This window comes from Variovorax sp. J22G73, assembly GCF_030317035.1.
Lineage (GTDB): Bacteria > Pseudomonadota > Gammaproteobacteria > Burkholderiales > Burkholderiaceae_C > Variovorax.
On record NZ_JASZYK010000010.1, the window covers coordinates 1 to 230,686 of the forward strand.

The 230,686-nt window shown below is 68.1% G+C and carries 176 protein-coding genes, 2 tRNA genes and 2 riboswitches (1 of these 180 cut by a window edge); of the genes, 106 read left to right on the forward strand and 72 right to left on the reverse strand.

Annotated elements, in window-relative coordinates:
* The 16 genes from QTI51_RS28360 to QTI51_RS28435 all read left to right on the forward strand — a co-directional run.
* Nucleotides 1-110: EF-Tu C-terminal domain-related protein (locus QTI51_RS28360; RefSeq protein WP_495574034.1), on the forward strand; the 110-nt coding region annotated here is incomplete at its 5' end.
* A gap of 21 nt (nucleotides 111-131) precedes the next feature.
* Nucleotides 132-207 (forward strand) — tRNA-Trp (locus QTI51_RS28365).
* 104 nt (nucleotides 208-311) lie between these two features.
* Entirely contained in the window at nucleotides 312-695 is a 384-nt protein-coding gene (gene secE / locus QTI51_RS28370) for a preprotein translocase subunit SecE (protein ID WP_093057178.1), read from the forward strand.
* A 3-nt stretch (nucleotides 696-698) separates the two neighbouring features.
* Nucleotides 699-1,301: a transcription termination/antitermination protein NusG gene (gene nusG, locus QTI51_RS28375; RefSeq protein ID WP_007831050.1), complete on the forward strand. Its 603-nt coding sequence runs from the start codon at nucleotides 699-701 to the stop codon at nucleotides 1,299-1,301.
* Between the two features lie 137 nt (nucleotides 1,302-1,438).
* Entirely contained in the window at nucleotides 1,439-1,870 is a 432-nt protein-coding gene (rplK, locus tag QTI51_RS28380) for a 50S ribosomal protein L11 (protein ID WP_056584627.1), read from the forward strand.
* Nucleotides 1,871-2,569, forward strand: coding sequence for a 50S ribosomal protein L1 (gene rplA, locus QTI51_RS28385; protein ID WP_116910800.1), 699 nt, complete (start codon nucleotides 1,871-1,873; stop codon nucleotides 2,567-2,569).
* 244 nt (nucleotides 2,570-2,813) lie between these two features.
* Complete coding sequence (rplJ, locus tag QTI51_RS28390) at nucleotides 2,814-3,347, forward strand: 50S ribosomal protein L10 (protein WP_116910799.1); 534 nt, start codon at nucleotides 2,814-2,816, stop codon at nucleotides 3,345-3,347.
* 42 nt (nucleotides 3,348-3,389) lie between these two features.
* A complete protein-coding gene (gene rplL, locus QTI51_RS28395) occupies nucleotides 3,390-3,767 on the forward strand; it encodes a 50S ribosomal protein L7/L12 (protein WP_116910798.1) in 378 nt (125 codons plus the stop codon).
* Between the two features lie 294 nt (nucleotides 3,768-4,061).
* A complete protein-coding gene (rpoB, locus tag QTI51_RS28400; RefSeq protein ID WP_116910797.1) occupies nucleotides 4,062-8,186 on the forward strand; it encodes a DNA-directed RNA polymerase subunit beta in 4,125 nt (1,374 codons plus the stop codon).
* Nucleotides 8,187-8,205: 19 nt separating this feature from the next.
* Nucleotides 8,206-12,441 (forward strand): DNA-directed RNA polymerase subunit beta', encoded by a 4,236-nt coding sequence (gene rpoC, locus QTI51_RS28405; RefSeq protein ID WP_116910796.1) that lies wholly within the window; start codon nucleotides 8,206-8,208, stop codon nucleotides 12,439-12,441.
* Nucleotides 12,442-12,539: 98 nt separating this feature from the next.
* On the forward strand, nucleotides 12,540-13,160 hold the full coding sequence (locus QTI51_RS28410; RefSeq protein WP_286517080.1) for a LemA family protein: 621 nt from the start codon (nucleotides 12,540-12,542) through the stop codon (nucleotides 13,158-13,160).
* Nucleotides 13,161-13,235: 75 nt separating this feature from the next.
* Nucleotides 13,236-14,618, forward strand: coding sequence for a 16S rRNA (cytosine(967)-C(5))-methyltransferase RsmB (gene rsmB / locus QTI51_RS28415; RefSeq protein ID WP_503011549.1), 1,383 nt, complete (start codon nucleotides 13,236-13,238; stop codon nucleotides 14,616-14,618).
* 52 nt (nucleotides 14,619-14,670) lie between these two features.
* Nucleotides 14,671-15,237 (forward strand): DUF4390 domain-containing protein, encoded by a 567-nt coding sequence (locus QTI51_RS28420; protein ID WP_207786737.1) that lies wholly within the window; start codon nucleotides 14,671-14,673, stop codon nucleotides 15,235-15,237.
* Nucleotides 15,234-17,564 carry a sensor histidine kinase gene (locus tag QTI51_RS28425; RefSeq protein ID WP_116910793.1) on the forward strand — a complete coding sequence of 777 codons (2,331 nt, stop codon included), beginning with the start codon at nucleotides 15,234-15,236 and terminating at the stop codon, nucleotides 17,562-17,564. Before QTI51_RS28420 ends, QTI51_RS28425 begins: the two co-directional genes overlap by 4 nt.
* An 89-nt stretch (nucleotides 17,565-17,653) precedes the next feature.
* On the forward strand, nucleotides 17,654-18,355 hold the full coding sequence (locus tag QTI51_RS28430) for a response regulator (RefSeq protein ID WP_116910792.1): 702 nt from the start codon (nucleotides 17,654-17,656) through the stop codon (nucleotides 18,353-18,355).
* A gap of 18 nt (nucleotides 18,356-18,373) precedes the next feature.
* Nucleotides 18,374-18,449 (forward strand) — tRNA-Phe (locus QTI51_RS28435).
* Between the two features lie 111 nt (nucleotides 18,450-18,560).
* On the opposite strand, the gene QTI51_RS28440 is transcribed toward QTI51_RS28435, so the two are convergent.
* From QTI51_RS28440 to QTI51_RS28450, 3 genes are all read right to left on the reverse strand, one after another.
* Complete coding sequence (locus QTI51_RS28440) at nucleotides 18,561-19,376, reverse strand: hypothetical protein (RefSeq protein ID WP_286517077.1); 816 nt, start codon at nucleotides 19,374-19,376, stop codon at nucleotides 18,561-18,563.
* A 193-nt stretch (nucleotides 19,377-19,569) separates the two neighbouring features.
* Nucleotides 19,570-20,112 (reverse strand): hypothetical protein, encoded by a 543-nt coding sequence (locus tag QTI51_RS28445; RefSeq protein ID WP_286517075.1) that lies wholly within the window; start codon nucleotides 20,110-20,112, stop codon nucleotides 19,570-19,572.
* On the reverse strand, nucleotides 20,109-20,543 hold the full coding sequence (locus QTI51_RS28450) for a hypothetical protein (protein ID WP_286517073.1): 435 nt from the start codon (nucleotides 20,541-20,543) through the stop codon (nucleotides 20,109-20,111). Before QTI51_RS28450 ends, QTI51_RS28445 begins: the two co-directional genes overlap by 4 nt.
* Nucleotides 20,544-20,769: 226 nt before the next feature.
* Between QTI51_RS28450 and QTI51_RS28455 the strand changes: the two genes are divergently transcribed.
* Both QTI51_RS28455 and QTI51_RS28460 read left to right on the forward strand, forming a co-directional pair.
* Nucleotides 20,770-21,009, forward strand: coding sequence for a hypothetical protein (locus QTI51_RS28455; RefSeq protein ID WP_286517071.1), 240 nt, complete (start codon nucleotides 20,770-20,772; stop codon nucleotides 21,007-21,009).
* Between the two features lie 14 nt (nucleotides 21,010-21,023).
* Complete coding sequence (locus QTI51_RS28460) at nucleotides 21,024-22,148, forward strand: lysylphosphatidylglycerol synthase domain-containing protein (protein ID WP_286517069.1); 1,125 nt, start codon at nucleotides 21,024-21,026, stop codon at nucleotides 22,146-22,148.
* On the opposite strand, the gene QTI51_RS28465 is transcribed toward QTI51_RS28460, so the two are convergent.
* From QTI51_RS28465 to QTI51_RS28475, 3 genes are all read right to left on the reverse strand, one after another.
* Complete coding sequence (locus tag QTI51_RS28465; RefSeq protein ID WP_286517067.1) at nucleotides 22,117-22,521, reverse strand: PaaI family thioesterase; 405 nt, start codon at nucleotides 22,519-22,521, stop codon at nucleotides 22,117-22,119. The genes QTI51_RS28460 and QTI51_RS28465 overlap by 32 nt on opposite strands.
* Nucleotides 22,522-22,599: 78 nt before the next feature.
* A complete protein-coding gene (locus tag QTI51_RS28470; RefSeq protein ID WP_286517065.1) occupies nucleotides 22,600-24,915 on the reverse strand; it encodes an ATP-binding protein in 2,316 nt (771 codons plus the stop codon).
* A 43-nt stretch (nucleotides 24,916-24,958) separates the two neighbouring features.
* Nucleotides 24,959-25,786, reverse strand: coding sequence for a helix-turn-helix domain-containing protein (locus QTI51_RS28475; RefSeq protein WP_116910784.1), 828 nt, complete (start codon nucleotides 25,784-25,786; stop codon nucleotides 24,959-24,961).
* A 224-nt stretch (nucleotides 25,787-26,010) separates the two neighbouring features.
* On the opposite strand from QTI51_RS28475, the gene QTI51_RS28480 reads away from it, so the two are divergent.
* Nucleotides 26,011-34,077 carry an SdrD B-like domain-containing protein gene (locus QTI51_RS28480; RefSeq protein WP_286517062.1) on the forward strand — a complete coding sequence of 2,689 codons (8,067 nt, stop codon included), beginning with the start codon at nucleotides 26,011-26,013 and terminating at the stop codon, nucleotides 34,075-34,077.
* 62 nt (nucleotides 34,078-34,139) lie between these two features.
* Complete coding sequence (locus QTI51_RS28485; protein WP_286517060.1) at nucleotides 34,140-38,432, forward strand: OmpA family protein; 4,293 nt, start codon at nucleotides 34,140-34,142, stop codon at nucleotides 38,430-38,432.
* 168 nt (nucleotides 38,433-38,600) lie between these two features.
* On the opposite strand, the gene QTI51_RS28490 is transcribed toward QTI51_RS28485, so the two are convergent.
* Nucleotides 38,601-39,398 (reverse strand): IclR family transcriptional regulator, encoded by a 798-nt coding sequence (locus QTI51_RS28490; RefSeq protein ID WP_286517058.1) that lies wholly within the window; start codon nucleotides 39,396-39,398, stop codon nucleotides 38,601-38,603.
* 201 nt (nucleotides 39,399-39,599) lie between these two features.
* On the opposite strand from QTI51_RS28490, the gene QTI51_RS28495 reads away from it, so the two are divergent.
* Together QTI51_RS28495 and QTI51_RS28500 are read left to right on the forward strand one after the other, a co-directional pair.
* On the forward strand, nucleotides 39,600-40,901 hold the full coding sequence (locus tag QTI51_RS28495; RefSeq protein WP_116910780.1) for an MFS transporter: 1,302 nt from the start codon (nucleotides 39,600-39,602) through the stop codon (nucleotides 40,899-40,901).
* A 50-nt stretch (nucleotides 40,902-40,951) separates the two neighbouring features.
* Nucleotides 40,952-41,416 (forward strand): type II 3-dehydroquinate dehydratase, encoded by a 465-nt coding sequence (locus QTI51_RS28500; protein ID WP_286517056.1) that lies wholly within the window; start codon nucleotides 40,952-40,954, stop codon nucleotides 41,414-41,416.
* Here the strand turns inward: QTI51_RS28500 and QTI51_RS28505 are convergent.
* Genes QTI51_RS28505 through QTI51_RS28515 form a run of 3 tightly spaced genes read right to left on the reverse strand, consistent with a single transcriptional unit; the run spans nucleotide 41,405 to nucleotide 44,501 of the window.
* Nucleotides 41,405-42,106, reverse strand: coding sequence for an aspartate/glutamate racemase family protein (locus QTI51_RS28505; protein WP_286517054.1), 702 nt, complete (start codon nucleotides 42,104-42,106; stop codon nucleotides 41,405-41,407). The genes QTI51_RS28500 and QTI51_RS28505 overlap by 12 nt on opposite strands.
* Before the next feature lie 44 nt (nucleotides 42,107-42,150).
* The gene (locus QTI51_RS28510) at nucleotides 42,151-42,993 is read right to left on the reverse strand and encodes an amidohydrolase family protein (RefSeq protein WP_286517052.1); all 843 of its coding nucleotides are present in this window, start codon (nucleotides 42,991-42,993) and stop codon (nucleotides 42,151-42,153) included.
* 44 nt (nucleotides 42,994-43,037) lie between these two features.
* Entirely contained in the window at nucleotides 43,038-44,501 is a 1,464-nt protein-coding gene (locus QTI51_RS28515) for an MFS transporter (protein ID WP_286517050.1), read from the reverse strand.
* Nucleotides 44,502-44,752: 251 nt separating this feature from the next.
* On the opposite strand from QTI51_RS28515, the gene QTI51_RS28520 reads away from it, so the two are divergent.
* The 8 genes from QTI51_RS28520 to QTI51_RS28555 all read left to right on the forward strand — a co-directional run bounded on the left by QTI51_RS28520 (nucleotide 44,753) and on the right by QTI51_RS28555 (nucleotide 78,624).
* Complete coding sequence (locus QTI51_RS28520; protein ID WP_286517048.1) at nucleotides 44,753-46,120, forward strand: dicarboxylate/amino acid:cation symporter; 1,368 nt, start codon at nucleotides 44,753-44,755, stop codon at nucleotides 46,118-46,120.
* Between the two features lie 122 nt (nucleotides 46,121-46,242).
* Complete coding sequence (locus tag QTI51_RS28525; RefSeq protein WP_353506559.1) at nucleotides 46,243-48,132, forward strand: sensor histidine kinase; 1,890 nt, start codon at nucleotides 46,243-46,245, stop codon at nucleotides 48,130-48,132.
* A 7-nt stretch (nucleotides 48,133-48,139) separates the two neighbouring features.
* On the forward strand, nucleotides 48,140-49,510 hold the full coding sequence (locus QTI51_RS28530) for a sigma-54-dependent transcriptional regulator (RefSeq protein WP_116910773.1): 1,371 nt from the start codon (nucleotides 48,140-48,142) through the stop codon (nucleotides 49,508-49,510).
* A 336-nt stretch (nucleotides 49,511-49,846) separates the two neighbouring features.
* On the forward strand, nucleotides 49,847-72,487 hold the full coding sequence (locus QTI51_RS28535; RefSeq protein ID WP_286517045.1) for an Ig-like domain-containing protein: 22,641 nt from the start codon (nucleotides 49,847-49,849) through the stop codon (nucleotides 72,485-72,487).
* Between the two features lie 5 nt (nucleotides 72,488-72,492).
* Nucleotides 72,493-73,923, forward strand: coding sequence for a TolC family outer membrane protein (locus tag QTI51_RS28540; protein ID WP_286517044.1), 1,431 nt, complete (start codon nucleotides 72,493-72,495; stop codon nucleotides 73,921-73,923).
* On the forward strand, nucleotides 73,920-76,046 hold the full coding sequence (locus tag QTI51_RS28545) for a type I secretion system permease/ATPase (protein WP_286517043.1): 2,127 nt from the start codon (nucleotides 73,920-73,922) through the stop codon (nucleotides 76,044-76,046). Before QTI51_RS28540 ends, QTI51_RS28545 begins: the two co-directional genes overlap by 4 nt.
* Complete coding sequence (locus QTI51_RS28550) at nucleotides 76,033-77,268, forward strand: HlyD family type I secretion periplasmic adaptor subunit (RefSeq protein ID WP_286517042.1); 1,236 nt, start codon at nucleotides 76,033-76,035, stop codon at nucleotides 77,266-77,268. The genes QTI51_RS28545 and QTI51_RS28550 overlap by 14 nt, the downstream gene beginning before the upstream one ends.
* Before the next feature lie 72 nt (nucleotides 77,269-77,340).
* The gene (locus QTI51_RS28555) at nucleotides 77,341-78,624 is read left to right on the forward strand and encodes a tetratricopeptide repeat protein (RefSeq protein WP_286517039.1); all 1,284 of its coding nucleotides are present in this window, start codon (nucleotides 77,341-77,343) and stop codon (nucleotides 78,622-78,624) included.
* On the opposite strand, the gene QTI51_RS28560 is transcribed toward QTI51_RS28555, so the two are convergent.
* The 5 genes from QTI51_RS28560 to QTI51_RS28580 are packed head-to-tail and all read right to left on the reverse strand — an operon-like array spanning nucleotide 78,621 to nucleotide 84,780.
* Nucleotides 78,621-80,036 (reverse strand): coniferyl aldehyde dehydrogenase, encoded by a 1,416-nt coding sequence (locus QTI51_RS28560; RefSeq protein ID WP_286517037.1) that lies wholly within the window; start codon nucleotides 80,034-80,036, stop codon nucleotides 78,621-78,623. The two genes, QTI51_RS28555 and QTI51_RS28560, sit on opposite strands and share 4 nt — an antisense overlap.
* 4 nt (nucleotides 80,037-80,040) lie before the next feature.
* A complete protein-coding gene (nadE, locus tag QTI51_RS28565; protein ID WP_286517035.1) occupies nucleotides 80,041-80,913 on the reverse strand; it encodes an NAD(+) synthase in 873 nt (290 codons plus the stop codon).
* 26 nt (nucleotides 80,914-80,939) lie between these two features.
* Entirely contained in the window at nucleotides 80,940-82,112 is a 1,173-nt protein-coding gene (locus QTI51_RS28570) for a phospholipase A (RefSeq protein WP_116910766.1), read from the reverse strand.
* Nucleotides 82,109-82,687 carry a hypothetical protein gene (locus QTI51_RS28575; protein ID WP_286517032.1) on the reverse strand — a complete coding sequence of 193 codons (579 nt, stop codon included), beginning with the start codon at nucleotides 82,685-82,687 and terminating at the stop codon, nucleotides 82,109-82,111. Before QTI51_RS28575 ends, QTI51_RS28570 begins: the two co-directional genes overlap by 4 nt.
* Nucleotides 82,684-84,780 carry an ATP-dependent helicase gene (locus QTI51_RS28580; protein WP_116910765.1) on the reverse strand — a complete coding sequence of 699 codons (2,097 nt, stop codon included), beginning with the start codon at nucleotides 84,778-84,780 and terminating at the stop codon, nucleotides 82,684-82,686. Before QTI51_RS28580 ends, QTI51_RS28575 begins: the two co-directional genes overlap by 4 nt.
* Before the next feature lie 170 nt (nucleotides 84,781-84,950).
* On the opposite strand from QTI51_RS28580, the gene QTI51_RS28585 reads away from it, so the two are divergent.
* Nucleotides 84,951-85,970, forward strand: coding sequence for an AEC family transporter (locus QTI51_RS28585; protein WP_286517091.1), 1,020 nt, complete (start codon nucleotides 84,951-84,953; stop codon nucleotides 85,968-85,970).
* A gap of 39 nt (nucleotides 85,971-86,009) precedes the next feature.
* Here the strand turns inward: QTI51_RS28585 and QTI51_RS28590 are convergent, their stop codons facing one another.
* Entirely contained in the window at nucleotides 86,010-86,759 is a 750-nt protein-coding gene (locus QTI51_RS28590) for a hypothetical protein (RefSeq protein WP_286517030.1), read from the reverse strand.
* 289 nt (nucleotides 86,760-87,048) lie between these two features.
* On the opposite strand from QTI51_RS28590, the gene QTI51_RS28595 reads away from it, so the two are divergent.
* Nucleotides 87,049-87,258 (forward strand): hypothetical protein, encoded by a 210-nt coding sequence (locus QTI51_RS28595; RefSeq protein ID WP_116910763.1) that lies wholly within the window; start codon nucleotides 87,049-87,051, stop codon nucleotides 87,256-87,258.
* Nucleotides 87,259-87,331: 73 nt separating this feature from the next.
* On the opposite strand, the gene QTI51_RS28600 is transcribed toward QTI51_RS28595, so the two are convergent.
* The 10 genes from QTI51_RS28600 to QTI51_RS28645 all read right to left on the reverse strand — a co-directional run bounded on the left by QTI51_RS28600 (nucleotide 87,332) and on the right by QTI51_RS28645 (nucleotide 102,667).
* The gene (locus QTI51_RS28600) at nucleotides 87,332-88,213 is read right to left on the reverse strand and encodes a hypothetical protein (RefSeq protein WP_286517028.1); all 882 of its coding nucleotides are present in this window, start codon (nucleotides 88,211-88,213) and stop codon (nucleotides 87,332-87,334) included.
* A gap of 49 nt (nucleotides 88,214-88,262) precedes the next feature.
* Complete coding sequence (locus QTI51_RS28605; RefSeq protein ID WP_286517025.1) at nucleotides 88,263-90,410, reverse strand: primosomal protein N'; 2,148 nt, start codon at nucleotides 90,408-90,410, stop codon at nucleotides 88,263-88,265.
* 406 nt (nucleotides 90,411-90,816) lie between these two features.
* Nucleotides 90,817-91,926 (reverse strand): uroporphyrinogen decarboxylase, encoded by a 1,110-nt coding sequence (gene hemE, locus QTI51_RS28610; protein WP_286517023.1) that lies wholly within the window; start codon nucleotides 91,924-91,926, stop codon nucleotides 90,817-90,819.
* 52 nt (nucleotides 91,927-91,978) lie between these two features.
* Entirely contained in the window at nucleotides 91,979-92,533 is a 555-nt protein-coding gene (locus QTI51_RS28615; RefSeq protein ID WP_286517021.1) for a hypothetical protein, read from the reverse strand.
* Nucleotides 92,520-94,682: a hypothetical protein gene (locus QTI51_RS28620; RefSeq protein ID WP_286517019.1), complete on the reverse strand. Its 2,163-nt coding sequence runs from the start codon at nucleotides 94,680-94,682 to the stop codon at nucleotides 92,520-92,522. Before QTI51_RS28620 ends, QTI51_RS28615 begins: the two co-directional genes overlap by 14 nt.
* Before the next feature lie 13 nt (nucleotides 94,683-94,695).
* Entirely contained in the window at nucleotides 94,696-97,167 is a 2,472-nt protein-coding gene (locus QTI51_RS28625) for a type VI secretion system Vgr family protein (RefSeq protein ID WP_286517017.1), read from the reverse strand.
* 101 nt (nucleotides 97,168-97,268) lie between these two features.
* Entirely contained in the window at nucleotides 97,269-98,621 is a 1,353-nt protein-coding gene (locus QTI51_RS28630) for an MFS transporter (RefSeq protein ID WP_286517089.1), read from the reverse strand.
* A gap of 134 nt (nucleotides 98,622-98,755) precedes the next feature.
* Entirely contained in the window at nucleotides 98,756-99,448 is a 693-nt protein-coding gene (locus QTI51_RS28635; protein ID WP_207786732.1) for a thioredoxin family protein, read from the reverse strand.
* A 95-nt stretch (nucleotides 99,449-99,543) separates the two neighbouring features.
* Nucleotides 99,544-101,802 (reverse strand): protein-disulfide reductase DsbD family protein, encoded by a 2,259-nt coding sequence (locus QTI51_RS28640; protein ID WP_503011550.1) that lies wholly within the window; start codon nucleotides 101,800-101,802, stop codon nucleotides 99,544-99,546.
* 43 nt (nucleotides 101,803-101,845) lie between these two features.
* Nucleotides 101,846-102,667 carry an alanyl-tRNA editing protein gene (locus tag QTI51_RS28645; protein WP_286517012.1) on the reverse strand — a complete coding sequence of 274 codons (822 nt, stop codon included), beginning with the start codon at nucleotides 102,665-102,667 and terminating at the stop codon, nucleotides 101,846-101,848.
* Between the two features lie 147 nt (nucleotides 102,668-102,814).
* Here QTI51_RS28645 and QTI51_RS28650 point away from each other — a divergent pair, with 147 nt between their 5' ends.
* Entirely contained in the window at nucleotides 102,815-104,200 is a 1,386-nt protein-coding gene (locus tag QTI51_RS28650; RefSeq protein ID WP_286517011.1) for a PQQ-dependent sugar dehydrogenase, read from the forward strand.
* Nucleotides 104,201-104,244: 44 nt separating this feature from the next.
* Here the strand turns inward: QTI51_RS28650 and QTI51_RS28655 are convergent, their stop codons facing one another.
* Nucleotides 104,245-104,811 carry a GNAT family N-acetyltransferase gene (locus tag QTI51_RS28655; protein WP_286517009.1) on the reverse strand — a complete coding sequence of 189 codons (567 nt, stop codon included), beginning with the start codon at nucleotides 104,809-104,811 and terminating at the stop codon, nucleotides 104,245-104,247.
* Nucleotides 104,812-104,849: 38 nt separating this feature from the next.
* The gene (locus QTI51_RS28660; RefSeq protein WP_286517007.1) at nucleotides 104,850-105,860 is read right to left on the reverse strand and encodes a zinc-binding alcohol dehydrogenase family protein; all 1,011 of its coding nucleotides are present in this window, start codon (nucleotides 105,858-105,860) and stop codon (nucleotides 104,850-104,852) included.
* Between the two features lie 86 nt (nucleotides 105,861-105,946).
* Between QTI51_RS28660 and QTI51_RS28665 the strand changes: the two genes are divergently transcribed.
* Entirely contained in the window at nucleotides 105,947-106,852 is a 906-nt protein-coding gene (locus QTI51_RS28665; protein WP_286517005.1) for a LysR family transcriptional regulator, read from the forward strand.
* A 415-nt stretch (nucleotides 106,853-107,267) separates the two neighbouring features.
* Here the strand turns inward: QTI51_RS28665 and QTI51_RS28670 are convergent, their stop codons facing one another.
* The 5 genes from QTI51_RS28670 to pgaA all read right to left on the reverse strand — a co-directional run bounded on the left by QTI51_RS28670 (nucleotide 107,268) and on the right by pgaA (nucleotide 114,782).
* Nucleotides 107,268-108,065, reverse strand: coding sequence for an SDR family oxidoreductase (locus QTI51_RS28670; RefSeq protein ID WP_286517003.1), 798 nt, complete (start codon nucleotides 108,063-108,065; stop codon nucleotides 107,268-107,270).
* A 133-nt stretch (nucleotides 108,066-108,198) separates the two neighbouring features.
* Entirely contained in the window at nucleotides 108,199-108,798 is a 600-nt protein-coding gene (pgaD, locus tag QTI51_RS28675) for a poly-beta-1,6-N-acetyl-D-glucosamine biosynthesis protein PgaD (protein ID WP_116910753.1), read from the reverse strand.
* Nucleotides 108,788-110,065, reverse strand: coding sequence for a poly-beta-1,6-N-acetyl-D-glucosamine synthase (pgaC, locus tag QTI51_RS28680; protein WP_286517002.1), 1,278 nt, complete (start codon nucleotides 110,063-110,065; stop codon nucleotides 108,788-108,790). The genes pgaD and pgaC overlap by 11 nt, the downstream gene beginning before the upstream one ends.
* Nucleotides 110,062-112,221, reverse strand: a complete 2,160-nt coding sequence (gene pgaB, locus QTI51_RS28685) for a poly-beta-1,6-N-acetyl-D-glucosamine N-deacetylase PgaB (protein WP_286517001.1) — start codon at nucleotides 112,219-112,221, stop codon at nucleotides 110,062-110,064. The genes pgaC and pgaB overlap by 4 nt, the downstream gene beginning before the upstream one ends.
* A complete protein-coding gene (pgaA, locus tag QTI51_RS28690; protein WP_286517000.1) occupies nucleotides 112,221-114,782 on the reverse strand; it encodes a poly-beta-1,6 N-acetyl-D-glucosamine export porin PgaA in 2,562 nt (853 codons plus the stop codon). The genes pgaB and pgaA overlap by 1 nt, the downstream gene beginning before the upstream one ends.
* A 380-nt stretch (nucleotides 114,783-115,162) precedes the next feature.
* On the opposite strand from pgaA, the gene QTI51_RS28695 reads away from it, so the two are divergent.
* Nucleotides 115,163-115,993, forward strand: coding sequence for a creatininase family protein (locus QTI51_RS28695; protein ID WP_286516999.1), 831 nt, complete (start codon nucleotides 115,163-115,165; stop codon nucleotides 115,991-115,993).
* A 92-nt stretch (nucleotides 115,994-116,085) separates the two neighbouring features.
* Here QTI51_RS28695 and QTI51_RS28700 read toward each other — a convergent pair whose 3' ends face one another.
* The 10 genes from QTI51_RS28700 to QTI51_RS28745 form a co-directional block, all read right to left on the reverse strand.
* Nucleotides 116,086-117,057 (reverse strand): threonine dehydratase, encoded by a 972-nt coding sequence (locus QTI51_RS28700; RefSeq protein ID WP_286516998.1) that lies wholly within the window; start codon nucleotides 117,055-117,057, stop codon nucleotides 116,086-116,088.
* A gap of 67 nt (nucleotides 117,058-117,124) precedes the next feature.
* The gene (locus QTI51_RS28705; RefSeq protein ID WP_286516997.1) at nucleotides 117,125-117,757 is read right to left on the reverse strand and encodes a LysE family translocator; all 633 of its coding nucleotides are present in this window, start codon (nucleotides 117,755-117,757) and stop codon (nucleotides 117,125-117,127) included.
* 2 nt (nucleotides 117,758-117,759) lie between these two features.
* On the reverse strand, nucleotides 117,760-118,452 hold the full coding sequence (locus QTI51_RS28710; RefSeq protein ID WP_286516996.1) for a VOC family protein: 693 nt from the start codon (nucleotides 118,450-118,452) through the stop codon (nucleotides 117,760-117,762).
* A gap of 48 nt (nucleotides 118,453-118,500) precedes the next feature.
* Nucleotides 118,501-119,424: a PhzF family phenazine biosynthesis protein gene (locus tag QTI51_RS28715; RefSeq protein WP_207786730.1), complete on the reverse strand. Its 924-nt coding sequence runs from the start codon at nucleotides 119,422-119,424 to the stop codon at nucleotides 118,501-118,503.
* A gap of 5 nt (nucleotides 119,425-119,429) precedes the next feature.
* Nucleotides 119,430-120,071: a glutathione S-transferase family protein gene (locus QTI51_RS28720; RefSeq protein WP_286516995.1), complete on the reverse strand. Its 642-nt coding sequence runs from the start codon at nucleotides 120,069-120,071 to the stop codon at nucleotides 119,430-119,432.
* 37 nt (nucleotides 120,072-120,108) lie between these two features.
* Nucleotides 120,109-120,960 (reverse strand): PhzF family phenazine biosynthesis protein, encoded by an 852-nt coding sequence (locus tag QTI51_RS28725; protein ID WP_286516994.1) that lies wholly within the window; start codon nucleotides 120,958-120,960, stop codon nucleotides 120,109-120,111.
* A gap of 11 nt (nucleotides 120,961-120,971) precedes the next feature.
* Nucleotides 120,972-121,610 (reverse strand): LysE family translocator, encoded by a 639-nt coding sequence (locus QTI51_RS28730; RefSeq protein ID WP_116910742.1) that lies wholly within the window; start codon nucleotides 121,608-121,610, stop codon nucleotides 120,972-120,974.
* A gap of 73 nt (nucleotides 121,611-121,683) precedes the next feature.
* Nucleotides 121,684-122,886, reverse strand: coding sequence for an aminotransferase-like domain-containing protein (locus QTI51_RS28735; RefSeq protein ID WP_286516992.1), 1,203 nt, complete (start codon nucleotides 122,884-122,886; stop codon nucleotides 121,684-121,686).
* A 54-nt stretch (nucleotides 122,887-122,940) separates the two neighbouring features.
* Nucleotides 122,941-123,942, reverse strand: coding sequence for a DMT family transporter (locus QTI51_RS28740; RefSeq protein ID WP_286516991.1), 1,002 nt, complete (start codon nucleotides 123,940-123,942; stop codon nucleotides 122,941-122,943).
* Nucleotides 123,939-124,538, reverse strand: a complete 600-nt coding sequence (locus QTI51_RS28745; RefSeq protein WP_286516990.1) for a LysE family translocator — start codon at nucleotides 124,536-124,538, stop codon at nucleotides 123,939-123,941. Before QTI51_RS28745 ends, QTI51_RS28740 begins: the two co-directional genes overlap by 4 nt.
* 136 nt (nucleotides 124,539-124,674) lie before the next feature.
* Here QTI51_RS28745 and QTI51_RS28750 point away from each other — a divergent pair, with 136 nt between their 5' ends.
* The 3 genes from QTI51_RS28750 (at nucleotide 124,675) to QTI51_RS28760 (ending at nucleotide 128,389) form a co-directional block, all read left to right on the forward strand.
* Nucleotides 124,675-126,138 carry an aminotransferase-like domain-containing protein gene (locus QTI51_RS28750; protein WP_286516989.1) on the forward strand — a complete coding sequence of 488 codons (1,464 nt, stop codon included), beginning with the start codon at nucleotides 124,675-124,677 and terminating at the stop codon, nucleotides 126,136-126,138.
* 70 nt (nucleotides 126,139-126,208) lie between these two features.
* On the forward strand, nucleotides 126,209-127,063 hold the full coding sequence (locus QTI51_RS28755; RefSeq protein WP_286516988.1) for a PhaM family polyhydroxyalkanoate granule multifunctional regulatory protein: 855 nt from the start codon (nucleotides 126,209-126,211) through the stop codon (nucleotides 127,061-127,063).
* Nucleotides 127,064-127,108: 45 nt separating this feature from the next.
* On the forward strand, nucleotides 127,109-128,389 hold the full coding sequence (locus tag QTI51_RS28760) for an FIST signal transduction protein (protein WP_116910736.1): 1,281 nt from the start codon (nucleotides 127,109-127,111) through the stop codon (nucleotides 128,387-128,389).
* A gap of 30 nt (nucleotides 128,390-128,419) precedes the next feature.
* Here the strand turns inward: QTI51_RS28760 and QTI51_RS28765 are convergent, their stop codons facing one another.
* Entirely contained in the window at nucleotides 128,420-129,721 is a 1,302-nt protein-coding gene (locus QTI51_RS28765) for a D-amino acid dehydrogenase (RefSeq protein WP_286516987.1), read from the reverse strand.
* A 91-nt stretch (nucleotides 129,722-129,812) separates the two neighbouring features.
* Nucleotides 129,813-129,929: riboswitch (glycine riboswitch) on the reverse strand.
* Between the two features lie 34 nt (nucleotides 129,930-129,963).
* Nucleotides 129,964-130,053, reverse strand: a riboswitch (glycine riboswitch).
* Between the two features lie 121 nt (nucleotides 130,054-130,174).
* Here QTI51_RS28765 and rfbB point away from each other — a divergent pair.
* The 23 genes from rfbB (at nucleotide 130,175) to QTI51_RS28880 (ending at nucleotide 152,951) form a co-directional block, all read left to right on the forward strand.
* On the forward strand, nucleotides 130,175-131,272 hold the full coding sequence (rfbB, locus tag QTI51_RS28770) for a dTDP-glucose 4,6-dehydratase (RefSeq protein ID WP_286516986.1): 1,098 nt from the start codon (nucleotides 130,175-130,177) through the stop codon (nucleotides 131,270-131,272).
* The gene (gene rfbD / locus QTI51_RS28775; protein ID WP_286516985.1) at nucleotides 131,269-132,159 is read left to right on the forward strand and encodes a dTDP-4-dehydrorhamnose reductase; all 891 of its coding nucleotides are present in this window, start codon (nucleotides 131,269-131,271) and stop codon (nucleotides 132,157-132,159) included. The genes rfbB and rfbD overlap by 4 nt, the downstream gene beginning before the upstream one ends.
* A 40-nt stretch (nucleotides 132,160-132,199) precedes the next feature.
* Entirely contained in the window at nucleotides 132,200-133,096 is an 897-nt protein-coding gene (rfbA, locus tag QTI51_RS28780) for a glucose-1-phosphate thymidylyltransferase RfbA (protein WP_286516984.1), read from the forward strand.
* Nucleotides 133,093-133,641 carry a dTDP-4-dehydrorhamnose 3,5-epimerase gene (rfbC, locus tag QTI51_RS28785; RefSeq protein WP_286516983.1) on the forward strand — a complete coding sequence of 183 codons (549 nt, stop codon included), beginning with the start codon at nucleotides 133,093-133,095 and terminating at the stop codon, nucleotides 133,639-133,641. The genes rfbA and rfbC overlap by 4 nt, the downstream gene beginning before the upstream one ends.
* 96 nt (nucleotides 133,642-133,737) lie before the next feature.
* Nucleotides 133,738-135,348, forward strand: a complete 1,611-nt coding sequence (locus QTI51_RS28790; RefSeq protein ID WP_286516982.1) for a glycosyltransferase family protein — start codon at nucleotides 133,738-133,740, stop codon at nucleotides 135,346-135,348.
* A 52-nt stretch (nucleotides 135,349-135,400) separates the two neighbouring features.
* On the forward strand, nucleotides 135,401-136,369 hold the full coding sequence (locus QTI51_RS28795; RefSeq protein ID WP_286516981.1) for a hypothetical protein: 969 nt from the start codon (nucleotides 135,401-135,403) through the stop codon (nucleotides 136,367-136,369).
* 49 nt (nucleotides 136,370-136,418) lie between these two features.
* Nucleotides 136,419-137,687, forward strand: coding sequence for an FkbM family methyltransferase (locus QTI51_RS28800; protein ID WP_286516980.1), 1,269 nt, complete (start codon nucleotides 136,419-136,421; stop codon nucleotides 137,685-137,687).
* 48 nt (nucleotides 137,688-137,735) lie between these two features.
* Nucleotides 137,736-139,136: a hypothetical protein gene (locus tag QTI51_RS28805; RefSeq protein ID WP_286516979.1), complete on the forward strand. Its 1,401-nt coding sequence runs from the start codon at nucleotides 137,736-137,738 to the stop codon at nucleotides 139,134-139,136.
* A 37-nt stretch (nucleotides 139,137-139,173) separates the two neighbouring features.
* Nucleotides 139,174-139,944 (forward strand): glucose-1-phosphate cytidylyltransferase, encoded by a 771-nt coding sequence (gene rfbF / locus QTI51_RS28810; protein ID WP_145761863.1) that lies wholly within the window; start codon nucleotides 139,174-139,176, stop codon nucleotides 139,942-139,944.
* A complete protein-coding gene (gene rfbG / locus QTI51_RS28815; RefSeq protein WP_286516977.1) occupies nucleotides 139,944-141,026 on the forward strand; it encodes a CDP-glucose 4,6-dehydratase in 1,083 nt (360 codons plus the stop codon). Before rfbF ends, rfbG begins: the two co-directional genes overlap by 1 nt.
* Nucleotides 141,019-142,350, forward strand: coding sequence for a lipopolysaccharide biosynthesis protein RfbH (rfbH, locus tag QTI51_RS28820; protein ID WP_286516976.1), 1,332 nt, complete (start codon nucleotides 141,019-141,021; stop codon nucleotides 142,348-142,350). Before rfbG ends, rfbH begins: the two co-directional genes overlap by 8 nt.
* Before the next feature lie 13 nt (nucleotides 142,351-142,363).
* Nucleotides 142,364-143,404 (forward strand): NAD-dependent epimerase/dehydratase family protein, encoded by a 1,041-nt coding sequence (locus tag QTI51_RS28825; protein ID WP_286516975.1) that lies wholly within the window; start codon nucleotides 142,364-142,366, stop codon nucleotides 143,402-143,404.
* The gene (locus QTI51_RS28830; protein ID WP_286516974.1) at nucleotides 143,394-144,206 is read left to right on the forward strand and encodes a transketolase; all 813 of its coding nucleotides are present in this window, start codon (nucleotides 143,394-143,396) and stop codon (nucleotides 144,204-144,206) included. Before QTI51_RS28825 ends, QTI51_RS28830 begins: the two co-directional genes overlap by 11 nt.
* Nucleotides 144,203-145,120 (forward strand): transketolase family protein, encoded by a 918-nt coding sequence (locus tag QTI51_RS28835; protein ID WP_286516973.1) that lies wholly within the window; start codon nucleotides 144,203-144,205, stop codon nucleotides 145,118-145,120. Before QTI51_RS28830 ends, QTI51_RS28835 begins: the two co-directional genes overlap by 4 nt.
* A 32-nt stretch (nucleotides 145,121-145,152) precedes the next feature.
* Nucleotides 145,153-145,503, forward strand: a complete 351-nt coding sequence (locus QTI51_RS28840; protein WP_286547667.1) for a GtrA family protein — start codon at nucleotides 145,153-145,155, stop codon at nucleotides 145,501-145,503.
* The gene (locus QTI51_RS28845; RefSeq protein WP_286516971.1) at nucleotides 145,500-146,432 is read left to right on the forward strand and encodes a glycosyltransferase family 2 protein; all 933 of its coding nucleotides are present in this window, start codon (nucleotides 145,500-145,502) and stop codon (nucleotides 146,430-146,432) included. Before QTI51_RS28840 ends, QTI51_RS28845 begins: the two co-directional genes overlap by 4 nt.
* Nucleotides 146,433-146,866: 434 nt before the next feature.
* Entirely contained in the window at nucleotides 146,867-147,262 is a 396-nt protein-coding gene (locus QTI51_RS28850) for a transposase (RefSeq protein WP_286516970.1), read from the forward strand.
* 12 nt (nucleotides 147,263-147,274) lie between these two features.
* The gene (gene tnpB, locus QTI51_RS28855) at nucleotides 147,275-147,616 is read left to right on the forward strand and encodes an IS66 family insertion sequence element accessory protein TnpB (protein ID WP_286516969.1); all 342 of its coding nucleotides are present in this window, start codon (nucleotides 147,275-147,277) and stop codon (nucleotides 147,614-147,616) included.
* 80 nt (nucleotides 147,617-147,696) lie between these two features.
* Nucleotides 147,697-149,304 (forward strand): IS66 family transposase, encoded by a 1,608-nt coding sequence (gene tnpC / locus QTI51_RS28860; RefSeq protein ID WP_286516968.1) that lies wholly within the window; start codon nucleotides 147,697-147,699, stop codon nucleotides 149,302-149,304.
* Nucleotides 149,305-149,315: 11 nt separating this feature from the next.
* On the forward strand, nucleotides 149,316-149,819 hold the full coding sequence (locus tag QTI51_RS28865) for a hypothetical protein (protein ID WP_286516967.1): 504 nt from the start codon (nucleotides 149,316-149,318) through the stop codon (nucleotides 149,817-149,819).
* Nucleotides 149,816-150,043 (forward strand): hypothetical protein, encoded by a 228-nt coding sequence (locus QTI51_RS28870; protein ID WP_286516966.1) that lies wholly within the window; start codon nucleotides 149,816-149,818, stop codon nucleotides 150,041-150,043. Before QTI51_RS28865 ends, QTI51_RS28870 begins: the two co-directional genes overlap by 4 nt.
* 389 nt (nucleotides 150,044-150,432) lie before the next feature.
* Nucleotides 150,433-151,785 carry a rhamnosyltransferase WsaF family glycosyltransferase gene (locus QTI51_RS28875; RefSeq protein ID WP_286516965.1) on the forward strand — a complete coding sequence of 451 codons (1,353 nt, stop codon included), beginning with the start codon at nucleotides 150,433-150,435 and terminating at the stop codon, nucleotides 151,783-151,785.
* Nucleotides 151,786-151,880: 95 nt separating this feature from the next.
* A complete protein-coding gene (locus tag QTI51_RS28880) occupies nucleotides 151,881-152,951 on the forward strand; it encodes a glycosyltransferase (RefSeq protein ID WP_286516964.1) in 1,071 nt (356 codons plus the stop codon).
* A gap of 3 nt (nucleotides 152,952-152,954) precedes the next feature.
* Here the strand turns inward: QTI51_RS28880 and QTI51_RS28885 are convergent, their stop codons facing one another.
* A complete protein-coding gene (locus tag QTI51_RS28885) occupies nucleotides 152,955-153,656 on the reverse strand; it encodes an ABC transporter ATP-binding protein (RefSeq protein WP_286516963.1) in 702 nt (233 codons plus the stop codon).
* A 3-nt stretch (nucleotides 153,657-153,659) separates the two neighbouring features.
* Entirely contained in the window at nucleotides 153,660-154,463 is an 804-nt protein-coding gene (locus QTI51_RS28890) for an ABC transporter permease (RefSeq protein ID WP_286516962.1), read from the reverse strand.
* 282 nt (nucleotides 154,464-154,745) lie between these two features.
* Between QTI51_RS28890 and QTI51_RS28895 the strand changes: the two genes are divergently transcribed.
* Together QTI51_RS28895 and QTI51_RS28900 are read left to right on the forward strand one after the other, a co-directional pair.
* The gene (locus QTI51_RS28895) at nucleotides 154,746-156,659 is read left to right on the forward strand and encodes a glycosyltransferase family 2 protein (protein WP_286516961.1); all 1,914 of its coding nucleotides are present in this window, start codon (nucleotides 154,746-154,748) and stop codon (nucleotides 156,657-156,659) included.
* Nucleotides 156,659-157,642, forward strand: a complete 984-nt coding sequence (locus QTI51_RS28900) for a glycosyltransferase family 2 protein (RefSeq protein WP_286516960.1) — start codon at nucleotides 156,659-156,661, stop codon at nucleotides 157,640-157,642. The genes QTI51_RS28895 and QTI51_RS28900 overlap by 1 nt, the downstream gene beginning before the upstream one ends.
* Here the strand turns inward: QTI51_RS28900 and QTI51_RS28905 are convergent.
* Nucleotides 157,639-158,397: a glycosyltransferase family 2 protein gene (locus tag QTI51_RS28905; protein ID WP_286547668.1), complete on the reverse strand. Its 759-nt coding sequence runs from the start codon at nucleotides 158,395-158,397 to the stop codon at nucleotides 157,639-157,641. The genes QTI51_RS28900 and QTI51_RS28905 overlap by 4 nt on opposite strands.
* Nucleotides 158,398-158,442: 45 nt before the next feature.
* Between QTI51_RS28905 and QTI51_RS28910 the strand changes: the two genes are divergently transcribed.
* From QTI51_RS28910 to slmA, 3 genes are all read left to right on the forward strand, one after another.
* Nucleotides 158,443-159,540: a glycosyltransferase family 4 protein gene (locus tag QTI51_RS28910; RefSeq protein ID WP_116910700.1), complete on the forward strand. Its 1,098-nt coding sequence runs from the start codon at nucleotides 158,443-158,445 to the stop codon at nucleotides 159,538-159,540.
* Between the two features lie 71 nt (nucleotides 159,541-159,611).
* Nucleotides 159,612-160,505 (forward strand): acetylglutamate kinase, encoded by an 894-nt coding sequence (gene argB, locus QTI51_RS28915; RefSeq protein WP_116910699.1) that lies wholly within the window; start codon nucleotides 159,612-159,614, stop codon nucleotides 160,503-160,505.
* Between the two features lie 99 nt (nucleotides 160,506-160,604).
* Nucleotides 160,605-161,255, forward strand: a complete 651-nt coding sequence (gene slmA / locus QTI51_RS28920; RefSeq protein WP_116910698.1) for a nucleoid occlusion factor SlmA — start codon at nucleotides 160,605-160,607, stop codon at nucleotides 161,253-161,255.
* 43 nt (nucleotides 161,256-161,298) lie between these two features.
* On the opposite strand, the gene QTI51_RS28925 is transcribed toward slmA, so the two are convergent.
* The 8 genes from QTI51_RS28925 to QTI51_RS28960 all read right to left on the reverse strand — a co-directional run bounded on the left by QTI51_RS28925 (nucleotide 161,299) and on the right by QTI51_RS28960 (nucleotide 170,500).
* Nucleotides 161,299-162,360, reverse strand: a complete 1,062-nt coding sequence (locus QTI51_RS28925; RefSeq protein WP_286516957.1) for a malate/lactate/ureidoglycolate dehydrogenase — start codon at nucleotides 162,358-162,360, stop codon at nucleotides 161,299-161,301.
* A gap of 3 nt (nucleotides 162,361-162,363) precedes the next feature.
* Nucleotides 162,364-163,305, reverse strand: a complete 942-nt coding sequence (locus tag QTI51_RS28930; protein WP_286516956.1) for an SMP-30/gluconolactonase/LRE family protein — start codon at nucleotides 163,303-163,305, stop codon at nucleotides 162,364-162,366.
* Nucleotides 163,306-163,376: 71 nt separating this feature from the next.
* Entirely contained in the window at nucleotides 163,377-164,381 is a 1,005-nt protein-coding gene (locus QTI51_RS28935; protein WP_286516955.1) for an ABC transporter permease, read from the reverse strand.
* Nucleotides 164,378-165,343: an ABC transporter permease gene (locus QTI51_RS28940; RefSeq protein WP_286516954.1), complete on the reverse strand. Its 966-nt coding sequence runs from the start codon at nucleotides 165,341-165,343 to the stop codon at nucleotides 164,378-164,380. The genes QTI51_RS28935 and QTI51_RS28940 overlap by 4 nt, the downstream gene beginning before the upstream one ends.
* Nucleotides 165,340-166,842, reverse strand: coding sequence for a sugar ABC transporter ATP-binding protein (locus QTI51_RS28945; RefSeq protein WP_286516953.1), 1,503 nt, complete (start codon nucleotides 166,840-166,842; stop codon nucleotides 165,340-165,342). The genes QTI51_RS28940 and QTI51_RS28945 overlap by 4 nt, the downstream gene beginning before the upstream one ends.
* Before the next feature lie 111 nt (nucleotides 166,843-166,953).
* Nucleotides 166,954-167,988, reverse strand: coding sequence for an ABC transporter substrate-binding protein (locus QTI51_RS28950; protein WP_116910693.1), 1,035 nt, complete (start codon nucleotides 167,986-167,988; stop codon nucleotides 166,954-166,956).
* Between the two features lie 169 nt (nucleotides 167,989-168,157).
* The gene (locus QTI51_RS28955; protein ID WP_286516952.1) at nucleotides 168,158-169,696 is read right to left on the reverse strand and encodes a UxaA family hydrolase; all 1,539 of its coding nucleotides are present in this window, start codon (nucleotides 169,694-169,696) and stop codon (nucleotides 168,158-168,160) included.
* 72 nt (nucleotides 169,697-169,768) lie between these two features.
* Nucleotides 169,769-170,500, reverse strand: coding sequence for a FadR/GntR family transcriptional regulator (locus tag QTI51_RS28960; protein ID WP_286516951.1), 732 nt, complete (start codon nucleotides 170,498-170,500; stop codon nucleotides 169,769-169,771).
* Between the two features lie 166 nt (nucleotides 170,501-170,666).
* Between QTI51_RS28960 and QTI51_RS28965 the strand changes: the two genes are divergently transcribed.
* The 19 genes from QTI51_RS28965 (at nucleotide 170,667) to QTI51_RS29055 (ending at nucleotide 190,591) form a co-directional block, all read left to right on the forward strand.
* Complete coding sequence (locus QTI51_RS28965) at nucleotides 170,667-171,401, forward strand: SDR family oxidoreductase (protein ID WP_286516950.1); 735 nt, start codon at nucleotides 170,667-170,669, stop codon at nucleotides 171,399-171,401.
* The gene (locus tag QTI51_RS28970) at nucleotides 171,398-172,147 is read left to right on the forward strand and encodes an SDR family NAD(P)-dependent oxidoreductase (protein WP_286516949.1); all 750 of its coding nucleotides are present in this window, start codon (nucleotides 171,398-171,400) and stop codon (nucleotides 172,145-172,147) included. The genes QTI51_RS28965 and QTI51_RS28970 overlap by 4 nt, the downstream gene beginning before the upstream one ends.
* 27 nt (nucleotides 172,148-172,174) lie before the next feature.
* Complete coding sequence (locus QTI51_RS28975) at nucleotides 172,175-173,023, forward strand: fumarylacetoacetate hydrolase family protein (RefSeq protein WP_116910688.1); 849 nt, start codon at nucleotides 172,175-172,177, stop codon at nucleotides 173,021-173,023.
* A 144-nt stretch (nucleotides 173,024-173,167) separates the two neighbouring features.
* Nucleotides 173,168-173,950, forward strand: a complete 783-nt coding sequence (locus QTI51_RS28980) for a GntR family transcriptional regulator (RefSeq protein ID WP_286516947.1) — start codon at nucleotides 173,168-173,170, stop codon at nucleotides 173,948-173,950.
* Nucleotides 173,951-173,975: 25 nt separating this feature from the next.
* Nucleotides 173,976-175,178 (forward strand): ABC transporter substrate-binding protein, encoded by a 1,203-nt coding sequence (locus tag QTI51_RS28985; protein ID WP_286516946.1) that lies wholly within the window; start codon nucleotides 173,976-173,978, stop codon nucleotides 175,176-175,178.
* A gap of 122 nt (nucleotides 175,179-175,300) precedes the next feature.
* Nucleotides 175,301-176,173 carry a branched-chain amino acid ABC transporter permease gene (locus QTI51_RS28990; RefSeq protein WP_286516945.1) on the forward strand — a complete coding sequence of 291 codons (873 nt, stop codon included), beginning with the start codon at nucleotides 175,301-175,303 and terminating at the stop codon, nucleotides 176,171-176,173.
* 8 nt (nucleotides 176,174-176,181) lie between these two features.
* Nucleotides 176,182-177,186 (forward strand): branched-chain amino acid ABC transporter permease, encoded by a 1,005-nt coding sequence (locus QTI51_RS28995; protein WP_286516944.1) that lies wholly within the window; start codon nucleotides 176,182-176,184, stop codon nucleotides 177,184-177,186.
* Nucleotides 177,179-177,949 (forward strand): ABC transporter ATP-binding protein, encoded by a 771-nt coding sequence (locus QTI51_RS29000; RefSeq protein WP_286516943.1) that lies wholly within the window; start codon nucleotides 177,179-177,181, stop codon nucleotides 177,947-177,949. Before QTI51_RS28995 ends, QTI51_RS29000 begins: the two co-directional genes overlap by 8 nt.
* Nucleotides 177,946-178,656: an ABC transporter ATP-binding protein gene (locus tag QTI51_RS29005; RefSeq protein WP_286516942.1), complete on the forward strand. Its 711-nt coding sequence runs from the start codon at nucleotides 177,946-177,948 to the stop codon at nucleotides 178,654-178,656. The genes QTI51_RS29000 and QTI51_RS29005 overlap by 4 nt, the downstream gene beginning before the upstream one ends.
* Nucleotides 178,657-178,725: 69 nt before the next feature.
* Nucleotides 178,726-179,691 (forward strand): tripartite tricarboxylate transporter substrate binding protein, encoded by a 966-nt coding sequence (locus QTI51_RS29010; protein ID WP_116910817.1) that lies wholly within the window; start codon nucleotides 178,726-178,728, stop codon nucleotides 179,689-179,691.
* Nucleotides 179,692-179,747: 56 nt separating this feature from the next.
* Complete coding sequence (locus QTI51_RS29015; protein WP_286516941.1) at nucleotides 179,748-181,019, forward strand: 3-isopropylmalate dehydratase large subunit; 1,272 nt, start codon at nucleotides 179,748-179,750, stop codon at nucleotides 181,017-181,019.
* Entirely contained in the window at nucleotides 181,016-181,537 is a 522-nt protein-coding gene (locus QTI51_RS29020) for a LeuD/DmdB family oxidoreductase small subunit (protein ID WP_286516940.1), read from the forward strand. Before QTI51_RS29015 ends, QTI51_RS29020 begins: the two co-directional genes overlap by 4 nt.
* Entirely contained in the window at nucleotides 181,527-182,963 is a 1,437-nt protein-coding gene (locus tag QTI51_RS29025; RefSeq protein ID WP_286516939.1) for an MmgE/PrpD family protein, read from the forward strand. The genes QTI51_RS29020 and QTI51_RS29025 overlap by 11 nt, the downstream gene beginning before the upstream one ends.
* Nucleotides 182,964-182,997: 34 nt before the next feature.
* A complete protein-coding gene (locus QTI51_RS29030; RefSeq protein ID WP_116910680.1) occupies nucleotides 182,998-183,966 on the forward strand; it encodes a Bug family tripartite tricarboxylate transporter substrate binding protein in 969 nt (322 codons plus the stop codon).
* 5 nt (nucleotides 183,967-183,971) lie between these two features.
* The gene (locus tag QTI51_RS29035; RefSeq protein ID WP_286516938.1) at nucleotides 183,972-185,654 is read left to right on the forward strand and encodes a hydantoinase B/oxoprolinase family protein; all 1,683 of its coding nucleotides are present in this window, start codon (nucleotides 183,972-183,974) and stop codon (nucleotides 185,652-185,654) included.
* Complete coding sequence (locus QTI51_RS29040) at nucleotides 185,651-187,705, forward strand: hydantoinase/oxoprolinase family protein (protein WP_286516937.1); 2,055 nt, start codon at nucleotides 185,651-185,653, stop codon at nucleotides 187,703-187,705. The genes QTI51_RS29035 and QTI51_RS29040 overlap by 4 nt, the downstream gene beginning before the upstream one ends.
* Entirely contained in the window at nucleotides 187,702-188,316 is a 615-nt protein-coding gene (locus QTI51_RS29045) for a cysteine hydrolase family protein (protein ID WP_286516936.1), read from the forward strand. The genes QTI51_RS29040 and QTI51_RS29045 overlap by 4 nt, the downstream gene beginning before the upstream one ends.
* The gene (locus QTI51_RS29050; protein ID WP_286516935.1) at nucleotides 188,313-189,731 is read left to right on the forward strand and encodes an FAD-dependent oxidoreductase; all 1,419 of its coding nucleotides are present in this window, start codon (nucleotides 188,313-188,315) and stop codon (nucleotides 189,729-189,731) included. The genes QTI51_RS29045 and QTI51_RS29050 overlap by 4 nt, the downstream gene beginning before the upstream one ends.
* Entirely contained in the window at nucleotides 189,728-190,591 is an 864-nt protein-coding gene (locus QTI51_RS29055) for an isocitrate lyase/PEP mutase family protein (RefSeq protein ID WP_286516934.1), read from the forward strand. The genes QTI51_RS29050 and QTI51_RS29055 overlap by 4 nt, the downstream gene beginning before the upstream one ends.
* 45 nt (nucleotides 190,592-190,636) lie before the next feature.
* Here the strand turns inward: QTI51_RS29055 and QTI51_RS29060 are convergent, their stop codons facing one another.
* Nucleotides 190,637-191,524, reverse strand: a complete 888-nt coding sequence (locus tag QTI51_RS29060) for a LysR family transcriptional regulator (RefSeq protein ID WP_286516933.1) — start codon at nucleotides 191,522-191,524, stop codon at nucleotides 190,637-190,639.
* Nucleotides 191,525-191,641: 117 nt separating this feature from the next.
* Between QTI51_RS29060 and QTI51_RS29065 the strand changes: the two genes are divergently transcribed.
* The 12 genes from QTI51_RS29065 (at nucleotide 191,642) to QTI51_RS29120 (ending at nucleotide 204,392) form a co-directional block, all read left to right on the forward strand.
* Complete coding sequence (locus tag QTI51_RS29065; protein WP_286516932.1) at nucleotides 191,642-192,400, forward strand: SDR family oxidoreductase; 759 nt, start codon at nucleotides 191,642-191,644, stop codon at nucleotides 192,398-192,400.
* A 172-nt stretch (nucleotides 192,401-192,572) separates the two neighbouring features.
* Entirely contained in the window at nucleotides 192,573-193,268 is a 696-nt protein-coding gene (locus QTI51_RS29070) for a TetR/AcrR family transcriptional regulator (protein WP_116910672.1), read from the forward strand.
* Between the two features lie 90 nt (nucleotides 193,269-193,358).
* Complete coding sequence (locus QTI51_RS29075; RefSeq protein ID WP_116910671.1) at nucleotides 193,359-195,155, forward strand: acyl-CoA dehydrogenase C-terminal domain-containing protein; 1,797 nt, start codon at nucleotides 193,359-193,361, stop codon at nucleotides 195,153-195,155.
* Between the two features lie 47 nt (nucleotides 195,156-195,202).
* The gene (locus tag QTI51_RS29080; RefSeq protein ID WP_116910670.1) at nucleotides 195,203-195,655 is read left to right on the forward strand and encodes a DUF2147 domain-containing protein; all 453 of its coding nucleotides are present in this window, start codon (nucleotides 195,203-195,205) and stop codon (nucleotides 195,653-195,655) included.
* 36 nt (nucleotides 195,656-195,691) lie between these two features.
* Nucleotides 195,692-198,136: a 3-hydroxyacyl-CoA dehydrogenase/enoyl-CoA hydratase family protein gene (locus tag QTI51_RS29085; protein WP_286516931.1), complete on the forward strand. Its 2,445-nt coding sequence runs from the start codon at nucleotides 195,692-195,694 to the stop codon at nucleotides 198,134-198,136.
* A 61-nt stretch (nucleotides 198,137-198,197) separates the two neighbouring features.
* Nucleotides 198,198-198,614 (forward strand): endonuclease domain-containing protein, encoded by a 417-nt coding sequence (locus QTI51_RS29090; protein WP_286516930.1) that lies wholly within the window; start codon nucleotides 198,198-198,200, stop codon nucleotides 198,612-198,614.
* Complete coding sequence (locus QTI51_RS29095; protein WP_116910668.1) at nucleotides 198,611-199,807, forward strand: acetyl-CoA C-acyltransferase; 1,197 nt, start codon at nucleotides 198,611-198,613, stop codon at nucleotides 199,805-199,807. Before QTI51_RS29090 ends, QTI51_RS29095 begins: the two co-directional genes overlap by 4 nt.
* A 178-nt stretch (nucleotides 199,808-199,985) precedes the next feature.
* Nucleotides 199,986-200,822: an acyl-CoA thioesterase gene (locus tag QTI51_RS29100; protein ID WP_116910667.1), complete on the forward strand. Its 837-nt coding sequence runs from the start codon at nucleotides 199,986-199,988 to the stop codon at nucleotides 200,820-200,822.
* Between the two features lie 17 nt (nucleotides 200,823-200,839).
* Nucleotides 200,840-201,586, forward strand: coding sequence for an SDR family oxidoreductase (locus tag QTI51_RS29105; RefSeq protein WP_286516929.1), 747 nt, complete (start codon nucleotides 200,840-200,842; stop codon nucleotides 201,584-201,586).
* A gap of 26 nt (nucleotides 201,587-201,612) precedes the next feature.
* Nucleotides 201,613-202,206: a 2-hydroxychromene-2-carboxylate isomerase gene (locus tag QTI51_RS29110; RefSeq protein ID WP_116910665.1), complete on the forward strand. Its 594-nt coding sequence runs from the start codon at nucleotides 201,613-201,615 to the stop codon at nucleotides 202,204-202,206.
* Between the two features lie 38 nt (nucleotides 202,207-202,244).
* Entirely contained in the window at nucleotides 202,245-203,009 is a 765-nt protein-coding gene (locus QTI51_RS29115) for an enoyl-CoA hydratase (protein ID WP_116910664.1), read from the forward strand.
* 156 nt (nucleotides 203,010-203,165) lie between these two features.
* Nucleotides 203,166-204,392 (forward strand): ABC transporter substrate-binding protein, encoded by a 1,227-nt coding sequence (locus QTI51_RS29120; protein WP_503011552.1) that lies wholly within the window; start codon nucleotides 203,166-203,168, stop codon nucleotides 204,390-204,392.
* Between the two features lie 15 nt (nucleotides 204,393-204,407).
* Here the strand turns inward: QTI51_RS29120 and QTI51_RS29125 are convergent, their stop codons facing one another.
* Nucleotides 204,408-204,836: an acyl-CoA thioesterase gene (locus QTI51_RS29125; RefSeq protein ID WP_116910814.1), complete on the reverse strand. Its 429-nt coding sequence runs from the start codon at nucleotides 204,834-204,836 to the stop codon at nucleotides 204,408-204,410.
* Between the two features lie 41 nt (nucleotides 204,837-204,877).
* Between QTI51_RS29125 and QTI51_RS29130 the strand changes: the two genes are divergently transcribed.
* Nucleotides 204,878-206,743 carry an ABCB family ABC transporter ATP-binding protein/permease gene (locus QTI51_RS29130; protein WP_286517087.1) on the forward strand — a complete coding sequence of 622 codons (1,866 nt, stop codon included), beginning with the start codon at nucleotides 204,878-204,880 and terminating at the stop codon, nucleotides 206,741-206,743.
* 51 nt (nucleotides 206,744-206,794) lie between these two features.
* Nucleotides 206,795-207,733: a 2-hydroxyacid dehydrogenase gene (locus QTI51_RS29135; protein WP_116910662.1), complete on the forward strand. Its 939-nt coding sequence runs from the start codon at nucleotides 206,795-206,797 to the stop codon at nucleotides 207,731-207,733.
* A gap of 192 nt (nucleotides 207,734-207,925) precedes the next feature.
* Here QTI51_RS29135 and QTI51_RS29140 read toward each other — a convergent pair whose 3' ends face one another.
* Entirely contained in the window at nucleotides 207,926-209,380 is a 1,455-nt protein-coding gene (locus QTI51_RS29140; protein WP_286516927.1) for an amidase, read from the reverse strand.
* A 73-nt stretch (nucleotides 209,381-209,453) separates the two neighbouring features.
* Between QTI51_RS29140 and QTI51_RS29145 the strand changes: the two genes are divergently transcribed.
* The 6 genes from QTI51_RS29145 to QTI51_RS29170 all read left to right on the forward strand — a co-directional run bounded on the left by QTI51_RS29145 (nucleotide 209,454) and on the right by QTI51_RS29170 (nucleotide 215,467).
* Entirely contained in the window at nucleotides 209,454-210,449 is a 996-nt protein-coding gene (locus QTI51_RS29145; protein ID WP_286516926.1) for a LysR substrate-binding domain-containing protein, read from the forward strand.
* 179 nt (nucleotides 210,450-210,628) lie between these two features.
* The gene (locus QTI51_RS29150) at nucleotides 210,629-212,107 is read left to right on the forward strand and encodes an aspartate ammonia-lyase (protein ID WP_116910659.1); all 1,479 of its coding nucleotides are present in this window, start codon (nucleotides 210,629-210,631) and stop codon (nucleotides 212,105-212,107) included.
* A 169-nt stretch (nucleotides 212,108-212,276) separates the two neighbouring features.
* Complete coding sequence (locus QTI51_RS29155; protein WP_116910658.1) at nucleotides 212,277-213,176, forward strand: amino acid ABC transporter substrate-binding protein; 900 nt, start codon at nucleotides 212,277-212,279, stop codon at nucleotides 213,174-213,176.
* Between the two features lie 93 nt (nucleotides 213,177-213,269).
* A complete protein-coding gene (locus QTI51_RS29160) occupies nucleotides 213,270-214,001 on the forward strand; it encodes an amino acid ABC transporter permease (RefSeq protein WP_116910813.1) in 732 nt (243 codons plus the stop codon).
* A 2-nt stretch (nucleotides 214,002-214,003) separates the two neighbouring features.
* On the forward strand, nucleotides 214,004-214,690 hold the full coding sequence (locus tag QTI51_RS29165) for an amino acid ABC transporter permease (RefSeq protein ID WP_116910657.1): 687 nt from the start codon (nucleotides 214,004-214,006) through the stop codon (nucleotides 214,688-214,690).
* Nucleotides 214,691-214,729: 39 nt separating this feature from the next.
* Nucleotides 214,730-215,467 (forward strand): amino acid ABC transporter ATP-binding protein, encoded by a 738-nt coding sequence (locus QTI51_RS29170; protein WP_093057334.1) that lies wholly within the window; start codon nucleotides 214,730-214,732, stop codon nucleotides 215,465-215,467.
* A 90-nt stretch (nucleotides 215,468-215,557) separates the two neighbouring features.
* On the opposite strand, the gene QTI51_RS29175 is transcribed toward QTI51_RS29170, so the two are convergent.
* From QTI51_RS29175 to QTI51_RS29190, 4 genes are all read right to left on the reverse strand, one after another.
* Nucleotides 215,558-216,610 carry an alpha/beta hydrolase family protein gene (locus QTI51_RS29175; RefSeq protein ID WP_286516925.1) on the reverse strand — a complete coding sequence of 351 codons (1,053 nt, stop codon included), beginning with the start codon at nucleotides 216,608-216,610 and terminating at the stop codon, nucleotides 215,558-215,560.
* A 101-nt stretch (nucleotides 216,611-216,711) separates the two neighbouring features.
* On the reverse strand, nucleotides 216,712-217,689 hold the full coding sequence (locus QTI51_RS29180; RefSeq protein ID WP_286516924.1) for a nucleoside hydrolase: 978 nt from the start codon (nucleotides 217,687-217,689) through the stop codon (nucleotides 216,712-216,714).
* Between the two features lie 81 nt (nucleotides 217,690-217,770).
* Nucleotides 217,771-218,598: a dienelactone hydrolase family protein gene (locus QTI51_RS29185; protein ID WP_286516923.1), complete on the reverse strand. Its 828-nt coding sequence runs from the start codon at nucleotides 218,596-218,598 to the stop codon at nucleotides 217,771-217,773.
* Between the two features lie 18 nt (nucleotides 218,599-218,616).
* Nucleotides 218,617-219,084: a tautomerase family protein gene (locus tag QTI51_RS29190; protein WP_286516922.1), complete on the reverse strand. Its 468-nt coding sequence runs from the start codon at nucleotides 219,082-219,084 to the stop codon at nucleotides 218,617-218,619.
* A gap of 106 nt (nucleotides 219,085-219,190) precedes the next feature.
* Between QTI51_RS29190 and QTI51_RS29195 the strand changes: the two genes are divergently transcribed.
* Nucleotides 219,191-220,171, forward strand: coding sequence for a GlxA family transcriptional regulator (locus QTI51_RS29195; RefSeq protein ID WP_286516921.1), 981 nt, complete (start codon nucleotides 219,191-219,193; stop codon nucleotides 220,169-220,171).
* A 52-nt stretch (nucleotides 220,172-220,223) separates the two neighbouring features.
* On the opposite strand, the gene QTI51_RS29200 is transcribed toward QTI51_RS29195, so the two are convergent.
* The 10 genes from QTI51_RS29200 to QTI51_RS29245 all read right to left on the reverse strand — a co-directional run.
* Entirely contained in the window at nucleotides 220,224-221,261 is a 1,038-nt protein-coding gene (locus QTI51_RS29200) for a DctP family TRAP transporter solute-binding subunit (RefSeq protein ID WP_116910651.1), read from the reverse strand.
* A 390-nt stretch (nucleotides 221,262-221,651) separates the two neighbouring features.
* Nucleotides 221,652-222,950 (reverse strand): TRAP transporter large permease, encoded by a 1,299-nt coding sequence (locus tag QTI51_RS29205; protein ID WP_286516920.1) that lies wholly within the window; start codon nucleotides 222,948-222,950, stop codon nucleotides 221,652-221,654.
* Nucleotides 222,947-223,540 carry a TRAP transporter small permease gene (locus tag QTI51_RS29210; RefSeq protein WP_286516919.1) on the reverse strand — a complete coding sequence of 198 codons (594 nt, stop codon included), beginning with the start codon at nucleotides 223,538-223,540 and terminating at the stop codon, nucleotides 222,947-222,949. Before QTI51_RS29210 ends, QTI51_RS29205 begins: the two co-directional genes overlap by 4 nt.
* 349 nt (nucleotides 223,541-223,889) lie before the next feature.
* Complete coding sequence (locus tag QTI51_RS29215) at nucleotides 223,890-224,168, reverse strand: hypothetical protein (RefSeq protein WP_286516918.1); 279 nt, start codon at nucleotides 224,166-224,168, stop codon at nucleotides 223,890-223,892.
* A gap of 388 nt (nucleotides 224,169-224,556) precedes the next feature.
* Entirely contained in the window at nucleotides 224,557-225,525 is a 969-nt protein-coding gene (locus tag QTI51_RS29220; RefSeq protein WP_286516917.1) for an NAD(P)H-dependent flavin oxidoreductase, read from the reverse strand.
* A gap of 12 nt (nucleotides 225,526-225,537) precedes the next feature.
* Nucleotides 225,538-226,470: an electron transfer flavoprotein subunit alpha/FixB family protein gene (locus QTI51_RS29225; RefSeq protein ID WP_116909802.1), complete on the reverse strand. Its 933-nt coding sequence runs from the start codon at nucleotides 226,468-226,470 to the stop codon at nucleotides 225,538-225,540.
* A gap of 2 nt (nucleotides 226,471-226,472) precedes the next feature.
* A complete protein-coding gene (locus QTI51_RS29230; RefSeq protein WP_116910645.1) occupies nucleotides 226,473-227,222 on the reverse strand; it encodes an electron transfer flavoprotein subunit beta/FixA family protein in 750 nt (249 codons plus the stop codon).
* 42 nt (nucleotides 227,223-227,264) lie between these two features.
* Nucleotides 227,265-228,272, reverse strand: a complete 1,008-nt coding sequence (locus QTI51_RS29235; protein ID WP_286516916.1) for a Bug family tripartite tricarboxylate transporter substrate binding protein — start codon at nucleotides 228,270-228,272, stop codon at nucleotides 227,265-227,267.
* Between the two features lie 44 nt (nucleotides 228,273-228,316).
* Nucleotides 228,317-230,281: an acyl-CoA synthetase gene (locus tag QTI51_RS29240; RefSeq protein ID WP_286516915.1), complete on the reverse strand. Its 1,965-nt coding sequence runs from the start codon at nucleotides 230,279-230,281 to the stop codon at nucleotides 228,317-228,319.
* 42 nt (nucleotides 230,282-230,323) lie between these two features.
* Nucleotides 230,324-230,686 carry the final stretch of a Bug family tripartite tricarboxylate transporter substrate binding protein gene (locus tag QTI51_RS29245; RefSeq protein ID WP_116910812.1) on the reverse strand. It continues 651 nt past the right edge of the window, so only the last 363 of its 1,014 coding nucleotides appear in the window; its start codon lies off the right edge, out of view; its stop codon occupies nucleotides 230,324-230,326.

A 230,686-nucleotide genomic window follows, 5' to 3' on the forward strand; every position in this document is an offset into this window, starting at 1 on the left:
CCGTGAAGCTGATCAACCCGATCGCGATGGAAGAAGGCCTGCGCTTCGCCATCCGCGAAGGCGGCCGTACCGTGGGCTCGGGCGTCGTCGCCAAGATCCTCGACATCTAAGTCGGGCGCAAAGAGTACCGGAGGGGTATAGCTCAATTGGCAGAGCGTCGGTCTCCAAAACCGAAGGTTGTAGGTTCGATTCCTACTGCCCCTGCCACCTAGGTGGCACCCCGAAAAAAGCCCGTCGTGTCCCGACGGGCTTCGGCGTCTGAAGAGACGCAATGAATTGAAGGCCTCCGGGCCACAGGAAATCAGCCGAACATGGCCACTTCTCAAATCGAAACCGTGAGCACCGGCGCCGACAAGGCCAAATTGGCCGTGGCGGTCGTGCTGGCAGTGGGCGCCATCGTGGCGTTCTACCTGCTGTCGCGCCAGGGCTCGCTGGTGCAATGGGCGGCGCTGCTGGTCGGCCTGGCCGCTGCGGTGGCTGCTTTCGGCAGTTCGGAGAATGGCCGTCAGTTGTGGGCCTTTGGCCGCGACTCGTGGCGCGAGGTCAAGAAGGTCGTGTGGCCGACCCGCAAGGAAGCGATGCAAATGACGGCTTATGTGTTCGCCTTCGTGGCGATCATGTCCGTCTTCCTCTGGCTCACCGACAAGACGCTCGAATGGGTGTTCTTCGACCTCATTCTGGGCTGGAGAAAATAAGCAATGACCGACGACGTAGTTGAAACCACGCCGGAAGAGGAGAACACTCCGATCCTGGCCCCTGCCGCCAACCCTGATCTGCGTTGGTACGTGGTGCATGCCTATTCGGGCATGGAAAAGGCCGTCGAGCGCAACATCACCGAGCGCATCAACCGCGCCGGCATGCAAGACAAGTTCGGTCGCATCCTGGTCCCGACCGAAGAAGTGGTCGAGATCAAGAACGGCCAGAAGCGCACCACCGAGCGTCGTTTCTTCCCGGGCTACGTGCTGGTCGAAATGATCATGGATGACGAGAGCTGGCACCTGGTGAAGCACACCAACAAGGTGACCGGTTTCGTGGGCGGTGCCAAGAACCGTCCGGCTCCGATCTCGCAAAAAGAGGTTGAGGACATCGTCAGCCAGATGCAGCAGGGCACTGAGAAGCCGCGCCACAAGGTCGAGTTCACCGTCGGCGAATTCGTGCGCGTCAAGGAAGGCCCGTTCACCGACTTCAACGGCACGGTCGAAGAAGTCAATTACGAGAAGAGCAAGGTCAGCGTGTCGGTCATGATTTTCGGCCGCGCGACGCCTGTGGAGCTCGAATTCAGCCAGGTCGAGAAGACCTGAGCCGCGGGCCGAAAGGCCCGCCTCAATTCCGGCTGCGCGTTGTCCGACTCGGCGCGCGGCCTTGATCTCGAAGAGTCGTTCAACCCCGGGGAGCCTTGGCCGCAAGCCAAGGCGATATCACCCGCAAGGAGCAAAGCATGGCGAAAAAAATCGTCGGCTTCATCAAGCTGCAAGTCCCAGCTGGTAAGGCCAACCCGTCCCCCCCGATCGGTCCCGCACTCGGTCAGCGCGGTCTGAACATCATGGAGTTCTGCAAGGCGTTCAACGCGCAGACCCAAGGCGTCGAGCCGGGTCTGCCGCTGCCGGTGGTCATCACCGCGTTCGCTGACAAGAGCTTCACCTTCATCATCAAGACGCCCCCGGCGATCACCTTGATCAAGAAGGCCATCAAGCTGGACAAGGGTTCGGCCCGCCCGCACACCGACAAGGTCGGCAAGATCACGCGCGCCCAGCTCGAAGAAATCGCCAAGGCCAAGATGAAGGACCTGACTGCCGCCGACCTCGACGCAGCAGTTCGTACCATCGCCGGCTCGGCCCGCTCGATGGGCGTGAATGTGGAGGGCGTGTAAATGTCCAAGATCACCAAGAAGCAAAAGTCGCTGCAAGGCAAGGTCGACAGCAACAAGCTGTACCCGCTGGCTGACGCGATCGTCATCGTCAAGGACGCGGCCACCGCCAAGTTCGACGAATCGATCGACGTGGCCGTGCAGCTCGGCATCGACGCGAAGAAGTCGGACCAGGTCGTGCGTGGCGCCGTCGTGCTGCCCAACGGCACCGGCAAGACCAAGCGCGTCGCCGTGTTCGCCCAAGGCGCCAAGGCTGAAGAAGCCAAGGCCGCCGGCGCCGACATCGTCGGCATGGACGACCTGGCTGCCATGGTCAAGGCTGGCGACATGCCTTTCGACGTCGTGATCGCCGCACCGGACGCCATGCGCGTCGTCGGTACGCTGGGTCAGATCCTGGGCCCGCGCGGCCTGATGCCCAACCCCAAGGTTGGCACCGTGACCCCGGACGTCGCCACGGCCGTGAAGAACGCCAAGGCTGGCCAGGTTCAGTTCCGCGTCGACAAGGCCGGCATCGTGCACGGCACGATCGGCCGTCGCTCGTTCGACAACGACAAGCTGCAAGGCAACCTCGCCGCGCTGATCGACGCTCTGGTCAAGGCCAAGCCCGCGACCAGCAAGGGTGTGTACCTGCGCAAGGTGGCGGTGTCGTCGACCATGGGTCTGGGTGTCCGCGTGGACACGCAAACCATCTCGGCGAGCTGAAGAGATTGGCCTCGCCCGAAAGGGTGAGGCGAATGTGGTGGGTCGCGGCGGCTTCGGTTGCCGCGAGCCATCCAAGACCGCTGGTGTGCAGGGTGCTGCACTTAATCGCCGGACCTTCCTGTCCGGTGACCAGCGCAGATGGCGACCCCACTGCAAGGAATTTGTTTTTGTTCCGAAACAGTTGGTCGCTGCATGAAGCGCGATCCGAGGCCCCGGCCGAAGGTCGCATTAAAAGGAGTAGACCTTGAGTCTGAATCGCAGTGAGAAAGAAGCGGTCATCAGTGATGTGACCAGCCTCGCCGCAAAAGCTCAAACGCTCGTGATGGCGGAATACCGTGGTATCACGGTTGCCGATATGACCAAACTGCGCAGCGAAGCTCGCAGCAAGGGCGTGACGCTCAGCGTGTTGAAGAACACGCTGGCACGCCGTGCTGTGGCTGGTAGCGCATTCGAAGTCGTCGGTGACCAGATGACCGGTCCGCTGATCTACGGCTTTTCCGAAGACGCAGTGGCCGCCGCCAAGGTAGTGGCCGACTTCGCGAAGACCAACGACAAGTTGGTGATTCGCGGTGGTGCGTTCGGCGGCAAGGCCCTGGACGTCAACGGCGTGAAGCAACTGGCCAACATCCCTTCGAAGGAAGTGCTGCTGTCCCAATTGCTGGGCTTGATGCAATCCCCCGTTTCCCGTACGGCACGCGTTCTCGCGGCGCTGGCTGCGAAGCGTGGCGAAGGCGAAGCTGCACCCGCCGATGCACCGGCAGAAGCGCAAGCCGCTTGAGCTTGCGTTTGAAATATTCAACCCAATTGTTAGGAAACAAAAATGGCATTCGATAAAGACGCATTTCTGACCGCGCTCGACAGCATGACGGTCCTGGAACTCAACGACCTGGTCAAGGCCATCGAAGAGAAGTTCGGCGTGAGCGCCGCTGCAATGGCCGCTCCGGCTGGCGCTGGTGGCGGTGCTGCCGCTGCCGTGGCTGAAGAACAGACCGAATTCAACGTCGTGCTGGCTGAAGTCGGCGCGAACAAGGTGTCGGTCATCAAGGCCGTGCGCGAAATCACCGGCCTGGGCCTCAAGGAAGCCAAGGACCTGGTGGAAGCCGCTCCCAAGGCTGTCAAGGAAGCCCTGTCCAAGGCTGACGCTGAAGCCGCCAAGAAGAAGCTGGAAGAAGCTGGCGCCAAGGTGGAACTGAAGTAATTCAGTCCCCCTAGAGGGCTGGAGGTGCCTGAAAAGGCCCTCCAGCCTTTGCCGCTTTCAGAGCGCACCCAAAAGCCGGCTCGTTGCCGGCTTTCCTGGAGACCTTCAGGTCGACGGAAAAGCCCAAACGAGACGTTTTTTGAGTGTCTTCTGACCCCGACTGCAGAAGACCCCTTGGTTCGGGCGATGTGCAACGCATCGCCGTCCGCCAACGGCTGGTAGTGGCCAGCCGCCAAGCAGTGGTGCCTAGGCACTGCTGACAAGTCGCTGAAGATCTCAAGCACCGGAGCTCTCATGGCCCAATCGTCCGCGTACAGTTACACCGAACGCAAGCGCATCCGAAAAAGTTTCGGTAACCGCGACAGCGTCGTCGAAATCCCTTACCTGCTGCAGATGCAGAAAGACGCGTACACCGCGTTCCTGCAAGCCGGCATCGCCCCCAAACAGCGCACCGTCGAAGGCCTGCAGGCCGCGTTCGACGCCGCCTTCCCGATCGTCTCGCACAACGGTTTTGTCGAGATGAAGTTCCTCGAGTACAACCTGGCGAAGCCGGCGTTCGACGTGCGCGAATGCCAGACCCGCGGCCTGACCTTCGCCTCGGCCGTGCGCGCCAAGGTGCAGCTCATCATCTATGACCGCGAGTCGTCGACCTCGCAGTCGAAGGTGGTCAAGGAAGTGAAGGAACAAGAGGTCTACATGGGCGAAGTGCCGCTCATGACCGAAAAGGGTTCGTTCATCATCAACGGCACCGAACGCGTGATCGTTTCGCAGCTGCACCGTTCGCCGGGCGTGTTCTTCGAACACGACAAGGGCAAGACGCACAGCTCGGGCAAGCTGCTGTTCTCGGCCCGCGTGATTCCCTACCGCGGTTCGTGGCTCGACTTCGAATTCGACCCGAAGGACATGCTGTACTTCCGCGTGGACCGTCGCCGCAAGATGCCGGTCACGATCCTGCTGAAGGCCATCGGCCTGAACCCGGAATCGATCCTCGCGAACTTCTTCGTGAACGACAACTTCCGCCTGATGGACAGCGGCGCGCAGATGGAGTTCGTCTCCGAGCGTCTGCGCGGCGAAGTCGCGCGCTTCGACATCACCGACAAGTCGGGCAAGGTCGTGGTCGCCAAGGACAAGCGCGTCACCGCGCGCCACACGCGCGAACTCGAGCAGGGCGGCACCACGCACATCAGCGTGCCGGAAGACTTCCTGATCGGCCGCGTCATCGCCCGCAACATCGTGGACGCCGACTCGGGTGAAATCCTGGCCAAGGCCAACGACGAGCTGACCGAAGCGCTGCTGAAGAAGCTGCGCACGGCCGGCGTGCAGGACGTGCAGGTCATCTACACCAACGAACTCGACCAGGGCGCGTACATCTCGCAGACCCTGCGCATCGACGAAACGGTGGACGAGTTCGCCGCGCGCGTGGCCATCTACCGCATGATGCGCCCCGGCGAGCCGCCGACGGAAGACGCGGTGCAGGCCCTGTTCCAGCGCCTGTTCTACAACCCGGACACGTACGACCTGTCGCGCGTGGGCCGCATGAAGTTCAACGCCAAGGTCGGCCGCGACGAATCCACCGGCCCGATGGTGCTGACCAACGAAGACATCCTGGCCGTGGTCAAGATCCTCGTCGACCTGCGCAACGGCAACGGCGAAGTCGACGACATCGATCACCTGGGCAACCGCCGCGTGCGTTGCGTCGGCGAACTGGCCGAGAACCAGTACCGCACCGGCCTGGCGCGTATCGAGAAGGCCGTGAAGGAACGCCTGGGCCAAGCGGAGCAAGAGCCGCTGATGCCGCACGACCTGATCAACAGCAAGCCGATCTCGGCCGCGCTGAAGGAATTCTTCGGTGCGTCGCAGCTGTCGCAGTTCATGGACCAGACGAACCCGTTGTCCGAAATCACCCACAAGCGCCGCGTGTCGGCCCTTGGCCCGGGTGGTCTGACGCGTGAACGTGCAGGCTTCGAAGTGCGCGACGTGCATGTGACCCATTACGGCCGCGTGTGCCCGATCGAAACGCCTGAAGGCCCGAACATCGGCCTGATCAACTCGCTGGCCTTGTACGCCCGTCTGAACGAATACGGCTTCATCGAGACGCCGTACCGTCGCGTGGCGGACAGCAAGGTCACCAACGAGATCGACTACCTGTCGGCCATCGAAGAAGGCAAGTACGTCATCGCCCAGGCCAACGCGGCCCTGGACAAGGACGGCGTGCTGACCGGCGACCTGGTCTCCGCGCGTGAAGCCGGCGAATCGATCCTGGTCGGTGCCGAGCGCATCCAGTACATGGACGTGTCGCCCGCGCAGATCGTGTCGGTGGCCGCATCGCTCGTGCCCTTCCTGGAGCACGACGACGCGAACCGCGCGTTGATGGGCGCCAACATGCAGCGCCAGGCCGTGCCTGTGCTGCGCCCCGAGAAGCCGATGGTCGGCACCGGTATCGAGCGCGTCTCCGCGGTCGACTCCGGCACCGTGGTCACGGCCACCCGCGGCGGTATCGTCGACTACGTCGATGCGACCCGTGTCGTGGTGCGCGTGAACGATGCCGAAGCGGCAGCCGGTGAAGTGGGTGTGGACATCTACAACCTGATCAAGTATCAGCGTTCGAACCAGAACACCAACATCCACCAGCGCCCCATCGTCAAGCGCGGCGACAAGATCGCCAAGGGCGACGTGGTGGCCGACGGCGCATCGACCGACCTCGGCGAACTGGCCCTGGGCCAGAACATGCTGATCGCGTTCATGCCGTGGAACGGCTACAACTTCGAAGACTCGATCCTGATCTCCGAACGCGTCGTCGCCGAAGACCGCTACACCTCGATCCACATCGAGGAACTGGTGGTGATGGCACGCGACACGAAGTTGGGCGCCGAAGAAATCACGCGCGACATCCCGAACCTGGCCGAGCAGCAGCTCAACCGCCTCGACGAATCCGGCATCATTTATGTCGGCGCCGAAGTGCAGCCGGGCGACACGCTGGTGGGCAAGGTCACGCCGAAGGGCGAGACCACGCTGACGCCTGAAGAGAAGCTGCTTCGCGCCATCTTCGGCGAGAAGGCTTCCGACGTGAAGGACACCTCGCTGCGCGTGGACCAGGGCTCGCAAGGCACCGTGATCGACGTGCAAGTGTTCACCCGCGAAGGCATCACGCGCGACAAGCGCGCCCAGCAGATCATCGACGACGAGCTCAAGCGCTTCCGCCTCGACCTGAACGACCAGCTTCGCATCGTCGAAGCCGACGCGTTCGACCGTATCGAGAAGCTGCTGACCGGCAAGGTCGCCAACGGCGGTCCGAACAAGCTGGCCAAGGGCACCAAGCTCGACAAGGCCTACCTGTCGTCGGTCGAGAAGTTCCACTGGTTCGACATCCGCCCGGCGGAAGACGAAGTGGCCACGCAGCTCGAGTCGATCAAGAACTCGCTGGAGCAGACGCGCCACAGCTTCGACCTCTCGTTCGAAGAAAAGCGCAAGAAGCTCACGCAGGGCGACGAGCTGCCCGCGGGCGTGCTGAAGATGGTCAAGGTCTACCTGGCCGTCAAGCGCCGCCTGCAACCCGGCGACAAGATGGCCGGCCGCCACGGCAACAAGGGTGTGGTGTCGAAGATCGTTCCGGTCGAAGACATGCCCCACATGGCCGACGGCACGCCGTGCGACATCTGCCTGAACCCACTGGGCGTGCCTTCGCGGATGAACGTGGGCCAGGTGCTGGAAGTGCATCTGGGCTGGGCCGGCAAGGGCATCGGCCAGCGCATCGGCGACATGCTGCAGCAGGAGGCCAAGGTGGCCGAGCTGCGCAAGTTCATGGAGCAGCTGTACAACGGCTCGGGCCGCCAGGAAAACCTCGGTTCGCTGAGCGACACCGAACTGCTCGAGATGGCGGCGAACCTGCAGAACGGCGCAACCTTCGCGACGCCTGTGTTCGACGGCGCCTCGGAAGAAGAAATCCGCGGCATGCTCAAGCTCGCCTACCCGGACGACATCGCCAAGCTCAAGGGCCTGACCGACACGCGCACCCAGGCGTACCTGTACGACGGCCGCTCGGGCGACCAGTTCGAGCGTCCGGTCACCGTCGGCTACATGCACTTCTTGAAGCTGCACCACTTGGTGGACGACAAGATGCACGCCCGCTCGACCGGCCCGTACTCGCTGGTCACGCAGCAGCCTCTGGGCGGCAAGGCGCAGTTCGGCGGCCAGCGTTTCGGGGAAATGGAAGTGTGGGCGCTGGAAGCTTACGGCGCCGCCTACGTTCTGCAGGAAATGCTGACGGTGAAGTCCGACGACGTGCAAGGCCGTACCAAGGTGTACGAGAGCATCGTCAAGGGCGAACACTCCATCGAAGCCGGCATGCCGGAATCGTTCAATGTGCTGGTCAAGGAAATTCGTTCCCTGGGCCTGGACATCGAACTCGAACGTTCTTAAGCAACAAGGAAAGAGTCACATGAAGTCATTACTCGACCTGTTCAAGCAATTCACGCCCGACGAGCATTTCGATGCGATCAAGATCGGCATGGCGTCGCCCGAGAAGATCCGTTCGTGGTCTTTCGGCGAAGTGAAGAAGCCCGAGACGATCAACTACCGCACGTTCAAGCCCGAGCGCGACGGCCTGTTCTGCGCCAAGATCTTCGGCCCCATCAAGGACTACGAGTGCCTGTGCGGCAAGTACAAGCGCCTGAAGCACCGCGGCGTGATCTGCGAGAAGTGCGGCGTTGAAGTCACGCAGACCAAGGTGCGTCGCGAGCGCATGGGTCACATCGACCTGGCCGCGCCCTGCGCCCACATCTGGTTCCTGAAGTCGCTGCCGTCGCGCCTGGGCCTGGTGCTCGACATGACGCTGCGCGACATCGAACGCGTGCTGTATTTCGAAGCCTACGTGATCACCGACCCCGGCATGACCCCGCTGAAGAAGTTCGGCATCATGTCCGAGGACGACTACGACGCGAAGCGCAAGGAATTCGGCGACGAATTCGTTGCCAAGATGGGCGCCGAAGGCATCAAGGACCTGCTGGAAGGCATCGAGCTCGACAGCGAGATCGAACGCCTGCGCGGTGACCTGACCGGCTCCGAAGTCAAGGTCAAGAAGAACTCCAAGCGCCTGAAGGTGCTGGAAGCCTTCCGCAAGTCGGGCATCAAGCCCCAGTGGATGGTGCTCGAAGTGCTGCCCGTGCTGCCGCCGGACCTGCGTCCGCTGGTGCCGCTGGACGGCGGCCGCTTTGCGACCTCCGACCTGAACGACCTGTACCGCCGCGTCATCAACCGCAATTCGCGCCTGCGCCGCCTGCTGGAGCTGAAGGCTCCGGAAATCATCGCGCGCAACGAAAAGCGGATGCTGCAGGAAGCTGTGGACTCGCTGCTGGACAACGGCCGTCGCGGCAAGGCCATGACGGGCGCCAACAAGCGCGCACTGAAGTCGCTGGCCGACATGATCAAGGGCAAGAGCGGCCGCTTCCGCCAGAATCTGCTGGGCAAGCGCGTCGACTACTCGGGCCGTTCGGTCATCGTGGTGGGCCCGACGCTCAAGCTGCACCAATGCGGCCTGCCGAAGCTGATGGCGCTGGAACTGTTCAAGCCCTTCATCTTCTCGCGCCTGGAAGCCATGGGCATCGCGACCACGATCAAGGCTGCCAAGAAGGAAGTCGAATCGGGCACGCCGGTGGTGTGGGACATCCTGGAAGAAGTGATCAAGGAACACCCGGTCATGCTGAACCGTGCGCCTACGCTGCACCGTTTGGGCATCCAGGCGTTCGAACCGATCCTGATCGAAGGCAAGGCCATCCAGCTGCACCCGCTCGTCTGCGCGGCATTCAACGCCGACTTCGACGGCGACCAGATGGCCGTTCACGTGCCGCTGTCGGTGGAAGCGCAAATGGAAGCCCGCACGCTGATGCTGGCCTCCAACAACGTGCTGTTCCCGGCATCAGGCGAACCGTCGATCGTTCCTTCGCAGGACGTGGTGCTGGGTCTGTACTACACGACCCGCGACCGCATCAACGGCAAGGGCGAGGGCCTGATCTTCTCCGACATCGGTGAAGTGCAGCGCGCGCTGGACGCCAACGAGGTCGAGCTCACCGCCAAGGTCGCGGTGCGTATCACGGAGTACACCAAGGACAAGGAAACCGGCGTGTTCACGCCGTCGACCTCGCTCGTGGACACCACCGTGGGCCGTGCCCTGCTGTCCGAGATCCTGCCGAAGGGCCTGCCGTTCTCGAACATCAACAAGGCGCTGAAGAAGAAGGAAATCTCCAAGCTCATCAACGTCTCGTTCCGCAAGTGCGGCCTGAAAGAGACGGTCGTGTTCGCCGACAAGCTGCTGCAGAACGGCTTCCGCCTGGCGACCAAGGCCGGTATCTCGATCGCCATCGACGACATGCTGGTGCCCGCTGAAAAGCACGGCATCATCGAGCGCTCGGCCAAGGAAGTGAAGGAGATCGAACAGCAGTACGTCTCCGGTCTCGTGACCTCCGGCGAACGCTACAACAAGGTGGTGGACATCTGGGGCAAGGCCGGCGACGAAGTGTCGAAGGTCATGATGGCCAAGCTGTCGAAGCAGAAGGTCATCGACCGCCACGGCAAGGAAGTGGAGCAGGAGTCCTTCAACTCGATCTACATGATGGCCGACTCGGGCGCTCGCGGTTCCGCGGCCCAGATTCGCCAGGTGGCCGGCATGCGTGGCCTGATGGCCAAGCCCGACGGCTCGATCATCGAGACGCCCATCACCGCGAACTTCCGCGAAGGCCTGAACGTGCTGGAGTACTTCATCTCCACCCACGGTGCCCGTAAGGGCCTGGCCGACACGGCGCTGAAGACGGCGAACTCGGGCTACCTGACCCGTCGTCTGGTCGACGTGACGCAAGACCTGGTCGTGACCGAGCAGGACTGCGGCACGCACGGCGGCTACCTGATGCGCGCCATCGTCGAAGGCGGTGAAGTGATCGAGTCGCTGCGCGACCGTATCCTCGGCCGCTCGGCCGCGGACGACGTGCTGCACCCGGAAAACCGTTCGGTGCTGCTGAAGGCAGGCTCCATGTTCGACGAGGACAACATCGAAGAGCTCGAGGCGCAAGGCGTCGACGAGGTCAAGGTGCGTACCGCGCTGACCTGCGAAACCCGCTTCGGCATCTGCGCGACCTGCTACGGCCGCGACCTGGGCCGCGGCGGCCTGATCAACATCGGCGAAGCCGTTGGTGTGATCGCTGCGCAGTCCATCGGCGAACCCGGCACGCAGCTGACGATGCGTACCTTCCACATCGGTGGTGCCGCTTCGCGCGCCGCCATCGCCTCGAGCGTGGAAGCCAAGTCGAACGGCTCGATCGGCTTCAACGCCACGATGCGCTACGTGACCAACAGCAAGAGCGACCTGGTCGTGATTTCGCGTTCGGGCGAGATCGTCATTCATGACGAGCACGGCCGTGAGCGCGAACGTCACAAGGTGCCGTACGGCGCCACGCTGACGGTCAAGGCCGACCAGCAGATCAAGGCCGGCCACGTGCTCGCCAACTGGGACCCGCTGACCCGCCCGATCATTACCGAGTTCGCCGGCAAGGCGCAGTTCGAGAACGTCGAGGAAGGCCTGACGGTCGCCAAGCAGGTGGACGAAGTGACCGGTCTGTCGACCCTGGTCGTGATCGACCCGAAGCGCCGCGGCGCCGCCAAGGTGGTTCGCCCTCAGGTGAAGCTCATCGACGCCTCCGGCGCCGAAGTGAAGATCCCGGGTACCGACCACTCGGTGACGATCGGCTTCCCGATCGGCTCGCTGGTGCAGATCCGTGACGGCCAGGACGTGGGCCCCGGCGAAGTGCTGGCGCGTATTCCGGTCGAAGGCCAGAAGACCCGCGACATCACCGGCGGTCTGCCGCGTGTGGCCGAGCTGTTCGAAGCCCGTTCGCCGAAGGACAAGGGCATGCTGGCCGAAATGACCGGCACGGTGTCGTTCGGCAAGGAAACGAAGGGCAAGATCCGCCTGCAGATCACCGATCCCGAAGGCGGCGTCTACGAAGACCTCGTTCCGAAGGAAAAGAACATCCTGGTGCACGAAGGCCAGGTGGTGAACAAGGGTGAAAGCGTGGTCGACGGTCCGGCGGACCCGCAGGACATCCTGCGCCTGCTGGGTTCGGAAGAACTCGCGCGCTACATCGTGGACGAAGTGCAGGACGTGTACCGCTTGCAGGGTGTGAAGATCAACGACAAGCACATCGAGGTGATCGTTCGCCAGATGCTGCGCCGCGTCGTGGTCGACAACATCGGCGAGACCGGCTACATCTCCGGCGAACAGGTCGAACGCAGCGAAATGCTCAACACCAACGACGCCCTGCGCGCCGAAGGCAAGATCCCCGCGACGTTCACCAACCTGCTGCTGGGTATCACGAAGGCGTCGCTGTCGACCGACTCGTTCATCTCGGCTGCTTCGTTCCAGGAAACGACGCGCGTGCTGACCGAAGCCGCGATCATGGGCAAGCGCGACGAGCTGCGCGGCCTGAAGGAAAACGTGATCGTCGGCCGCCTGATTCCCGCGGGCACCGGCATGGCGTACCACCAGGCACGCAAGGTCAAGGACGCGATGGACGAAGCCGAGCGCCGCGCCATTGCCGAGTCGGAGGCCGCCGACATGGCAGCCTCCAACGAGGCCAGCGATGCAGCGACCACGGTGGACGCCAGCGAAGGCGCCGCGACCGAATAACTGGTTAGCATCACCGGCCATGACCGGTACACACGCCCCCCGACCGGCCCCGGTCGGGGGGCGTTTTTCTTTGTGTTGTCCATGAGGCCTTGTTGTCGATGAGTCTGTTGCCCGAATCGCTGGCCAGCTGGATCGTGATCGCGGTGCTGCTGTTCTGGTTTGTCGGTGCCTACAACCGGCTGGTGCGCCTGCGCGCGACCGTGCTGCAGGCCTATGGGGCGCTCGATGCGGCCCTGGGCAAGCAGCTCGATTTCGTGCAGGCCAGCATCTCCGCCTCGCCACCCGAGGCGGTGCTGAATGAATCGCTGTCGTCCATTGCGCCGCTGCAGGCCGCGACCACGCAGCTGTCGACGCTGCTGGGCGCCACGCGGCTGCATCCGCTGGACGCCGGCGGCATGGCGGCGCTGGCCACCGCGCTGCAGGTGTGGATCGGCGCATGGCGGCGCCAGCACCCGGACGATGTGACGGTGTTCGACGCCGACGGCACGCTGTCGCGCCCGGTGCCGCTGATGCCCGGATCGTCGGGAGCGTCGGGGTCGTCGATCGCCGCGGCGAGCGTGGCCGAGCCCATTGCGTGGCCCGAGCCTTCGGCCGCCGCGGAAATTGCGCGCAACCAGTTCAACCAGGCCGTGGCGATCTACAACGCGGCCATCGCGCAGTTCCCTGCGATGCTGGTGGCATGGGCCGTGCGTCTGCGTGCGGCCGCGCCGCTGCTCTGAGCGTCAGGCGCGGCTTCCTTTTTCTTTCCATTGCACGGCGTCCGGCTTGCGGGCGCCCGTTACCATCGCCCCAACTTGTCAGACCTACATTCCGATTCTTCGAGCAGTGGCGGCGCGCCGTCGCTGCAACCCCCGCTCTGGCGCCAACTGCAACTGACCGCGGTGGCGCTGGCGTCGATTCGCGCCGGTACCTCGGGCTCGGTCGCGTTCGAGGCGGTCGAGCCTGCCCTGCGCCCCGGCGTGCAGGCGCTCGGCTTCCAGGTGCTGCGCTGGCTGGGCCGCGCCGAGGCCCTGCGCCGCCACCTGGCCAAGCGCACGCCACCGCCGCTGCCCGATGCCTTGCTGTGCACGGCGCTCGCGCTGGCCTGGGACACCGAGCGCGCGCCCTACGAGCCCTTCACGCTGGTCGACCAGGCGGTCGAGGCCGCCAAGCGCAACCCGGCCACGCGCGCGCAGGCCAGCTTCATCAACGCCTGCCTGCGGCGCTTTCTGCGTGAGCGCGACGAGCTGGTGGCCATCACCGACAGCGAACCGGTGGCGCAGTGGAACCATCCGCGCTGGTGGATCGAGCGCCTCAAGCGCGACCATCCGCGCGAGTGGCAACGCGTGCTGGGTGCCGACAACGCGCAGGCGCCGATGACGCTGCGCGTGAATGCGCAGAAATCGAACCCGGTCGCCTATCTGGCGGAGCTCGAAGCCGTGGGCCTGTCGGCCACGCGCGTCGGTCCTTCGGGCCTGCAGCTCGCGCGTGCACGGCCGGTGCAGCAGTTGCCCGGTTTTGCAGACGGTGCTTCGTCGGTGCAGGACGCCGCCGCGCAGATGGCCGCGCCCTTGCTGCTCGACGGTTTGCTGGCGGCCCGGTCCGCCTCCGCCGCCCCGCTGCGCGTGCTCGACGCCTGCGCCGCCCCCGGCGGCAAGACAGCGCACCTGCTCGAGCTGGCCGGCCCGGGTGCCATCGACGTCACCGCCCTCGAAGTCGACGCCGTGCGCAGCCGCCGCATCGACGAGACCCTGGCGCGCATCGGCATGAGCGCCAAGGTGCTGGTGGCCGACGCGGCGCGCCCCGCCCAGTGGTGGGACGGCACGCCCTTCGACGCCATCCTGCTCGATGCGCCGTGCACCGCCTCGGGCATCGTGCGCCGCCACCCCGACGTGCGCTGGCTGCGCCGTGAGAGCGACACCGGCCAGCTCGCGGCCCAGCAGGCCTCGCTGTTGGCGGCGCTCTGGCCGCTCGTGAAGCCCGGCGGCCGTCTTCTTTACTGCACCTGCTCCGTGTTTCGCGAAGAAGGTTCGCAACAAATTGATGCGTTTCTTGTACACAACACCGACGCACGTTTGCTGCCGTCGCCCGGCCATTTGCTGCCCCAAAACGGGTCGAATGGCCGCAGCGTCCCGGACAATCCCTCTGGTGACCACGACGGTTTCTTCTACGCACTGCTCGAAAAACGCTCGCACTGAACCGCGCCGGCCGGTCCTGCTGGCCGTGCTGCTCTGGGTGTGGGTGCTGTGGATGGCCTGGCTGCCGGCCCCGGCGGTGGCGCAGGGGCGTGCCGGCACATCGATCAGCCAGATGCGGCTGGAGCAGTCCGACGACGGCGTCTACTTCAGCGCCGCGGTGCAGTTCGAGCTGCCCTCGCTGGTCGAGGAGGTGCTCGACAAGGGCATCGCCATCTACTTCGTGGCCGAGGCCGAGATCTTCCAGGAGCGCTGGTACTGGACCGACCGCAAGGTCGCCCAGGTCACGCGCCACATGCGGCTGGCCTACCAGCCGCTCACGCGGCGCTGGCGCCTGAACGTGTCGGCGGCGCCCATGACCGGCGCGGCCGGCCTGGGCATTTCGCTGAACCAGAACTTCGACACGCTGGCCGACGCGCTCGACGCCATCAAGCGCGTCGGCCGCCTGCGGCTGGGCGACACCGCCGAAATCGGCGACGACCCGCTGCACCAGGTGACCTTCCGTTTCCGGCTCGACACCTCGCAGCTGCCGCGGCCGTTCCAGATCGGCGTGGTCGGGCAGTCCGACTGGAACATCGCCGCCGAGCGCACCGCCCGGCTCGCCGTGGAGAAGCAGAAGTGAGCACGTCGGCGCGCAGCGGCGCAGCGGCCACGCCGGCCGCCAGCCGCGCGCGCGCCATGCGCTGGGCCATCGGCGTGGGGGCCGCGCTGGTCACGGCCATCGGGCTGGTGCTGATGTTCCTGCTTGCGCAGGCCACCAACAACCGCGCGCTGTACGAGCGCTACTACGTGCGCCTGTTCGGCATCAACGTGGTGGTGGCGGTGCTGCTGGTGCTGGTGATCGGCTGGGTCGCCTTCCGGTTGCTGCGGCGGTTGCGGCAGGGCAAGTTCGGCAGCCGGCTGCTCATCAAGCTGGCGGCCATCTTCGCGCTGGTGGGTGTGGTGCCCGGGGCGCTGGTCTACGTGGTGTCCTACCAGTTCGTCGCGCGCTCGATCGAAAGCTGGTTCGACGTGAAGGTGGAGGGCGCGCTCGACGCCGGCCTGAACCTGGGGCGGGCCACGCTCGATTCGCTGTCCGACGACCTGGCGGCCAAGACGCGCAGCGCCAGCGCGCAGCTCGCGCAGGTGCCCGATGCCAGCGCGGGCCTGCAGCTGGAGCGCATTCGCGACCAGCTCGAGGCCACCGACGTCATTCTGTGGACCGGCACCGGGCAGCTGGTGGCCAGCGCCGGCACCTCGCGCTTCCAGCTCAACCCCGAGCGGCCGACGGCGCAGCAGTTTCGCCAGGTGCGCCCCGAGCGCGCCGTGTCGCACGTCGAGGGGCTGGACGAAACCGCCGCCCCCGGCGCGCCGCCGCCGGTCGCGAGCGTGCGCGCGCTGGCCATGGTGCAACGCCCGGGTTTCGACTTCGACACCGCCCCGCGCTACCTGCAGGTCACGCGGCCGCTGCCGCCGGCGGTGGTGGCCAATGCGCTCGCCGTGCAGGAGGCCAACCGCGAATACCAGGAAAGGGCGCTCGCGCGAGAAGGCCTGCGCCGCATGTACATCGGCACGCTCACGCTGAGCCTGTTCCTGGCCGTGTTCGGCGCCGTGCTGCTGGCCGTGCTGTTCGGCAACCAGCTCGCCCGGCCGTTGCTGGTGCTGGCCGACGGCGTGCGCCAGGTGGCCGCCGGCGACCTGCGGCCCACTGCCGTGCTGCAGGGCAAGGACGAGCTGGGCGGCCTCACGCGCTCGTTCGCCGTCATGACGCAGCAACTGGCCGACGCCCGCGGCGCGGTCGAGAAGACCATGGGCCAGCTCGACGCGGCGCGCGCCAACCTGCAGACCATCCTGGACAACCTGACCTCGGGCGTGATCGTGCTCGACGCCCGCGGCATCGTGCTGTCGACCAACCCCGGCGCCACGCGCGTGCTGCGCGCACCGATGGCCGCCTACGAAGGCCAGGCGCTGGTGGCCGTGCCGGGCCTGGCCGATTTCGGCGCCAAGGTGCAGCAGCAGTTCGACGACTTTCTTGTCGAGCGCATGCAGCACGGCCTCGACCACTGGCAGCACGCCTTCGAGCTGCACGCCTCGGGCAACGACCTGCCGCAGCAGGACGGCGCCATCAACATCGTCGCGCGCGGCGCGGAGCTGCCCGGCGCCGCGCGCCTGCTGGTGTTCGACGACATCTCGGAAATCGTCTCGGCCCAGCGCGCGCAGGCCTGGGGCGAAGTGGCGCGCCGGCTGGCGCACGAGATCAAGAACCCGCTCACGCCCATCCAGCTCTCGGCCGAGCGGCTGGAGATGAAGCTGTCGGGCAAGGTGCCGCCGCCCGAGCAGGCCATCCTGGTGAAGTCGGTGAAGACCATCGTCGACCAGGTCGATGCGATGAAGCGGCTGGTGAACGAGTTCCGCGACTACGCGCGCCTGCCCGCGGCCGACCTGAAGCCGGTCGATCTCAATGCGCTGCTGGCCGATGTGCTCCAGCTCTACAACGCCGACAGCCTGCCCATCACGCTGCGCTTCGAGCTCGATGAGCGCTGCCCACCCGTGCGGGGCGATGCCCAGCAGATTCGCCAGGTCATACACAACCTGTTGCAAAACGCGCAGGACGCCGCCGAGGCCGCGGCCAGCGGCACGGGCAAGCCGGGCGAGGTGGTCATTCGCACGCGGCTGGGCGATTCGGGCCAACGTGTGCGCATGACGGTGCAGGACAGCGGCAAGGGTTTTGCTGAAAATATTCTCAAGCGCGCGTTCGAACCGTACGTCACCACGAAAACAAAAGGTACCGGTTTAGGCCTTGCGGTCGTGAAGAAGATCGCGGACGAACACGGTGCGCGCATCGAGCTTTCCAACCGCGTGGTCGATGGGGCTGTGGCAGGGGCGCAAGTCTCGCTATCATTCGCGCTGGCAAGCGAGCCGCGGGCAGCGGTCGCTCACACCGAAGATTCGAAGTCTTCCGCCGCCTGAGCCGCACGAATCCGTCGCACAGGCGAGGGATGTGCCGGCGGACTCCTACACACCTTTGCAGACACCAGCGCATACAACAAGCAGCACTCATGGCAAACATTCTCGTGGTCGATGACGAGCTGGGCATCCGGGACCTGCTCTTCGAAATTCTCAATGACGAAGGCCACAACGTGGAGCTCGCGGAAAACGCCGCCGAAGCACGCGCCGCGCGCCAGCGCGCCCGGCCCGACCTCGTGCTCCTGGACATCTGGATGCCCGACACCGACGGCGTCACGCTGCTCAAGGAATGGTCCACCGCGGGCCTGCTGAGCATGCCGGTGATCATGATGAGCGGCCACGCCACCATCGACACCGCGGTCGACGCTACGCGCATCGGCGCCTTCGCGTTCCTCGAAAAACCCATCACCATGCAGAAGCTGCTCAAGGCAGTGGAGCAGGGCCTGGCGCGCGAGAGCGCACGCCGCGCTGCCGCCGGCGTGGTGCCCACGCCGGCCACCGGCTCGCAGGCCGCGGCCATCACCACCACGGGCGACAGCCTGATGATGGCGTCGCTCGCCGCGGTGCCCGTGGCGGACATCGGCCCGCAGTCCACGCAGAGCTTCGACCTCGACCGCCCGCTGCGCGATGCGCGCGACGGCTTCGAGAAGGCGTATTTCGAGTTCCACTTGGCGATGGAGAACGGTTCTATGACCCGAGTCGCCGAAAAAACCGGCCTCGAACGCACCCATCTCTACAGAAAACTTAAACAACTTGGTGTGGATCTCTCAAGAGGGCGCAGAAGCGCTGTATAATTCGAGGCTGCACACAATGGCCCGGTAGCTCAGTTGGTAGAGCAGCGGATTGAAAATCCGCGTGTCGGTGGTTCGATTCCGCCCCAGGCCACCATATTCTTAAATGCGCTACAGCTTCAAAAGCTGTAGCGCATTTTTCGTTGGGGCCTTCAATCCTGCTGTGGCGCACCCTGCCACGCTAGGCCTTGCGCCTCGCGCTTCGCAGCTACTCCGGCACGTAGCTCATCTGCGTCACCACGCTCGTGCTCTCCGGCCGCCCGCCCGTCGCGGCAACGAACGACTTCAAGCGCTGGCCGCGAAACGGCCCTTCAGCCGCGATCCATGAAGTGACATTGACCTTGATCTCGGGCGCCTTGCCCATGGCCGTGGTGCTGGCCAGCACGAACCGGCAGGTGTCGAATGTCCCGAGCGCCGTCGACAGCTTCTCGCGGCCCTGGTAGGTCAGGGCTTCGGTGACGTCCATGGTCACCTTGCCGCCGGCGCTGACGGTTTCCATGCGGTAAGTGATGTTCACGGTCTGGTCCGCCTGCATCGCGACAGGAATCGCCGGCGCGGGCGCGTAGGTGCTCGTGACCCGCGTGCCGCCGCTGCCGTGCGTGTCGCCGTAGCGCACCATCTTCCCGCCGACCACGTCCCGGAAGATCGTCGCCGTCGCGAACGGCTTCCTGCCGGCGTCGTAGAAGGTCTGCTCGAAAGCCACCGGCGTGGCGCCGGCAAACGCCTGACGCTTGCCGGTCGTGACGCCGTGGTGCGTGGCGCCGGTGGGCTGGCCGGGCGAGGTCTGCTGCAGGTCGTAGGTCAGCTGCGTGCCTGCGTTGAAGTCGGCCTCGTTGGTGCAGGCGGATGAATCCGCAATGGCTGCGGCAGGGGCAAGGGCAGGCGCCGGCGAAGGTGCGGATGCGAACGAGGCCGGTGGCGTTGCCCCAGCGACGGGCGGCCCACCATCGCCACAGGCCGCGAGCGCCACGGCCACCGTGAACAAAGAGAGTCGCCGAAAGCGCGCGGTCCTGGAAGTTGGCATGTGTCCCTGCAGTGCGAGGTGGGTGATGACGATGCGTGACAGCGGCGGCAATCTAGCAGCGCGCCGCTGCGCTCGCCAGTCACGAAAGTCATGGCCACCCCTGGAAAAAAAGCGGCTGGCCGATGCGGGCCGAATGTCCGGTCCCTCATCGCCAGCCGCTGCTTTCAGGTGGCGCGAACTGCTTGCCGTTCGCTCAGAGGTTCAGCGCCGACACCGCTTCCAGGCCCTGCTTGATGTTGTTGCGCGCCGCGCCTTCCACCGCCATGCGCAGGCGCGTGGTGCCCACGAGCGAGTCGAACGCGCCGCCCGTGTAGGTCGACTTGACGACGCGGCGCATCGCCACCGAGTTGTCCGAGAGCTTCACGAGCGACCAGCCCGCTTCCATGTCGACGGTGAACGCCGCGCCGAACGTGGGCTTGCTCAGCTTGACGATCGAGACCGACAGCTCGTAGTCGCCGGTCTTGCCCTTGACGACTTCCTTGAACAGGGCCGTCTGCGTGATGGACTTCTCGATGGCGGCGCGCAGGTCGTCGTCGGAGATGTCGGCGGTCCACAGCGGATTCGTTTCGCTGCCGCCGCCGGTCTTCACCGACACCGAGAACGGCAGCTTCTTGCTCGACGCGACGCTGGTGGTCGTCATGGCGTCGCGGTTGGCCGGGGAGGCGCAGCCTGCGAGCGCGACGACCACTGCGAGGAGGGCCAGCGCGCCGGCGCGGCGAAGGGTGTGATGGATCATTTGTTTTTTTCCGATTCTTTGAAGATGTTCCCGATCACCTCGTCGACCATCTGCGATGGCGAGAGCCGGGTGAACGAGGTATGGAGCGAATGGCCGGTGGCCAGGGGGTAGTCGGTCTTGGGCTCGCGAATGGTGACCGTGAGTTCCAGCAGGTACATGGTGATGTCCCACGTCCACTTGTCGACGTAGGTGACGACGGCGTCGACCCGCTCGGGCGCCTTGCCGTCCTCGACCACGCGCATGCCGCGCGCACGCAGGTTGGCCGCGACCAATTGGTGGATCGTGCCGTCCTCGCCCTCGAGCTTGCGGACCTGCACCACGCGCAGCTTGTCCAGCCCGGCCGAGGGATCGACGGTGGCCTTGGTGCGATTGACCGCGCAGCCGCTCGTGAACACCGAGACAGCCATGGCTGCAAGAAGCAGTCTCCTCACGCTATTCAATTTGTGTGTCTCCTCCGCCCGAAATGGGCGCAGGAAATGTAACTGAAAATTTCCAAAGGCGGATCTTGCAAGTGACAGGGTGTGACGTCGGCTGCGCAGCTGCGCAATGCGCCGCGTATGGCAAATGTCCTGCACCCGTCGTCGCCCAAGGATGGCGATGCGATTGCACCGGACACCGAAGACTTGAAGGCATCCACAGAGCCTGAGGAGCCGCAACATGTCCACGTCCAAGCCCGCACCCAAGTCCGCACATTCGGCGCACGAAGAACCTGAAGTCACCCAGGAAGAGTCCGTGCCCACCGACGGCCGCGACACCGAGGGCGAGGCACTGATGAAGGACGTGGGCAACCGCAAGCTCCACGACAAGGGCTCCGCCGACCACAAGACCCCGGAGAAGGCATCCGACAAGGCTTCTGACAAGGCGCCGAAGCAAAGCGGCAAGCAAGACCCCGCCTGACCCGCCGCACCGCCATGAGCCTGCAGGCCGCGCACGCGGCAACTTCCGCCGAGGCCATTCCTCAAGTCGGCACGTCGGACACCGGCACCTCCGGTTCGACCACTTCGCCATCCCTCTGGCAACGCTGCCGCAAATGGGCGCTCCCCCTGCTCGGCATTGCCGTGCTCGGCCTGCTGCTTTCCCACGCGCACAAGGTCGACTGGGCCGGCGCGTGGCACGCGTTGCAACGCTATTCCCCCTGGCTGCTGCTCGCCGTGCTCGGCCTGGCCACGGCCAGCCATGCGCTCTACGGCTGCTTCGACCTCATCGGCAGGCGCCACCTGAAACACCGGCTGCCCGCGTGGCGCACCTGGGCCATCGCGGTGACGAGCTACGCCTTCAATCTCAACCTCGGTTCGCTGGTCGGCGGCATCGCGATGCGCGCGCGCCTGTACGCACGCGCGGGCCTCGACGACGCGACCGTCGCGCAGGTGGTCGGCCTCAGCCTCGTGACCAACTGGCTCGGCTACGGCCTGCTGGCCGGCGGCCTGTTCGCGGCCGGCGCCATCGAGCCGCCGCGGCAGGCGCACATCGGCGACCTTGCGTTGCGCATGCTCGGCGTGGCGATGATCCTGCTGGCGCTGGCCTATGTGGTGGCCTGCGCCGTGGCGCAAGGGCGGCAATGGACCTTCAGGGGCAAGCGGCTCACCTTGCCGGGCGCGCGGCTGGCGCTGGTACAGCTGGCGCTGTCGTGCAGCAACTGGGCACTGATGGGTGCCGCCATGTACCTGCTGCTGGGCCAGCAGGTGCCGTACGCGACCACCTTGAGCGTGCTGCTCGCCGCATCGATCGTCGGTGTCATCACGCCGATACCGGCAGGGCTCGGCGTGCTCGAGGCCGTGTACCTCGCGCTGTTGTCGGGCACGGTGAAGCAGGGCGCGTTGATGGGCGCGGTGCTCGCGTACCGCGCGCTGTACTACCTGCTGCCGCTGGCCGGCGGGTTGCTGCTGTACCTGTTCCTGGAGCGCTACGCGGCGAGCCACCCGCAGGAGGCCGAACAGGGAAGCGGCACCCAGCCAAACAGCGCCCAGGCAGGCCGCACCCAGGCAGGCCTCGCGCAGGAACCCTTCACGCCTGAAGCACCAGCTGCGTCTGCGTGACCACCGCGCAGAGCTTGCCCTCTGCGTTGGTCACGGTGGTCTGCCACACGTGCGTGGTGCGGCCGCGGTGCAGCGCCACGCAGGTGCCCGTCACCGTGCTGCCGAGCTTGGCGCCCGCGATGAACTTGGTGCTCGAGTCGGTGGTCGTGGTGCGCTGGCCTTCGTTCAAGTTCGCCAGCGTGCCGACCGCGCCCAGCGTGTCGGCGAACGCCATGTACGCGCCGCCGTGCAGGATGCCGCCGGCGGTGCACAGGTCGGCACGCACCTCCATCTGCGCAACCACGCGCTCGGGCGTCAGCTCGCGCAGCTTCACGCCCATGAGTCCGGGGAACAGCGTGTCCAGCAGCTGCTGGAGCGTGGCGATGTCGTACATGAACAGGTCTCCTGGCGAATCGATGCGGCCATCGTAGCCAGGGCGGGGCGCGCAGGCAAAGCACTGCGAGGCTATTGACTAGTCGCTCGGGGCCGCGCGTGCCAGCAGGCGGATGTGCTCAAAGTCCAGCAACTGCAGCGCATGGCGCACCGCCTCGACCAGCGCCGCATGGCGCGTGTCGACGGCCAGCCGGTCGGCCCATTCGTGCAGGTCGCTCCAGCGGCCGTCGCGCGCGAGCATTTCGAGCTCGTCGCGCGCCGCCGCCGGCAGCGGTGCCATCGCCGGCGTGGGCGGGTGCCGCCGCCGGCTCGTCAATGCGGGCAATCCAGGCGCAACGCGCGCGGGCTGCGGCCTGGTGGCGAGCACGGGCAGCAGCTCTTTGGGCGCGTCCTTCACGATCACCGAGAAGCGCACGCGCGTGCCCAGGCCGCTGTGGCTCTCCAGCAGCAGCCGTCCGCCCATGTACTGCACGATGCGCCGCGCAATCGCCAGCCCGAGCCCGTTGCCGTCCGCGCTGGCCGCGCCCTGCGCAAAGGCCTGGGCGATGCGCGCCTGGTCTTCCTTGCCGATGCCCACGCCGCTGTCCCACACCTCGAACTTGAGCCGCCACGAATCCGCGCGCGGCTTGGCCTCCACGCGCAGGCCGATGCGGCCGTCGCGCGTGAACTTCGCCGCGTTCGACAGCAGGTTGAGCAGCAGCTGCTGGAAGCGCTTGCTGTCCAGGTACACCGCGACCGGCAGCGCGCCGGTCACGCCCAGCTCGAAGCCGTTGTGCTGGCGCTGCGCGAGCGTGTCGGCGTACTGCGCGATGTCGTCGATCAGCGCGCGCAGGCGCACCGGCCGGGGCTCGAAGGAGAAGGGCAGCAGCTCGCCCTTGGCGTAGTCGAGCAGGTCGTCGATGAGCGCGAGCTGGTAGGTGGCGCTGCGCTCGATGGACTGCAGCCGCTCGGCCGGCGGCAGGCTCTGGTCCTGCAGCAGCCGCACGTTGCCGATGATGGTGGCCAGCGGCGCGCGCAGGTCGTGGCTGATGTAGGCCATGAGCCGTGTCTGCTCGCGCGCCTGGTGCTCGGCCTGCTCCAGCGCGGCGTTCAGCGCCTGCGTCTTGCGCGCGACCTCTTCGCGCAGGCGAAGCTGTTCGTCGGCCTGCCAGTGCACCAGCGTGCGCTGCGCCGCGAGCCGCTGTCGCGAGAGATGCTGCGTCCACGCGGCCAGCGCCACCAGCCCGACCAGCATGCCCGGGAAGCCGAGCGCATACGCGTCGAAGCCGGGAATCATGTGCGCGGGCAGCACGAGCTCGGTGAGCCGCAGGCCCATGCCCACGGTGACGGTGGCCATCACCACGAACGCCAGCTGGCCGCCCGGGCCCGCGCGCCGCATGTAGACGAAGGTGCTGGCCGTGAGCGCGACCACCGCCAGCGGCCCGCTCAGCGTGCCGAGCTTGGCGGCCGGCCCGTAGGGGCCCCAGGCCATGCCCGCGACCACCACGCACTGCAGCGCGGCAAGCGCCAGCAGCACCGGCAGGCCGGGCGCCCGCACCGGGCCGCGGCGCGACACCGCGTACAGGTGGAACATCAGGTTGAGCACGCAGCAGCCCGCGGTCACGCCGGCGGCGCGGTAGCTCCACTCGTAGTTGTCGGGCCACAGCGTCAGCCGCGCATGGCCGCGGTAGACGCTTTCGTACAGCGCCACCATCGCAAAGCCCAGGCTCTGCAGTGCCATCGGCAGGCTGCGCGAAATGAACCACAGCGCCAGCGAATACACCGACAGCACCAGCAGCCCGCCGATGAGCAGGCCGTCGAGCAGCGCGTGGCTGCTCTCGGCCTCGCGCCAGCTGTCGGCGGTGTGCAGCTCGGGCGCCAGCTTGACGCTGCTGCGCGTGTGCACCCGCACCAGCACGCGCACCTGCTCGCCGGGCCGCAGGTCGAGCGACAGCGTGGGCACGCGGTCGCGCTCGCCGTGCAGCGGCACCGACACGCCGGCCTCTTCATGCGACCACACGGCGCGGCCCGCCACGGCGCGCAGCACATGAAATTCCACGTGCTGCAGCCACGTCGCGTTGAGCACCAGCCGCAGCGACCGGGGCATGCTGCCGTCGTTCGACAGCGTGAGCCGCAGCCAGAAGGCCGACTTCGAAAAGCCTTGCCGCATGCGCGCGGGGCTGCCGGGCTGGAAGCCATCGGCGGTGCCGATGCCGATGCTGTTCCCCAGCGCATCGACCTCGTCCAGCGACAGTTGCGCGCCGGTGTCCTCGAACACGTCGAACGCGCTGTCGAGCGCGATGGGCCACTGCGCGCTGTCGTCCAGGTGCAGCATGCCGGCCTGCGCCGACAGCGCGCCGGCCAGCCAGAAGACGACGCACAGCAGCAGGGCGCCGAACCCGCGCGGGGCGGTCACCGCCGGCGCATGCCAGCGGTCACGTCGATGGCAAGGTCAGTGGTCATGCCGGCCGCGCGAACTGTGCCGCGGTGCACGACAGGGGCGCCTGGCGAAACGCCGTCGGCGTGCAACCGAAGCGCTCGCGAAACGCCGTCGAGAAATTGGCCGCACCCGAAAAACCCACTGCCAGAGCCACTTCCTCGACGCTGAGCGCCGAAGTGCCCAGCAAACGCTGCGCTTCGGCCAGCCGCGCATCGCGCACGAACTCGAACACCGTGCGCCCGGTCTGTTCGCGGAACGCGCGCGACAGCCGCTTTTCGTGCGTGCCCACGCGCGCCGCCAGTTCGGGCAGCGCGGGCACCTGCGCCAGGTCGGCGCGCACCAGCCGCTCCACCGCCTGCGCGATCACGCGGTCGGTGCGCTCGCCGCGGGCCGCGTTCTCCAGCGCGCTCTCGGCCTCGGCCATGCAGGCGCGCGCCTGCTGCTGGCTGCCCGAGAGCGCCAGGTGCACCGCCACGCGCGCCAGCACTTCCGCCGGCTCGAAGGGCTTCAGGATGTAGTCGACCGCCCCCTCGCGCAGCCCGGTGAGCCGCTCTTCCACCGTGCTCGACGAGGTCACGAAGATCACCGGAATGCGCGCCGTCGCGGGGTCGGCCTTCAGCAACCGGCAGGTGGTGAAGCCGTCGTTGCCTCCCATGCGAACGTCCAGCAGCACCAGGTCGGGCTGCAGCGCCGTCACGCGGCGGTAGCCCTGCATGGCGTCGAAGGCCAGGCTGATGCGGTGCCCCGCCTCGCGCAGCACGCCCAGCAGCAGCTGCAGCTCTTCGATGTTGTCGTCGATGAGAAGGATGTGTGCGCGCCGGGGCGGCGTGGTCGACCAGTAGGACATGCCGTGGAGGGTAGGCGCGCAGTGCCGAAAAGCAGCGTGATTAATTTCACATTACGTTGCATTTGTAAACAAAAGTCATCTCAAGCAAACCTTTTGTCCGGAATCGCAAAGGTGCGCCAGCCGTGCCGGCCCAAGACTCCCGCTCTTTCCGGAGCACCCCGCCACACCCTGTGGCGACACAGACAAACGGTGCCCGGTCCATCAGAGCCATCACGAGGGACGGGATGTCCAGCACCCCAACGAATCTGTCGGCCGCCGCCCTGGCGTGCCGCGACGTGTCTACCCATGCGGCGCCCGCACCGGTTCGCCGCCGGCCCCGCCTGCTTGCCAGCCTGGCGGGCCTGGCCGCCGGCCTGCTGCTGGCGGCCACCGCCCACGCGGTGCCGCAGGTTTCCAGCCTGGTGCACGCGCCCGACATCCTTCCCGCCGGCGGCACCGTCACCAGCACCGTGACCATCGCCGAGACCGACAGCCTGCCGATCACGGCGCCCGGCGCCTCGTTCACGTACACCATTCCCGCGAACTCGGTCTACATGGGCACCGGCGCGGTGCCCGTGGGCAGCTGCACGGCCGACGTGGCCGTGGGCGCGGCCGGCCCCGGCACGCTCACCTGCACCGGCATCACGCTGGGCGCGAACCAGCTGCGCAACTTCGAGGTGCTGCTGCGCACGCTCACCCAGGGCACGCTCAGCGTCAAGGCCACGCCCGGCGGCAGCGGCTCCAGCGAGACCAAGGCCATCACCGTGAACCGCGGCGCCGACATGGCCGTGGCCATCAGCGCGCCCGCCACCGCCCCCAGCGGCGCCACGGTGCCCATCGTGTTCACCGTCACCAACAACGGCCCCGACGACAGCACCGGCTCCACGCTGACCTACCCGATTCCCACCGGGCTGTCGGTCTCGGGCACGGGCCTGCCCTCGGGCTGCTCGGTCAGCGGCAGCCTGCTGACCTGCAACGTGCCGGTCACGCCGGCCACCACCGGCAACAACACGCGCACCTTCACCATCAACGGCGTGGTCACCGCGGGCACGGGCTCCACCATCACGCACCAGACGGCCGTGGCGCCGGCGGGCACGGTGGGCGACGGCGTTTCCACCAACAACACCGCCACCGCCAACACCGGCGTGACCGCGGGCTACGTGCTGGCGCTGGCCAAGAGCCACGACGGCGGCCAGCTGCTGGTGGGGCAGCGCTTCAACTTCACGCTCAAGCCCAGCTTCAGCGGCACGGCGCCCACGGGCGTGACGCTGAGCGACACGGTGCCGGCCAACTTCGCCATCCAGGCGCCCGTGAGCGCGCCCGCGGGCTGGAGCTGCTCGGTTGCCGGGCAAGCGGTGAACTGCACGCGCAGCAACATCGGCAGCGGCGGCGCCAACGTGGCGCTGGGCGACATCGTGATCCCGGTGGTTGCCACCAGCGCCGGCGCCGGCGTGGTCAACCAGGCCACCGTGAGCGCCACCGGCCCCATCGCGGCCTCCGCCACCGGCAGCGTGCCGGCCGACGTGGCCGTGTCCGAGACCGACTTCAAGGCCGACAAGCGCCGCGGCTGGCCGCAGAACAACGTGCCGCTGGGCCAGGCCTTCGACTACCAGGTGGGCTCCACCAACCTCGGCCCCACGCGCCTGCTGGCGGGCAGCACCCTCAAACTGTTCGACCAGTTGCCCTCGGGCGTGCTGATCAACAGCGTGACGCAGCGCGACGGCTACAGCTGCACGCTCACCCAGGGCGGCGCCCCCGTCAACCCGACCCCCGCCGCGCCGGTGGCCGGCCCCGCCGAGCTGAATTGCACGCGCACGCTCACCGCCGACATCGGCGTGGACACCTCCACCACCGCGCGCAACGGCGGCTACGTGCTGGTGAACGTCACCATCCCGGCGCTGCCGCCCGGCGGCCTGGTGGTCAACCGCATGTGCGTGAACGTGGCGCTCGCCACGGGCACCGACCCCGACGCCAACACCGGCAACGACTGCGTCGACCTGGGCACCGGCGCGGACGCCAGCGCCACCGCGGCCGACGTGAAGGTGCTCAAGCGCGTGGTGGGCATCGGCGACAGCGCCGGCAACCGCCAGGTCGCGGGCCTGCCCGTGACCTGGGAGATCGAAGTGGTCAACACCGGCCCGTCCGAGGCGCAGAGCGTGCCCGTCACCGACAGCTTCGCGCAGGTCGTGGGCACCAGCACCGTCACGCAGACCCCCAACGGCGGCACCTTCGCGGGCACCTGCGCGCTGCCCACCACGGGCGGCGGCACGGTCGCGCTCACGGGCTGCGCCCTGTCGGTGCTGCCGGTGTGCCGCGCCAGCACCGACGCGCCCAGCGCCTTGCCGCTGTGCCCGGTGGTGCGCGTCGTTGCCACGCACTACGGCGACGGCCGCTCGGCCACCGACGACGGCTTTGAAATCAACAACACCGCGCGCGCCGTCGCGCTCACGCCGGCCGACCCCGACCTGGCCAACAACAACGGCGCCGCCACGGCCTACCTGGTCGCGCGCACCGACGTCACGGTCACCAAGTCGGCGAGCCCGAACTCGGTGCCCGTGGGGCAGCTTCTCACCTACACGCTCACGGCCCGCAACCAGACCCTGGCGCAGGGCAGCCGCAGCCGCGCCTACGACGTGCGCGTGAGCGACACGCTGCCGGCCAACCTGATGTTCATCTCGGCCACGCCCTCGATGGGCAGCTGCGCCACGCAACCCTCCACCACCCAGCCCACCGGGCCGGGCAACGACCAGCTCGTGTGCGCGCTGGGCGCGCTGGACCGCACCGTGCAGCAGACCGTGACGGTGCGCGTGCGCCCGCTCTACGCGCTCAACGGCGCCGTCGTGACCAACAACGTGCAGGTCAGCACCGTCACGCCCGAGAACGACACGACCAACAACAGCGCCTCGGCGCCCGCGACGATCACGCCGCCGGTGTACGACCTGGTGGTCACCAAGCGCGACGACGTCGACCCGGTGAACGTGGGCGACGACGTGGGCTACACCATCACCGTGTCGAACAACAGCGCGTCGACCGCGGAAGACGTGCGCCTGGTCGACCTGCTGCCGCTGCCCGGTCCGCTCGGCGAGGCACCGCCCTCGCTGGTGTCGGTGACCTCGCCTCCGGGCACCACCTTCTCGATGGCCAACGGCGCGGCGCTCGGCGCGTCCGGCGGGCAGATCGTGTTCACCATTCCCAAGCTCGGCGGCGCGGGCGCCACGTCCACCGGCGAGCCCAACACGCTGCAGTTCCGCGTGGTGCTCAAGGGCGTTTCGCGCGGCACCTTCCAGAACAACGCCAAGGTTGATTTCTTCGACGCCGCACGCAACGTGTACGACACCGTGCAGGGCAACAACACGGTGGCCGAGAACACCACCTTCCGCTTCAAGGCCGACGTGCAGGTGGTCTCCAAGGCGGCCGTGGCCACCGGCAGCGCCACGGCGCTGACCACCGTGTCGTCCACGCAGACCTTCGACTGGCTCGTGCAGCTGCGCAACAACGGCCCCGACAGCGCGGAAACCACCAGCTTCACCGACACGCTGCCCGCGCCCTTGGTGCTCGCCGGCACGCCGGTCTTCACGGTCACCGGCGGCACCTTCGTGCCGGCCGCCCCGAGCTGCACCGGCACGGCCGGCGGCAGCGCCGTGAGCTGCGCGATCACCTCCATGCCCGCCAACGGCACGGCCACCGTGCGCATTCCGGTGCGCTTCAGCGGCGCCGCGCCGGCCAACGGCACCGACATCACCAACCGCGCGCACATCGTCACCACCGGCTCGGGCGACACCAACGGCGGCGCCGACCCCGATGCCGGCAACAACTTCAACGAAGGCAAGGTCACCGTGCAGAACAGCGCGCTGTCGGGCCGCGTGTACGAAGACCTGAACGGCAACGGCCTGATCGACGGCGGCGAGCCCGGCATCGCGGGCGTCACCATGCAACTCTCGGGCACCGACAGCACGGGCAACGCGGTCACGCGCACCACCACCACCGACGCCAACGGCAACTGGGCCTTCACCGTGCCCGCGGGCACCTACAGCGTGGTCGAGGTCCAGCCGGCGGCCTACCTGCCCGGCATCACCAAGGCCGGCAGCGCCAGCGGCGTGGGCAGCACGCCGGGCACCGTGCCCACGGCGGGCGCGGGCATCACCAACGGGCCCGTCGGCTCCAACGCCAACCGCATCGACAACATCGTGCTGGGCACCGGCGGCACCTCCGCGGCCAACAACTTCGGCGAAGTGCGCGCGGCCAGCCTGGCCGGGCGCGTGTACCAGGACGCCGACTACAACGGCGCCGCCAGCGCGGGCGACCCCGGCATCGCGGGCATCACCGTCACGCTCAGCGGCACCGACATGTTCGGCAACGCCGTCAGCAAGACCACCACCACGGCCGCCGGCACCGGCGCCTACGCCTTCGCCAACCTGGTGCCCGGCAGCTACACGCTGACCGAAACGCAGCCCGCGGCCTTTGCCGACGGCAGCGACGCGGCCGGCACCGCCGGCGGCACCGCGGGCAACGACGTGGTGAGCGCCATTGCGCTGCGCTCCAACGTGAGCGGCACCGGCTACGACTTCGGCGAGCTGCTCACGCGCATTCCGGTGCGCGTGTTCGTGGACGCCAACAACGACGGCGTGCCGCAGGCCGGCGACACCGGCATCGACAACGTCGTGCTGCGCCTCACGGGCACCGACGCCGCGGGCAACCCGGTGAACATCGCCGCGGTGGCCACGGGCACGCCCGGCGGCTACGAGTTCCGCAACGTGCCGCCGTCGAACGCGGGCGGCTACACCATCACCGAGACCCAGCCGGCCAACTACGCGCCCGGCAAGGCCAACAACAACGGCCAGCCCGGCACGCCGCAGGGCGGCGGCAACGCCATCACCGGCGTGACCGTGGCGGGCACCAACGTGCCGCTGGTGCAGGGCGACTACTACTTCGGCGAGCTGCTGCCCGGCGGCATCTCGGGGCGCGTGTACTACGACCGCGACGGCAGCGGCGCGCAGGGCGCGCCGGCCACCGAGCCGGGCCTGGCGGGCGTGGCCATCACGCTCACCGGCACCGACGTGAACGGCCAGCCCGTGTCGCGCACCACCACCACCGACGGCAACGGCGACTACAGCTTTCCCAACCTCGCGCCGGGCAGCTACACCGTGACCGAGACGCGCCCCGCGGGCTACCAGCCCGGCATCACGCGCGCCGGCAACGTCAGCGGCGCGGGCAGCACGCCCGGCGCCGTGCCCACCGCCGGCAGCGGCGTGACCAGCGGGCCCAACGGCTCGACGGCCAACGTCATCCAGAACATCGTGCTCGGCGCGGTGGGCGCGGGCTCGGCCGGCAACAACTTCTCGGCCGTGAAGCCGGCCAGCCTTTCGGGCTATGTGTACGCCGACGTGGCGCCGTCCAACGGCACCAAGGACAGCGGGGAGCCCGGCATCGCCGGCACCACGGTGCGCGTGAGCGGCACCGACTTTTTGGGCAACGCGGTCGAGCGCACGGTGCAGACCGCCGCAGACGGCCGCTACCTGGTGGACGCGCTCACGCCCGGCACCTACCAGATCGACGAGACGCAACCCGCCGGCGTGGCCGACGGCCCCGAGTCGCTGGGCACCGTGGGCGGCGCGCCGCGCGGCAGCGCCAACCCCGGCGGCACCAACGACCGCTTCGGCGGCCTGGCGCTGGTGTCGGAAGACGTGGGCATCGACTACAACTTCGGCGAGCGCGGCGGCCAGATCGCGGGCTGGGTGTACGTGGACGCCAACAACGACGGCATCCGCCAGCCCACCGAGGCCGGCATCGCCGGCGTGACGCTCACGCTCACCGGCCGCTCGGCCAGCGGCCTGGTGGTGAACGCCACCGCGGTCACCGACGCCAGCGGGCGCTACGTGTTCACCGGCCTGCTGCCGGCCGACGCCGCGGGCTACACCCTTCGCGAGACGCAGCCCCCGACCTACGCCGACGGCCTGGACGCCGTGGGCACGCTCGAGGGCACGGCCAGCGGCACGCTGGGCAACGACGTGGTCAGCGCCATCGCCTACCGCGGCGGCAACGGCGACAACTACAACTTCGGCGAGCGCGGCGCGTCGCTGGCGGGCACCGTCTACAACGACGCCAACCGCAACGGCACGCGCGAGGCGCAAGACCTGCCGATCGCGGGCGTGACCCTCACGCTCACCGGCACCGACGCCGCGGGCCAGCCGGTGACGCGCACCGCCGTCACCGACGCCAATGGCCGCTACGAGCTGCCCGGCCTGCCGCTGCCCGGCACCGGCGGCTACACCATCACCGAGACGCAGCCCGCGGGCTACGACGAAGGCATTGCCGTGCCCGGCACCCTGGGCGGCACCGCGCAGGGCCCGAACCAGATCCGCGTGAACTTCACCGGGCTGGACGCGCACGGCACCGGCTACGACTTCAACGAGCACAGCAACCAGCCCGCCTCGCTCAGCGGCACCGTGTGGTTCGACCAGAACCACAACCGCAGCCGCGAATCGGGCGAAGGCCAGGGCGAAGGCTGGACGGTGGAGCTGCTGCGCTGCGCCGACGGCGGCAACGCCTGCAGCGAGAACACCGCCACCGTGGTCTACACCGTGACCACCGGCGCCGACGGCGGCTACCGCTTCGGCGACCTGGTGCCCGGCGAATACCGCGTGCGCTTCCGCTCGCCCGACGGCCGCGTGGTGGGCGGCGTGTGGCCGACCGACGCCGCGCAGAACGGTGCCAGCGGCCCGTACCCGACGCCGGCCGCCAGCGACCCGCGCTTCAGCATCAAGGTGCGCGTGAGCGCGGGCGCCAACGTGCAGAAGCAGGATTTGCCGTACGACCCGGGCGGCGTGGTGTACGACAGCGTCAGCGGCACCCCCGTGCCCGGCGCCGTGGTGCGCCTGGTGGGCCCGAGCGGCTTCGACCCCGCGCAGCACCTGTTCGACGGGCGCGACACCTACACCACCGGTCCCAACGGCTACTACGACTTCTTCCTGCTGCCGGGCGCGCCGGCCGGCGAGTACCGCCTGGCGGTGACGCCGCCGGGTGCCTACCTGCCGTCGTCCATCTACCCGGCCGCGGCCGGCGCGCTGGGCACGCAGTCGTGCGCGGCGCCGGCCAACGGCCCGGCGCCCGCGCAGAGCAACCCCTGCGTGGTGAGCCCGGGCGCGGCCCTGGTGCCGGGCGCGGGCTACTACCTGTCGTTCCAGATGCCGGCCGGCGGCGGCCAGCACGTGGTGGCCAACAACATTCCGCTGGACCCGTCGGACGCCACGCTCATCGAGCTGCGCAAGACCACCTCCAAGCTCACCGTGAAGAAGGGCGAGCTGCTGCCGTACCGCATCACGGCGCGCAACACGCGCGGCAACCCCGTGCCGGGCGTGGCCGTGGTCGACACGCTGCCGCCGGGCTTTCGCTACATCCAGGGCTCGCTCAGCGTGCGCACGCTGCCCGGCGGCGCGGCGCTGCCGGTGGTGCCGCAGGTGAACGGACGCCAGCTCGTGGTTGCCGGGCAGAACTTCGCGCCCAACGAGACCAAGGAATACCTGATGGTCGCGGGCGTGGGGGTCGGCGTGGGCGAGGGCGAGTTCGTCAACCAGGTCGTCGCGCTGCAGGGCGTGGGCGGGCGCACCCTGTCGAACCTGGCCACCGCCACCGTGCGCGTGGTGCCCGACGCGCTGTTCGACTGCACCGACGTGATCGGCAAGGTCTACGACGACAAGAACGCCAACGGCTACCAGGACGAGGGCGAACCCGGCCTGGCCAACGTGCGCATCGCCACCGTCAACGGCGTGCTGGTGACCACCGACGCGCAGGGCCGCTACCACATCGCCTGCGCCGCCATTCCGAAGGAAGGCACCGGCAGCAACCTGGTGCTCAAGCTCGACGAGCGCACGCTGCCCTCGGGCTACCGCACCACCAGCGAGAACCCGGCGGCCGAGCGCGCCACGCGCGGCAAGGTGCTGAAGGTGAACTTCGGCGCCACCGTGCACCGCGTGGTGCGCCTGGCGCTGCAGGGCGCGGCCTTCGACGACGGCGCGGCCACGCTGCGCGCCGCCTTCGCGGGCGAGCTCGAGCGCACGGTGCAGGTGCTGTCCGAGAAGCCCTCGGTGCTGCGCCTGGCCTACAAGGCCGCCCCGGGCGAGCCCGAATCGCTGGGCCACCAGCGCGTGGATGCGGTGAAGGCCGCGGTGCTGGCGCGCTGGAAGGCGCTGGGCAAGCAGCGCGCCGAACAGGGCAACAGCAACGGCAACGAGCCGCTTTTCAACCTGGACATCGAGGTCGAGCTGGTGCCCGCCACGGCGGCTGGCACCGCTCCGGACGCGGCGAAGCCATGACGCGCGCACGCACCCCCGCCATGACCCTCCCCCAGACCCCGAACCCGATCCAGCGAGCCGACATGAGAAGACAGCTTCCGAAGCGCATGACCCTGGCCGGCGCCGTTGCCGCCGCCTGCCTGAGCATGGGCCTGGCCGCCGCGCAGGACACGGCCGTGCGCGGCCGCATGCTCGACCACGCCGGCGCCGACCCGCGCGCCGTGGAGATCGACGGCGCGCGCCGCCTGCCGCGCAGCAGCGAGCGCGAGCTGCCCAAGGCCACCTTCGTGCTCGGCGACGAGCGCGCGCCGGTGGCTGTTCAAGCCTTGCCCGTCCCTCTGCCTGCGACGGCCGCCGAACGCAGCGACAGCGGCACGCCGCATTTCGATTCGGGCGTCGATGCGCTGTCGGACGCCGACCGTGCGCAGCTCGAGCGCATCGCCGCGCAGGTGAAAGGCCGCGACGGCCTGCGCTTCGAAATCGTCGGCCACACCGACATGCAGCGCCTGAGCGCGAAGTCGCGCGAGCGCTTCGCCGACAACCAGGCGTTGGGCCTGGCCCGCGCGCAGCAGGTGGGCCGCTACCTCACGCAGCGCCTGGGGCTGCCCGAGGCCGCCGCGTCGGCCAGCTCGCGCGGCCCCGACGCGCCCGTGGCCACGCCGGCCGCCGACCCCGCCAACTGGGCCGCCAACCGACGGGTGGAAGTGCGCGTGTACTGGCGCGATGCCGTGGTGGCGGTGGCCCCACCCGCGCTTGCGCCCGCACCGGCCGACCCCGGCGTGTGCCGCACCTTCACCGCCTTCGGCACCGACGACGCGCCGCTGCGCCTGAGCGTGGACGGCCAGCTGCTGTCGGCCGACGGCAAGCTGCCCGCGGGCGAGGGCACCACGAGTGCCGACCGCCAGCGCTGCGTCGACGTGCAGCTCGAGCGCAACCAGCTGCGCCTGCAGTACGACAACCTCTCGCAGCCCCGGCGCCTGAGCGCCAGCGCCTGGCCCACCACCGTGGTGGCGGGCGACACCGTGCGCTTCGCCGGCTACAGCAACTACCTGCTGTTCACCGGCAAGGCCGAGCTGCGCGTGTTCAGCGCCAACGACGTGATGCAGCGCCGCCTGGTCGCGACGGTGCCGCTGGACGCCGGCCTGCGCGGCGAGTGGCAGGTGCCCGCGGCGCTGGCCGAACGCCTGGGGGGCTTGGGCGGACTGGGCGGGCAGGGCGAAGGGGCGGCCGACGCCACCGCCAAGCTCTACTACCGCGTGCGCGTGTACGACCGCCAGGGCCGCTTCGACGAAACCGACGACCTGTCGCTCACGCTCGCGAAGCGCCACAAGCCGGAGACCGGCCTGCCGCCGGACCCCGCGCGCGAGCTGCTGCGCGGCTACGGCAACAACAACATCGCCATTGCCAACATTCCGTTGAGCGCGGGCACCGTCACCGCCAGCGGCGCGGCCATTCGCCCCGGCGAGAGCGTGCGCGCGCTGGGCTTCGCGGTGCCGGTGGACGACAACGGGCGCTTCGTGTTCCAGCAGCTGGTGCCGCGCCGCGTGCAGACCGGCGAGATCGCCGTCACCGACGCGCAGGGCGCCACGCGCGCCTACCGCCGGGACTTCGAGCTGCCCGCCAGCGACTGGTTCTTCGTGGGCCAGGCCGACCTCACCGTGGGCAGCAACAGCGTGAGCGGGCCGGCCGCGATCATGACCAACGACAAGAACCGCTACGGCGGTGGCGGCTGGAGCGAAGGCCGCGTCGCCGGCTACGCCAAGGGCCAGCTGAACGACCGCTGGACGCTCACCGCCAGCGTGGACACCGAGGAGCGCCCGCTGAAGGAGCTGTTCCGAAACCTCGACCGCAAGGACCCGACCTCGCTGTTCAGGCGCTTCGACCCCGAGGACTCGTGGAGCACCTTCGGCGACGACTCCACCACCATCGAGGACGCACCCACGCAGGGCCGCTTCTACCTGCGCGTGGACGACGGCCGCTCGCAGGCCATGTGGGGCAACTTCAAGCTCAACTTCGGCGACACCGAGCTCACGCGCGTGAGCCGCGGGCTGTACGGCTTTCATGGCCGCTACCTGGGGGAGGAATCGACCGCCTTCGGCGAGGCGCGCCTGAAGATCGACGCCTTCGCGGCCGAGCCGGGCACGCTGGCCGCGCGCGAGGAATTCCGCGGCACCGGCGGCTCGCTGTACTACCTGCGCAACCAGGACATCACGCGCGGCGCCGAGCGCGTGACGCTCGAGATTCGCGACCGCGACTCCGGCTTCGTGCTCAAGCGCACGCCGCTGGTGCCCAGCTCCGACTACGAGATCGACTACCTGCAGGGCCGCGTGCTGCTGTCCGCGCCGCTGCCCAGCCTGTCGGACGACGGTGCGCTGGTGCGCGCCGGCGGCTTCACCGGCATGCCGGCCTACCTGGTGGTGGACTACGAATACACGCCGCTGGCCACCTCGCTGGACACGCTGGCCGTGGGCGGGCGCGTGTCGTGGTGGGCGAACGACCACGTGGGCGTGGGCGTGACCGCGTCGCGGCAGGACCAGATCGGCGGCGACCAGCGCCTGGCCGGCGCCGACATCACGCTGCGCAAGACCGAGAACACCTACGTCAAGGGCGAGTTCGCGCGCAGCAAGGGGCCGGGCACCGGCCAGCTCGATTCGCTGGACGGGGGCTTCAGCTTCACCGGGCGCAACGGGTCGCTCGGCGGCTCGATCGGTAACTCGCTCGGCAATGGCCCCACGGGCAACGCCAACGCCTGGCGCCTCGAAGGCCAGGCCGACCTGGGCGACTACGAGATCCGCGGTGGCGGTCGCGTGAGCGCCTATGCGCAGTCGCGCGACGCGGGCTTCTCCGCGCCGGGCCAGTACGCGAGCAACGCCACGCGCCAGGTCGGCGTGCAGGGCACGGTGCCGTTCGGAGAGAAGGGCGAGAACGGCGAGCTGCGCCTGAAGGCCGACCGCCGCGACGAGCGCGACGGCTACAACGCCAGCGTGCTCGACGCGCAGTACGCCGTGGCCCTGTCGCCCCACTGGAAGCTGGGCCTGGGCATGCGCTACGACGACAAGACCGGCGACGCGCTCATCACCAGCCCGTCGCTGCCCACCACGCAGGCCGTGACGGGCGAGCGTGCCGACGCCGCGGTGCAGCTGGAGTACACCGGCAGCGACACCTGGAGCGCCTACGGCTTCGCGCAGAAGACGCTGCGGCGCACCGGCACGCGGCTGGAGAACGACCGGCTGGGCTTCGGAGGGCGCTACCGCGTGAACGACAAGCTCGCGCTGCGCGGCGAGCTTTCCACCGGCGACGGCGGGCTGGCCGGCAAGGCCGGCGTCGACTACCAGTACGACGACCGCTCCAACCTCTACATGACCTACGTGGCCGACACCGGCCGCACCGACGAGAACCTCATCGGCCGCGGCGGCAGCCTGGTGACGGGCGTGCGCTCGCGCGTGGGCGACGGCCTCACGCTGTTCACCGAGCACCGCCAGGCCACCGGCACGCAGCCGGGCCTCACGCATGCCTACGGCGTGCAGTACGCGCCCGACACGCGCTGGACCTTCGGCGTGAACTTCGAGAACGGCTGGGTCGGCGCCGAGACGCTGGGCGCCACGCGCCGCGAGGCCGTGGCCTTCACCACCGGCTATTCGAGCGAGCAGCTGAAGTACAGCGGCGGCCTCGAATACCGCAAGGACCGCACCACGGCCGAAACCCGCACCAGCTGGCTGGTGAAGAACTCCTTCGCCTGGAAGGTGGACGACGACGCGCGCTGGGTCGGCAAGTTCAACTGGGCCGACAGCGACAGCACCACCGGCACGCTGGCCGCGGCCAAGTACACCGAGGCCATGCTGGGCTACGCGCTGCGCCCGGCCTTCAACGACCGGCTCAACCTGCTGTTCAAGTACACCTACCTGTACGACCTGTCCTCGCCGGGGCAGGTGGTGTCGGGCGGCATCGACTCCAGCCTGGGCACCGTGTCGACCACCGGAATCGACTACCAGCAGCGCAGCCATGTGTTCGCCATCGACGCCACCTGGGACCTGAACGAGCGCTGGACGCTGGGCGGCAAGTACGCCTGGCGGCGCGGCGAACTGCGCGCGAGCCGCGACAGCAGCTCGCCGTGGTTCAAGAGCTCGGCCGAGCTCGCGGTGCTGCGCGTGGACTGGAAGCTGGTGCGCAACTGGGACTGGATGGTCGAGTGGCGCACCCTGCGCGCACGCGAGCTCAAGGACCGCAAGAACGGCTGGGTCACCGCCGCGTACTACCACGTCAACGAGAACCTGAAGGTGGGCGTGGGCTACAACTTCACCGACTACTCCGACAACCTCACGGACATGAGCTACCGCAGCAAGGGCTGGTTCCTGAACGTGCTCGGCAAGTTCTGATGCGGGCGCAGCGACGCACCGGCGCGCGGCCGGAAGTGATGGACGCCCGGCGGGTCGGCGCGCGGTTCACGGGGCGGCTGCGGGGGCCGCTGCGCAGGCTGCCGGGTGGGGCGATGCAGCGAAGCGAAGTCGATCGCCTGCGCACGCTGAAGCCGGCATGGCGCTAGCTCAGGCCTTGCCCAGCGGCGGCCTGGAGAACAGGCCCGACGAGCTGCTCATGGTCGCGAGCTCGCGCGCCGTTTCCAGCAGCACCGGGCCGAGGGCGTTCATGCGCTGCAGCCCCAGGCGGCTGCGCGGCCCCGCGAGGCTGATCACGCCCAGCGCCGCATGCTGGGGGCTGCGGCGCACCGGCGCCGCCACGGCCGACATGCCGGGCGCGAACACCTCGTCGATCATGGCGTAGCCGCGCACGCGCGCAGCGTGCAGAAAGCCCAGCAGGGCCTTCACCGTGACCGGCGCCTTCGGTCCGTATTCTTCCGGCGTGCCGAAGCCCTGCTTCGAGACCAGCGCCATCGCGTGTTCGTCCGACAGCGTCATCAGCCAGGCGTGGCCCGACGAGGTGCACGACAGCCGCGCGTTCATGCCCATGTCGGGGTCGTAGCGAAAGCCCTTGCGGTTGCCTTCGGCCTTCGCGACCCAGGTCAGGCGGTCCTGGTCGACGATGGACAGGCGCGCCAGTTCGCCCGATCGCTCGGCCAGCGTCTCGATCATCGGCTGCGCGATGTCGACCAGGCCCGAGCTGCTCAAAAAGCTCAGCCCCAGCGCGGGCAGCTTGGTGGTCATGACGTAGTCGCCGCGCTCGCGAACCTGGCGCACATAGCCGCGCGCCACCAGGTCGTCGAGCAGCCGGTGGCAGGCGCTGCGGGGGAGCTCGAGCGCGTCGGCGATCGATGCCAGCGGCATGCCGTTCGCGCCGTGGCCCAGCAGTTCAAGAATCTGCAATCCCCGGTCCAGTGCCGTGCTCATCGGTGTGCCCCATCCTGCGATATGAAAGCCAATTCCAACCTGGAATGGCGTGCGCCCGCAAGCCCAACAATCGCTTCCGTCCTGCGGTGACGCGGGGCGATTGTCCCAAGAACCACACACAACAGAGACACGTACATGACCCCACACACTGCCGCGCAGGGCTATGCGGCAAGCCCGCCCCGCGCCGAGCCTGGCGACGCGATGGCCACGCGCGCCGTCACCGCGGCCACCATCGGCACCGCCCTCGAGTGGTTCGACTTCACGCTCTACGGCACGGTCGCGGCCACCATCCTGCCCAAGCTGTTCTTCCCTTCGATGGACCCGACCTCGGCGCTGCTCGCCTCGCTGGCCACCTTCGGGGTCGGGCTGGCGGCGCGGCCGCTGGGCGCCATCATCTGCGGCCACCTGGGCGACAAGCTCGGGCGGCGCAACCTGATGCTCGGCACCGTCAGCGTGATGGGGCTGGCCTCGGTGCTCATGGGGCTGCTGCCGACCTACGCGCAGATCGGCATCTGGGCGCCGGTGCTGCTCGTGCTGCTGCGCATCGTGCAGGGCTTCGCGCTGGGGGGCGAGTCGACCGGCGCGCAGCTCATGGCGCTGGAGCACGCCGACCCCGCGCGGCGTGGCAAGTACTCGGGGCTGCTGGGGCTGTGCTCGCCGCTGAGCCAGATACTGGCCAACGCCGTGTTGCTGCTGCTGTCGTCGGTGCTCACGCCGGAGGCCTTCGAGCGCTACGGCTGGCGCCTGCCGTTCATCATCAGCTTCGTGCTGGTGATCGTGGGGGTGTACATCCGCCTGAAGGTCAACGAGACGCCGGCCTTCGTGCAGCTGCAGAAGACCCAGGTGGCGCAGGCCGGCAGCCCGCTGCGCGATGCGGTGCGGCTGCACCACCGCACCATCCTGCGGCTGATGTTCTTCTTCTGCGGGCCGGCGGCGCTGTTCTACCTGATCGTGGTGTTCTCGCTGAGCTACATCACCAAGGACCTCGGCGTGCCCAAGCAGACCGGCTTCATGCTGCTGATGGGCGCCAACGTGTGCGCCATCGTGGGCGCGCTGCTCGGCGGCATGCTGAGCGACCGCATCGGCCGGCGCAAGGCGCTGGCGCTGGGCTCCATCTGCACGCTGGTGATCCTGTTCGTGTACTTCGGCGTGCTCGCCACCAAGAGCTTCTTCCCGATGCTCGCGATCATGGGCCTCTTCCTGGGCTTCACGCAGTTCCAGAGCGGCATCCAGCCGGTGTGGTTCGCGGAAGCCTTCCCGACCAACGTGCGCTACTCGGGCTCCGCCCTGGCCTACACCGGCGCCAACCTGCTCACCGGCGGGCCGATGCCGCTGGTGGCCGTGTGGCTGGTCAGCGTGTTCCACGGCTCGCCCTGGGGCGTGGTGGCGGTGTGCGCGGTGCTCAACGTGATCTCGCTGGCCATGATCCTCACGAGCCCGGAAACGCGCGGCATCGACATGAACCGGGTCGACCCGGCGAGCGCGGTGGGCGGCCCGCGCTGAGCGGCGCCCGGCCCGCGGCCCGCCGACGCCCCACCTTCCAGGAAACAAGAATGCGCACCGTCTTCGTCCTCAACGGATCGAACCTCAACATGCTCGGCAAACGCGAGCCCCACCTGTACGGCACCACCACGCTGGCCGAAGTGCAGCAGCGCACCGAGGCGCTGGCCGCCGAGCTCGGCCTGCAGTGCGTGTTTCGCCAGACCAACAGCGAGTGCCAGCTGATCGAATGGCTGCAGGAGGCCTTCGAGCGCGATGCGGCCGTCATCATCAACCCCGCGGGCTTCTCGTTCGGCTCCATTCCCGTGCTCGACGCGGTGAAGCTGGTTCGCCGGCCCGTGGTGGAAGTGCACATCACCAACATCCACCGGCGCGAGCCGCAGTACCGGCACTCGCTGGTCTCGCTGGCGGCCACGGGCGTGATCTGCGGGCTCGGCGTGGGCGGCTACCTGCTGGCGCTGCGCGCCGTGGCCGAGGCGCTGGACGCGACCGGGCCCGAGGCTGCGTCAGGCGGCTGAAGCGGTCGCGCGCCGCAGCGCCGCGCGCGCCAGCAGGCGCGTCGAGTCGAGCGTGGGCAGCGCCGAGTTGCCGTCGTTCAGTACCAGCGGCAGCTCGGTGCAGCCCAGCGCCACCGCGTCGCAGCCGCGCGCCTTCAGCCCGTCGATCATGCGTTGCAGCACCGCGGTGGACGCGGGGTTGCACACGCCGCGCACCAGCTCGTCCATGATGATGCGGCCCAGCTCCGCGCGCTCCTGCGCGTCGGGCTTCACGGCCTCGAGGCCGGCCGCGGCGAGCGCCCGCGGATAGACCTCGCTGTCGACCAGCCAGCGCGTGCCCAGCACGCCCACGCGGCGCAATCCGCGCGCGGCCGCTTCCGCCGCCACCACGTCGGCGATGTGCAGCCAGGGCAGCGGCGAGCGCGGCAGCACCAGGTGCAGGGCCTGGTGGATGGTGTTGTCGGGGCATATCAGAAAGTCGGCGCCCGCCGCGGCCAGCTTCGCCGCGGACGACAGCATCAGCTGCGCCACGCCCTCGAGGTCGTCGCGGTCCAGGCAGTCGACATAGGTGGCGAGCGAGTGCGTGTGCACCGACACCTCGGGGTGCGCGTGCGCCACGCCCATGAAGGCGGCGCCTTCCACGCAGAGCGTGCGGTAGCACAGCGCGGCGCCTTCGGCCGAGCAGCCCACCACGCCGATGTGCAATGCCATGGGTGTTTCTCCTGGACGGTTGAAAGTTGCGAACGCTGGAGCGGTCAGGCGCCCGTGCCGAAGCCGAAGAGCCGCGCCGGCGTGTCGTGAAGGATGGCGCGGCGGTCGGCCTCCGAAGGCACGCTGCGCGCCAGCGTGGCCAGCAGCACGCCGTAGTCCAGCCGCCGGGTCGCGCGCACGTGCGGCCAGTCGGAGCCCCAGACGCAATTCGCGGGGCCGAATGCGGCGAGCAGCGCGGCGGTGAAGGGCTGCGCGTCTTCGCAGGGGAGGGCCTCGCGCGAGAATTTGTCGTAGCCCGACAGCTTCACCGCGCAGCGCCCGCTGCCGCCCATGCCGAGCAGGGCCTGGAAACCGGGGCTCGACAGACCGCGCGCCACGTCGGGCCGGCCGTGGTGGTCGACCACCAGCTGCGCGCCGCAGCCCATGAGCCGCGGCGCGAGCGCGGCCATCTGGTCGCCCTCGACCTGCACCTGCACGCACAGGCCCAGCGCCGCCATGCGCTCCCACAGCGCGTCCGCGTCGGCGTAGTGGGGCAGGCCCAGCAGCGCCATGTTGAAGGCGATGCCCACCACGCCCTGCGCCTGCAGCTCTCGCAGCTGCGCGGTCGATGCGTCGTTGCCGACCACGGCGATGCCCTTGAAGCGGCCCTGGCCGTGGCGGATGGCGTCGAGCATGCAGCGGTTGTCGCTGCCGTAGCCCGAGTTGGGGCCGACCAGCAGCGCGTGGCGCACGCCGTAGGCTTCCATTACCTGCGCGAAGTACGCGGCCGTGGCGATCTCGCCGCCGGCGGGCTCGTAGAACACGCCCGGCGTGTACGGGAACGACGCGGGGTCGAACAGGTGGCAGTGGCAGTCGATCTTGGGCGTGGAGAAAAGAGAGGCGTCCATGGCGCGATTTTCTCGTTGTTCTATTCGTTGTTCTTCTCGTTGCTCTATCTGCGGCTCGACACCGCCAGCCCGGCCTCGCGCTCCAGCCGCAGGCACATCAGCGTGGCGATGGCCATCAGCGCGGCCACCACGTACCAGGCATGGTGAAAGTCCACCAACTGCACGGCCGGCGCGTCGCGCAGCGCCTTCGACGCGCCCAGCACCATCGCGCCCAGCGCCACGCCGAGCGCGAGCGACACCTGCTGCAGCATGGTGCCCAGCGTGCTGGCGCCGGCGCGCGCGCTGTCGGGCACGTCGGCGAAGGCCAGGGTGTTGATGGCCGTGTAGTTCATGGAGCGCGCCATGCCCGCCACGAACAGCAGCACGCAGATGCCCGGCAGCGGGTCGCCGGGCGACAGCAGCCCGCAGGCGAACAGCGTGGCGGCGCAGAGGGCGCCGTTCACCGTCAGCACGCGCCGGAAGCCGAAGCGGCGCAGCACGGTGGTGGTGGCGCTCTTCATGACCAGGTTGCCGCCCATGTACACCAGCAGCATCGAGCCGGCCTGGAAGGCCGTCATGCCGAAGCCGATCTGGAACATCAGCGGCAGCAGGAAGGGCGAGGCGTTGATGGCCACGCGCGAGACGAAGCCCGCCGTCGCGGTGGCGATGGCGTAGGTGGGCACGGCCAGCGCGCGCAGGTCGAGCATGGGCGCCGCGGCCCGACGCGCATGGCGCACCGCCAGGGCGGCGGCCACCGCGCCGGTGGCCAGCAGGCCCAGCGTGGTGGCCGAGGTGGGGTGCGCCCCGCCCAGCCGCGTGAGGCCCTCGACCAGCGCGGCCAGCGCCACCGCGGTGAGCACGAAGCCCGCCAGGTCGAAGCGGGTGCGGGCCGCGTCGGTGCGGCGCGGAAAGAGCCGCATGATCAGCAGCAGCCCCACCAGCCCCAGCGGCACATTGAGCAGGAAAATCCAGCGCCACGACGCATGCGTGGCAATGAGCCCGCCCAGCGGGGGGCCGAGCACCGGCGCGATGAGCCCCGGCCAGGTGATGGTGCCGATGGCCTCGATGAGCCGGTGCTTCGGTGTTTCGCGCAGCACCACCAGCCGCCCCACCGGCGACATGAAGGCCGCCGCCGCGCCCTGCAGCACGCGCGCCGCCACCAGCGCGCCGAAGGTGGGCGCCAGCCCGCACAGCAGCGAGGCCACGGTGAAGGTGCCCACCGCCAGCGCGAACACCCGCCGCGCCCCGAAGCGCCCGGCGCACCAGCCGGCGGCCGGCACCAGCGCGGCCATCGCGATGAGGTAGACCGTGACGGCCAGGCTGGCGTCCAGCGCGCCGATGCCGAAGCCCGCGCCAATGGCCGGCAGCGCGGTGACGATCACGGTGGCGTCCAGCGTTTCCATGAAGAAGGCGGCCGCCACGGTGAGGGCGATGCGCTGGGACGCGGTGTCTTTCGCGCCGGCGGCCGCTCCGGCTCCAGCGCCGGATGCAGCGCCGGATTCAGCGCCGGCTTCGTCGTTGTCTTTCATGCGCGCAAGTCTGACACCGCAGTCTTACCTGGGGTTTTCCCTTGGGCATCGGTCCGGCGGATCGGACGGGCGCGGCGCGCGCCATCCGGTTCGTCGGCGCGCGGGCGGCGGCGCGGGCCTGCCGGGCCTCATGAAATCAACGACTTAGCGCGCTTCGCGGCCCTGGTTCGCGGTGGCATATCGATTGCTGAGCCCCTGGGCCGACCGCATCGCCCGATGCGGCGCGCCGCCTTGCGACTGGAGACACACCAATGAGCACCCCCGTGGAACACCCGCCCCAATCACCGACACCCAAGCCCTTCTACAGGTCCCTGTACTTCCAGGTCATCACGGCCATCGTGCTGGGCGTGCTGCTGGGCCATTTCTGGCCCGACACCGGCGCCTCGATGAAGCCGCTGGGCGACGGCTTCATCAAGTTGATCAAGATGATCATCGCGCCCATCATCTTCTGCACGGTGGTGGTGGGCATCGCCGGCATGGAAGACATGAAGAAGGTCGGCAAGACCGGCGGCCTGGCGCTGCTGTACTTCGAGATCGTGAGCAGCATCGCGCTGGTGGTGGGGCTGGTCATCATCAACATCGTGCGGCCCGGCGCGGGCATGAACGTGGACGTGAGCCAGCTCGACACCAAGAGCATCGCGGCCTACACCGGCCCGGGCAAGATGCAGAGCACCACCGACTTCGTGCTCAACATCATTCCCAACACGCTGGTGGACGCCTTCGCCAAGGGCGAGATCCTGCAGGTGCTGCTGATCGCGGTGATGTTCGGCTTTGCGCTGCACAAGTTCGGCGGCCGCGGCACGCTGGTGTTCGACGTGATCGAGAAGGGCTCGCACGTGCTGTTCGTGATCGTGGGCTACATCATGAAGCTCGCGCCCATCGGCGCCTTCGGCGCCATGGCCTTCACCATCGGCAAGTACGGCGTGAGCTCGCTGCTGCAGCTGGGCCAGCTGATGGCCACCTTCTATGCCACCTGCCTGCTGTTCATCTTCGTGGTGCTCGGGGGCATCGCGCGCTTCCACGGCTTCAGCATCTGGAAGTTCATCAAGTACATCAAGGAAGAGCTGCTCATCGTGCTGGGCACCTCGTCCAGCGAGTCGGTGCTGCCGCGCATGATGGCCAAGCTGGAGAACCTGGGCGCCAAGAAATCGGTGGTCGGGCTGGTGATTCCCACGGGCTATTCGTTCAACCTGGACGGCACCTCGATCTACCTGACGATGGCCGCGGTGTTCATCGCCCAGGCCACCAACACCGACATGACCGTCACCCAGCAGCTCACGCTGCTGGCGGTGCTGCTGCTGACCTCGAAGGGCGCGGCCGGCGTGACGGGCAGCGGCTTCATCGTGCTGGCGGCCACGCTGTCGGCGGTGGGGCACGTGCCGGTGGCGGGGCTGGCGCTGATCCTGGGCATCGACCGCTTCATGTCGGAGGCGCGCGCGCTCACCAACCTGATCGGCAACGGCGTGGCCACGCTGGTGGTCGCCAAGTGGACCGGCGACCTCGACACCGTGCGCATGCACCAGCACCTGAACCAGGAAAGCACGGCCGAGGCCGACGAGCCCGAGCGCGTGCTCGACGCCACCGAGGCCCACATGCCCGGGGCGCCCCGCCGGGCCTGAACCGGAAAGCTGGGCCGGCGCCCCGAGACCGCGAGCGGGCCGCCGGGCGCCTCGTCCCGCATCGCTGGGGTCATCGGGCTGCCACCGATGCGGGCGGCTTGCCCTTGTGCAATAACGCTCCCATGAATTCAAGGGAGCCGGTTCGCCGTTTCGATGCGCCTGTGGACCCTCCCAGGGGCTGGCGCGGGTTGCCGCGCTGGCTCGGCGCGCTGGCCCTGGTGGCGGTGGCCGCCTTCGCGGGCCACCAGCTGGCCCTGCAGAACGGCCTGGCCCGCCTGCGCGAGGCCGCCGACCACCGGCTGGACATGCTGGCCACCGGCCTGGACGCCGACCTGGCCCGCTTCGACTACCTGCCCGCGCTGCTCGAGATGACGCCCATCGTGCCGGCGCTGCTCGGCACGCCGGCCGACACGCAGCTGCGCGACGCCGTCAACCGCTACCTCGACGGCGTGAACGCCACCGCCGGCGCCGAGATGCTCTACGTGCTCGACGCCTCGGGCACCTCGCTGGCCGCCTCCGACTGGGACAAGCCCGGCACCACGCTGGGCCAGGACCTGTCGTTCCGCCCCTACGTGATCGACGCGCTGGGCCAGGGCCGCGGGCGCTTCTACGGCGTGGGCATCACCAGCAAGCGGCCGGGCTACTACCTGTCGTACGCGCTGCGCCGCGGCCAGCCGCAGCGCGGCGTGGTGGCGGTGAAGGTCAACCTGGAAGAAGCCGAGCGCGCCTGGCGCAAGCTGCCGGGCGACGTGGCGCTGATCGACCAGCGCGGCGTGGTCATCCTGGCCACGCGCGAAGACCTGAAGTTCAGGCCGCTGCTGCCGCTGGACGCGCTGCAGCGCGCCGAGGTGCTGCGCTCGCGCCCCTACGGCGAGGCCGCGCTGCGGCCGCTGCAATGGACGCAGAAGGAGTCGCTCGACCGCGACGTGCAGGTCATTTCGCTCGACGGGCGCGACCAGCTCGCCTCGGCCCGCACCCTGCGCGGCGCGCCCTGGCAGCTGGTGGTGCTGGACGACCTGGCGCCGGTGCGCGTGGCCGCGCGCAACACCGCCATTACCGCCGCGCTGGCCATGACGGTGCTGCTGCTGCTGGCCGTGGCCCTGTGGCAGCGCCGCCGCGCGGTGCGCCAGAAGCTGGCCAACCAGGCCGCGCTGCAAACGGCGCACGACACGCTCGAGTCGACCGTGGTGGCGCGCACCGCGCAGCTGCGCGCCGCCCAGGGCGAGCTGGTGCACGCGGGCAAGATGGCCGCGCTGGGCCAGATGTCGGCCGGCGTGGTGCACGAGCTCAACCAGCCGCTCACGGCCATGCGCACCCTGTCGGAAAGCGCGGGCATCCTGCTGGAGCGCAACCGGCTGGAGGACGTGCGCGGCAACCTCGAGCGCATCCGCAACATGGTCGACCGGCTGGCGCGCCTGACCACGCAGCTGAAGACCTTCGCGCACAAGAGCGAGCTGCCGCTGGTGCCGCTGCTGCTGTCGCAGGCCATCGCCGACGCGCAGGTGATCGTGGCCGACGCGCTGAGAAAGCAGCGCGTCACCCTGCAGGCCGATGTGCAGCCGCCCACGCTGAGCGTGATGGCCGAGGAGGCCGCGCTGGGCAGCGTGCTGGCCAACCTGATGCGCAACGCCATCGACGCCATGCAGGACGCGCCGGTGCGCACGCTGCGGCTGGAGGCGCGCGCGCAGGGCGGGCGCGTGCTGCTGAGCGTGACCGACACCGGCCCCGGCATCCACCCCGATGTGCTGCCGCGGCTGTTCGAGCCCTTCGTCACCCGCAAGCCGGCGGGGTCGGGCCTGGGCACGGGGCTGGGACTGGGGCTCGTCATCTCGGCACAATTGGTGCGGGCCATGGACGGCACGCTGCGCGCGGCCAACCTGGAGACCGGCGGAGCGTGCTTCGTGGTCGACCTGCCCGCGGCGCTGGTCGCGGCGCACGGCCCGTCCGTGCCGGGCGGTGCCCTGATCGGCGCCCCGTTCGGCGCCCCCTTTTCCATCGAGCAACAGGAGTGACCCCCAAGTGAGCGAAGCCCCCGCCATCCGGGTGATGCTGGTCGAGGACGACGAAGACGTCCGCGTCAGCACCACCCAGGTGCTGACCCTGGCCGGGTTCGAAGTCGAGTCCTTTCCCAGCGCCGAGCGCGCGCGCGCGCACATCGGCTTCGGCGTGCCCGCCATCGTGGTGAGCGACGTGCGCCTGCCCGGCATGAGCGGCACCGAGTGGCTGCCCGAGCTGCACCAGGCCGACCCCGAGCTGCCCGTGATCCTGGTCACCGGCCACGGCCACATCGCCATGGCGGTGCAGGCCATGCGCGAGGGCGCCTACGACTTCATCGAGAAACCCTTCGGCTCCGAGCGGCTGGTGGCCATCGTGCGCCACGCCATCGAGCGGCGCGCGCTCACGCTGCAGGTGCGCGCGCTGCGCGACGCGCTGGAGAACTGGCAGGGCATCCAGTCGGTGCTCATCGGGCGCTCGGCGCAGATGCAGCAGGTGCGCCAGACCGTGAAGACGCTGGCCGAGACCTCGGCCGACGTGCTGGTCTACGGCGAGACCGGCACCGGCAAGGAGCTGGTGGCGCGCTGCCTGCACGACCACAGCGCGCGCCGGCGCCAGCACTTCGTGCCGTTGAACTGCGGCGGCCTGCCCGAGGCGCTGGCCGAGAGCGAGCTGTTCGGCCACGAGGCCGGCGCCTTCACCGGCGCCAACCGCGTGCGCGTGGGCAAGTTCGAGTACGCCAGCGGCGGCACGCTGTTTCTCGACGAGATCGAGAGCATGCCCATGGCGGTGCAGATCAAGCTGCTGCGCGCGCTGCAGGAGCGCAGCATCGAGCGCATCGGCTCCAACAAGACCATTCCCTTCGACTGCCGCGTGGTGGCCGCGAGCAAGGACGACCTGAAGGACATGAGCGACCGCAAGCAGTTCAGGGCCGACCTGTACTACCGCCTGGGCGTCGCCTTCATCGAGCTGCCGCCGCTGCGCGAGCGGCGCGAGGACATTCCGCTGCTGTTCGAGCACTTCACCCTGCAGGCCGCCAGCCGCTACGAGCGCCCCGCGCCGCTGCTGAGCAACGCCCAGCTGGCCGACCTGATGGCCTACGCCTGGCCCGGCAACGTGCGCGAGCTGCGCAACGTGGCCGACCGCTTCGTGCTGGGGCTGCTGGGCGAGCGCCTCACGCAGACGCGCGGCGCGGGCGGTGGCATGGAAGGCACGCCCGCGCTGCCGCGCGCCTTGCCGCAGCAGGTGGAATCGTTCGAGCGCGCGGTCATCGTCGAAGAGCTGCGCCGCCAGCGCGGCGACCAGCCGGCCACGGCCGCCGCGCTGGGCATTGCCCGCCAGACGCTGCACGACAAGGTGCGCAAGCTGGGCGTGGCGGTGGACGAGTTCAAGTAGCCCGCCCCCCGGCGCGCCCAAAAACCCCAGCTTTCGAAGCGCCATTGAGCGGGCCGAATTCAATTCGGCGCCGCTATTCGGTCGCGTGTATGCAATTTCGTTTCAGGGATTGCACTTATTACAAATTCGAGGATGGGAATTCGTGTCGGACAAATGCTGACATCTACGGTAATAAAGTATTACTTTTCAGTGAATTTCAATAAAAACCCAAGGAAATCTAAGACTTAGAGCCGCATTGCTAATTTCGTCATCATTGTTAAATTGTGTTTTCAATGGCGCTTCCGGGTGCCTCTTTGGAAATAGATTGATCTGACATTGGGGGGCGGAATGGTCTCGTTGGAAATAATCGAAAAGCGTGGCGGTGCGGTCAACAAGATTGCGTCATCCAGCGAGATTTCCCTTTCAGAGGCGTCGGTTGTCCGGCTCGACCTGTCGCGCGCGCAGGTCGCCGGCATGCGCCGGGTGGGCGACGACCTCGTGGTGACCACCACCGCGGGGGAAACGCTCACGGTGCACGGCTTCTTCACGACCTACGGCGGGGCACGCAGCGACCTGGTGCTCAACGGCGAGGGGGGCGAGTGGCTGGTCAACCTGGGGGACGTGCAGGGCGCGCAGGGTGAACTGGCGGTCGGCTACACCGGCATCGATTCCGTAGAACCCTTGCTGCTGCACCAGGGCATCGACCTGGGCGCGCTGCCCTGGGTGATCGGCGGCGGCGTGGTGGCCGGCGCGATCGCCAGCGGCGGTGGCGGCGACGACGGGCCGGGCATCGCGCCCTTCCCGCCTGTTCTTCCGCCACCACCCCCTCCGGCGCCGCCGCCCACGGGGCCGGTCGACACCACCCCGCCGAACCAGCCCACCGTGCGCCCGACCGCCGGCGGCACCATCACCGGCACCGCGGAGCCGGGCGCGCTGGTCACCGTCACCGACGGCAACGGCCGCGTCATCGGCAGCGCCACCGCCGGCCCGGACGGCAGCTACACCGTCACCCCGAGCACGCCACCGCCCGACGGCACCGTGCTGCACGTGGTGGCCACCGACCCGGCCGGCAACGCGAGCCCGCCCGCCACCGTTACCGTCGATGCCGTGCCGCCGGCCCCGCCCACGGTGAACCCCACCGACGGCAGCCCCATCACCGGCACCGCCGAGCCGGGATCGCTGGTGACGGTGAAGGACGGCAACGGCAACGTGATCGGCAGCGCCACCGCCGGCGCCGATGGCCGCTACACGCTCACGCCCGCCACCACCCCGCCGGACGGCACGGTGCTGCAGGTCAGCGCCACCGACGCCGCGGGCAACACCAGCCCCGCCGCGACCGCCACGGTCGACAGCACCCCACCCGCGGCGCCCGTGCTCAACCCGACCGACGGCCAGCCCATCACCGGCACGGCCGAGCCCGGCGCGGTGGTCACGCTGAGCGTCGGCGGCACCGTCATCGGCAGCGTCACCGCCGCGCCCGACGGCAGCTTCAGCTTCACGCCCGCCACGCCGCCCGCGCAGGGCACGGTGATCGTCGCCGTGGCCACCGACGCCGCCGGCAACACCAGCGCGCAGGCCACGGCCACGGTGGACGCCACCTCGCCCACGCCCACCGTGAACCCGACCGACGGCAGCCCCATCACCGGCACGGCCGAGCCGGGCTCGGTGGTGACGGTGAAAGACGACAACGGCAACGTCATCGGCAGCGCCACCGTGGCGCCCAACGGCAGCTACAGCATCGTGCCCGCCACCACGCCGGCGAACGGCACGGTGCTGCACGTGAGCGCCACCGACGCCGCAGGCAACACCAGCGCCGAAGCCACCACCACGGTCGACAGCGTGGCGCCCGCCACCCCCACCGTGGCCCTGACCGACGGCAGCCCCATCACCGGCACCGCCGAGCCCGGTTCGCTGGTGACGGTGAAGGACGGCGCCGGCAACGTCATCGGCAGCGCCACCGCGGCGCCCAACGGCACGTACAGCATCGTGCCGGCCACCACGCCGGCGAACGGCACCGTGCTGCACGTGACCGCCACCGACGCGGCCGGCAACACCAGCCCCGAGGCCACCGTCACGGTCGACAGCGTGGCGCCGCCCGCGCCCACGGTGAACGCGACCGACGGCAGCCCCATCACCGGCACGGCCGAGGCCGGCGCGCTGGTGACGGTCACCGACGGCAACGGCACCGTGCTCGGCAGCGCCACCGCGGCGCCCAACGGCGTGTACACCATCGTGCCCGCCACCGCGCCGCCGAACGGCACGGTGCTGCACGTGGTGGCCACCGACGCCACCGGCAACGCCAGCCCCGAGGCCACCACCACGGTCGACAGCGTGGCCCCCGGCGCGCCCACCGTGAACGCGACCGACGGCAGCCCCATCACCGGCACCGCCGAGCCGGGCTCGCTGGTGACGGTGAAGGACGGCAACGGCAACGTCGTCGGCAGCGCCACCGCGGCACCCGACGGCAGCTACAGCATCGTGCCCGCGACCCCGCCCGCGAACGGCACCGTGCTGCACGCCACGGCCACCGACGCGGCCGGCAACACCGGCGCCGAGGGCACGGCCACGGTCGACAGCGTGGCCCCCGGCGCGCCCACCGTGAACGCGACCGACGGCAGCCCCATCACCGGCACCGCCGAGCCGGGCTCGCTGGTGACGGTGAAGGACGGCGGCGGCAACGTCATCGGCAGCGCCACCGCGGCACCCAACGGCACGTACAGCATCGTGCCGGCGACCACCCCGCCGAACGGCACGGTGCTGCACGTGACCGCGACCGACGCCGCCGGCAACGCCAGCTCCGAGGCCACCGCCACCGTCGACAGCGTGGCGCCGCCCGCGCCCACGGTGGACCCGACCGACGGCAGCCCCATCAGCGGCACGGCCGAGGCCGGCACGCTGGTCACCATCACCGATGGCGGCGGCACGGTCATCGGCAGCGTCACCGCGGCGCCCAACGGCACCTGGAGCTTCACGCCGGCCACGCCGCCAGCCAACGGCACGGTCCTGAACGTCACCGCCACCGACGCGGCCGGCAACACCAGCACGGCGGGCACCGGCACGGTCGACAGCGTGGCCCCGGTCATCGCAGTGGCGATCGTGAACGACGCCAACGACGACGGCTTCATCAACGCCGGGGAGAAGGGCGCCAACGTCACCGTCAAGGTGTCGCTGGTGTCGGGCGCGGCGGTGGGCGACGTGATCGACGTCACCGACGGCAGCCATGTGGTGAGCGTCACGCTGGGCGCGGCGGACGTGGCCAACGGCTTCGTCAACGTCGCCTTCGCCAACCCGGCGGAGGGCGCGACGCTCGCCGTGAGCGCCACCAGCCGCGACCTGGCCGGCAATGTCTCGGCACCGGCCACCGACAGCGCCACGCTGGACACCACGCTGGCCGTGTCCGGCCTGGCGCTGGACCCCGTCACGTCCGACAACGTGGTCAACGCGGCCGAGGCCGGCACCACCGTGGCCGTGAGCGGCACCGCCACCGGCACGCAGGCCGGCAACGTGGTCACGCTGGTGGTCAACGGCGTGAGCTACAGCGGCACCGTGGACGCGGGCGGCCACTGGAGCATCGCGGTGGCCGGCAGCGACCTGGTGGCCGACGCCGACCGCACGGTGGACGCCAGCGTGGTCACCACCGACGCGGCCGGCAACACCGCCACCGGCACCGCCACCCAGGCCTACGGCGTGAGCACGGCGTCGCCGGCCATCGCCATCGGCGAGCCGGTGGCCGGCGACGACCTCGTCAACGCGGCGGAAGACCATGCGCTGGTGGTCCGCGGCACCACGTCGAACGTGGAAAACGGCCAGACCGTCACCGTCACCTTCAGCGACGGCACCCACACCGTGACGGCCACGGCCGTCGTCGCGGGCAACGCCTGGACCGCCAACGCCGCCGACATCAGCGAGCTCACCAACGGCCCGGTGACCATCCGCGTCGACGTGCAGGACCTGGCGCTCAACCCCGCCACCGACACCCACACCGTGACGCTGGACAACGTGGCGCCGGTGCAGGCCGCGGCCATTGCCACGTACACCGACAACGTGGGCGCCGACCAGGGCACCGTGGCCGGCGGCGGCGTCACCGACGACACCACGCCGGTGCTCAACGGCACGCTGAGCGCGGCGCTGGGCGCGGGCGACACGGTGCGCATCTACGACGGCACCACGCTCGTGGGCACCGCGACGGTCACCGGCACCACCTGGACCTTCGCGACGCCCGCGCTGGCCAACGGCAGCACCCACAGCTACACCGCGGTGGTGACCGACGCCGCGGGCAACCAGGGCACGGCCTCGGCCGGCTTCACCCTCGCCATCGACACCACGCCGCCCACGCAGACGGCGGCCATCAGCGGCTACACCGACGACGTGGGCACCGACCAGGACACCTTCGGCAGCGGCACCGTCACCGACGACACCACGCCCACGCTGAACGGCACGCTGAGCGCGCCGCTGGGCGTGGGCGACACGGTGCGCATCTACGACGGCGCCACGCTGGTGGGCACCGCCACCGTCACGGGCAACAACTGGAGCTTCACGCCGCCCGCGCTGGCCGACGGCAGCACGCACAGTTACACCGCAGTGGTCGCGGACACCGCCGGCAACCTGGGCACGGCCTCGGCCCCGCTCACCTTCACGGTGGACGCCACGCCACCCGCGCAGACCGCGGGCATCGGCGGCTACACCGACAACGTGGGCATCGCCACCGGCAGCTTCGGCAGCGGCACCACCACCGACGACACCACGCCCACGCTCACCGGCACGCTCAGCGCGGCGCTGGGCGCGGGCGACGTGGTGCGCATCTACGACGGCGCCACGCTGGTCGGCACGGCCACGGTCAACGGCACCGCGTGGAGCTTCACGCCCGCGGCACTGGCCGACGGCAGCACGCACACCTACACCGCCGTGGTGGCCGACGCGGCGGGCAACCAGAGCGCGCCCTCGACCGCGCTCACGCTCACCGTCGACACCACCGCGCCCACGCAGACCGCGGCCATCGGCGGCTACATCGACAACGTCGGCACGCTGCAGGCCACCTACGGCAGCGGCACTGCCACCGACGACACCACGCCCACGCTCACCGGCACGCTGAACGACGTGCTCGGCGCGGGCGACACCGTGCGCATCTACGACGGCGGCACCTTCGTGGGCACCGCCACGGTCAACGGCACCGCGTGGACCTTCACGCCGACCGCCCTGGCCAATGGCTCCACGCACACCTACACGGCCGTGGTGAGCGACGCGGCGGGCAACCTGGGCACGGCTTCGGCCGGCCTGGTGCTCACGGTCGACACCACCGCGCCCACGCAGACCGCGAGCATCGGCGGCTACACCGACGACGCGGGCACGCTGCAGGGCAACTTCGGCAGCGGCACCACCGACGACACCACGCCGGTGCTGAACGGCACGCTGAGCGCCGCGCTGGCCACGGGCGACGTGCTGCGCATCTACGACGGCGGCACGCTCGTCGGCACCGCCACGGTCACCGGCACCACCACGGTCACCGGCACCACCTGGAGCTTCACGCCGCCGCCGCTCACCGAAGGCGTGCCCCACAGTTACACCGCCGTGGTGGCCGACGCCGCGGGCAACGAGGGCGCGGCCTCGCCGCCGCTGGCGCTCACGCTGGACACCACGCCGCCCGCGCAGACGACGCTGGTCATCACGTACACCGACAACGCCGGCGCGCAGACCGGCGACTTCGGCAGCGGCACCACCACCGACGACACCACGCCGGTGCTCAACGGCACGCTGAGCGCCGCGCTGGGCGCGGGCGACACGGTGCGCATCTACGAAGGCACCACGCTGCTGGGCACGGCCACCGTGAACGGCAACACCTGGACCTTCGCCACGCCGGGCCTGCTCGACGGCAGCACCCACACCTACACGGCGGTGGTGACTGACGCCGCGGGCAACGAGGGCACGCCGTCGGCCGGCTTCACGCTGAGCGTGGAGACCAACGGGCCGTCGCAGCTGGCCACGGTGGTTTCGTACACCGACGACGCCGGCACCAACCAGGGCAGCTTCGGCAGCGGCGTGCCGACCGACGACGCCACGCCGGTGCTCAACGGCACGCTCAGCGCCGCGCTGGGCACGGGCCAGGTCGTGCGCATCTACGACGGCGCCACGCTGGTGGGCACCGCCACCGCCACGGGCAGCACGTGGACCTTCGCGCCCGGCGCGCTCGCCACCGGCAGCACGCACACCTACACCGCGGTGGTGGCCGACGCGGCCGGCCTCGAGAGCACGCCCTCGGCCGGCTTCGTGCTCACCGTGGACACCACGCCGCCCGCGCTCACCGCGGGTATCGCGGGCTACACCGACGACGCGGGCGCCAACCAGGGCAGCTTCGGCAGCGGCGTGCCCACGGACGACACCACGCCGGTGCTCACCGGCACGCTGAGCGGCGCCCTGGGCGCGGGCGACGTGGTGCGCATCTACGAAGGCGGCACGCTGGTCGGCACCGCCGTCGTCAGCGGCACGACGTGGAGCTTCGCCACGCCCGCGTTGACCAACGGCAGCACCCACACCTACACCGCCGTGGTGGCCGACGCCGCGGGCAACGAGGGCGCGCCCTCCGCGGGCTTCACGCTCGCCGTCGACACCACGCCCCCCGCGCAGACCGCGGCCATCGGCGGCGCCACCGACGACGTCGGCACGCAGCAGGGCCCGCTGGCCAACGGCGCCGTCACCGACGACACCACGCCCACGCTGAACGGCACGCTGAGCGCGCCGCTGGCGGCGGGCGACACGGTGCGCATCTACGACGGCGCGACCTTCATCGGCACCGCCACCGTCACGGGCAGCAGCTGGAGCTTCACGACCCCGGCGCTGGCGGACAGCGGTGCGGGCGGCAGCCACAGCTTCACCGCGGTGGTGGCCGATGCCGCGGGCAACCTGGGCACGGCGAGCACGCCGTTCACGCTCACGGTGGACACCAGCGTGCCGGCGCAGACCGCGAGCATCGGCGGCTACACCGACGACGTCGGCAGCGTGCAGGGCAGCTTCGGCAGCGCCAGCAACGGCGGCACCACCGACGACACCACGCCCACGCTGAACGGCACGCTGAGCGCGCCGCTGGGCGCCGGCGACACGGTGCGCATCTACGACGGCGCCACGCTGGTGGGCACGGCCACGGTCAACGGCGCGAGCTGGAGCTTCACGCCCGCCGCGCTGGCCAACGGCAGCACGCACAGCTACACGGCGGTGGTGGCCGACGCGGCCGGCAACCAGGGCACGGCCTCGCCCGCGTTCACGCTCACGGTGGACACCACGCCGCCCGCGCAGACCGCCACGCTGGCGGGCTACATCGACAACGTCGGCACCGTGCAGGGGAGCTTCGGCAGTGGCAGCAACGCAGGCAGCACCGACGACACCACGCCCACGCTGAACGGCACGCTGAGCGCGCCGCTGGGCGCGGGCGACACGGTGCGCATCTACGACGGCGCCACGCTGGTGGGCACCGCGACGGTGAGCGGCACCACGTGGAGCTTCACGCCTGCCGCGCTCACGGACGGCAGCACGCACAGCTACACGGTGGTGGTGGCCGACGCGGCCGGCAACCAGGGCGCGGCCTCCGCGCCGCTGGTGCTCGCCATCGACACCACGGCGCCCGCGCTCACCGCGGGCATCGTCTCGTACACCGACAACGCCGGCAGCAACCAGGGCAGCTACGGCAGCGGCGTGCCGACCGACGACACCGCACCGGTGCTCAACGGCACGCTGAGCGCGGCGCTGTCGGCGGGCGACACCGTGCGCATCTACGAGGGCAGCACCCTCGTGGGCACGGCCACGGTCAACGGCACCACGTGGAGCTTCGCCACGCCGGCGCTTGCCAACGGCAGCACCCACACCTACACGGCCGTGGTGGCCGACGCGGCGGGCAACGAGGGCACGCCCTCGGCCGGCTTCGCGCTCACGGTGGACACCACGCCGCCCACGCAGACGACGCTGCTCATCACGTACACCGACAACGTCGGCGCGCAGACCGGCGACTTCGGCACCGGCACCACCACCGACGACACCACGCCGGTGCTCAACGGCACGCTGAGCGCGCCGCTGGGCGCGGGCGACACGGTGCGCATCTACGAAGGCGCCACGCTGCTGGGCACGGCCAGCGTGAACGGCAACACCTGGACCTTCGCGACGCCCGCGCTGGCCGACGGCAGCATCCACACCTACACGGCGGTGGTGGCCGACGCGGCCGGCAACCAGGGCACGGTCTCGGGCGGCTTCACCGTGGTGGTGGACGCCACGCCGCCCGCGCAGACCGCGGTGGTCACCGGCTACACCGACAACGTGGGCACCAACCAGGGCAGCTTCGGCAGCGGCACCACCACCGACGACATCACGCCGGTGCTCAACGGCACGCTCGGCGGGCCCATCGGCGCGGGCGACACGGTGCGCATCTACGACGGCGGCGTGCTCGTGGGCACGGCGACGGTGAGCGGCGCGAGCTGGAGCTTCGCCACGCCCGCGCTGGCAGGCAACGGTACGGGCAGCACCCACAGCTACACCGCGGTGGTGACCGACGCGGCGGGCAACCAGGGCACGGCCTCGCCCGCCTTCACGCTCACCGTGGACCTCACGCCGCCGGCGCAGGCCGCGGCCATCGTCTCGTACAGCGACAACGTCGGCATCGCGCAGGGAACGCCGGGCAGCGGCAGCGTCACCGACGACACCACGCCGGTGCTCAACGGCACGCTGAGCGCCGCGCTGGGCACGGGAGACACCGTGCGCATCTACGAGGGCGGCACGCTGGTGGGCACCGCCACGGTGACCGGCACGAGCTGGACCTTCGCGACGCCCACGCTCATCAACGGCAGCACCCACACCTACACGGCGGTGGTGGCCGACGCGGCGGGCAACGAAAGCCCCGCATCGCCCGCCTTCACCCTCACGGTGGACACCACGCCGCCGGCGCAGACCGCCAGCTTCTCCGGCTACACCGACGACGTGGGCACGGTGCAAGGCAGCTTCGGCAGCGGTGTGCCCACCGACGACACCGCGCCCGTGCTCGAGGGCATGCTCAGCGCGCCGCTGGCCGCGGGCGACACGGTGCGCATCTACGACGGCGCCACCTTCGTCGGCACGGCGACGGTGAACGGCACCATGTGGAGCTTCGCCACGCCGGTGCTGGCGGACGGCAGCAGCCACAGCTACACGGCGGTGGTGGCCGACGCGACCGGCAACCTGGGCGCGGCCTCTTCGCCGCTGGTGCTGGCGGTGGACACCACGCCGCCCGCGCAGGCCACGGCCATCGCCAACTACACCGACAACGCCGGCACGCTGCAGGGCAGCTACGGCAGCGGCAGCAACGGCGGCAGCACCGACGACACCACGCCGGTGCTCAACGGCACGCTGAGCGCGGCGCTGGCCACGGGCGACACGGTGCGCATCTACGACGGCGGCGTGCTCGTGGGCACCGCGACCGTCACGGGCACGAGCTGGAGCTTCGCCACCCCCGTGCTGCTGGACGGCAGCAGCCACAGCTACACGGCCGTCGTGGCCGACGCGGCGGGCAACGAAGGCACGCCCTCGGCCGCCTTCGCGCTCGCGGTGGACACCACGCCGCCCGCGCAGACCGCCAGCCTTGGCGGCTACATCGACAACGTGGGCGCGCTGCAGGCCACCTTCGGCAGCGGCACCAGCACCGACGACACCACGCCCACGCTCACCGGCACGCTGAGCGCCGCGCTGAACGCGGGCGACGTGGTGCGCATCTACGAAGGTGCCACGCTGGTGGGCACCGCGACGGTGACCGGCACGACCTGGACTTTCGCCACGCCCACGCTCATCAACGGAAGCACCCACACCTACACGGCCGTGGTGGCCGACGCGGCGGGCAACGAAGGCGCGGCCTCCGCCGGCCTCACGCTCACGGTGGACACCACGCCGCCCGCGCAGACCGCCAGCTTCACCGGCTACACCGACGACGTGGGCACCGTGCGCGGCAGCTTCGGCAGCGGCGTGCCGACCGACGACACCGCGCCCGTGCTCAACGGCACGCTGAGCGCGGCGCTGGCCGCGGGCGACACGGTGCGCATCTACGACGGCAGCACCTTCATCGGCACCGCCACCGTCACCGGCACCACATGGAGCTTCGCCACGCCGGTGCTGGTGGACGGCAGCACCCACACCTACACGGCGGTGGTGGCCGACGCGGCCGGCAACCTGGGCGCGGCATCGGCCGGCCTGGTGCTGGCCGTGGACACGACCCCGCCGGCGCAGACGGCGGCCATCGCCACGTACACCGACAACGCCGGCACGAACCTGGGCAGCTTCGCCAGCGGCGTGCCGACCGACGACACCACGCCGGTGCTCAACGGCACGCTGAGCGCGGCGCTGGGCACGGGCGACACGGTGCGCATCTACGACGGCACCACGCTGGTCGGCACCGCGACGGTCACGGGCACGACGTGGACCTTCGCCACGCCCACACTGGCGAACGGCAGCACCCACAACTACACGGCCGTCGTGGCCGACGCGGCGGGCAACGAGGGCACGCCTTCCACCGGCTTCGTGCTGGTGGTGGACACCACGCCGCCCGCGCAGACCGCGAGCCTCGACGGCTACGTCGACAACGCGGGCGTGCTTCAGGCCACCTTCGGCAGCGGCACCACCACCGACGACACCACGCCTACGCTGAACGGCACGCTGAGCGCGGCGCTGGGCGCGGGCGATGTGGTGCGCATCTACGACGGCGCCACGCTGGTCGGCACCGCGACCGTCACCGGCACCGCATGGACCTTCACGCCCACGGCGCTGGTCGACGGCAGCACGCACACCTACACGGCCGTGGTCACCGATGCAGCAGGCAACCAGGGCACGCCTTCGACCGGCCTCACGCTCACCGTGGACACCACGCCACCCACGCAGACGGCGAGCGTGGCGGGCTACATCGACAACGTCGGCACGCTGCAGGCCACCTACGGCAGCGGCACCACCACCGACGACACCACGCCCACGCTCACCGGCACGCTGAGCGCGGCGCTGGGCACGGGCGACACGGTGCGCATCTACGACGGCGCGACCTTCGTCGGCACCGCCACCGTCAACGGCACGGCGTGGACCTTCACGCCCACCGCGCTGACGGACGGCACCACGCACACCTACACCGCGGTGGTCACCGATGCCGCGGGCAACCTCGGCACGCCCTCGACCGGCCTGGTGCTCACCGTCGACACCTCGGCGCCCACGCAGACGGCGGCCATCGCCACGTACACCGACAACGTCGGCACCAACATCGGCGATGCCGCCAGCGGCGTGCCGACCGACGACACCACGCCGGTGCTCAACGGCACGCTGAGCGCGGCGCTGGGCACGGGCGACACGGTGCGCATCTACGACGGCACCACGCTGGTCGGCACCGCGACGGTGACCGGCACGACGTGGACCTTCGCCACACCCACATTGGCGAACGGCAGCACGCACAGCTACACGGCCGTCGTGGCCGATGCGGCGGGCAACGAGGGCACACCTTCAACCGGCTTCGTGCTGGTGGTGGACACCACGCCGCCCGCGCAGACCGCGAGCCTCGATGGCTACGTCGACAACGCGGGCGTGCTGCAGGCCACTTTCGGCAGCGGCACCACCACCGACGACACCACGCCCACGCTGAACGGCACGCTGAGCGCGGCATTGGGTGCGGGCGACGTGGTGCGCATCTACGACGGCACCACGCTGGTCGGCACGGCCACGGTCAACGGCACCGCATGGACCTTCACGCCCACGGCGCTGACGGACGGCAGCACGCACACCTACACGGCCGTGGTCACCGATGCCGCAGGCAACCAGGGCACGCCTTCGACCGGCCTCACGCTCACGGTGGACACCACGCCACCCGCGCAGACGGCGAGCGTCGGCGGCTACATCGACAACGTCGGCACGCTGCAGGCCACCTACGGCAGCGGCACCACCACCGACGACACCATGCCCACGCTCACCGGCACGCTCAGCGCGGCGCTGGGCACGGGCGACACGGTGCGCATCTACGACGGCGCGACCTTCGTCGGCACCGCCACGGTCAACGGCACGGCCTGGACCTTCACGCCGAGCGCATTGACCGACGGCACCATGCACACCTACACCGCGGTGGTCACCGATGCCGCGGGCAACCTCGGCACGCCCTCGACCGGCCTGGTGCTCACCGTCGACACCTCGGCGCCCGCGCAGACCGCGAGCATCGGCGGCTACATCGACAACGTGGGCACGCTGCAGGGCACCTACGGCAGCGGCAGCAACGGCGGCACCACCGACGACACCACGCCGGTGCTCACCGGCACGCTCAGCGCCGCCATCGGCGCGACGGACGTGGTGCGCATCTACGACGGCACCACGCTGGTGGGCACCGCCACGGTCACGGGCACCACCTGGACCTTCGCCGCGCCCGTGCTGGCCGACGGCACCACCCACAGCTACACGGCCGTGGTGGCCGACGCCGCGGGCAACGAGGGCACGCCCTCGGGCAGCCTGGCCTTCGGCGTCGACACTACCGCGCCCACGCAGGCCGCGACCTTCCTCGGCTACATCGACGACGTGGGCACGCTGCAAGGCAGCTTCGGCAGCGGCACCACCGACGACCCCACGCCCACGCTCACCGGCACGCTCAGCGCCGCCATCGGCGCGACGGACGTGGTGCGCATCTACGACGGCGCCACGCTGGTGGGCACCGCCACGGTCACGGGCACCGGCTGGAGCTTCGTGCCGCCCGCGCTGACCGAAGGCGTTGCCCACAGCTACACCGCAGTGGTGGCCGACGCGGCGGGCAACGAGGGCACGGCGTCGCCGGTGCTCGCGCTCACGCTGGACACCACGCCGCCGGCGCAGTCCGCCGCCATCGTCAACTACGCCGACAACGCCGGCACGCAGGCCGGCGACTTCGGCAGCGGCACCGAAACCGACGACACCACGCCGGTGCTCAACGGCACGCTGACGGCCGCGCTGGGCGCGGGCGACACGCTGCGCATCTACGACGGCGCCACCTTCGTGGGCACCGCCACGGTCAACGGCACCGCCTGGAGCTTCGCCACCCCCGGCCTGCTCGACGGCAGCACCCACAGCTACACGGCCGTGGTGGCCGACGCCGCGGGCAACGAAGGCGCGGTGTCGCCGGCCTTCACGCTGAGCGTGGTCACCACCGGGCCGTCGCAGCTGGCCACCGTGGCCTCGTACACCGACGACACCGGCACCAACGTGGGCAGCTTCGGCAGCGGCGTGCCGACCGACGACACCGCGCCGGTGCTCAACGGCACACTCAGCGCGGGCCTGGGCGCGGGCGAGTTCGTGCGCATCTACGACGGCGCCACGCTGGTGGGCACCGCGACGGTCACGGGCACCACCTGGACCTTCGCCACGCCCGTGCTGGCCGACGGCAGCACCCACAGCTACACAGCCGTGGTGACCGACGCGGCGGGCAACGAGAGCACGCCGTCGCCGGCCTTCGTGCTCGCGGTGGACACCACCGCGCCCGCGCAGACCGCGGCCATCGGCGGGTACACCGACGACGCGGGCACGCTGCAGGGCGGCTTCGCCAGCGGCACCACCACCGACGACACCACGCCGGTGCTCAACGGCACGCTGAGCGCGGCGCTGGGCGCGGGCGACGTGGTGCGCATCTACGAGGGCACCACGCTCGTGGGCACCGCCACCGTCAGCGGCACCAGCTGGAGCTTCGCCACGCCCGCTCTTGCCAGCGGCAGCACGCACACCTACACGGCGGTGGTCGCGGACGCGGCGGGCAACGAGGGCGCGGCATCGCCGGGCCTCACGCTCACGGTGGACACCACCGCGCCGGCGCAGACCGCCACCATCGGCGGCTACACCGACGACGTCGGCACGCTGCAGGCCACCTACGGCAGCGGCACCACCACCGACGACACCACGCCCACGCTCACCGGCACGCTCAGCGCCGCGCTGGCCGCGGGCGATACCGTGCGCATCTACGACGGCGGCACCTTCGTGGGCACCGCCACCGTCAACGGCCCTGCCTGGACCTTCACGCCGCCCGCGTTGGCGGACGGCACCACGCACACCTACACGGCGGTGGTGAGCGACGCCGCGGGCAACCTCGGCACGCCATCGACCGGGCTGGTGCTCACCGTCGACACCACGGCCCCCACGCAGACCGCGTCCATCGGCGGCTACATCGACGACGTCGGCACGCTGCAGGCCACCTACGGCAGCGGCACCAGCACTGACGACACCACGCCCACGCTCACCGGCACGCTGGGCGCCGCGCTGGGCACGGGCGACGTGGTGCGCATCTACGACGGCGCCACGCTCGTCGGCACCGCGACGGTCACGGGCACGAGCTGGAGCTTCACGCCGCCGGCACTCGCCAACGGCAGCACCCACAGCTACACGGCGGTGGTCGCCGACGCGGCGGGCAACGAGAGCACGCCGTCGGCTGCGTTCACGCTCACGGTGGACACGACCGCCCCCGTGCAGACCGCCACCATCGGCGGCTACACCGACAACGTCGGCACGCTGCAGGGCAGCTACGGCAGCGGCACCAGCACCGACGACACCACGCCGACGCTGACGGGCACGCTGAGCGCGGCGCTGGGCACGGGCGACGTGGTGCGCATCTACGACGGTGGCACGCTGGTCGGCACCGCGACGGTCACGGGCATCGGCTGGACCTTCACGCCCCCGGCACTGACGGACGGCAGCACCCACAGCTACACCGCGGTGGTGGCCGATGCGGCGGGCAACGAGAGCACGGCCTCCACGGCCTTCACGCTCACGGTCGACACGACGGCACCGGCGCAGACCGCCACCGTCACAGGCTACACCGACGACGTCGGCACGCTGCAAGCCACCTTCGGCAGCGGCACCAGCACCGACGACACCACGCCCACGCTCACCGGCACGCTCAGCGCGGCGCTGGCCACGGGCGACACGGTGCGCATCTACGACGGCGGCACGCTGGTGGGCACCGCGACGGTCACGGGCACCAGCTGGACCTTCACGCCCGCCGCGCTGGCCAACGGCAGTACCCACAGCTACACGGCGGTGGTGGCCGACGCCGCGGGCAACGAAAGCACCGCGTCGCCCGCGTTCACGCTCACGGTGGACACCACGCCGCCGATGCAGACCGCGGCCATCGATGGTTACATCGACGATGTCGGCACGCTGCAAGCCACCTACGGCAGCGGTACCGCCACGGACGACACCACGCCCACGCTGACAGGCACGCTCAGCGCCGCGCCGGCCACGGGCGACGTGGTGCGGATCTACGACGGCGCCACGCTCGTGGGCACCGCGACCGTCTCCGGCACCGCCTGGAGCTTCACGCCCCCGACACTGGCCAACGGCAGCACCCACGGCTACACGGCCGTGGTGGCCGACGCGGCGGGCAACGAGAGCACGCCGTCGCCGGTCTTCACGCTCACGGTGGACACCACGCCGCCCGCGCAGACCGCGGCCATCGGCGGCTACACCGACAACGTCGGCACGCTGCAGGGCAGCTACGGCAGCGGCACCAGCACCGACGACACCACGCCGACGCTCACCGGCACGCTGAGCGCGGCGCTGGGCACGGGCGACACCGTGCGCATCTACGACGGCGGCACGCTGGTCGGTACCGCGACGGTCACGGGCACCGGCTGGACCTTCACGCCGCCAGCGCTGACGGACGGCAGCACCCACAGCTACACCGCGGTCGTGGCCGACGCGGCGGGCAACGAGAGCACCGCGTCCGCGGCCTTCACGCTCACGGTCGACACCACGCCGCCCGCGCAGACCGCCAGCCTCGCCAGCTACACCGACAACGTCGGCACGCTGCAGGCCGCCTTCGGCAGCGGCACCACCACCGACGACACCACGCCCACGCTGAACGGCACGCTCAGCGCGGCCATCGGCGCGACGGACGTGGTGCGCATCTACGACGGCGGCACGCTGGTGGGCACCGCGACGGTCACGGGCACCAGCTGGACCTTCACGCCCCCCGCGCTGGCCAACGGCAGCACCCACAGCTACACGGCGGTGGTGGCCGACGCCGCGGGCAACGAAAGCACCGCCTCCGCGGCCTTCACCCTCACGGTGGACACCACGCCGCCGGTGCAGACCGCGGCCATCGCCGGCTACACCGACGACGTCGGCACGGTGCAGGGCAGCCTCGTCGGCAGCGGCACCAGCACCGACGACACCACGCCCACGCTCACCGGCACGCTGAGCGCCGCGCTGGGCACGGGCGACACGGTGCGCATCTACGACGGCGCCACGCTGGTCGGCACCGCGACGGTCACGGGCACCGCGTGGGCCTTCACGCCACCGGCACTGGCCGACGGCAGCACGCACAGCTACACCGCAGTGGTGGCCGACGCGGCGGGCAACGAGAGCACGGCCTCCGCGGCCTTCACGCTCACGGTCGACACCATCGCGCCGGTCCAGGTGACGGCCATCACCGGCTACACCGACAACGTCGGCATCGTGCAGGGCAGCCTCTTCGGCAGCGGCACCACCACCGACGACACCACGCCCACGCTCACCGGCACGCTCAGCGCGGCACTGGGCGCGGGTGACGTGGTGCGCATCTACGACGGGGCCACGCTGGTGGGCACCGCGACCGTCACCGGCACCGCCTGGAGCTTCACGCCGCCCGCGCTGGCCGACGGCAGCACCCACAGCTACACGGCGCGGGTGTCGGACGCCGCGGGCAACGAGGCCGCGCCGTCCGCCGCCTTCACCCTCACCGTGGACACCACCGCGCCGGCGCAGACCGCCAGCGTGACCGCCTACACCGACGACGCGGGCCTGCTGCAGGGCAGCTACGGCAGCGGCAGCAACGGCGGCAGCACCGACGACACCACGCCCACGCTCACCGGCACGCTCAGCGCGGCGCTGGCCACGGGCGACACGGTGCGCATCTACGACGGCGCCACCTTCGTCGGCACGGCCACGGTCACGGGCACCACCTGGAGCTTCGCGAGCGCGGCGCTTGCCAACGGCAGCACGCACACCTTCACCGCGGTGGTGGCCGACGCGGCCGGCAACCAGGGCCCGGCCGGCACCGCGCTCACGCTCACGGTGGACACCACGCCGCCCGCGCAGACCACGGCGGTGGCCAGCTTCACCGACGACGCGGGCATCGTGCTGGGCAACTTCGGCGGCGGCACCACCACCGACGACACCACGCCGGTGCTCAACGGCACGCTGAGCGCCGCGCTGGCCGCGGGCGACACGGTGCGCGTGTACGACGGCGCCACCTTCCTGGGCACCGCCACGGTCAGCGGCACCACGTGGACCTTCGCCACGCCCACGCTGGTCAACGGCAGCACGCACAGCTACACGGCGGTGGTGACCGACGCGGCCGGCAACCTGGGCACGGCCTCGCCGGCCTTCACGCTCACGATCGACACCACGCCGCCCGCGCAGACCACGGCCATCGCCAGCTTCGCCGACAACGCGGGCACCAACCAGGGCAACTTCGGCAGCGGCCTCACCACCGACGACACCACGCCCGTGCTCAACGGCACGCTCAGCGCGGCCATCGGCGCGAGCGACACGGTGCGCATCTACGACGGCGCCACCTACATCGGCAACGCCACCGTCACCGGCACCAGCTGGACCTTTGCCACGCCGGTGCTGCTGAACGGCAGCGGCCACACCTATACCGCGGTGGTGACCGACGCGGCGGGCAACCTGGGCACGCCGTCCGCGGCCTTCACGCTCACGGTGGACACCACGCCGCCCGCGCAGACGGCGGCCATCGGCAGCTACGCCGACGACGTGGGCATCCTCACCGGGCCGTTCGGCAGCGGCACCGCCACCGACGACACCACGCCGGTGCTCAACGGCACGCTGAGCGCGGCACTGGGCGCGGGCGACACGGTGCGCATCTACGACGGCGGCACGCTGGTGGGCACGGCCACGGTCAACGGCACCACCTGGAGCTTCGCGACGCCAGTGCTGGCCAACGGCAGCAGCCACACCTACACGGCGGTGGTGGCCGACGCGGCGGGCAACGAAGGCACGGCCTCGGCACCGCTGGCGCTCACGGTGGACACCACGCCGCCGGCGCAGACCGCCGCCGTCACGGCCTACCTGGACAACGCCGGCACCAACCAGGGCAGCTACGGCAGCGGCAGCACCACCGACGACACCACGCCCGTGCTCACCGGCACGCTCAGCGCGGCCATCGGCGCGACGGACACGGTGCGCATCTACGAAGGCGCCACCTACATCGGCAACGCCACCGTCACCGGCACCACCTGGAGCTTCGCGACGCCGGTGCTGCTGAACGGCAGCAGCCACACCTACACCGCGGTGGTGACCGACGCGGCGGGCAACCTGGGCACGGCCTCGGCCGGCTTCACCCTCGCCATCGACACCACGCCGCCGGCGCAGACGGCGCTCATCGCCAGCTTCGCCGACAACGTCGGCATCACCCAGGGCAACCTCGCCAGCGGCACCGTCACCGACGACACCACGCCGGTGCTCAACGGCACGCTGAGCGCGGCGCTGGGCGCGGGCGACGTGGTGCGCATCTACGACGGCGCCACGCTGGTCGGCACGGCCACCGTCAGCGGCACCGCCTGGACCTTTGCCGCGCCGGTGCTGGCCGACGGTTCCACGCACGTGTACACGGCGGTGGTGGCCGACGCGGCGGGCAACCAGGGCACGGCGTCGACCGCCTTCACGCTCACGGTGGACACCACGCCGCCGGCGCAGACCGCGCTCATCGTCAGCTTCGCCGACAACGTGGGCCTCAACCTGGGCAACTTCGGCAGCGGCGTGCCCACCGACGACACCACGCCGGTGCTCAACGGGACGCTCAGCGCGGCCATCGGCGCGACCGACACGGTGCGCATCTACGACGGCGCCACCTACATCGGCAACGCCACCGTCACCGGCACCAGCTGGACCTTCGCCACGCCGGTGCTGCTGAACGGCAGCACGCACGTGTACACCGCGGTGGTGGCCGACGCGGCGGGCAACCAGACGGCGGCCTCGGCGGGCTTCACGCTCACGGTGGACACCACCGCGCCCACGGCCGCGATCGACATCGTGTCGATCGCCGACGACACCGGCAACAGCGCGACCGACTTCCTCACGCGTGACACCTCGCTCACCGTGAACGGCACCGTGGGCACGCTGGGCGCGGGCGAGCGCGCGCAGATCAGCATCGACGGCACCACCTGGGTCGACCTCGCGGTGGTGGGCGGCGCGTGGTCGTTCGTGGACGCGCGCGTGCTCACCGGCGGCAGCTACACCTACCGCGTGCGCGTGGTCGACGCGGCGGGCAACCTCGGCGCGACCGACACGCAGGCCGTGGTGGTGGACGTCACCGCGCCCACGCAGGTGGCGGCTGTCGTGAGCTTCGTCGACAACCTGGGCCCGCTGACCGGCACGCTGCTGAGCGGCGCCATCACCGACGACACCAAGCCCGTGCTCAACGGCACCATCACCGCCGGCGTGGCCGCGGGCGACACCCTGCGCATCTACCAGGACGGCGTGCTGGTGCGCTCCATCGTGCTCACGGCCGGGCAGACCAGCTGGACGTACGCGCCGCCGGTGCTGGGCTTCGGGCTGCACAGCTACACCACGACGCTGGTCGACGCGGCGGGCAACGAGAGCACGCCCGGCGTGCCCTTCACGTTCACGGTCGACGCCACGGCCACGCTCACCGCGCTGGCCACCGACACCGGCGTGAGCGTGGCGGGCGGTTTTTCGAACAGCTCTGCGCTGAACACCGACCTGGTCACGCGCGACAGCACGCCGCTGCTCACCGGCACCATCGCCCGGGCGCTGCAGGCCGACGAGGTGGTGCGCATCAGCCTGGACGGCGGCCTCACCTGGACCACCGTGCAGGACGTGGACGGCGCCACCACCTGGAGCTACGCGCCCGCGGCCTACGCCGCCTCGGCCACCGTGGCCGCGCAGGTGCGCATCGAGAACACGGCCGACGGCACGCACGGCTCGGTCAACACGGTGAGCTACACGGTCGACCTGGTCGCGCCCACGCTGACGCTCACCGCGCCGGCGCTGGCCAACGCGGCCGCCATCGACGCCGACGGCGACCGCACCATCGCCGCGGGCACCGCCGTGTTCAGCAGCGCCGTGAGCGGCACGGCCGAGGTGGGCACCACCGTGGCGCTCATCAACGACGTGAACCACGACGGCATCTACACCGAAGGCGTGGACGTGGTGCTGGGCACCGCGCTGGTCGGCGCGGGCGGCGCGTGGTCGATCTCGGCGGCGCTGGGCACCGGCGTGGGCGCCTACCACCTGGGCTACGTGGTGTGGGATGCCGCGGGCAACCAGAGCCGCCTGAGCACCACCACGCAGGTCGACGTGGTGCCCGTGCTCGACCACCTGCCGGCCGCGGCCGCCGTGCACGGCACCAGCAACACCACCGGCTTCGGCGGCGCGATGGCCATCAACCTGCAGGGCAACTGGAGCTTCGCGGGCGACCAGGCGGTCTACAACGGCACCTCGCGCACCAACTACATCACCACCGACCTCGGGCAGCAGCTGCTGTCGGGCGGCACGTCGACCGCGTACTCGTTCTTCGACTACAACCTGGACGGCATCCTGGACGTCATCGGTACCGACGCCAACGCGGGCGGGGCCAACAGCACGCCGCTGTGGACCGGGGCGCTGGGCCTGGGCTACGTGCCCACCGCGGTGGGCACCGGCCTGAGCGGCGTGTCCAACGGCGGCGTGGCGGTGATCGACATGGACGGCGACGGCTACCTGGACGCCATCGTCGGCGACGGCGCGGGCGACTCGGCCTCGTTCGTGAAGAACACGCTGGGCGTGCTCAGCACCTACGGCAACGGCACCGCGCTGCTCCCGCCGGCCGCGGGCATCGCCAACCTGCAGACCGGGCGCGAGGTCTCGGGCGTGGACCTGAACAACGACGGCCGCGTGGACATCGCGCTGCACAGCACCACCACCACCACGCTGGGCAACAACAACGACTTCACGCTCACGCTGCTCACCAACAACGGCAAGGCCAGCCTGAACGGGTCGAACTGGACCGAGTCGCAGGCCATCAACGACGTGTTCGCGACCAACGCCGTCAGCGGCAACGCGACCGACGCGGTGTCGCTCACCTGGGCCGACTTCAACAACGACGGCTGGCTCGACCTGTACGTCAACAGCAGCAAGGCGGGCACGGCCAGCAAGGTGTACCTGAACAACGCGGGCACGCTGTCGACCACCGGCGTGTCGGTGGCCAACGACACGCTGGCCGGCGACGCCTCGGTGGCGGTCGACTGGAACGGCGACGGCCGCATGGACGCGGTGGAGCTCGACTACGCCACCGGCGTGGCCAACCTGTACACCAACAGCGGCAACGTGGCGGCCGGCGCCTGGGCCTCGCGCCAGCTCGCCGGGCTGGCGCCCAACAGCGTGAACAGCATTGCCGCGGCCGACTACGACTGGGACGGCGACGTCGACCTGCTCATCGGCATGAACGGCAGCACCGCCACGCAGCTGGTGGCCAACACCAACCAGGTGAAGGACGGCACCGCGCTGCACCTGCGCATCCTGAACGCGCAGGGCTTCAACGTGTACTTCGGCAACACGGTGCAGGTGTTCGACGCGCAGGGCGCGCTGGTGGCCACGCAGATCATCAACCCGCAGTCGGGCAGCTGGGGCAACGACAGCTCGGGCATCGTCAACGTGTTCGGCCTGGACCCCACGCAGACCTACACGGTGAAGCTGCTGGCCAACAACAACGGCGCCTCGGCCACCTACACCTGGAACGTGACGCCGGGCGACGCCACCAGCGCCCACCTGCTCACCACCACCGACGTGCCCGTGCTGCTGCCCAACGTGATGACCGGCACCGGCTACGACGACACCTACGTGGTGGGCAACGTGCTGGGCGGCAGCACGGTCTACAACGGCGGCGGCGGCTGGAACGCGCCGCTGCTGCCGGGCGAGACCAAGACCTGGTCGGCCACCGGCGGCATGGACATCGTCGATTTCCGCAACGCCGTGGCCGGCGTGGGCGTGGACCTGACGACCAACCTGGTCACGGGCTGGGGCATCCTGGGCACGGTGAACAACGTGGAGGGCGTGCGCGGCAGCGCGCTGGCCGACACCTTCGTGGGCAGCCTGGGCGACAACATGTTCGAGGGGCGCGGCGGCAACGACACCTACTTCCTGGGGCTGAACGCGGGCAACGACCGGCTGGTCTACAACCTGCTGAACGCCACCGACAAGGCCACCGGCGGCAACGGCAGCGACGTGGCCAACGGCTTCACGCTGGGCAGCATGGCCAACGCCGCCAGCACCGACGCCGACCTGATCGACCTGGGCGGGCTGCTGGCGGGCTACACCGGCACAGCGCACGTGTACCGCGACGCCGGCACCGGCAACTACGTGCTCGACCCCTCGTCGGCCGGGCTGCTGAACTACATCCACGTGACCAACGTGGGCGGCAACACGGTGATCGCGGTGGACCTGGGCGGCACCGGCAACTTCAGCACGCCGCTGCTCACGCTGACGGGCGTGACGACCTCGCTGGAAACCTTGCTGGGCAACGGGCAGTTGCTGATCGGGGGGGCCGGCAGCACCGGCGTCCAGTCGCTCGCGTCGTTCTCGGTCGCGCAGGACCAGGCCGAGCCCGTGGCGGCGGAGAAGAGCGCGCTGGCCGACACCGGCCACACGCTCGACCTGGCGGCCAACGGGCAGCAGGGCCACGAGACGCTGATGTACAAGCTGCTGTCCACCGCCGGCGCGAACAGCGCGACAGGCGGCAACGGCTTCGACGAGGTGAACGGCTTCAGGCTGGGCGCCTTCGAGACCAGCGCCGACGCCGACCGCATCGACGTGTCGGCGCTGCTGACCGGCTACGCCGCCCACAGCGGCGACCCCATCGGCAACTACCTGCAGCTGACCCAGAGCAACGGCAACACCGTGCTGAGCATCGACCGCGACGGCGCGGGCGGCGCGCAGTCGATGACGCCGCTGCTTTCGCTCAACGGCGTGAGCACCGACCTGGCGACGCTGCTGGCCAACCATCAGCTGGTGGTGGTCTGAGAAGGGTGACGCACCGCGCCGCGCTCCGTGCGCTCGCATGGCTGGCCCTGGCCGGTTCCACCGCGTCCGCATCGGCTGACGACGGCGGCCTGAAGGTCTCGCGCCGGCTCGCGCCCAGCTCGCTGGCGCAGGAGCTCAACCTGCAGCCGGGCCGGCCGCTGCCCGTGGCGCCGGCCAGCACGCAGCCGCTGGAGCTGAACGAGGCGGTGCGCCAGGCGGTGGCGCGCCACCCGTCCATTTCGGATGCGATCTCCACGCTGGCGCAGCAGGCCGGCGGCGTGGACGTGGCGCGCGCCGGCTACTACCCGCAGGTGCGCGTGGGCGTGGGCGGCGGCAGCAGCAACGCGCCCGCCTCGCAGGGCGGCAGCACCGGCACGGTGGCCACGGCCTCGGTCTCGCAGATGCTCTACGACTTCGGCAAGGTGGACGGCGCCGTGGCGCAGTCCGAGGCGTTGGTGCGGCGCCAGCAGGCCGGCATCCTGAAGCAGATCGACACGGTGGCGCAGCAGGCGGCCGACGCCGTGGTCACCGCGCACCGCTACCAGGCGCTGCTGGCCATCGCGCAGGAGCAGGTGCAGGCGGTGGAAAAGGTGCTCGAAACGGCGCGGCTGCGCGCCAACGCGGGCATCAGCACCCGGGCCGACCCGATCCAGGCCGAGTCGCGCGTGGACAGCGCGCGCGCCAACCTGCTGCAGGTGAAGTCGCAGCTGGCGCAGTGGCGCGAGCGCCTGGGCACGCTGCTGGGGCCGGGGGTGCCGCCGCAGATCGCGCCGTTGCCCAGCAGCCTTTCCGACGGCCTGGCCAGCACCTTCCGCGCCGACGGGCCGCCCGACACCAGCCTGCTGCCCGACGTGCTCGCGGCCGAGGCGGAGCGCCGCGCGGCCTCGGCGCAGCTGGAGATCGCGCGGGCCAACCGCTACCCCACGCTGAGCGTGGACGCTTCCGTCAACAAGGCCATGGGCGGCATCAACCCCGCCACGCTGGAGCGCAACGGCACGTACCACACGGTGATGCTCAACCTGACGAGCGTGATCTACCAGGGCGGCGCGCTCGACGCGCAGGTGCGCGCCGCCAGCGCCGCCGAGGAGGCCGCGCGCATGCGCATCGAGACCGCCCGGCTCAACGCCGGCGACCAGGCGCGCAACTTTCGCGAGCAGGTCATCGGCGCGCAGGCGCGCCTGGGCGTGCTGGCCGACCGCAGGCGCAGCATCGTGGAGGCGCGCGACCTGTACCGCGAGCAGTACACGCTGGGCACGCGCTCCATCCTCGACCTGCTGAACGCCGAGCAGGAGATCTACCAGGCCGCCGCCGAGCAGGAGGCCGTGCTGCACGACCTCTGGGCCAGCCGCGTCGGCTACATCGGCGCCACGGGCCAGGCCCGCGCGTTCTACGGGCTGGACAACACCACCGTCCAGGGCATGGAGCTGCTGCCATGAATGCAAGGGACCTTCCGCGGCACTACACCAGCTGGCTCGACGCCATGGTCTACGTGGCGCGCCACTACGGCATCGGCGCCTCCGAGGAAAGCACGCGCGTCTCGCTGGCCTGGGAGCGCGGCGCGCCGCTGGACACCCTGCTCGACCACATGGCGCGGCAGCTGGGCCTGGCGCTGCGGCTGGACGCGTTCACCGACGCGCAGCTCGACCCCTGGCGCCTGCCGCTGGTGGTGGAGTTCGACGACGGCGAGGTCGGCGTGGTGCGCACCGCCGACGGCAAGGGCCGGCTGGGCGTGCTGCTGGGCGGCGACCACGGGCTGGAAACGGCGGTGCCGGTCGAGGAACTGCGCCGCCGCGCGCGCCGCGTGGCCATCCTGCGGCCGCAGACGGCGGTGCCCGACGCGCGGGTGGACGACTACATCAAGCCCTACGAGGCCAACTGGTTCTGGTCGATCGCGCTGCGCGACTGGCGCCGCTACGGCGACATCGTGCTGGCCTCGGTGTTCGCCAACGTGCTGGCGCTGTCGAGCATGGTGTTTTCCATGCAGATCTACGACCGCGTGGTGCCGGCGCAGTCGGAGTCCACGCTGTGGGTGCTGTTCGGCGGGGTGATGCTGGCGGTGGCCTTCGAGTTCGTGCTGCGCATGGCGCGCACCCACATCTCGGACGTGATCGGCAAGCGCGCCGACCTGAAGGTGTCCGACCTGGTGTTCGGCCACGCGCTGCGCGTGCGCAACGACGCGCGCTCCAAGTCGACCGGCTCGTTCATCGCGCAGGTGCGCGAGGTGGAGCAGGTGCGCGAGCTGCTCACCTCCACCACCATCGGCGCGGTGGCCGACCTGCCGTTCTTCGTGCTGTTCCTGGTGGTGCTGTGGCTGGTGGCCGGGCCGCTGGCCTGGGTGGCGCTGGCGGCGGTGCCGCTGCTGGTGATACCGGGGCTGCTGGTGCAGAAGCCGCTGGCGCGGCTGGCCAACGAGGGCATGCGCGAATCGGCGCTGCGCAACGCGCTGCTGGTGGAGGCGGTGGAAGGCATCGAGGACATCAAGCTCATGCGCGCCGAGCCGCGCTTCCAGAACCAGTGGAACCACGCCAACGACGTGGCCGCCAGCGTGAGCATGCGCCAGCGCTTTCTCACCGGGCTGCTGATGACGTGGACGCAGGAGGTGCAGGGCATCGTCTACGCGGTGGTGCTGCTGGCGGGCTGCTTCCTGGTGATGAAGGGCGACATGACCACCGGCGCGCTGGTGGGCTCGTCGATCTTGGCCTCGCGCATGATCTCGCCGCTGGCGCAGCTCTCGGGCGTGTTCGCGCGCTGGCAGCAGGCCAAGGTGGCGCGCGCGGGGCTCGACCAGCTCATGCAGCGCCCGGTCGACCAGCCCGAGCATGCGCGCCGCGTGCGCGTGCCCGCGCTGCACGGCCACTACACGCTGGCCGGCGTGGAGTTCCGCTACGGCAAGGACGACAAGGCGCCCGCGTTCGCGGTGGGGCAGCTGCAGGTGAAGGCCGGCGAGAAGGTCGCGCTGCTCGGGCGCATGGGCGCGGGCAAGTCGACCCTGCTGCAGCTGCTGGCCGGGCTGCATGCGCCGCAGCGCGGCCATGTGTCGCTGGACGCGCTCGACCTGGGGCTGATCGACCCGGCCGACCTGCGCCGCGACATGGGCCTGCTCACGCAGAACGCGCGGCTGTTCCACGGCTCGATCCGCGAGAACGTCACGCTGGGCATGCCGCTGGCCACCGACACGCAGGTGCTCGAGGCCATTGCGATGGCCGGTGCGTTGCCCTTCGTGCATTCGCGCGCCGAGGGGCTGGACGACCTGGTCCACGAAGGCGGCCTGGGCCTCTCGGGCGGGCAGCGGCAGGCGCTGCTGCTGGCGCGCACGCTGATCCGCCAGCCGGCCATCGTGCTGCTGGACGAACCCACGGCGCACTTCGACGAAGTGACCGAGCGCCAGGTGATCGACGCGGTGGGCGCCTGGCTGGCGCCGCGCACGCTGGTGGTGGCCACGCACCGCATGCCGGTGCTGCAGTGGGTGGACCGCATCGTGGTGATCGAGGGCGGCCGCGTGGTGATGGACGGCTCGAAGGACCAGATTCTCGGAAAGCTCTCCCATGGCAACGCCTGAGCTCGCGCAAGACCCTCCGCTCGGCAGCCCGCGGGGAGGCAAGAAGAACGCAAAGGCCGCGCAGCGCCGCTACGCGCCCGTGGAGCCCCCGCTGCCCGGCGCCTCGCTGGTGGTGTGGACCGTGGCCGCGCTGCTGGCTGCGATGCTCGCATGGGCCTGGTTCTTCAAGCTCGACGAGGTGTCCACCGGCACCGGCAAGGTGGTGCCCTCGTCGCGCGAGCAGATGATCCAGTCGCTGGAAGGCGGCATCCTGGTCGACCTGAAGGTGCGCGAGGGCGACATCGTGAACGCGGGCCAGGTGCTTGCGCAGCTGGACCGCACCAAGACCGAATCGACCGTGCAGGAAAGCGCCTCGCGCGTGCGCGCCGCGCTGGCCATGTCGGCGCGGCTCACGGCCGAGGTGGGCGGCACGGCGCTGGTGTTTCCGGCCGAGGTGCGCAACGAGCCCGACCTGGTGCGCACCGAGACCGCGCTCTACCAGTCGCGGCGCGAGCAGCTCGCCAGCAGCCTGGCGGGCGTGTCGCAGGCGCTGGTGCTGATGCGCCGCGAGCTGGCGCTCACCGAGCCGCTGGTGTCGCGCGGCGCCGCCAGCGACGTGGAGGTGCTGCGGCTGAAGCGCCAGATCAACGAGGCCGAGACCAAGGCCTCGGACCTGAAGAGCCAGTACTACGTGAAGGCGCGCGAAGACCTCGCCAAGGCCAACGCCGAGATCGAGGCGCAGCGCTCGGTGACGCGCGGGCGCTCCGACTCGCTCACGCGGCTGACCTTCGCGTCGCCGGTGCGCGGCATCGTGAAGGACATTGCCGTGACCACCGTGGGCGGCGTGCTGCCGCCGGGCGGCAAGCTCATGGAGATCGTGCCGCTGGACGAGAAGCTGCTGGTGGAGGCGCGCATCTCGCCGCGCGACGTGGCCTTCATCCACCCCGGGCAGGACGCCACGGTGAAGGTGACGGCGTACGACTATTCGATCTTCGGCGGCCTGCCGGGCAAGGTGACCACCATTTCGCCCGACACCATCCAAGACGACGTGAAGCGCGACGTGTACTACTACCGCGTGTACATCCGCACCGACGCGGACCACCTGAAGAACAAGGGCGGCGAGAGCTTTCCGATCGTGCCCGGCATGATCGCCACGGTGGACATCCACACCGGCAGCAAGACCGTGCTCGACTACCTGCTGAAGCCGCTGAACAAGGCGCGCGAGGCACTGCGCGAACGGTAGCCGTGAGCGCCCCGCCATTCCTTCGCGAGCGGTAGCCGTGAGCGCTCAAAAATTCCTTAGCGAGCGCTGGCCGTGAAGCGCCCGGCGATTCCCTCGCGTGCGCCCGCGGCGGCCAAGGTGACGCAGCAGGCGCTGAACGCCATGGGCGAGCGCTTTCGCACCGCCTTCGCGCAGGGCGACTTCGCGCAGGCGCTCAAGTTCGCCACGCAGGCCTGGCATGCCACGCACAGCCCGCAGCCGCTGGCCGACGTGGCGCTGTGCCAGATGCGCCTGGGCCAGCCGCAGCAGGCCTACGACACCTACCGCCGCGCCATCTCGCAGCTGAAGACCGCGAACACCTACGACGGGCTCGCGGAGGCGGCCGGGCAGCTCGGCAAGCGGGACGAGGTGCGCGAATACGGCACGGCCTCGCTGCGGCTGAAGATGCAGGAGGCGGCGCGCGAGCCCGCGGCCGCCACGCGCGACGTCGCAGGCCCGCCGCCTTTCGACGCCAACGCGCGCGAACGCAACCTGATCGCCTTCAGCCTGTTCGGCCACGACCCGCGCTACTGCGAGATGGCGGTGCTGAACGTGCGCGCGGCGCGCGAGTTGTTCGCGGGATGGACCTGCCGGTTCTACGTCGATGACACGGTGCCGCCCGCCGTGCGCGAGCGCCTGCTGCAGGCGGGCGCCCGCGTGGTCGATGCGCACGCGGCGGGCGGCACCGGCCTGCCGGGCACGATGTGGCGCTTTCTTGCGCTCGACGACCCGGGCGTGGACCGCGTGCAGTTCCGCGATGCCGATTCGCTGCTGTCCACGCGCGACCAGGCGGCCGTGCGCGCGTGGTGCGCATCCAACCGATGGTTCCACGCGATGCGCGACTACCCCACGCACTCCGAGCTGCTGCTCGCGGGCCTGTGGGGCGCCTGCCGGGGCCTGCTGGCCGATGTGGAAATCGGCATGCGCGCGTACCTGGCGAGCCGGCCGTATTCCGCGCACTTCGCCGACCAGCACTTTCTTCGGCACCGCGTGTGGCAGGTCGCGCAACGCAGCCTGCTCACGCATGACGCATGGTTCGATGTGCCGGGCAGCCTGCCCTTTCCCGCGCACGCGCCGATGGCCGTGGACGCGCGCTACGCGCATGTGGGGGCGAACATCGGCGCGCCTTCGATGCACGTGGCGCATGCGGCGCCCGACGGTACCGCGGTGACGTGGACGCTGTACGACGCGCAAGGGCAGGCCGTGTGCGCCTACGACGCGGTGGTCGCGGGCAACGGCTTCACTGTCGGCATTCCCGCGCCGTACGCGGCGGAGTTGAGTGCGGGGCGCTGGAAGGTGCTGACGCGGCCCTTGTCCAAGGCCAGCGCTCCGGCCTAGCGCAGCAGCAGCTTCATCATCCGCGCGAAGGTCTTGCCATACGGCGGCCTGAACAGGCCCACGCCGTTGAACGCGGACTGCTGAAAGATCGGCTTGAGCTTCGAGAAGGTCTGGAAGCCGTGCTCGCCGTGGTACGCGCCCATGCCGCTGGCACCGACGCCGCCGAAGGGCAGGTCGTCCTGCGCGACGTGCATCAGCGTTTCGTTGATCGACACGCCGCCGGCCACGGTCTGCTGCATCACGCGCTCGATGGTGGCGCGGTCTTTCTCGAACAGGTAGAGCGCCAGCGGGCGCGGGTGCGCGCTGACGTAGCCGATGGCTTCGTCGAGGGTGCGGTACGTGAGCACCGGCAGCAGCGGGCCGAAGATTTCTTCCTGCATCACGCGCATGCCGTCGTTCACGCCCATGAGCAGCACGGGCGGAAAGCGGCGCGTGGCGGCGTCGGGCGCCATGTCGCTCAGCGGCAGCGCGGTGGCGCCCTGTTGCTGCGCCGCGGCCGCGAGCGCCTGCAGCCGCTCGAAGTGGCGCGGGCTCACGATGCTGGTGTAGTCGGTGCTGCTCTCCAGCCGCGGGTACATCGCTGCGAACACGCGCCGCGCCGCCTCGGCGAAGCGCTGCTGCTGGCCTTCGGGCAGCAGCACGTAGTCGGGCGCGATGCAGGTCTGGCCCGCGTTCAGCGTCTTGCCCACGAGGATGCGTTCCACCGCCTTGTCGAAGTTGGCGCCGGGCCCGACGATGGCCGGCGACTTGCCGCCGAGTTCGAGCGTGACCGGCGTGAGGTTCTCGCTGGCGGCGCGCATCACCTGGTGGCCCACGGCGGTGGAGCCGGTGAACAGCAGGTGGTCGAAGGGCAGGGCGCAGAAGGCGCGCGCGGTGTCGGCGTCGCCGTTGACGATGTCGATCTCGTCTTCGGCGAAGGCCTTGCGCACCAGCGAGGCGAACAGCTCGGCGAAGCGCGGCGTGAACTCCGACTGCTTCACCATCACGCGGTTGCCCGCGGCCAGCGCCGCGGTCATCGGGCCCACCGCGAGGTACAGCGGGTAGTTCCACGGCACCACGATGCCGACCACGCCCAGCGGCTGCGGCATCACGCGCGACGATGCGGGCTTGAACCACAGGCCGGTGGCGCGGCGCTTCACGCGCATCCAGCGCTGGCCGTGGCGCAGCGCGTGGTCGATGCCCTCGACGCTGGGGAACACCTCGGCCAGCTCGGTTTCCTGCGCGGCGCGGTGATGAAAGTCGGCGCTGATGGCCGCTGCCATGGCCGCGCGGTGGTCGACGACCAGCGCGCGCAGGCGCTTCAGGCGGTCGGCGCGTTCGGTCCAGGGCGGGGTTTGTGCGCGCAGGCTCGCGGCGCGCAGGGCGTCGAAGCGGTGTCGCATGGCGGGCTGCGTCAGGGCTTCGGGCGCCATGGTGTCAACCGGCGGAAGTTTGTGGGTGCGTGGCGGGTGGGGCCGGCTCGACGGGCAGCGCGCGCTTGTGGGCGCTCTTGCGGTGCGTCGAAAGAATGATGTCTCGCGCCCGCGCCGACACCGGCTTGCCTTCGAGAAAGTCGTCGATCTGCTCGTAGGTGACGCCGAAGGCGTCTTCGTCGGGCTTGCCCGGCACCAGCGACTCGAGGTCGGCGGTGGGCACCTTGTAGACCAGCGCGTCGGGCGCGCCCAGCAGCTGCGCCACCGCGCGCACGCGGCGCTTGTTCAGCCCGGTGAGCGGCGTGATGTCGGCCGCGCCGTCGCCGAACTTGGTGAAGAAGCCCATCAGCGCCTCGGCCGCGTGGTCGGTGCCGATGACGATGCCGTCGTGCGCGCCGGCCACCGCGAACTGCGCCACCATGCGCTCGCGCGCCTTGATGTTGCCGAGCACGAAGTCTTCATGCCCCGCGTCGCGGAACTTCAGGTCGCCAGCCTTCAGCGCGGCCAGCATGCCGTCGGCCGCGGGGCGGATGTCCACCGTGATGGTGCGGTCGGGCTGGATGACCGCCAGCGACGCCTGCGCCTCGGCCTCGTCCTTCTGCACGCCGTAGGGCAGGCGCATGGCGATGAAGGTGGCGTCGCGGCCTTCGGCGCGCAGCTTCTGCACGGCGCGCTGCGCGAGGCAGCCGGCGGTCAGCGAGTCGACGCCGCCGCTGATGCCCAGCACCAGCGTCTTCAGGCCGGTCTGCTTCAGGTAGCTGGCGAGGAAGTCGACGCGGCGTTCCAGCTCGCTCGCGGCATCGAAGACGGGCGCGACATGCAGCGCCGCGATGATCTCGCGCTGCGTGGCGTCGACGGGGGAAAGGTCTGCGCTCATGGGCTTTGTCAAAGGTGAGGGAAGGGTCAGAAATCGACCAGGCTCAGGCCGATGCTGAGCACTGTGCGCTTGCGGTTGTAGTCCACCAGCGTGTCGCCGTAGCCCGAGAACAGCTGCGTGTGGAAGCGCAGGTTGCTCTTGGTCGGGTCGCCGATGGCCTTCAGCCACTCGAGGCGGATGGAGCCGCGGCCGCTGTCGCGCAGGTTGTTGCGCACCGTGATGCCGAACTGGTTGTCGCGGTTGAAGTTCCAGCGGCCGGTGAGCTCGGCGCGGCCGATGTAGTCGGCGATGTCGGGGTTGTCGTCCTTGGCGGCATTCTCGGAAATGCGCTTCCAGATGCGCCCGGTGATGGTGAAGCGGTCGTCCAGCTCGGCGCCGCCCATCAGGTACACGCGGTTCCAGCTGCGCGAGAGCGGCAGGGTCTGGCCGTTCGACTGGTGCACGATGCCCAGGCCCGCGTAGCGCCAGCGCCAGCCGCCGGGCAGCTTGAAGTCGGTCGGGTAGACATACATCAGCTCGGGCTCGTGGTCTGTGGTGCGGAACGGGCGCGAGATGGCGCCGTTGAACAGCTGCCAGGTCGACTGCTGGCTGTAGGCGAACCACAGCGAGTCTTTCTTGGTCGGGTCGTTCTGCGTGAGCATGCCCTGCGCGAGCTTGGTGCGCACCGACAGGCCGATGCGCATCTCGTTGGCCTGGTAGGCAACGGGGTCGCCGGTGTGGCCTTCGGAGGGCGAGGTGGGCGTCTGCGGCTTCTGGGTGGCGGCGGAGACCGACACGTTCAGCGGGCGGTAGCCACGAAAGCCGAAGGTGCCGCAGTCGGTGGCGTTTTCCAGTTCCCAGAAGCGCGACAGCGTGGAGTACTGGCGATCGCGGCAGCCTTCGGTGGTGGCCACCGAGACCACGCGCGTGGCGGGCATGGCGCTGTCCACCGGCGGGGCCTGCGTGCTGGCCAGCACGGGCGGCGCCACGGGCACCGACACCGAGGGCAGCGTCTGCTGCTGCGCCCAGCGGTCGAAGCAGGCCAGGCGCGCCTCGTTGCTGGCGCCGAGCGCGGTGCACTGCTGCCAGGTGAGCTGCGCGTCGGCCAGCGGGCTGGCGGGCTTGTCGACGGCCTGGGCATGGGCCGCGGCCGCGCCGCCGAGGCAGGCGGCCAGCGCCGCGAGGCGGGAGAAGGTGAACTGGGGAGGCTGGGTCTTCATTGCTTTCCTTCCTTGGGCGCGGGTGCATCGGCGCCAGGGGATGCGCTGGATGCGCTGGATGCGCCGGTGGGGGCTGCCTGGGTCGCGGCTGTGGGCGTGTTGTTCACGGGCGTGATCTTGCTGAGCACGAACGGGTGGGTGCTCTGGTCGGCGGCGTTGCGCCATGTGCCCCTGAACTCGCGCCCGCACGAGCGGGCCTGCAGCTTGCCGGACCACACGCCGCTGATGGCGCGGCCGTCCTGCGATTCGTCGATGGAGAGCGCGCCTTCGTCGTCCACGTCGCCCGCGAGCTGGGCGACGGCGGCCTTGGCGGGGTTGTTCGGGTTGCGCGTGATGGTGCCGCGCACGCCGTCGTAGTCGGGGTGCTTGCCGAGCTGCACCGCGGCCGCGGCGGGCAGGCCGTCGAAGCGGGCCTCCCAGCGGCCGTACAGCGAGGCCAGCGGCAGGTCGCGCGCGTCGGTGGGGCAGTTGGGGTCCTTGGCGGCGGCGCAGCCTGCGAGGACAGTGGCCGACAGCAGTGCGGCGGCCAGCAGCGCACCGCGCGACGTGGCCAGGTGAGTGCGGGCCGTCTTCATTGGATGGCCGCGGCCTTCGCCGCACTGTCCTGCGCCTTGCGCGCGAACTCGGCGCGCAGGGCCTTGAGCTTCTCGCGCGGGTCTTCCTTGATGGTTTCCTTATTCAGGCCCATCTCGGCGATGAAGCGGCTCGGAATGCAGGGCACCATCTCGCGGCCCTGCTTGCGCTTCTTGGTCCAGCTCACGGCCAGGCTGCGCTGGGCGCGCGTGATGCCCACGTACATCAGGCGGCGTTCTTCCTGCAGGCGCTGCTGCGTCTCGTCGCTCACCACCTGCTGGCGGCCGTTGTCGTCGTCGAGCTTGAAGGGCAGCAGGCCCTCGCTCACGCCGATGAGCATCACGTGCGGCCATTCGAGGCCCTTGGAGGCGTGCAGGGTCGACAGCGTGACCACGTCCTGGTCCTGCTGGCGCTCGCTGATGGTGGACAGCAGCGAGATGGTCTGCGCCACCTCGAGCAGGCTCTTGCGCTCGGTCTCGATGTTGCTGTCGGCGCCCGAGGTGTCGTCGAGCGTGCCGCCGGCGCGCTGCGACATCCAGTCGACGAACTCCAGCACGTTGGTCCAGCGCGAGGCGGCGGCGGCCTCGCTGTCTTCGCCGTCGTACAGGTGCTTCTCGTAGTCGATCTCCTTCAGCCAGTCGAGCATGAAGGCGCGCGAGTCTTCGGCGCCCATGGTGCGGCGCGCGCGGTACTCCAGGTCGTTGATGTAGCGGCCGAACTCGTGGATGCCCTCGAGCGTGCGCTTGGGCATCACGCTGGGCAGCGAGGGGCTGAACAGCGCCTCGAACAGGCTCAGCTTGTACTGGCTCGCGAAGCTGCCCAGGCTGGCCAGCGTGGTGTGGCCGATGCCGCGCTTGGGCGTGGTGATGGCGCGCAGGAACGCGGGGTCGTCGTCGTTGTTGACCCACAGGCGGAACCAGCCGCACAGGTCCTTGATTTCGGCGCGGTCGAAGAAGCTCTGGCCGCCCGACACCTTGTACGGGATCTGCGCCTTGCGCAGCGCCTGCTCGAACACGCGCGCCTGGTGGTTGGCGCGGTACAGGATGGCGAAGTCGCGGAACTCCTTGTGCTGCTTGCCCTGCGTGAGCGAGTCGCCCGCGCGGATGCTCACGATGCGCGCCACCGCGCGCTCGGCCTCGTGCACCTCGCTGTCGGCGTCCACGATGCGCACCGGCTCGCCTTCGCCGAGCTCGGAGAACAGCGTCTTGGGAAACAGCTTGGGGTTGGGCCCGATCACGTTGTTGGCCGCGCGCAGGATGGCGCTGGTGGAGCGGTAGTTCTGCTCCAGCTTGATGACCTTGAGCGTGGGGTAGTCCACCGGCAGCTTGCGCAGGTTGTCCAGCGTGGCGCCGCGCCAGCCGTAGATGGACTGGTCGTCGTCGCCCACGGCGGTGAACTGGCCCTTGTCGCCGGCCAGCGCCTTGAGCACCTCGTACTGGGTGGCGTTGGTGTCCTGGTATTCGTCCACCAGGATGTGGCCCAGCGCGGCCTGCCACTTGGCGCGCACTTCGGGAAACTCGTACAGAAGCTTCAGCGGCATGCCGATGAGGTCGTCGAAGTCCACGCTCTGGTAGGCCAGCAGGCGCTCTTCGTAGCGCCCCATGATCTTGGCGGTGATGCGCTCGTTGTCGTCCACTGCGGCGGCCTCGGCCTGCGCGGCGTTCAGGCCCATGTTCTTCCACTTGCTGATGGTCCACTGCCAGATGCGCGCGGTGGCCGTGTCGGAGCTGCCGCCGGCGTCCTTCAGGATCTTGGTGACGTCGTCGGAGTCGAGGATGCTGAAGGCCTTCTTCAGGCCGAGCACCGCGCCGTCTTCGCGCATCATGCGCACGCCCAGCGCGTGGAAGGTGCAGACCACGACCTTGCGCGCGTCCTTGCCGATCAGGTCCTTGGCGCGCTCGCGCATTTCGGCGGCGGCCTTGTTGGTGAAGGTGATGGCCGCGATGCGCTGCGGCTCCAGGCCGGCCTGGATGAGTCGGCCGATCTTGTGCGTGATCACGCGCGTCTTGCCGGAGCCTGCCCCTGCAAGCACCAGGCAGGGACCGTGCATGTAGTTGACAGCTTCCTGCTGCGCGAGATTGAGACCGTGGGACATGGGGGTGTGGAAGAGCCGGAAATCGCCGTGCGCGGGTAAGCGCAGGCGAAAAAGCGTGAAAGCCGTGGAAAGCGGGCAATGATACGGGGACGGCCCCGCGCCGGGTTGTAGGCGGCGCCCCTGTGAAAGGCCCCCGCAGGCGGGCCGGAGTGCTCAACGACAATGGCCCGGTGCTGCCTGTATTCCTTGTTACCTTCCCTTTCTTCGCGTTAATAGCGGCCGGCTACGCCGCCGCCCGGGCGCGCCTCTTGCCGCTGGACGCGATTCCGGGGCTCAACACCTTCGTGCTGTATTTCGCGCTGCCGTGCATGCTGCTGCGCTTCGGCGCGGGCACGCCCATCGGCCAGCTGCTGGACGGCAGTGTCGCACTGGTCTGGGGCACTTGCGCGCTGGCTGTGGTGGCGGGCGTGGTGCTGTTCACGCGCAACGCGCGCATCGGCTGGAACGACGCGGCCTTCGGCGCGCTGGTGGCGGCGTTTCCGAACACCGGCTTCATGGGCGTGCCGCTGCTGGTGGCCCTGCTGGGGCCGCCGGCGGCGGGGCCGATGATCATCGCGATCGCGTTCGACATGGTCGTGACCTCGTCGCTGTGCATCGCGCTGTCGCGGCTCGACGGGGCCGCCGGCGCGGGGCGCCAGGGTGCGTCGCTGGCGGCGCGCAAGGCGCTGCGCGGCATCCTGGTCAACCCGATGCCGTGGTCGATCTTGCTGGGCGTGCTGCTGTCGGCCGCGCGCTGGCAGCCGCCGGGGCCCATCGAGCGCACCATCGCGATGCTGGCGGACGCGGCCTCGCCGGTGGCGCTGTTCACCATCGGCGCGGTGCTGGCGCGCTCGGCGCTGCTGGCGCGCGAGCACGACGCCAGCGCGGCCGTGGCGCAGGCGATGGGCACCGGGCGGCAGGCGGCGGCCAAGGCGCCCTGGTGCGACGTGCTGCCCGTGGTCGTGGTCAAGCTGCTGGTGCACCCGCTGCTGGTGTGGGGCCTGGGGCTGGGCGCGATGGCGCTGGGGCTGCCGCTGTCGCATGCGGCGCTGGTGGTGATCGTGCTGGTCGCGGCGCTGCCGAGCGCGAGCAACGTGTCGATGCTGGCCGAGCGCTTCGGGGCGGACAACGGGCGCATCGCCCGCATCATCCTGTGGACCACGGTGGTGGCCTTCTTCAGCTTTCCGCTCGCGGTCGGCTGGCTGCACTGAGCGCCTGGAGCGCCGCGGTGCCGCCGTGCCGCGCCGTGTTCAGGGCGTCAGCACGCCCAGCTTGTAGGGGTCGGCATCGGGCAGGCGCTCGCACTTGGAGAAGTCGCGGCCCTGCGTGCCGTCGCAGTAGTAGGTGTTGTAGACGCGGCCGAACAGGGTCGGGCTCGCGGTGAAGAGCACGCCGTGCTCGGGCTGCCAGTTGTCTCTGGTGGTGTCCTTCGGTGCGTCCTTGACCGCGGCCATGCTGGCTTCCACGGGCTTGGCGTTCACCGGGGTGGCCGTTGGCGCGGCCGAGGCGACGGTCGTGCTGGCCGAGGCGTTGTTCGCGGAGGTCACGGATGTGGCGGAGGGCGGCGTGAAATCTGCCAGCGTCTTGTGCGCCTCGTCACCGCGCCAGCGCACCGCCAGCTCGGCCGCCGTGGGCCGCACCGCCACCGGCAGCAGGATGCCGTTGACCTGCCCGCCGTAGCCGAAGCGGTGCGTCTTGCCCGCCAGGAAGGCATAGGCGCAGGCCGCCATGCACTGGCCCCGCACCTCGGTCTGCACGCCGCTGGTGCGAATGGCCTCGGCATAGGCGCCGGCCGCCTCGGCGGTGCCGCCGAACGAGTCCTCGAAGACCACGGTGTGCACCGTGCCGCCGCCGAGCTGTTCGTTGAATTCCTTGATGGCGCTGCCGTCGAGCATGCCCGAGACCACCAGCCGGCTGCCTTGCAGCGCAAGCTCGGCCGCACCGGCGGAGGGCGCGCCGATCAGACCGATCAGGCCGGCCACGCCAGCCGCGAACGCCATGCACGACGCGAAAGACAGAACCCAACCTGGTATGGACGGCGGCTTCATGACGACCTTTGCGGAACCTCTGCGAGAGGCGGGCTGGTTTGGAACGCGAAATCCGCTGCGAGTTCGCACGTTTACAGCTTGAGCAGCGCCACCCCATGCCGTCAACTGTTTTTTCACAAATTTTCGGGTAAGCCATGGCAGGCCTTAAGGCATAGCCACCGCTACCTCTTCAGGTGAATGCTTCAGTTTGCATTGGCGCTGCTACAGTGTTCCCACGTCAAAGATGTGAATGGGGCGCGCAATGGCAATTCTGGTTCGCATCCTCCTGTGGTTTTCCTGGCTCGCCGCGGTGGGCTGGTTCTGGCATGCCGGCAAGTACGGCACGGCCACCGCCATCGCGCTGGGCGCGCTGAGCCTGGTGGTGTTCGCGTGGCCCTCGAACATCGTACGGCGCCGGCACAACGAGTTGCGCTACGTCGACATGGGCAAGGAGCCGACGGGCTACCACTGACAAGCGCGTGGTTCGGAAGGCCTCGCCGTTCTGGGTTCTGTCCCGCCGAGCTGCCCCGCCGGCCTGTTCCGCCTCAAGACCCCGGCTGCTGCAGCCGCTGGAACTCGTGGCGCTTCATTTCCATGTAGTCGTTGCGGTCCACCTCGTGCAGCTGCTGCGCGTACTGCTCGGTGGCGTCGAACCACGTGCCCAGGCGCTGCTCCAGCTGGCTCGCCGCCGGCGCGTTCACATAGCTGTCGATGGCCAGGTAGTAGCGCATGGTGTTGCGCTCCACCACGCCGCGCACCCCGCCGATGTAGTCGCCGTCTTTCTTCGTGAAGCCGACCTTGTCGCTGCCCAGCGTCGCGAGGTAGCCCTTCATCGCCAGCCGCGCGGCGGTGCCGTAGGCGTACGCGTAGCTCATGTGCAGGGCGGTCTTGCCGTCGTCGGCGGGCGTGGCCTCCAGCACGATGCTGTAGTCGCGCGTCGACAGCGGCCCCGTGGCCGCGCTCAGGCGCACGTTCAGGTAGTTGGCGTCGGCCTTGGCCACGCTGTAGGCGAAGTCGATCTTCTGCGCGTCCGACAGCGGCTGGTCGAACTTGCGGCCCACGGCCACCGCCAGCGCCGCGCCGCCGTTCTTCACCGCGCAATGCTTGGTGTTCAGGTGCAGCATCAGCACCTGGCACCACGCGGCCGGCTCGCGCAGCGCGCCGCTCACCTGGCCGAAGGGGTGGTCGACCAGCGCGTACACATCGCCGCTCAGGCGGTCGGGCGTTTCGTTCGACTCGATGGTGAGCGGGCGCTTGAAGACGTTGCGCGCCAGCTGCGGCTTCAGTGCGTCGACCTTCGCGCGCAGCGCTGCGCCGCCGTCGGGCTGCTGCGCCGTCGCCGCCAGCGGGGCGAGCACCACGAAGGCCGCCAGCAGCAAGCCGGCCCAGGGGCAGCCTGCGGGGAGGGTCGTCGGATGGTTTTTCATGCAGGTCACCTTGGCCATGCACGCGTGCACGCGGTGCAGGACAACCGGCTCAGATGCTGTGCGGATCGACGTCGACGAGCCAGCGGATCACGCCCTTGCCCTCGGGCGTGCGCCGCAGTTCGTGCAGCAGCGGCTGCCACAGCGCCAGCAGGCGCTGCAGCGCGGCGCGCGAGCCGCTTTCGATGAGCATCTGCGCGCGCTCCACGTCGGCCACCCGCTGGATGGTCAGCGGCACCGCCGGGTAGCGCGTGACCAGGTCGGCGCCCGGCAGCGCCTCGGCCTGGTCTGCGGCGATGTTCAGGAAGCCCTGCGCCACCGACTGCTCGCGCGCGTCGGCCCGCAGCAGCGCCTGGAAGGCGAAAGGCGGCATGGCGGCGGCGCGCCGCTCGTCGAGCTGCTGCTGCGCGAAGGTGGCGTAGTCGTGCCGGCGCAGCGCGGTGAACAGCGGGTGCTGCGCATGGTGCGTCTGGATCCACATCTCGGCCCTGGTGCCTTGCGCCGCCAGGTAGGCGGCGTCGCGGCCCGCGCGGCCGGCCGACTGCATCAACAGGCTGAACAGCCGCTCGGGCGCGCGGAAGTCGCTGGAGAACAGCGCGCCGTCGGGGTTCACCGCGGCCACCAGCGTGATGCGGCGAAAGTCGTGGCCCTTGGCGATCATCTGCGTGCCGACCAGCACGTCGACCTCGCCCGCGTGCACGGCGGCCAGTTGCGATTCGAGCGCGCCCTGCTTCCTGGTGCTGTCGGCGTCGATGCGGGCGATGCGCACGGCGCTGCCGTCGGGGTGCTTCACCGTGGCGAAGAGCTCGGCCAGGTGCTCCTCGAGCCGCTCGGTGCCGCGGCCCACGGGCGCGATGTCGGGGTTGCCGCAGGCCGGGCAGGCGCGCGGCACGCGTTCGGTGAAGCCGCAGTGGTGACAGCGCAGCGTGCGGTCGATCTTGTGGAACACGCGGTAGGCGCTGCAGTGCGGGCATTCGCTCTTCCAGCCGCAGTCGCCGCAGGCCAGCACCGGGGCGTAGCCGCGCCGGTTCAGGAAAATCATGCTCTGCTCGCCGCGCGCGATGCGCTGGCCGATGGCGTCGAGCAGCGGGGCCGAGATCACCGTCTTCGCCGGCTGCTGGTTCATGTCGACCAGCCGCACTGCGGGCAGTTCGCCGGCGCCGATGCGCGAGGGCATGGCCAGGCGCACATAGCGCCCGCCCGGGTCGTCGCCTTCGGGCGGCCGGCTCTGGTGCCAGCTTTCGAGCGATGGAGTGGCCGAGCCCAGGATCACCTTGGCCTTTTCGCGCTGGCCGCGCCACACGGCGAGGTCGCGCGCCGAATAACGCGCGCCTTCCTGCTGCTTGTAGCTGGGGTCGTGCTCCTCGTCGACCACGATGAGCTTCAACCCCGGAATCGACGCGAACACCGCCATGCGCGTGCCCAGCACGATGCGGGCGGCGCCACCGTGCGCCGCCAGCCAGCTCGCCAGGCGCTGCGGGTTGGTCATGCCGCTGTGCAGCGACACCACCGCCTCGTCGCCGAAGCGGGCCTTGAAGCGCGCTTCGAGCTGCGGCGTGAGGTTGATCTCGGGCACCATCACCAGCGCCTGCGCCTCGGGGTCGCGCGCCAGCAGGTCGGCCACGCAGCGCAGGTAGACCTCGGTCTTGCCGCTGCCGGTGCTGCCGACCAGCAGGAAAGTGCCGGTTTCGGCCTCGATGCGCGCCAGTGCCGCCATCTGCTCCGCGCTGAGCGCGATCAGGTTCGCCGATTCGGCCGTCTCGGCCACCGGCCCGGCCGTGGTCTTGCGCTTGAGCCGGCGCGCCAGCTGCGTGGTGCTCAGGTCGCGCAACTGCGGCGGCAGCGCGGCCAGGGCGATCTCGCCGATCGAGCGCTGGTAGTAGCGCGCGGCGAAGGCCACCAGGTCGCGCCAGGCTTCACCCAGCGGGGCGAGCGCGTCCAACGCGGCGCCCACGGGCTTGAGCGCCATGTCGGGCTCGGCCCCCTCCAGCGAGGTCGGCGGGTTCCACACCACGCCCAGCACCTCGCGCTTGCCCAGCGGCACGCGCACCAGCGTGCCGGGCGGCAGCGGCTCGGCGCCGGCGTAGCTCAGCAGGTCGCCCAGGGCGGCATGCGCGGGCGTCTGCACCGCGATGTCCAGCCGCCACACAAGGGCCGCGGGGCTACCGTTCGTCGGTTCGATGGCCCCATCGAGGGGCATGGCGGGGGTGGAGATGGAAGTCCTTCTTGGCAAGGTTTGTTAATGCGGCTTTGAACAACTTCGCTTAAGTCGTTGATTTTCCTGGGCTTTGGAATCCATCCAGAGTTTCTGTGGATAACTTTGTTGACAACGAGGCTCGACGCGTCGCCAAGCCTTGCAAATCAAGGCTTCCGCTGGAATGCCCGGAAAAAAAGCAATAATCAAATCCTATATAAATCAACAACTTAGCGGTGCTATTGCTTTGGGAGCAAAGCAAGCGGGCGCCTGGAAGATCTTGCGCACTGCAACACGTCTTTTGTGCATAAGTCAGTACCCATATACCGTTTTTGAGCTTGACAAACGGTTCGGGAGCCCAGTTCGGGGGTGGCTCGCGTGCTGCGCGCGCCGCCCCCTCAAGACACAATGCTCAATCGCGCAGGGCGCGCGACTGGCGGTGCACCGCCTGCACCAGCGCCGCCACGTGCTCGGGCGGCGTGAACTGGCTGATGCCGTGGCCCAGGTTGAAGATGTGCGTCGGGCCCGGGGCGTTGCGGTCGGTGTGCGGTGTGCCGAAAGCGGCCAGAACCTTGGCCACCTCGGCCTCGATCTGCGCGGGCGGCGCGAACAGCACGTTCGGGTCGATGTTGCCCTGCAGCGCCTTGGCCTTGGCATCGCTGCCTTCGGCGATCTGCTTGCGCGCGGCGCCGAGGTTGACCGTCCAGTCGACGCCCAGCACCTGGCAGTCGAGCTCGCGCATGGCGTCCAGCCACAGGCCGCCGCCCTTGGTGAACACGATGCGCGGCACCGGCTGGCCGTCGGCGCCGGTGCGCTTCAGGCCGGCCAGCACGCGGGCCGTGTAGGCCAGGCTGAATTCCTGGAACGCGCCGTCGGCCAGCACGCCGCCCCAGCTGTCGAACACCATCACGGCCTGCGCGCCGGCGTCGATCTGGGCGTTGAGGTACGTGGCCACCGCGTCGGCGTTCACCGCGAGGATGCGGTGCATCAGGTCGGGGCGGCTGTACAGCATGCTCTTGACCAGCCGGTAGTCGCTGGAGCCTGCGCCTTCCACCATGTAGCAGGCCAGCGTCCAGGGGCTGCCCGAGAAGCCGATGAGCGGCACGCGGCCGTCGAGCGCCTTGCGGATCGAGCCCACCGCGTCGAACACGTAGCGCAGCTTCTGCATGTCGGGCACCTCGAGCGCGGCCACCGCCGCCTCGTCGCGCACCGGGCGCGCGAAGCGCGGGCCTTCGCCGGCCTCGAACGACAGGCCCAGGCCCATGGCGTCGGGCACCGTGAGGATGTCGGAGAACAGGATGGCGGCGTCGAGCGGGTAGCGCGCCAGCGGCTGCAGCGTGACCTCGGTCGCGTAGTCGGTGTTGGTGGCCAGGCCCATGAAGCTGCCGGCCTTGGCCCGCGTGGCCACGTACTCGGGCAGGTAGCGGCCGGCCTGGCGCATCAGCCAGACGGGCGTGTGGTCGGTGGCCTGGCGCCAGCAGGCTCGCAGGAAGGTGTCGTTTTGCAGGGGGGCGAAAGGCATCCGGGCATTGTCGCAGGGGTGTGTGCCGGGGCGGTGCGGGTTGCACGCGCCGTCATCGCATCGAGTCCAGCGTGCCGTAGAAGCGCTCGCGTTCCTCTGGCGCAAAGCACTCCGAGACGATGGCCGTGGCCTTGGCCGAGCTTCTGGTCGCCGTCGCGCACACCAGGAAAAACCCTGGAAACCCGCCTTGCGTGCCGTAGTCGACCTGAAACGCCGAAACATGCCACCGCTTGTATGCCCGCGCCACAAGCGCCTTGCCCTGCCTTGAGATCTGGTCTTTCAAGGGCGGGGAGAGCAAGGGCGGCTCCGCAGACGGGTGGCGCGGATCGATCTCGATGCCTGCCGCCGTTTTGACGCTGCCCGGGTCGTTCCCGTGCACCACGACCATCTCGCGCTGGTCGAATGCGGTGGCATAGGGGGAGGTGTGCTTCGTGCCGACGTACCGTTCAGTGGTTACTCCGTTCGATGTTGTGCACTCCGTTCGAAGCAAGCCTGCCTTCGCAAACAAGGTGCGTCCGGCACAGCCCTTTGCCATGTCGTCGGCGGAAGCCGGCTGACACCCCAGCAGCAGGAACAGCGCGAGTGTCGGAAATTCAAGGTGCGTCATTCAAGCGACCCCAGATGCCGGTGAACGCGAGCTGGCGCTCCCTGTCCTCCAGAGGCACCCTGCTGGCGCTGCCCCGATTGACGATCCCTCCGACCCGGGTCACGTTCACCGGCGCAAAGCCTGCACTGGCCTCGGCACTGGCTCGTTCCCTCGCCCAGAAGAATCCGGACGCGTCGCAGGCATTGAAATCGTTGGACGCCAGCAGCCGCGGATTGGGGTCGGACACGAAGTCGTGGCCGCGAAAGGCGCCGTAGCTCGCGTAGTTTCGTCTTCCGGTGATCTGCAAGAAGCCTCGTCCCCGAAATCGCGGGCCGTCTCCCGCCATGCCGCCCGCGGCGGCGCTTGCAACACCGTTGTCCATGCCCTGGGCCTTGGCGGCAACTGCGCCTGGACGACGCGCAGCGTAGGTCGGCGCAGTTTCGCCACGCTGCACCAGGTTGAGACGCTGCGCCAGCCCGGAGTTGTGGTCCTGCGCGGCCTCCGCAGGCGTGATCACCTCGTACATGGTCCGGAAGTACCTGTCGTTGCCGAACTCTTCGCGAAACCGCCACCACCCGGTTTCGTGCCCGACCTGGGCGAGGAAATGCGCCTGCAGCAGACGGCTGTGCGCAATCAGGTACTTCCGGAGCATCAGGTTCATCTCGAGCCGGAGTGCCTCCGCGCGGACCCGTCCATCGGCGGGGGCGGCGGCGATGACGCCGGCCATCTCCTGCGGGCTCAACCACCCGCTCTTGCGAAAGTGGTTGATGAACTCGCCGGGATGAAAGTGCCAGTGCCTGGTCGTCAGGCGGGCCTTGTCCTCTGCCGGGAGCTCTTCCCAGAAGCACAGCTTCTGCGCGAACTCCGTCATTTCGGTGAAGTCGGTTTCGTCTTCCAGCGGATAGGGCATCAGGGGGTTGCCTCGGCTTCTCGTCCAGGCCCAACGGGCCCGCACTTCGTCCTTGGCCCACTCGGTCGGGAACTTGCAGATTGTTTTTGCCAGTGTTTCTTGAATGTCCGACCGGCACAGGTTGCGCGCGCGATCCGCTGCCTTTTGCGCCGGAGTCAGCGTCGTGCCGTCGACCCCTTGCGGCGAGGAAAGCATTGCATGAAGGATCGCCGAATCGCAACGGCTGTCCTCGTCCGTCACGTCATCGTCGATCAGCCTCCAGCCGATCCAATGCGGGAAGTCGGCGTCGCTGAATTTCCGGGTGTTGCCCGCATTCAGGTCGACCCAGGCGCCGCTCGTCTGGCCCGGTACTGCGACCTTGCGCCAATGCGGCGCATGGGTGGGGACGGGGTCAGGGCCCAGGTTGCGACCGAATCTGAGCAGCTCATACCACCCGCTCGGACTCGAGCCCGCAGTGGCCTGCTTGTGGCGTGCCGCGGCCTCCGCGTAGATGCTGTACGCGCCATTGACCTCCAAGACCTGTCCCACCCTCTCGCCAGTGACCTTGACAGTCACCAGCTCGGCGTTGCCCGCGTACTGGATGCTGATGAAGAGGTCGTCGCTTCCTGTGTCTCCTGCGGGCGCGGCCGGTGCGCCCACAGGCTGCGCGCTGTAGTACGGGCTCTTCGCGGGAATGAGCACGTACATCTTTCCGAAGACCGCATCGCTTCGGCCGTTTCTGCTCGTGTCCAGGTTTCCCGAGTTCCGTCCCATGAGGCTTTGAACATCCGCATCGCCGGCAACGATCTCCAGGTGAATGCGGTCGCTCTGTCCATGAATCGTGCCTGCCAGACCGAGACGGTCTTTGCGGCGGATGGGGCTGCCCACCGCCGGCAGGCTGCCATCCAACTGCCGCAGATGCTGCGTGATCGAGTAATACACGACCGTGACCGGTGCCGTTCCCTGGGCCCCGATTTCCGTCGTGTGGCGAATCACGACGCAGCCGGTGGAATGGTCTTCGTTGTCATAGCGCGCGTTGCCGCTGCCGGGGCGACCGGCGACGAAACCGTCGCGCCGAAAGATCACGGTGCCGTCGGCAATGGCGCGCACCGGTTCGTCGCTGGTCGGCGCATGGATGTGCAAGCCGCCATGCCACGCCATGGCCTGGCTGACCGGGAAGGCGCCGCTGCCGACGATGCCGCCGGGCATGACGCTCTTCACGCACTGGTCGTCGTAGACGGGAATGTCGCGCAGCGAGAGAAAGGGAGGGCTGATGATCATGTCGCCTGGCCCTTCAGACGGAGAAACGAAACCTGGCCGAAGGCGCAGGCACGCTCGGCGCGTCGAACGAGACGACCGGCACCGGTCGGCTCCGGGGCCCGACCTGCGCGTGCAGCGCCGCATGCTCTTGCCATGTGCCCGCGGTGCCGTGCGTGATTCCCTGCGCGCTCCACTCGGTGTAGCTGCCGCCGCCGATGATCACGACCTTCTTGCGCGCCGTGATGTGCAGTTCGCCCTCGATGCTCTTCAGCACCACGTCCTCGTGCGCCAGCAGCGTGAGTTCGCCGTCGTGCGCCTGGACCTCGACCGGGCCTTCGCTCGCGACAAGCCTGATGCCCTTGCGGTGGGTGAAGGCCCGCAGGCCGTCCGCCGCACTGGCGAGCCAGCGCCTGGCGGTGCTGATCGACGCGTGGCCCTGGCTGGTGAAGGCGCTGTGCCGCGCGGTGTACAGGTGGATGCTGCCCGGCGTGCTGGCTTCGATGCCCGCGGGGCTCGCGAGCAGCAGGTGGGGTTCGTCCAGTTCGGGGTGTTCGCCCTGGCGGCCTTCGATGGCGTCGTTCTGCGCCTCGACCGCCTGCTGCACTTCGTGCTGGTCGGCGTGGCGGTCTTGCGCCTTGTGCACCTGTGCCGCTTGCGCGAGCGCATCGTGCTGGTCTTGGGCCGCCTTCAACCGTTCGACGGTTTCTCCCATGTCCTTTGCATGGCTTGCGGCGTGGGGCCTCGCCTCGGCGCTGAGGAGCAGGCCGTTTCCTGCCCTCAGCACCCCGTGCCCGTCCGTTCTCAGTTCGAAGCCTTCGCCCCTCGGTTCGTTGCGCCCTTCGTGGCGCTCGATGCGCGTGATGGCGCCGAGGCTCAGCGAGCTGGAGCGGTGGTCGCTCCTGAGTTGCGCCTGGATCTGGTCCTGCGTGTCGTCCAGCACCAGGTGGTTGCTGCGGCCCATCGCGCTGTTGCCGCCTTCGGCCGTGAGCTCGCGGGAGCGAAAACCGCAAAGCGCCGACTGGTCCGGCAGCGCCCATAGCGGCTTGTTGTTCTGGTTGTGCACCCGTCCCGAGCACAGCGGCAGGTCGGGGTCGCCGCCGATGAAACTGACGACGACCTCCTGGCCGATGCGCGGCAGGTGCATGCCGCCCAACTGGTTGCCGGCCCACGGCGAGCCGACCCTCAGCCAGCAGCTGCTGTGCTGGTTCTTGCGCCCGGCGCGGTCCCAGGGAAACTGCACCTTGATGCGGGCGTAGGCATCGGTCCACAGGTTCTCGCCTTCGGGGCCGACGACCAGCGCGACCTGCGGGCCTTCGCACAGCGGCTTGGGTTGCGTCAGCGCCGGGCGCAGCACCTGCGTGGCGGGGTGGGCGGTGAAGTCGACCTCGACCTTCCATTGCTGCTTGCGGCCGGTCGCTTCCGTGGCCTGGCTGTTCTCGCCGATGTCTTCGATGAGGAGGCGGGTGTCGAGCACCAGGTACTCGGCGTTGGCTTGTTCATTCGGATGCCCGGTGAGCCTGAAGGTGCGCCCGGGCACCATGGCGCGCAGGTTGCCGCTGGCCTGCACGCGCGCGCTGCCGGTGCGCAAGGCCTGCATGCGCAGCAGCGCCAGGTGGCCGGCCTCTTCGTGGGGGTCATTGGCGGCGGCGCGGCCCGCCCGGGGCTGGGCGACGTGGACGCCGCCGGTCGGCGCGTGCCACTGGTAGACCTCGCCGTCGGCCTGGCCGGTGGGGCGCGGATCGCTGCGGCTCGCGCCCAGGTCCGCCCCGGGGCGGGTGTAGTCATGGTCCCTGGTGGTGTAGCGGCCGCTGGCCAGGCGGCGCGAGGGCACGAAGCGGTGGATGTACTCCGCATCGAGCTTCCAGCCGGGCGCGTGGTACTCGACCTGCCGGTACGCCTCGCCGTCGGCTTGCTCGTATGCCGCCATCGCGTCCGAAAGCGCCAGCCTGTGCTTGCCGCCCGAATGTTCGAAGTGGTAGCTGATGCCCCACTCCTGGCACAGCCGACAGAAGAAGTCGAAGTCGCTCTCGTTGAACTGCGTCTGGTAGTCGCGCACGGGGTAGGTCGCGAGCAGCCGCTTGTCGACGGGAAACAGGTAGCCGGCCAGCAGCTCGTCGAGGATCTCCACGACGGTCTTGTCCTGGAAGATCCTGCAGTCCGTGCGCAGGGTGGCCAGGTGGAGCCAGGGGCGCAGGGTGAGGCGGTACTGGATGTGCCGGCCTTCCTCGCCCCACATGCCGGCATCGGTGATCAGCGCATTGATCTGGCGAGGCGCCGCACCGTCGAGCGCGATCTCGCAGCGCAACTCGCGGCCGACGAACGCATCGAGATCGAAGTCCGCGGCGCCCGAGGCGCCCAGGTTCAGCGCGTCCGGCGTCTTGAGCAGCAGCTCATACGCGAAGAGGCTGTCGAGCCCTTCGCGTCCCGAGAGCCGCACGGGCTCCAGCGCGGGGCGACCGAGGGCGAGAGGAATCGCGGGGGAACAGACAGACAGCGTGCGCGGCATCGACGACTTCCTTGGCAGGACAAGAGGTCGCGGCAGTTTGCGAGGACTGCCTTGCTGACACTGCTAACAATCGTCACCCTGCCAGCCCGGCAGGCCGGCGTTCAAACCACCGGCACGCGCCGCGAATCCGCCGCGCTCACGTTGCGCCGGTACAGCACCAGCGTCGCGATCAGCCCGCAGATGGCGGCCGCCGTCATCCACAGCCCCGGCGCGCCCTTGTCGCCGGTCATCTCGATCAGCCCGGTCGCAATGGCCGGGGTGAAGCCGCCGAACAGCGCGGTCGCCAGGCTGTACGCCAGCGAGAAGCCGGCGGTGCGCACGTTGACCGGCATCACCTCGGTCAGCGCCACCACCATCGCGCCGTTGTAGCTCGCGTACAGGAACGACAGCCACAGCTCCACCTCGAGCATGCGCGCGAAGCTGGGCGCGCCCACCAGCCACTTGAGCGACGGGTAGGCGGTGAGGATGGTCAGCACCGTGAACAGGATCAGCAGCGGCTTGCGCCCCACGCGGTCCGACAGCGCGCCCATGATCGGCAGCCAGATGAAGTTCGAGATGGCCACGCACAGCGTGACCACCAGCGCGTCGGTGGTGCTCAGGTGCAGCACGGCCTTGCCGAAGGTGGGCGTGTACACGGTGATCAGGTAGAACGACACGGTGGTCATCGACACCAGCATCATCCCGGCGACCACCAGGCCCCAGTTGCTGACCATCGAGCGGAAGATCTCGCGCGCGTCGGGCCGGTGCTTGCGCGCCATGAACTCCTCGGTCTCCTGCAGCGAGCGGCGAATGATGAACAGCACCGGCACGATCAGGCAGCCCACGAAGAAGGGCACGCGCCAGTAGAAGTCGCCGATTTCCTGCGAGGTGAAGGTCACGTTCAGCCAGTAGCCCAGCGCGGCCGCCACCACGATGGCCACCTGCTGGCTGGCCGACTGCCAGCTCACGTAGAAGCCCTTGTGGCCCGGCGTGGCCATCTCCGACAGGTAGACCGACACGCCGCCCAGCTCCACGCCGGCCGAGAAGCCCTGCAGCAGCCGCCCGATGAGCACCAGCAGCGGCGCCACCAGCCCGATGGTGGCGTAGGCCGGCACGCAGGCGATCAGCAGCGTGCCCGTGGCCATCAGCGCGAGCGTGACGATCAGCCCCTTGCGGCGGCCCACGCGGTCGACGTAGGCGCCCAGAAAGATGGCGCCCAGCGGGCGCATCAAGAAGCCCGCGCCGAAGGTCATGAAGGTGAGCATCAGCGAGGCGAACTCGTTGCCCGCCGGAAAGAACGCCTTCGAGATCTGCGTGGCATAGAAGCCGAACAGGAAGAAGTCGAACATCTCCATGAAGTTGCCGCCGGTCACGCGCAGGACGGTGGCGACTTTCGAGGAGGAAGCGATGGCGGTGGTGCCGGATGCGGCATGGCCGCTCGCGCCTTGCGGCGCTCTGGAAGGCGCGGTGCCCATGTTGTTGTCCCCTGTGGCGTATGTGGATGCCAAGGGTAGGCCGGGCTTCCCGACCGCTGCCTGACTGCGGCGGTCAGGTAGCTGTCACGCCGGGTGGGAGCGGCGGTGAAAGTCCGATCGCGTCAGGTCTTGCGTCAGGTCTTGTATTTGATCGAACACCCGTACGGCCGCGTGCTCGCCGCCGATATCGGCTTGCCGCCGAAGGCCTCGCCCAGCGCCTGGTTCACATAGTTGGTGGCGGTCTTGATGTCGTCGGCCCGCGCCGAGGCGATGCTGTCGATGCCGCCCGCGTACACCAGCGTGCCCTTGGGGTCGATGATGAAGATGTGCGGCGTGGTGCGCGCGCCGTAGACCTGGCCGATCACGCCGTCCTCGTCCATCAGCACGGCGGTGGGCGCGGCCTTTTGCGACTTCATCCAGGCGTCCATGGCGTCGGCCTTCAGGTAGTCGGTGGCGGCGCGCTCGGTCGAATTGATGGCCAGCCACACCACGCCCTTGTCGGTCGCGGCCTTCTGCGTGGCGGGCATGTTGCCGCTGCCGTAGTGCTTGCGCACGAAGGGGCAGCCGGGGTTGGTCCATTCGAGCACGACGAACTTGCCCGCGAAATCGGACAGCTTGTGCTTGGCGCCGGTGGTGTCGACGGCGACGAAGTCGGGGGCCTGCTGGCCCACGGCCGGCGCGGCAAGGGCGTTGGTGCCCATCAGGAAGGTGGCGCCCAGCGCCACGGCTGCGGCGACGACGGCACGGCGGGAGGCCCGGCTCAGGGCGGCGCGGGCATGGCGCGCGGCGCGCAGGGAACGCGAGTCGGCGGTTGGCGAAAGAGACATGGCCAGCTTGAACTCCAAAAGAAAAATTCCAAACAACGCCTGCAGCTTAGAACGGTTTCTTCAAGTGCATGTGACAACCCATGTCACAGCGGTGGTCAAAGCGCGGCGAGCGCGGCGCGGACTTCGTCCTTGCCCAGTATCTCGGTCAGCACCACCGGCGGCTTGCCCGGCGCCTGCAGCACGTACACCGGCACGCCGCTGCGGCCCAGCGCGGTGAGCGCGGCGGTGATGGCCGGGTCGCGACGGGTCCAGTCGGCGCGCAGCATGGCGACCTTCTTGGCGTCGAAGTCGGCCAGCACCTGCGCGTCGGCCAGGGTGCTTTTCTTGTTGTACTGGCAGGTCACGCACCAGGCGGCGGTGAAGTCGATGAACACCGGCCGGCCGTCGCCCGACAGCTCGGCCACGCGCTCGGCGGACCAGGGCTGCCAGCGCTGGCCTTGCGTGCCTTGTGCTCCCTGTGTGCCTTTTGCGTCGGCAGCAGCCAGCTGCGCCGGCTCAACCGTTTGCAACACATTGCGCCCGATGGCGGCCGCCAGCACGGCGGTGAAGGCGATCAGCAGCCCGGCAATCACCACGCGCGTGCGGCCGGTGAGCGTGAGCGCCCAGACCACGGCGGCCATGCACACCAGCAGTGCCAGCAGCGTGCCTGCGCCGTCGATGCCGCTTTGCTGGCCCAGCACCCACACCAGCCACGCCACGGTGGCGAACATCGGAAAGGCGAGCAGGCGGCGCAGCGTGTGCATCCACGGGCCCGGCCGGGGCAGCAGCCGCGAAACGGCGGGCACGAAGCTGGCGGCCAGGTACGGCAGCGCCAGCCCCAGCCCCATGGCCGCGAACAGCAACAGCGCCTGCGCGGCCGGCAGGCCGATGGCAAAGCCCAGCGACACGCCCATGAAAGGCGCGGTGCAGGGCGAGGCGATGACCACGGCCAGCACGCCCGAGAGAAAGTCGTTGGCCAGCGGATGCTTGGCCTGCGCGCTGCACACCGAGGACGGCGCGGCGCGGCCGAACTCGAACACGCCCGCCAGGTTCAGCCCCAGCAGCGTGAACAGGGCCGCCAGCGCCGCCACCACGCCCGGCGACTGCAGCTGAAAACCCCAGCCCAGGCCGGCGCCGGCCGCGCGCAGCGCCAGCATGGCGCCACCCAGCGCCAGAAACGACAGGATCACGCCGCCGGTGTAGGCCAGCCCGGCCCTGCGGTGCGCGCGGTCGTTGCCCGCCTGCCGCGCGAAGCCCAGCACCTTGATCGCGAGGATCGGGAACACGCAGGGCATCAGGTTGAGCAGCAGGCCGCCGAGCAGGGCGCCGAAGAGGGCGGCCATGAAGGTGGTGGAGGAGGGGGCGGGCAGGTCGGTGGCCGATCCAGCCGTATTAGCCGCATTGGCTGCAGTGGCCGCGTTGGCGGTCAGCGCGGCCTGCAGCGCCGGCGACACCTCGGCGCGTGGCGCGGCGGCCGCGGGCCAGGTGCCCGACACCGGCGGCTCCGCGCGCCAGGCGATCGGCTGGCCGGGCTGCCTGTCGGCCTCGGCCAGCGCCACCACCAGCGGCATCGCCGTGGGGCTCGCGCTGCGCTGGTCGGCCAGCGGAAGGGTGGCGGTCCAGGTGCCGTCCTGCCAGGCCTGGGTCCAGTCCTTGCCGGAAACCGCCGCGGTGCGGATCACCTCGGGCGTTTCGGGGAAGAAGCCCAGCGTCTTGCCCTGTACGGCGGCGGGCAGGCCTTCGAGGCGCACCTTCAGCGTGTGGCCGTCGACCTCCACGCTGCCGGGCTTGGCCAGCGGCTGGGGCTGCGCGGCGGCGGCGGTGTCGAAATCGGCCTTGTGCAGCGCGGTCGAGCCCTGCAGCGGCAGCGAGAGCGAGAAGGTGCCTTCTTCGGGAATGCATTCCTTGCGGCACACCAGCCATGAGGCCTTCAGCTGGATGTCCATGGCCGGCGTGTTGCCCAGCGCCACCGGCGGCTTGTACAGCGTGGATACCTCCAGCGGCACCGGCAGCAGCACGGTGTTCTCGTAGCCGTAGTTGGCCAGGCTGCCGACTGCGATCTTCTCGGGCACCGGCCAGGCGATTTCGCCGGTGGACACGCCGGGCGGCAGCGTCCAAGTCATTTCGGTGGGCAGGCCCGAATCGCCGGCGTTCTTCCAGTACGTGTGCCACTCGGGCTGGTGCGTGATCTGCAGGCCGACCCACACCGGGGCGCCGGGCGTCACGCCGTTGGGCGCGTGCGCGATCAGTTCGGCGCGCACATGCGGGGTGATGACCACCGCGCCCGGCTTGGACTCCAATTGCGCGGCGGCCGGCATGCTGGCTGCGGCGGTTGCTATCAGAAGCGTAGCGAAATGGATGCGCGAGAAGATCATGCCTGCTGTCGGAGCGTTCAGTGGGGGCGAAGTTCCGGCCGTTTCAGGCGGCGACGGCGGCGGGCGAAGCGGCGAGCGAGGTGGCGGGCAAGCCGGTGGATGGGGCCCAGCCCAGCACCACGCGCCGGCTGTTCGCGCTTTTCTTCTCGATCTTGGTGACCACCACCGCGCCGATTTCCGAGGTGTTCGCCACATGCGTGCCGCCGCAGGGCTGCAGGTCGATCTGCACATCACCTTCGGCGCCGCTGCCTCCGCCGCCGCCGATGCGGATGGTCCGCACCGTGCCCAGGCCGCGCGGCGGCTGCACGCTCATGCTCTTGACCAGGCCCGGGTTGGCGTCGAGTTCCTCGTCGGTGATGCTGCCCACGGTGAGCGGGTGCGCCGCCTGCACCAGTTGCAGCAGGCCGGCCGTCAGCGCGTCCTTGTCCAGCGGGTCGGTCATGTGGAAGTCGAGCCGCGCGTACTCGGGCGTGATCGAGCAGCCGTTCACGGGCTGCGGCACCAGGTGGCACAGCAGGTGGGTGGCGGTGTGAAAGCGCATCAGGCGGTGGCGGCGCTCCCAGTCGATGCGGGCGGTGACGGTGTCGCCGGGCTTCAGCGCAGCCAGCAGCTCCACCTGGTCCGGCGCGGGCACGTGCACGAATTCGTCCGTCGGCTGGCCTTCCTCGTTCTTCGCCTTGCGCGTATCCGCGATGACCAGCTCGCGGCCATCGGCCAAGGCCAGCACGCCGCTGTCTCCGGCCTGCCCGCCGCCCAGCGGATAGAACACGGTGCGGTCGAGCACGACGCCAGCCTCGTCGATGCGCACGATGCGGGCTTCGCAGGCGCGCAAGTAGGCGTCGGCGCGGAACAGGTCTTCGGTCATCCGGCGATGGTAGCGGCGATGCGCGAATGAGGTGCGCCCACGCCAGAAAGCGCCCACGACCGACAACCCGGCGCCGCGCGGCCGGTAGATGATCCGCCCGGTAAGCGGCGCCCGGCCGCAAAGCACGCAAGCAAGCAAGGACCCCGCATGAAAGCACCGCAGCAAGCACCCACCCGCACGGCATTGCCCTGGCAGGCATCCGCGCCCGCGTTCGCCGTGGCAGTGGCCGCGGCGCTGCTCGTCGCCGGCTGCGGCGAGGCCGCCAAGCTCACGCCCGAGGCCACCACCGGCCCGCGCCCGCAGCTGGCCGAGCCCAACAAGACGCTGATTCCCACCGTCAACGTGGCGCCCGCCGTCGGCTGGACCGACACCGCCACGCCCACGCCCGCCGAAGGCATGAAGGTGACGGCTTTGGCGCGCGGGCTCGACCACCCGCGCTGGGTCTACACCCTGCCCAACGGCGACATCCTCGTGGCCGAGAGCAACAAGCCGCCCAAGCCCGGCGGCAGCGCCACCGACGGCGGCGACGGCATCGTGGCCAAGGTGCGCAACTGGGTCATGGGCAAGGTCATGGGCCGCGCCGGCGCCGGCGTGCCCAGCGCCAACCGCATCACGCTGCTGCGCGACGCCAACGGCGACGGCGTGGCCGAGGTCAAGCAGGTCTTCATGACCAACCTGATGTCGCCCTACGGCATGGCGCTGGTGGGCAACGAGCTGTTCATCGCCAACGCCGACGCACTGGTGAAGGTGCCCTACACCGAAGGCCAGACCGCCATCAGCGCCAACCCCACGCTGGTGACGCAGCTGCCCGCGGGCATCAACCACCACTGGACCAAGAACGTCATCGCCAATGCCGACGGCAGCAAGCTCTACGTGACGGTCGGCTCCAACAGCAACATCGGCGAGAACGGCCTGGCCGCCGAAGAGGGCCGCGCCGCCATCTGGGAGGTCGACACCAGGAGCGGCGAGAAGCGCCTGTTCGCCAGCGGCCTGCGCAACCCCAACGGCATGGGCTGGGACCCGGACACGAAGGCGCTGTGGACCGTGGTGAACGAGCGCGACGAAATCGGCAGCGACCTGGTGCCCGACTACCTCACCTCGGTGAAGGACGGCGCCTTCTACGGCTGGCCGTGGACCTACTACGGCGGCATCGTCGATGCGCGCGTGACCCCGCAGAACCCCGAGATGGCGGCCAAGGCCATCGCGCCCGACTACGCGCTGGGCTCGCACGTCGCGCCGCTGGGCATGGCGTTCTCGCGCGCGGGCGTCATGCCCGAGCAGTTCGCCAGCGGCGTGTTCATCGGCGAGCACGGCTCGTGGAACCGCAAGCCCAAGTCGGGCTACAAGGTGGTGTTCGTGCCCTTCATCGGCGGCAAGCCCAGCGGGCCGCCGGTCGACGTGCTCACCGGCTTCCTCACCGCCGACGAGAAGGCCCAGGGCCGGCCGGTGGGCGTCACGCTCGACAAGAGCGGCGCGCTGATCGTGGCCGACGACGTGGGCAACGCGGTGTGGCGGGTGTCGAAGGACAAATAGCCGCCAGCCGCCAACCGCTGTCGAAGGTCTTCGGTCTTCAGCTTTCAGCGCCCCGGCCGGCCGATGCGGTAGAGCCGGTGCGCGCGCAGCGGGTGCCCCTCGGGCACCAGCGGATGGTCGAAGGCGCCGGCCAGGTCCTCGGTCATGCCGATGCGCGCCATCACCGCCGCCGAGCGCAGGTTGCCGACGCCGGTGAAGGCCACGATCTCGTCGAGCGCCAGCCGCTCGAAGCCCACCTGCAGCGCACCGCGCGCGGCCTCGCTCGCAAGGCCCCGGCCCCAGGCATGGCGCGCAAAGCGCCAGCCGATTTCCACGCAGGGCGAGAACGGCAGCACGGCCGCGGGCACGTTGAGCCCGGTGAAGCCGATGAATTCGCCCGAGGCTTTTTCTTCCACCGCCCACAGGCCCCAGCCGTTCTCGGCGATGCGCGCCTTGGCGCGCTCGGCCAGCGCGTCGCTGTCGGCGCGGGTGGGCAGGGGCAGCAAAAACTCCATCACCTGCGGGTCGCAGGCCAGCGCGAAAAATGGCGCGAGATCGCTCTCGCGCCATTGGCGCAGCCGCAGCCGCTCGGTGTCGAATTCGATCAGGGGCGGGGAAGCGTTGTCGGTCATGCGCCCATTTTGCGGGGGCCTGCGGCGCGCCTTCCGGCTCAGAAGCCCGCCAGCACCACCTTGCCCTGCGCCTTGCCGCTCTCGATGAGAGCATGTGCCTTCTTCAGGTTGGCGGCGTTGATGGTGCCGAAGCTCGCGTTCGCCGTGGTGCGGATGCGGCCCGCGTCCACCAGCGCCGCCACCTCGGCCAGCAGCTTGCCCTGCTCGGCCATGTCGGGCGTCTCGAAGCGCGAGCGCGCGAACATCATTTCCCAGTGCAGCGAGAGGCTCTTGGTCTTCAGCGGCATCGCGTCGAGCACCTTCATGTCGTCGATCACCGCGAGCTGGCCCTGGGGCTTCAGGCTTTCGATGATCTGCGCGTAGTGCTGCTCGGTCTGCGTGAGGCTGGCAACCATGTCGACCTCGCCGATGCCGGCGGCCTTGAGCTCGGCGGCGAGCGGCTTCGAATGGTCGATGACGGTGTGCGCGCCCAGCGCCAGGCACCATTCGCGGGTTTCGGCGCGCGAGGCCGTGGCCACCACGCGCAGCCTGGTGAGCTGGCGCGCCAGCTGGATCAGGATGGAGCCCACGCCGCCCGCGCCGCCGGTGATGAGCAGCGTCTGCCCTTCGCCGCCGTCCTTGGGCACCTGCAGGCGGTCGAACAGCAGCTCGTACGCGGTGATGGTGGTCAGCGGCAGCGCCGCGGCCTGCGCGTCGTCGAGGCTCTTCGGCGCGATGGCGGCAATGCGTTCGTCCACCGCGTGCAGCTCGGCGTTGGCGCCGGGGCGAACGATGGAGCCGGCGTAGTACACGCGGTCGCCCACCTTGAAGTTCTTCACGCCGGCGCCGACGGCCTCGACCGTGCCCACGGCGTCCCAGCCCAGCACCTTGGCCTGGCCGGGCTCGGGCGCGGCGTTCTTGCGGACCTTGGTGTCCACCGGGTTGACCGACACCGCCTTCACGCGCACCAGCAGGTCGCGCGCGCCGGCCGCCGGAGCGGGCAGCTCGATGTCCTGCAGCGATTCGGGGTTGTCGATGGGAAGGGGTTGGTAGTAGCCGATGGCTTTCATGACGGGAAACCTTTCAGTGACGATGCCTCGAATGTAGGATCGCAACGCCGGTTTGATAAGACTGGCCGAATGCGCAACACTTTCAAATGAAGATTGAAAATCTCTCCGACCTGCAGGTGCTGGTGCACACCGCGCGCGGCGGCACGCTCACGGCCGCGGCGCATGCGCTGGGCATCACGCCCGCGGCGGCCAGCGCCACGCTGAAGCGGCTGGAAACGCAGCTGGGCGCGCGGCTGTTCGAGCGCTCCACGCGCGCCATGCGCCTCACGCCGCAGGGGCAGACGCTGCTCGACTACGCGGTGCGCGCCTTCGAGCTGCTGGCCGAGGGCGAATCGCTGGTCACGGCCGACCGCGGCGAGCTGGTGGGCACGCTGCGCGTGGCGTCGCCGTCGGACCTCACGCGCAGCACGCTGCTGCCCTGGTTCGACGAATTCCTGGCCTTGCACAGCGGGGTGCAGCTGTCTTTGTCGGTGGGAGACCGGCCGCTGGACGTGATGCGCGACGAGGTCGACGTGGCGCTGCGCTACGGGGCGCTGGCCGATTCGCGGCTGGTGGCGCGGCCCTTTGCAATGACCAACCCGCTGTTGACGGCTTCGCCGGACTACCTGCGCCGGCACGGGGCGCCCCGGGTGCCGCAAGACCTGGTGCACCACAACTGCCTGACGTTCAACCGCTCGGGGCGGCGGCACCGGGTGTGGCGGTTTGCGCTCGACGGGCAGTGGACGGAGGTGCGGGTGAACGGGGACCGCAGCGTGGACGATGCCTCGCTGGCGCGCGAGTGGACGGTGGCGGGGTACGGCGTTTCGCTGAAGTCGGCGCTGGATGTGCGGAATGACATTCGGGCGGGGCGGCTGGTTCGGTTGCTGCCTGAATGGGAGACCGAGGCTTATCCGCTGCATGCGTTGTTGCCCAGTGGGAGGTTTGTGCCGGCTCGGGTTCGGGCGTTTGTGGATTTTTTGGCTTTGAAGTTTGAGGTTTTGTTGAGGGGGTAGGTTTTGGGGGGTGGGGTTTTTTGGGGCGGCTGGCCGGGACTCGCCCCGGCGGGCGATCTACTTTCTTTTGCTTCGCCAAAAGAAAGTAGCCAAAGAAAAGGCGACCCCACTGTCTGCGACTCCTGCGCTGCGCTACGGAGCAACCTGCGGTGCTCACGTTTCGCGGGGTCTCGCCCAAACTCGCTTCGCTCAAACAAGGGCGAGCCCTGATCCGCGAAACGCTCCGCTCCTCGGCGCAGCCAGAGGGGAGGGGGGCAACAGGCCATCGCTTCGCTCGGCCTGTGAAAACGGTCGGGCCGCCGCTGCGCTCGGCCTGGGGCCCGGGTATTGCTCCCTCTCCCTCCGGGAGAGGGCGGGGGTGAGGGCAGCGGCGCTCGAAACTGCATGGCCCTGGATGCGCCCCTGCCTGCCCGCCTCAAATCATCGGCGTCACGGCCCCATCCATCGCCACGATCGCCCCGGTCACATAACTCGCCTTGCCCGACGCCAGGAACAGCACGGTGTTGGCAACTTCTTCCGGCGTGGCGATCCGTCCCAGCGGCAGCCGCGCCTTGGCGCGCTCCAGCGCCTCGTCGGTGCCGATGCCCGCCAGCTTGGCATCCGCCTTCATGCCTTCCTGCAAGCGCTCGGTCAGCGTGAGGCCGGGGTTCACCGCGTTCACGCGCACGCCCTTGCCGGCGTAGGCCGCGGCCATGCCGGCGCTCACGAGCATCAGGGCGGCGTTCGCCGCGCCGCCGGCCATGTGCACGGGGCTGGCCACCTTGCCGCCCTGGCCGATGACGTTGACGATGGCACCGCGCCCGCGCGCGCCCATGCGCTTCACGACGGGGTCGATCATGTGGATGTAGGTGAAGTACTTCGCGTCCATGGCGTCGTGCCACGACGCGGCAGTCAGGTCGGCGGGCGGGGTGCGGCGCGCGGCGCCGGCCGAGTTGACGAGCACGTCGACGGGGCCAAAGGCCTGCTCGGCGGCGTCCAGCGCGGCCACGGCGCTGGCCGGGTCCTTCAGGTCGGCGGCATGGACCGACACGCGGCCCTCGGCCTGCGCGTACGCCTCCAGCAAGGTCTTCTGCCCCTGCCGCAGGTTGGCGATGTCGCGCGACACCAGGCTCACGCGCGCGCCCTCGCGCAGGAAGCCCAGCGCGCAGGCCAGGCCGATGCCCTTGCTGCCGCCGGTGATGAGTACGTGCTGGTCCTGAAGCTGGAGGTCCATGAAGAATCCTTGGGAGCGTGATGAAAGGGGTGAGCCGGCGATTGAAGCACCGGCGCTAAACCCCTGCACGCACGCGGCTGTGCGCCGCGGCTTTCAGGCCAGCATCGGGGCTGTGCCCGAGTGCTTCAGTGCTTCAGTGCCGGCCCGCGGTGCGATGCCGCGGCTCGGGTTCCAGCGCGCCGGGCGCGGTGTCGGTGGCGTCGCGCAGGTGGCCGTTGTTGTCGTGGTGTGCCAGCAGCTGGCGCGTGCGCTGCCAGGCCGACAGCCGCGCGGGCGGCACGTCGATGAAGGTGGCCAGCGCGAACAGCGACGACTGTTCCGCCTCGGGCGGCACCTCGCGCCGGTTCTGGCGGCGGCGCCACGGGGCCATCACCAGCATCGCGACCAGGATCACGCCGATGAGCACGGCGTACAGGCCCAGCAGGTGCAGCACCTCGGGCTGCGAGCGCGCGCCCAGCACGTAGGGCCAGGCGTACCAGACCGCGCAGAACCAGATCGCAATGGTCACGGCCGGGCGCAGCACGCGCAGCCACAGGTACATGGCCAGCGTGCGCTGCGGCGAGCGGCCGTTGCCGTAGGCGCGCAGCGAGATGCGCGCAGCGTCGATGATGGGTTCCTCCCCCGCGGGCTGGCCCCACGAGCGGCGGCGGCTCGGCGGCGGGGTGTCGTGCACGGCGTCGGGAAAGACGCTGTCGACGGATGTGGCTTGTGTCTCGTGGGTGTCATGGCGCATCGGAAACTCCTCTGTCGGGGCTCGTCCACACCGCGCGTTTGCCGCGTCGGCGAATCAGGACTTTGGGAAGGGCGATGACGGTGGTCGCCATCGTGATGGTCCAGAAGGCGATCGGGTACCAGATCGTTCCGGCGAAATAGCGCATCAGGTCGCGGTCGTAGCGGCGATCGATCCACAGGCTCAGCAGCATCTGCATGATGCAGGTCATGGCCAGCAGCGTGCCCTGCCAGTGCGGCAGCAGCGCCGAATGCCACAGCGAGTCGTCCGGCAGCAGCGGGCGCACCAGGCTCACCAGCAGCACCAGCGCCATGGCATAGGCCCACACCACGCTGGTCATGTACTCCAGGTAGATGAGCCACATGCGCCAGTTGCGCGGGCGCAGCAGCTGCGAGGTGTAGCGCAGCATGGTCTGGATGCCGCCCATGGCCCAGCGCAGGCGCTGCTTCCACAGACCGCGCAAGGTCTCGGGCATCAGGATCCAGCACAGCGCGCGCGGCTCAAAGCGCAGCTTCCAGCCGGCGAGCTGCAGCTTCCAGCTCATGTCGATGTCCTCGGTGAGCACGTCGGGGCTCCAGAAGCCCACGTCGATCACCGCGCGGCGGCGGAACATGGCAATCACGCCCGACACCGTGAAGAGGGTGCCCACCAGCTGCTGCGAGCGCTTGATGAGCCCGATGATCGAAGAGAACTCGCCCACCTGCATGCGCCCCAGCAGCGTGGTGCGCGTGCGGATGCGCGGGTTGCCGGTGACCGCGCCGATGCGCTCCGACGCCAGCATCGGCAGCAGCATCCAGGCAATGGCGTCCTCGTCGATCAGCGCGTCGCCGTCGATGCCCAATATGTACTCGCCGCGCGCCAGCTGGCAGGCGGTGTTCAGGCCCACGGCCTTGCCCTGGTTGCTGGCGTTGTGCACCACGCGCAGGCGGCTGTACTCGGTGGTCATCTCGTCGAGCAGCTCGCCGGTGCCGTCGGTGCTGCCGTCGTTCACGGCAATCACCTCGAAGTGCGGGTAGCGCGTGCGCATCAGCTGCTCGATCACCTCGCGCAGGTGCGGCACCTCGTTGAAGCAGGGCACCACCACCGTCACCAGCGGCTGCGAGGGCAGCAGCGCGAGCGGGTTGGCGTCGACGTCGCGCTTGCGCTCGAACACCCACGCATGCGAGAGGCCCCCGGCCATCCACACATAGGCCATGAAGAAGGGGTAGTAGAAGACGAAGCCGAACAGCAGCGAAGGCAGCGTCTGCGCGAGGAAGTGGCTGGAGCTCATGGCGAGCGTTCTCCTTGCGCGGGGCGCGCGGGTAGCGGGGGTGTTGTCGTTGTTGTCATCGGCGCTGTCGCGGGTGCTTTCGATGCCTCGGGCTGCGGCGGAATCTCCGCGGCCGAGGGCGAGCGCAGCACGCGCGGCAGCAGCGTGCGCACGGAGATGGCGCGGCGCACGGTGTCCAGCGAGGGCTGGTCGTTCAGGAAGTCGTCGGGGTAGTAGCCCAGGTGGCGCACGCCGGCGCGGTGCAGCAGCGTCCACTGGCGCGTGAGCTCGGCGTCGGGCACCGGCTCGCCGGTGCGCCAGTCGCGCGCCTGCAGCTCGAACACGGTGCCGTCCAGGCCGCGCGGCGTGCCCGCCACGCGGCGCGCGAGGCGGCCCAGCCACGCATCGGCATCGGCTTCGCCTTCCATGCGCGGCATGGCCATGAGCGCCACGTAGTCGTAGGCGGCCAGCGAGGCCTCGTAGTTCTGCGCGAACCACTGCTCGGCCTGGGGCTCGAGCACCGGGCGCGCATACAGGTTGCGCGCGGTTTCCAGCGCGGGCCGCCAGGCACCCACGCGCGCGGCGAGCTCATGGGTGAAGTCGATCAGGTAGCGGGTCTTGGCCGTGGTCCAGCGCGCCATCAGCTCGGGGTTGGCGCGAATGGCGGCCACGTCGCCCGGCAGGCCCCAGCGTGCGTAGGTGGCGAGCGCGGCGGGGCTGGCGTCCTCGTCGTCGGCGAGCATGGCGTCGTCGTGGAACAGCACGCCCTCGAAGAACGCGTAGCGCCCCAGGTCCTCGTAGATGTCGCCGACCAGCGCGCGCACCGCGGGGTCGAAGGGCGAGAGGCGGTGATAGCGCTGGTCATGGTCCGCCGGCAGGGTGCCGCCCTGCGCCACCACCGTGTGCGTGGCGAGCGGGTTCGACCCGGGCAGCTTGAACGCCGTGACCGGCATCCAGGCGTACACCTTCACGCCGGTGCGGGTGCGCAGCTGCCAGGCCGCGCGGCTGAACAGGTCGGCACGCATCGGCAGGTGGCGGTTGGGAAAGTACAGGGCGTCGGCCACGCCGTCGCCGTCCGGGTCGGCATAGGCCTGCAGGAACACCGAGCGCGGGCGCACCGCGGCCACGCGGTCGATCAGCAGCGACAGGTTGCGTTCCTGCTGCGCCGGGTCGGGGTCGTACACGTAGTCCAGGTCCACGTGCATCACGCGGTTGACCGGGCGAACCTCGCCGCCCACGGGGCTGCGCAGCAGCTGGGCGTAGTCGGGCGCGGCGTTGTCGTAGGCGGCCAGCGCGCGGCGAATGCGCGACAGCGGCACCGCCGCGGTGTTGGGGCCGTCGTCCAGCGTGAACGTCACGGGCATGCCCGCGCGCTCCGACGCCTTCAGCGCGGCCGTGTTGTAGGCGCCGTAGGGCCACACGGTGGCGCGCACCTTGGCGCCGGTGTGGCGCTCGATGAGCTCGCGGCTGCGGCGCAGGTCGGCTTCCACGCGCTGCGCGTAGGCTTCGTCGCTTTCGTAGCGGCCGGTGGCCGCGTCGTAGCGGTGCGTGGCCGCGGCGGGCAGCATGTTGCCTTGCGGGTTGGCCAGGATGCCGGTGTGCAGCGCGTCGGTGTGGCTCGCGAACTCGACCAGGCCCGAGCGCGCCATTTCGGCGGCCTCCGGCCACAGCAGGAAGTTCTCGCGCGGCGCGGGCTTGTCGCCCCAGTGCACCAGCTGCCCCTGCGGCACTTCGAGCCAGCTGGTCACCAGCGCCATCAGCGCCGGGTAGTTGTAGCGCTTGAGCAGCGGAAACACCTTGGTGTAGGCGCTGCGGTAGCCGTCGTCGAAGCTCAGCAGCACGGGCTGCGCGGGCAGCGGCTTGCCGCCGGCGCGCGCGTCGACGATCTGCTGCAGGCTCACCGGGTGGTAGCCGCTGTGCTGCAGCCAGGCGAAGACTTCGGCCAGGGTGCGCTCGTCCATGGCGGTCTCGTCGGGCGAGTCCTCGAAGCTGGCGCGCACGTTGGTGCGCACGTCGTGGAAGGCGAGCACGCGAAAGCTCACGCCGTCGTCGGCGTCGGCGCTCGGCAGCGGCTGCGCGGGGGCGGCCAGCGACAGCGCGCACAGCAGCCCGAACAGCGCGGTGCGCAACAGCGCGAGAGGGTTCAGAAGGCTGGAAGAAGAGGTCGTCGTTCGCATCACGGCAGGGGCATCGAGAGGTTCAGGAAAACGCCGCGCTGTCGTTCGCGCACGCCGTCGTAGGGATGGCTGGAAATGCTCAGGCCGTAGCGCAGCGTGAGCTTGGGGCCCAGCTCCCAGCGGTGTTCGTAGCGCAGGCTCCACAGCGGGCCGCTGCCGAAGCCGGCCTGCCGGTAGCTGCCGCCGCTGAGCTCCACCGCCTGGAAGAACTGGCGGTCGTCGCGCTTCCAGTTGAGCCACTGCGCGCGCACGCCCAGCTCGGTGCTGCTGTCGCTCGAGGGGTTGAAGTAGGGCGCGTCGACGGCGCGGCCCTGGCCGGCGCCGGTGGTCAGCTTGGTCTCGAGCTGGAAGCCCGGCGTGCTGATCCAGCGTTCGCGCCAGCCCAGCTCCAGGCCGTCGCGCACGTTGTTGTCGCTGAAGTCCAGGCGCTGGTATTGCAGGTCGAAGCGGCGCGATTCGTTCACCACGTAGCCCACGCTCGCGCCGGTCTCGCGCGCGCCGATGCCGGCCACGCGCGCCTTCCACGGCAGGTTCTTGCTGTCGCCGTCGTAGGTGGCCGACAGGCGCCAGGCGTCGCTGGCGCGGTAGTCCAGGCGGCCGGCCACGCTGTTCTGGTACGGGCCGCCGTTCGAATGCTGAAGCGCGCCCTCGGCCAGCCAGGGGCCGCGCTGCCAGCTCAGCCCGAGGCCGCCGCGCGCCCAGTTGGCGTTGCCGATGTCGGTGTTGCCGCGGCCCAGCGACTGGTCGTAGAACAGCCGCCACTCGTCGTTGATGAGGCCCGAGCTGAGCCGGCTGTCGACGCGCCACTCGCGGCTGGCAATGGCGGCACCGCCGCGCGAGGCTTCGGCCTCGACGTCCAGCCGCGGGCCGGTGATGGCGCGGCGCTTGCGCTCCATGTCGCGCACTTCGGCGGTGTCGGGTGCGTCGGCCACCAGCGATTCGGCGCGGCGGCGCGCCTCGCCGTATTCGTCGGCATCGAGCAACGCCGACACGTGGCCGGTGCGCGCGCTGATGTCGTAGGGCTGGTCGGCCGCCAGCGCCTCGAAGCGCGCCACGGCCGCCTCGGGGTGCTCGCGCAGCTGCTCGGTCAACGCCGCGCCGTAGCCGTAGCCCGCGTTCATCGGCGCCTCGCGCATGAGCACGTCGAACTCGTGCTGCGCCAGCGCGTGGCGGTCGCCGTACAGGGTGATCAGGCCGCGCAGGCCGGCCACGTCGGCGTACTGCTCGTTGGGGCGGCGCGCTTCAGGCGCCAGCCGCAGGTAGGCCGGGGTGGCGCCTTCGAGCCGCTGCAGCAGCGCCTCGGCGTCGTCGAAGCGGCCGGTGTCCTGGTAGGCGTAGACGAGGCCGAAGTACAGCGGGTCGGGCATGGGCACGTCGTCGCCGCCCTTGGCGACCGCAGCTTCGTACAGCGGCACCGCCTCGATCGAGCGGCGCTCCTGCGCATACGCACGTGCCGCGGCGCCGAGGCCGTAGAACGGCAGCTCGGTGCCCGCGGCGCGCATGGACTCGTACAGCGCGATGGCGTCCGCGGGGCGCCCGCGCTCGACCAGCGCCAGCAGCCGGTCGGACAGCAACCGCACGCGCAATGCGCGCCAGGCCTCGGCCTCCGTGGGCTCGGCCTTCAGCGCGGCGGCATCGGCGCGGGCCAGCGCGGCTTCCTGCCCGGCCAGCACGCGGTCGAGCGCCACCACGCGCTCGGCGCCCAGGCGCTGGTCGCGTTCGCGGATGGCCCAGCGCAGTTGCTGGCCCAGGGCATCTTGCTGCAGCGTGGAAAGCGCCAGCGGCGAAAAGCTGCCGGGCCGCGCGCGCTCGGCGGCTTCGGCGTCGCTGAAGGCGCTGGACGCGGCACCGCTCTGCGCGAGCAGAAAGTCGGCTTCACGGCGCAGGTCGGCGCGATCGGGCCGCAGGGCGCCAGCCTCGGTGTAGGCGCCCAGCGCCTGCAACGTGTCCTTGTCGGCGCGTGCCAGCGCGGCGCGCAGCTCCAGCAGGGAAACGCGGTCGTCGAGTTGCTTCGGCGCGGGCTGCGAGAGCGTGTCGTACAGCGCGCGGGCGCCTGCCACGTCGCCGCTGTCGAGCCGCCAGTACGCCTCGTGCACGCGCGGCTCGCGGGCTTCGGGTTGGCGGGTGCGCCAGAGCTTGACGGCCTCGCCTTGCAACGGCAGGTCGCGGGTGCGCCGCGCGGCCACGGCCAGCGGGCCCAGCGCGTAGTCGCGCAGGCTCGACAGCGGGAACTGGTGGGCCAGCGCCACGGCCTCGGCGTACTGGCCGTCGGAGGCCGCGAGGGTGATCGCGTCGGACGCGATGCGGCGCCGCTCAGGTTCGCCGGGTTCTCCGGATGCGCCTTGCGTCCCCTGCGTCCCTTGCGAAGGAGCAAGCCAGGCCTTCAGCTGCTGCAGCGCCTGCGCGGGCGTGACGCGGCCTCCACGGCGCGCGGCGATCAGCGCGTCGTGCTGCTGTGCGCTGTAAGCAGCTGTGTCCTGTGCGACCGCGGATGCGCCGGCTGCGGCAGTGCCGGTAACAAGCGGTTGCGCGACGGCAGCCGAGGTACCGAAGGCCAGCACGCAAACGATGGGGGGAAATCCTCGCGCTGCTTGTGCGAGGTGACGAGACAACGAACCGGCGAGCGCACGCTTGCGCCCGGCCATGACCGTGCCTCCAGCTTTTTTCTGGATGAACACTCTGCTCCCTTTGACCACACCTTTCGCCCGGCCCACGCCGCCGCGAAAGTCGAACCGCTAAATAGCGAAACACGGGGTGCAACACCACGGTTCTGAAAATTGACTTGGAATTCACTCTAGAGAGAACTGTTAACAATGGCAAACCAAAGTGCCAGGATTTGGTTGTATCCGTGAACAGATTGGCGTTTTCTGAGTGCCTGCCGCCTGCTTTTGTCAGACAGAAGCTCCCCGAAATGACCGTGCGTCCGGCCTAAGATCGCGCCATGAATGCTCCCCAGGCCCCTTCGTTGCCCCGTTTCTGGTCCCAGCTCACCACCCGTGATTTCGGGTCGCTCGACGCCTCGGCCACCGTCGCCGTGCTGCCGCTGGGCGCGACCGAACAGCACGGCCCGCACCTGCCGCTGGGCGTGGACACGGTGCTGGCCGACGGCATCGTCGCGGCCGCGTTGCCGCTGCTGCCGCCCGAGCTGCCGGTGCTGTTCCTGCCGACCCAGCAGATCGGCCTGAGCCCCGAGCACGCGCGTTTCGCGGGCACGCTCACGCTGTCGGCCGAGACGCTCATTCGCGTGTGGAACGAAATCGGCGCGGGCGTGGCGCGTGCCGGCGTGAAGAAGCTGGTGCTGTTCAACGCCCACGGCGGTCACGTGGGCGCCATGGACATCGTGGCGCGCGAACTGCGCGCGGCGCACGGGCTCATCGTGTACAGCGTGAGCTGGTTCAACCTGCCGCTGGGCGACGCGGGCGCGCAATTCAGCGCGCAGGAGCACCGCTTCGGCGTGCATGCGGGCGAGATCGAGACGTCGATGATGCTGGCGCTGACGCCGCAGCTGGTGCGAATGAGCGAGGCGAAGGATTTCCGCTCGACCTCGGAGCAGCGCGCGGCCGACTACGCGATCCTCGGCAACGGCAAGAGCGCGAAGCTCGGCTGGGCCATGGAGGACTACAACGCCCACGGCGCCGCGGGCAACGCGGCGGCTGCGACCGCGGCCAGCGGGCAGGCGGTGATCGATGCGGCTGCCCGGCAACTGGCGTTGTTGCTGGCGGAGGTTTCCCGGTTGCCGCTGGGTACGGCGAATACGGCGCCGCTGCCCTGAGCGTCTTGCGTGCGGCCGTTTGCGGTGTTCAGGCCGCGATCACGCCGCTGACGTCATCGTTGTTCACACGTCCCGAATCTGCCAGCCCTCGCTCAAGAAGCAGCGCGTGACAACACCCCGGCAAACATGTCCGAGTCGACATTCCCCCCGCTCACGCTGATGCCCACCGTCTTGCCACGCCAGCGCTCCTGCTGCTGAAGCGCCGCCGCCAATGCCGCGGCACCGGCGCCTTCGGCCACGTTGTGCGTGTCGCTGAAAAGAATGCGCACGGCATTGGCGATTTCGTCGTCGGTGACCGTGACCACGTCGTCGGCCTCGCGCAGGATCACCTCGACCGACTCGGGCACCGGCGTGCGGCAGGCCATGCCGTCGGCCAGCCGCGTGGTCACGGGCGACTCGACCGGCTTGCCCGCGCGGAAGGAATCGCGGTACGCCGTGGCGTGCGCCGACACCACGCCGATGAGCTTCGTCGACACCCCGCAATGCGCGCGCGCCGCCGCAGCAGCGGCAAAGCCCGAACCCAGGCCGATGGGCACGAACAGCACATCGGGCGGCGTGGCCGACAGCGCTTCGAAGAATTCGACATACGCCGTCGACACCCCGCGCACCAGCTCGCGGTGGAACGACGGCACGCGGTGCAACCCGTCGCGCTCGGCCAGCAGGCCCGCGTGCTCGGAGGCCGCCTGGAAGTCGTCGCCATGCTCCACCAGCGTGACGCCCAGCGCGCGCATCGCCGCGTTCTTCTCGGTCGAGTTGCCGTGCGGCACCACGATGGTCGCGGCCAGGCCGTGGCGCCGCGTGGCGAAGCCCACCGACTGGCCGTGGTTGCCGCGCGTGGCGCTGATGGCGTGGCGCACCTCGGGCTGCTCGCGCGCCAATGTTTCGAAGTACGTCAGGCCGCCGCGTATCTTGAAGGCACCCGCCGGCGTGTGGTTCTCGTGCTTGGCCCACACCGTGGCGCCCAGGCGCTGCGACAGCAGCGGCCAGGCGTACTGCGGCGTGGCGGGCATGGCCGCGTGCACGGTGCGCTGCGCGGCTTCGATCTCTTCGCGGGTGAATCTCACGGGCTTCTTTCGGGTGGGGGTGTTCGGCGGTCAGCGCTGACCGCCAGCGCTCAGCGAGCGGGGGAAATCACTTGCGTTCGGTCAGCGCCACGCGCACGGCCAAGGCCGCCAGCACGCTGCCCATGACATAGCGCTGCGCGCGCAGCCAGCCCGCGCTTTGCGACAGCACGGCCGTGATGCTCGCGGCGCCGACGATCATCACCGTGTTGACGGCCGCGCTGGTCGCCATCTGCGCGATGCCCAGCTGCATGCTCTGCAGCAGCACCGAGCCGCGCTCGGGGTGGATGAACTGCGGAAAGAACGACAGGTAGAACATGGCCACCTTCGGGTTCAGCAGGTTCGTCAGGAAGCCCATGCGAAACAGCCTGGCGGGCGGGTCGGCCGGCAGCACGCGCGCCTCGAAGGGCGCGTTGCCGCCCGGCTTCACGGCCTGCCACGCCAGCCACAGAAGGTAGCCCGCGCCGGCCAGTCGAATGGCGTCGAACGCCAGCGGCACGGCCAGCAGCAGCGCGGTGAGCCCGAGCGCGGCGGCGAACAGGTGCACGAGGAAAGCCGTGAGCACGCCGCCCAGCGAGATCAGCCCCGCGCGCCGGCCCTGGATGAGCGTGCGCGACACGCAATAGATCATGTTCGGCCCCGGCGTGAGCGCCAGCAGCAGCGAGGCCAGCGCGAACCAGGCGATTTCGGCGAGGCTGAGCATGGTCAGAGTCCTTTGGATTCGAGCGTGACGGGGCCGCGCGGCGTGTCGAGCACGGCAATGAGGTTGGGCGGGCCGGCATCGACCGGCATGGTGTGCATGCCCACGGCCTGCAGCGCGGCGGCCAGCGCCGGTGCGCGCGGGTGCACGGCGCGCAGCGTGCGCATCGCCAGGCCCAAGCCGGGCAGGGCGTCGGTCGGGTGCACAGGGCCCCACTGGATGAGCGTGGGCAGCGCGCCGTAGAACAGGCGCTGGCCGTCGTCGCGCACGGTGATCTGCCATTCGAGCCGGCCGGCCGGCGTGTCGCGCGAGGCCTGGATGAGCGGGCCGCGGTCGATGTGCGCATGCTCTTCGTGCGCCAGCGCGTGCGTGGCCGCCTGCGCGTCGGGCACGCGGGCCACGAAATGAATCAGCCGCGGCCCGCGCTGCGCGAGCCCGGCCTGCAGCGCGCTGTCGTCCAGGTCGAACCAGCGGTGCGTGCGCGGGCGCGCTGGCCGCTTGCCCGGTTCGATCGCGATGATTTCCAGGTAGGCCGCCGGAAAGGCGTCGCTCGCGATGTTCAGCAACCGGTTGTGCGTGCCCATCAGCGGGTGCGTACCGCCGGGCTGCGGCGCAACGCCCAGCGTGGCTTCGCACCAGGCCACGCCCTCGTCCAGCGAGGCGGCGGCAATCACGAGGTGGTCGAGCTGCGCGTGCATGGTGCGGGGGTCTCCTTGTGGGGCGCTTGCGTTTGTCTCGCGTGATTTCTAGAGCGTGACGTGGCCGTCGACGCAGGTCACGGCGTCGCCGCCGACCCAGATCTTGCCGGCGGCGTCGCGCTCGATGTACACGCGCCCTGCGCGGCCCAGGCACTGGCCCTGCGCGGCCAGGTAGCGCTCGGGCATGTGGCCGTCGGCGATCAGCCATTCGGCCAGGCTCGCGTTCAGGCTGCCGGTGACCGGGTCTTCCTGCACGCCGATGGGCTCGGCGAAGGCGCGCACCTCGAGGTCGATCTTCGCGCCGTCTTCGTTGGGCGTGGCGGGCCGGTTGCCGAAGGCGCGCGCCTCGCGGTTGGAGCGGCCGATGAGCAGCGAGGTGTCGTGCGCCAGCGGCAGCCCGGCCACGCCGGCCTTCACGCCCAGCTCCTTCAGCGCGCGGTGGTCGGGCTGCAGCGCGAGCACGGCGTCGGCGTCGTTGACCAGCAGGCCGAACCACACGGGGCCGTTGTCCAGCACCTGCGCCGCGACGATCTGCTGCGCCTTCAGGCCCAGCGCGCCGGCCACCTTGGCCAGCAGCGCGGGGCTCGGTGCGCTGCGCCTGAGCGGCGGCGCACCGAAGGCCAGCCGCGTGCCTTCGCGGCGCAGCGGCACCAGGCCGGCGCCGCATTGCTGCACCACCTGTCCGGCCGCCTTGGGCTTGCCGCCGGCCTGCAGCCAGGCATGGCAGCTGCCGATGGTCGGGTGGCCGGCAAAGGGCAGCTCGCCGCCGGGCGTGAAGATGCGCACGCGGTAGTCGGCCGCGGGGTCGGTCGGCGGCAGCAGGAAGGTGGTTTCCGACAGGTTGGTCCACCGCGCGAAGCGCTGCATGGCCTCGTCGTCGAGGTCCTGGCCGTCGATGACCACCGCGAGCGGGTTGCCGTAGTAGGCGGTGGCGGTGAAGACGTCGACTTGCTTGAAGGGGCGGGATTTCATGGGGTTCATTCGAGGGTCAGGTCGAGCACGCCGCGCGCGCCCGGGCGGGAAAGAAGTTCGGCATACCAGCGCTCCACGTTCGGCCAGGCCGGGCGGCGGTACTCGGCCGCGGGCAGGCCGAACCAGCGGTGCGCCTCGCAGCCGACCGGAATGTCGGCCATGGTGAAGCTGTCGCCGCCCATGAAGGCGCGCTGGCCGAGGTGCGCGTCGAGCATGGCGAACAGCGCCTCGCTCTCGCGCACCGAGGCGTCGATGAGCGGCTGCCTGCGCTCGGCCGGCGGCGTGCGCACCCATTGCACGAAGGCGTCGCGGCTCGCGCGGTTGAGCGTGGTCTGCTGCCAGTCCATCCAGCGCTCGGCGTCGAAGCGCGCGGGCAGCGCGCTCGGGTAGAAGGTGCCGTGCGAATGCTTGGCGCACAGGTAGCGCACGATCACGTTCGACTCCCACAGCGTGACGCGCTCGTCGCCCTCGCCGTCGTCGATGGCGGGCACCATGGCGTTCGGGTTGAGCGCCAGGTATTCGGGCGTCTGCACCACGCCGAACTTGCCGCCGGCCTCGGTGCGCTGGAAGTCGAGCCCGAGCTCCTGCGCGCACCACACCACCTTGCGGACGTTGATCGAGCTGATGCGGCCCCAGATGTTGAGCATGGTTGTCTTCTCTCTCGTTTTTCGTTGATGGATCGGTTCAGTTCGCCATGACGCGCGCGGTGCCCGACACGCGCACCGAGCTGCCGGCTTCGGGCGCGATGTCTGCGCGCAACCTCGACAGCATGCCCATGTCTTCGCCCTGCACCACGTCGATGGCACCGCCGTGCGGCCAACCGATGTCGCGCAGGTAGCCGGCCAGCGCGGCGGTGGCGGCGCCGGTCGCGGGGTCTTCGTAGACGCCGCCGGAGGCGAAGGGGTTGCGGGTGTGAAAGCGTTGCGTGCTCTCGGCATGGACCAGCACGACGGTCGTGAGGCCGGCGCCGTTCATCAGCGCGCGACCGGCTTCGAGTTCGTAGCGCATGGCCGACAGCAGCGTGCGGGTCTTCAGCGCCAGCACCAGGTGATCGGCGCCCGCATGCGCGACGGCCGGCGCAATGCGCGGGTCGAGGTCGTCGGGCCCGTAGCCGAACACGCCGAGCGCCTGCGAGACCAGTTGGGGCGATGCGGCCGCGCTGCGCGTGGGCGGCGACTGCAATGCGGCGGCCACCAGGGCGCCGTCGCGCCGGCCTTCGACGGTGATGCGCGCATGGTTGAGCGTCAGCGCGAACACGCCGTCGCCGTGCCGCAGCGCAAGCGCAGCGCCCAGCGCGATGGTCGCGTGGCCGCAGAACGGCACCTCCGTCTGCGGCGAGAAGTAGCGCACGCGCCAGCCGTCGTCGGTGCGCGCGGCGAAGGCGGTTTCCGAGAAGCCGACCTCGGCGGCCAGCGCCTGCATGCGTGCCGTGTCGGGCAATGCATCTGCTGCATTGCGTGCATCTTCGATCACGACGCCGGCGGGGTTGCCGCCCGTCTCGCCATCGGAGAAGGCTGCGATCTTCAGGACATTCATGGGTTTCTTTCTCAGCGCGGCACGGGCCGCTCGAGGAACAGCAGCCGAAGCGCCAGCCCCAGCATCACGGCGGCGAGCAGGTTGCCCTGCAGGCGGGCCGCGCCGGGGCGGCGTTGCAGCCAGCGCCCGACCTGGCCGCTGCACGCGCCCAGCAAGGTGTTGAACGCCAGCGCGGCCAGCGACAGCACCACGCCGAGCTGCACCAGCTGCAGCGGCACGCTGCCGCGCGCGGGGTCGACGAACTGCGGCAGGAACACCATGAAGAACAGCAGCGCCTTCGGGTTGACCAGGTTGTTCAGCAGCGCCATGCGCACGATGCGGCCGAAGCCGGCGGGCTGCGCCTGCGCGCCCATGCGCAGTGCACCGCCGCCACGCAACGCCTGCACGGCCAGCCACACCAGGTACAGCGCGCCCGCGTAGCGCAGCAGGTCGAACGACGGCGGCCAGGCCGCCACCAGCGCGGTGACGCCGGTGGCCGCGAACAGCGTGTGCACCAGGTCGGCCGCCGAGATGCCCAGCGCCGCCGCGAAGCCGCCGCGCGGGCCATGGGCCACGCCGTGCGAGAGCACGAAGGCCATGTTCGGGCCCGGCGACAGGAACAGCGCCAGCACCGCGAGCAGGAACAGCGAGAGGGTGGCGAGGCCGATCACGGCGGGCTCCTGGAAGGGGTGGGTGTGCGGTTCGGGCGCGGGTTCAGGTTCAGGCTCGGGCTCGGGCTCGGGCTCAGATCTGCGCTGCGGCCAGCGTCTTGTCGCCGAGCAGCACCAGCTCTTCGCGCAGCGTTTGCGCCAGCGCGGCGATGGCGATGTCGATCTGCTCGACGCTGGCCGTCACGAACGACAGGCGCAGGGTGCGCGGATCGCCCTCGCCGGCGTAGAAGGGCGCGCCGGGCACGAAGGCCACGTTGCGCTCCACCGCCTTGGGCAGCAGCGTGACGGTGTCGATGCCCTCGGGCAGCCGCGCCCACAGGAACATGCCGCCCTTGGGGGCGTTGAACTTCACGTCCAGGCCCTTCATCTCGCGCTGCAGCGCGGCGATCATGGCGTCGCGCTGGCTCTTGTACAGCGCGCGAATGGTGGGCACGTGGCGGTCGAGAAAGCCGTCCTTCATCACCGAGGACACCATGCGCTGCGTGAAGATCGGCGTGTGCAGGTCGACGGCCTGCTTGGCCTGCAGCAGCTTCGGGTAGATCGACTTGGGCGCCACCAGGAAGCCCAGGCGCAGGCCGGGGGCCAGCACCTTGGAGAACGAGCCCAGGTAGATCACGCCTTCGGGGTTGCGCGCGGCCAGCGGCAGGGGCGGGGCTTCGTCGAACCAGAGCTCGCCGTAGGGGTTGTCCTCGACGATCGGCAGGTTGGCCTCGGCGGCAGCGGCCGACACGGCGGCGCGGCGCTCCTCGGTCATGGTGCGGCCGGTGGGATTCTGGAAGTTGGGCAGCAGGTAGACGAAGCGCGCGTCCCTGGCCTTGGCCACCAGGTCTTCGACGATCACGCCGTCGTCGTCGCTGGCCACGCCCACGGGGTGCGGCTCCATCGGGCCGAAGGCCTGCAGCGCGCCCAGGTAGGTGGGCGTCTCGACCAGCACCTTGCTGCCCGGATCGATCAGCACCTTGGCCACCAGGTCGAGGCCCTGCTGCGAGCCGGTGGTGATGAGCACCTGCGAGGCGTCGACGTCCCAGGGCAGCATGTCGGCCACGGCCTGGCGCAGCGGCGCGTAGCCTTCGCTGGCGGCGTACTGCAGGGCGGCCTGGCCGTCGGTGTGCAGCACTTCGGCGCAGGCGTCGGCGAAGGCCTGGATCGGGAAGGTCTTGGGCGAGGGCAGGCCGCCGGCCAGGCTGATGATGCCGGGGCGTTCGGTGACCTTGAGGATTTCACGCAGCACCGAGGGGTTCATCTTGGCGGCACGTGCGGCGAGTTTCCAGTTCATGGGGTGCTTCTTTCAGGCGGAGAGGTGAAATTCGAACGAGAGGGTACAGGCGGATCAGCGTCCGCGCGGGCTCGCCTTGCCGGCGGCGGCAGGCGCTATTTTCCGCGCGGCGGCCTTCGCCGGGTGGGCCGGGTGGACCGCGCCGGCCGGCTGCGACAGCCGCTTGCCGATGACCACGGTGGCGACCACCGCGACCGCGAAGCCCAGCGTCACCAGGTCCAGCGGCTCGTCAAGGATGGGGATCGACGCGAGGATCGACAGGAAGGGCTGCAGCAACTGCGTCTGGCTCACGCGCAGCGCGCCGCCCAGGGCCAGGCCGCGGTACCAGGCGAAGAAGCCGATCCACATCGAGAACATGCCGACGTACACGAAGCCCAGCCACGACGTGGTGGCGATGGGCTGCGTGGGCCACAGCGCCAGCGTGGCCGGCAGCGTGAAGGGCAGCGCCATCACGCAGACCCAGCAGATCACGCGCTCCGCGCCCAGCGACGGCGTGACCTGGGCACCGTAGATGTAGCCGAACGAGGCGGCAATGACCGCGCCCACCAGCAGCAGGTCGGCCCACTCGAAGCCGAAACCGGTGCCCGCGTGACCGGTCTGGCTCGCGCGCAGCACCGAGAACACCACCACCAGCAGGCTGCCCGCGACCGCGCACACCCAGAAGCCGAGCCGCGCGCGCTGGTGCAGCACCCAGGCCGCCACCGCGGCCGTGACCAGCGGCAGCAGCGCCGTCACCACCGCCGCATGGCTGGCCGTGACCACGCGCAGCGCGTAGGCCAGCAGCAGCGGAAAGCCGATGCAGTTGCCCAGCACCGCGACGCCCAGCGACTTCCACTGGTGCGCGGCGGGCCGCGGCGAGCGCGTGACCAGCAGGAACACCGCCGACAGCAGGCCGGCCAGCGCCGCCCGCCCGAGCGTGACGAACCACGGCGAAAGCTGCGGCGCCTCTTGCGTGCCGGTGGCCAGGCGCGTCATGGGCAGGGTGACGGCGAACATCGCCACCCCCAGCACGCCGAGCCACATGCCCAGCGTCTCGTCCTTCAGGTCGAGCTTCATACGCGCACCATCCACCACGCGGTGAGCACCAGCACCAGCGCCATGGCGCGGTTGAACCACAGCAGCCGCGCGCCCTTGGCGAGCCAGTCGCGCAGCAGCGCGCCGACCAGCGCATAGGTGAAGTTGCTGGTGAAGGCGAAGAACAGCATCACCGGCGCCACGATGGCGAAGCGGGCCAGCGCGTCGGGCTGCCCGGCGATCCAGCCCGCCACCAGCGTGAGCGCCAGCAGCCAGGCCTTGATGTTGACGAACTGCAGCATCACGCCCTGCCCGAACCCGACCGACAGCCGGGCGCCGTCGGCCTTGCCCAGGGTGGCGCTGCCGCTGAGCTTGTAGGCCAGCCACAGCAGGTAGCCGATGCCCAGCGCCTTGATGCCCACGCGCAGCGGCGGCACCGCCACCACCAGCGCGCCCAGCCCGGCGGCGCACAGCACCAGCAGCAAGGTCCAGCCGATGGGCACGGCCACCACGAAGCGCATGGCGCGCGGCAGCCCGCCGTTGGCCGCCAGGGCCGTGGAGAGCGTGGTGTTGGGACCGGGCGAAAAACTCATCGCCGTGGCCAGCACCAGCAGCGCGGTGAATTCTTGCCAGTTCATGACACACACTCTAAACTTCAGACCATTACAGTGCCAGTACAGATGATCGAACAATCAGGGAATCTGTATTGGTCAATCCTTCGACACAGCGTCGCCTCAAGAGGGCCGGCGCTCCTGCCGCGAGAGCGCCGAACGCATGCTGACACGCACCTCCACCCAGTCGCTGACCGCCCAGCTGGCCGACCGCCTGGCCGAGCGCATCCGCACCCGGCTGCTGCCGCCCGGCGCCCGGTTGCCCTCGGTGCGCGAATGCGCGCGGCAGCAGGGCGTGAGCCCGTACACGGTGGTGGCCGCCTACGACCAGCTGCTGGCGCAGGGGCTGGTGGAGGCGCGGCGCCAGAAGGGCTTCTATGTGCGCGACGCCGCGCCGGCGAACGACGGCCGTTCGGGCAGCGCAGGCAATTCAGGCACCGGCGTGGAGCCGAGCGGCGTGGCCGGCATGCCGGCCGCCATGGCCGTGCAGATGATGGCCTCGCGCGTGCCGGCCGACGCCAGCTCGCTGATCCGCAGCATGTTCCACCGCCCCAGCGACAAGCCGCAGCCGGGCATGGGTGTGTTCCCGCCGGACTGGATGGCATCGACCTTCATGCCCACCGCCGTGCGGCGCATGACCAGCACGGCCGCGCTGCAGGAGCTGTCGCTGCAATACGGCGAGCCGTCGGGCGACACCAGCCTGCGGCGCAGCCTGTCGCAGAAGCTGGTGGGCATCAACATTCCGGCGTCGCCCGAGCAGATCGTGACCACCATCGGCGCCACGCATGCGCTGGACATCGTGAGCCGCACGCTGCTGCGCGCCGGCGACCCGGTGATGGTCGAGGAGCCGGGCTGGGCCCTGGAGTTCGCGCGGCTGGAGGCGCTGGGCATGCGCATCCTGCCGGTGCCGCGGCGCGCCGACGGACCCGACCTGGAGGTGATGGCGCAGTACTGCAAGCTGCACCAGCCCAAGCTGTTCGTGAGCGTGAGCGTGCTGCACAACCCCACGGGCTACAGCCTGACGCCGGGCAGCGCGCACCGCGTGCTGCAGCTGGCCAACGAGCACGACTTTCACATCGTCGAGGACGACACCTACAGCCACCTCGCGCCCGAGCACGCCACGCGGCTGAGCGCGCTCGACGGGCTCCGGCGCACCATCTACGTGAGCGGCTTCGCGAAGATATTGGCGCCCAACTGGCGCATCGGCTTCCTGGCCGCGGCGCCCGCGCTGAAGGAGCGGCTGCTGGAGACCAAGCTGCTGGCCACGCTGACCTCGCCCACGCTGTTCGAGCGGGCCTTGTCGTGGTGCATCGACCAGGGGCAGCTGCGCCGGCATTCGGAGCGCGTGCGCATCCGGCTCGACGGCGCGCGCGGGCGGGCGGTGAAGCTGGCGATGTCGCACGGCTGCACCTTCGCGTCGGAGCCGGCGGGCCTGTTCGGCTGGGTCGACACCGGCGTGGACACCGACGCGCTCACCCAGCGCATGCTCGACCAGGGCTACCTGCTGGCGCCGGGCTCGCTCTTTCATGCGCGCCGGCCGCCGAGCACGATGATGCGCATCAACTTCGCCACCTCGCAGGACGCCACCTTCTGGAAGGTGTTCAGCAAGGTGCGCGACGGGGTCTGAGGGCGGCGCACGCACCGGGCCTTGGAGTAAGCTGGCAACACAAGAAAACCCAGCCTGGAGACCCCCGCCCATGAGCAATGCCAACAAGCCCTTCGACTTCAGCCAGTTCGTCCCCGGATTCGACTTCCTGAAGAACCTTGCCGGCGGTGCCGCCGGTGCCGGGGCGGGCTCGGTGCCCGGCATTCCGAGCCTGGCGAGCTGGGTGGCGCCCACGCTGAGCGTGGAAGAGGTCGACAAGCGCATCCAGGAACTCAAGACGGTGCAGTACTGGCTGGAGCAGAACGGCCATGCGCTGAAGGCGACCATCCAGGCGCTCGAGGTGCAGAAGATGACCTTGTCGACCCTGCGCGGCATGAATGTGCGCATGGAAGACATCGCCAGCGCGTTCACCAAGCAGGCGGCCGCGATGGCGCCGGCACCCGCGGCGGCTTCACCTGCTCCGACCGCGGCGCCTTGGGCGACTGGACGGGCCGAGCCCGAAGAGGTCGAGGAGGCTGAGGAGGACGAGGAAATCGATGAGGCTGATGAGGAAGCCCCCGAGCACGAAGAAGCAGAAGCACCGGCCGCGAAGTCGCGCGCCAAGGCGGGCTTGGGCCAATCCAGGTCCGCGAAAGCCGGCGCTGCCGGCGTGGTCGACCCGATGCAGTGGTGGGGCGCGCTCACCGAACAGTTCCAGCAGATCGCCAGCACGGCGCTGCAGGACGCCGCGCAGCTCAAGGTGCCCGCGATGGCCCAGCCACTGGCCGATGCCGTGGGCAAGGTGATGGGCAAGCCGGCGGCCGCGAAGAAGGCTGCCGCCAAGCCACCAGCCAAAACGGCGGCCAGATCAGCCGCGAAGTCCGCCGCCGGCAAGGCCCCCGCCGCGCCGGCCGCCAAAAAGAAGACCGCCACCGCCGCCCGCAAGCGAACCTCCGCGCGGCGCTGACGTCATACACGCATATTTTTTGAAGAGAACGGGTCGGCACGCATCATGAAGTTGTTTCCCTCCGGTCATGCCACCCATCCCCAGTGGCGCATGGCAGCCGGCCTCGTGCTGGCCCAGTTGCGCGCGCAGATGGCCTTGCCCGACTACGCGTCGGCCCCCACGCTCGGGCTGCTCTACATCACCGACCACTACGCGAGCGAGGCGCAGGACATCCTCGACCACCTGAGCGCCGAACTGCCCGAGGTGACGGACTGGTCGGGCACCGTCGGCATCGGCGTGTCGGCCAACAACGCCGAATATTTCGACGAACCCGGCATCAGCCTGATGCTGTGCGCGCTGCCCAGCGACCAGTACCGTGTGTTCTCTGGCGTGGCGCCGCTGGGCAATTCGGAGATGAGCGGCTTCGAGGCGCACACGGCGCTGGTGCATGCCGACCCCGCCACGCCCGACCTGGCCGAGCTGGTCGGCGAGATGGCCGGGCGCACCGACACCGGCTACCTGTTCGGCGGGCTGTCTTCCGGGCGCGGCGGCTCGCTGCAGTTCGCCATCGGCGGCAACGGCAACATCCGCGGCCACGGGGCGGCGGGCGGGGTGTTTTCCGGCGGCATGTCGGGCGTGGTGTTCGGCGAGGGCGTGCGCGTGGTCTCGCGCGTCACGCAGGGCTGCCAGCCGTTGCGCTCAGGCGCCGTGCGCGAGCGCGAAATTACCGAAGCCGACGGCAACCTGCTGCTCAAGCTCGACGGCCAGCCTGCGCTCGACGTGCTGCTGGCCGACCTGCAGGTGTCGCTCGAGCGTCCGCAGGAGGCCATCGACGCAGTGCGCAACACGCTGGTCGGGCTGGCCGACGCGGGCAGCGACGGCATCCGCCGCACCGGCGACCTGGGCGCCGACGTGCTGGTGCGCCACATCATCGGCCTGGACCCCACGCGGCGCGGCATCGCCATTGCCGACACCGCCGAGGCCGGCATGCGCCTGACCTTCTGCCGCCGCAACGCGCAGGCCGCGCGGGCCGACCTGATGCGCATCTGCGCGGAAATCCGCGAAGAGCTGGAGCCCGAGGAACAGACCCTGGCCACCGCGCGCGCCGTGGCCGCGGGCGAGGCCGAGGCGGCCCCGCACCCGGCGCGGCGCATCGCGGGCGCGGTGTACGTGAGCTGCTCCGGGCGCGGCGGACCGCACTTCGGTGCGCCGGGCGCGGAGCTGCAGATCGTGCGGCACGCGCTGGGCGACGTGCCGCTGGTGGGTTTCTTCGCGGCGGGCGAAATCGCCCGGCATCACCTGTATGGCTATACCGGGGTGCTGACGGTGTTCACCAGCAACGACTGACCGGCCCGCAGGCCAATCCGATCAAGCCGGTCAGGCCGGCTGCAGCACGCGCGGCTGCGGCGCGGGCATGCCGGTGAACGCGAAATCGACCTCCGGCGCCAGCCCGCTCACGATGCGGGCGATCGACTTGCCCGACCCGCACGCGTGCGTCCAGCCCAGCGTGCCGTGGCCCGTGTTCAGGAACAGGTTGGCAAGCTTGGTCTTGCCGATCAGCGGCACGTTGCTCGGCGTGGCCGGGCGCAGGCCGGTCCAGAACTGCGCCTGCGTGGTGTCGCCGGCGCCGGGGAACAGTTCTTCGACGCGGCGCACGATGGCCTCGCAGCGCACCTGGTTCAGGTCGCGGTCGTAGCCGTTGAGCTCGGCCGTGCCGGCGATGCGCAGGCGGTCGCCCGTCTCCGAGGTGTAGCGCGAGAACACCAGCTTGAACTCGTCGTCGGTCAGCGAGACCTGGTGCGCCTTGGAGGCGTCCTTCACGGGCAGCGTCACCGAATAGCCCTTGGCGGGGTAGATCGGCAGGCGGATGCCCAGCGGCGCGGCGAGCAGCGGGCTCAGCGAACCCATCGCCATCACGAAGGCGTCGCCGCGAATGCGCTGGAAGCGGCCTTCGTTGTCGGTCACCTCGACGTGGTCGATGGGGCCGCCGGCTTCGCGCAGCGCGGTGATGGTGTGGCTCATGAGGAACTTCACGCCGGCCGCGGCGGCGAGCTTCGACAGTTCGCGCGCGAAGCGGTTGGCGTCGCCCGACTCGTCTTCGGCCGTGAAGGTGGCGCCGGCCAGCTTCGGGCGGATGTGGGCCAGGGCGGGCTCGATCTTCACCGCCTCGTCGGCCGAGATGACCTGGCGTTCGCAGCCCAGGGCGCGCATCTGCTCGGCGGGGGCGAGGGCGCCGTCGAACTCCTTCTGCGTCGTATAAAAGTGCAGGATGCCTTGGATGCGCTGGTCGTAGTCGATTCGCGTGTCGCGGCGCAACTGTTGCAACATCTCGCGGCTGTAGGTGCCCAGGCGAACGATCTGTTCGATGTTGTGGCGGGTGCGCGCCGGCGTGCATTCGCGCAGGAACTGCAGGCCCCAGAGCCACTGGCGCATGTCCGCGCGGATGCGAAAGAGCAACGGGGCGTCTTCCTTGCCCAGCCATTGCAGCACCTTAAGCGGCGCGCTGGGGTTGGCCCAGGGTTCGGCGTGGCTCACCGAGATCTGCCCGCCGTTGGCGAAGCTGGTTTCTGCGGCCGGGGTGGCCTGCCGGTCGATCACGGTCACTTCGTGGCCGAGTTGCTGGAGGTAGTAAGCCGAGGTCACGCCGAGCAGGCCGGCGCCAAGAACGATCACGCGCATTTCAAGTACCTTTGAGGTTGCAGCGCTTGAACGACGGGCGTGGTGTGCTATTGAATCAATAGCAGGCAACCGGACGACCGAAGTCCAAGTTGCCGCTCCCCCTGTCCTCGGTACCTGAGAGATTCACCTGTTGCGCCATTGCAACGGGTTTGCTCCTTCGGTGCATCGCGACCAATGAACGGTGCGATGGCTCTCCAGACGGCGTTTGATGTGGTGCAGTACTGACCCCTTGCCGAAGCCTTTTCAAGACTTCGTCGGGCCGACCTGAGCGTTTATGGGAGTTTGCGCCTTCGGTAGGGCCACCGGGTGGCCCGCTCTCCTGCAGTGCCGCGATTGTAAACACGGGGTGAAGAGAACGGTAACGTCTTGTGTTTCGGCCTGTTGACCCAATGGGATAATCGCGCGTTACGTTCATTGCGACAAGGCGATGACTTCCAACATTCAGGGGACTCCATGATCTTGGTTACCGGCGGCGCTGGCTTCATTGGCGCCAATTTCGTACTCGACTGGATCGCGAACAGCGACGAGCCGGTCGTGAATCTCGACAAGTTGACCTACGCGGGCAACCTCGAGACCCTCGCGTCGCTCAAGGGCAACCCCCGACACATCTTCGTGCAGGGCGACATCGGCGACAGCGCCCTCATCGACCGCCTGCTGGCCGAGCACAAGCCGCGCGCCGTGGTCAACTTTGCCGCCGAATCGCACGTCGACCGCTCCATCCACGGCCCCGAAGACTTCGTGCAGACCAACGTGCTCGGCACCTTCCGCCTGCTCGAGTCGGTGCGCGGTTTCTGGAGCGCGCTGCCGGCCGACGAGAAGACCGCCTTCCGCTTCCTGCATGTGTCGACCGACGAGGTGTACGGCTCGCTTTCCAAGACCGACGCCGCCTTCACCGAAGAGCACAAGTACGAGCCCAACAGCCCGTACTCGGCCAGCAAGGCCGCCAGCGACCACCTCGTGCGCGCCTGGCACCACACCTACGGCCTGCCGGTGCTCACCACCAACTGTTCGAACAACTACGGTCCCTTCCACTTCCCCGAGAAGCTGATCCCGTTGATGATCGTCAACGCGCTGGCCGGCAAGCCGCTGCCCGTGTACGGCGACGGCATGCAGGTGCGCGACTGGCTCTACGTGAAGGACCATTGCAGCGCCATCCGCCGCGTGCTCGAGGCCGGCCGGCTCGGTGAAACCTACAACGTCGGCGGCTGGAACGAGAAGCCCAACATCGAGATCGTCAACACCGTGTGCGCGCTGCTCGACGAGCTGCGCCCCAAGGCCGACGGCAAGCCGTACAACGCGCAGATCACATACGTCACCGACCGCCCCGGCCACGACCGCCGCTACGCCATCGACGCGCGCAAGCTGGAGCGCGAACTCGGCTGGAAGCCCGCCGAGACCTTCGACACCGGCATCCGCAAGACGGTGGAGTGGTACCTCGCGAACAGCGAGTGGGTGCACAACGTGCAGAGCGGTGCCTACCGCGAGTGGGTCGAAAAGCAGTACGACGCCGCGCCGGCAGCATCGACCGCACCGACGAAGGCCGCGGCATGAAGCTGCTGCTGCTGGGCAAGGGCGGGCAGGTCGGCTGGGAACTGCAGCGCAGCCTGGCGCCGCTCGGTGAGCTGGTGGCGCTCGATTTCGACAGCACCGATTTCCACGCCGACTTCAGCCGGCCCGAGCAGCTGGCGGAGACCGTGCTCAAGGTGCGCCCCGACGTCATCGTCAATGCCGCGGCGCACACCGCCGTCGACAAGGCCGAGAGCGAGCCCGAGTTCGCGCGCAAGCTCAACGCCACCTCGCCCGGCGTGGTGGCAAAGGCGGCCCGGCAGATCGGCGCGCTGATGGTGCATTACTCGACCGATTACGTCTTCGACGGCAGCGGCAGCAAGCCCTGGAAGGAAGACGACGCGACCGGCCCGCTCAGCGTGTACGGCCAGACCAAGCTCGAGGGCGAGCAGCTGGTGGCGCAGAACTGCCCGAAGCACCTGATCTTTCGCACCAGCTGGGTGTATGCGGCGCGGGGCGGCAACTTCGCCAAGACCATGCTGCGGCTGGCCAAGGAGCGCGACAAGCTGACCGTCATCGACGACCAGTTTGGCGCCCCCACCGGCGCGGAACTGCTGGCCGACGTGACCGCGCACGCCATTCGCGCGACGCTGCAAGACCCGTCGAAGGCCGGGCTGTACCACGCGATTGCCGGCGGCGAGACCACTTGGCACGGCTACGCGCGCTTCGTGCTCGAGCTGGCGCAGCAGGCGGGTGTCGAGCTGAAGGCGGGCCCCGATGCCGTCGAAGCCGTGCCGACCAGCGCCTTTCCGACGCCGGCGAAGCGGCCGCACAACTCGCGCCTGGACACTTCCAAACTGCAGGCCACCTTCGGCCTGCGCCTGCCGCCTTGGCAGGAAGGCGTTGCGCGCATGCTGCGCGAGACGCTCTGAGAACAGACGACAAGAAGCGAATTCACACGAGAAGAAACGCATGACCACGACAACGCAACGCAAGGGCATCATCCTGGCCGGTGGATCGGGCACCCGCCTGCACCCGGCCACGCTGGCCATGAGCAAGCAACTGCTGCCGGTGTACGACAAGCCGATGATCTATTACCCGCTCAGCACGCTGATGCTCGGCGGCATGCGCGACATTTTGATCATCAGCACGCCGCAGGACACGCCGCGCTTCCAGCAGCTGCTGGGCGACGGCAGCCAGTGGGGCATCAACCTGCAGTACGCGGTGCAGCCGAGCCCGGACGGGCTGGCGCAGGCGTTCATCATCGGTGAACAGTTCGTGGGGAATTCGCCGAGTGCGCTGGTTTTGGGTGACAACATCTTCTATGGCCATGACTTGGCCCATCTGCTCGAAGGAGCAGACGCAAAGGACGCTGGTGCCACGGTGTTTGCCTACCATGTGCATGATCCGGAGCGCTATGGCGTGGTCGCATTCGATGCCCAAGGCAAGGCAAGCAGCATCGAAGAGAAGCCGGTCAAGCCCAAGAGCAGTTATGCGGTGACTGGGCTCTACTTCTACGACAACCAAGTGCTCGATATTGCAAAGGCAGTTAAGCCAAGCGAACGTGGTGAACTGGAAATTACCGCGGTCAATCAGGCTTACCTGGACCAGGGAGAGCTCAACGTCCAGATCATGCAGCGCGGATATGCGTGGCTCGACACGGGAACGCATGAGAGCTTGCTGGAAGCGGGGCAATTCATTGCCACGCTGGAGCACCGGCAAGGGCTGAAGATTGCCTGCCCGGAAGAAATCGCATGGCGGCATGGATTCATCGACCGCGATCAGCTTGCGAAGCTTGCTGCGCCGCTTCAGAAGAACGGCTATGGCAAATATCTAAATCACTTGCTGGCCGAAGAGGTGCGCTCGTGAAAGCCACCCCCACCGCGATTCCTGACGTGCTGATCATCGAGCCCAAAGTGTTCGGTGACGACCGTGGTTTCTTTTTCGAGAGTTTCAATCAGGCCGCGTTTGACGCCGCAGTTGGAAAGCACGTCTCTTTCGTGCAGGACAACCATTCAAGGTCTGCAAAAGGCGTGCTGCGTGGACTTCATTACCAGATCCAGCAGCCGCAAGGAAAGCTGGTGAGGGTGACGCGCGGGGCTGTCTATGACGTAGCAGTCGACATTCGCAAATCATCCCCAACGTTCGGTCAATGGGTCGGCGTGGAGCTAAGCGAGCAAAACCAGAAGCAGTTCTGGGTTCCTGCAGGGTTTGCACATGGATTTTTGGTAATGAGCGACTCTGCAGATTTTCTATACAAAACAACTGAATATTATGCGCCGGCCCACGAGAAATGTATTGCGTGGAACGACACTGACTTGAATATTCAGTGGCGTGTCTCTGGACTGGAGCCTACGCTCTCTAAAAAAGATCAGCAAGGTTCTATATTTCGTGATGCTGTCGTCTTTGACTAAGTCGAATGTTTTGACGCGCTGAGTGCGGGCAATTAAAATTAAATCGAAGTGCTTGAGCCAAATTTTTGGATCAAGAGATGTAAAGGATTCTGACTGATGACCAAAGTTGTGCCGAGTCCTTATTGGGCAATAGCAAAAATTGCCGCCTCCGCATTATTTGATGTTGACTATTATTTGACGAAGTATCCAGATGTGGCGCTCGCCAAGCTCGATCCATATGAACACTATTGTTCATACGGATGGAAAGAAGGTCGGGACCCGAGTTCGGATTTCAGCACGAAATTTTATCTCCAAGCCAATCCAGACGTAGCTGCGTCAAAGATAAATCCGTTAGAGCATTACGCAGCAAATGGCATAAAGGAGGGGCGTGCGGCATTTCCTCCACATAGCGCAGAAAGCGGTAAGAGCGTTGTGCTGGCCGCGCGCCCGGCTCGAGTGCGCGCGTTGGACTGGTTGCCAGTAGTTGATATCAACTCGCCACTTGATCGTGAGGCACTGAGACTGCTATTGGCTTCGGCATTCGAAAAGAACCCTGCCGAAGTCGGGGTTTCAATGAGTCACGATCAATACACCAAGAGTGTGGGGGGGGTGCAGACATCTATTTCGATCGAGCAGGAGGCATTGACATCGGCTGGCTGGACTTATGTCCACCTTTGCCCCGCTTTGCCCTTACCGTTTTTGGCAGATCCTGTGTCCGAAGACGCCACTTTTTTTGTCTTGACCCTGAATGGGAGACGCGAGGGTGTAGTCAGGCTGAGCGACCTATTAGCGGTCATTCCGCCGGCCGCGTCCGAGCAGGCGAAATCAATACATTTGATCGTTCATCATTTGATGGGTCTTGCTGTAGACGCCGTATTACGTGTCTCTAAGATCTGCAATGGTGGCCCTCCGATCGTTTGGGTGCATGATTTTTTCAGTCTTTGTACTAATCCTTTTTTACTGCGCAATGACAGGACATTCTGCAACGCGCCGTCCGAGTCATCGTCTGCCTGCCTCGTTTGTTGTGAAGGTGCCGGTCGCGGGGCTCATCTGGAGTCAATGCGGCGTTTTTTTGATCAGCTCTGCCCAGTCGTTCTTGCGCCGTCCTCGACGGCTATGAATTTCTGGAAAATCAAGGGCGGTTTTACATATTCCAAAGCGATCGTAATTCCTTTAGCGCAGGTTGAACTCGGTGTGCTTGAGTCAGGTAGGGAGAAGAGGCCCTTGCGAGTGGCTCACCTGGGCGCCGCGGCGCCGCATAAGGGCTGGGCCACTTTTGTGAAGCTGATCGAACGTCACGGCAGGGACGAGCGATATGAATTCTTTCGCCTTGGGTATGGAACTTCGATGTTAGACGGGTTGACCGAGGTCGTAGTTGAGGTCGGTCCCGGCAAAGTGGATGCGATGATCAACGCCGTTCGTGAGCATGAGATCGACGTTGTCATCAATTGGTCGAATTGCTTCGAGACCTTCTCGTTCATCACTTTAGAGGCACTTGCAGCGGGAGCATTTGTCGTGGCCCGAAGGGATGCTGGGAATGTTTGGCCGGCTGTTGTGGCAGCGGACAGTTCTAGAGGTATTGCCATCTCAACAGAGATCGAACTGAGAGCTCTGTTTGCCACTGGAAAAGTCGCCGAGCTTGCCTCGGCAGCTATGACTCGCGGCAAGCTTCACCGGTCTCGCGGTACCGCAGACTTTCTATTAAAGAAAGAATTGTCCCTTGTCTAATACCCATTGCTACACCAGTATCTCGTTCAGTTACCTTGACAGAGCTCGGGTCTTGGCAGAGACGATTCGAAAACATCACCCGGATTGGGTGCTTTGGCTGTGTCTGTCTGACCAAGAGCCGGAGGGCTTCGAATTCGATTTGGATTCAGAAGAGTTTGACCATGTTGTCCGAGTCTGGGAACTAGATGTTCCAGGGCATCATTCTTGGGTTTTTGGTCACGACGTGGTTGAGCTTTGCACCGCGGTGAAAGGACCAATGCTGCAGAGAATTTTGGCTAGCGGTGCAGAGCGAGTGCTATACATTGATCCGGATATTGCGCTTTTTGCACCATTGGTTCATGTCGAAGAATTGCTTGAGACCAAGGCAGTTGTTTTAACGCCGCATTTGTTGTCACCGGAGCGTACGCGTAGTGGCGTGGTAGACAACGAGATTTCGTGCTTGAAACATGGCGTGTACAACCTTGGATTTGTGGCAGTCAGAAACTGCCCCGACGGAAACAATTTCGCAAACTGGTGGGCAGATCGACTGCGGGAGTTTTGCCACGACGACATTCCGAACGGGCTGTTCACGGACCAACGCTGGTGTGACCTTGCGCCAGCGCTTTTCGACAATGTGTCGGTTTTGAGAGATCCGGGATATAACGTTGCCAGTTGGAATATAGATAATCGACCGATTTCAATTTCCGATGGCGGTGAGATATTTGCTGGCGATGCATTACTACGATTTTTTCACTTCACCAAAGTTAATTCGGTTGGCGAGGCTCAATTAGATCGTTATTCGAGAGGGCGACCGGAGGTTTTTGAGCTTTTGAGATGGTATAGATCGCGGTTGATTCATCATGCGAGTAAAAGTCTTCCGGCCGGATGGTGGCGCTACAGTCACTATGACGACGGCATGATTATTTCAAGGCCGCATCGAATTTGCTGGCGCCAGAGGCCCGATTTGCACGAGAAGTTCGCTGATCCTTTTTCTGTCGGCCCGGACACTTTTCGATCATGGTACGAGAGCAATGTTCGCTAACACGTAACTTGTCTTTCGAAATGACCTTTTAATCTATGCATTGGCTTCAATGAAATTTATTGATACTCGATATGGATCACTTTGTGTTCCTGACGCGGCTGGCGATTTGATCGGGCGGTTTTTGTCTACCTACGGCGAATGGGCGCACGACGAGGTGAGATTCGTTGCGAACGCGTTGCCTAAGAAGCCTGTGCGCGTCTTGGACGTGGGATCTTTTGTCGGTACGTTCGGCATGGGACTTATTGCCGAAGCTGAAGTGGCCTCCATTACCTTTATCGAGGCTAATCCGATCGTGGCAGAGGCATTGCGGTCCAATGTCAAAAATCTTGTGAGTATTCCAGCGACTGTAATAGAGGCGGCCGTTTCTCCAGACGGAAAAGAGATGAAGGGGAGATTCGACGAAGACAATCTCGGGTCCTTGTCTTTTGCTGAAACTCAAGAAAAGGGGCGGGCCGCCGTTGCGGCCATCACTAATTTTGTTAAGTTGTCTGACGTTGTTCGAGAAAAGGGGGGCTTTGATCTAATAAAAATGGACGTCGAAGGTCTGGAGCGTCTAATACTTGAATCTGAGCTATCGCTCATGTCGCCTGAAGGACCTTCATTTTGGCTCGAATGTAACGAAGAACCTGGTGTTCTGGGGCTTGTAGATTTGCTGATTTCAGCAGGTTTGTCCGTGCACTATTTTGCATTTCCTGCCTTTTCGCCAAATAATTTTCGCGGGCAGGAAGATCAGATTTTTCCTTGGGCCTACGAATCGGGTTTATGGGCAAGCCGAGGGGATGCCCCCACACTATCGGCGACTCTGGTGAAACACCAATGCATTCTGAAGGCAATTAATTCTCGCGAGGATCTTCGTCTTGCACTTTGGCAGACACCTAGATGGGGTCGCCGTGAATGGCAGGACGCAACTCCGAGCACATTGGTGGCGGAGGCTGGCCATTTGGTGCGGGGAGAAACCTACGATGATTTCCTGAAAGCGCTTCCGCTATCTCCAAGGCCCAGTGTGCACGAATTGCAACTCGCCATGGAGGCGTTGCGCGGCGAGTTACGTGCTACGCAAACAATCTTAGGTGATGTCGAACTGCAACTTACGCAAGCCAAAGCGAATGCGCGTGCGCTGGATGCGAGCCGTGCCGTAGCTGAGCAGTTTGAGGTGGCGCTTTCTTTGTTGAAATCGAAACTAGACGCCATTGAAGATAGCACTTATTGGCGAGTTGGAAAACGAGCTCGGAATTTTTTCTCTAGGCATCCAAAACTAAAAAATGCTGTGAGATTTGTGTTAGCTCGAGTTTATCGAACTATTGCAGCCGCGAAGTAACTCCAGCGCTGTGTGCACGCGTTGTTTTTATTAGAAATAGAGCCTTTTTTGAATTACACCACCTTAGCATCGACAGCAGTAATGGGACGGGAACGCTCGTTCCGAAGTGGTTCATTCGTTGTCTACATTTTTGCGCTAGCGGTCGTGGCCCTGGTAAGTGTCGCCTCTTACCCAGGATTCATGTCTTTTGATTCAGTTGAGGCGCTACGTCAGGCCAGGGAGGGTGTTCAAGGATCGCAGTACCCGCCTTTCGGCAGTTACGTATGGCGCATTTTCGATTGGATATGGCCTGGTCCGACGCTGATGCAGATATTTCAAAATGGAACACTGTTACTGTCGTTTGGCTGGATACTGAACAACATCGGATGGCCCATTTTCGTTCGCCTGATTGTCCTAGCACTGTTTTCGGCATTGCCTGCGCTACTAGGGACAATGTTGGTGGTTTGGAAGGATGTTGCAGTAGCCGCTTTTTATATGCTGAGTCTGGCGCTAGCTTTCGAAATTTCCTCATCCAGTCGCCGGAAGAAATGGCTGACGGCTGCGGCGGTCTTTTTTTTGTTTTGTGGGATGGCTTATAGGTTTAATGCAGCGAGCGGTGCATTGCCAATAATGATCTACATTTTCTTCGTGAATCGAGGGGGAGCTTCTGCGAAGGAAGGTCTTCTGATAATTAGCGCGAAGGCTTTTGCTGCTCTGCTTTTACTGTTTTCATTGGTATGGGTTGTCAATAGTTTTAGATTTCCAGAATTTACTAGGCTGGAAAAGAATACGAACATGGCCAGCATCATGCGCTACGATCTTGTTGGTATTTCCGTTTATTCGGGAGTGAGTTTTGTAGATGACAAATCGGGAAATCCTGTTGATCCGAAATATCTTGAGAAGATATATGATGCTCGGCATTTAAATATCACCAGTCACAATGACTCTGAAGGTCGAATTGCCGACGAGGTAGATAATTTGTTTGGACGATGGATTGCTGCTATTTCCAAAAATCCCGTTGCTTACTTAAAGCACCGATTCGCGGTGTTTTCGGAATATATTGGGTTGCACAATCGAGAGATTTTTTACGTGACACACCCAAATGTAGATGAGAATAAGCTTGGGGTGTCTCAAACTCCCAATCGCCTTACTCCTGTTTTGGTGAATTACGTGGTTTCGTTTAAGCAAAGTCTTTTGGATCGAGCTTGGATTTATTATTTGGCCGGCATGCTTGCGCTGCTTTCCGCATTTGTTCGCGGACCGGCTATGCGGTATCGAGTTGAGGCGGCCGTCGCATTGGGCAGCGCGTTACTATATCTGGCACCGATGTATTTTATAACTCCCGCAGGAGATTTAAGGTACAACTTCTGGAGTATTAGTGGCGCGCTCGTCTGTTTGGTTTTCGTGTTTGCAGGTCATTTTGCATATCGACGAGACAAAAATGTCAGCAGCCCAAGTTCTGCCAATTGATGCAATGCTATTGAACTCGTTTAATTAAGTTAATAAAATGAAAGCTGTAATATTGGCCGGAGGACTGGGGACTAGGATTTCTGAGGAAACTCATCTGAAGCCCAAGCCAATGATTGAAGTGGGTGGAAAGCCTGTCCTTTGGCATATTATGAAGATATATTCCGCGCATGGAATCCATGATTTCATCATTTGCTGTGGATACAAGGGCTACGTGATTAAGGAGTATTTCGCAAATTACTTTTTGCACATGTCGGATGTTACTTTTGATATGGAGCGAAATGAAATGCACGTGCATCAGCGATATGCTGAGCCGTGGAAGGTGACCCTGGTCGATACCGGTGACGATACAATGACCGGAGGACGGCTCAAGCGGGTCGCTGAGCATCTTCAAGGCGAGAGCGATTTTTGCTTTACGTACGGCGATGGTGTTAGTGACATCAATATTACGCAGTTGGTCGAATTTCATAGGGCAAGCAAGCTTAAGGCGACGCTGACTGCAACGTTACCCCCTGGTCGTTTTGGGGCGCTCGAGTTGCAAGATGACAAAGTCAGGGCGTTTCAAGAAAAACCAAAGGGCGATGGTGGCCATATAAATGGGGGATTTTTCGTTTTATCTCCATCCGTGATTGACTACATCGACGGCGATCAAACCATCTGGGAGCGTGATCCTCTTGAGCGTTTGGCCCGAGAGGCACAACTTGGTGCGTACAAGCACGACGGGTTCTGGCAACCAATGGATACGTTGCGCGACAAGATGCACTTGGAAGAGCTTTGGCAAAGTGGCAACGCGCCGTGGAAAGCTTGGTAATGACGGAATCCTTTTGGTCGGGACGGCGCGTGTTCCTTACGGGGCACACCGGGTTTAAAGGCGGGTGGCTGGCGCTTTGGCTCGGCAAGCGGGGCGCGAAAGTGACCGGCTATGCGCTGGAACCCGCCTATGCACCTAGTCTTCACTCGCTCACTGCTCCGGCCAGTTCGACGGAGTCCCTCATCGGTGACATTCGCGACTTGGATCGATTGCGTGCCACAGTGAGCGCATGCGCGCCAGAAGTGGTTTTCCACCTTGCAGCTCAGCCTCTTGTGCGGCGCTCCTATGTCGATCCGGTCGAGACCTACTCCACTAATGTCATGGGGACAGTAAATCTCTTGGAGGCCGTTCGTTCTTGCGATTCGATCCGCTCGGTTGTCATCGTCACGAGTGACAAGTGTTATGAGAATCGCGAATGGCCTTGGGGGTATCGCGAAAACGAACCGATGGGTGGTTACGATCCTTACAGCAACAGCAAGGGATGCGCGGAATTGATCTCCGCCTCTTATCGCTCTTCGTTTTTCAATGAGGATCGCTACAGCCAGCACGGTGTTGCATTAGCAACCGCACGCGCAGGCAATGTGATCGGCGGCGGCGATTGGTCTGTCGATCGGCTGGTACCAGACCTGTTGCGTGCGTTTGGTGATCAGCGTGATTCAGTTATTCGCAATCCCGGGGCGATTCGTCCATGGCAGCACGTACTAGAGCCCCTGCGAGGCTACATGATGTTGGCGGAAAAGTTGTACTCCGAGGGGCCGGCATGGGCGCAGGCATGGAATTTCGGCCCGAATGATTCAGACGCTCGTCCGGTGTCTTGGATTGCCGATCAACTTGCTGTGCTTTGGGGTAACGGCGCCCGATGGCGAACTGAAACAGAGATCGCCCAGCCCCATGAGGCCAACTGGCTAAAGCTTGATTGCTCAAAGGCTCGGCAAGACTTGGGGTGGATCCCTCGATGGGATCTCACCAGAAGTCTGGCTGCAATCGTCGACTGGCAGCAAGCTTGGATTGAAGGCTGCGAGATGGCCGAATACACCCACAAACAAATCGAACAATACGAAAGCACCATCACCCATGACTGAAGTCTCATTTCAAAAAAACGAACTCCGCAAAAAGATTCTTGCGCTGGTGGCCGAGTACGGTGAACTGGCTGGTAAGCCGCAACCTTTCGTGCCCGGCGAGACGCTGATCCCGCCTTCTGGCAAGGTCGTCGGAACGCCAGAAATGCAGATGATGGTTGATGCTTCGCTTGACGCGTGGTTGACTACTGGGCGTTTCAATACGTTGTTCGAAAGTCGTCTTGCTCAGTACTTGGGTGTCAAGCATCTGATGACCGTCAACTCCGGCTCGTCCGCTAATCTAGTAGCGTTCTCGACGCTGACCTCGCCCAAGCTCGGAGACCGAGCAATCAAGCCTGGTGACGAAGTCATCGGCGTGGCCGCGGGCTTCCCCACCACCGTCAACCCGATCTTGCAATGCGGCGCTGTGCCTGTCTTCGTCGACGTGCATATTCCCACCTACAACATCGATCCCGATTTGCTCGAAGCCGCCATTGGCCCCCGCACCAAGGCAATCATGTTGGCTCACACGCTGGGTAACCCGTACAACCTGAAGGTAGTGAAGGCGGCTTGCCAGAAGCATGGGCTGTGGCTAGTCGAGGACTGCTGCGACGCGCTCGGCGCGCGCTACGAGGGTCAACTAGTTGGAACATTCGGTGATATCGGCACGTTGAGTTTTTATCCCGCTCACCACATCACGATGGGTGAGGGTGGTGCGGTATTTACAAACAGCGATGAACTGCGGTTGATTGCTGAATCCATTCGTGACTGGGGTCGTGACTGCTACTGCCCACCTGGCAAGGACAATACATGCGGTAAGCGCTTTTGTTGGAAGCTGGGCGATCTGCCCGAGGGATACGATCACAAGTACACGTATTCTCACCTCGGCTATAACCTGAAGATTACCGACATGCAGGCCGCTTGCGGGCTTGCTCAACTCGACCGACTTGACGGATTTATTGAGGCTCGAAAGAAAAACTTCAATTACCTCAAGGACAGGTTGCGCAACGCTGAAGAGTTTTTGGAGTTGCCTGAAGCGACACCCGGCTCTGAGCCGTCGTGGTTTGGTTTTCCCATTACTTTGCGCGAGTCGGCGAACACGCGCCGGGTCGATCTTTTGACATATCTCGATCAGCAGAAAGTTGGGACGCGCCTGCTCTTTGCCGGAAATCTTCTTCGCCAGCCCTACATGATTGGTCGCAATTATCGAGTGGTAGGAGAGCTGAAGAATACCGATCGGATCATGAACGACACTTTCTGGATTGGCGTCTATCCTGGCTTGACCGAATCCATGTTGGATCACACGATCGAGAGCATCGAAACATATTTGGGACTGCGATTTGACTGATCCATGTCAGCCGGTGCCACCGGTAGATCTGGAAGAGGTTCTTCGCTTTACCGCCAACGATGTCTGGGAAGGGTTGCGAGGCCAGTCGCTTTTCTTAACTGGCGGCACAGGTTTCATTGGCAAGTGGCTGCTGGAATGCCTTCTGCATGCCAATCGTGAGATGGGTCTTGGCCTTTCGTTAACTATATTGACGCGAGATCCGGATAAGTTTGTGCGCGCCAGTGCTCACCTCGCAAAGGCGGCGGCTGTTGATTTGGTTCGGGGCGATGTCGTTGACTTCGAGTTTCCAATTGGTAGGTTTTCCTCAGTCATCCATGCTGCCTTGCCGGTTTCTTCGCCGCAGTCGGCTGGCGCTGGGCTCGTAAAACTGGCCGAGGCGGGCGCGCGTCGTGTTTGCGACTTTGCCTCGACCAGCGGCGCGGGGCGACTTCTTCACATCAGTTCTGGCGCTGTATACGGGCCACAGGCAACTGCGGCACCCTTGTCGGAAACCTTGAGGTGGAGCGATACAGAAGAAGTCAACGACTACACCCGTGCCAAGCGAGCAGCTGAAGCAGTGGTGAGGCAGGGGGGCGCGCCATTTGATGCGGTTATCGCGCGCTGTTTCGCGTTCATAGGGCCTTGCATGCGCTCGTCGAGTGGCTCGGCGGCAGCCCAGTTCATCGAGATGGCTGGGCAGGGTGGCGGTATCGTCGTGCAGGGCACGGGCGACGCAGTGCGCAGCTATCAGTATGCGAGCGACATGGCGCGCTGGTTGCTTAGTTGTCTGGTGCTTGGTAAGCCCGGCGGCGTTTACAACGTTGGCGACGACACCAGCATCACGATCGCCGAACTGGCCTCGGAGGTAACGCGCCTCGCCGAGACGGGGGTGCCGGTGCATATCGCCGGACAGTCGGCGCCCGGTCTTGCCGGGCAGCGCTATGTGCCCGATCTGCGACGCGCCTCCGACGAACTTGGTCTGCGCAATGTCGTGAGTCTCCAGGAAGGGATTCGACGAACTCTCGCCTGGCGAAAAGCTCCGGGCTTCTTTGAAGTATTCGAACATGAAACCTGAATTTAACCCCTCAAGTTTGCGCAAGACGGTGGTCGAGATGGCTTTCGCGGGTAATGCGGTACATCTTGGTTGTGCTTTCTCCATCATCGAGTTGCTGTCGTGCCTGTACAGCCGCCACATGCGCTACGACGAGAGCAATCCCGACGATCCTTCTCGGGACTATCTTGTGCTAAGCAAGGGCCACGGCGTCATGGCGCAGTACGCTTGCCTCTATGAACTGGGATGGTTAGAGCGTCATGACATCGACAGCTATTTTCACGATGGCTCTCGTCTCAAGGGATTGTCGGATGCGCATGTGCCGGGATGCGAAGTGACGTCCGGCTCGCTGGGCCACGGGCTCTCCGTGAGCGTTGGGCTCGCGCTCGCGGCTGCGCGCAAAAAAAGCGGGCAGAGATGCTATGTCGTCATCGGTGACGGTGAGATCAATGAAGGCCCGATCTGGGAGGGGCTTTTGTTTGCTGCTCATGCGAAGTTGGACAACCTCATGGTTATCGTGGATGCCAATGGCTTTCAGGCTATGGGGACTACGGACGAAGTGATGCAACTCGGTGACCTCAATGCGAAATTTGCCGCCTTCGACTTTGACGTGCTCGCTGTTGACGGGCACGACATGGGCGCGATATCAGAGGCGATCGATGCACTCGAGGCTATAAATAATGGCCGCCCCAAAGCACTGGTAGCTAAGACGGTCAAGGGCAAGGGCGTCTCTTATATGGAGAACGTCAATGCGTGGCACTACTCACGTTTGAATCCGGACCTATACGCACAAGCGCTGCGCGAAATCGAAGGAGCGTCAGCATGAGGGCCGCATTTTCAAGCGCGCTGATCGAGGCTGCGGTCAATGACGAACGCGTGGTGCTCTTGACTGGAGACCACGGGTATGCTCTTTTTGATGAGTTTCGCAAACGTTGCCCACATCAGTACATCAATGCGGGCATTGCCGAGCAAAATATGGTCGGTGTTGCCGCCGGTCTAGCAAAGGCCGGGCTTCGTCCAATTGTTTACGGACTCAGCGCGTTCGTTCCGGTGCGCGTACTTGAGCAGATCAAAATCGATGTCTGCTACGAGAAGCTGCCAGTCATATTCACGGGCGATGGAGCGGGCTTGGTCTACAGCACGCTCGGCACGAGTCATCAGAGCTTTGAAGATATCGCGTGCCTACGTGCAGTTCCGTACATCGACATCATGTCGCCGTGCGATGCGCACGAATTGACCGCATGCATGAGGATGGCGTTGGAACTGGAAGCGCCAGTCTATTTCCGAATGGGCAAAGCCGATGTAGGGCCGGTACATTCGTCGCTGCCTAAGCTCAAGCGGGGGGGGCTGACGCAAGTCCGTACTGGCAATTATCCTGTCGTGCTGATCGCTACAGGTTCCATGGTCAAGACGGCATGCGCGCTGGGCGACGAGCTCGATGCCTCTGTATGGAGCGCGCCGTGGATCAAGCCGCTCGATGCGGTTCAGTTGGGCGGATTGGCTACCAGCGCGACAGCGTTCATCACGATGGAAGAACACTCCTCTGTAGGAGGGCTGGGCGGCGCGGTTGTTGAGGCGATCTCCGAAACGACCCCGATTCCAGTACTCCGCATTGGTATTGGTCAGCGCTTTTCCGAAACTTGCGGCAGCCATGCTCATGCAATGCGCGAGCACGGCCTCGATTTTTCGGCTGTACGTGAACGTGTAATACCCTTCGCGGCGAAATGGAAGGCTGTGTGATTGGCGGGCCTCATAACCTACTGAAGTCGCAATTGCTTCGATTCTTGATCGTGGGAGGCATTAACACCGTCGTAGGTTATGCAATTTTTGCTATTTTGGTTCGACTGGGCCTGCCGTTTCCTATTGCGATCGGATTGGCTACGATCATTGGAATGGCCTTCAACTTTCAGAGTACAGGGCGTCTAGTTTTTGGCGGCGCCCCTTTGTCGTTGCTGGGCCGTTTTATAGCCGCCTATGTCGTGGTGTACCTTATCAATGTTGGATCCGTTGCACTACTTCTACGTGCGGGATTCGACGTCTATGTCGCGAATGCACTAGTCATTCTTCCTCTGGCGCTGCTTTCATTCGTTCTCCAGCGCCGATTCGTCTTTGGAACGTCATGAAACATATCACCGTCGTCACGCCTTGCTACAACGAGGAAGACAACGTCGAAGAGGTCTACCGTCAAACGCGAGCGATCTTTGCAAAGATCGAGGGATTGACTTATGAGCATTTATTCATTGACAACGCTTCGACGGACCGTACGCCAACTCTCTTGCGCGAGTTAGCTGCGGCAGACCCCGGCGTTAAGGTGATTTTGAATGCTCGCAACTTCGGCCATATTCGCTCGCCTTTTTACGGCCTACTTCAGGCGCGCGGGGACGCGGCGATTTTGCTCGTGGCTGACTTGCAGGATCCGCCGGGCCTCATTAATGAGTTTGTGGGCAAGTGGCTGCAGGGCACGAAGCTTGTGGTGGGTGTCAAGCCGACCGCGGACGAATCCGGACTAATGTTCACAATTCGCAGGGCTTACTACCGAACAGTGACCCGCATAGCGGACGTCAAGTTGATTCAAAACTTTACCGGCTTCGGCCTCTACGACAGACAAGTGCTGGAGGTACTAAGGCGTATTGACGATCCGTACCCCTATCTACGCGGATTGGTTTCCGAGGTTGGCTTCGAAGCGGTGCAGATACCCTACAACCAGCCTCGCCGAAAACGCGGCATCACCAAGAACAACTTTTATACTCTTTACGACATCGCGATGCTTGGGGTCACCTCGCACTCGCGGGTCCCATTGCGTATAGCAACGATGGCAGGTTTCGCTCTTTCTGGAATAAGCCTCGCTGTCTCATTGCTATACCTTCTGTTAAAAGTAATTTTTTGGACCAAATTTTCTGCGGGTCTGGCGCCAATTCTCATTGGCATGTTTTTCTTTGCATCGGTGCAGTTATTCTTCATCGGACTGTTGGGTGAATATGTCGGTGCAATTCTTACGCACGTGATGAAGCGTCCGCTAGTCGTAGAACGCGAACGTCTAAACTTCGACTGACCGCCAACGTGAAACCCTCGCGCTTATTCATGCCGGTGCTGATGCAATATGGTTGGGTAACACGAAGAATTCGAATTCTCTACCCGCTGTGGCACGCCTCAATTAGTGCCCTTCACTGGCGGGGTGGATTTTTCGCTTCATAGACTCGCCAAATCCGAAAAAGCGACAGTCACCGAACTTCACGAAATCCATCTACCAACCACGGTTCGGGTTTAGGCCAACCTCGTTTATCCGCATCTGTCGCCACACTGCTGGCAGTCACGATGGTCTTTACCACAGGCGCTCAACCGTCGAATATTGCAGCGTCGGCTAGCTGATTATTGATGCGTGAAAATATCTCATCGCACCAAAGCCGTGAGCGTCCAGCCATCCCATCTTGCGCCCGCCGCGGCGTCCTCTGAGGATGGCGTCCACCTAATTTCTGGCGGACGCCTATGCATCCCAATACTCCCAGTCGCCGAGTCCACAGTGCCGAGTTCAAGGCGCGCATCCTGGCCGAGTACCGGCAGCCCGGCGCGTCGGTCTCGGCCGTGGCTATCGCGCACGGCCTGAACACCAACGTCGTGCGCAAGTGGCTCACGGGCCGCGGCCTCAAGCGCATGGGCATCGCGGCGCCCACAGCAGTCATCGGTGCCGTGCCTGCCCTGCAGTTCGTGCCTGTGGAGTTGCCGCGCTCCGAGCCCGCGGTCACTGCCCCTGCATCCGAGCCCGACATCCGCATTGAACTCCAGCGCGGCGGCCTGCACGTCAAGCTCCAGTGCACTGCCTGCGCCGGCGCGCTGTACGCCGCACAACTGCGCGCGCTGGCCGATGCCCTGTGCGCCGTCTGAGGAGCCCGCCTGTTGATCCGCATCGACACGCTGTGGCTGTGCACCCAGCCGCAGGACATGCGCGCCGGCCCCGACCGCTTGCTCAACATCGTCGTCAATACCGTCGGCGCGGCGCGTGCGCACCATGGCTACTTGTTCGCTAACTTGCGCGCCATGCGCATCAAGCTGCTCGTGCACGATGCCTTCGGCGTATGGTGCGCCACGCGTCGCCTGCACACTGGACGCTTCGCCTGGCTGGAGAGCGCGCCAGGGCAGGCAGCAACGCTGCAGTTGAGCGCGCAGCAGTTCGAGGCCCTGGCGGTCGGCCTGCCATGGCAGCGCCTGGGCGAACTCAGCGTCATCAGCCGATCATGAGGTCCCGGGCAGCCCAGCCTCGCCGTTGACATCGCATCTGCCGATACGCAGCGCGGCCCGACTCGGGCAACATGCCGGGCATGCTCGGCGACACCGCTGCCTTCCCGATCGACATGGCACAACTGCCATCGGAGGCGGCTGCGCTGATCGCACGACTGCGCCAGCAGGTGCAGGCCCAGGCGCGCGAGATCGCCTGGGCGCACGCCAAGCTGGACAAGGTCAACTTAGAGCTCGCCCGCCTCAAGCGCTGGAAGTTCGGCGCCAAGACCGAGGCCATGACGGCCCGGCAGCGCGCCCTGTTCCAGGAGGCGTTGGTTGAAGACGAGGCCAGCCTACGGGCGCAACTGGCCGAGTTGCAGCGCGATATGCCGCAAGTGCCCAAGACCCCGAAGGCAACCCCGCGCCGGCCACGCCGCGAGAAGCTGCCCGAGCACCTGGAGCGCGTCGAGCATCGCCACGAACCTGAGGACACTAACTGCCCGAACGCGGAGTGCGGCCAGCCCATGCAGCGCGTTGGCGATGACATCAGCGAGAAGCTGGACCTCGTGCCTGCCAGCTTCTTCGTGCACCGGCACATCTATGGCAAGTGGGCTTGCCGGTGTTGCCAGCAGATCCGCCAGGAGCCGGCCGAGCCGGATGTGGTGGACGGCGGCATCCCGGCCAGCGGGCTGGTGGCGCACACGCTGATCAGCCGCTTCGTCGATCACCTGCCGTACTACCGGCAAGAGCCCATCAACGCGCGCTCGGGCGTGCGCACGCCGCGCTCGACGCTGGCTGCCTGGGGTGGTGCCGGCGACGCCAAGCTCGAGCTGCTGTACGAGGCGCACCGGCGCTTCATCCTCAGCTGCCGAGTGCTGCATGCCGATGAAACGCCGGTGCCGCTACTCGATCCAGGCTCGGGCAAGACGAAGAAGGCCTACGTCTGGGCCTGGGCGCGCAGCCATCACGATCCGCAGCCGGGCGTGATCTACGAGTTCTGCCTGGGACGAGGGTCCCAGTACCCGGTGGCCTTCCTCGCCGGCAAGGGGCCGCCATGTTCAGAGGCGGCCTGGAACGGCACCGTGGTCACCGACCAGTACGCGGGCTACAACGCCGTACTGGACGCGAAGGTCTACCCGCAGCGCCGCTCGGCGTTCTGCACGGCGCATGCCAGGCGGTACTTCGAGGAGCTCAGCCGCGGCGGGCACAGTGCCAGCGCCGTGGCCACCGAGGCGTTGCAGCGCTGGGCACGGATCTACCGCGCCGAGGGAGCCTTCGCCGAGATGGACCACGGCGAGCGTCGAAACGCCCGCCAGCAACTGAGCAAACCGCTGTGGGACGAGTTCGAGCTGTGGCTGAAGCTGCAGCGCACGCAAGTGCTCGACGGCAGCAGGATCGCCGAGGCGATCGACTACAGCATGAACGCCTGGGCGGTGCTGACGCTGCACCTGGATGACGGCATGGTGGCGATGGACAACAACTTGATCGAGCGGCAGATCAAGCCGTGGAAGCTCGGCGCGAAGAACTGGCTGTTCGTAGGCAGCGAGTTGGCCGGCCAGCGCGCAGCGGTGGTGATGAGCCTCGTGCAGTCAGCGAAGCTCAACGGTCTGGATCCGTGGGCGTATCTGCGCGACGTGCTGGCGCGCATCCACTCGCACCCGAGCCATCGTATCGATGAACTGCTGCCGCATCGCTGGCGGCCAAGTTGAGGGGGACGGACGTGATCACGCAGGCCGTGATGGTCCAGGCGGACATCGACGTCAAGCGCATGAGCCAGACACAGAAGGTAGCCTTGGCCGACGAGATCTTCCTGCGGCAGCCCAACATGCTCGCCTCGATCCTTGCGCTGCCTCGCATGGGCGTCGGCATGGTGCAACTGGAGGTCCCGCTGCACATCCTGCTAGTGACCTTCCAGGCGATGAAGCTCAGCGGCCTTGCGTGGCCGATCGTCTCGGAGGACGTGCAGGAGACGTGCATGCAGCGCTTGACGGCGCGCGCCCGCTTCAACGAGGGACTGCCGGGCGAACTGGCCGACCAGGTCGTGCAGCAGTTCTGCGATGAGCACCCCGAACGCTATCTGCTCGCCTTCGTCTACGGATACCTCGGCGAGCACGACTTGCTGGGCGTGTGCACCGACGCCGAGAAGTACCTGATGCTGGCCGCTCTCAACCTCGTGGAGTGCGTCGCCTTCGCCGCACCCATGCCCTTGTCTGGCAAAACATGAAGAATATCGAGGCACTGATCGACGACGGCGGCGAGATCACGGTTGGCGCGATCGCATCGATCCAGTGCGCCGCCACTGCCGCCGACGGCTCTAACGCGCTGGCCATGCTGGTGAGGCGTGAAGGTGAGACTCTCAACGCATTGCTCAAGCGCCTGGACAAGGCCATCGCCAAGTTCTACGAAGACGGCGAGCCTACCGACGAGATCAACGGTGCTGCCGCTTGAAAACGTCGCCGTCAACATGCGACGGCAGGACGCTCACCCAAAGCCTGCAAGAACGTTTGATCTTTGGAGTACTCGCCGCCGCGATACCCGTCTTGGCAGTGCTTGTCACATTGAAGGAGCCGGCGCTTAAGCGTTTAACTGCGGTACAACTCGCGCGCTGCTTACCAGCCATCATTGCCTTGATGCCTTATTAGAGTAGAAAGTCGACTTCAAGCTGCCGGGCGCGCCATGCGCCTATCACACTAGGCATGGCCCAACAATCGCGCGGCTTAGTCTAAGAGTCCCCGGCGCACGCGTGGATAATCGGTTATTTCGGCGGAACCTACGATGAATGTTCTTCAAAAGCCGCATATCGGACAACGGACCTCAGTGTGTGAGGAAAAAAGTAAATGAGTGTGCGTGCGCGCCGACTTTTGGCATTCTGGAAAGAGAACGGAACCTCGGCCACAGTGCGGCTCTTCCGCACGAAGTTGGGCGCCGCGATTGCGGGGCGGCCCGTGCTTAACAAGATCAAGGCGGGGTCTTTGATTGCTGGAGTGTCTGGGCCGCCGGGGACTGTTGATGACATCATTCGACACAAGTTTCCCAACCTCCAGCCTATGTCGACCTACCTGATCCCGAAGCCTTCGCTGTCGCGTGTCAGCCTAGTCACCGACAGCATCGGCAGTGGCAGCCTCTTCGGTGGTGTTGGCACCGCATTGCTGTTCGCTGCGCAGTTGGCCAACCGGATGAATGCAACGCTGCGGGTCGTGACGCGTACAGAAGTGCCGTCGCCAAAGAATGCTTCACAGGTTTTGGATGCTTACGGAATCGAACTCCTTCACGAGGTCCAGTTCTCCTATGCGCCGATCCCGAACGACAACGAGAAACCCGTGCCGATAGCTGGAGCAGTCGCGGGCCTGGACATCGTTCCCGATGAGATGTTCGTCACCACGTCATGGTGGACGACCGCCGCCGCACTGCCCAGCGTTCCGCATGCTTCGATCATCTATCTGCTGCAGGAAGACGAGCGAATGTTTTATCCGTTCGGGGAAGAACGCGTTCAGTGCGAGCGCATTCTGCGCAATCAGGACATCCGGTTCGTCGTCAACACGCGCCTCCTGTACGACCACCTTAGAGCCGACGGCATGGAGCAGCTGGAGAGAAATGGATGCTGGTTCGAGCCGTCGTTTCCTAAGTCGCTGTTTCACGAGCGTCAGCGCGCGTTGGGCGGCAAAAAGCGCTTCTTCTTTTATGCACGGCCATACAACCCGCGCAACCTGTTTCATGTAGGGCTTGACATCATCGATCACGCTGTCAACAAGGGCATCCTCGACCTCGAGCAATGGGACATTTTTCTTGTTGGCAAGGACATTCCCAATGTGACATTCGGGAATGGCTATGTGCCCAAGCGCTGTGAAGGGCTCAACTGGGAGGCCTACGCTGACCTGGCAGGAACGATCGATCTCGGGCTCTCGCTGATGTACACGCCGCACCCCAGCTACCCGCCGTTCGACCTTGCGGCAAGCGGCGCGGTCGTGGTGACCAACAAGTTCGCCAACAAGCAGGATCTGTCCAACTACTCGCGCAACATCATTTGTGCCGAACTGAACACCGATGCGCTTGTCGACGCGCTTCGTGAGGGTGTGGCGCTTGCTGAAGACACGGAAGCACGCAAGCGTAATTTCGCAGCCAACGGTTTGGGTGCGGACTGGACCCAGTCGTTCGAGGAAACCCTTCGGTTGCTCACCTCGGGACGCTGATGTTTGCCCTGGACATTCCTCCCGTACCTTACGCGGACCCGTGGCTGCAGCCGCTGTCGACTCGGCTGTCCATGTTGTACAGAAGCAAGGTCCGCGTGGCCTACTTCTACGAAGAGCCCAACAACAGCACCTTCCGCTACCGTGCCTACAACATGGTCCAGGTGCTGAATGAGCCTGACGCAGGCGACGTATCGGCCAGCTATTTTTTCCTGTCGGACAGCGATCGATTCGACGAGATTGCAGACGCCGCTGACCTGCTGGTGATCTGCCGGTCACGGTACTGCCATCAGGTGAATGGCCTGATCACCAAGTTCAGGGCGCGCGGCAAGCGCGTGTTGTTCGATGTCGACGACCTCGTGGTCGACACGGACTATGCGCACCTGGTCGTGGCAACCCTGGGCCTCGATGTCACGCAGAAAGGGGTATGGGACGACTGGTTCGCAATGATTGCGCGCATGCACCAGACGCTGCGTCTGTGCGACGGTGCCATCACGACCAACGAGTTTCTGGCGGAAAAGATCGCAGCTTGTTCCGGACTCCCGGTCGCAGTTGTTCCGAATTTCATGAACAAGGAGCAACTTGCCGTGGCCGAGAAGGTCTTTGCTGCAAAAGAGCGCGCGCGCTTTGCCAGCAGAGGAAAGATGACTCTCGGGTACTTCAGCGGCTCACCGTCACATCGCCTCGACTATGCGCTCGTGGAGCCCGCGCTGGCCGATGTGCTGGCCGAGCGGCCAGACGTGGAGGTCATGGTTGTCGGCTACATTGACCATGGTCCGGTGATGCGCGAGTTTGCCGATCGCATCAGCCGCCAGCCTTTTCAAGACTACGTGAATCTTCAGCGGCTGCTGGGCACGGTCGAGTTCAATCTCATGCCGCTCCAGTCGAATGCGTTCACGGACTGCAAGTCGGAACTCAAGTACTTCGAGGCCGCGAGCGTTGGCACCTTGAGCATTGCGTCGCCCAGCTTCACCTATCGACGGGCCATTCGCGATGGAGAGAATGGCTATCTCTCGAAGGCTCATGAATGGACCGAGGCGATCCTGCGAGCGGTGGACCGCACTGCATCGTATGAAGCGATGGCTCTGGACGCACGGCAGGACGCGTTGCTGAAGTTCGGCTGGCAGAACCAGACCGAGACGATCCTCAACGCGTTCGATATCGCCTAGACCTCAGCGCTCGACGATCCGCCCGTGCTCCATGTGGATCACGCGGTTGCACTCCTTGGCAATCAGCTCCGGCGAGTGCGACGCCAGGACCAGGATGCCCGACTTGGAGACAACGTCGCGCATTCGCTTTTCAGCCTTTTCGGTGAACTCGGCATCGCCCACCGACAGCCACTCGTCCATCAGCAGGATGTCAGCCTCAACGCTGGTCGAGATCGAGAAGGCGAGCCGCATCATCATGCCGGTCGAGTAGGTGCGAACCGGCATGTTGACGTACTCGCCCAGGCCGCTGAATTCGCAGATATCGGGTGTGAGCCGGTCGACCTCTTTCTTGCTCATGCCCATCACGAGGCCGCGCAGCATGATGTTCTCTACGCCAGTGGCGTCCATCTCGATGCCCAATGCAGGGTCGATCAGGCTGGCCACCGAGCCCTGGCGTGTGAACTCGCCCGAAGAAGGCTCGTAGACACCCGCCAGCGTGCGCAGCAGCGTGGACTTGCCGGCACCGTTGTGACCAATGAGGCCCAGCCGGTCGCCGCTCTTGAGTTCGATGTTGAGGCCGCTGAGCGCCTGCACGACAGTGACGCCGGTTTCCTTGCCGAAGCGCCCCCCGGTGACCGAGGCGGCCAGCGTTTTCTTCAGCGATGCCGAGCCGGCCCCGTAGATGGGAAAGCTGACCGAAACGTTCTTGAGTGAAATGGATGCCATGGATCAGAGCCAGTAGACGACGCGGCGGCGGTATTTGAAGAACAGCACGCTCGCGAGCGACAGGCACAGCACGGTCCAGAAGCCGATCCCGATCCAGCTGTGTAGATGGGCTTCTCCGCCCATGAGCGGCGTGCGCAGAAGGTCGAGCATCTGTGCGAAAGGGTTCCACAGCACGTACTTGGCGCGACCAGGAAGGTTTTCCGGCAGCCAGAACACGGGGGTCAGGAACATCAGCATCTGCATGATGCTGGTCACGATCTGGGTCACGTCGCGGTAGCGGGTGCAAATGAGCCCCAGCAGCAGGCCGAGCGCATGCGCGTTGATGACGAGGATCAGGAAGGCGGGAATGATCAGAAGGACGGACCACGACAGAGTGATGCCGGCCCAAAGCGCGACGGGGACGTACAGCACGATCTGGTGGGCGAACTGGATCAGGTTGCGCGCCAGAGCCCGCCATACGAAGAGGCTTATCGGAAAGTAGCCTTGCTTCAGGTAGTTGGATGAACCCACGAAGGCGTTGCAGGCATCGGTGACGATGGTGGAGAAAAGGCCCCAGAAGATCACGCCAAGCGCGAGATGGGGAAAGAACTTGTCCAGCTGGGTGCCGAAGAGCGATGCATACAGCGGGCCCATGCCGCCGATCATGATGCCCATGCTCAGTGTGAGCCAGATGGGCCCGAGCATGGAACGCCTGTAGCGCAGGACAATGTCGAACCAGGCGAGGGTCCACCAGATGTCGGTGCGGCGTGTGCCTTCCCACCAGTCAGCCCAGGCGCTGCGGTGAAGGTTGGAATGAACTTGGCTCATGTGCGTTGATATGAGTCTGCTGGGCGGACGGCAGCGTCTTCGCCCCTGCGGCCTCCGGACTGCACCTTGACGGGAGCAAATGCCGCGTGGGCGTCGCGGGAGGGCGACCTCATTTCTATCCTTTGTGTGAACCGGGTGAGTTTACAGGGCGAGGTCAGGGGCGCCTTCCGAAGTCACGGTTGGCCGCACCGTGGTGCGAATGTGGGGAACAAGGCGATCCGAAGATAATCGCCGATTGGCGGGCACTGAGCCTCGCGTCCTTGCCTTGCCGTCCCATTCGGCATGAGCGCCACGAAAAAGTTCCTCGCCGTTCCTGCAGGCGAGTCGTCTATGAAATCAGTATCTCGGCTTTTTGACTTCCTTCTGACGGTGCTCTGGACAAGTCCCGGCGTGGGCGGTCGCATCCAGCGCGCATGGCGGATATTCCGCAAGGCCGGCTGGCGTGGCATCCAGTGGGAGCTCGGACGTCGCATCACCGGATACAACGACTACACACGATGGGTCCGCGACTACGACACGCTCACCCCCGAAATCAGGAGCAGGCTGGCGCAGCGCGTGGCCTCGATGAGCAACCTGCCGTTGATCTCCATCGTGATGCCCTCGTACAACCCCAATCCCGTGTGGCTGCGCGAAGCCATCGAATCGGTGCGCGAGCAGATCTACCCCAACTGGGAGCTGTGCATTGCGGACGATGCATCGCCGTCCGCCGAGGTTCGCGCCATTCTGAAGGCTCACAGCGAAAGCGATCCGCGCATCAAGGTGGTGTTCCGTGCTCAAAACGGCCACATTTCCGCCGCATCGAACAGTGCGCTCACGCTGGTCTCAGGCTCGTGGGTCGCACTCATGGACCATGACGACCTTCTGCCGGCACACGCCCTGTTCTGGGTTGCCGACTGCATCGCTTCGCATCCCGACGTCCGGCTCATCTATTCGGACGAGGACAAGGTCGACGAAGCCGGCAACCGTTCGGGCCCCTATTTCAAGTGCGACTGGAACGCAGACCTTTTCCGGTCGCAAAACATGTTCAGCCACCTCGGTGTGCTCTCGACCGACCTTGTCCGCGAAGTCGGTGGTTTCCGCGTGGGCCTCGAAGGTTCGCAAGACTGGGACCTGGTGATTCGCTGCATGGAGCGCATCGAGCCGACGCAGGTGCGCCATATCCCCAGGGTGCTCTATCACTGGCGTGTGCATGCCGAGAGCACCGCAAAGTCGATGGACGCCAAGCCCTATGCCGTGGTGGCCGGGGAACGCGCGCTCAACGAGCATTTCGAGCGCACACAGACCCGCGCGAAGGCCGAGCACATCGGGTTCGGCTACAGGGTGCACTATGCATTGCCCGACACCGTGCCGCTGGTGTCACTGGTCATCCCCACGCGCAATTCGAAGGCCTCGCTGCGCCGCTGCGTGAACTCGATCACCGCGAAAACCGCGTATGCGAGATACGAAGTCCTTGTCGTCGACAACGCGTCCGACGATGCCGAGACGCTCGCCTACCTCGAAACCGTCATCCATACGCCCAATGTTCGTGTTCTGCGCCAGGCGCAGGTGCACGATGAGGCCACGCTTCGAAACCTGGGCGTCGAGGCTGCACAAGGCGAAGTCGTGGCGCTGGTCGATGATTCAATCGAAGTCATTGCACCGGAATGGGTTTCGGAAATGGTGAGCCTGGCGTTGCAACCCGGCGTTGGCGCGGTAGGGGCAAGATTGCTTCAGCGCAATGGAATGCTGAAGCACGCCGGCATCATTCTTGGCTTGGGGCCGGACGGCGTGGCGGGCTGTTCACACCGCGGCATGCCCGGCGCGCGCCAGGGCTACGGAGGGCGTGCGGCGCTCATCCAGTCGCTGTCGGCAGTGAGTCTGGCCTGCCTCGTGATCCGCAGGGAGAGCTATCTGCAGATCGGCGGTCTTGGTGCAAACCACCTCAAGGAGGCATTCGCGGACGTCGACTTCTGTCTGCGTCTGGGTGAGGTAGGTTTGCGGACCCTGTGGACGCCTTACGCCGAGCTGCTCGACCACAAATCTTCCCACGTGCGGAAAGCAGCGGAGCCCGTGAGCGGCCAGTTGCTACAGGATGTGAAATACATGAAGCAGCGCTGGGGCGACCTTCTCCAGAACGACCCCGCCTACAGCCCCAACCTCATGCTCGCCCGCGAAGACTTCAGCTACGCCTGGCCCCCCCGGCTGCCGCCTGTCTGATGACCCTCACCGTCTCCGTCGCCCTCTGCACCCGCAACGGCGCGCGCTACCTTCCCGATCAGATCCGCAGCATCTGCGCGCAGACGCCCCTTCCCCGGGAGATCGTGGTGTCCGACGACGGCTCCACCGACGACACGCTGGCGGTGGTGCGCGACACGCTTGCGCAGTGCGGCATGGCCGACCAGATCGAACTGCGCGTGTTCAGCAACGTGCCGCCGCTGGGCGTCACGCGCAATTTCGAACAGGCGGCGCGGGCCTGCAGCCATGAACTTGTCGCGCTGTGCGACCAGGACGATGTCTGGCATCCGGGACGGCTCGCGCGCATGGTGGCGCAGTTTGCGGCGCGGCCCGACCTGCTGCTGCTTCACACCGACGCCCGCCTGGTCGATGGCGACCTGAAGCCCCTGGGCTCCACGCTGTTCCACGCGCTGAAAGTGCAGCCCGTCGAGCTCTCGGCCATCGGGCGAGGCGAGGCTTTCGGTGTGCTGCTGCGCCGCAATCTGGTGACAGGCGCCACCACGATGTTCCGCAGGGCGCTGCTCGACACGGCCTTGCCGTTCGCGCCCGAGTGGGTGCACGACGAGTGGCTGGCAGCCGTGGCAGCCGCCATCGGGCGGATGGACGTGCTGCCCGAACCGACCATCGACTACCGCCAGCACGCCAGCAACCAGATCGGGGCGCGGCGGCTCACGCTGTCCGAGAAGATCGCCAAGGCCTTCGCCGAGCGCGGCGACAAGCACGTGGCGCGGCTGCGCCGGGCCGAGGCGCTGCTGCAGCGCCTGCAGCAGCTCGGCGATCGGGTGCCGGCGCGCTACCTCGAGGCGCAGCACGCCAAGGTGGCGCACCAGCGCTTCCGTGCGCAACTGCCGGCGGCGCGCCCGTTGCGGCTGTTGCCGATCCTGGTGGAAGCGTTGCGCGGGCGCTATGCGCGCTTCGGGCGCGGCGGCCATGCCGTCGCGCAGGACCTGCTCGAGCGCGGCTAGCCGCGAAGGCGCCGGTAGCGCCAGAACGACCCCGACAGCCATACCTTCAGCAGGCTGGTCACGTGCCAGTACAGGTACTTCCTGCTGCGATGGCTTTCGCGCTGGGCGTCATGTCGGGCGACGAGGTCTTCGCCGACCTGCAGCTTCCAGCCCGCGAGACGGGTGCGGGCGCAGATGTCGAAATCCTCGCCGTACATGAAGAACCGTTCGTCGAAGCCGCCGACCTGCCGGTAGGCCTCGCTGCGGAACAGCATGAACAGGCCGGGAATCCAGGCCGGCACCTTTGGGCGCACGTAGCCGGGCTTCTTGCGCCCGACGATCTCGAAGGGCGTGAGCAGCGCGCGGTGCGGCTCAGGCGCGGCCTTGCCCGGCTCGAGGATGCGCGGCGTCAGCAGGCCGGCATCGGCAGTGGCCTGGGCAAGCAGCGGCCCCAGCACGTCGCTGTCGAAGCGGATGTCGGGATTCAGCACCAGGAACCAGGGGGTGCCGCAGCGTTCGAACGCCTGGTTGTGATTGGCACCGAAGCCCTTGGGGCTCGCATTCTCGATCCGCTCCACCTCGAAGCCCCACGTCCGGCCCGCGAGCAGGTCGGCCTCTGGAATGTTCAGCGTGAGCACGACCTTGGCGGTGGCGGCGCGACTGTGGCGATCCAGCTGCTCGAGCAGCGGCAACACCAGCGCGAGCTGGCCGTGGCTCACGATGGAAATCGTGATCGGGGCAAACGGTGAGGAAGAGGAAGAGGGGGGCGTGGGCATGGTCTAATTTCGCTCGGGAATTCTAGGGTTCCCCAACCCCCACACATGATTGCTCTGATCATCATCAGTTTCTTCGTTGCTGCCTTCTCGGTGCAGGTGTTCATGCGCCGTGCGCGCAGGCATGCCCGCATCTACGGCGCCGACATGCCTCAACGCTTCCACAAGGGCCACGTGCCGCGCCTGGGCGGTGCGGGCATCCTGCTGGGCATGGGCGCGGCCTGGCTGGCAGCCGGCATCACCGGCAATGACCCGTTCAACGTCGCCTGGCCCGCGAAGATCTCCATGCTCACGCTGCTGTGCATCCTGCCGGCGGTGCTGGGCGGCATCGTGGAAGACGTCACGCAGAAGGTGCAGGTGCGCTACCGGCTCGGGCTCACCATGGGCTCGGCGCTGCTGCTGTGCTGGGTGCTGGGGCTGGGCGTGGCGCGCACCGGCTTCGAGGTGCTCGACGGCTGGCTGGTGGCGATTCCCTTCGCCACCGTGCTGTTCGCGGCGCTGGCCATCGGCGGCCTGCCGCACGCCTTCAACATCATCGACGGCTACAACGGCCTGGCCGGCACGGTCGCGGTGCTGGTGTGCCTGGCCATCTCGCACGTGGCGCTGCAGGTGGGCGACCGCCAGCTGGCGGCCATGGTGGTGTGCCTGGTGGGCGCCACCATGGGCTTCCTGGTGTGGAACTACCCGCGCGGCAAGATCTTCGCCGGCGACGGCGGCGCCTACGTCTGGGGCATGGTGATTGCGGTGGCCGTGGTCACGCTGGTGCAGCGCCACCGGGTGGTCTCGCCCTGGTTCCCGATGCTGCTGCTGATCTACCCGGTGTGGGAGACGCTGTTTTCCATCTACCGCAAGCTGGCGCGCGGCCAGTCGCCGGGCACGGCCGACGCGCTGCACTTCCACCAGCTGATCTTCCGGCGCATCGTGCGCGTGGCGCTGGCCGACGACGAGGCGCGCCAACTGCTGGCGCGCAACAACCGCACGTCGCCGTACCTCTGGATGTTCGCCGCCATGTCGGTGGTGCCGGCGGTGCTGTTCTGGAACAACACGCTGGTGCTGATGTTCTTCTGTCTTCTGTTCGTCACGACCTACGTGGGGGCCTACCTCATGATCGTGCGCTTCAAGGTGCCGCGCTGGCTGCGCCCGTGACGGCACCGCCCTTGCGAGAATTTCTCTTCGTCGTCCACCTCATCGTCCACAGTTCCGGAGCCTGACCGCCCATGACCGATCCCGTCCTCAACATTCCCCCGCGCGACAAGGCCGAGATCCTGGCCCAGGCGCTGCCGTACATCCGCAAGTTCCACGGCAAGACCATCGTCATCAAGTACGGCGGCAACGCCATGACCGACCCGGCCCTGCAGGCCGACTTCGCCGAAGACGTGGTGCTGCTCAAGCTGGTTGGCATGAACCCGGTGGTGGTGCATGGCGGCGGCCCGCAGATCGAGGCCGCGCTCAACAAGCTCGGCAAGAAGGGCAGCTTCATCCAGGGCATGCGCGTGACCGACGCCGAGACCATGGAAGTCGTCGAATGGGTGCTGGCCGGCGAGGTGCAGCAGGACATCGTGGGCCTGATCAACCAGGCCGGCGGCAAGGCCGTGGGCCTCACCGGGCGCGACGGCGGCCTCATCCGCGCGCAGAAGCTCAAGCTGGCCGACCGCACCGACCCCAACGTGCAGCACGACGTGGGCCAGGTGGGCGACATCGTCTCCATCGACCCCAGCGTGGTCAAGGCGCTGCAGGACGACGCCTTCATCCCCGTGGTGAGCCCCATCGGCTTCGGCGAGGAAAACGAGAGCTACAACATCAACGCCGACGTGGTGGCCGGCAAGCTGGCCACGGTGCTCAAGGCCGAGAAGCTCATGCTGCTGACCAACACGCCCGGCGTGCTCGACAAGAACGGCAAGCTGCTCACCAACCTGAGCGCGCGCGAAATCGACGAGCTGTTCGCCGACGGCACCATCTCGGGCGGCATGCTGCCGAAGATCGAAGGCGCGCTGGACGCGGCCAAGAGCGGCGTGAACGCGGTGCACATCATCGACGGCCGGGTGCCGCACGCAATGCTGCTGGAGATCCTGACCGACCAGGCCTACGGGACGATGATCCGCGCCCGCTGAAGCGGAACACGCCCTTAAAGTGGTCTGCAAGCACGCCGGAAGGCGCGTGCTCACTGCGCTGTGCGAGAATCAATTGTTTACATCTTTGCACGCGCTCCCATGCAGAACGAAGAGACGACCAGTGCTTCCGGCGTAGAGACCCCCGCCGATTCGCCCACCCCGCCAGCGCGCAAGCGCCCGAAGCCGGGTGAGCGGCGCGTGCAGATCCTGCAGGCGCTGGCCGCCATGCTGGAGCAGCCCGGGGCCGAGCGCGTCACCACCGCGGCGCTGGCCGCGCGGCTCGAGGTGAGCGAGGCGGCCCTGTACCGCCACTTCGCCAGCAAGGCGCAGATGTTCGAGGGGCTGATCGATTTCATCGAGCAGAGCGTGTTCACCCTCGTCAACCAGATCCTCGAGCGCGAGGGTGCCACCGGCGCCCAGCAGGCCGCCAAGATCCTCACGCTGCTGGTGCAGTTCGCCGAGCGCAACCCCGGCATGACGCGCGTCATGGTGGGCGATGCGCTGGTGTATGAAAACGAGCGCCTGCAGCAGCGCATGAACCAGTTCTTCGACAAGATCGAGGCCACCCTGCGCCAGGTGCTGCGCGGCGCGGCCGCCGCCGACGGCTCGGCCACGCCCAGCGTCGACGCGCAGGTGCGGGCCGCGGCGCTCACGGCGTTCGTGGTGGGGCAGCTGCAGCGCTTTGCGCGCTCGGGCTTTCGCCGGGCGCCTTCGGAACACCTCGAGGCGACGATCGCGCTGATCGTCTGAGGGGTTTCTTCCCTCCCCGTCGGGGGAGGGTGCAAGACGATGCTCAGGGCGTGACCGTCACGCCCACCTTGGCCCCCGCCGCCACGATCTCTCCCCACGTCGCGTCGTCCACCCAGATCCCGTCCTTGCGCCGTGCCGCGCGCGCCTTGCGCTCCGGTTCGCCCGCGATCTGCACCTCGTCGAAGCCCTGGCCGGGCGGGCTCTGGCGCAGCCACTGCACGAACTCCCGCGCCTCCTGCTCGAACGAGGCCTGCGTGCCCAGCCGCTCGGGGTCGATCAGCACCGTCAGCATGCCGTTCAGCACCGTGCGCGAGGTGTCCGCCGGCCGGTGCCAGGTGCCGCCGCCCGTGAGCGCGCCGCCCAGCAGCTCGCACGCCACCGCCATGCCGTAGCCCTTGTGCTCGCCGAAGGTCATCAGCGCGCCGAACAGGCCGTTGCCCTGCGGCACCACCACCACGCCGGGGTCGTTGGTGGGGGCGCCGTTCTCGTCGATCAGGTAGCCGTCGGGCACGCGCTCGCCCTTGTTGTGGGCCACGCGCATCTTTCCCTGCGCGACGCGGCTGGTCGCGTAGTCGAGCACGAAGGGGTCGGCGCCCGCCAGCGGGATGCCGATGCAGCACGGGTTGGTGCCGAAGCGCCCGTCGCCGCCGCCCCAGGGCGCCACCACCGGGCGCGACAGCACGTTGACGAAGTGCATCGCCACCAGCCCCTGCGCGGTCGCCATTTCCGCGAAGTGCCCGATGCGCCCCAGGTGGTGCGCGTGCGAGAGCGTGAAGATGCAGCTGCCGTGCTGCCTGGCGCGCGCGATGCCCAGCTCCATGGCCTGCACGCCGACGACCTGGCCGTAGCCGTGCTGGCCGTCCAGCCCCATCAGGGTGCCGATGTCCAGGTTCACGCGCACTTCGGCGTTGGGCTTCAGGCCGCCCTCGGCCACCGCGTCGACATAGCGCGGCAGCATGCCCACGCCGTGCGAGTCATGGCCGCTCAGGTTGGCGAGCACCAGGTTGGCGGCCACCTGCTGCGCTTCGGCGGGCGCGCTGCCCGCGGCTTCGAGGATGCGGGCGACATCGGTTTGCAGGCCTTCGGCCGGCAGTGTTCTGGACATGGATCAGACTCCCTTCGCGTTCAAGGTGATGGCATACAGCGACGACGTCGCGCAGATGAAAAGCCGGTTGAGTTTCGGCCCGCCGAAGCAGACATTGGCCACCCGCTCCGGCACCAGGATCTTGCCCAGCAAGGTGCCGTCGGGGTGGTAGGCGTGCACGCCGTCCGCGGCGCTGGTCCAGATGCGGTCTTCGGTGTCGAGCCGGAAGCCGTCGAACAGCCCGTTGGTGCATTCCGCGAACACCTCGCCGCCGCCCAGGGAGCGGCCGTCGGCGCCCACCCTGAACCTGCGGATGTGCCGCGGCCCGTCCGCCGCGTGGCTGGCGCCCGTGTCGGCGATGTACAGCAGCGATTCGTCGGGCGAGAACGCCAGCCCGTTGGGCTTCACGAAGTCGTCGGTCATGCGCGCGACCTCGCCGCCGGCGGGGTCGACGCGGTACACGTGGCAGGCGCCGATCTCGCTGTCCGCGCGCAGGCCTTCGTAGTCCGACAGGATGCCGTAGCTCGGGTCGGTGAACCACACGCCGCCGTCCGAATGCACCACCACGTCGTTCGGCGAGTTCAGGCGCTTGCCTTGCCAGTGCGAGGCCAGCACGGTGATGCTTCCGTCGTGCTCGGTGCGCGTCACGCGGCGCGTGAGGTGCTCGCAGCTCACCAGGCGGCCCTGGCGGTCCACCGTGTGGCCGTTGGTGTTGTTCGACGGTTCGCGAAACACGCCGACCGTGCCGTTCACCTCGTCGTAGCGCAGCATGCGGTTGTTCGGAATGTCCGACCACAGCAGCGTGCGATGCGCGGCGAACCACGCGGGGCCTTCGCACCAGCGCGCGCCGGTCCACAGGCGCACGAGGCGCTCGGGGCCGGGAATGCAGCCCTTGAAGCGCGGGTCCAGCTGCTCGAAACCGGTGCCGTCCAGGAAGCCGAACGGGAGGTCTTTGGGAGGGGCCATGGGTGTTGTCTTCCTTCTTGGGTGAAAGATGCAGGTGCGCCGCGCGGGTGATGTGGACGGCGGAGGCTGGCTCAGCGCTTCGGCCGGCCGCTCGCCAGCACGATGACCGCGATGATGATGACGCCGGTCAGCAGCGTGCGCAGCCCCGGCCCGGCGCCGACGGCGTTGAGCAACGCCACCAGCAGGAACATGAACATGGCCGCGCCCCAGATGCCCGGCACGCTCGGCCGACCGCCCGCCACCGCGGTGCCGCCGATGACGACCACCGCGATGGTCATCAGCAGGTACTCCGCGCCCTGGTCGAGCGAGTTGCCGCCCGAAAACCCCGCGATGAGCGCGCCCGTGAAGCCCGCCAGCGCGGCGCAGATCACATACGCCAGCAAGCGCGTGCGCTCCACGCGCAGGCCCGCCAGCTGCGCCGCGCGCCGGTTCTGGCCCACCGCCGCCATCGAGCGGCCCAGCGCCGTGCGCTCCAGCATCAGCGCGACCAGCACCGTGACCACCACGGCCACCAGCGCCACCAGCGGCACGCCGAGAACGCGCTGCGCCATCAGGTCCGAGAACAGCGCCGGCGGCTTCACCTTCAGGCCGCGCCCGAAATTGATGGCCACCGACATCACGATCAGCGAGGCCGCCAGCGTGGCGATGATCGGCGGAATGCGCAGCAGCCGGATCAGCCCGAAGTTGAACAGCCCCACGCCCGCGCCCACCGCCGTGGCCGCCAGCAGCCCTGGCACCAGCATCGCGTTGTTGCCGTCCATGACGATCATCGCGGCCGCGCCGGCCAGCGCGATGGTCGACGGAATCGACAGGTCGGCATTGCCCGGCCCCACGCTGATGACCAGCATCTGCCCCAGCGACACCAGCACCGTGAAGGCCGAGAACGCCAGCGCCGCGGCCAGCAGGTCGCCCGAGCCCTGGCCGTTGGCGCTCCACACCGTGGCGGCCCAGGCCAGCACCGCGGCCACGCAGGAGCCCAGCCAGGGCCGGTTGCCCGCGAGCTTCTTCAGGCGTTGCCAGCGCCCCTGGCGCGGGGCGGCCGCCGGCGGCGCCAGGCTGTCGTTCACCGCGCTCATCGCTTGCCTCCCACCAGGTCGATGGCCGCGCGCAACCCCAGCACGGCCACCAGGATCAGCCCCTGCATGCCCACCTGCCAGTCGGGCGCGATGTTCAGGAAGGTGAGGAACGAGGCGGCCAGCGTGACCGTGAGCGCGCCGATCACCGCGCCCACCGGCGCCACCTTGCCGCCCGCGAATTCCGCGCCGCCCAGGATGGCCGCGGCAATGGCCACCAGCGTGTAGCGCGAGGCGATGTTGGCGTCGGCCGAGGTGGCCTGGCCCACCAGCATCAGCCCGGCGCACACGCCGAACACGCCCGCAATGGCATACACGCCGGCGCGCACGCGCACCATGTTCCAGCCCGCGCGCGCGATGGCGCCGGGGTTGCCGCCCAGCCCGCGCACCAGCGTGCCGAAGGCGCTGCGGGTGATGAGCAGGTGGCCCACCACGGCCGTGACGATGGCCATCCAGATCGGCATCGGCATGAGCGGCGTGCGCCAGCTCATGGCGCCGCGCAGCCACTCGGGCGCCGTGCCGCCCGGCGTGGGCAGCAGCAGCACCGCGCAGCCCAGCCACACGAACGACAGCCCCAGCGTGACCACGATCGACGGCAGCTGCCGCGCCTCGATCACCGCGCCCGCCAGCGCGTACACGCCCACCGCGGCCAGCAGCGCCAGCGCCGCGAGCCACGGCTGCGTGGGCATCAGCGTGGCGCCGATGCAGGCCACCAGCGACACGAACGGGCCGATGGACAGGTCGAGGTCGCTCACCGCCAGGATCATCATTTGCGCCAGCGTCGCGAACATCACCGGAATGGCCAGGTTCAGCAGCAGGTTGATGCCGAAGTACGACATGGCGCGCGGCTGCTTCAGGAACACCGCCGCCAGCAGCAGCGCCAGCGCCACGGCCGGCAGCAGCGCATGCAGCATCGCCACGCGCCGCGCGGGGCTCCGGTGGTTCGGCAGGACCGCGTTCGTCATGCGGCAGCCTCCTCGAACGACAGCGCCACCACGCGCTCTTCGCTGATGTCCTCGCCCGCCAGCTCGCCGACCACGCGCCCGTTGCTGAACACGTAGACGCGGTCGCAGTGGTGCAGCTCGTCGAACTCGGTCGTGTACCAGACGAAGGTGCGGCCCCGTCGCGCCTCGTCGCGAACGAGCGCGTACACGTCGCGCTTGGTGCCCACGTCCACGCCGCGCATCGGGTCGTCCATCAGGATCACGGGCGCACTCGAGCCCAGCGCTCGCGCGAAAAGAACCTTCTGCTGGTTGCCTCCCGAGAGCGAGCCGATCGGCAGGTCCATGTCCGGCGTGACCAGGCCCAGCCGCTGGCGCCATTGCTGCGCTTGCGCCTGCTCGCGCTTCAGGTCGATCAGCGGGCTGCACGCGCGCAACTGCGCGAGCCAGCCCACCGTCATGTTGCGCGCGATGGACCACAGCGCGAACACGCCGTCGGTCTGCCGGTCGCCCGCCACGAAGGCGGTGCCGCCTTCGACGCGCATCGCGTCCCTGTGCCTGGGCGTTTGAATTGCGGCCTCCTGCAGCGCCAGCAGCATCGCGGTCTGTCCATGCCCCGCCAGCCCCGCGAGGCCGATGATTTCCCCCCGCGCCGCCCGCATCGCCATGCCGCGTTGCGGCGACGCCTGCACCTGCACGACGGGTTGCGTGTCCGCTTCATGCCGTCGCGCGGTCGATGTGTCCGAAGCCGGCGCGTCCTTCGCCACGGCCTGTCCCATGGCCGTCACCAGCCGCTCGCGGTCGGTCTCGCCGGTGGGCGTGGCCTGCACCACCTGCCCGTCGCGCATCACCACCAGCCGGTCGGTCATCGCGAAGATCTCGCGCAGCTTGTGCGTGATGAGCACGCAGGTCTTGCCCTCGGCCACGAAGCTGCGGATGTAGGCCAGCAGCTGCGCGGCCGCCTGCCCGTCGAGCGAGGAGGTCGGCTCGTCGAGGATCATCAGCTCCAGCGGCGGCGCCCCGGGCGTGACGGTGAATGCCCGCGCCACTTCCACGATCTGCCGCTTGCCGATGGGCAGTTCGCCCACCACGTCGTCGGGCCGCAGGCCGTGCCCCGGAAAGATGCGGTCCAGCGAGGCCATCAACTGCGCCCCCGCGCGCTTGCGCCAGGCCCACTCGGCAGACTGTGGTTGCGCGATGCGCATGTTCTCCGCGAGCGTGAGGTTGTCGCACAGCGACAGTTCCTGGAACACGCAGCGCAGCCCCCAGCGCCGCGCCTCGCGCAGGCTCCAGGCGGCGCTGTCAGCGGGCCGGCCGGCAAAGTGCAGTTCGCCACGGTCCGGTGCGAGCGCGCCGCACAGCACGTTGACCAGTGTCGATTTGCCCGCCCCGTTGTGTCCCACGAGGCCGACGCATTCACCGCGCCGCAGTTGCAGGTCGACGCCGCGCAGTGCTTGCACGGCACCGAACGAGCGCGCGGCGCCGCGTGCTTCGACCAGGACTTCACTGTGCGCGACGGTCATGTCTGTGTTGCCTCTCGGTGTGGCGTGAGATGGGTTTGTTCAGGGCGTGATCGCGCCCCGAACAGCAGCGCCCACCGAACAAGAAGCCAGCCCCCCGCAAGCAGCCGAACATCACTTCGCCTTGGCGATGAAGTCGATCACTTCCTTCTGCGAGTACTCGACATTCACCACGCTCCCGACCTCGGTGTTCTTCACCGCGTCGTCCAGCGTCTCCTGCGTCACCACGCTGATCGGCAGCTTCATGTCTTTCGGCACCTTGGCGCCCGAAAGGATCTGCTGCGCCACCCAGAACGCGAAGGTCGACGCCCCCGGCGCGATGCTGGCGGACATGGTCTGGTATTTGTTGGCGTCGCGCTGCTCCTTCCACCACGCCAGCTCGTCCTGCCGGTTGCCCATGAAGATCACCGGCGTCGGGCGGCCGGCGGCCTTGAAGGCCTGCGCCACGCCGTAGCCGTCGCCGCCCTGCGTGGCCACCGCCGTCACGGGCGGCAACGTCGACAGGATGGCCGACACCTCTTTCTGCGCCACCGTCTGCGTCCAGTTGCCGTGCACCGAACCGACGATCTTGTACTCGGGCCGCTTGGCCACCGCGGTGGTGATGCCCTGGTGGATTTCGTCGTCCACGAACACCCCCGCGATGCCGCGCACCTCCAGCAGGTTGCCCTTGATGCCGCGGCTCGCGAAGTAGTCGATCTGCATCGCGCCCAGCTGCTTGAAGTCCACCGCGATGCGGTAGGCGCACGGCTCGTTCACCACGCCGTCGAAGGACACCACCACGATGCCCGCGTCGCAGGCCTGCTTCACCGCGCCGTTCAGCGCCGTGGGCGAGGCCGCGTTGATCACGATGGCGTCGAAGCCCTGCAGGATCATGTTCTGGATCTGCGCGGCCTGCTCCGTGGCCTGGTTCTCCGACGTGGTGAAGCTCGGTGCCTGCGCCACCACGCCCTTGGCGACCGCGTCCTTCGTCACCTTGTCCCAGCTCTTGAGCATCGCCTGTCGCCACGAGTTGCCGGCGAAGTTGTTCGACAGCGCGATCTTTTTGGCCTTGGTGTCGGCCGCCTGCGCGGGCATGTGCAGCGCCGCGGCGCCGAGCACGAGGGCGGCAGCAAGTGCCGTGCGAGAGAGAGGAACCTGGATCTTCTTCATGGCGTTGTCCTTGGTGTACGACCCCGCTGGCCCGGGTTCGTTTGTCTCCTGCGGATGCCCCTGGTGCGATGCCGCGCCGGTCAGTGCGCGCGCATCGGGGCGCTGAATGCCCTTGTCGGTTGCCGGTTGCCGGTTGCCGGTTGCTGGTTGCTGGTTGCTGGTTCGGCGGCTACATCACCGCGCCCACCTGCCACGGCACGAACTCGTTCTGCCCGTAGCCGTGCTGTTCGCTCTTCGAATGCGCGCCCGAGGCCGTCGCCAGCACCAGCTCGAAGATGCGCTGGCCCATCTCCTGGATGGAGGCCGTGCCGTCCACGATCTCGCCGCAATTGATGTCCATGTCTTCTTCCTGCCGCTGCCACAGCGCCGAGTTGGTCGCCAGCTTGAGCGAGGGCGAAGGCGCGCAGCCGTAGGCCGAGCCGCGCCCCGTGGTGAAGCAGATGAGGTTGGCGCCGCCGGCCACCTGGCCCGTGGCGCTCACCGGGTCGTAGCCCGGCGTGTCCATGTAGACGAAGCCGTGCGTCGTCACGGGCTCGGCGTATTCGTACACCGCCTCCAGGTTGCTGGTGCCGCCCTTGGCGACCGCGCCCAGCGACTTCTCCAGGATGGTGGTGAGCCCGCCGGCCTTGTTGCCGGGCGAGGGGTTGTTGTTCATCTCGCCCTGGTTGATCTCGGTGTAGTGCTCCCACCACTTGATGCGGTCCACCAGTTTCTGGCCCACCTCGCGCTTCACTGCGCGGCGCGTGAGCAGGTGCTCGGCGCCGTACACCTCCGGCGTTTCGCTCAGGATGGCCGTGCCGCCGTGCGCCACCAGCAAATCGACGGCCGCGCCCAGCGCCGGGTTGGCGCTGATGCCCGAGTAGCCGTCGGAGCCGCCGCACTGCAGCCCGATGGTGATGTGCGCCGCGCTGCACGGCTCGCGCTTCACCGCGTTGGCGCGCGGCAGCATCTCGTTGATGAGCGCCACGCCCTTGTCCACCGTCTTGCGCGTGCCGCCCGTGTCCTGGATGTTGAAGGTGCGAAAGTTCTCGCCCTCGGCCAGGTGGCCGGTGGCCAGCCAGGCGTTGATCTGGTTGGCCTCGCAACCCAGCCCCACCACCAGCACGCCCGCGAAGTTGGGGTGCGTGGCATAGCCCGTGAGCGTGCGCTCCAGGATCTGCATGCCCATGCCCTGCGTGTCCATGCCGCAGCCCGTGCCGTGCGTGAGCGCGACGACGCCGTCGACGTTCGGGTAGTCGGCCAGCGCCTGCGGGTTGGTCTTGCGCGAGAAGTGGTCGGCAATGGCGCGCGCGGCCGTGGCCGAGCAGTTCACGCTGGTCAGCACGCCGATGTAGTTGCGCGTGGCCACGCGGCCGTCGGCGCGCTTGATGCCCATGAAGGTGGCCTCGCGTTTGGCGGGCGCGGGCTTCACGTCGGCGCCGAAGGCGTAGTCGCGCTCAAAACCTTTTGTGACGGCTCCCTTGTCGGGGCCCATGTCGAGGTTCTGCGTGTGCACGTGCTCGCCCGCCGCAATGGGCTTGCTCGCGAAGCCGATGATCTGGTTGTAGCGGCGCACCGGCTCGCCGGTGGCGATGGCGCGCATCGCGATCTTGTGGCCCGGCGGAATGAGGCCGCGCACGGCCACGCCTTCGATGGCGGTGCCGCCGAGCAGCTGGGCGCGCGCGATGACGACGTCGTCGGCGGGGTGGAGTCGGATGTAGGGGGTCATGGTGGGAATCTGCTGGCTGTACGGGTGTAGGGCTGGCTTGTCGGTGCGAACTGTCGCGCGGCCTGGACAGGCTCAGGTGGCCTTCGCGCGCCGCCAGCTCGCGCTGAATCTCTGGTGGAACTTGTCCATGTGCTGGTGCATGGCCTCGCGTGCCGCGCCGGGGTCGCGCGCGGCGATGGCGTCCAGGATGGCCTCGTGCTCGCCGATGGCGGCCTGCCACGAGCCCATGGTCTCGAAGTAGTCGATCATGCGGGCGAAGATCGGCCCGTGGCGCGACTCCCAGAAGCCCTGCACCGTCTCGGTCAGCACCACGTTGTCGCAGGCGTTGACGATGGCCAGGTGGAAGGCGCGGTCGCCTTCGTGCGGCACCTCGTTGCGCGCGGCCAGCTCGCGCATCGTGCGGATCGCGCGGCGCATGGCGTCCACGTCCTTGCGCTTGCCGTGCTGCGCGGCGGTGGCGGCGGTCTCGCCCTCGACCAGGCGGCGCGCGCGAATGATCTCCAGCGGGCCCCATTCGGCACCGGACCCGTTCGCGCCGTTCAGGCCGTTGGCCGGGGGAGCGGTGCGGTGCGACCGGTCGAGCACGTACACGCCCGAGCCGGTGCGGATCTCGACCCAGCCTTCCACCTCCAGCGCAATCAGCGCCTCGCGCACCGACGGCCGGCTCACGCCCAGCTGCTTGGCCAGGTCGCGCTCGGCGGGAATGCGCGTGCCGGCCGCGAACTCGCCCTTGCCGATGAGCACGCGCAGCTGTTCGGCAATCTGGCGGTAGAGGCGCTGGGGTTCGAGGGTCTGGATCGGCACGGCTGACGAAGAAATGGAAGGGATGGAGAAGAAGTGGGAGCGCGGGTGCGCAGGTTAAGGGTTGTCCTGAATTGGACAAGTGGTAAGGCCAATTCAGAATACGATACGCCGCCCGCGACACCATCGGGCCAAACCCGAGGAACCCGGGGAATTCGAGGAGACACCGATGAGACTGAAGGGAAAGACCGCGCTGGTCACCGCCGCAGGCCAGGGCATCGGCCACGCCAGCGTGCTCGCCATGGCCGCCGAAGGCGCCCAGGTGTTTGCCACCGACGTGAACGAGGCGCTGCTCGCGCGCTACAGCGGCGTGCCCAATGTCACCGCGCTCAAGCTCGACGTGCTCGACAAGGCCGCCATCGGCGCGCTGGTGGGCACGCTGCCGGCGCTCGACATCCTCTTCAACTGCGCGGGCGTGGTGCACAACGGCACCATCGAGCAGGCCACCGACGACGAGCTGCTGTTCGCCTTCGGCCTGAACGTGCGCGCGCAGATGTGGACCATCCAGGCCGTGTTGCCCGGCATGCTGGCGGCCGGGCGCGGCAGCATCATCAACATGGCCAGCGTGTGCTCCAGCATGAAGGGCCTGCCCAACCGCTTCGTCTACGGCACCACCAAGGCGGCCGTGCTGGGCCTCACCAAGAGCGTGGCGGCCGACTACGTGGCGCGCGGCATTCGCTGCAACGCGGTGTGCCCGGGCACGGTCGACACGCCCTCGCTGGGCGACCGCATCAACGCCAACGCCGACCCCGACGCGGCACGCAAGGCCTTCATCGCGCGTCAGCCCATGGGCCGGCTCGCGCAGGCCGAGGAAATCGCGCCGGTGGTGGTGTTCCTGGCCAGCGACGAATCGGTGTTCGCCACCGGCCAGGCCTTCACGGTCGACGGCGGCATCACCATATGAACCAGCTCGACTTCGCCGGCCGCCACGCGGTGGTCACCGGCGGCGCCACGGGGCTGGGCTTGGGCATTGCGCAGCGGCTCGTGGCCTCGGGCGGCAGCGTCACGCTGTGGGACCGCGACGAAGAGGCGGCCCTGCGCGCCGCGCAGTCGCTGGGCCCCAGGGCCTTCGCGCTGAAGGTCGACGTGGCGCAGCAGCCCTCGGTCGCCAAGGCCGTGGCCGCCACGCTGGGGCATGCGCCGCGCATCGACGCGCTGGTCAACAGCGCCGGCATCACCGGGCCCAACACCAGGCTGTGGGACTACCCGGTGGACGACTGGCGCCAGGTGATGGACGTGAACATCAACGGCGTGTTCCTGTGCTGCCGCGAGGTGGTGGCGCAGATGCGCAAGCAGGGCGGCCAGGGCCGCATCGTGAACATCGCCTCGGTGGCGGGCAAGGACGGCAACCCCAACGCCAGCGCCTACAGCGCGAGCAAGGCGGCCGTCATCGGCCTGACCAAGTCGCTGGGCAAGGAGCTGGCGGACACCGGCATCCGCGTGAACTGCGTGACGCCCGCGGCGGTGAAGACGGCCATCTTCGACCAGATGACGCCCGAGCACATCGCCTTCATGCTCTCGAAGATTCCCATGGGCCGCTTCGGCACGGTGGAGGAGGTGGCCGCGATGGTCGGCTGGCTCTGCACCGAAGACTGTTCGTTCTCCACCGGCGCGGTCTTCGACCTGTCGGGTGGACGCTCCACGTACTAATTCAATTCAATGCACTGAAAGGAAAGCATGAAACTCGTCCGCTACGGCAACCCCGGCAAGGAAAAGCCCGGCCTCATCGACGACAACGGCCAGCTGCGCGACCTGAGCGCCGTCGTCAAGGACATCGGGCCCGAGCAGCTCGGCGATGCCGCCATTGCCAAGCTGCGCAAGCAGAAGCTCGACAAGCTCCCGCTGGTGCGCGGCAAGCCGCGCTTCGGCAGCCCGGTGGCCAACGTCGGCAAGTTCATCGCCATCGGCCTGAACTACGCGGACCACGCGGCCGAGTCGGGCCTGCCGGTGCCCAAGGAGCCTGTGGTCTTCATGAAGGCCAACAGCTGCATCCAGGGCCCGAACGACCCGGTGATGCTGCCCAAGGGCTCGGTCAAGTCCGACTGGGAGGTCGAGCTGGGCGTGGTCATCGGCACGCGCGCACGCTACGTGTCGCAAAAGAGCGCGCTCGACTACGTGGCCGGCTACTGCACCATCAACGACATCAGCGAGCGCGAATACCAGATCGAGCGCGGCGGCACCTGGGACAAGGGCAAGGGCTGCGACACCTTCGGTCCCATCGGCCCCTGGCTGGTGACGCGCGACGAGATCGAGAACCCGCAGAAGCTCGCCATGTGGCTCGACCTGAACGGCCAGCGCGTGCAAACGGGCAGCACCAAGACCATGATCTTCAGCGTGGCCAAGATCGTGAGCTACGTGAGCCAGTTCATGACGCTGATGCCCGGCGACGTCATCACCACCGGCACGCCCCCGGGCGTGGGCATGGGCATGAAGCCGCCGCTGTTCCTGAAGAAGGGCGACGTGATGACGCTGGGCATCGAAGGCCTGGGCGAGCAGCGCCAGGAAGTGGTGCCCTTCAAGCTCTGACCCTCCGAGGGCTTCACGGCCTGCACGGCCTGCATAGCACCTACGGGTTTTCCAGGGGCGCCTTCGGGCGCCCCTTGTCTTGGCGCTTCAAATGTCCCATTGACAGAACATTGAAACTGCAAAAACATCAAAGGCATGTCGCAAATGCCTTTGCCGAAATACCACCAGATCTACCTGGTCCTGCGTGAGCAGTTGCACGAAGGCCGTTTCGCGGAAGGGTTGCCCGGCGAGCTCGCGCTGATGGCGCAGTTCAAGGTGGCGCGCGTCACCGTGCGCCGCGCGCTGGAGCAACTGGCCTCCGAAGGCCTCATCGAGCGCAACCCCGGGCGCCGCACGCGCGCATTGCCGCCGCCCACCGCGGGCGAAGGCCCCAGCGGCAGGAGCATGGAGCGTGCCAATCTGCGCGGCCTGCTCGAGAACCTGGTCACCATGGGCCTGCACACCTCGGTGAAGGTGATCGACGTGGCGACCATCACCGCCTCCACGCAGGTGGCCGAGGCGCTGGAGCTGAAGCTGGGCGACGCCGTGCAGAAGGCCGTGCGCGTGCGCTCCACCAAGGAAGGCCCGCTCTCGCACATCACCACCTACGTGCCCGACACCATCGCGCGGCGCTTCGGGCGGCGCGAGCTGTCGAAGAAGCCCATCCTGGTGCTGCTCGAGGAGTCGGGCGTGAAGGTGGGCCGCGCCCACCAGACCATTTCCGCGCGGCTGGCCGACAACGTGCTCGCGCAGCACCTCGATGTGTCCGTCGGCTCGGCCCTGCTCGCGGTGCGCCGCCTGATCTACGACGAGGACGAGCGGCCCGTGCAGTGGCTGCACGGCTTCTACCGCCCCGACCGCTACACCTACGAAATGCAGCTCTCCCGCGTGGGCAGCATCGACGCCAAGGTGTGGGTCAGCAAAGACGTGTCAGCCCAGTTCAACTGAAGAGAAGAAAAGGAAAAGCCTCACCATGCAGAACCGTCGCCGTTTCGTGTCGCAGTCCGCCGCCCTGGCCACCGCCGTCGCCTTCCCGCTCGTGGCCGGCGCCCAGCCCAAGGCCGTGAAGGTCGGCGTGCTGCACCCCGTGACCGGTGCGCTGGCCTATTCGGGCCAGCAGTGCCGCCTGGGTGCGCTCATGGCCATCGAGGACATCAACGCCGCCGGCGGCATCAAGTCGCTGGGCGGCGCCAGGCTCGAGGCCCTGCTGGGCGACGCGCAATCGCAGCCGCAGGCCGGCGCGGCCGAGGTCGAGAAGATGAACGAGGCCGGCGTGTCGGCCATCGTGGGCGCCTTCGCATCGGCCATCTGCCTGGCCACCACGCAGGCCGCGGCCAAGTACAACCTGCCGCACGTGGTCGACGTGGGCGTGGCCGACCAGATCGTCGAGCGCGGCCTGAAGAACACCTTTCGCTTCGGCCCCGGCTACAAGAAGTCGACCGAGGTGGCCATGGCCAACCTGCTGGTGCTGAACAAGGCCGCCGGCAGCCCCGCGAAGACGGTGATGATCATCCACGAGGAGTCGCTCTTCGGTGCCGGCACCGCGCAGCTGCTGTCGCGCGAACTGCCCGGCTACGGCTTCGACGTGAAGGAGGTGGTGAAGCACGCCAACCCCACGCGCGACTTCAACAACATCGTGCTGCGCATGAAGTCGGTCAACCCCGACATCGTGATTCCGGCCAACTACTACAACGAGTACGCGCTGCTGGTGCGCACCATGCAGCAGCAGAAGGTGGTGCCCAAGGCCATCTTCTCGGTGCTGGGCGGCGCCGCGTCGAGCTACAAGTTCGTGAAGGAGTTTCCGGAGGCGGCCAACGGCATCATCGACTGCAACCACTGGTTCAACCCGAAGGACAAGCGCTCGCAGGAGCTGCGCAAGCGCGTGGAGGCCAAGGGCCAGTTCTTCAGCTACGAGGTCTTCATGACCTACACCTCGATGTGGCTGCTGGCCGATGCCATCGAGCGCGCCAAGTCCACGGAGCGCGCCGCCATCATCGACGCGCTGGAGAAGAGCACCTTCTTGAATCACATCATGCCGTACGGCCCCACCAGGTTCGTCAACGGGCAGAACGAAGGCGCGCAGCCTTTGATGACGCAGGTGGTGAAGAACGACATCAAGGTCATCATCCCGCGCGACTACCGCGAGGTGGACCCCGTCTTCCCGCTCAAGGCCTGAGCAGCGGCCAGGCGACACCCATGAAGCGCTTCCACGGACTCCGGGCATGCACGGGGTCCGGTGGAGCGGCACGCCTCTAGAACACGCACCACGAGACAAGCAGCCAAGCACGCGCCAGCCACATGCCAGACATCAACATCCTCTTCCCCTCGGTCCTCAACGGACTGACGACAGGCGCCGTGTACGCCCTGATCGCGGTGGGGCTCACGCTCATCTACGGCGTGCTGCACATCATCAACTTCGCCCACGGCGCCTGCCTGATGCTGGCCCTGTACGCCGTGTACTTCCTGAAGGAGCGCTGGGGCATCGACCCCTACATGGCCCTGCCCATCGCCATCGCGGGCATGTTCGCGCTCGGCTACGCGCTGCAGCGCATCGTCATCAACCGCGCGGGCCACGGCAAGGACGAGAACATCCTGCTCGCCACGCTCGGCATCGCCATCATCATGGAGAACCTCGCGCTGCTGTTCTTCAAGTCGGACACGCGCAGCATCGACACCGCCTACTCGCTGAGCACCGTGGCCATCGGCCCCGCCATGATCGCCGTGCCCAAGCTCGTCGCCTTCGCCGGCGCGCTGGTGGTGTCTGGCATTCTTTTCTGGATCATGGGCCGCACCGACCTGGGCCGCGCCATTCGCGCCGTCGCCAAGGAGAAGGAGGGCGCCAAGCTCATGGGCATCGACGTCGACCACGTCTACGCCATGAGCTTCGGCATCGGCCTGGCGTGCCTGGGTGCCGCGGCCTGCTTCCTGCTGCCCGCGTACTACGTCAACCCGCAGGTGGGCGGCGGCTTCGTGCTGGTGGCCTTCACCATCGTCGTGCTCGGCGGCATGGGCAGCTTCGTGGGCGCGCTTATCGGCGGCTTCCTGGTGGGCGTGGTCGAGTCGCTCGGTGGGCTGTACCTGGGCGAGTCGCTCGGGCAGATCGGCATCTTCGCGATCTTCATCGGCGTGGTGCTGTTCCGCCCGCAGGGCATGTTCGGAGCCAAGGCATGAAGGCGGAAATGAAGGTCGGAACGAACCCGGGAACGAACTCGGGATACGGGCAACTCGCCGCCATCGCGCTCTTCGCCGTGGTCATCGGCTGCGTGCCGCTGGTCACCAAGTCGGGCGTCATGCTGAACTTCGTGATGATGGCGCTGTACGCCACGCTCATCGCGCAGGCCTGGAACATCCTCGGCGGCTTCGGCGGGCAGTTCTCCTTCGGGCATGCGCTGTTCTTCGGCACCGGTGCGTACATCCAGGCCATCGCGCAGCTGCAGGGCGGCATCAACGCCTGGGTCGCGCTGCCGCTGGCGGTGGCGGGCGCCGCGGCGGTCGGCCTTTTCGTGGGCGCGCTCACCTTCCGCTACGGCCTGAAGGGCTCGTACTTCGCGCTCGTCACGCTGGCCTTCGCGGAGGTGTTCCGCATCGTCGCGACCTCGGTGCCGTTCACCGGCGGCGGTGTCGGCCTGATGGTGCCGCTGCGCGAGTCGGTGGGCAACATGCAGTTCGCGTCGCGCGCGGGCTACCTGTGGGTGGTGCTGGCGATGGTGGTCGTGGCGCTGCTGGTGACCTGGTGGCTGCGCAACGGCCGCTTCGGCGCCTACCTGCAGGCGGTGCGCGACAACGAGGACGCCGCGCGCGCCGTGGGCGTGAACCCGTTCCGGGTCAAGCTCGCGGCCATCGGCCTGTCGGCGGCCTTCATGGGCGCGGCCGGGGCTTTCTACGTGCAGGTGTTCCAGTACATCGACGCGGGCATCGCCTACGGCTCGGTCACCTCGGTGGAGGCGCTGGTCGCGGCCATCGTGGGCGGCATGGGCACGCTGTGGGGCCCGGTGCTGGGCGCGGCCGTGCTGCACCTGCTGTCGGACTTCACGCGCAACCTGTTCGGCGAGCTGCCGGGCATCAACATGGTCATCTACGGCACGGTGCTCGTGCTCATCGTGATCTTCCTGCCGCGCGGCGTGGCGGGCCTGGGCCTGTCGGTGCGGCAGCTGTGGAAGGCGAAGGGAGGCCGCAATGACTGAGCCCCTGTTGAAACTCGAGGGCGTCTCGCGCTCCTTCGGCGGCCTGAAGGCCGTGCAGAACGTGAGCCTGGCCGTGAAGCAGGGCAGCCTCACGGCGCTCATCGGCCCCAACGGCGCGGGCAAGACCACGCTGTTCGCGCTGATGTCGGGCTTTCTGAAGCCCGACGCCGGCAGCGTGCGCTTCGCGGGGCAGGACATCACCGGCCACGAGCCGCACCGCAACGCCGTGCTCGGCATGACGCGCACCTTCCAGATCGTGAAGCCCTTCGCCGCACAGACCGTGCGCGAGAACATCGCCGTGGGCGCGCACCTGCATGTGCGCAACCGCGCCGAGGCCTTGCGCAACGCCGAGGCCGTCGCGCAGCGCGTGGGCCTGGCGCCGCAGCTGGACAAGCCCGCCTCCGACCTCACCGTGGCCGGGCGCAAGCGCCTCGAACTCGCCCGCGCGCTCGCCACGCGGCCCCGCCTGCTGCTGCTCGACGAAGTGCTCGCAGGCCTCAACCCGCAGGAGATCGCCGAGATGATGCCGGTGGTGCGCGGCATTGCCGACAGCGGCGTGACCGTGCTGATGATCGAACACGTGATGCAGGCAGTGATGAACCTCGCCGAGCACGTGTGGGTGCTGGCGCAGGGCCAGCTCATTGCCGAGGGCAACCCGGCGCAGGTCACGTCCGACGACCGGGTGGTCGAGGCCTACCTGGGCCACGGCACGGCGGCACGGCTGCGCAAGGCCGCCGCGGCAGGAACGGGAGCTGCGGCATGACTGCATTGCTGGACATTCAAGGCCTGCGCGGCGGCTACGGCCGCGTGGAAGTGCTGCGCGGCGTCGACCTGCAGGTCGACGCGGGCGAAATGGTCGCGCTGCTCGGCAGCAACGGCGCGGGCAAGTCCACGCTCAACAAGGTGGTGTGCGGCCTGGTGCCCGCCTGGAGCGGCACGGTGCGCTTCGACGGCAAGGACCTGAGCGGCGCGCACTACCGCGACGTGGTCAAGGCCGGCCTCATTCAGGTGCCCGAAGGGCGCAAGGTGTTCCCCAACCTCAGCGTGCTGGAGAACCTGGAGCTGGGCTCCTTCACCCGCGCCCGCGAACGGCGCGCGGCCAACGTCGAGAAGATGTTCCACATCTTCCCGCGCCTGCGCGAGCGCATGGCGCAGCACGCCGGCACCATGAGCGGCGGCGAGCAGCAGATGCTGGCCATTGCGCGCGGGCTCATGGCGGAGCCGGTGCTGCTGATCCTCGACGAGCCGTCGCTCGGCCTCTCGCCGCTGCTGGTCGAAGAGATGTTCACGCTCATTCGCGAGCTGCGCGACGGCGGCCTCGCGGTGCTGCTGGTCGAGCAGAACGTGGGCCAGTCGCTGGAGATTGCCGACCGCGCCTACGTGCTGGAGAACGGCAGCGTGCGCTTCTCGGGCAAGCCCGACGCGCTGCTGGGCAGCGACGAGCTGCGGCGCGCGTACCTCGGGCTCTGAGCGCCCGCGAAGCACCGGACCACGAAGCATGCGTCACAAGACACGAGACACACAAAGGACTTCCCCATGATCAATCGCCGCGACATCCTCATCGCGCCCCCCGCGCTGGCTGCATTGGCCTTTGCCGCCGGTGCCCGCGCGCAGATCGGCAACGCGCCTGTGCGCATCCTGGTCGGCGCGCCGGCCGGCGGCTCGACCGACACGCTGGCCCGTTCGCTGGCCGTCAGCATGGGCCCCGCGCTGGGCCGCACCGTCATCGTCGAGAACAAGCCCGGCGCCGGCGGCAACATTGCCGCCGACGCGGTCGCCAAGGCCGCGCCCGACGGCAACACGCTGCTGCTGAGCTTCACCAGCCATGCCATCAACGCCACGCTGTACCCGACGCTGCCCTTCGACCCGGTGAAGGACTTCACCGCGCTCACCTGCGTGGCCACCTCGCCGTCGATCCTGGTGGCCAGCCCGAGCCTGCCGGTGAAGGATGTGCGCGAGCTCATCGCGCTGGCCAAGGCCAAGCCGGGGCAGCTCAACTTCGCCATCGGCGCGGTGGGTTCGTCGCTGCACATGGCGGGCGAGGCCTTCAAGATGCAGTCGGGCGTGGACATCGTGAACATTCCCTACAAGGGAACCGCGCCCGCCGTGCAGGACCTGCTCGCGGGCCAGGTGCAGCTGATGTTCGCGGCCGTGGGCAACGTCAAGGCGCACATCCAGGCCGGCAAGCTCAAGGCGCTGGGCGTCACCACCGCCAGGCGCCTGCCCGCGTTTCCCGACGTGCCCGCCATCGCGGAGGCGCTGCCGGGCTACGAGTCGAGCGCGTGGTTCGGCCTGTTCGGCCCCGCGCGCCTGCCCGCCGACGTGGCACGCAAGCTGAGCGACGCGGCACGCCACGCGCTGCAGCAGCCCGACATGCTCAAGCGGCTGGAGACCGAGGGCGCGATTCCGGTGGGCAACTCGCCGGAGCAGTTCAGCGCGTTCGTGCAGAGCGAGATCCCGCGCTGGGCCAAGGTCGTCAAGTTTTCAGGAGCCAAGCCGGAATGAGCCTTTCCGCAGCAACACTAGCGCCGGCACAGACGCAGGCACGGACGCCAGCGCAGATGCCAGTACAGCCAGCACAGACGCTGGCGCAGAAGCTCATCGCGCGCGCCAGCGGCCGCGATCAGGTGGCGGTGGGCGAGATCGTGACCTGCGGCGTCGACCTCGCCATGTTCCACGACTCCTCGGGCCCGCGCCGCCTGAAGCCCATGCTCGAGGAGCTGGGCGCGCAGATCTGGGACCGCTCGCGCATCGTGCTCGTGATGGACCACTACGTGCCCGAGCGCGACGACGACTCGCGGCGCATCGTGCGCATCGCGCGCGACTGGGCGCGCGACCAGCAGCTGCCGCATGTGTACGACAGCCAGGGCATCTGCCACGTGGTGGTGCCGCAGCACGGCCACATCCGCCCCGGCATGCTGTGCGTGGGCGGCGACTCGCACTCGCCCACGGGCGGTGCCTTCGGCGCCTACATGTTCGGCGTGGGCAGCACCGAGATGCTGGGCGTGGTCGTCACCGGTGAAATCTGGCTGCGCGTGCCCGAGACCATCCGCATGTGGTGGGACGGCGCGCTGCCCGCGGGCGTGACCGCCAAGGACATGATGCTGCACATGATCGGGCGCTTCGGCATGAACGGCGGGCGCTACCAGGCGGTGGAGTTCGCGGGGCCGGCGGTGAAAGCGCTGTCGATGCAGGAGCGCATGACGCTGTCGAACATGAGCGCCGAGCTGGGCGCGCAGGCCGGGCTCATCGCGCCCGACGAGACCACCGCCGCCTTTCTCGAAAGCGCGGGCGCGCCGCGGCCGGACCTGGCGCGCTGGTTCACCGACGAAGCGGCCGACTTCACCCGCCACCGCTTCGACGCCACCACGCTCGAACCCCACATCGCCGCGCCGCACAGCCCGGCCAACTCGCACGGCGTGAGCCGCTATGCGGGCACCCGCGTGGACGTGGCCTACATCGGCGCGTGCACCGGCGCCAAGCTCGACGACCTGCGCGCCGCGGCGCAGGTGCTGCGCGGGCACAAGGTGGCGGCGGGCATTCGGCTCATCGTCGCGCCCGCCAGCATCCAGGACCAGGAGCAGGCGCGCGCCGAGGGCGTGCTGCAGGTGCTGATGGACGCGGGCGCCGAGCTGTTCCCGACCGCGTGCGGCGCGTGCTCGGGCTACGGCGACCCGATGGGGGACGACATCACCGTCATCTCGACCACGGCGCGCAACTTCAAGGGCCGCATGGGCTCGCCCACCGCGCAGGTGTACCTGGGTTCGCCCTACACCGTGGCCGCGGCCGCATTGCGCGGGCAGGTCACCGATCCGCGCGAGGTGCTGGCATGAGCGCGCCCACCACCCTCGACACGCATCGCGTGTGGCGCCTGGGCGCCGACATCGACACGGACGCGCTGGCGCCGGGCCATGCGATGAAGCACGGCATCGACATCATCGCGAAGCACTGCCTCGAAGCCATCCGCCCCGAGTTCGCGCGCGAGGTGCGCGCTGGCGACGTGCTGGTGGCCGGGCCCAACTTCGGCATCGGCTCCTCGCGCGAGCAGGCCGCCGCCGTGCTGGTGCAGCTCGGCGTGGCCGCGGTCATCGCGCCCTCGTACAGCGGGCTGTACTTTCGCAATGCGTTCAACGTGGGCCTGCTGCTGCTGACCTGCGCCGAGGCCGAGACGCTGCAGGACGGCGACCGCATCGCGCTCGACACCCGCACGCCCGCGCTGCGCACCGCCGATGCGCGCACGCTCGCCTGCGAGCCGGTGCCTGGTTTCCTGACGGACATGGTCGAGGCCGGCGGCCTGCTGCCACTGCTGCGCCGGCGCATGGCCGAGAAGAAAGAAGCCGATGCGCGCTGAACACGAACACGGCCACCAGCAACCCCATGCACCCGACGCGCGGCGCGCCGTGCTGCAGGCCGTGGTGGCGCTGCATGCGGCGCAGCCGGCCGGCGCCGAAGCCGCGGCACAGGCGCGGCGGCTGCTGGTCGACACCGTCGGCTGCGCGCTGGCGGGCCGGCATGCGCAAGAAGTGCAGCGGCTCGAAGCGGCGCTTGCCGCCTGCGAGCCCGGCGAGTTCTCGCTGCCCGCGGGCCCGTCGATGAGCGTGCAGTCGGCGGCGCAGGTGCTCGCCATGGCCGCGACCTGGGACGAGGCCTGCGAAGGCCATGCGCTCGCGCACGGGCGGCCTGGCGTGCCGCTGGTGGCGGCGCTGCTGCCGCTCGCGTTGAAGCGCGGCGCGCGCCTCGGCGAGTTCGTCGACGCCTTCGTGCTCGGCTACGAGGTGGGCGCGCGCTGCGGCGCGTGGCTGCGCATTCGCCCGGGCATGCACGTCGATGCCAACTGGCCCGCGCTCGGCGTGGCGGCGGGCGTGGCGCGGCTGCTCGGCCTCGCGCCGGAAGGCATCGTGCAGGCGATCGACATCGCGGCCTGCCAGCTCGCGACCAGCCTCTACCTGCCGGTGGCGCAGGGCCGCACCGCGCGCAACACCTACCTGGGCCACAGCGCGTCGCTGGGGCTGCAAGCGGCCTTCGCGAGCGCGGCCGGCATCGACGCGCCCGAAGGCGCGCTGGCGCACTATGCCGCGAACCACGCGGCGACCCACGCTGCGAACGACGCGGCGGAGGCCGTGCAGCCACAGCCACTGCCCGGCGCATCGGTCCTGCTGTTGCGCGACGCCTACCTGAAGCCCTTCGCGGCCGTGCGCCACGTGCATTACGGCGCGACCGCCGCGCGCAACCTTCGCGCGCAGCTGGCCGGCGGCACGCAAGGCGTGAGCCGCATCGTGCTCGAGGTGTACGAGGAAGCCATCGTCTACTGCGGCAACCGCGCGCCGCGCACGACGATCCAGGCGCAGTTCAGCCTGTCGTTCGGCGTCGCGGCGATGCTGCGCTTCGGCGATGTCGATCCGTCGGTGTACGCCGCGCCGCGCTTCGACGACGCGGAGCTGCGCCGGCTCGAGGCGCTGGTCGAGCTCCAGACCGATGCCGGCCTCACCGCTCGAGGGCAGCGCGGCGCCACGCTCACGGTGACGCACGGCGCAGGCACTTGCGAAGACACCGTCGGCACCATCGCCGGCGACGCCGCCCACCCGCTGGACCGCGCGGCGCTCGCCGCCAAGTTCACGCACTACGCGGCGCACGCCGTCGATGGCGTTGATAGCGTTGATGTCGTCGGTGGCCTGAATGGCGTCAATGCCATCAGCGCCATGCACTTCTGCGACGGCGTGCTCGACGCACCCGCCGGTACCGCCCTCGGCGCGCTGTGGCAACAGCTCGTCGCCTGACCCAGTCACTTCACTACTCTCACGGCCCACCCCCATGAAACTCCTGCGCTACCTCGCGAGCACGCTCCTTGTGTGCCTGCCGCTTGCCGCCGCCGCCCAGGCGAGCGACTTTCCGACCAAGGCGATCCGCATCGTCGTGCCGTTCCCGCCGGGCGGCGCCACCGACGCGGCCGCGCGGCTCGTCGCGGTGAAGATGGCCGAGCACTGGGGCCAGCCCGTGCTGGTCGACAACCGCGCGGGCGCGGGCGGCAACGTGGGTTCCGACCTGGTGGCCAAGTCGCCGGCCGACGGCTACACGCTGGTGATGGGCGTGACCGGCTCGCACGCCATCAACACCTCGCTTTACACCAAGATGCCCTACGACCCGGTGGCCGACTTCGTCGCCATCAGCCAGGTGGCCGTGGTGCCCAATGTGCTGGTGGTGCACCCCTCGGTGCCCGCGAAGAACCTGGCCGAGCTGATCGCGCTCGCGAAGAAGGAGCCCGGCAAGCTCAACTACGCGTCGCTGGGCAACGGCACGGCCGCGCACCTGGGCATGGAAATGCTCAAGTCGGAGGCCGGCGTGGATATCACCCACGTGCCCTACAAGGGCAGCGCGCCCGCCGTGTCCGACCTGCTGGCCGGGCAGGTGCAGATGATGGTCGACGGGCTGCCTTCGGCGCTGCCGCACGTCAAGGCCGGCAAGCTGCGCGCCATTGCGCTCACCAGCCTGCACCGCGCGCCGTCGCTGCCCGACCTGCCGACCATCGCGGAGACCTACCCCGGCTTCTATGCCGACGCGTGGTCGGGCCTGTTCGCGCCCAAGGGCACCCCGCAGCCGGTGGTGGACAAGCTCTCGGCCGAGGTGCAGCGCATCCTGAAACTGCCCGAGGTGCGCGACAAGCTCGCCGCGCTGGGCGCCGAACCGGTGGGCTCCACGCAGAAGGAGTTCACCGCGCACGTGAAGAAAGAAATCGACAAATGGGCCAAGGTCGTGAAGACCAGCGGCGCAAAGGTGGACTGAAAAAAATGAACCCGACACTCGACCCCGTCACGCTCGCCGTGCTGCGCGGCCGCCTCGAACAGGTGGCCGACGAAATGGACGCCACGCTCTACCGCAGCGCGTTCAATCCCATCATTGCCGAGGCGCACGACGCCTGCCACGGCCTGTACGACGCCGCCACCGGCGACACGCTGGTACAGGGCAAGTCGGGCCTGCCGGTGTTCGTGGGCGCCATGGCCTTCGCCGTGCGCGCCACCGCCAAGGCGGCCGAGCCGCGCGGCGGCATGAAGGACGGCGACATCTGGATCAGCAACGACGCGTACGACGGCGGCACGCACGCCAACGACTTCAAGCTGGTGAAGCCCTTCTTTCGCAACGGCAAGCTCTATTGCCACATGGCCTCGGCCGCGCACTGGCACGACGTGGGCGGCGCGGTGCCCGGCAACTACAACCCCGCGGCCACCGAGTGCTGGCAGGAGGCGGTGCAGATCCCGCCGGTGCGCATCGTGCGCAACGGCGTGCTCGACGCCGACGTGCTGGCCATCCTGCAGGCCAACACGCGGCTGCCCGACAGCCTGTGGGGCGACCTGAACGGCCAGCTCGCCGCGCTGGAGCTGGGCGAGAAGCGGCTGAACGGCCTGCTCGACGAGTACGGCGACGACCTGGTGCTCGGCGCGCTGGGCGAGCTGCGCGCCCGCGCGCTCCGCCTGATGCGCTCGCACATCGCTTCGCTGCCCGACGGCCGCTACAGCTTCGAGGACGTGCTGGACAACGACGGCATCGTGAACACGCCGCTGACCATCGCGCTGGACATGACGGTGGCCGGCGAGCGGCTCACGCTCGACTTCTCGCGCACTTCGGCGCAGTGCGCGGGGCCGGTGAACATCAGCCGCGCCACCGCGGTGGCCGCGTGCTACGTGGCGCTCAAGCACCTGTTCCCCGACGTGCCGGCCAACGCCGGCGTGCTCGACGCGGTCGATTTCGTGATTCCCGACAGGCTGGTCATCAGCTGCGAGCGCCCGCGCCCGGTGGGCGGCTACACCGAGACCATCCTGCGCATGATCGACGTGATCTTCAGCGCCGCCGCGCAGGCCGACCCCACGCGCGCCGTGGCGCAGGCCTACGGCACCATCAACGCGCTGTCGATCGCGGGCCACCGCAGCGACAAGGGCCGCGAAGGCCAGCGCTGGGTGATGTTCAGCTTCTTCGGCGGCGGCCATGGCGGCCACTCGGGCGGCGACGGGCTCTCGCACGGCAACGCCCCGATTTCGACCGCGACCATTCCGCCACTGGAAATCCTGGAGGCCGCCTACCCGGTGCGCTTCACCGAATGGTCGCTGCGCGCCGACTCGGGCGGCGACGGCCAGCACCGCGGCGGGCTGGGGGCGGTGTATGAAATCGAGCTGCTCGAGAAGGACGCCGAGGTGTTCGTCTTCGGCGAGCGCGGCACCTCGCCGCCCAAGGGCATCGCCGGCGGCGGCGAAGGCGCGGTGAACGTGTTCAGCTACGAGAACGCGGGCGAGTGGCACACGCCGCCCATGGTCTCCAAGATGCGCGGCATCGCGCTGGCGCGCGGCGAGCGCGTGCGCCTGGAAACACCCGGCGGCGGCGGCTGGGGCCATGGCGCCGAACGCAACCCCGCGCAGCGCGAGGCCGACGCGGCCATGGGCTACGTGAGCACCGACAGCAAGAAGAAAGCATCCGAATGACTTCCCCTGGTAAATCACTTGTCGTCGGCGTCGATGTCGGCGGCACCTTCACCGACCTCTTCGTGCTCGACGAGGCCAACGGCACCGCGCGCATCGTCAAGGTGCCTTCCACGCGCGGCGAGGAAGCGCGCGGCTTCATGAACGGCGTGGCGCGCGTGGCCGATTCGGCCGCGGCCATCGCCACCATCGTGCACGGCACCACCGTGGGCACCAACGCGCTGCTGGAGCGCAAGGTGGCGCGCACCGGCATCATCACCACGCGCGGCTTTCGCGACGTGCTCGAGATGCGCCGGCGCGACCGGCCCGAGACCTGGGGCCTGCGCGGCAGCTTCAAGCCCGTGGTGCCGCGCGACCTGCGCCGCGAGGTGGACGAGCGCGTGCTGGCCGACGGCACGCTGCACACCGCGGTCGACCTCGAACAGGTGCGCGCCGAAGCGCGCTCGCTGCTCGAAGCCGGCTGCGAGGCGGTGTGCGTGTTCTTCATCAACACCTACGCCAACCCCGAGAACGAGCGCCTGGCCGTGGCCGCGGTGCGCGAGCTGTGGCCCAACCCGCACGTGACCTCGGCCAGCGAGGTGCTGCCGGAGATCCGCGAGTTCGAACGCTGCTCGACCGCCACGCTCAACGCCGCGCTGCAGCCGGTGGTGGGCAGCTACCTGGGCCGGCTCGAAAGCGACCTGCGCGCGCAGGGCTTCGCCGGCGAACTGCTGGTGGTGCAGAGCAATGGCGGCGTGATGTCGCGCCAGACCGCCAGCGACCTGCCGGTGCGCACCGCGCTGTCGGGCCCGGCGGCGGGCGTGATCGCCTGCGCGGCCATCGCGCGGGCGGCGGGCTTTCCGAACGCGATCACGGGCGACATGGGCGGCACGTCGTTCGACGTGTCGCTGGTGGCCAACGGCGAGGCCGCATTGGCCGCGCAGACCGCCATCGAGTTCGGCATGGTGATCCGCTCGCCCATGATCCAGATCGAGACCATCGGCGCGGGCGGCGGCTCCATCGCGTCGGTGGACGCGAGCGGCATGCTGCAGGTGGGCCCCGAGTCGGCCGGCAGCGTGCCCGGCCCGGCCTGCTACGGGCGCGGCAACATGCGCCCGACGGTGACCGACGCCAACGTGCTGCTGGGGCGCATCGCGGCCGACCGTCCGCTGGGCGGCGGGCTGCTCGCCGCGCTGGACGCCGAGAAGTCGCGCCAGGCCATCGAGGAACACGTCGCGCGCCCGCTGGGGCTCGACGTGCACGCGGCGGCCGAAGCCATCCTCACCGTGGCGAACGCGCGCATGGCCGGCGCCATCCGCCTCGTGTCCATCGAGCGCGGGCACGACCCGCGCCGCTTCGCCTACATGCCCTTCGGCGGCGGCGGCGCGCTGCATGTGTGCGCCATGATGCGCGAGGTGGGCGTGACCACCGGCATCGTGCCGCGCTACCCCGGCGTGACCTCCGCGCTGGGCTGCGTGATTGCCGACATGCGCCACGACGCGGTGCAGACCCTGAACAAGCCGCTGGCCGAGCTCGACGTGGCCGACGTGCAGCGCCGCATCGACGCGCTGGCGGCCAGCTGCCAGCAGCGGCTCGATTCCTCGGGCGTGCGCTTCGACGCGGTGAAGGAAGTGGTTGCGCTCGACATGCTCTACGCCGGCCAGACGCACACGCTGCCGGTGGTGCTGGCGGATGAGGGCCAGGCGCCGCTCACGGCCGCATCGATTCGCTCGGCCTTCGAGGCGGCCTACACCGCCGCCTTCGGCCGCGTGCTCGACGGCATCGCCATTCGCGTGATGAACCTGCGCTACGCGCGCATCGGCGTGCGGCCCAAGTTCGACCTGAAGGTGCTGGCGCCGGAAGGCGAGGGCAGCACCGCGCCGCTGGGCACGCAGCGCGTGTTCCACCAGGGCCGGTGGCACGACGCGGTGCGCTACGCCCGGCTCGAACTGCCGGTGGCCGCGCGCATCGACGGCCCCGCGATCCTGGAGCAGGCCGACACCACCGTGTGGCTGGAGCCCGGCTTCCATGCCGAAGTCGACGCGCACGGCAACCTGCTGGTGAGGCCGTCATGAGCGAAGGCGCAAAGGTCATCGGGGCGAAGACGGCGCTGGTCGTCATCGACCTGCAGAACGATTTCCTCGACGCGAAGGGCGCCTATGCGCGGGGCGGCGACACCAACCCGCCCGCGCTGCTGCTGCCCGGGCGCGTGGCCGCCGTGGCGCGCGCGCTGAAGGCGGCGGGCGGCATGGTGGTCGCGAGCCAGTTCACGCTGTGGCCCGACGCCCGGGGCGAGCCGATGGTGTCGCCCCACCTGAAGGCGCTGCGCCCGTACCTGGCCAAGGGCGACTTCGCGCCCGGCAGCTGGGGCCAGGCGAACGTGGATGCGCTCGCGGGGCTGGTCGATGTCACGGTGAGCAAGGTCGCGTACTCGGCCTTCTTCAACACGCAGCTCGACTGGGTGCTGCGGCGCGCGGGCATCGACACCGTGGCGGTGTGCGGCATCGTCACCAACGGCGGCGTGGCCAGCACGGTGCGCGACGCGCACATGCGCGACTACCGCACGCTGGTGCTGGGCGACGGCTGCGCGGCCTTCGGCGAGGAGCGCCACGACACCTCGCTGGCCGACATGCGCAACGTGGCCGAGGTGACGGCGTGCCAGGCCTTCATCGATTCGATCGCATGACGCAGCCTGTGCGCACCCTTCGCCGTGCGGCCTCGGTCGCGGTCGAGGCCGAGGTGCACGTGGCGGTGGCCATCGTCGGTGGCGGTGCCTGCGGGCTCACGGCCGCGCTGATGCTGGCCGACGCGGGCATCGACTGCGTGGTGCTGGAACGCGACGCGCTGCCCAGCGGATCGACCGCGCTCTCGTCGGGCTTCATTCCCGCGCCCGGCACGCGCACGCAGCGCGCACACGGCGTGGCCGACGACAGCGCCGCGCGTTTCGCGGCGGACATCCAGGCCAAGGCGCACGGCCGGGCGGCACCCGCGCTGGTCGATGCGTATGCGAACGCCATCGGCCCCGCGCTCGATGCGCTGCAGGAGCGCCACGGCCTGGCGTGGACGCTGCTCGACGGCTTTCTCTATCCCGGCCACGGCGTGCACCGCATGCACGCGCTGCCGCAGAAGACGGGCGCCGCATTGATGGCGGCGCTGCAGGCGGCGGTGGAGGCCGCGGGCGTCCCGGTGCTGACGCAGGCGGTGGTCGACACGCTGGTGCTCGACGCGCAAGACCAGGTGATCGGCATCGACTACCTGCGCCCCGACGGCCGGCACGAGACGCTGGGCTGCGGCGCGCTGCTGCTGGCCTGCAACGGCTTCGGCGGCAACACGCGCATGGTGCGCACGCTGCTGCCCGAGATGGCCGAGGCCACCTTCGGCGGCCACGTGGGCAACGACGGCAGCGCCATCCTCTGGGGCGAGGCGCTGGGCGCGCGGCTGCGCGACCTGGGCGGCTACCAGGGCCACGGCTCGTGGGTGACGCCGCAGGGCGCGCTGATGTCGTGGGCCGTGATGATGGAAGGCGGCGTGCAGCTCAACTGCGAAGGCCGTCGCTTCCACGACGAGACGCAGGGCTACTCGGAGGCCGCGGTGCATGTGCTCGCGCAGCCGGGCGGCATCGCGTGGAACGTGTTCGACACGCCGCTGCTGGCCCTGGCGCGCGGCTTTCCCGATTTCTGCGACGCGGAGGCGGCGGGCGCGCTGCGCCGCTGCGACTCGGTGGCGGCGCTGGCCGATTGCATCGGCTGCGAGGCGGCTGCATTGCAGGCCACGCTCGACGCGATGCGCGCCGCCACGCCCGCACCCGACGGCCGCGTGTTCGCGCGCGGGCTCGATGCGCCGTACTTCGCCGTCAAGGTGACCGGCGCGCTGTTCCACACCCAGGGCGGCCTCGACACCGCGCCCGACATGCGCGTGCTGCGGCAAGACGGTGCGCCGCTGCCCAACCTGCTCGCAGCGGGCGGCGCGGCGGGCGGCGTCTCGGGCGACGCAGTGTGGGGTTACCTCTCCGGCAACGGGCTGCTGAGCGCCGTGGCCGGGGGCTACATCGCGGCGCACACGGCGGCCGCGCTCATTCGATCCAAGGAGGCGTCCGCATGACGACCGAGAACTTCAAGACCCGGCTGGCGCGCAACGACATCGTGCTGGCCCCTGGCGTGTACGACGCGCTGAGCGCACTGGTGGCCGAGCAGGCCGGCTTCGAGGCGCTGTACCTGTCGGGCGCGTCCATCGCCTACACGCGGCTGGGCCGCTCCGACGTGGGCCTGACCACCTTCACCGAGGTGGCCGACACGCTGGCGCGCATCACCGAGCGCGTGAGCCTGCCGGTGATCGTCGATGCCGACACCGGCTTCGGCAACGCGCTGAACACGCAGCGCACGGTGCGCGGCTTCGAGCGCGCGGGCGCGGCCATGGTGCAGATCGAGGACCAGACCTTTCCCAAGCGCTGCGGCCACCTCGACGGCAAGGCGGTGGTGCCGCAGCGCGAGATGGTCGGCAAGCTGAAGGCCGCGCTGGATGCGCGCGCCTCGGCCGACACGCTCATCCTCGCGCGCACCGACGCCGTGGCCGTCGAAGGGCTCGACGCCGCGCTGGACCGGGCCGAGGCCTACCTCGAATGCGGGGTGGACGCGCTCTTCATCGAGGCGCTGCGCTCGCCCGAGCAGATGGACGCGGCCTGCAGCCGCTTCGCGCACCGCGTGCCGCTGCTGGCCAACATGGTCGAAGGCGGCAAGACGCCGATCCAGGATGCGGACGCGCTGCAGAAGCACGGCTTTCGCATCGCCATCTTCCCGGGCGGCACCGCGCGCGCGGTGGTGCACACGCTGCGCGGCTACTACGCCAGCCTGCACCAGCACCGCACCACGCAGCCGTGGCGCGCGCAGATGCTGGACTTCGACGCGCTCAACGAGGTGATCGGCACGCCGGAGCTGATGCGCACGGGCCAAAAGTACGACTGAAATTACGACTGAAACTGCGACTAAAAGTGCGGCTGGGCCGGCGCTTCAGCGCAGCGCCCGCACCAGTTCGTCGTACACCAGCCGCACGCGCGCCGGCACCGGCGCGCGTTGCGAGCGGTAGACATGAATGGGCCAGGGCTCGGGCGCCTCGGCCTCCAGCACTGGAACCAGCGCGCCCGACTGCAGCAGCGGCTCCGCCAGCGGCCCCACGAGCTGGCCGAAGCCGATGCCGGCCAGCACCGCCGCGCATTCCGCATCGACGTCGTTGGTCACGAAGGCCGGCGACACCACCGGCATCTGCCGCCCCTTGCTGAAGAACCACGACCACGGCCGGCCCGAGCTCTGGTCGATGAGCGCGGTCAGCGGCAGCGACGCGAGCGCGTCGAGATTTTTCGGCACGCCGGTGCGCGCGATGAGCGACGGCGCGGCCACCACGTACAGCCGCATCTTCGCGACCGTGCGCGCCACGAAGCGCGCGTCGCGGATGGGCCCGGCGCGCACGCCGATGTCGATCTGCTGGTCGACCACGTCGGCATGCTGCTCCGACAGCCGCAGGTCGAGCACCAGGCCCGGGTGCGCGGCCAGCACAGGCGCCAGCGCCTGGGGAATCAGCCGACGGCCGAACACGTTGGGCGCCGTGACCCGCACCGTGCCCGCGTGCTGCGAGAGCGCGCGCCGGTCGGTGCGGTGAAAGAGCGCATCGACCCCGACCACCGCCGTGCGCGCGCGCTCGGCCAGCTGCCTGCCGAAGTCGGTGAGCTGCACGCCGCGCGTGCTGCGGTGGAACAGCGGCTCGCCCAGTTCTTCTTCGAGCTCGCGCACGGCGCGCGTCACCACCTGCGGTGACACCGACAGGCGCACGGCCGCCTCGCGGAAGTTGGCGGCATCGGCGGCGGTGCAGAACACGCGCAGGGCTTCGAGGCGGTTGGACATGGAGTGTTCCTTTCGAAGGAATTCTGAAGTCGCCAGAGTTTCATTTACTGGAACGGCTGGATTTTCCACACTGCATGCACTTCTTCAAACCTTTTCAACCCCCGAAAGGAATTTCCCATGACATCCGTTCAAGACAACATCAAGGGCAAGGTCGCCATCGTCACCGGCGCGAGCAGCGGCATCGGCGAATCGATGGCGCGCCACCTGGCCGCCCGCGGCGCCAAGGTGGTGCTGGCCGCGCGCCGCACCGAGCGCCTGGACAAGGTGGTCGCCGAGATCCGCGAGGCCGGCGGCGAGGCGATCGCCGTGGCCACCGACGTGGCGAAGCGCGCCGACCTCGACGCGCTGGCCGCGGCCACCGTGGAGGCTTTCGGCCGCATCGACGTGCTGGTCAACAACGCGGGCGTGATGCCGCTGTCGCCCATCGAGAAGCTGAAGGTCGACGAGTGGGACCGCACCATCGACGTGAACATCAAGGGTGTGCTGTACGGCATTGCCGCCGTGCTGCCGCGCATGCAGGCGCAGGGCAGCGGCCACATCCTGAACGTGGCGTCCATTGCCGGGTTCAAGGTGTTCACGCCCATCGGCACCGTGTACAGCGCCACCAAGTTCGCGGTGCGCGCCATTTCCGAAGGGCTGCGCGTGGAAATGGGCAACAGCGGCGTGCGGGTGACCATCGTGTCGCCGGGCGCGGTGGAGTCGGAGCTGAAGTTCGGCACCACCGACGCCGATGCCGCCGCCGGGGTGAAGGCGTTCTACGAGGCCAACCAGATCCCGGCCGACGCGGTGGCGCGTGCCGTGGTCTACGCGGTGGAACAGCCGGCCGACGTGGACATCAACGAAGTGGTGGTGCGGCCGGTGTCGCAGGACTTCTGATCCGGGAGGCTTTCCTGGCCGGATCGATGTGAAAAAGGGAAGGGGCCGATTGCGGCCCCTTTCCATCCCTTCCCATTTCAATTAACCTTTGATAACAGAAGGTTTTTGAAAGCCGAAAGTTCGAAGTCCCTGCAAAATAGAACGACCGTTCGTTTTATTTGGGATTTCCACGATGACCGCCACCGCCGTTCCCGCCAAGCCCGCACGGGCTGCCCAGAAGGGCCAGCAGACCAAGGCCGTGATCGTCGACGCCGCGTTGGCGTTGGCGGCCCAGATCGGGCTCGAAGGCCTGTCGATCGGCGCCGTGGCCGAGATCACCAAGATGAGCAAGTCGGGCGTATTCGCCCACTTCGGCTCGCGTGAAGAACTGCAGATCTCGGTGGTGCGCGAGTACCACTCGCGCTTCGAGCAGGAAGTGTTCTTCCCCGCGCTGAAGGCCCCCCGCGGCCTGCCTCGGTTGCGCGCCATGTTCGCCAACTGGATGAAGCGCACCTCCACCGAAATCGACTCGGGCTGCATCTACATCAGCGGCGCCTCCGAATTCGACGACCGTCCGGGCCCGGTGCGCGATGCGCTGGTCGAGTCGGTCAGCATCTGGCAGGCCGCCGTGCTGCGCGCCATCGTGCAGTCGCAAAGCGAAGGCCATTTGCGCGCCGACGCCGACGAGCGCCAGGTGGCGTTCGAGATCCACGGGCTGATCCTCGCGCTGCACTACGAGGCGCGTTTTCTGCAGGTGCCCGGCTCCATCGGCCGCGCCAACGTCGGTTTCGACAACATCCTCGCGCGCAGCGCCACGCCCGACGCACCGAAGCCCGAGGGCACGCCCGCGGCCGCACCGGCCGGGCGCCGCCTGAAGACCGTGCGCTGACGCGCGCGCGGCGCGCTTTCCCCGCTTTTTCGCTTTCTCGTTTTTTTCCCCTTTTCTTTTTCTATCTAGCTTCGACCAGGAGAGTTCCGGATGCCTACCTACAACCCCCCCGTGCGCGACATGCAATTCGTGCTGCACGAAGTGCTCAACGTCGCCGAGGAACTCAAGGCGCTGCCGGCCCATGCCGAGACCGATGCCGACACCATCAACGCGGTGATCGAAGAAGCCGGCAAGTTCGCCGCCGAGGTGACCTTTCCGCTGAACATCAGCGGCGACGAAGAAGGCTGCACGCTCGACAAGGCCACGCATGAAGTGACCACGCCCAAGGGCTTCAAGGAGGCCTACGGCAAGTACGTGGAAGGCGGCTGGCCCGCGCTGTCGTGCGACCCGGCCTTCGGCGGCCAGGGCCTGCCCTTCGTGGTGAACCAGTGCCTGTTCGAGATGCTCAACAGCGCCAACCAGGCCTGGACCATGTACCCCGGCCTGTCGCACGGCGCGTACGAGGCGCTGGTGGCCCACGGCACCGAAGCGCAGAAGAAGACCTACCTGCCCAAGCTCACCAGCGGCGAATGGACCGGCACCATGTGCCTGACCGAACCCCACTGCGGCACCGACCTCGGCCTGCTGCGCACCAAGGCCGAGCCGCAGGCCGACGGCACCTACCGCATCACCGGCAGCAAGATCTTCATCTCGGCCGGCGAGCACGACATGACGGACAACATCATTCACCTGGTGCTGGCCCGCCTCCCGGACGCGCCCAAGGGCAGCAAGGGCATCAGCCTGTTCGTGGTGCCCAAGTTCCATGTGAAGGCCGACGGCTCGCTGGGCGGACGCAACCCGATCTTCTGCGCCGGCCTGGAGCACAAGATGGGCATCCACGGCAACGCCACCGCGCAGATCGTGATCGAAGGCGCCACCGGCACGCTGGTGGGCGAGCCCAACAAGGGCCTGGCCGCGATGTTCGTGATGATGAACGCCGCGCGCCTGGGCGTGGGCAACCAGTCGCTGGGCCTGACCGAAGTGGCTTACCAGAATGCACTGGCCTACGCCAAGGACCGCATCCAGATGCGTTCGCTCTCGGGCGTGAAGGCCAAGGACAAGGAAGCCGACCCCATCATCGTGCACCCCGACGTGCGCAAGATGCTGCTCACCGCCAAGGCCTACGCCGAAGGCGGCCGCGCGCTGCAGATCTTCTGCACGCTGCTGCTCGACAAGGAGCACAACCATCCTGACGAGAAGGTGCGCAAGGACTCGGGCGAACTGGTGGCGCTGCTCACGCCCATCGTCAAGGCCTTCATTACCGACAACGGCCACATTGCCACCAACGCGTGCATGCAGGTGTTCGGCGGCCATGGCTTCATCAAGGAATGGGGCATGGAGCAGTTCGTGCGGGACAACCGCATCAACATGATCTACGAAGGCACCAACACCATCCAGTCGCTGGACCTGCTGGGCCGCAAGGTGCTGGGCAACAACGGCGCGTCGCTGAAGAAGTTCGGCAAGCTGGTGGCCAAGCTGGTGGAAGAAGAGGGCGTGAACGAGAAGATGGCCGAATTCATCAACCCGATCGCCGTGCTGGGCGACCAGCTCACCAAGTTCACCACCGAGATCGGCTTCAAGGGCTTCCAGAACCCCGACGAAGTGGGCGCCGCCGCGGTCGACTACCTGCGCGTGGCCGGCCACTTCGTGTTCGGCTACCTGTTCGCACGCATGGCGCAGGTGGCGCTGCGCGAGATCGCCGCGGGCAACACCGACCCGTTCTACGTGGCCAAGCTGCAGACCGCGCGCTTCTATTTCGCCAAGCTGTACCCCGAGACCGCGACGCTGATGCGCACCGCGCGCGCCGGCAGCAAGGTGCTGATGGACACCGACGCGGCGCTGGCCTGACACGCGGGCGCCTTGCCCTTTCTTCTTTACCTTCCCGGGAGACACGCATGAGAAAAACATTCGCAGCCGTTCTGTTCGCCGTTGCCGCGGTCGGTGCCATCGGTGCCACCTCGGCCGTGGCCCAGGTCACGCCGGTGGGCGTGTGGCGCAACGTGGACGACAAGACCGGCGAGGTCAAGGCCGAGATCAGCATCGCCGAGAACAACGGCGCGCTGATCGGGCGCATCGAGAAGGCGCTGGGCAAGGACGCCAAGCCCGGCGCCACCTGCGACGAATGCAGCGACGACCGCAAGGGCAAGCCCATGGTCGGGCTGGACATCATCCGCGGCGGCAAGAAGGCCGAGAGCAAGGACGTCTGGGAGGGCGGCAAGATCCTCGACCCCGAGAACGGCAAGGAATACCGCGCGAGCTTCACGCCCATCGACGGCGGCAAGAAGCTCGAAGTGCGCGGCTACCTGGGCCCCTTCTGGCGCACTCAAACCTGGAACCGCGTGCAGTAAGCGGCGCGCGGTTTCTCACAACACATACCAATCAACATGTCCCGATTTCAAGTGAAGAAGGTCGCCGTGCTCGGCGCCGGCGTGATGGGCGCGCAGATTGCGGCCCACCTCGTCAACGTGCGCGTGCCTGTGGTGCTGTTCGACCTGGCCGCAAAGGACGCGACCGGCGCTGTCGCTCAAGGCGCAGCGAAGAACGGCATCGTCACGCGCGCCATCGACAACCTCAAGAAGCTCAAGCCCGCGCCGCTCGGCGACGTGGCCGACGCGGTGCTGATCGAGCAGGCCAACTACGAAGACGACCTGGCCAAGCTCGGCGAGTGCGACCTCATCATCGAGGCCATTGCCGAGCGCATGGACTGGAAGCTCGATCTCTACAAGAAGATCGCGCCGCACGTTGCCAAGCATTCGATCCTGGCTTCGAACACCTCGGGCCTGTCGATCACCAAGCTGAGCGAGGCGTTGCCCGAGGCGCTGAAGCCGCGCTTCTGCGGCATTCACTTCTTCAACCCGCCGCGCTACATGTTCCTGGTGGAGCTGATCAACACGCCCACCACGCAGCCGCAGGTGCTCGACGACCTCGAGACCTTCGTGACCAGCACGCTCGGCAAGGGCGTGGTGCGCGCGCACGACACGCCCAACTTCATTGCCAACCGCGTCGGCATCGCCGGCATGCTGGCCACGCTGAAGGAAGTCGAGAAGTTCGGCCTCACGCCCGACGTGGTGGACGACCTGACCGGAAAGAAGCTGGGCCGCGCGAGCTCGGGTACCTTCCGCACCGCCGACGTGGTGGGCCTGGACACCATGGCCCACGTCGTGAAGACGCTGCAGGACAACCTGAGCGCCGACGCCAGCGAAGGGGCTCCGAAGTTCGATCCGTTCTACGCCAACTTCGCGACGCCGCCGGTGCTCGCCAAGCTGCTGGAGCTGGGCAACCTGGGCCAGAAGGCCAAGGCCGGCTTCTTCAAGAAGGTGGGCCGCGACATCCTGCGCTTCGACCTGAAGAGCGGCGAGTACGTGCCCGCCGGCGCGAAGGCCGACGAGGTGTACGGCCGCATGCTGAAGAAGCCCGCGGGCGAGCGCCTGAAGCTGCTGCGCGAGAGCGAAGGGCCGCAGGGGCAATTCCTGTGGGCGATCCTGCGCGACGGTTTCCACTACGCCGCGCTGCACCTGGCCGACATTGCCGAGAGCGCGCGCGACATCGACTTTGCGATGCGCTGGGGCTTCGGCATGAAGCAGGGCCCGTTCGAGCTGTGGCAGGAAGCCGGCTGGGCGCAGGTCGCCAAGTGGGTGCAGGAAGACATCGACGCGGGCAAGGCGCTGAGCACGGCGCCGCTGCCCGGGTGGGTGTTCGAAGGCCCGGTGGCCGAAGCCGGCGGCGTGCACACGCCCGAAGGCTCGTGGAGCGCATCGCTGAACAAGTTCGTGCCGCAGCGCAAGCTGCCGGTGCACGACCGCCAGCTGTTCCCCGAGAGCGTGCTGGGCGCGAACGCGGCCGACGCCAACAAGGCCGGCACGACGATCAGCGACGAAGGCGATGTGCGCGTGTGGACGCTCGACGGTGAAGTGCTCATCGCCAGCATCCATTCGAAGATGCACGCCATCAGCCCCGACGTGGCCGAGGCGCTGGGCGCCGCGGTCGAGCTGGCCGAGGCCGAGTACAAGGGCCTGGTGATCTGGTCGCCCGACGAGATGTTCTCGGTCGGTGCCGACCTGCAGGCGATGCTGCCGGCCTTCGTGGTCGCGGGCATCGGCGCGGTCGAAGGCGCGGAAGAAGAGCTGCAGAACGTGATGCTCAAGATCCGTTATGCCAACGTGCCCGTGGTGTCGGCCGTGCGCGGCCTGGCGCTGGGCGGTGGTTGCGAGCTGGCCGTGTATTCGTCGAAGCGCGTGGCGGCGATGGAAAGCTACATCGGCCTGGTCGAAGTGGGCGTGGGCCTGATCCCCGGCGCGGGCGGGCTGACGTACATCGCACGCCGCGCGGCCGAGAACGCCGCGGCCTCGACGGGCACCGACCTGCTGCCGTTCCTGACCGAAGGCTTCACCGCCGCCGCGATGGCGAAGGTGGGCACGGGCGCGCTCGACTCGAAGAAGCTGGGCTACCTGCTCGACAGCGACGTGATCGTGGCGAACAAGGACGAGCTGCTGTACGTGGCGCTGCAGCAGGCCAAGGCGATGGCCGACGCCGGCTACCGCCCGCCGCTGCGCCGCAGCTTCCGCGTGGCGGGCCGCAGCGGCGCCGCGACCATCAAGGGGCAGCTGGTGAACATGCGCGACGGCGGGTTCATCAGCGCGCACGACTTCCACATTGCCAGCCTGATCGCGAACGTGGTCACCGGCGGTGACGTGGACGCGGGTTCGCTCGTGAACGAGGAGTACCTGATGGCGCTGGAACGCAAGGCGTTCTGCTCGCTGATCGTGCATCCGAAGACGCAGGAGCGGATCATGGGGATGTTGAGCACGGGGAAGCCGGTGCGGAACTGAGCCCGCATTCCTCTTCCTCCTTCCCCCTCTGGGGGAAGGCCGGGATGGGGGCAGGCAGCCCATGCAAAACCAATCCACTCCCAAAGCACAGCAGAACGCCCGCGTCCTGCGACGCGAGATGACCGACTCCGAGCGCAGGCTGTGGAGCGGAATTCGAAGCGAGCAACTTGGGGTGAAGTTTCGTCGCCAGCATCCCGTTGGAAATTACATCGCCGACTTCGCGTGCCTCGATCCCTTGCTGATCGTCGAGCTCGACGGGTCGCAGCACCAGGTGCAGGAAGGCTACGACGCACGACGCGATGTCTTCCTGCGCGCGCAAGGATTCGACGTGCTGCGTTTCGCGTCGAACGATCCGTTCGTCAATTTTGAAGGGGTGCTGCAGGCCGTCATCAACCGACTGGACGAGTTGAAGGCCGCTTGCCCCCATCCCAGCCTTCCCCCAGAGGGGGAAGGAGCCAAACCCAGGAGCCATCCATGAAACAAGTCCAAGACGCCTACATCGTCTCCGCCACCCGCACTCCCATCGGCAAGTCCCACCGCGGCTACTTCCGCAACTACCGCCCCGACGACCTGCTGGCCACGACCTTGCGCGCCGCGCTCGCCGCCGTGCCCAGCCTCGACCCCAAGGCCATCGAGGACATCATCTGCGGCTGCGCCATTCCAGAGTCGCAACAGGGCCTGAACGTCGCGCGCATCGGCGCGGTGCTGGCCGGCCTGCCGACCAGCGTGGGCGGCATCACCGTCAACCGCTTCTGCGCGTCGGGCCTCTCGGCCGTGCAGATGGCCGCCGACCGCATCCGCGTGGGCGAGGCCGACGTGATGATCGCGGCCGGCGTGGAGAGCATGAGCATGGTGCCCATGATGGGCAACTCGCCCTCGCTGTCGCCCTCCATCTTCGAGCGCGAAGGCGACGTGGGCATCGCCTACGGCATGGGCCTCACGGCCGAGAAGGTCGCGCAGCAGTGGAAGGTGAGCCGCGAGGCGCAGGACGCATTCGCGCTCGCTTCGCACCAGAAGGCGCTGGCCGCGCAGAAGGCCGGCAAGTTCGCCGACGAGATCACGCCCATCGAGGTGACCGACCGCGCGCCCGACCTGGAAACCGGCGAGGCCATTGCCAAGACCCGCACCGTGAGCCTGGACGAAGGCGCGCGCCCCGACACCAGCATCGAAGGCCTCGCCAAGCTGCGCACCGTGTTCGCCGCGCGCGGCACTGTCACGGCCGGCAACAGCTCGCAGACCTCCGACGGCGCGGGCGCGCTCATCCTGGCGAGCGAGAAGGCGGTGAAGCAGTACGGCCTCACGCCGCTCGCACGCTTTGTGAGCTTCGCCAGCAAGGGCGTGCCGCCGCACATCATGGGCATCGGGCCCATCGAGGCCATTCCGGCCGCGCTGCGCTACGCCGGCCTGAAGCACGAGGACATCGACTGGTTCGAGCTCAACGAGGCCTTCGCCGCGCAGTCGCTGGCCGTCATCAACACGCTGGGGCTCGACCCGTCGAAGGTCAACCCGATGGGCGGCGCCATTGCGCTGGGCCACCCGCTGGGCGCCACCGGCGCCATCCGCTCGGCGACGGTGGTGCACGCGCTGCGCCGCGAGAACCTGAAGTACGGCATGGTCACGATGTGCGTGGGCATGGGGCAGGGCGCGGCGGGCATCTTCGAAAGGGTCTGACCCACCCTCTGCGCGAGGGGAGGCACCGGCGGCGGTGCGCCCCCTCGATGCCTGCCGGGAGTGCTGTGCCCCGGCGGGGCGCATTGACCGGCAAGGCCACGCGTTCCGCAGTGCAGCAAGCCAACGTCCCGCACACGACTGCGTGGAGACATCCACCGAGGGCACACTGCCGATCACCATGAGCACGCAACACCATCCCTTCGACAAGGCCCTGGACATCCACCACAGCGACATCCGCGTGGGGCACTTCACGGGCATGACCAGCCCCGACTACTGGAACATGGTCGGGCCCTTCGGCGGCACCACGGCGGCGCTGGCGCTGCAGGCGGTGCTGAAGCACCCGGACCTGCTGGGCGCGCCCATCGCGCTCACGGTGAACTACGCCGCGGCGCTGGAGGCCGGCGCCTTTGACATCCAGGCCACGGCAGTGCGCACCAACCGCTCGACGCAGCACTGGACGGTGCAGATCACGCAGGCCGGCGCCAGCGGCGCGCCGAACATGACCACCACCGCCACCGTGGTGACGGCGGTGCGCCGCGAGACCTGGGGCGAGAACGACCTGCCGATGCCCGAGGTGCCCCGGCCCGAGGCGGTCGAGCGCATCAGCATCGGGCCGTCGGGCGTGGCGTGGATCGGCCAGTACGACATGCGCCCCATCAGCGGCGGCATCCCCGCAAAGTGGGACGGCAGCGGCCACCACAGCGAAACCCGCATCTGGGTGCGCGACGCGCAATCGCGCGCGCTCGACTTTCCCTCGCTCGCGGCCATGAGCGATGTGTTCTTCCCGCGCGTGTGGCTGCGCCGCGCCAAGCCGGTGCCTGCGGGCACGGTGTCGATCACCACCTACTTCCACGCCACCGCGGCGCAACTGGCCGAGGTGGGCACGGGCTACCTGCTGGGCAGCGCCACGGGGCAGCAGTTCAGCAACGGCTTCTTCGACCAGGCGGCGCAGCTGTGGAGCGAAAGCGGCGTGCTGCTGGCCACGTCGAACCAGATCGTGTACTACAAGGAATGACACAAGCAATGAACGCCATGGCACTCACCAAGACCGCGCTCATCGTCGGCGCCGGCGACGCCACCGGCGGCGCCATTGCCCGGCGCTTCGCCCGCGAGGGCTATGCCACCTGCGTCACGCGCCGCAGCCTCGACAAGCTGCAACCGCTGGTGGCGCAGATCGAGGCCGACGGCGGCCAGGCGCACGCCTTTGCCTGCGACGCCCGCAAGGAGGAAGAAGTGGTCGCGCTCGTCGAGCAGATCGAGTCGACCATCGGGCCCATCGAGGTGCTGGTGTTCAACATCGGCGCGAACGTGCCCGAGAGCATCCTCACGGAAACGGCGCGCAAGTACTTCAAGGTGTGGGAAATGGCCTGCTTCTCGGGCTTTCTCAACGGGCGAGAGGTAGCCAAACGCATGGTGGCGCGCGAGCTGCCGCAGGGCGCGCACCGCGGCACCATCATCTTCACCGGCGCCACCGCCTCGCTGCGCGGCGCGGCGAACTTCGGCGCCTTCTCGGGCGCCAAGATGGCCTTGCGCGCGCTCGCGCAGTCGATGGCGCGCGAGCTGGGGCCGCAAGGCATCCACGTGGCGCACGTGGTGGTCGACGGCGCCATCGACACCGAGTTCATCCGCAGCAACTTCCCCGAGCGCTACGCGCTGAAGGAGAGCGACGGCATCCTCAACCCCGAGCACATCGCCGACACCTACTGGATGCTGCATTCGCAACCGCGCGATGCGTGGACGCACGAGATCGACGTGCGCCCCTGGTCCGAGAAGTTCTGACAAGAATCCAGCGAAGGAGACACCCCATGACGAAATCCGTCGACTTCTATTTCGACTTCGGCAGCCCCGCCGCCTACCTGGCCGCCACGCAACTGCCGCACGTGTGCGCGGACACCGGCGCCGAGCTGGTGTGGAAGCCCATGCTGCTGGGCGGCGTGTTCCAGGCCACGGGCAACCATTCGCCCGCCGAGATCAAGCCCAAGGGCCCGTACATGACCGCCGACCTGCAGCGCTTCGCCAGGCGCTACGGGGTGCCGTTCGAGCACAACCCCCATTTCCCGATCAACACGCTGCTGCTCATGCGCGGCGCCACCGGCATCCAGATGAAGGAGCCGGCGCGCTTCGGTGCCTACGTCGATGCGGTCTACCACGCGATGTGGGTCGAGCCCAAGAACCTCAACGACCCGGCCACGGTGGGCGCCGTCTTGCAGAATGCGGGCTTCGACGCCCAGGGCCTGCTCGCGCTGGCCGGGGCGCAGGAAACCAAGGACCGGCTGAAGGCCGTGACCCAGGAAGCGGTGGAGCGCGGCGTGTTCGGCGCGCCCACCATGTTCGTCGGCGCCCAGATGTTCTGGGGCCAGGACCGACTCGATTTCGTGCGCGAAGCACTGGCGGCCTGAGCGCGCCGCCCTCACGTTTTCATTCAAGGACCATTCCCATGAGCGACATCCTCGTCCACACCGAAGCCGGTGTGATGACCCTCACTTTCAACCGCGTCGACAAGAAGAACTCGATCACCAGCGGCATGTACGCCGAACTGGCCGATGCGCTGGCCACGGCCGAGGCCGACGCGGCCGTGCGCTGCGTGCTGATCCAGGGCGACCCGACCATCTTCAGCGCCGGCAACGACATCGGCGACTTCCTGAACGCCCCGCCGTCGACGCAGGATTCGCCGGTGTTCCGCTTCCTGCGCGGCATCGCGACGTTTCCCAAGCCCATCGTCGCCTCGGTGTGCGGCCCGGCCGTGGGCATCGGCACCACCTTGCTGTTCCATTGCGACCTGGTCTACGCGGGCGACAACGCCGCGTTCTCCATGCCTTTCGTGAACCTGGGCCTGTGCCCCGAAGCGGCCTCCAGCCTGCTGGTGCCGCAGATGCTGGGCTACCACCGCGCGGCCGAGGCGCTGCTGCTGGGCGAACCCTTCATGGCCGAGGCCGCGCTCGAAGTGGGCCTGGTCAACCGCGTGGTGCCCCCCACCGAAGCCAACGCCATCGCCCAGACGCAGGCACGCAAGCTCGCGGCCAAGCCGCTGAGCGCGCTGGTCGAGACCAAGCGCCTGCTCAAGAAGGCGCAGATGCCCGCCGTGCTGGAACGCATGGGCGAAGAGGGCGCCAGCTTCGGCCGCATGCTGCGCGAACCCGCGGCGCGCGAGGCCTTCGGCGCCTTCATGGAAAAGCGCAAGCCCGACTTTTCGAAGCTCTGAGCTCGCGCCGGCCTACAGGCGGGCGATGCCCGGGCGCTTAAACTCCCCGGCGTGCCAGCCTCAGAGATACAAACGCCCGAAACGACCGGCCTGCGGGCAGATGGTGCTACTGAAAAAGTAGCAGGCCAGCCGACGCGCCGGCGCACTTTGGGGTTGCTGGCGGCGGTTGCGGGCACCGCGGCGGCTGCCACCGTTCCCACCTTCGCCCTGGCGCGCGTGCGGCCGTTGCGCATCGGCGTCATCGGCTCGTGGACCGGCCCCTATGCCGGCGGCGGCCGGCAGTTCGATGCCGGCATGGCCGTCTGGCTGGCGGCGCACAACCAGCACATTGCCGGGCGGCCGGTCGAGCTGCTGCGGCGCGACGTGCCCGGCAGCGCCCCCGAGCAGGCGCGCCGCCATGCCCAGGAACTGGTCGATACCGAGCGCGTCGACCTGCTCGCAGGCCTCGACTTCAGCTCCAATGCCTACGCCGTGGGCACCGTCGCCACGCAGGCGCGCATTCCGCTGGTGGTGATGAACGCGGCATCGTCAGGCATCACGGCGCGTTGCCCGTTCGCGGTGCGGCTGTCGTTCACCATCGGCCAGGTCACGCTGCCCCTGGCGCGCTGGGCGCTGCAGCAGGGGCTGCGCGACGTGTGCACGGTGGTGGCCGACTACGCCTCGGGCGTGGACGCCGAAAGCGCCTTCGTCTCGGGCATCACCGCGGGCGGCGGGCGGGTCGGCGCGATGCTGCGCGTGCCGCTGGCCACGCTCGACTACTCGGCCTACATGCTGCGGTTGCGCGAGCTGAAGCCGCAGGCGGTGTTCTTCTTCCTGCCCTCGGGGCAGATGCCGGCGAGCTTCCTGAAGTTCTGGCGCGACCGCGGCATGGCCGACACCGGCATCCGCCTGCTGGCGACCGGCGACGCCACCGACGACAACTACCTGGAAAACATGGGCGAGCTGGCCGAGGGGCTGGTGACCAGCCATCACTATTCGTTCGCGCACGAATCGCCGGCCAACCGGCGGTTCACGGCCGCGTTCGAGGCGGAATACGGCAGCCACCTGCGCCCGGCGTACTTCGCCGTGGCGGCGCACGACGCGATGGCGGCCATCGATGCGGCGATGAGTTCGCCGGCCATGCGCGGAAATGCGGGTGTGAATGCAGGTGTGAATGCGGGCGGCAATGCAGGCCTGGGCGCCAGCGGCACGACGGGCGGCGAGCGCCTGGTCGACGCCTTCCGCGGCCTGCGGCTGGACAGCCCGCGCGGTCCGCTCGAGGTCGACGCCCACACCCGCGACATCGTGCAGAACGTGTACATCCGCCGCGTGGAGCGGCGCGACGGGCGCTGGGTCAACCGGGAGTTCGAGCGCTTCGAGCGGGTGCGCGACCCCGGCGTTTGAGGGGCCGGGGAGGGCTTATTCGGCCGGCTTGTCGATGGGGCGCGGGCGGCCGTTGTCGTCGATGGCCACGTAGGTGAAGGTGGCTTGCGTTACCTTGATGTACTCGCCCTGCGCCCGGAAGCGCTCGGCAAACACCTCGACCGTGACCGTGACCGACGTGCGCCCGATGCGCACCAGCTTCGAATAGAAGGAAAGAATGTCGCCCAGGCGCACCGGCTGCTTGAAGATGAACTCGTTCACCGCCACCGTGGCCATGCGGCCCTTGGCGTAGCGCGCCGGGATCACCGAGCCGGCCAGGTCGCACTGCGCCATGACCCAGCCGCCGAAGATGTCGCCGTTGGCGTTGCAGTCGGCCGGCATCGGGATGACCTTGAGCACCAGCTCCATGTCGGCGGGCAGGCTCTTGAGGGTGGCGGCAGCGGCAGCGCTGGAAGTATCTGACATGGGCACAATCTGGAACAAACAAGCAACCACGATTGTCCTCCATGCGCCGCAGCGGCGAAGCCCTCCCCCCCGCGTCTTCTTCCTCCACGTCCCCCTCCCACCCTGTCTCCGGCCATCCGCCCGAGCGCAGCGACCGGTCCGACTGGGCCACGCTGCGCCGGCTGTTTCCCTACCTCTGGCAATACAAGTGGCGGGTGGCGGCCGCGCTGGCGTTCATGGTGGGCGCCAAGGTGGCCAACGTGGGCGTGCCGGTGCTGCTGAAGAACCTGGTCGACACGATGACGCCCAAGGCCGGTGCCCCCGACCTGGCCCAGGCGCTGCTCATCGTGCCCATCGGGCTGCTGCTGGCCTACGGGCTGCTGCGCTTCTCGACCTCGCTCTTCGGTGAGCTGCGCGAGCTGATCTTCGCCAAGGCCACCGAGGGCACGGCGCGCCAGATTGCGCTGGAGGTGTTCCAGCACCTGCACTCGCTGAGCCTGCGCTTCCACCTGGAGCGCCAGACCGGCGGCATGACGCGCGACATCGAGCGCGGCACGCGCGGCGTGCACTCGCTGATCTCGATGTCGCTCTACAGCATCGTGCCCACCATCATCGAGCTGGTGCTGGTGCTGACCATCCTGGGCGTGAAGTTCGACTCGCTGTTCGTCTGGATCACCGGGGCGGCGCTGGTGCTGTACATCGGCTTCACGGTCACCGTGACCGAGTGGCGCACGCAATTCCGCAAGACCATGAACGAGCTCGACTCGGTGGCGCAGAGCCGCGCGGTCGATTCGCTCATCAACTACGAGACGGTCAAGTACTTCAACAACGAGGAGTTCGAGGCCAGGCGCTACGACGCCAGCCTGGACCGCTACCGCAAGGCCGCCATCAAGAGCCAGCGCACGCTGAGCATGCTCAACACCGGCCAGCAGGCGCTGATTGCCGTGAGCCTGGTGCTGATGCTGTGGCGCGCCACCTCGGGCGTGGTCGAAGGGCGCATGACGCTGGGCGACCTGGTGATGGTCAACGCCTTCATGATCCAGCTCTACATTCCGCTGAACTTCCTGGGCGTGATCTACCGCGAGATCAAGCAGAGCCTGACCGACCTGGACAAGATGTTCGTGCTGATGGAAAAAGACCGCGAGGTGCGCGACGCGCCCGGGGCGCAGCCGCTGGCCGGGGTGGACTCCACCATCCGCTTCGAGGACGTGAGCTTCGCCTACGAGCCCGCCCGCCCCATCCTTAAGCACCTGAGCTTCGAGATCCCGGCCGGCAAGACCGTGGCCGTGGTCGGCCCCTCGGGCTCGGGCAAGTCGACGCTCGCGCGGCTGCTGTACCGCTTCTACGACGTGCAGCAGGGCCGCATCACCATCGGCGACGAAGACATCCGCGAGGTCACGCAGGCCAGCGTGCGCCGCGCCATCGGCATCGTGCCGCAGGACACGGTGCTGTTCAACGACACGGTCGAATACAACATTGCCTACGGCCGCCCCGGCGCCACGCGCGAGCAGGTGGAAAACGCCGCGCGCGCCGCGCGCATCCACGATTTCATCGCGGCCACGCCGGGCGGCTACGAGACCACGGTGGGCGAGCGCGGGCTGAAGCTCTCGGGCGGCGAGAAGCAGCGCGTGGCCATCGCGCGCACGCTGTTGAAGAACCCGCCCATCGTGATCTTCGACGAGGCCACCTCGGCGCTCGACTCGGCGAATGAACGCGCCATCCAGTCGGAGCTGAAGAGCGCCGCGCAGGACAAGACCACGCTGGTCATCGCGCACCGGCTGTCGACGGTGGTCGACGCGCACGAAATTCTGGTGCTCGAGGCCGGCGTGATCGTCGAGCGCGGCACGCATGCCGAGCTGCTGGCCAGGCGGGGCCGCTACGCGCAGATGTGGGCTTTGCAGAAGAGCGAAGCGGCGCCCTTGCTCTAGCGCGATCATTCATTTCCATTTCTTTTTTCCATCGATTCCAGGAGTTCCCACGTGTCGACCAAGATTCCCCTGCTGGTGCTCAACGGCCTTTCGAGCGCCCACCAGGCCCAGATTGCCGAGGTCTATGACGCGACCTTCGCCTTCGGCGCGGCCGAGCGCGCCGCCGCCGTGGCCGAGCACGGCAAGAAGTTTCGCGCGGTGCTGACCATCGGCGTGATCGGCATCACGCCCGAAGAAATCGCGGCCATGCCGGCGCTGGAGCTCATCTGCTGCCTGGGCGCGGGCTACGAAGGCGTGCCGCTCGAGGTCACGCGCGCGCGCGGCATCGCGACGGCCAACGGCGCGGGCACCAACGACGACTGCGTGGCCGACCATGCCTTCGGCCTGCTGATCGGCATCGTGCGCGACTTCCGCAAGCTCGACCGGCTGTGCCGCGAAGGCGTGTGGCGCGACGCCATCGAGCAGCCGGCGAACGTGTCGGGCAAGAAGCTGGGCATCCTGGGGCTGGGCACCATCGGCCAGAAGATCGCCAAGCGGGCGGCGGCCTTCGACATGGAGGTCGGCTATCACAACCGCAAGCCGCGCGAGGGCGCCACGCAGCGCTACTTCGGCGACCTGAAGTCGCTGGCCGCGTGGGCCGACTTCCTGGTGCTGGTGGCGCCGGGTGGGCCGGCCACGAAGCACATGGTGAACGCCGAAGTGCTCGACGCGCTGGGCCCGCGCGGCTACCTGGTGAGCATCGGCCGCGGCAGCGTGGTCGACACCGAGGCGCTGGGCGCGGCACTGCGCGAAAACCGCATCGCGGGCGCGGGCGTCGACGTGTACGAGAGCGAGCCGAAGCGGCCGGAACCGCTGGTCGGGCTGGACAACGTGCTGCTGACGCCGCACGTGGCCGGCTGGTCGCCCGAGGCGACGCAGCGCTCGGTGGACCATTTCATGGCGAACGCCGAAGGGCACTTCGCAGGGCGCGGCGTCGTCACGCCGGTCTGATGTCTTGCTCCTTCCCCCGGTGGGGGAAGGCTGGGATAGGGGCGAGGCAGGGCGCCCGATGGGTACGCCGCTTGCCCCCACCCCGGCCCTCCCCCAAAGGGGGAGGGAGTAAGTCACTGGCCCCGCATGCGCCTTGCTCCTTCCCCCTCTGGGGGAAGGCTGGGATGGGGGCAGGCAGGGCGCCTGATGGAGTCAACCCAATACCGAAGGGCGGTGCGCCGCCCACCCGCAGGCCTGGTCATACGCATGCCCCAGCCGCAGCACATCCAGGTCCGCGTGAATCGGCCCCGCCAGCTGCAACCCCATCGGCAGCCCGCCTTCGCCGAACCCGGCGCGCACGTTCAGCGTCGGCAACCCGGCCAGCGTGAACGGCGTCACGATCTCCATCCAGCGGTGGTAGGTATCGCTCTTCACGCCGTTCACCTCGGACGGCCAGTGCAGCTCGGCGTCGAAGGGGAACACCTGCGCGGTCGGCGCCACCACGAAGTCGAAGCGCTCGAACAGCTTGACGAACGCGCGGTACACGTTCGAGCGGTACAGCGAGGCCTGGTACAGCGAGGCCGCGTCCAGGTGCCGGCTCTGCTCGATTTCCCATTGCGCCTCGGGCTTGAGCTGCGCGAACAGCTTGGCATCGCTCAGGTACGCGCCCAGCTTGCCGCCCACCAGCAGTTGCCGCAGCCGCAGCCACGCGCTCCAGTTGTGCTCGCGCGGCACGTCGAGCGTGCAGGGCTCGACCTCGCAGCCGATGGCGCGGAAGGTGTCGAGCGCCTTTTCGCCCAGCTCGCGGATGCCGGGCGCCAGCGGCAGGTCGGGCCAGATGCTGCCGAGCCAGCCGATGCGCAGGCCCTTGCCGTCGCCGTCCAGCTGCAGCGTGTCGGGCGACGAGGACGGGTGGATGGCATGCGGCGACGACAGCGGCACGCGCGCGTCGAAGCCCGACTGCACCGCCAGCAGCCGCGCCGTGTCTTCCACCGTGCGCGCCATCGGGCCTTCGCTGCCCAGTTGCTGGAAGAACAGCTCCTGCTCCGGGTCGCCGGGCACTCGCCCGCGCGACGGCCGCATGCCGATCACGTTGTTGAAGGCCGCCGGGTTGCGCAGCGAGCCCATCATGTCGCTGCCGTCCGCCACCGGCAGCATGCCCAGGGCCAGCGCCACTGCCGCGCCGCCGCTGCTGCCACCCGCGCTGCGATCGGGCGCATAGGCGTTGCGCGTGATGCCGAACACCGGGTTGTAGGTGTGCGAACCCAGCCCGAACTCGGGCGTGTTGGTCTTGCCGATGACCACCGCGCCGGCCGCGCGGGCGCGCGCCACGTGCAGGCTGTCGGTGCGCGCGGGCGAGCGCGGCGACAGCGGCGAGCCCATCGAGGTCGGCAGGCCGGCGGCGTGGCTCAGGTCTTTCACGGCCAGCGGAAAGCCGTGCATCCAGCCGCGCCGCTCGCCGCGCGCCAGTTCGGCGTCGCGCGCGTCGGCCTCGGCCAGCGATTGCGCCGGGTCGCGCAGCGAGACGATGGCGTTGAAGCGCGGGTTCAGCGCCTCGATGCGCGCCAGGGACGCTTGCATCACCTCGCGGCAGGACACGTCGCGCGAGGCGATGCGGCGGGAAAGTTCGGTGGCGCTGAGGGCGAGCAGGTCGTCGGCTGAAGGCATGGCGCAGGCGTGAAAAAGAGGGGAGGAAGGTGGGGGCGCCCAGTATGGCGCGCCGCTCGCATAATCGTCGCCCATGGAAACAAAGTGGCTAGAAGACTTCATCAGCCTTGCGGAGACCCGCAGCTTCAGCCGCTCGGCCCAGCTCAGGCACGTGACCCAGCCGGCGTTCTCCCGTCGCATCCAGGCGCTCGAAGGCTGGGCCGGCACCGACCTGGTGGACCGCAGCTCGTACCCCACGCGGCTCACCCCCGCGGGCCAGACGCTCTACAGCCAGGCCATCGAGATGCTGCAGTCGCTGCAGAGCACGCGCGCCATGCTGCGCGGCCATTCGGCGGCCGGGCAGGACGTGATCGAGATCGCGGTGCCGCACACGCTGGCCTTCACCTTCTTCCCCTCGTGGGTCACCAGCCTGCGCGAGCATTTCGGGCCGATCAAGAGCCGGCTCATCGCGCTGAACGTGCACGACGCGGTGCTGCGGCTGGTCGAAGGCAGCTGCGACCTGCTCATTGCGTACCACCACCCGTCGCAGCCGCTGCAGCTGGACGCCAACAAGTACGAGATGGTGAGCCTGGGCGAGGAAACCGTGGCCCCCTGGGTCAAGGCCGACGCCGAGGGCGCGCCGCGCTACCGGCTGCCGGGCCGCCCGGGCCAGCCGCTGCCCTACCTGGGCTATGCGCCGGGCGCCTACCTGGGCCGGGTGGTCGACCAGTTGCTGAAAGAGTCGGGCACCGCCATTCACCTGGACCGCGTCTACGAGACCGACATGGCCGAAGGCCTGAAGGTGATGGCGCTCGAAGGCCATGGCATCGCCTTCCTGCCGCAGAGCGCGGTGCGCAACGAAATCAAGGCGCGCAAGCTGGTGAGTGCGCTGCCCCCGGAAATCGACAGCCTGGAGGCGACGATGGAAATCCGCGCCTACCGCGAGCGGCCGACGGCGGCGCCCCCGGCCAAGACAGGCACCGGCACCGGCCGCGCCGCCAAGACCGCCGCGCCCGACACCGCCCTGCAGCCCAAGCGCACGGCCGACGCGCTGTGGTCGTACCTGGTGGGCACGCAGCCGGCGGGCTGATGACCATCTTGAATTTGTGCACTGCACAATCTATAAATGCCGCGCATGAGCCTCCCCGCATACGGCATTGGCGCCCCGGGCCGGGCGCTACTACAGTCGCGGCTGCTTTTTAGCCGCTGTCACAAGCACACTCCCGGCACGCGTCCCACGCGTGCTTTTTTTTAAGCCGAGGAACCTGTATGAGCACCAATTTCAGGACCGAACACGACTTCCTCGGCGAGAAGCAGATTCCCGCCGTCGCCTACTGGGGCGTGCACACGGCGCGGGCGGTCGAGAACTTCGCCATCTCCGGCACCCGCATCTCGGCCATGCCCGACCTGGTGCGCGCGCTGGCCTTCGTGAAAAAGGCCGCCACCCGCGCCAATGCCGACCTGGGTGCCATCGACCGCGACCGCGCCGCGGCGATCATCCTGGCCTGCGAGGACCTCATCGAGGGCAAGCTGCTCGACGAGTTCGTGGTCGACGTGATCCAGGGCGGCGCCGGCACCTCGACCAACATGAACGCCAACGAGGTCATCTGCAACCTCGCGCTGGAAAAGCTGGGCCACGAAAAGGGCCGCTACGACGTGCTGCACCCCAACGACCACGTCAATGCCTCGCAGAGCACCAACGACGTGTACCCCACGGCGGTGCGCCTGGCGCTGTGGTTCGCCATCGGCCGGCTGCTGGAGGCCATGGCCTCGCTGCGCCGCGCCTTCGAGGCCAAGGCGCTGGAGTTCAAGGACGTGCTGAAGATCGGCCGCACCCAGCTGCAGGACGCCGTGCCCATGACGCTGGGCCAGGAGTTCCTGACCTACGCGATCATGATCGGCGAGGACGAGGCCCGCCTGGGCGAGGCCCGCGCGCTCATCGAGGAAATCAACCTGGGCGCCACCGCCATCGGCACCGGCATCAATGCGCCGCACGGCTACGCCAACCTGGCCTGCCAGTACCTGGCCGAGCAGACCGGCGTGCCGCTGAAGCAGGCCGCCAACCTCATCGAGGCCACGCAGGACACGGGCGCTTTCGTGCAGCTGTCGGGCGTGCTGAAGCGCGTGGCCACCAAGCTCAGCAAGACCTGCAACGACCTGCGGCTGCTGTCCAGCGGCCCGCAGGCGGGGTTCGGGGAAATCAGGCTGCCGGCGCGCCAGGCGGGCTCGTCGATCATGCCGGGCAAGGTCAACCCGGTGATCCCGGAGGTGATGAACCAGGTGGCCTTCGAGGTCATCGGCAACGACATCACCGTGACCATGGCGTCGGAGGCCGGCCAGCTGCAGCTGAACGCCTTCGAGCCGATCATGGGCTGGAGCCTGTTCAAGAGCATCAAGCACCTGGCCAACGCCTGCGCCACGCTGCAGACCAACTGCGTCGAAGGCATCGAGGCCAACCGCGAGTTCCTCGCCAAAAGGGTGCGCGAGTCGGTCACGCTGGTCACGGCGCTCAACCCGCTCATCGGCTACGAAAAGGCCGCGCTCATCGCCAAGACCGCGCTGGCCACGGGCGGGCCCATCGACCTGGTGGCCGAGTCGCTGGGCATCATGACGCGCGCCGAGATGGAGGCGCTGCTGGTGCCCGAGAACCTCACGCAGCCCGTGCGCCTGTCGGCCGCGCCGGTTCCCCCGGCGGCCGAGCCCTCGGGCACCACGCCGGTGGGTGGGTCGGGCACAAAGGCTGCTTAGTGAAAGTCAGACAATGCCAGGAGGCAGGATCGCACCATGCCAGCGCCCATGTGCGCCGGCGCGGTGCGCAGAGTGCGCGAGTGCACCGGGTTGGTCCGGGTATCACGCAAAATGTGAGTGTCTAGAATTTCGTTGTATTTGTTTACGTCACCCTCAGGAGTTTTACCGTATGAAAAAACAAGTTTTGGCATTGGCAATCGCGGCACTGGCCGCCGGCGGTGCAATGGCACAAGCCAGCGACACCCTGGCCAAGATCAAGGCATCGGGCGTCATCACTGAAGGTGTGCGCGAATCCTCGGGCCTGTCGTACACGCTGGGCAACGGCCAGTACACCGGCTTCCACTACGACGTCTGCGCCAACATCATCAAGGACCTCGAGAAGGCCGCCGGCAAGAAGCTCGAAGTCAAGTACCAGCCCGTCACCTCGCAAAACCGCATTCCGCTCGTGCAGAACGGCACCGTGGACATCGAGTGCGGCTCGACCACCAACAACGCCACCCGCCAGAAGGACGTGGCTTTCGGCGTGACCACCTACGTCGAGGAAACCAAGATCGTCGTCAAGGCCAACTCGGGCATCAACTCGCTGGCCGACCTGAAGGACAAGACGGTTGCCACCACCACCGGCACCACGCCGCTGCAAACCGTGCGCAAGCAAAAGCGCGCCGAGAACCTGACCTTCAAGGAGGTCTACGGCAAGGACCACTCCGACAGCTTCCTGCTGCTGGAAACCGGCCGCGCCGACGCCTTCGTGATGGACGGCTCGATCCTGGCCGCCCTGGCCGCCAAGTCGAAGTCGCCCAAGGACTACAAGATCCTGCCGGACGTGCTGGCCGTGGAGCCCATCGCCATCATGATCCGCAAGGACGACCCCGCCTTCAAGAAGGCCGTGGACGACAGCATCAAGGCGCAGGCCAAGTCGGGCGAGCTGACCAAGCTGTACGACAAGTGGTTCCTCAAGCCGATCCCGCCCGCAGGCGTGACCATCAACCTGCCGCTCGGCGAAGCCACCAAGAACGCTTGGGCCAACCCGAACGACAAGCCGGCTGAAGAGTACGTCACCAAGGAATAAGCGTCGCGTCGCTGCGTGAATGACGCCCACCTTTCACGGTGGGCGTTTCTTTTCAAGGGACAGGTTTTCTAAGTGCTGAAGGAGTGAATGAACATGGGCAACTGGGATTGGCAGGTCTTCCTGCAAGACCCCGGGGGGGATTACCCGACTTACCTGCAATGGATGCTGTCGGCCTGGGGCTGGACGGTGTCGGTTGCGTTGCTGGCGCTGATCGTCGCGCTGGTGCTGGGCTCGCTGGTCGGGATCATCCGCACGCTGCCTGACAGCCCGTGGCTGGTGCGCCTGGGCAATGCCTGGGTGGAGCTGTTCCGCAACATCCCGTTGCTGGTGCAGATCTTTCTCTGGTACCACGTGATTCCGGCGCTCATTCCCGTCATGAAGGGCGTTCCGAGCTTCATCCTCGTGGTGCTGGCGCTGGGCTTCTTCACTTCGGCACGTATCGCCGAGCAGGTTCGCTCGGGCATCCAGGCGCTGCCCAAGGGGCAACGCTACGCGGGCATGGCGGTGGGCTTCACCACCACGCAGTACTACCGCTACGTGATCCTGCCAATGGCGTACCGCATCATCATCCCGCCGCTCACGAGCGAGACGATGAACATCTTCAAGAACTCGTCCGTCGCGTTCGCCGTGTCGGTCACCGAGCTCACCATGTTCGCCATGCAGGCGCAGGAAGAAACCTCGCGCGGCATCGAGGTGTACCTCGCGGTGACGGCCTGCTACGTGGTGTCGGCGCTCATCATCAACCGGCTGATGGCCTACATCGAGAAGAAGACCCGCGTGCCGGGCTTCATCGTGTCCGCCAGCGCGGGCGGCGGAGGACACTGAACATGAATCTCGACCTGTCCTTCTACAACTGGGACGTCATCAGCAACTTCGTCGTCAAGGGCTTCTACTTCAGCATCATGCTGACCGTGGTGGCCACCATTGGCGGCGTGGTCTTCGGCACCCTGCTGGCGCTGATGCGCCTGTCGGGCAAGAAGTGGCTCGACGCACCCGCGGCCCTGTACGTCAACGGCATGCGCAGCATTCCGCTGGTGATGGTGATCCTGTGGTTCTTCCTGCTGGTGCCGGCGTCGTTCTACTCGCTGTTCGGCTCGGTGGGCTCCAACTACCGCTCCGAAATCTCGGCCGTGATCACCTTCGTGGCGTTCGAGGCCGCGTACTTCTCCGAGATCATGCGCGCGGGCATCCAGTCGATTCCGCGCGGCCAGGTGAACGCCGGGCAGGCCGTGGGCATGACCTACGGCCAGAACATGCGCCTCGTGGTGCTGCCGCAGGCGTTTCGCAACATGCTGCCGGTGCTGCTCACGCAGACCATCATCCTGTTCCAGGACACCTCGCTGGTCTACGCCATCGGTGCCTACGACATGCTCAAGGGCTTCGAGACGGCGGGCAAGAACTTCGGCCGTCCCATCGAGGCCTACCTGCTGGCCGCTGTCGTTTACTTTGTCATGTGCTACGCCCTTTCCTGGCTGGTGAAGCGCCTGCACAAGAAAATCGCCATCATTCGCTGACCTGAGTGCTGAACCGGAGAGAAAGAAATGTCCGAAAAAATGATTGAAATCAAGAACGTATCGAAGTGGTACGGCCCGGTGCAAGTGCTCAACGATTGTTCGGTGAGCATCTCCAAGGGCGACGTGGTGGTGGTGTGCGGGCCTTCGGGCTCGGGCAAGTCCACCCTCATCAAGACCGTGAACGCGCTCGAGCCCTTCCAGAAGGGCGAGATCACCGTCAACGGCATTCCGCTGCACGACCCCAAGACCAACCTGCCCAAGCTGCGCTCCAAGGTCGGCATGGTGTTCCAGCACTTCGAGCTGTTCCCGCACCTTTCGGTGACCGAGAACCTCACGATCGCGCAGATCAAGGTGCTGGGCCGCACGCCCGACGAAGCCAAGACCCGCGGCCTGAAGATGCTCGACCGCGTGGGCCTGATGGCGCACAAGGACAAGTTCCCGGGCCAGCTGTCGGGCGGCCAGCAGCAGCGCGTGGCCATTGCGCGCGCGCTGTCGATGGACCCGATCGTGATGCTGTTCGACGAACCCACCTCGGCGCTCGACCCCGAAATGGTCGGCGAAGTGCTCGACGTGATGGTGAGCCTGGCCAAGGAAGGCATGACCATGATGGTGGTCACGCACGAAATGGCCTTTGCCCGCAAGGTGGCCAGCCGCGTGATCTTCATCGACGTGGGCGGCAAGATCCTGGAAGACTGCCCGAAGGACGAGTTCTTCAGCCACCCGGAAAACCGCCAGCCGCGCACCAAGGACTTCCTGAACAAGATCCTGCAGCACTGATTTCGCTGCCGGGTTCTTCGAAGACCCAAAGGGGTTGCGCTTCAAAGGCGCAGCCCCTTTTTTCATGGCGGCGGGCGCCGGCCCCGCAGCTTATTTCGTGGCCGGGCTCGCCGAAAACGCCCGGTCGAAGAACGCGGGAATCTCGTCGCCCAGCCGCGCCAGCAGCGCCTTGCGGTCGAAGCCCGGCGGGTCGGCCCGAACGTCGCCGTCGTCGGTCGGGATCGCGTTTGCCGGGGTGTCCATGAAGGCGAAATGCCAGGCGTCGGGAATTCGCCGCAACTCGGCGGCCGGCATGTTCTGCGCGACCCATTCGGCATGGAAGCGCGGAACCAGGAAGCGGTCTTGCTCGGCCTCGTAGATCCGCGTGGGCACGCTGATCTGCGCGAGCGAGCCGGCCGTGAAGGGCGCGCCGGCCGGCGCCATCGCCACGACCGCGCGCACGCGCGGGTCGCGAAGCGAAGGCAGCAGCGTAGAAGATGCCGAGTTCGTTGCCGTGGCCGCCGATGCTCCCGCGTTGCGCCCGACACCGCAGAAGATCGGGTCCGCGGCGCGCTCGCTCGCGCAATGGCTGGCGATGCGCGACAGGTCGACCTGCCCGCCCGCCAGCGCCAGCACCGTGTAGCCGCCGGCCGAATGGCCCAGCGCGCCGATGCGCGGGCCTTGCGCGTCGCTGGCGATGCGGTCTTTCCACATCGGGTCCTTCAGTAGCGCGTCGATCACATGCGAGACCTGCTGCGGGCGGTGCGTGAAGTACGCGGCCGCGCCTTTCTGCAGCAGCGTGCCGTCCTGCCAGTTGTCGCCCGGATGGCGCAGCGCCGCGACCAGGTAGCCGTTGCGCGCGAGCGCTTCGGCCAGGCTGGTGTGGCCCAGTTCGGTGCCGCCCACGCCGTGGCTCAACACGATCAGGCCCTTGACGCGCTCCTCGGGCGGTGCCTGGATGGCCGCGCGCACCGTGAACGACCCCATCGGAATGGCGCGGGCGGGCGCCTGCGTCGGGTAGTACAGCGCGACCACCGTGGGCGCGGCCTCGGGTGTCGCACCCGGAATGCTCCATGGGCGCCAGCCGGCTTCGGCGGCCAGGAGCTGGAAGGACAGCAGCAAGCCGGAGGCAAGCAGCAGGCTGTGGCGGAAAACGGTGCGCATCGCGGATCTCCTGGACGGTGTCGGGAGCCGGATGGTGGCCGCGCCGCCGGGCAGCCGCCATCGCATTGCGATGAAGTGCGCGAAAAGCGTCGCCAGACGGCTCAGGGCAGCCGCGCGATGTGTTCCGTCAGCAGGTCGAAGAAGCCCTGCGCATCGCCGTCGACGATCCAGGTCGCGTTGGGCGTGCGATGCAGGCTGCCGTACCAGTCGGCCACCGTCTGCCCGAAACCCATGCCCTCGCGGCTGTCGACTTCCACGTGGATGCGCTTGCCCGTGAACAGCGAAGGCCGAAGCAGGTAGGCCGTGACCGTGGCGTCGTGCACCGGGCCGCCGGGCATGTCGTAGTGCTTCATTTCCTGCGGCGCATAGGCGTCGAGGATGTCCGCGACCGTCGCCCCGGCCTTGTTGCCCAGGCCGCGCAGGCGCGCGATGCGTTCCTCGCTCGTGAGGATCTTGTGCGTCACGTCCAGCGGCAGCAGGGTGATGGGCACGCCGCTCTTCAGCACCGCCTCGGCCGCATGCGGGTCGGCGAACACGTTGAACTCGGCCACGGGTGTGATGTTGCCGCCGTTGAAATGCGCGCCGGCCATCAGCACCAGCTCGCGCAGGCCGCGCACGATGTCGGGCGCCTGCTCGAGCGCGAGCGCCAGGTTGGTCTGCGGGCCGAGCATGGCGAGCGTCACGCTCTTCTCAGGCGCGGCGCGCAGCGTGCGAACCAGGTAGTCGACCGCGTGGCCCTCGGCCAGCGGCGCGGCGGGCTCGTACACGTCGACGCCCGTGAGGCCTTCCTTGCCGTGGATGTTGGCCGCGTAGATCGGTGTGCGCTGCAGGGGGCGCTCGGCGCCCGCGTACACCGCGATCTCCGGCCGCCCGGCCCACTCGCAGGCCAGTCGCGCATTGCGCGAGGTCTTGGCCAGCGGCACGTTGCCGGCCACCGTCGTCAGCGCCTGGATGCGCAGCGCCTCGGGCGCGGCCATGGCGAACAGCAGCGCGATCACGTCGTCGGCGCCGGGGTCGGTGTCGATGATGAGCGTGTGCAACGGGGTGTCGGGAGAGTGGGGGGAGGGGGTGGTCGGCATGGCAAGGCTCCTTGGCGGGCCAGTCTGCCAGAGCTTGCAAGTTCGTCGACGTGTTCGCTCGTGGGTTCGCCCGCACGCCCGTCAGCGCCCGCCCCGCAGCCGCCGCGCGAAGAACGCCAGGATCTCGTCGCGCGCCGCCAGCGTCGGCTGGCCGGCCTCGTCGATCAGGTGCGCCGTGACCACGCTGTGCGGGCTGGCCACCACCTGCGCGAAGAAGGGCGGGGTGTTTGGGTTGGCCGCGCTGTCGGGCAGCACGCGCGTGACGAAGCGCGGGCCCAGCGCGTGGGAGAACGCCGCGAAGCGCTCGGCCTTGCAGAACTTGTCGCCGTCGAAGCGGTAGGCCATCACCGTGAGGTCTTCGCGCTCCAGGCGCTGGCGCACGGCGGCCAGTTCGTCGGCCGCCACGTTCGTGCCGGCCGCGTCGTCCAGCGGCAGCGAGGGCTGGCACACCACCGGCGCGAGCATGGCCGGCTCCAGCATCATCGACAGCGCGAAGTTGCCGGTGAAGCACATGCCGATCGCGCCCACGCCGGGGCCGCCACATTCTTCGTGCGCCAGCCGCGCGAGCGCCCGCAGCCATTGCGTGACGGGGCTCGACGCGTTCGACGCGAAGGCGCGAAATTCCGCGCTCACGCAGGCGCGCCTGAACACCGCGGCGCCTTCCTCGGCCTGCGGCACCGCGCCGTCGCGGCCGAACAGCGAAGGCATGTAGACCGTGAAGCCTGCGTCGCGCACCCATCGCGCGAAGCGCGCCACGTGCGGGCTGATGCCGGGCATCTCGGTCATCACGATCACGGCGGGGCCCTGGCCGGTGAGGTAGACCTTCTTCTCGATGCCGTCGAGGGCGATGGCGCGCGCGCTGAAATCATCGAGCGGGTCGTCTTCGTTCAGGGGGCGGGTCGGTGTCATGGGCGGTCTCCTTGTCGTTCAGGTGGTTTGCTTCAGCGGAACCAGGTGCTGCAGGTGCGCGTACCCCGCGGCGCGCGCGAAGTCGGGCAACCGCCAGATGTCGCTGCCCACGCCCCAGGCGCCGTCGGCCACCTCGTGAACGAGCACCGAGGTCGCGAGGCGGCGCCTGTCGTCCGAAGGCATCGCCTGCTTGAACGCGTCGTGCACGCGCGAGACGAAGACGGCGCGCGATGCGTCGTCGAGCACGCCCGCCGGCACGCAGGCCAGCGCGGTGCAGGGCAGCAGCTGCGCGCTCAGGTCGGCGCCGCCGCAGGTCAAGGCGCCGGCCGCGAGCTCGTCGACCAGCACCCAGCACATGGCACGTGCGCGGGGCTCGTCGGGCATCTGTTCGGCTGCTGCAGCGGCTTCGTTGATGCTGCGAACGAGCGAGGCGCGGTGCTCGCCGGGGAATGAACCATGGGGAATCTTCACGAAGATGGTGGGCATGTGGCGCGATGAAGGAAGCTGGTGATGCTTGTATTGGGCCGCCACGGGCCAGAGAATGGCAGTGTCCAATTCGACTGCTTCAGGGCCTTATCGGCCAACCTCCGCAATGCATGACTTCACCGTGCTGGTGCTGCCCGGCGCCTTCAATTCGAGCGTGGCGGTCACGCTCGACATCTTGGCTGCCGCGCAGGCCGTGGCGCCCCGTGCAGGCGTGGCGCCGCCGCGCTGGCGCCTGTGCTCGGTGCAGGGCGGCCCCGTGCGGCTGCAGGCCGGCATGAGCCTGGAAACCGCGCGCCTGCCCGCGAGGCCGCGCGACGACCGGTCGACCTGGGTGGTGCCGGGGCTGGGCCTGAACACGCCCGGCGAGATTCGCCAGTGCCTGGAAAGCGACGATGCCGCCCACGCCGTGAAAGCCCTCGTGCGCCATGTGAAGTCCGGCGGACAGGTCGCGGCGTCGTGCTCGGCGGTGTTCCTGCTGAACGCCGCGGGCCTGCTCGAAGGGCGGCGCGCGACCACGTCGTGGTGGTACGCGCCCTTGCTCGCGCGCATGTCGCCCGGCTGCACGGTCGATGCCGACCGCATGGTGTGCGCCGACGGCCCGGTGGTGACCGCGGGCGCAGCGTTCGCGCAGACCGACCTCATGCTGCACCTGCTGCGCGAGCGCTGCGGCAGCGCGCTCACGGACCTGGTCTCGCGCATGCTGCTGATCGACGGGCGGCAGGCCCAGTCGCCGTTCATTGCCGCGGAGTTGCTGGCCAACGGCAACGACCTGGTGGCGCGGCTTGCGGCCAGGGTCGAGTCGGCCTTGCCGAGCGCGCCGGCCGTGAGCGCGCTGGCCAGCGAGTTCTGCATGTCGCAGCGCACGCTGGCGCGCCACATCCAGAAGGCCACCGGCAAGAGCACGCAGGCGCTGGTGCAGAGCGTGCGCCTGCGGCGTGCGCGCGCGCTGCTCGAGGGCAGCCGCATGACGGTCGAGCAGGTGGCCGCCGCCGTGGGCTACCAGGACGCCACCGCGCTGCGCCGCCTGATGAGGAAGGTGGCGGGCGCGAAGCCGAGCCGTTACCGCGAAGGCGGCTACGGCGCGTGAGCCGCCCGCTGGCTTGAAGCCCCGTGACTCGAAGCCCCGTTGCTCGGCCTGGTTACTTCTTGCGCGCCGCGATCGCCTGCTCGGCCTTCGCCACCAGGTCGGCGCCCACCGTCGACTTCCACTTGTCGTACACCGGGCGCGTGGCCTTCACGAACTCGTCGCGCTCGGCCGGGGTGAGGCTGGTCACGGTCACGCCCATGCCGGCGATGTCTTTCAGCACGGGCTTGTCGGCTTCGACCAGGCCCTTGCGCGCGATGACGATTTCTTCCTTGCCCGCGTCCAGCGCGGCCTGGCGCACGATGGCCTGGTCGGCCGGCGTCCACGAGGCCCAGATTTCCTTGTTGACCACGAACACCAGCGGGTCGGCCACGTAGCCCCAGGTGGTGACAAACTTCTGGCCCACGGTCTGCATCTTCAGCACGGTGAACAGGAACAGCGGGTTCTCCTGCCCATCGACCGCGCCGCTGGCGAGCGCGGGTTGCGCATCGGCCCAGCTCATCTGCGTGGGGTTGGCGCCCAGGGCGGTGAACATGTCCGAGTAGATGGGCGAGCCGACCACGCGGATCTTCATGCCCTTGATGTCGGCCGGCGACTTGATGGGCTTCTTGGAGTTGGTGATTTCGCGAAAGCCGTTCTCGCCCCACGCGAGCGGCACCACGCCGGCCTTGTCGAGGGTCTTGAACATTTCCTTGCCCACATCGCCCTGCGTGAGCGCATCGATGGCCGCGTAGTCGGGCATCAGGAACGGCATGGAGAAAAGATTGAGCTGCTTCACCTGCGGCGACCAGTTGATGGTCGAGCCCACGGCCATGTCGATGACGCCCTGGCGAAGGGCACTGAACTCGCGCGTCTGGTCACCCTGGATGAGCGACACGCCGGGGTACAGCTTGATGTTGATGCGCCCCTGGGTGCGTTCCTTCACCAGGTCGGCCCAGATCTTTCCGGCCTGGCCCCAGGGGGTGGGCGGGCCGAGCACGAGGGACATCTTGTATTCGGGCTTGTAGGCGGCCTGCGCCATGGCGCCGGTCGAGAACATGCCAAGGGCAGTCGCGGCGGCGGCGAGGCCGAGCAGGGTGCGGCGGAATTTCATGAGAGGTCTCCTTGTTTTGTTGAAACGAACTGAACTGGACGCTGAAATCTTTGGCTCGTGTTGTTCGTGCTTGTTGTTGCTGCTATTCAGGGCGAGTGCACAGGCCGCCGGGTACTTCCCTCCGCGAATGTCCCCCGGCCTGCGGCCTCCTCCTTAATTTCGCTGCGGGAAGCACCCGACGCCCTGTTCACCTGGACGCGCTGTCGGTTCGCGGCGATCAGCGACCGCTGCGCACAACGATCACGACGGCGCGGTGCCCCTTTCCGAGAAATTAAGGAGGAGGCCGCAGGCCGGGGGACATTCGAGGAAAGGGGCACCGCGTCGGCGTGATCGCGCCCTGAACAGCAGCCCCCTGAACCGCGCACCTCGACAAACGAACAACAAGACACGTCAATACCCCAGCTTCCGAGGCAACCACAAAGCCAGCTCGGGGAACACGATGACCAGCACCATCACCACGAACATCGAGAACAGCATCCATCCCACCCAGCGCACGGTTTCTTCCATGCGCACCTTCGCGATGCGGCACGACACCATCAGGTTCACCGCGAGCGGTGGCGTGAACTGGCCCAGCGCCACCTTCAGCGTGAGGATCACGCCGAACCACACCGGGTCCCATTTGTAGTACTGCACGATGGGCAGCAGCAGCGGCACGAAGATCAGGAAGATCGACACGCCGTCCAGGAACATGCCCACCGTGATCAGCAGCAGGATGAGCAGCGACAGGATGCCGTACTCGCCCAGCCCCGAATTCACGATCGCGCGCGTGACCGGGTCGATCACGCCCAGCGTCGACAGCGAGTACGCGAAGATGCCCGCGAGCGACACCACCAGCAGGATCACCGCCGACAGTTCGCCCGACTCGCGCAAGATCACGAACAGGTCGCGCACCTTGATCGTCCGGTGAATGCACATGCCCACGAACAGCCCGTAGAACACCGCCACCACCGCCGCCTCGGTCGGCGTGAACCAGCCCGCGCGCATGCCGCCCAGAATCAGCACCGGCGCGGCCAGCCCCCAGGTCGCTTCGCGAAAGCTCTTCCAGAAGGGCGGGCGCGGCAGGGTCGATTCGAGCGCGCCCATCTTGTGCTTGCGGGCCAGCAGCACGGCAGGAATCATCAGCGCCAGGCCGGCCATCACGCCGGGAATCATGCCGGCCGCGAACAGCGCCGGCACCGAGGCACCGGGCACCAGCACCGAGTACACGATGAACGCCACCGACGGCGGAATCAGGATGTCGGTGGCGGCTGCGGCGCCCACCACGCTGGCCGAGAAGGCGGCCGGGTAGCCGGCGCGCGACATCGCCGCGATCATCACCGCGCCCACGGCGGCTGCGTTGGCCGGGCCCGAGCCCGAGATGCCGCCGAGAAACATCGCCACCGCAATCGCCACCAGCGGCAGCATGCCCGGGCCGCGGCCCACGATGGCAATCGCGAAATTCACCAGACGCAGCGCTACGCCCGAGCGGTCGAAGATGGAGCCGACCAGCACGAACATCGGAATGGCCAGCAGCGGGTACTTGCCCAGCCCCGCGTAGAAGTTCTGCGGCACGGCCAGCAGGCCGAACCACTGGGCGTCGCCGTTGGCCAGCGCGATGCAGGCGGCACCCGCCAGGCCCAGCGCGGCGCCGATGGGCACGCCCACCAGCATCATCAGCACGAAGGCGACGAAGAGCAGGGTGGCGATCACGAGGCGTCCCCTTTGTGCTTTGTCGGGGCGTCGGAGCCGTCGGTGCCGTAGTTGGTCTTGCGCCCGCGGCGCACCATGAGGCCCACCGCGCGCAGCGCGATCGCATAGGACACGATGGGCAGCCAGATGGAGTACCACCACGACGGCAGCCCGATGCCCGGCGTGGTTTCCTCGAAGCGGTAGTCGTCCCACACCATGCGGATGCTGAGTGTGCCGATGAGCGTGAACAGGATGGCGATCATCAGCGCGCCGAACTGCGCGAGCCGCTTGCGCCGCGCCATGGAGCCGCTCTCCGAGAAGTACTCAATGCGAATGTGCCGGTCGCGCGCCACCGCGGCCGAGCCGGCCACCAGCGCCAGCATGATCATGAGGAACACCGAGAACTCTTCGGTCCACGCGAACGACGAGTCGGTGAAGTAGCGCACCAGCACGTTGGCGAAGGTGATGAGCGCCAGCGCGCCCATGATGAGGACCGTGAGCCAGTCTTCGATGGCAAGGGGAACCTTGGTCGGTTCGTCGGCGGCTTCGATGTCGGGGGGAAGGGGGCTGGCGGCGTCCAGCGTGGGGCCGGACTCGGGTGGTGTTGTCATCGCAGAAGGTCAGTGAGGCAGGAAGCCATGTCACCGGGCGGACGCCGGGATGCGTTCCGTACACCTCGACAGGGGAAGCTGTCACCGATGCTAGGGGGTCGAAGACCACTGATGTATCGGGGGTTTCCTTAGCTGGCCGGGCTTTGCTGAGCGGCTTTCAGGGCGGGTTCACAGGCCGCCGGGTACTCCCCTCCGCGAATGGCTTAGGCACACGCTGTTAGATGCGTGCGTATTGGTCGAGCATCCATCCCGACTGCATCCCAATTCAGAACGCCTTGGACATGACATCGCACTCCGAAGGACCTGTTCCCCAGGCGGGCCGCGAATCTCGCAGCCCGCAGACCAGCCGCTAACCGCCGGTCTCAGGCGCCTTGTGTCGCGCCTTCTCGTTCAACTGAAACAGCTCCCCAGCCTTGCGGGCAAGGTCAGCCGCGAGCCAGAGCAGGTTGTCGAGTTGTCGAGGTCCGTCACCGTCGCACCAGTTGATCTCTTCGCCGTGGCAGACCCACAGGAGAGCTTCGAGTTGGGTGAGGGTGTTTTCGAGACGATCCGCCGGATGCTGGGTATCTTGGGCGTTGTCTTCGGAAGCTACCGGCGTGCGAGGCCGGGCTATAGTCTTGGTAGCCATTTTTGTGCGGTCCTTAGAGGTTGTTGCACGAACTTGGTTAGACGGTCGGGGTGCTGATAACGCCCCGGCCGTCGCCTTTTGATACCTCGCATTTGCATCGCTGCTTTCGCACCGACAACCTGCCGCGAGGCAAGCAGCCTTCAAACATTGGTGTGGGTGGGTGTGTTGCGCCTTTCTTCCCTTGGTGGAATATCGAGTGACAGGGACATCCACTTTAGAGAAAAGCCCGGCGCTGTAGCTGGCACATACCGCACGAAGTCTCGGCAATCGCCAACAAATGCAGCTTCCGCAATGCGCCGCGCGCGTGCCTCGTGGGCCGTGCGGTCTCAGTGCCCCGTCGGCCTGCGCGCGCCCCGAAGCCACGGCGCAGGCAAACGGCAATGCCCGGCTACATCCAGCCGCGCGCGCGGTCCAGGTGCTCGCGGCACTCGCGCACCATGCGTTCGAGCAGCTCCGCACAGGTCGGAATGTCGTCGATCAGCCCGATGCACTGGCCCGCCGACACCACGCCGTTCTGCACCTCGCCCGAGGCCAGCGCGGCCTTGCCGCGCGCACCGGCCACCAGCGGGCGCACGTCCTCGAACGCGCAGCCGCCCTCGCGGTTCTCCATGGCCACCACCTCTTCGGAGATGGCGTTGCGGAACACGCGCGCGGTGTTGTGCAGGGTGCGAAACATCAGCTTCGTGTCGCGCTCGGTCGCGTCGACCAGCGCCTGCTTGATGTTGTGGTGGATGGGGGCTTCCTGGGTCACGCAGAAGCGCGTGCCCATGTTGATGCCCTCGGCGCCCAGCGCCAGCGCGGCGGCCATGCCGCGGCCGTCGGCGATGCCGCCTGACGCGATGATCGGAATGCGCAGCTTGCGCGCCGCCACGGGCAGCAGCACCAGGCCGGGCACGTCGTCCTCGCCCGGATGGCCCGCGCACTCGAAGCCGTCCACCGCCACCGCGTCCACGCCATTGCGTTCGGCCGACAGCGCATGGCGCACCGAGGTGCACTTGTGCACGATCTTCACGTCGTGGCGTTTCAGCGCCTCGATGAAGTCCTTCGGGCTGTTGCCCGCGGTCTCCACGATCTTCACGCCGCTGTCGATGATGGCCTGCACGTACTCGGCGTACGGCGGCGGCTTCACCGACGGCAGGATGGTGAGGTTCACGCCGAAGGGCTTGTCCGTCATCGTGCGCATGCGCGCGATTTCCTGGCGCAGGTCGTCGGGCGTGGGCTGCGTGAGCGCGGTGAGCACGCCGAGCCCGCCGGCGTTCGACACGGCCGAAGCCAGCTCCGCGCGGCCCACCCATTGCATGCCGCCCTGCACGATGGGGTAGCGAATGCCGAGCAGTTCGGTGATGCGGGTCTTCATGCGCGCGGCCTCTTACAGGGCCTTCACCAGTTCGGGCACGGCCACGAACAGGTCGGCGACGAGGCCGTAGTCGGCCACGCTGAAGATCGGAGCTTCTTCGTCCTTGTTGATCGCGACGATGACCTTCGAGTCCTTCATGCCGGCCAAGTGCTGGATGGCGCCGGAGATGCCCGCTGCGATGTACAGCTGCGGCGCGACGATCTTGCCGGTCTGGCCGACTTGCCAGTCGTTGGGGGCGTAGCCCGCGTCGACTGCGGCGCGGCTGGCGCCGAGGCCTGCGTTGAGCTTGTCGGCGAGCGGAGCCATCACTTCCGTGAACTTCTCGGCGCTGCCCAGGGCACGGCCACCGGAGACGATGATCTTGGCGGCGGTGAGTTCGGGGCGTTCGCTCTTCGTCACTTCACGGCCGACGAAGCTGGACTTGCCGCTGTCAGCCACGCCTTCAGCGGTTTCGACGGTTGCGCTGCCACCGGTGGCGGCTGCTGCGTCGAAGCCGGTCGTGCGGACCGTGATCACCTTCGTTGCATCGCTGCTCTGCACGGTGGCGATGGCGTTGCCGGCGTAGATCGGGCGCTCGAACGTATCCGGGCTGTCGACCTTGGTGATGTCGCTGATCTGCGCCACGTCGAGCTTGGCAGCCACGCGCGGAGCCACGTTCTTGCCGTTGGCGGTCGAGGGGAACAGGATGTGGCTGTAGTTGCTGGCAATCGCCAGCACCTGGGCTGCGACGTTTTCAGCGAGGTTTTCTGCCAGGCTGGGACTGTCCGCGGCGATGACCTTGGTCACGCCGGCGATCTGGGCTGCGGCCTTGGCGGCTTCTGCCGCATTGGCGCCTGCGACGAGAACGTGCACTTCGCCACCGCAAGCCAGCGCGGCGGTCACGGTGTTGAGCGTTGCCGGCTTGATGCTGGCGTGGTCGTGTTCAGCAATAACTAGTGCGGTCATGTTCAGATCACCTTCGCTTCGTTCTTCAGTTTGTCCACCAGCGCTGCAACGTCAGGCACCTTGATGCCGGCGCCGCGCTTCGGCGGTTCAGCAACCTTCAGCGTCTTCAGGCGCGGCTTCACGTCCACGCCCAGGTCTTCGGGCTTGAAGGTGTCCAGCTGCTTCTTCTTCGCCTTCATGATGTTCGGCAGCGTCACGTAGCGCGGCTCGTTCAGGCGCAGGTCGGTCGTGATGACCGCGGGCAGCGTGAGCGTCAGTGTTTCCATGCCGCCGTCGACTTCGCGCGACACCGTGACCTTGTCGCCTGCGAGGTCGACCTTCGAGGCGAAGGTGGCTTGGGGCAAATCGGCCAGCGCAGCCAGCATCTGGCCGGTCTGGTTCGCGTCGTCGTCGATGGCCTGCTTGCCCAGGATGATCAGCGAGGGCTGTTCCTTGTCGACCAGCGCCTTCAGCAGCTTGGCGACAGCCAGCGGCTGCAGTTCTTCAGTCGTCTCCACGAGGATGCCGCGGTCCGCGCCGATGGCCATCGCCGTGCGCAACGTTTCCTGGCACTTCGCATCCCCGCAAGACACCGCGATCACTTCCGTGACCACGCCCTTTTCCTTCAGGCGAACCGCTTCTTCGACCGCGATCTCGTCGAACGGGTTCATGCTCATCTTCACGTTGGCAATGTCCACCCCGGTGCCGTCGCTCTTCACGCGCACCTTGACGTTGTAGTCGACGACCCGCTTCACGGGCACAAGAATCTTCATGGTTGTTCCTTCGAATGACGAATGAAAAAAAAGAGAGAGGGTTTATTCGAGCCGCGCGCCCGACTGCTTGATCAGGCGTTCCCACACCGGGCGCTCCGCCTTGTAGGCGGCTGCGAAGAGTTCGGGCGAGCTGTCTTTCAGCTCGAAGCCCATGGCCGCGACGCGCTGTTGCACGTCGGGTTGCTGCGTGGCCTTGCGCACCTCGTCGGCCAGCCGCGCGACGATGGGCTTGGGCGTGCTGGCGGGCACGGCAATGGCGAGCCAGCCGGTCACGCGGTAGGCCTCGTCCTTCATGCCCTGCTCGGCCAGCGTGGGCACGTTGGGCAGCGTGCCCATGCGGCGCTCGCCGGTCACGCCCACGGCGCGGATCTTTCCGGAATCGATGTGCGGCTTGGCCACCAGCGCGCTGGCATAGGCCATCTGGATCTGCCCGCCGATCAGGTCCTGCACCATCGGCGCCTCGCCCTTGTAGGCGACGTGGTTCATGTCCGACTGCGTGGCCAGGCTCATGTGCGCGCCGGCCAGGTGCGGGTAGGCGCCCACGCCGTAGGAGCCGTAGGCCAGCTTGGCCTTGTTGGCGGCGGCGTATTTCAGCAGCTCGGGCCCGGTCTTCACCGGCACGCTGGGGTGCACCACCAGCACCAGCGGCGCCATCGCGATCTGGTAGACCAGCGTGAGGTCGCGCTGCGAGTCGTAGGGCAGCTTGTCGTACAGGAACTCGTTGGTCAGCAGCGAGTTGCTCAGCGACAGCACCACCGTGTAGCCGTCGCCCGGCGCCTTGGCGACCGCGTCAGTGCCGATGATGCCGGCCGCGCCGGGCTTGTTGTCGATGATCACGGGCTGGCCCATGCCGGCGGCCATCTTCTGGCCGATGAGGCGCGCGAGCACGTCGGTGGCACCGCCGGCGGCGAAGGGCACGACCATGCGGATGGGCTTGTTCGGGTACGTGTTCTGCGCGTGCGCCGCAGGCACGGCAAGCACGCTGGCGAAGGCGGCGACAGAGGCGGTGGCGCACAGCAGGGTGCGTCGGTTCAAAGGGCGGAAGGTCATGGCTTGTCTCTGTCTCTCTCGGGTTCTCGGTTGCAAAAATCTTCTTATGGCGAGGCGATGCGGGTCTTGAAGGGCAGCGGCTCCAGCGCCTTGTGCAGCCGCTCCTGCAGCGCGGCGGCCTGCACGCCCGTGGCGTTCACGGCGGCCGCGTCGATGGCCACGCGCACCAGGCTCTCGCCCTCGGTCGTCACCACGGGCCGCGCGGCCTCGCCCACGCCCAGCGCGGCGCACACCTCCGCCACGGTCGCGGCCACCACCTGCCGCGCGGCCATGGCGCGCAGCTCGGGCTTGTAGATCTTTCCGACGTTGGTCATCGGCATGGCCTGGATCACCGACACCCACTTGGGCCGGGCCGGCGCTTCGTCCACGCGGCCGGCGGTGAAGGCCAGCAGCTCTTCCTCGGTCGCGGAGGCGCCGGGCACCAGCGTCGCGAAGATCACGGGCAGCTCGCCGGCGTACGCATCGGGTGCGCCCACGGCGGCGCACAGCTGCACGGCCGGGTGCGCGCCCAGCGCGTCCTCGATGGTCTTGGGGTCGATGTTGTGGCCGCTGCGGATGATCAGGTCCTTCGAGCGGCCCGTGAGGTTCAGCCGCTCCTGGCTGTCGATCCAGCCCAGGTCGCCGGTGGCGAGCCAGCCGTCGGCGGTGAAGGCCTTGGCGTTGTCGGCCGGGTCCACGAAGCCCGAGAACACGTTGGGCGACTTGAACAGCACCATGCCCTGCTCGCCGGGCGGCATGTCGCGGTCGCTGGCGTTGCCGTTCTCGTCGAGCGCCACCACGCGCATCTGCATGTACGGCAGCCGGAAGCCCACGCAGCCCGCGGGCCCGTCCACGCCCGGCGGCGTGATGGTCGAGATGCCGGCCATCTCCGTCATGCCCAGGCTCTCGTGCACGTGCAGGCCGAACAGCCGCTCGAAGCGCGCGGCCAGCTCGGGCGCGAGCACGGCGGCGCCGGTGCGGCAGTAGGTGATCGACGAGATGTCCGCGCCGTCCAGCGGCACGTTGGCCAGCGCGGCCAGCACGGTGGGCACGGCCGACAGCGAGGTCGGGCGGTACCTGGCCACCAGCTTCCAGTAGTTGGCCAGCACCTCCTTGTTGCGCAGCAGCGAGGGCGTGGGAATGATCACCTCCACGCCCGCCGACAGCGACGACAGCGACGCCGGCAGCACGCCCGCCACATGGAACAGCGGGTAGCCGTTGATGGAGATGCCGTTCTCGTTCATGCCCGCGACCTGCACGCTGGCCCAGGCCGTGAACACCTGCGCGCCGTGGCTGTGGCGCGCGAGCTTGGGCGCGCCCGTGGTGCCGCCGGTGTGGAAGTACGCGGCGATGTCGGTGGGCGCGATGTCGCGCCCGCTCACCAGCCGGTCGTCGGGTTGCGCGGCGCGCAGCACGTCGAACTCGGCCACGCCTTCGGGCAGCGCGCCGGCCGCGCCGGGCGCCTCGTCGTGCGGCGCCACGCGCAGCACGGTGGTCAGCGTGGGCACCTGGCCGCGCAGGCGCATCGCCTTCGACCACATGCCCGACTCGCTGTCCGAGCCGTAGGCGATCAGCACCTTGGCGCGCGCCGCGGTCATCAGCGCCACCAGCTTCTCGTCGGTGAGCAGCGGGTTCAGCGGCTGCACGATGCCGGCGGCCTCGCCGCCCCACAGCGCCAGGTGGTACTCGAGGCAGCCGGGTAGCAGCACGGCGACCGCGTCGTCCGGTCCCACGCCCAGCGTGTGCAGCATGTTGGCCGTCTGGTGCAGCCGCGCGAGCAGGTCGGCGTACGACCAGCGCAGCGGCTCGTCCGCCGGGTTGCCGGTGCGCAGGAAGGTCAGCGCCGTCTTGTCGCCGAAGGCATGGCCCGCGTTGCGGAAGATCTCGTAGGTGCTGCGCACCGTGAGCGCCTGCGCGAGCGGCGTCTCTTCGAGCTTGTGGATGTCCGCCAGGCTGCGGACGGGGAAGGCGGGGCGGAAGGGCGCGCCGACCGGGGTCTTGTAGTTGTTGTCGTGCTTGGGGTCTGTCATGTCTGTCTCCTTGAAAGGTGTCGCCCTGCCGGCCGCCCGGTTTTACTGGTTCGTGATGTGGTTGTCGCGAATGACCTTGCCCCAGCGCTCGAAGTCCTGCTTCATGCGCACGCCGGTCTGCTCGGGCGTGCGGTAGGCCGCGAAGGAGCCCACGCTTTCGAGCTTGTCCTGCACTTCCTTGTCGGCCAGCGCGTTCTTCAGCGCGGCGCTCATGCGGTCGACCACGTCCTTGGGCGTGCCCACGGGCGCCAGCAGGCCGCCCCACGAGGTGGCGTCGAAGCCGGGGAAGCCCTGCTCGGCCACCGTGGGAACGTCGGGCAGCAGGCTCACGCGCTTGGCCGAGCCCACCGCGATGGCGCGCACCTTGCCCGCGCGAATGTGCGGAATGACGGCCACCAAGTCGGA

Bases quoted from the DNA above. Each gene is read 5' to 3' on its own strand.
- QTI51_RS28600 (WP_286517028.1), bottom strand. From the start codon at position 88,213: ATGAAAAACCATCCGACGACCCTCCCCGCAGGCTGCCCCTGGGCCGGC.
- QTI51_RS29060 (WP_286516933.1), bottom strand. From the start codon at position 191,524: ATGTCCAACCGCCTCGAAGCCCTGCGCGTGTTCTGCACCGCCGCCGAT.
- QTI51_RS28910 (WP_116910700.1), top strand. From the start codon at position 158,443: ATGATTGCTCTGATCATCATCAGTTTCTTCGTTGCTGCCTTCTCGGTG.
- QTI51_RS28835 (WP_286516973.1), top strand. From the start codon at position 144,203: ATGAGGGCCGCATTTTCAAGCGCGCTGATCGAGGCTGCGGTCAATGAC.
- QTI51_RS28640 (WP_503011550.1), bottom strand. From the start codon at position 101,802: ATGATCTTCTCGCGCATCCATTTCGCTACGCTTCTGATAGCAACCGCC.
- QTI51_RS28755 (WP_286516988.1), top strand. From the start codon at position 126,209: ATGAGCAATGCCAACAAGCCCTTCGACTTCAGCCAGTTCGTCCCCGGA.
- QTI51_RS29230 (WP_116910645.1), bottom strand. From the start codon at position 227,222: ATGAAGATTCTTGTGCCCGTGAAGCGGGTCGTCGACTACAACGTCAAG.
- QTI51_RS28670 (WP_286517003.1), bottom strand. From the start codon at position 108,065: ATGGACCTCCAGCTTCAGGACCAGCACGTACTCATCACCGGCGGCAGC.
- QTI51_RS28545 (WP_286517043.1), top strand. From the start codon at position 73,920: ATGAATGCAAGGGACCTTCCGCGGCACTACACCAGCTGGCTCGACGCC.
- rfbG (WP_286516977.1), top strand. From the start codon at position 139,944: ATGACGGAATCCTTTTGGTCGGGACGGCGCGTGTTCCTTACGGGGCAC.
- QTI51_RS28590 (WP_286517030.1), bottom strand. From the start codon at position 86,759: ATGGCGTTCGCGGCTGGCGTGGCCGGCCTGATCGGTCTGATCGGCGCG.
- QTI51_RS29075 (WP_116910671.1), top strand. From the start codon at position 193,359: ATGCCTACCTACAACCCCCCCGTGCGCGACATGCAATTCGTGCTGCAC.
- QTI51_RS29160 (WP_116910813.1), top strand. From the start codon at position 213,270: ATGGGCAACTGGGATTGGCAGGTCTTCCTGCAAGACCCCGGGGGGGAT.
- rfbB (WP_286516986.1), top strand. From the start codon at position 130,175: ATGATCTTGGTTACCGGCGGCGCTGGCTTCATTGGCGCCAATTTCGTA.
- QTI51_RS28955 (WP_286516952.1), bottom strand. From the start codon at position 169,696: ATGACCCCCTACATCCGACTCCACCCCGCCGACGACGTCGTCATCGCG.
- QTI51_RS29070 (WP_116910672.1), top strand. From the start codon at position 192,573: ATGACCGCCACCGCCGTTCCCGCCAAGCCCGCACGGGCTGCCCAGAAG.
- QTI51_RS28625 (WP_286517017.1), bottom strand. From the start codon at position 97,167: ATGCCGCGCACGCTGTCTGTCTGTTCCCCCGCGATTCCTCTCGCCCTC.
- QTI51_RS28720 (WP_286516995.1), bottom strand. From the start codon at position 120,071: ATGCTCAACATCTGGGGCCGCATCAGCTCGATCAACGTCCGCAAGGTG.
- QTI51_RS29095 (WP_116910668.1), top strand. From the start codon at position 198,611: ATGAAACAAGTCCAAGACGCCTACATCGTCTCCGCCACCCGCACTCCC.
- QTI51_RS29225 (WP_116909802.1), bottom strand. From the start codon at position 226,470: ATGACCGCACTAGTTATTGCTGAACACGACCACGCCAGCATCAAGCCG.
- QTI51_RS28465 (WP_286517067.1), bottom strand. From the start codon at position 22,521: ATGTACGACATCGCCACGCTCCAGCAGCTGCTGGACACGCTGTTCCCC.
- QTI51_RS29045 (WP_286516936.1), top strand. From the start codon at position 187,702: ATGAGCGAAGGCGCAAAGGTCATCGGGGCGAAGACGGCGCTGGTCGTC.
- nadE (WP_286517035.1), bottom strand. From the start codon at position 80,913: ATGAGCGCAGACCTTTCCCCCGTCGACGCCACGCAGCGCGAGATCATC.
- QTI51_RS28560 (WP_286517037.1), bottom strand. From the start codon at position 80,036: ATGGCGCCCGAAGCCCTGACGCAGCCCGCCATGCGACACCGCTTCGAC.
- QTI51_RS28985 (WP_286516946.1), top strand. From the start codon at position 173,976: ATGCAGAACCGTCGCCGTTTCGTGTCGCAGTCCGCCGCCCTGGCCACC.
- QTI51_RS29155 (WP_116910658.1), top strand. From the start codon at position 212,277: ATGAAAAAACAAGTTTTGGCATTGGCAATCGCGGCACTGGCCGCCGGC.
- rplK (WP_056584627.1), top strand. From the start codon at position 1,439: ATGGCGAAAAAAATCGTCGGCTTCATCAAGCTGCAAGTCCCAGCTGGT.
- QTI51_RS28715 (WP_207786730.1), bottom strand. From the start codon at position 119,424: ATGAAATCCCGCCCCTTCAAGCAAGTCGACGTCTTCACCGCCACCGCC.
- rplA (WP_116910800.1), top strand. From the start codon at position 1,871: ATGTCCAAGATCACCAAGAAGCAAAAGTCGCTGCAAGGCAAGGTCGAC.
- QTI51_RS28830 (WP_286516974.1), top strand. From the start codon at position 143,394: ATGAAACCTGAATTTAACCCCTCAAGTTTGCGCAAGACGGTGGTCGAG.
- QTI51_RS29195 (WP_286516921.1), top strand. From the start codon at position 219,191: ATGCATGACTTCACCGTGCTGGTGCTGCCCGGCGCCTTCAATTCGAGC.
- hemE (WP_286517023.1), bottom strand. From the start codon at position 91,926: ATGCCTTTCGCCCCCCTGCAAAACGACACCTTCCTGCGAGCCTGCTGG.
- QTI51_RS29140 (WP_286516927.1), bottom strand. From the start codon at position 209,380: ATGCCTTCAGCCGACGACCTGCTCGCCCTCAGCGCCACCGAACTTTCC.
- QTI51_RS29105 (WP_286516929.1), top strand. From the start codon at position 200,840: ATGGCACTCACCAAGACCGCGCTCATCGTCGGCGCCGGCGACGCCACC.
- QTI51_RS29030 (WP_116910680.1), top strand. From the start codon at position 182,998: ATGAAACTCCTGCGCTACCTCGCGAGCACGCTCCTTGTGTGCCTGCCG.
- QTI51_RS29125 (WP_116910814.1), bottom strand. From the start codon at position 204,836: ATGTCAGATACTTCCAGCGCTGCCGCTGCCGCCACCCTCAAGAGCCTG.
- QTI51_RS28995 (WP_286516944.1), top strand. From the start codon at position 176,182: ATGAAGGTCGGAACGAACCCGGGAACGAACTCGGGATACGGGCAACTC.
- QTI51_RS29150 (WP_116910659.1), top strand. From the start codon at position 210,629: ATGAGCACCAATTTCAGGACCGAACACGACTTCCTCGGCGAGAAGCAG.
- QTI51_RS29110 (WP_116910665.1), top strand. From the start codon at position 201,613: ATGACGAAATCCGTCGACTTCTATTTCGACTTCGGCAGCCCCGCCGCC.
- QTI51_RS29065 (WP_286516932.1), top strand. From the start codon at position 191,642: ATGACATCCGTTCAAGACAACATCAAGGGCAAGGTCGCCATCGTCACC.
- slmA (WP_116910698.1), top strand. From the start codon at position 160,605: ATGCAGAACGAAGAGACGACCAGTGCTTCCGGCGTAGAGACCCCCGCC.
- QTI51_RS28990 (WP_286516945.1), top strand. From the start codon at position 175,301: ATGCCAGACATCAACATCCTCTTCCCCTCGGTCCTCAACGGACTGACG.
- QTI51_RS28740 (WP_286516991.1), bottom strand. From the start codon at position 123,942: ATGAAGCTCGACCTGAAGGACGAGACGCTGGGCATGTGGCTCGGCGTG.
- QTI51_RS28935 (WP_286516955.1), bottom strand. From the start codon at position 164,381: ATGAGCGCGGTGAACGACAGCCTGGCGCCGCCGGCGGCCGCCCCGCGC.
- QTI51_RS28460 (WP_286517069.1), top strand. From the start codon at position 21,024: ATGAGCCTGCAGGCCGCGCACGCGGCAACTTCCGCCGAGGCCATTCCT.
- QTI51_RS28505 (WP_286517054.1), bottom strand. From the start codon at position 42,106: ATGGCATTGCACATCGGCGTGGTGGGCTGCTCGGCCGAAGGCGCCGCG.
- QTI51_RS28850 (WP_286516970.1), top strand. From the start codon at position 146,867: ATGCATCCCAATACTCCCAGTCGCCGAGTCCACAGTGCCGAGTTCAAG.
- QTI51_RS28970 (WP_286516949.1), top strand. From the start codon at position 171,398: ATGAACCAGCTCGACTTCGCCGGCCGCCACGCGGTGGTCACCGGCGGC.
- QTI51_RS29175 (WP_286516925.1), bottom strand. From the start codon at position 216,610: ATGCGCACCGTTTTCCGCCACAGCCTGCTGCTTGCCTCCGGCTTGCTG.
- QTI51_RS28905 (WP_286547668.1), bottom strand. From the start codon at position 158,397: ATGCCCACGCCCCCCTCTTCCTCTTCCTCACCGTTTGCCCCGATCACG.
- nusG (WP_007831050.1), top strand. From the start codon at position 699: ATGACCGACGACGTAGTTGAAACCACGCCGGAAGAGGAGAACACTCCG.
- QTI51_RS29180 (WP_286516924.1), bottom strand. From the start codon at position 217,689: ATGCCGACCACCCCCTCCCCCCACTCTCCCGACACCCCGTTGCACACG.
- QTI51_RS28620 (WP_286517019.1), bottom strand. From the start codon at position 94,682: ATGATCATCAGCCCTCCCTTTCTCTCGCTGCGCGACATTCCCGTCTAC.
- QTI51_RS29100 (WP_116910667.1), top strand. From the start codon at position 199,986: ATGAGCACGCAACACCATCCCTTCGACAAGGCCCTGGACATCCACCAC.
- QTI51_RS28495 (WP_116910780.1), top strand. From the start codon at position 39,600: ATGGCCACGCGCGCCGTCACCGCGGCCACCATCGGCACCGCCCTCGAG.
- QTI51_RS28710 (WP_286516996.1), bottom strand. From the start codon at position 118,452: ATGCACGCGCAGCTCGACCACCTCGTGATTGCCGCCGCCTCGCTGGAC.
- QTI51_RS29210 (WP_286516919.1), bottom strand. From the start codon at position 223,540: ATGACAACACCACCCGAGTCCGGCCCCACGCTGGACGCCGCCAGCCCC.
- QTI51_RS29170 (WP_093057334.1), top strand. From the start codon at position 214,730: ATGATTGAAATCAAGAACGTATCGAAGTGGTACGGCCCGGTGCAAGTG.
- pgaC (WP_286517002.1), bottom strand. From the start codon at position 110,065: ATGAGCTCCAGCCACTTCCTCGCGCAGACGCTGCCTTCGCTGCTGTTC.
- QTI51_RS29190 (WP_286516922.1), bottom strand. From the start codon at position 219,084: ATGCCCACCATCTTCGTGAAGATTCCCCATGGTTCATTCCCCGGCGAG.
- QTI51_RS28485 (WP_286517060.1), top strand. From the start codon at position 34,140: ATGAGAAGACAGCTTCCGAAGCGCATGACCCTGGCCGGCGCCGTTGCC.
- QTI51_RS28870 (WP_286516966.1), top strand. From the start codon at position 149,816: ATGAAGAATATCGAGGCACTGATCGACGACGGCGGCGAGATCACGGTT.
- QTI51_RS28605 (WP_286517025.1), bottom strand. From the start codon at position 90,410: ATGCCCCTCGATGGGGCCATCGAACCGACGAACGGTAGCCCCGCGGCC.
- QTI51_RS28525 (WP_353506559.1), top strand. From the start codon at position 46,243: ATGAATTCAAGGGAGCCGGTTCGCCGTTTCGATGCGCCTGTGGACCCT.
- QTI51_RS28895 (WP_286516961.1), top strand. From the start codon at position 154,746: ATGAGCGCCACGAAAAAGTTCCTCGCCGTTCCTGCAGGCGAGTCGTCT.
- QTI51_RS28515 (WP_286517050.1), bottom strand. From the start codon at position 44,501: ATGAAAGACAACGACGAAGCCGGCGCTGAATCCGGCGCTGCATCCGGC.
- QTI51_RS28940 (WP_286516954.1), bottom strand. From the start codon at position 165,343: ATGACGAACGCGGTCCTGCCGAACCACCGGAGCCCCGCGCGGCGCGTG.
- QTI51_RS28975 (WP_116910688.1), top strand. From the start codon at position 172,175: ATGAAACTCGTCCGCTACGGCAACCCCGGCAAGGAAAAGCCCGGCCTC.
- QTI51_RS28475 (WP_116910784.1), bottom strand. From the start codon at position 25,786: ATGTCCTACTGGTCGACCACGCCGCCCCGGCGCGCACACATCCTTCTC.
- QTI51_RS29130 (WP_286517087.1), top strand. From the start codon at position 204,878: ATGCGCCGCAGCGGCGAAGCCCTCCCCCCCGCGTCTTCTTCCTCCACG.
- QTI51_RS29050 (WP_286516935.1), top strand. From the start codon at position 188,313: ATGACGCAGCCTGTGCGCACCCTTCGCCGTGCGGCCTCGGTCGCGGTC.
- QTI51_RS28645 (WP_286517012.1), bottom strand. From the start codon at position 102,667: ATGACCGAAGACCTGTTCCGCGCCGACGCCTACTTGCGCGCCTGCGAA.
- QTI51_RS29020 (WP_286516940.1), top strand. From the start codon at position 181,016: ATGAGCGCGCCCACCACCCTCGACACGCATCGCGTGTGGCGCCTGGGC.
- QTI51_RS29215 (WP_286516918.1), bottom strand. From the start codon at position 224,168: ATGGCTACCAAGACTATAGCCCGGCCTCGCACGCCGGTAGCTTCCGAA.
- QTI51_RS28950 (WP_116910693.1), bottom strand. From the start codon at position 167,988: ATGAAGAAGATCCAGGTTCCTCTCTCTCGCACGGCACTTGCTGCCGCC.
- QTI51_RS28750 (WP_286516989.1), top strand. From the start codon at position 124,675: ATGCTGACACGCACCTCCACCCAGTCGCTGACCGCCCAGCTGGCCGAC.
- QTI51_RS28490 (WP_286517058.1), bottom strand. From the start codon at position 39,398: ATGAGCACGGCACTGGACCGGGGATTGCAGATTCTTGAACTGCTGGGC.
- QTI51_RS29080 (WP_116910670.1), top strand. From the start codon at position 195,203: ATGAGAAAAACATTCGCAGCCGTTCTGTTCGCCGTTGCCGCGGTCGGT.
- QTI51_RS28635 (WP_207786732.1), bottom strand. From the start codon at position 99,448: ATGTCTCTTTCGCCAACCGCCGACTCGCGTTCCCTGCGCGCCGCGCGC.
- QTI51_RS29220 (WP_286516917.1), bottom strand. From the start codon at position 225,525: ATGAAGACCCGCATCACCGAACTGCTCGGCATTCGCTACCCCATCGTG.
- QTI51_RS28945 (WP_286516953.1), bottom strand. From the start codon at position 166,842: ATGACCGTCGCGCACAGTGAAGTCCTGGTCGAAGCACGCGGCGCCGCG.
- pgaD (WP_116910753.1), bottom strand. From the start codon at position 108,798: ATGCGCCATGACACCCACGAGACACAAGCCACATCCGTCGACAGCGTC.
- QTI51_RS28925 (WP_286516957.1), bottom strand. From the start codon at position 162,360: ATGTCCAGAACACTGCCGGCCGAAGGCCTGCAAACCGATGTCGCCCGC.
- QTI51_RS28500 (WP_286517056.1), top strand. From the start codon at position 40,952: ATGCGCACCGTCTTCGTCCTCAACGGATCGAACCTCAACATGCTCGGC.
- QTI51_RS29040 (WP_286516937.1), top strand. From the start codon at position 185,651: ATGACTTCCCCTGGTAAATCACTTGTCGTCGGCGTCGATGTCGGCGGC.
- QTI51_RS28890 (WP_286516962.1), bottom strand. From the start codon at position 154,463: ATGAGCCAAGTTCATTCCAACCTTCACCGCAGCGCCTGGGCTGACTGG.
- QTI51_RS28800 (WP_286516980.1), top strand. From the start codon at position 136,419: ATGAAATTTATTGATACTCGATATGGATCACTTTGTGTTCCTGACGCG.
- QTI51_RS28550 (WP_286517042.1), top strand. From the start codon at position 76,033: ATGGCAACGCCTGAGCTCGCGCAAGACCCTCCGCTCGGCAGCCCGCGG.
- QTI51_RS28630 (WP_286517089.1), bottom strand. From the start codon at position 98,621: ATGGGCACCGCGCCTTCCAGAGCGCCGCAAGGCGCGAGCGGCCATGCC.
- QTI51_RS28845 (WP_286516971.1), top strand. From the start codon at position 145,500: ATGAAACATATCACCGTCGTCACGCCTTGCTACAACGAGGAAGACAAC.
- QTI51_RS28440 (WP_286517077.1), bottom strand. From the start codon at position 19,376: ATGCCAACTTCCAGGACCGCGCGCTTTCGGCGACTCTCTTTGTTCACG.
- QTI51_RS28745 (WP_286516990.1), bottom strand. From the start codon at position 124,538: ATGAACTGGCAAGAATTCACCGCGCTGCTGGTGCTGGCCACGGCGATG.
- QTI51_RS28580 (WP_116910765.1), bottom strand. From the start codon at position 84,780: ATGTCCCACGGTCTCAATCTCGCGCAGCAGGAAGCTGTCAACTACATG.
- QTI51_RS28420 (WP_207786737.1), top strand. From the start codon at position 14,671: ATGGCCTGGCTGCCGGCCCCGGCGGTGGCGCAGGGGCGTGCCGGCACA.
- QTI51_RS29015 (WP_286516941.1), top strand. From the start codon at position 179,748: ATGCCAGTACAGCCAGCACAGACGCTGGCGCAGAAGCTCATCGCGCGC.
- QTI51_RS29035 (WP_286516938.1), top strand. From the start codon at position 183,972: ATGAACCCGACACTCGACCCCGTCACGCTCGCCGTGCTGCGCGGCCGC.
- QTI51_RS28655 (WP_286517009.1), bottom strand. From the start codon at position 104,811: ATGACCGACAACGCTTCCCCGCCCCTGATCGAATTCGACACCGAGCGG.
- rplL (WP_116910798.1), top strand. From the start codon at position 3,390: ATGGCATTCGATAAAGACGCATTTCTGACCGCGCTCGACAGCATGACG.
- rfbH (WP_286516976.1), top strand. From the start codon at position 141,019: ATGACTGAAGTCTCATTTCAAAAAAACGAACTCCGCAAAAAGATTCTT.
- QTI51_RS28760 (WP_116910736.1), top strand. From the start codon at position 127,109: ATGAAGTTGTTTCCCTCCGGTCATGCCACCCATCCCCAGTGGCGCATG.
- QTI51_RS29000 (WP_286516943.1), top strand. From the start codon at position 177,179: ATGACTGAGCCCCTGTTGAAACTCGAGGGCGTCTCGCGCTCCTTCGGC.
- QTI51_RS29235 (WP_286516916.1), bottom strand. From the start codon at position 228,272: ATGACCTTCCGCCCTTTGAACCGACGCACCCTGCTGTGCGCCACCGCC.
- QTI51_RS28575 (WP_286517032.1), bottom strand. From the start codon at position 82,687: ATGAAGACGGCCCGCACTCACCTGGCCACGTCGCGCGGTGCGCTGCTG.
- QTI51_RS28695 (WP_286516999.1), top strand. From the start codon at position 115,163: ATGAATGCTCCCCAGGCCCCTTCGTTGCCCCGTTTCTGGTCCCAGCTC.
- QTI51_RS29005 (WP_286516942.1), top strand. From the start codon at position 177,946: ATGACTGCATTGCTGGACATTCAAGGCCTGCGCGGCGGCTACGGCCGC.
- QTI51_RS28595 (WP_116910763.1), top strand. From the start codon at position 87,049: ATGGCAATTCTGGTTCGCATCCTCCTGTGGTTTTCCTGGCTCGCCGCG.
- QTI51_RS28790 (WP_286516982.1), top strand. From the start codon at position 133,738: ATGACCAAAGTTGTGCCGAGTCCTTATTGGGCAATAGCAAAAATTGCC.
- QTI51_RS28665 (WP_286517005.1), top strand. From the start codon at position 105,947: ATGAAGATTGAAAATCTCTCCGACCTGCAGGTGCTGGTGCACACCGCG.
- argB (WP_116910699.1), top strand. From the start codon at position 159,612: ATGACCGATCCCGTCCTCAACATTCCCCCGCGCGACAAGGCCGAGATC.
- pgaB (WP_286517001.1), bottom strand. From the start codon at position 112,221: ATGCGAACGACGACCTCTTCTTCCAGCCTTCTGAACCCTCTCGCGCTG.
- QTI51_RS28455 (WP_286517071.1), top strand. From the start codon at position 20,770: ATGTCCACGTCCAAGCCCGCACCCAAGTCCGCACATTCGGCGCACGAA.
- QTI51_RS28430 (WP_116910792.1), top strand. From the start codon at position 17,654: ATGGCAAACATTCTCGTGGTCGATGACGAGCTGGGCATCCGGGACCTG.
- QTI51_RS28650 (WP_286517011.1), top strand. From the start codon at position 102,815: ATGAAAGCACCGCAGCAAGCACCCACCCGCACGGCATTGCCCTGGCAG.
- QTI51_RS29055 (WP_286516934.1), top strand. From the start codon at position 189,728: ATGACGACCGAGAACTTCAAGACCCGGCTGGCGCGCAACGACATCGTG.
- QTI51_RS28615 (WP_286517021.1), bottom strand. From the start codon at position 92,533: ATGACGCACCTTGAATTTCCGACACTCGCGCTGTTCCTGCTGCTGGGG.
- QTI51_RS28510 (WP_286517052.1), bottom strand. From the start codon at position 42,993: ATGGACGCCTCTCTTTTCTCCACGCCCAAGATCGACTGCCACTGCCAC.
- QTI51_RS28735 (WP_286516992.1), bottom strand. From the start codon at position 122,886: ATGAACTGGAAACTCGCCGCACGTGCCGCCAAGATGAACCCCTCGGTG.
- QTI51_RS28900 (WP_286516960.1), top strand. From the start codon at position 156,659: ATGACCCTCACCGTCTCCGTCGCCCTCTGCACCCGCAACGGCGCGCGC.
- QTI51_RS28885 (WP_286516963.1), bottom strand. From the start codon at position 153,656: ATGGCATCCATTTCACTCAAGAACGTTTCGGTCAGCTTTCCCATCTAC.
- QTI51_RS28965 (WP_286516950.1), top strand. From the start codon at position 170,667: ATGAGACTGAAGGGAAAGACCGCGCTGGTCACCGCCGCAGGCCAGGGC.
- secE (WP_093057178.1), top strand. From the start codon at position 312: ATGGCCACTTCTCAAATCGAAACCGTGAGCACCGGCGCCGACAAGGCC.
- QTI51_RS28930 (WP_286516956.1), bottom strand. From the start codon at position 163,305: ATGGCCCCTCCCAAAGACCTCCCGTTCGGCTTCCTGGACGGCACCGGT.
- QTI51_RS29240 (WP_286516915.1), bottom strand. From the start codon at position 230,281: ATGACAGACCCCAAGCACGACAACAACTACAAGACCCCGGTCGGCGCG.
- QTI51_RS28570 (WP_116910766.1), bottom strand. From the start codon at position 82,112: ATGAAGACCCAGCCTCCCCAGTTCACCTTCTCCCGCCTCGCGGCGCTG.
- QTI51_RS29085 (WP_286516931.1), top strand. From the start codon at position 195,692: ATGTCCCGATTTCAAGTGAAGAAGGTCGCCGTGCTCGGCGCCGGCGTG.
- QTI51_RS28980 (WP_286516947.1), top strand. From the start codon at position 173,168: ATGCCTTTGCCGAAATACCACCAGATCTACCTGGTCCTGCGTGAGCAG.
- rpoB (WP_116910797.1), top strand. From the start codon at position 4,062: ATGGCCCAATCGTCCGCGTACAGTTACACCGAACGCAAGCGCATCCGA.
- QTI51_RS29185 (WP_286516923.1), bottom strand. From the start codon at position 218,598: ATGACACCGACCCGCCCCCTGAACGAAGACGACCCGCTCGATGATTTC.
- QTI51_RS28765 (WP_286516987.1), bottom strand. From the start codon at position 129,721: ATGCGCGTGATCGTTCTTGGCGCCGGCCTGCTCGGCGTGACCTCGGCT.
- QTI51_RS28445 (WP_286517075.1), bottom strand. From the start codon at position 20,112: ATGATCCATCACACCCTTCGCCGCGCCGGCGCGCTGGCCCTCCTCGCA.
- QTI51_RS29090 (WP_286516930.1), top strand. From the start codon at position 198,198: ATGCAAAACCAATCCACTCCCAAAGCACAGCAGAACGCCCGCGTCCTG.
- QTI51_RS29200 (WP_116910651.1), bottom strand. From the start codon at position 221,261: ATGAAATTCCGCCGCACCCTGCTCGGCCTCGCCGCCGCCGCGACTGCC.
- QTI51_RS28725 (WP_286516994.1), bottom strand. From the start codon at position 120,960: ATGAATGTCCTGAAGATCGCAGCCTTCTCCGATGGCGAGACGGGCGGC.
- QTI51_RS29165 (WP_116910657.1), top strand. From the start codon at position 214,004: ATGAATCTCGACCTGTCCTTCTACAACTGGGACGTCATCAGCAACTTC.
- rpoC (WP_116910796.1), top strand. From the start codon at position 8,206: ATGAAGTCATTACTCGACCTGTTCAAGCAATTCACGCCCGACGAGCAT.
- QTI51_RS28705 (WP_286516997.1), bottom strand. From the start codon at position 117,757: ATGCTCAGCCTCGCCGAAATCGCCTGGTTCGCGCTGGCCTCGCTGCTG.
- rfbF (WP_145761863.1), top strand. From the start codon at position 139,174: ATGAAAGCTGTAATATTGGCCGGAGGACTGGGGACTAGGATTTCTGAG.
- QTI51_RS29115 (WP_116910664.1), top strand. From the start codon at position 202,245: ATGAGCGACATCCTCGTCCACACCGAAGCCGGTGTGATGACCCTCACT.
- QTI51_RS28875 (WP_286516965.1), top strand. From the start codon at position 150,433: ATGAGTGTGCGTGCGCGCCGACTTTTGGCATTCTGGAAAGAGAACGGA.
- QTI51_RS28660 (WP_286517007.1), bottom strand. From the start codon at position 105,860: ATGAAAGCCATCGGCTACTACCAACCCCTTCCCATCGACAACCCCGAA.
- rfbD (WP_286516985.1), top strand. From the start codon at position 131,269: ATGAAGCTGCTGCTGCTGGGCAAGGGCGGGCAGGTCGGCTGGGAACTG.
- QTI51_RS29145 (WP_286516926.1), top strand. From the start codon at position 209,454: ATGGAAACAAAGTGGCTAGAAGACTTCATCAGCCTTGCGGAGACCCGC.
- rfbA (WP_286516984.1), top strand. From the start codon at position 132,200: ATGACCACGACAACGCAACGCAAGGGCATCATCCTGGCCGGTGGATCG.
- QTI51_RS28410 (WP_286517080.1), top strand. From the start codon at position 12,540: ATGAGTCTGTTGCCCGAATCGCTGGCCAGCTGGATCGTGATCGCGGTG.
- tnpC (WP_286516968.1), top strand. From the start codon at position 147,697: ATGCTCGGCGACACCGCTGCCTTCCCGATCGACATGGCACAACTGCCA.
- QTI51_RS28520 (WP_286517048.1), top strand. From the start codon at position 44,753: ATGAGCACCCCCGTGGAACACCCGCCCCAATCACCGACACCCAAGCCC.
- QTI51_RS29025 (WP_286516939.1), top strand. From the start codon at position 181,527: ATGCGCGCTGAACACGAACACGGCCACCAGCAACCCCATGCACCCGAC.
- QTI51_RS28480 (WP_286517062.1), top strand. From the start codon at position 26,011: ATGTCCAGCACCCCAACGAATCTGTCGGCCGCCGCCCTGGCGTGCCGC.